The organism is Tenacibaculum sp. IMCC1, from assembly GCF_054906355.1.
On record NZ_CM142818.1, the window covers coordinates 1904729 to 2135414 of the forward strand.

Annotated in this window: 196 protein-coding genes and 1 tRNA gene (2 of these 197 cut by a window edge); 83 read left to right on the forward strand and 114 right to left on the reverse strand. The window is 31.6% G+C overall.

Translation table 11 applies throughout. From position 1 onward, the window contains the following. On the forward strand, positions 1-756 hold the 3' portion of the coding sequence (locus ACXIHB_RS09010; RefSeq protein ID WP_073182200.1) for a cupin-like domain-containing protein. The gene continues 114 nt to the left of window position 1, outside the view; the window shows 756 of its 870 coding nt (coding positions 115-870); its start codon lies off the left edge, out of view; its stop codon occupies positions 754-756. Between the two features lie 504 nt (positions 757-1260). Here the strand turns inward: ACXIHB_RS09010 and ACXIHB_RS09015 are convergent. The 8 genes from ACXIHB_RS09015 to ACXIHB_RS09050 all read right to left on the reverse strand — a co-directional run bounded on the left by ACXIHB_RS09015 (position 1261) and on the right by ACXIHB_RS09050 (position 11119). Then, a complete protein-coding gene (locus ACXIHB_RS09015; RefSeq protein WP_047790677.1) occupies positions 1261-1542 on the reverse strand; it encodes a Sec-independent protein translocase subunit TatA/TatB in 282 nt (93 codons plus the stop codon). A gap of 102 nt (positions 1543-1644) precedes the next feature. After that, positions 1645-1938 (reverse strand): F0F1 ATP synthase subunit epsilon, encoded by a 294-nt coding sequence (locus tag ACXIHB_RS09020; protein ID WP_047790678.1) that lies wholly within the window; start codon positions 1936-1938, stop codon positions 1645-1647. Between the two features lie 43 nt (positions 1939-1981). Beyond that, a complete protein-coding gene (atpD, locus tag ACXIHB_RS09025) occupies positions 1982-3493 on the reverse strand; it encodes a F0F1 ATP synthase subunit beta (protein WP_047790679.1) in 1512 nt (503 codons plus the stop codon). A gap of 170 nt (positions 3494-3663) precedes the next feature. Further along, positions 3664-5019, reverse strand: a complete 1356-nt coding sequence (locus ACXIHB_RS09030; RefSeq protein WP_047790680.1) for an OmpA family protein — start codon at positions 5017-5019, stop codon at positions 3664-3666. Positions 5020-5138: 119 nt separating this feature from the next. Further along, positions 5139-6332 (reverse strand): glycine C-acetyltransferase, encoded by a 1194-nt coding sequence (gene kbl, locus ACXIHB_RS09035; RefSeq protein ID WP_462098087.1) that lies wholly within the window; start codon positions 6330-6332, stop codon positions 5139-5141. Between the two features lie 46 nt (positions 6333-6378). Beyond that, complete coding sequence (locus ACXIHB_RS09040; protein WP_462098088.1) at positions 6379-9507, reverse strand: UvrD-helicase domain-containing protein; 3129 nt, start codon at positions 9505-9507, stop codon at positions 6379-6381. A gap of 89 nt (positions 9508-9596) precedes the next feature. Next, the gene (locus ACXIHB_RS09045; RefSeq protein WP_349264673.1) at positions 9597-10433 is read right to left on the reverse strand and encodes a ZIP family metal transporter; all 837 of its coding nucleotides are present in this window, start codon (positions 10431-10433) and stop codon (positions 9597-9599) included. Between the two features lie 26 nt (positions 10434-10459). Beyond that, positions 10460-11119: a metal-dependent transcriptional regulator gene (locus ACXIHB_RS09050; RefSeq protein ID WP_047790684.1), complete on the reverse strand. Its 660-nt coding sequence runs from the start codon at positions 11117-11119 to the stop codon at positions 10460-10462. 133 nt (positions 11120-11252) lie between these two features. Between ACXIHB_RS09050 and ACXIHB_RS09055 the strand changes: the two genes are divergently transcribed. The 4 genes from ACXIHB_RS09055 to ACXIHB_RS09070 all read left to right on the forward strand — a co-directional run bounded on the left by ACXIHB_RS09055 (position 11253) and on the right by ACXIHB_RS09070 (position 19286). After that, positions 11253-13583: a TonB-dependent receptor gene (locus tag ACXIHB_RS09055; protein ID WP_462098089.1), complete on the forward strand. Its 2331-nt coding sequence runs from the start codon at positions 11253-11255 to the stop codon at positions 13581-13583. 135 nt (positions 13584-13718) lie between these two features. Continuing rightward, positions 13719-16469 (forward strand): TonB-dependent receptor, encoded by a 2751-nt coding sequence (locus ACXIHB_RS09060; RefSeq protein WP_462098090.1) that lies wholly within the window; start codon positions 13719-13721, stop codon positions 16467-16469. A gap of 89 nt (positions 16470-16558) precedes the next feature. Continuing rightward, entirely contained in the window at positions 16559-17761 is a 1203-nt protein-coding gene (locus tag ACXIHB_RS09065) for a hypothetical protein (RefSeq protein ID WP_462098091.1), read from the forward strand. Between the two features lie 148 nt (positions 17762-17909). Continuing rightward, complete coding sequence (locus tag ACXIHB_RS09070) at positions 17910-19286, forward strand: thrombospondin type 3 repeat-containing protein (protein WP_253055688.1); 1377 nt, start codon at positions 17910-17912, stop codon at positions 19284-19286. 111 nt (positions 19287-19397) lie between these two features. On the opposite strand, the gene ACXIHB_RS09075 is transcribed toward ACXIHB_RS09070, so the two are convergent. From ACXIHB_RS09075 to ACXIHB_RS09095, 5 genes are all read right to left on the reverse strand, one after another. Continuing rightward, the gene (locus ACXIHB_RS09075; protein ID WP_159610934.1) at positions 19398-20039 is read right to left on the reverse strand and encodes an O-methyltransferase; all 642 of its coding nucleotides are present in this window, start codon (positions 20037-20039) and stop codon (positions 19398-19400) included. 111 nt (positions 20040-20150) lie between these two features. Beyond that, positions 20151-20411 (reverse strand): hypothetical protein, encoded by a 261-nt coding sequence (locus ACXIHB_RS09080; protein WP_047790690.1) that lies wholly within the window; start codon positions 20409-20411, stop codon positions 20151-20153. Positions 20412-20415: 4 nt separating this feature from the next. After that, positions 20416-20988, reverse strand: coding sequence for a sigma-70 family RNA polymerase sigma factor (locus ACXIHB_RS09085; RefSeq protein ID WP_047790691.1), 573 nt, complete (start codon positions 20986-20988; stop codon positions 20416-20418). 15 nt (positions 20989-21003) lie between these two features. Then, the gene (locus ACXIHB_RS09090; RefSeq protein ID WP_167712832.1) at positions 21004-21924 is read right to left on the reverse strand and encodes a TolB family protein; all 921 of its coding nucleotides are present in this window, start codon (positions 21922-21924) and stop codon (positions 21004-21006) included. 4 nt (positions 21925-21928) lie between these two features. Continuing rightward, entirely contained in the window at positions 21929-22402 is a 474-nt protein-coding gene (locus ACXIHB_RS09095) for a nuclear transport factor 2 family protein (RefSeq protein WP_462098092.1), read from the reverse strand. Positions 22403-22570: 168 nt separating this feature from the next. Here ACXIHB_RS09095 and panB point away from each other — a divergent pair, with 168 nt between their 5' ends. Genes panB through ACXIHB_RS09120 form a run of 5 tightly spaced genes read left to right on the forward strand, consistent with a single transcriptional unit; the run spans position 22571 to position 25561 of the window. Further along, a complete protein-coding gene (gene panB / locus ACXIHB_RS09100) occupies positions 22571-23389 on the forward strand; it encodes a 3-methyl-2-oxobutanoate hydroxymethyltransferase (RefSeq protein WP_159488605.1) in 819 nt (272 codons plus the stop codon). A 52-nt stretch (positions 23390-23441) separates the two neighbouring features. Next, a complete protein-coding gene (locus ACXIHB_RS09105) occupies positions 23442-24380 on the forward strand; it encodes a 2-hydroxyacid dehydrogenase (RefSeq protein ID WP_159488557.1) in 939 nt (312 codons plus the stop codon). A gap of 24 nt (positions 24381-24404) precedes the next feature. After that, positions 24405-24863: an iron chaperone gene (locus ACXIHB_RS09110; protein WP_462098093.1), complete on the forward strand. Its 459-nt coding sequence runs from the start codon at positions 24405-24407 to the stop codon at positions 24861-24863. A 1-nt stretch (position 24864) separates the two neighbouring features. Further along, entirely contained in the window at positions 24865-25257 is a 393-nt protein-coding gene (locus ACXIHB_RS09115; protein WP_239178179.1) for a VOC family protein, read from the forward strand. Positions 25258-25291: 34 nt separating this feature from the next. After that, positions 25292-25561, forward strand: a complete 270-nt coding sequence (locus ACXIHB_RS09120) for a TM2 domain-containing protein (protein WP_073182210.1) — start codon at positions 25292-25294, stop codon at positions 25559-25561. A 34-nt stretch (positions 25562-25595) separates the two neighbouring features. Here ACXIHB_RS09120 and ACXIHB_RS09125 read toward each other — a convergent pair whose 3' ends face one another. From ACXIHB_RS09125 to rimP, 4 genes are all read right to left on the reverse strand, one after another. Beyond that, a complete protein-coding gene (locus ACXIHB_RS09125; protein WP_462098094.1) occupies positions 25596-26018 on the reverse strand; it encodes a hypothetical protein in 423 nt (140 codons plus the stop codon). Between the two features lie 366 nt (positions 26019-26384). Continuing rightward, positions 26385-29240 carry a translation initiation factor IF-2 gene (gene infB / locus ACXIHB_RS09130; protein WP_047790700.1) on the reverse strand — a complete coding sequence of 952 codons (2856 nt, stop codon included), beginning with the start codon at positions 29238-29240 and terminating at the stop codon, positions 26385-26387. A 137-nt stretch (positions 29241-29377) separates the two neighbouring features. Then, complete coding sequence (gene nusA / locus ACXIHB_RS09135) at positions 29378-30634, reverse strand: transcription termination factor NusA (RefSeq protein ID WP_047790701.1); 1257 nt, start codon at positions 30632-30634, stop codon at positions 29378-29380. A 12-nt stretch (positions 30635-30646) separates the two neighbouring features. Then, a complete protein-coding gene (gene rimP, locus ACXIHB_RS09140; protein ID WP_047790702.1) occupies positions 30647-31108 on the reverse strand; it encodes a ribosome assembly cofactor RimP in 462 nt (153 codons plus the stop codon). A gap of 165 nt (positions 31109-31273) precedes the next feature. Between rimP and ACXIHB_RS09145 the strand changes: the two genes are divergently transcribed. Then, positions 31274-32101: a universal stress protein gene (locus tag ACXIHB_RS09145; protein WP_159610954.1), complete on the forward strand. Its 828-nt coding sequence runs from the start codon at positions 31274-31276 to the stop codon at positions 32099-32101. Between the two features lie 38 nt (positions 32102-32139). Here the strand turns inward: ACXIHB_RS09145 and ACXIHB_RS09150 are convergent, their stop codons facing one another. Both ACXIHB_RS09150 and ACXIHB_RS09155 read right to left on the reverse strand, forming a co-directional pair. Then, positions 32140-33132, reverse strand: a complete 993-nt coding sequence (locus ACXIHB_RS09150) for a glycosyltransferase family 4 protein (RefSeq protein WP_462098095.1) — start codon at positions 33130-33132, stop codon at positions 32140-32142. Beyond that, positions 33133-34071, reverse strand: a complete 939-nt coding sequence (locus tag ACXIHB_RS09155; RefSeq protein ID WP_349264683.1) for a hypothetical protein — start codon at positions 34069-34071, stop codon at positions 33133-33135. A 101-nt stretch (positions 34072-34172) separates the two neighbouring features. Between ACXIHB_RS09155 and ACXIHB_RS09160 the strand changes: the two genes are divergently transcribed. From ACXIHB_RS09160 to mscL, 3 genes are read left to right on the forward strand one after another with little or no spacing between them, the layout of a single operon-like run. Continuing rightward, positions 34173-34787: a thymidine kinase gene (locus tag ACXIHB_RS09160; RefSeq protein WP_462098096.1), complete on the forward strand. Its 615-nt coding sequence runs from the start codon at positions 34173-34175 to the stop codon at positions 34785-34787. Continuing rightward, positions 34780-35883, forward strand: a complete 1104-nt coding sequence (gene alr, locus ACXIHB_RS09165; RefSeq protein WP_462098097.1) for an alanine racemase — start codon at positions 34780-34782, stop codon at positions 35881-35883. The genes ACXIHB_RS09160 and alr overlap by 8 nt, the downstream gene beginning before the upstream one ends. Before the next feature lie 51 nt (positions 35884-35934). Further along, entirely contained in the window at positions 35935-36336 is a 402-nt protein-coding gene (gene mscL / locus ACXIHB_RS09170; protein ID WP_073182703.1) for a large-conductance mechanosensitive channel protein MscL, read from the forward strand. Positions 36337-36405: 69 nt separating this feature from the next. Here the strand turns inward: mscL and ACXIHB_RS09175 are convergent, their stop codons facing one another. Continuing rightward, positions 36406-36996, reverse strand: coding sequence for a carboxymuconolactone decarboxylase family protein (locus tag ACXIHB_RS09175; RefSeq protein ID WP_167712818.1), 591 nt, complete (start codon positions 36994-36996; stop codon positions 36406-36408). A 120-nt stretch (positions 36997-37116) separates the two neighbouring features. On the opposite strand from ACXIHB_RS09175, the gene ACXIHB_RS09180 reads away from it, so the two are divergent. The 3 genes from ACXIHB_RS09180 (at position 37117) to ACXIHB_RS09190 (ending at position 39660) form a co-directional block, all read left to right on the forward strand. Further along, positions 37117-37542, forward strand: coding sequence for an OsmC family protein (locus ACXIHB_RS09180; RefSeq protein ID WP_073182218.1), 426 nt, complete (start codon positions 37117-37119; stop codon positions 37540-37542). A gap of 21 nt (positions 37543-37563) precedes the next feature. After that, positions 37564-39249, forward strand: a complete 1686-nt coding sequence (gene recJ / locus ACXIHB_RS09185) for a single-stranded-DNA-specific exonuclease RecJ (RefSeq protein ID WP_462098098.1) — start codon at positions 37564-37566, stop codon at positions 39247-39249. A 66-nt stretch (positions 39250-39315) separates the two neighbouring features. Continuing rightward, positions 39316-39660: a hypothetical protein gene (locus tag ACXIHB_RS09190; RefSeq protein WP_047790766.1), complete on the forward strand. Its 345-nt coding sequence runs from the start codon at positions 39316-39318 to the stop codon at positions 39658-39660. Positions 39661-39692: 32 nt separating this feature from the next. On the opposite strand, the gene ACXIHB_RS09195 is transcribed toward ACXIHB_RS09190, so the two are convergent. After that, entirely contained in the window at positions 39693-40745 is a 1053-nt protein-coding gene (locus tag ACXIHB_RS09195; RefSeq protein WP_462098099.1) for an endonuclease/exonuclease/phosphatase family protein, read from the reverse strand. A 188-nt stretch (positions 40746-40933) separates the two neighbouring features. On the opposite strand from ACXIHB_RS09195, the gene ACXIHB_RS09200 reads away from it, so the two are divergent. Together ACXIHB_RS09200 and ACXIHB_RS09205 are read left to right on the forward strand one after the other, a co-directional pair. Then, positions 40934-43693, forward strand: coding sequence for a carboxypeptidase-like regulatory domain-containing protein (locus ACXIHB_RS09200; protein ID WP_462098100.1), 2760 nt, complete (start codon positions 40934-40936; stop codon positions 43691-43693). Between the two features lie 12 nt (positions 43694-43705). Further along, positions 43706-45673, forward strand: coding sequence for a DUF5689 domain-containing protein (locus ACXIHB_RS09205; RefSeq protein WP_462098101.1), 1968 nt, complete (start codon positions 43706-43708; stop codon positions 45671-45673). Between the two features lie 62 nt (positions 45674-45735). On the opposite strand, the gene ACXIHB_RS09210 is transcribed toward ACXIHB_RS09205, so the two are convergent. After that, positions 45736-47817, reverse strand: a complete 2082-nt coding sequence (locus ACXIHB_RS09210; protein WP_462098102.1) for a M20/M25/M40 family metallo-hydrolase — start codon at positions 47815-47817, stop codon at positions 45736-45738. Between the two features lie 197 nt (positions 47818-48014). On the opposite strand from ACXIHB_RS09210, the gene ACXIHB_RS09215 reads away from it, so the two are divergent. From ACXIHB_RS09215 to ACXIHB_RS09225, 3 genes are all read left to right on the forward strand, one after another. Further along, entirely contained in the window at positions 48015-48899 is an 885-nt protein-coding gene (locus ACXIHB_RS09215) for a metallophosphoesterase (RefSeq protein WP_073182224.1), read from the forward strand. Positions 48900-49168: 269 nt separating this feature from the next. Then, on the forward strand, positions 49169-50371 hold the full coding sequence (locus ACXIHB_RS09220; protein WP_159610974.1) for a porin: 1203 nt from the start codon (positions 49169-49171) through the stop codon (positions 50369-50371). A 72-nt stretch (positions 50372-50443) separates the two neighbouring features. Next, positions 50444-52705, forward strand: coding sequence for an inorganic phosphate transporter (locus tag ACXIHB_RS09225; protein ID WP_047787860.1), 2262 nt, complete (start codon positions 50444-50446; stop codon positions 52703-52705). A gap of 60 nt (positions 52706-52765) precedes the next feature. Here the strand turns inward: ACXIHB_RS09225 and ACXIHB_RS09230 are convergent, their stop codons facing one another. The 7 genes from ACXIHB_RS09230 to ACXIHB_RS09260 all read right to left on the reverse strand — a co-directional run bounded on the left by ACXIHB_RS09230 (position 52766) and on the right by ACXIHB_RS09260 (position 60726). Further along, the gene (locus ACXIHB_RS09230; RefSeq protein ID WP_159610976.1) at positions 52766-53638 is read right to left on the reverse strand and encodes an acyl-CoA thioesterase; all 873 of its coding nucleotides are present in this window, start codon (positions 53636-53638) and stop codon (positions 52766-52768) included. 29 nt (positions 53639-53667) lie between these two features. Beyond that, positions 53668-54636, reverse strand: a complete 969-nt coding sequence (locus ACXIHB_RS09235) for a peptidogalycan biosysnthesis protein (RefSeq protein ID WP_239178198.1) — start codon at positions 54634-54636, stop codon at positions 53668-53670. A 284-nt stretch (positions 54637-54920) separates the two neighbouring features. Continuing rightward, positions 54921-55877: a hypothetical protein gene (locus ACXIHB_RS09240; protein WP_173358935.1), complete on the reverse strand. Its 957-nt coding sequence runs from the start codon at positions 55875-55877 to the stop codon at positions 54921-54923. 106 nt (positions 55878-55983) lie between these two features. Then, positions 55984-56451 (reverse strand): hypothetical protein, encoded by a 468-nt coding sequence (locus ACXIHB_RS09245; protein ID WP_047787864.1) that lies wholly within the window; start codon positions 56449-56451, stop codon positions 55984-55986. An 82-nt stretch (positions 56452-56533) separates the two neighbouring features. Further along, positions 56534-56986, reverse strand: coding sequence for a hypothetical protein (locus ACXIHB_RS09250; RefSeq protein WP_125064420.1), 453 nt, complete (start codon positions 56984-56986; stop codon positions 56534-56536). A gap of 106 nt (positions 56987-57092) precedes the next feature. Further along, positions 57093-59912, reverse strand: a complete 2820-nt coding sequence (gene leuS / locus ACXIHB_RS09255) for a leucine--tRNA ligase (RefSeq protein ID WP_462098103.1) — start codon at positions 59910-59912, stop codon at positions 57093-57095. A gap of 163 nt (positions 59913-60075) precedes the next feature. Further along, positions 60076-60726, reverse strand: coding sequence for a hypothetical protein (locus tag ACXIHB_RS09260; RefSeq protein WP_047787867.1), 651 nt, complete (start codon positions 60724-60726; stop codon positions 60076-60078). Between the two features lie 205 nt (positions 60727-60931). Between ACXIHB_RS09260 and ACXIHB_RS09265 the strand changes: the two genes are divergently transcribed. After that, complete coding sequence (locus tag ACXIHB_RS09265) at positions 60932-61930, forward strand: SAM-dependent methyltransferase (protein ID WP_462098104.1); 999 nt, start codon at positions 60932-60934, stop codon at positions 61928-61930. A gap of 77 nt (positions 61931-62007) precedes the next feature. On the opposite strand, the gene ACXIHB_RS09270 is transcribed toward ACXIHB_RS09265, so the two are convergent. From ACXIHB_RS09270 to tyrS, 6 genes are all read right to left on the reverse strand, one after another. Further along, positions 62008-62550 carry a DUF2911 domain-containing protein gene (locus ACXIHB_RS09270; protein WP_159488601.1) on the reverse strand — a complete coding sequence of 181 codons (543 nt, stop codon included), beginning with the start codon at positions 62548-62550 and terminating at the stop codon, positions 62008-62010. 122 nt (positions 62551-62672) lie between these two features. After that, positions 62673-63659: a transporter gene (locus tag ACXIHB_RS09275; RefSeq protein WP_167712801.1), complete on the reverse strand. Its 987-nt coding sequence runs from the start codon at positions 63657-63659 to the stop codon at positions 62673-62675. Beyond that, positions 63622-64653: a cytochrome-c peroxidase gene (locus tag ACXIHB_RS09280; RefSeq protein ID WP_047787870.1), complete on the reverse strand. Its 1032-nt coding sequence runs from the start codon at positions 64651-64653 to the stop codon at positions 63622-63624. Before ACXIHB_RS09280 ends, ACXIHB_RS09275 begins: the two co-directional genes overlap by 38 nt. A 98-nt stretch (positions 64654-64751) precedes the next feature. Next, positions 64752-65546: an MbnP family protein gene (locus ACXIHB_RS09285; protein ID WP_073182234.1), complete on the reverse strand. Its 795-nt coding sequence runs from the start codon at positions 65544-65546 to the stop codon at positions 64752-64754. A 163-nt stretch (positions 65547-65709) separates the two neighbouring features. Beyond that, positions 65710-66078, reverse strand: a complete 369-nt coding sequence (locus tag ACXIHB_RS09290; protein ID WP_239178205.1) for a hypothetical protein — start codon at positions 66076-66078, stop codon at positions 65710-65712. 431 nt (positions 66079-66509) lie between these two features. Beyond that, positions 66510-67814 carry a tyrosine--tRNA ligase gene (tyrS, locus tag ACXIHB_RS09295; protein WP_462098105.1) on the reverse strand — a complete coding sequence of 435 codons (1305 nt, stop codon included), beginning with the start codon at positions 67812-67814 and terminating at the stop codon, positions 66510-66512. A 62-nt stretch (positions 67815-67876) separates the two neighbouring features. Here tyrS and ACXIHB_RS09300 point away from each other — a divergent pair, with 62 nt between their 5' ends. Continuing rightward, on the forward strand, positions 67877-68878 hold the full coding sequence (locus ACXIHB_RS09300) for an SDR family oxidoreductase (protein ID WP_349264700.1): 1002 nt from the start codon (positions 67877-67879) through the stop codon (positions 68876-68878). A 1-nt stretch (position 68879) separates the two neighbouring features. Here the strand turns inward: ACXIHB_RS09300 and ACXIHB_RS09305 are convergent, their stop codons facing one another. The 4 genes from ACXIHB_RS09305 to ACXIHB_RS09320 are packed head-to-tail and all read right to left on the reverse strand — an operon-like array spanning position 68880 to position 71940. Next, positions 68880-69371, reverse strand: coding sequence for a DUF4296 domain-containing protein (locus ACXIHB_RS09305; RefSeq protein ID WP_462098106.1), 492 nt, complete (start codon positions 69369-69371; stop codon positions 68880-68882). Further along, entirely contained in the window at positions 69372-70712 is a 1341-nt protein-coding gene (locus ACXIHB_RS09310; RefSeq protein WP_349264702.1) for a dihydroorotase, read from the reverse strand. Between the two features lie 6 nt (positions 70713-70718). Continuing rightward, positions 70719-71180, reverse strand: coding sequence for a GNAT family N-acetyltransferase (locus ACXIHB_RS09315; RefSeq protein WP_159610994.1), 462 nt, complete (start codon positions 71178-71180; stop codon positions 70719-70721). A 4-nt stretch (positions 71181-71184) separates the two neighbouring features. Beyond that, complete coding sequence (locus tag ACXIHB_RS09320) at positions 71185-71940, reverse strand: polyprenol monophosphomannose synthase (RefSeq protein WP_231128370.1); 756 nt, start codon at positions 71938-71940, stop codon at positions 71185-71187. 45 nt (positions 71941-71985) lie between these two features. On the opposite strand from ACXIHB_RS09320, the gene ACXIHB_RS09325 reads away from it, so the two are divergent. The 9 genes from ACXIHB_RS09325 (at position 71986) to ACXIHB_RS09365 (ending at position 84250) form a co-directional block, all read left to right on the forward strand. Then, positions 71986-72624, forward strand: a complete 639-nt coding sequence (locus tag ACXIHB_RS09325; protein ID WP_349264703.1) for a DUF4271 domain-containing protein — start codon at positions 71986-71988, stop codon at positions 72622-72624. A 14-nt stretch (positions 72625-72638) separates the two neighbouring features. Continuing rightward, entirely contained in the window at positions 72639-73385 is a 747-nt protein-coding gene (locus tag ACXIHB_RS09330; protein WP_047787881.1) for a uroporphyrinogen-III synthase, read from the forward strand. Positions 73386-73496: 111 nt separating this feature from the next. Further along, entirely contained in the window at positions 73497-74198 is a 702-nt protein-coding gene (locus tag ACXIHB_RS09335; RefSeq protein WP_462098107.1) for a TIGR04282 family arsenosugar biosynthesis glycosyltransferase, read from the forward strand. A gap of 100 nt (positions 74199-74298) precedes the next feature. Next, on the forward strand, positions 74299-77514 hold the full coding sequence (locus tag ACXIHB_RS09340) for a SusC/RagA family TonB-linked outer membrane protein (RefSeq protein WP_462098108.1): 3216 nt from the start codon (positions 74299-74301) through the stop codon (positions 77512-77514). 11 nt (positions 77515-77525) lie between these two features. Then, positions 77526-78950 (forward strand): SusD/RagB family nutrient-binding outer membrane lipoprotein, encoded by a 1425-nt coding sequence (locus ACXIHB_RS09345; protein WP_462098109.1) that lies wholly within the window; start codon positions 77526-77528, stop codon positions 78948-78950. A gap of 38 nt (positions 78951-78988) precedes the next feature. After that, positions 78989-80338, forward strand: coding sequence for a sodium:solute symporter family transporter (locus tag ACXIHB_RS09350; RefSeq protein WP_462098110.1), 1350 nt, complete (start codon positions 78989-78991; stop codon positions 80336-80338). Further along, entirely contained in the window at positions 80314-81147 is an 834-nt protein-coding gene (locus tag ACXIHB_RS09355) for a metallophosphoesterase family protein (RefSeq protein WP_047787886.1), read from the forward strand. The genes ACXIHB_RS09350 and ACXIHB_RS09355 overlap by 25 nt, the downstream gene beginning before the upstream one ends. 34 nt (positions 81148-81181) lie before the next feature. Next, on the forward strand, positions 81182-82066 hold the full coding sequence (locus tag ACXIHB_RS09360) for a sterol desaturase family protein (protein WP_167712784.1): 885 nt from the start codon (positions 81182-81184) through the stop codon (positions 82064-82066). A gap of 90 nt (positions 82067-82156) precedes the next feature. Beyond that, positions 82157-84250, forward strand: coding sequence for a S46 family peptidase (locus ACXIHB_RS09365; RefSeq protein WP_047787888.1), 2094 nt, complete (start codon positions 82157-82159; stop codon positions 84248-84250). A gap of 112 nt (positions 84251-84362) precedes the next feature. On the opposite strand, the gene ACXIHB_RS09370 is transcribed toward ACXIHB_RS09365, so the two are convergent. Genes ACXIHB_RS09370 through ACXIHB_RS09380 form a run of 3 tightly spaced genes read right to left on the reverse strand, consistent with a single transcriptional unit; the run spans position 84363 to position 87546 of the window. Beyond that, positions 84363-85661, reverse strand: coding sequence for a POTRA domain-containing protein (locus ACXIHB_RS09370; protein WP_462098111.1), 1299 nt, complete (start codon positions 85659-85661; stop codon positions 84363-84365). Then, a complete protein-coding gene (locus ACXIHB_RS09375; RefSeq protein ID WP_462098112.1) occupies positions 85645-86655 on the reverse strand; it encodes a glycoside hydrolase family 113 in 1011 nt (336 codons plus the stop codon). Before ACXIHB_RS09375 ends, ACXIHB_RS09370 begins: the two co-directional genes overlap by 17 nt. Positions 86656-86676: 21 nt before the next feature. Next, positions 86677-87546 (reverse strand): transporter, encoded by an 870-nt coding sequence (locus ACXIHB_RS09380; protein ID WP_281980097.1) that lies wholly within the window; start codon positions 87544-87546, stop codon positions 86677-86679. 140 nt (positions 87547-87686) lie between these two features. Between ACXIHB_RS09380 and ACXIHB_RS09385 the strand changes: the two genes are divergently transcribed. From ACXIHB_RS09385 to ACXIHB_RS09410, 6 genes are read left to right on the forward strand one after another with little or no spacing between them, the layout of a single operon-like run. After that, the gene (locus tag ACXIHB_RS09385) at positions 87687-89030 is read left to right on the forward strand and encodes an NAD(P)/FAD-dependent oxidoreductase (protein ID WP_462098113.1); all 1344 of its coding nucleotides are present in this window, start codon (positions 87687-87689) and stop codon (positions 89028-89030) included. Position 89031: 1 nt separating this feature from the next. Then, the gene (locus tag ACXIHB_RS09390; protein ID WP_462098114.1) at positions 89032-90654 is read left to right on the forward strand and encodes a 4Fe-4S binding protein; all 1623 of its coding nucleotides are present in this window, start codon (positions 89032-89034) and stop codon (positions 90652-90654) included. Further along, positions 90644-91120, forward strand: coding sequence for a toxin-antitoxin system YwqK family antitoxin (locus ACXIHB_RS09395; RefSeq protein ID WP_047787893.1), 477 nt, complete (start codon positions 90644-90646; stop codon positions 91118-91120). Before ACXIHB_RS09390 ends, ACXIHB_RS09395 begins: the two co-directional genes overlap by 11 nt. A 3-nt stretch (positions 91121-91123) precedes the next feature. Further along, on the forward strand, positions 91124-91816 hold the full coding sequence (locus ACXIHB_RS09400; RefSeq protein ID WP_437823493.1) for a glycosyltransferase family 2 protein: 693 nt from the start codon (positions 91124-91126) through the stop codon (positions 91814-91816). Next, positions 91816-93306: a cellulose synthase family protein gene (locus tag ACXIHB_RS09405; RefSeq protein ID WP_167712775.1), complete on the forward strand. Its 1491-nt coding sequence runs from the start codon at positions 91816-91818 to the stop codon at positions 93304-93306. The genes ACXIHB_RS09400 and ACXIHB_RS09405 overlap by 1 nt, the downstream gene beginning before the upstream one ends. Continuing rightward, on the forward strand, positions 93307-94659 hold the full coding sequence (locus ACXIHB_RS09410; RefSeq protein WP_462098115.1) for a mannosyltransferase: 1353 nt from the start codon (positions 93307-93309) through the stop codon (positions 94657-94659). Between the two features lie 123 nt (positions 94660-94782). On the opposite strand, the gene ACXIHB_RS09415 is transcribed toward ACXIHB_RS09410, so the two are convergent. The 8 genes from ACXIHB_RS09415 to ACXIHB_RS09450 all read right to left on the reverse strand — a co-directional run bounded on the left by ACXIHB_RS09415 (position 94783) and on the right by ACXIHB_RS09450 (position 107845). Continuing rightward, on the reverse strand, positions 94783-95364 hold the full coding sequence (locus ACXIHB_RS09415; protein ID WP_047787897.1) for an acyltransferase: 582 nt from the start codon (positions 95362-95364) through the stop codon (positions 94783-94785). 49 nt (positions 95365-95413) lie between these two features. After that, positions 95414-96157, reverse strand: coding sequence for an energy transducer TonB (locus tag ACXIHB_RS09420; protein ID WP_167712771.1), 744 nt, complete (start codon positions 96155-96157; stop codon positions 95414-95416). 105 nt (positions 96158-96262) lie between these two features. Then, positions 96263-96985 (reverse strand): energy transducer TonB, encoded by a 723-nt coding sequence (locus tag ACXIHB_RS09425; protein ID WP_047787899.1) that lies wholly within the window; start codon positions 96983-96985, stop codon positions 96263-96265. Positions 96986-97041: 56 nt separating this feature from the next. Beyond that, positions 97042-97425, reverse strand: a complete 384-nt coding sequence (locus ACXIHB_RS09430; protein ID WP_082118582.1) for a VanZ family protein — start codon at positions 97423-97425, stop codon at positions 97042-97044. Continuing rightward, complete coding sequence (gene gcvH / locus ACXIHB_RS09435) at positions 97391-97771, reverse strand: glycine cleavage system protein GcvH (RefSeq protein WP_462098116.1); 381 nt, start codon at positions 97769-97771, stop codon at positions 97391-97393. Before gcvH ends, ACXIHB_RS09430 begins: the two co-directional genes overlap by 35 nt. 26 nt (positions 97772-97797) lie before the next feature. Further along, positions 97798-104898 carry a T9SS outer membrane translocon Sov/SprA gene (gene sov / locus ACXIHB_RS09440; RefSeq protein ID WP_462098117.1) on the reverse strand — a complete coding sequence of 2367 codons (7101 nt, stop codon included), beginning with the start codon at positions 104896-104898 and terminating at the stop codon, positions 97798-97800. Between the two features lie 6 nt (positions 104899-104904). Further along, the gene (ruvA, locus tag ACXIHB_RS09445) at positions 104905-105486 is read right to left on the reverse strand and encodes a Holliday junction branch migration protein RuvA (protein WP_047787902.1); all 582 of its coding nucleotides are present in this window, start codon (positions 105484-105486) and stop codon (positions 104905-104907) included. A gap of 64 nt (positions 105487-105550) precedes the next feature. Continuing rightward, the gene (locus ACXIHB_RS09450) at positions 105551-107845 is read right to left on the reverse strand and encodes an NADP-dependent malic enzyme (RefSeq protein WP_047787903.1); all 2295 of its coding nucleotides are present in this window, start codon (positions 107843-107845) and stop codon (positions 105551-105553) included. Between the two features lie 237 nt (positions 107846-108082). Between ACXIHB_RS09450 and ACXIHB_RS09455 the strand changes: the two genes are divergently transcribed. Together ACXIHB_RS09455 and ACXIHB_RS09460 are read left to right on the forward strand one after the other, a co-directional pair. Next, entirely contained in the window at positions 108083-108700 is a 618-nt protein-coding gene (locus ACXIHB_RS09455; RefSeq protein WP_047787904.1) for a PAS domain-containing protein, read from the forward strand. 300 nt (positions 108701-109000) lie between these two features. After that, positions 109001-109639, forward strand: a complete 639-nt coding sequence (locus tag ACXIHB_RS09460) for a PAS domain-containing protein (protein WP_047788346.1) — start codon at positions 109001-109003, stop codon at positions 109637-109639. Between the two features lie 40 nt (positions 109640-109679). On the opposite strand, the gene queG is transcribed toward ACXIHB_RS09460, so the two are convergent. After that, a complete protein-coding gene (gene queG / locus ACXIHB_RS09465) occupies positions 109680-110603 on the reverse strand; it encodes a tRNA epoxyqueuosine(34) reductase QueG (RefSeq protein WP_047787905.1) in 924 nt (307 codons plus the stop codon). Positions 110604-110722: 119 nt separating this feature from the next. Here queG and ACXIHB_RS09470 point away from each other — a divergent pair, with 119 nt between their 5' ends. From ACXIHB_RS09470 to moaD, 3 genes are all read left to right on the forward strand, one after another. Then, positions 110723-113320 (forward strand): AsmA family protein, encoded by a 2598-nt coding sequence (locus ACXIHB_RS09470; RefSeq protein ID WP_462098118.1) that lies wholly within the window; start codon positions 110723-110725, stop codon positions 113318-113320. Between the two features lie 131 nt (positions 113321-113451). Continuing rightward, positions 113452-115917 carry a DUF5686 and carboxypeptidase regulatory-like domain-containing protein gene (locus ACXIHB_RS09475; RefSeq protein ID WP_462098119.1) on the forward strand — a complete coding sequence of 822 codons (2466 nt, stop codon included), beginning with the start codon at positions 113452-113454 and terminating at the stop codon, positions 115915-115917. Positions 115918-115926: 9 nt separating this feature from the next. Continuing rightward, positions 115927-116169 carry a molybdopterin converting factor subunit 1 gene (moaD, locus tag ACXIHB_RS09480; protein ID WP_124587700.1) on the forward strand — a complete coding sequence of 81 codons (243 nt, stop codon included), beginning with the start codon at positions 115927-115929 and terminating at the stop codon, positions 116167-116169. Positions 116170-116196: 27 nt separating this feature from the next. On the opposite strand, the gene ACXIHB_RS09485 is transcribed toward moaD, so the two are convergent. The 3 genes from ACXIHB_RS09485 to recO are packed head-to-tail and all read right to left on the reverse strand — an operon-like array spanning position 116197 to position 119680. Further along, the gene (locus ACXIHB_RS09485; protein ID WP_047787909.1) at positions 116197-116478 is read right to left on the reverse strand and encodes a DUF3817 domain-containing protein; all 282 of its coding nucleotides are present in this window, start codon (positions 116476-116478) and stop codon (positions 116197-116199) included. A 12-nt stretch (positions 116479-116490) separates the two neighbouring features. Beyond that, positions 116491-118956 (reverse strand): TonB-dependent receptor, encoded by a 2466-nt coding sequence (locus ACXIHB_RS09490; protein WP_462098120.1) that lies wholly within the window; start codon positions 118954-118956, stop codon positions 116491-116493. 1 nt (position 118957) lies between these two features. After that, positions 118958-119680 carry a DNA repair protein RecO gene (recO, locus tag ACXIHB_RS09495; protein ID WP_159611031.1) on the reverse strand — a complete coding sequence of 241 codons (723 nt, stop codon included), beginning with the start codon at positions 119678-119680 and terminating at the stop codon, positions 118958-118960. 92 nt (positions 119681-119772) lie between these two features. Between recO and ACXIHB_RS09500 the strand changes: the two genes are divergently transcribed. After that, positions 119773-120243 carry a CYTH domain-containing protein gene (locus ACXIHB_RS09500; RefSeq protein WP_462098121.1) on the forward strand — a complete coding sequence of 157 codons (471 nt, stop codon included), beginning with the start codon at positions 119773-119775 and terminating at the stop codon, positions 120241-120243. Positions 120244-120292: 49 nt separating this feature from the next. On the opposite strand, the gene ACXIHB_RS09505 is transcribed toward ACXIHB_RS09500, so the two are convergent. From ACXIHB_RS09505 to ACXIHB_RS09515, 3 genes are all read right to left on the reverse strand, one after another. Further along, the gene (locus ACXIHB_RS09505) at positions 120293-123439 is read right to left on the reverse strand and encodes a M43 family zinc metalloprotease (RefSeq protein ID WP_462098122.1); all 3147 of its coding nucleotides are present in this window, start codon (positions 123437-123439) and stop codon (positions 120293-120295) included. Between the two features lie 146 nt (positions 123440-123585). Further along, on the reverse strand, positions 123586-124227 hold the full coding sequence (trhA, locus tag ACXIHB_RS09510) for a PAQR family membrane homeostasis protein TrhA (protein WP_462098123.1): 642 nt from the start codon (positions 124225-124227) through the stop codon (positions 123586-123588). Further along, positions 124208-124990, reverse strand: a complete 783-nt coding sequence (locus ACXIHB_RS09515) for a lysophospholipid acyltransferase family protein (RefSeq protein WP_462098124.1) — start codon at positions 124988-124990, stop codon at positions 124208-124210. The genes trhA and ACXIHB_RS09515 overlap by 20 nt, the downstream gene beginning before the upstream one ends. A 176-nt stretch (positions 124991-125166) precedes the next feature. Between ACXIHB_RS09515 and trpS the strand changes: the two genes are divergently transcribed. Both trpS and ACXIHB_RS09525 read left to right on the forward strand, forming a co-directional pair. Then, the gene (gene trpS / locus ACXIHB_RS09520; RefSeq protein ID WP_462098125.1) at positions 125167-126135 is read left to right on the forward strand and encodes a tryptophan--tRNA ligase; all 969 of its coding nucleotides are present in this window, start codon (positions 125167-125169) and stop codon (positions 126133-126135) included. 139 nt (positions 126136-126274) lie between these two features. Next, on the forward strand, positions 126275-126529 hold the full coding sequence (locus ACXIHB_RS09525; protein WP_047787916.1) for a hypothetical protein: 255 nt from the start codon (positions 126275-126277) through the stop codon (positions 126527-126529). 180 nt (positions 126530-126709) lie between these two features. Here the strand turns inward: ACXIHB_RS09525 and ACXIHB_RS09530 are convergent, their stop codons facing one another. The 3 genes from ACXIHB_RS09530 to metG form a co-directional block, all read right to left on the reverse strand. Then, on the reverse strand, positions 126710-127075 hold the full coding sequence (locus tag ACXIHB_RS09530; protein ID WP_462098126.1) for a hypothetical protein: 366 nt from the start codon (positions 127073-127075) through the stop codon (positions 126710-126712). 416 nt (positions 127076-127491) lie between these two features. After that, positions 127492-129909 (reverse strand): hypothetical protein, encoded by a 2418-nt coding sequence (locus tag ACXIHB_RS09535; RefSeq protein WP_462098127.1) that lies wholly within the window; start codon positions 129907-129909, stop codon positions 127492-127494. Between the two features lie 212 nt (positions 129910-130121). Then, positions 130122-132176, reverse strand: a complete 2055-nt coding sequence (metG, locus tag ACXIHB_RS09540) for a methionine--tRNA ligase (RefSeq protein WP_462098128.1) — start codon at positions 132174-132176, stop codon at positions 130122-130124. Between the two features lie 115 nt (positions 132177-132291). Between metG and ACXIHB_RS09545 the strand changes: the two genes are divergently transcribed. Next, positions 132292-133278, forward strand: coding sequence for a S66 peptidase family protein (locus ACXIHB_RS09545; protein ID WP_167712496.1), 987 nt, complete (start codon positions 132292-132294; stop codon positions 133276-133278). Here ACXIHB_RS09545 and ACXIHB_RS09550 read toward each other — a convergent pair. Then, the gene (locus ACXIHB_RS09550; RefSeq protein ID WP_047788258.1) at positions 133275-133484 is read right to left on the reverse strand and encodes a YgaP family membrane protein; all 210 of its coding nucleotides are present in this window, start codon (positions 133482-133484) and stop codon (positions 133275-133277) included. The two genes, ACXIHB_RS09545 and ACXIHB_RS09550, sit on opposite strands and share 4 nt — an antisense overlap. A gap of 39 nt (positions 133485-133523) precedes the next feature. Here ACXIHB_RS09550 and ACXIHB_RS09555 point away from each other — a divergent pair, with 39 nt between their 5' ends. Next, entirely contained in the window at positions 133524-133883 is a 360-nt protein-coding gene (locus ACXIHB_RS09555; protein ID WP_159611053.1) for a YraN family protein, read from the forward strand. A gap of 54 nt (positions 133884-133937) precedes the next feature. On the opposite strand, the gene ACXIHB_RS09560 is transcribed toward ACXIHB_RS09555, so the two are convergent. Next, complete coding sequence (locus ACXIHB_RS09560; RefSeq protein ID WP_082118598.1) at positions 133938-135320, reverse strand: TlpA disulfide reductase family protein; 1383 nt, start codon at positions 135318-135320, stop codon at positions 133938-133940. A gap of 124 nt (positions 135321-135444) precedes the next feature. Here ACXIHB_RS09560 and ACXIHB_RS09565 point away from each other — a divergent pair, with 124 nt between their 5' ends. Beyond that, positions 135445-136095, forward strand: a complete 651-nt coding sequence (locus ACXIHB_RS09565; RefSeq protein ID WP_462098129.1) for an SDR family NAD(P)-dependent oxidoreductase — start codon at positions 135445-135447, stop codon at positions 136093-136095. 141 nt (positions 136096-136236) lie between these two features. Here ACXIHB_RS09565 and ACXIHB_RS09570 read toward each other — a convergent pair whose 3' ends face one another. After that, positions 136237-136593, reverse strand: coding sequence for a hypothetical protein (locus ACXIHB_RS09570; RefSeq protein ID WP_159611055.1), 357 nt, complete (start codon positions 136591-136593; stop codon positions 136237-136239). Positions 136594-136674: 81 nt separating this feature from the next. Between ACXIHB_RS09570 and ACXIHB_RS09575 the strand changes: the two genes are divergently transcribed. Further along, positions 136675-137205, forward strand: a complete 531-nt coding sequence (locus tag ACXIHB_RS09575; RefSeq protein WP_047788263.1) for a CvpA family protein — start codon at positions 136675-136677, stop codon at positions 137203-137205. Between the two features lie 195 nt (positions 137206-137400). Here the strand turns inward: ACXIHB_RS09575 and ACXIHB_RS09580 are convergent, their stop codons facing one another. Both ACXIHB_RS09580 and ACXIHB_RS09585 read right to left on the reverse strand, forming a co-directional pair. Continuing rightward, the gene (locus tag ACXIHB_RS09580) at positions 137401-138441 is read right to left on the reverse strand and encodes an NADP(H)-dependent aldo-keto reductase (protein ID WP_349264728.1); all 1041 of its coding nucleotides are present in this window, start codon (positions 138439-138441) and stop codon (positions 137401-137403) included. A gap of 126 nt (positions 138442-138567) precedes the next feature. After that, complete coding sequence (locus tag ACXIHB_RS09585) at positions 138568-139755, reverse strand: phosphoglycerate kinase (RefSeq protein WP_047787919.1); 1188 nt, start codon at positions 139753-139755, stop codon at positions 138568-138570. A 112-nt stretch (positions 139756-139867) separates the two neighbouring features. Between ACXIHB_RS09585 and ACXIHB_RS09590 the strand changes: the two genes are divergently transcribed. The 3 genes from ACXIHB_RS09590 to ACXIHB_RS09600 all read left to right on the forward strand — a co-directional run bounded on the left by ACXIHB_RS09590 (position 139868) and on the right by ACXIHB_RS09600 (position 140971). Continuing rightward, positions 139868-140290: a molybdenum cofactor biosynthesis protein MoaE gene (locus ACXIHB_RS09590; protein ID WP_239178224.1), complete on the forward strand. Its 423-nt coding sequence runs from the start codon at positions 139868-139870 to the stop codon at positions 140288-140290. Positions 140291-140349: 59 nt separating this feature from the next. Then, positions 140350-140423 (forward strand) — tRNA-Ala (locus tag ACXIHB_RS09595). 14 nt (positions 140424-140437) lie between these two features. Next, a complete protein-coding gene (locus ACXIHB_RS09600; RefSeq protein WP_462098130.1) occupies positions 140438-140971 on the forward strand; it encodes a GNAT family N-acetyltransferase in 534 nt (177 codons plus the stop codon). Here ACXIHB_RS09600 and ACXIHB_RS09605 read toward each other — a convergent pair. Continuing rightward, positions 140968-143724: a PD-(D/E)XK nuclease family protein gene (locus tag ACXIHB_RS09605; protein WP_462098131.1), complete on the reverse strand. Its 2757-nt coding sequence runs from the start codon at positions 143722-143724 to the stop codon at positions 140968-140970. The genes ACXIHB_RS09600 and ACXIHB_RS09605 overlap by 4 nt on opposite strands. A gap of 68 nt (positions 143725-143792) precedes the next feature. On the opposite strand from ACXIHB_RS09605, the gene ACXIHB_RS09610 reads away from it, so the two are divergent. Continuing rightward, positions 143793-144578 carry an amidohydrolase gene (locus ACXIHB_RS09610; RefSeq protein ID WP_462098132.1) on the forward strand — a complete coding sequence of 262 codons (786 nt, stop codon included), beginning with the start codon at positions 143793-143795 and terminating at the stop codon, positions 144576-144578. A gap of 32 nt (positions 144579-144610) precedes the next feature. Here the strand turns inward: ACXIHB_RS09610 and ACXIHB_RS09615 are convergent, their stop codons facing one another. The 10 genes from ACXIHB_RS09615 to ACXIHB_RS09660 form a co-directional block, all read right to left on the reverse strand. After that, positions 144611-145591 carry an acyl-ACP desaturase gene (locus tag ACXIHB_RS09615; RefSeq protein ID WP_462098133.1) on the reverse strand — a complete coding sequence of 327 codons (981 nt, stop codon included), beginning with the start codon at positions 145589-145591 and terminating at the stop codon, positions 144611-144613. A gap of 37 nt (positions 145592-145628) precedes the next feature. Next, a complete protein-coding gene (locus tag ACXIHB_RS09620; RefSeq protein ID WP_462098134.1) occupies positions 145629-146357 on the reverse strand; it encodes a lysophospholipid acyltransferase family protein in 729 nt (242 codons plus the stop codon). A 141-nt stretch (positions 146358-146498) separates the two neighbouring features. After that, complete coding sequence (locus ACXIHB_RS09625; RefSeq protein ID WP_047787926.1) at positions 146499-146921, reverse strand: hypothetical protein; 423 nt, start codon at positions 146919-146921, stop codon at positions 146499-146501. 101 nt (positions 146922-147022) lie between these two features. Further along, positions 147023-149860 (reverse strand): TonB-dependent receptor, encoded by a 2838-nt coding sequence (locus ACXIHB_RS09630; RefSeq protein WP_349264733.1) that lies wholly within the window; start codon positions 149858-149860, stop codon positions 147023-147025. A 216-nt stretch (positions 149861-150076) separates the two neighbouring features. After that, entirely contained in the window at positions 150077-151648 is a 1572-nt protein-coding gene (gene pgi, locus ACXIHB_RS09635) for a glucose-6-phosphate isomerase (protein WP_462098135.1), read from the reverse strand. A 2-nt stretch (positions 151649-151650) separates the two neighbouring features. Beyond that, positions 151651-152931: a peptidoglycan DD-metalloendopeptidase family protein gene (locus ACXIHB_RS09640; protein WP_349264735.1), complete on the reverse strand. Its 1281-nt coding sequence runs from the start codon at positions 152929-152931 to the stop codon at positions 151651-151653. 94 nt (positions 152932-153025) lie between these two features. Next, on the reverse strand, positions 153026-153802 hold the full coding sequence (locus ACXIHB_RS09645) for a DUF3108 domain-containing protein (protein ID WP_073182275.1): 777 nt from the start codon (positions 153800-153802) through the stop codon (positions 153026-153028). Between the two features lie 102 nt (positions 153803-153904). Continuing rightward, complete coding sequence (locus tag ACXIHB_RS09650; RefSeq protein ID WP_047787931.1) at positions 153905-154822, reverse strand: tryptophan 2,3-dioxygenase family protein; 918 nt, start codon at positions 154820-154822, stop codon at positions 153905-153907. A 96-nt stretch (positions 154823-154918) separates the two neighbouring features. Further along, positions 154919-156079 carry a 4-hydroxyphenylpyruvate dioxygenase gene (gene hppD / locus ACXIHB_RS09655; RefSeq protein WP_047787932.1) on the reverse strand — a complete coding sequence of 387 codons (1161 nt, stop codon included), beginning with the start codon at positions 156077-156079 and terminating at the stop codon, positions 154919-154921. Positions 156080-156163: 84 nt separating this feature from the next. Next, positions 156164-157321, reverse strand: coding sequence for a homogentisate 1,2-dioxygenase (locus ACXIHB_RS09660; RefSeq protein ID WP_047787933.1), 1158 nt, complete (start codon positions 157319-157321; stop codon positions 156164-156166). A 359-nt stretch (positions 157322-157680) separates the two neighbouring features. On the opposite strand from ACXIHB_RS09660, the gene ACXIHB_RS09665 reads away from it, so the two are divergent. The 7 genes from ACXIHB_RS09665 to ACXIHB_RS09695 all read left to right on the forward strand — a co-directional run bounded on the left by ACXIHB_RS09665 (position 157681) and on the right by ACXIHB_RS09695 (position 167111). Beyond that, positions 157681-160029 (forward strand): TonB-dependent receptor domain-containing protein, encoded by a 2349-nt coding sequence (locus tag ACXIHB_RS09665; protein WP_462098136.1) that lies wholly within the window; start codon positions 157681-157683, stop codon positions 160027-160029. Between the two features lie 50 nt (positions 160030-160079). After that, the gene (locus ACXIHB_RS09670; RefSeq protein ID WP_462098137.1) at positions 160080-160808 is read left to right on the forward strand and encodes a DUF4198 domain-containing protein; all 729 of its coding nucleotides are present in this window, start codon (positions 160080-160082) and stop codon (positions 160806-160808) included. 100 nt (positions 160809-160908) lie between these two features. Further along, positions 160909-163314 carry a TonB-dependent siderophore receptor gene (locus tag ACXIHB_RS09675; RefSeq protein ID WP_462098138.1) on the forward strand — a complete coding sequence of 802 codons (2406 nt, stop codon included), beginning with the start codon at positions 160909-160911 and terminating at the stop codon, positions 163312-163314. Between the two features lie 88 nt (positions 163315-163402). Beyond that, positions 163403-163732: a hypothetical protein gene (locus tag ACXIHB_RS09680; protein ID WP_047787937.1), complete on the forward strand. Its 330-nt coding sequence runs from the start codon at positions 163403-163405 to the stop codon at positions 163730-163732. 1 nt (position 163733) lies between these two features. Further along, a complete protein-coding gene (locus tag ACXIHB_RS09685; RefSeq protein ID WP_047787938.1) occupies positions 163734-164036 on the forward strand; it encodes a hypothetical protein in 303 nt (100 codons plus the stop codon). Further along, positions 164036-166099, forward strand: a complete 2064-nt coding sequence (locus tag ACXIHB_RS09690) for a PepSY-associated TM helix domain-containing protein (RefSeq protein WP_462098139.1) — start codon at positions 164036-164038, stop codon at positions 166097-166099. The genes ACXIHB_RS09685 and ACXIHB_RS09690 overlap by 1 nt, the downstream gene beginning before the upstream one ends. 49 nt (positions 166100-166148) lie before the next feature. Next, a complete protein-coding gene (locus ACXIHB_RS09695; RefSeq protein WP_167712725.1) occupies positions 166149-167111 on the forward strand; it encodes a helix-turn-helix domain-containing protein in 963 nt (320 codons plus the stop codon). Between the two features lies 1 nt (position 167112). Here ACXIHB_RS09695 and ACXIHB_RS09700 read toward each other — a convergent pair whose 3' ends face one another. From ACXIHB_RS09700 to ACXIHB_RS09795, 20 genes are all read right to left on the reverse strand, one after another. After that, positions 167113-167943, reverse strand: coding sequence for a crotonase/enoyl-CoA hydratase family protein (locus ACXIHB_RS09700; RefSeq protein WP_462098140.1), 831 nt, complete (start codon positions 167941-167943; stop codon positions 167113-167115). A gap of 12 nt (positions 167944-167955) precedes the next feature. After that, complete coding sequence (locus ACXIHB_RS09705; protein WP_462098141.1) at positions 167956-168885, reverse strand: sterol desaturase family protein; 930 nt, start codon at positions 168883-168885, stop codon at positions 167956-167958. Between the two features lie 7 nt (positions 168886-168892). Beyond that, on the reverse strand, positions 168893-169918 hold the full coding sequence (locus tag ACXIHB_RS09710; RefSeq protein WP_159508841.1) for an alpha/beta hydrolase: 1026 nt from the start codon (positions 169916-169918) through the stop codon (positions 168893-168895). A gap of 2 nt (positions 169919-169920) precedes the next feature. Beyond that, positions 169921-171030 (reverse strand): heparan-alpha-glucosaminide N-acetyltransferase domain-containing protein, encoded by a 1110-nt coding sequence (locus ACXIHB_RS09715; RefSeq protein WP_047787941.1) that lies wholly within the window; start codon positions 171028-171030, stop codon positions 169921-169923. 3 nt (positions 171031-171033) lie between these two features. Continuing rightward, positions 171034-171618 carry a nitroreductase family protein gene (locus tag ACXIHB_RS09720; RefSeq protein ID WP_462098142.1) on the reverse strand — a complete coding sequence of 195 codons (585 nt, stop codon included), beginning with the start codon at positions 171616-171618 and terminating at the stop codon, positions 171034-171036. Between the two features lies 1 nt (position 171619). Further along, positions 171620-173440 carry an IucA/IucC family protein gene (locus ACXIHB_RS09725; protein WP_462098143.1) on the reverse strand — a complete coding sequence of 607 codons (1821 nt, stop codon included), beginning with the start codon at positions 173438-173440 and terminating at the stop codon, positions 171620-171622. Beyond that, positions 173430-174020 (reverse strand): GNAT family N-acetyltransferase, encoded by a 591-nt coding sequence (locus ACXIHB_RS09730; protein WP_462098144.1) that lies wholly within the window; start codon positions 174018-174020, stop codon positions 173430-173432. Before ACXIHB_RS09730 ends, ACXIHB_RS09725 begins: the two co-directional genes overlap by 11 nt. Before the next feature lie 2 nt (positions 174021-174022). Then, positions 174023-176440 (reverse strand): GNAT family N-acetyltransferase, encoded by a 2418-nt coding sequence (locus ACXIHB_RS09735; RefSeq protein ID WP_462098145.1) that lies wholly within the window; start codon positions 176438-176440, stop codon positions 174023-174025. Positions 176441-176443: 3 nt separating this feature from the next. Then, positions 176444-177637 (reverse strand): MFS transporter, encoded by a 1194-nt coding sequence (locus tag ACXIHB_RS09740; protein WP_462098146.1) that lies wholly within the window; start codon positions 177635-177637, stop codon positions 176444-176446. Beyond that, positions 177624-178946, reverse strand: a complete 1323-nt coding sequence (locus tag ACXIHB_RS09745; protein WP_437823510.1) for a lysine N(6)-hydroxylase/L-ornithine N(5)-oxygenase family protein — start codon at positions 178944-178946, stop codon at positions 177624-177626. Before ACXIHB_RS09745 ends, ACXIHB_RS09740 begins: the two co-directional genes overlap by 14 nt. Positions 178947-178951: 5 nt before the next feature. After that, on the reverse strand, positions 178952-180460 hold the full coding sequence (locus ACXIHB_RS09750; protein WP_462098147.1) for a pyridoxal phosphate-dependent decarboxylase family protein: 1509 nt from the start codon (positions 180458-180460) through the stop codon (positions 178952-178954). 168 nt (positions 180461-180628) lie between these two features. After that, complete coding sequence (locus tag ACXIHB_RS09755) at positions 180629-180961, reverse strand: 2Fe-2S iron-sulfur cluster-binding family protein (protein WP_073182284.1); 333 nt, start codon at positions 180959-180961, stop codon at positions 180629-180631. Between the two features lie 6 nt (positions 180962-180967). Next, complete coding sequence (locus ACXIHB_RS09760) at positions 180968-181864, reverse strand: sterol desaturase family protein (RefSeq protein ID WP_073182285.1); 897 nt, start codon at positions 181862-181864, stop codon at positions 180968-180970. Between the two features lie 2 nt (positions 181865-181866). Then, entirely contained in the window at positions 181867-182922 is a 1056-nt protein-coding gene (locus tag ACXIHB_RS09765) for an NAD(P)/FAD-dependent oxidoreductase (RefSeq protein WP_462098148.1), read from the reverse strand. A 182-nt stretch (positions 182923-183104) separates the two neighbouring features. Beyond that, positions 183105-183341 carry a NifU family protein gene (locus ACXIHB_RS09770; RefSeq protein ID WP_047787951.1) on the reverse strand — a complete coding sequence of 79 codons (237 nt, stop codon included), beginning with the start codon at positions 183339-183341 and terminating at the stop codon, positions 183105-183107. Between the two features lie 6 nt (positions 183342-183347). Then, complete coding sequence (locus ACXIHB_RS09775) at positions 183348-184478, reverse strand: Mrp/NBP35 family ATP-binding protein (protein WP_047787952.1); 1131 nt, start codon at positions 184476-184478, stop codon at positions 183348-183350. 175 nt (positions 184479-184653) lie between these two features. Next, positions 184654-185199, reverse strand: coding sequence for a DUF4269 domain-containing protein (locus ACXIHB_RS09780; protein ID WP_462098149.1), 546 nt, complete (start codon positions 185197-185199; stop codon positions 184654-184656). Next, a complete protein-coding gene (locus ACXIHB_RS09785) occupies positions 185196-185519 on the reverse strand; it encodes an MGMT family protein (RefSeq protein WP_073182287.1) in 324 nt (107 codons plus the stop codon). The genes ACXIHB_RS09780 and ACXIHB_RS09785 overlap by 4 nt, the downstream gene beginning before the upstream one ends. Before the next feature lie 200 nt (positions 185520-185719). Then, positions 185720-186391 carry a tRNA (guanosine(46)-N7)-methyltransferase TrmB gene (gene trmB, locus ACXIHB_RS09790; protein ID WP_173358985.1) on the reverse strand — a complete coding sequence of 224 codons (672 nt, stop codon included), beginning with the start codon at positions 186389-186391 and terminating at the stop codon, positions 185720-185722. A gap of 12 nt (positions 186392-186403) precedes the next feature. Then, positions 186404-186625, reverse strand: a complete 222-nt coding sequence (locus ACXIHB_RS09795; RefSeq protein ID WP_047787956.1) for a DUF6341 family protein — start codon at positions 186623-186625, stop codon at positions 186404-186406. Positions 186626-186667: 42 nt separating this feature from the next. Between ACXIHB_RS09795 and ACXIHB_RS09800 the strand changes: the two genes are divergently transcribed. Next, positions 186668-187573 carry a DUF6427 family protein gene (locus ACXIHB_RS09800; RefSeq protein WP_073182289.1) on the forward strand — a complete coding sequence of 302 codons (906 nt, stop codon included), beginning with the start codon at positions 186668-186670 and terminating at the stop codon, positions 187571-187573. A 1-nt stretch (position 187574) separates the two neighbouring features. On the opposite strand, the gene upp is transcribed toward ACXIHB_RS09800, so the two are convergent. Both upp and ACXIHB_RS09810 read right to left on the reverse strand, forming a co-directional pair. After that, on the reverse strand, positions 187575-188228 hold the full coding sequence (gene upp, locus ACXIHB_RS09805; protein WP_462098150.1) for a uracil phosphoribosyltransferase: 654 nt from the start codon (positions 188226-188228) through the stop codon (positions 187575-187577). A 42-nt stretch (positions 188229-188270) separates the two neighbouring features. Further along, on the reverse strand, positions 188271-189044 hold the full coding sequence (locus ACXIHB_RS09810) for an alpha/beta fold hydrolase (protein ID WP_462098151.1): 774 nt from the start codon (positions 189042-189044) through the stop codon (positions 188271-188273). A gap of 39 nt (positions 189045-189083) precedes the next feature. Here ACXIHB_RS09810 and brnQ point away from each other — a divergent pair, with 39 nt between their 5' ends. Further along, positions 189084-190370, forward strand: a complete 1287-nt coding sequence (brnQ, locus tag ACXIHB_RS09815) for a branched-chain amino acid transport system II carrier protein (RefSeq protein WP_462098152.1) — start codon at positions 189084-189086, stop codon at positions 190368-190370. A gap of 81 nt (positions 190371-190451) precedes the next feature. Here the strand turns inward: brnQ and ACXIHB_RS09820 are convergent, their stop codons facing one another. From ACXIHB_RS09820 to ACXIHB_RS09830, 3 genes are all read right to left on the reverse strand, one after another. Beyond that, the gene (locus ACXIHB_RS09820) at positions 190452-190955 is read right to left on the reverse strand and encodes a DUF3575 domain-containing protein (protein ID WP_125343844.1); all 504 of its coding nucleotides are present in this window, start codon (positions 190953-190955) and stop codon (positions 190452-190454) included. Positions 190956-191172: 217 nt separating this feature from the next. Further along, entirely contained in the window at positions 191173-193278 is a 2106-nt protein-coding gene (feoB, locus tag ACXIHB_RS09825; protein ID WP_462098153.1) for a ferrous iron transport protein B, read from the reverse strand. Positions 193279-193281: 3 nt separating this feature from the next. Further along, entirely contained in the window at positions 193282-193506 is a 225-nt protein-coding gene (locus ACXIHB_RS09830; protein ID WP_047787963.1) for a FeoA family protein, read from the reverse strand. A 119-nt stretch (positions 193507-193625) separates the two neighbouring features. On the opposite strand from ACXIHB_RS09830, the gene ACXIHB_RS09835 reads away from it, so the two are divergent. From ACXIHB_RS09835 to ACXIHB_RS09850, 4 genes are read left to right on the forward strand one after another with little or no spacing between them, the layout of a single operon-like run. Beyond that, positions 193626-194777 carry a DNA polymerase III subunit gene (locus ACXIHB_RS09835; protein ID WP_173359045.1) on the forward strand — a complete coding sequence of 384 codons (1152 nt, stop codon included), beginning with the start codon at positions 193626-193628 and terminating at the stop codon, positions 194775-194777. Positions 194778-194779: 2 nt separating this feature from the next. Continuing rightward, entirely contained in the window at positions 194780-195250 is a 471-nt protein-coding gene (locus ACXIHB_RS09840; RefSeq protein ID WP_462098154.1) for a hypothetical protein, read from the forward strand. Positions 195251-195300: 50 nt separating this feature from the next. Beyond that, positions 195301-196713 (forward strand): sensor histidine kinase, encoded by a 1413-nt coding sequence (locus tag ACXIHB_RS09845; protein WP_047787966.1) that lies wholly within the window; start codon positions 195301-195303, stop codon positions 196711-196713. A 7-nt stretch (positions 196714-196720) separates the two neighbouring features. Beyond that, on the forward strand, positions 196721-197503 hold the full coding sequence (locus ACXIHB_RS09850) for an enoyl-CoA hydratase/isomerase family protein (RefSeq protein WP_167712698.1): 783 nt from the start codon (positions 196721-196723) through the stop codon (positions 197501-197503). A gap of 199 nt (positions 197504-197702) precedes the next feature. Here ACXIHB_RS09850 and ACXIHB_RS09855 read toward each other — a convergent pair whose 3' ends face one another. Beyond that, on the reverse strand, positions 197703-198356 hold the full coding sequence (locus ACXIHB_RS09855; protein WP_462098155.1) for an HD domain-containing protein: 654 nt from the start codon (positions 198354-198356) through the stop codon (positions 197703-197705). A gap of 66 nt (positions 198357-198422) precedes the next feature. Next, positions 198423-199430 carry an aspartate-semialdehyde dehydrogenase gene (locus ACXIHB_RS09860; RefSeq protein WP_462098156.1) on the reverse strand — a complete coding sequence of 336 codons (1008 nt, stop codon included), beginning with the start codon at positions 199428-199430 and terminating at the stop codon, positions 198423-198425. Positions 199431-199655: 225 nt separating this feature from the next. Between ACXIHB_RS09860 and trhO the strand changes: the two genes are divergently transcribed. From trhO to dinB, 4 genes are all read left to right on the forward strand, one after another. Beyond that, positions 199656-200687 (forward strand): oxygen-dependent tRNA uridine(34) hydroxylase TrhO, encoded by a 1032-nt coding sequence (gene trhO / locus ACXIHB_RS09865; RefSeq protein ID WP_159508813.1) that lies wholly within the window; start codon positions 199656-199658, stop codon positions 200685-200687. Further along, the gene (locus ACXIHB_RS09870; RefSeq protein ID WP_462098157.1) at positions 200687-201934 is read left to right on the forward strand and encodes a peptidase U32 family protein; all 1248 of its coding nucleotides are present in this window, start codon (positions 200687-200689) and stop codon (positions 201932-201934) included. Before trhO ends, ACXIHB_RS09870 begins: the two co-directional genes overlap by 1 nt. Next, on the forward strand, positions 201934-202164 hold the full coding sequence (locus tag ACXIHB_RS09875; RefSeq protein WP_047787972.1) for a ferredoxin: 231 nt from the start codon (positions 201934-201936) through the stop codon (positions 202162-202164). The genes ACXIHB_RS09870 and ACXIHB_RS09875 overlap by 1 nt, the downstream gene beginning before the upstream one ends. 73 nt (positions 202165-202237) lie before the next feature. Further along, positions 202238-203320, forward strand: coding sequence for a DNA polymerase IV (gene dinB / locus ACXIHB_RS09880; protein WP_159611115.1), 1083 nt, complete (start codon positions 202238-202240; stop codon positions 203318-203320). Here dinB and ACXIHB_RS09885 read toward each other — a convergent pair. The 4 genes from ACXIHB_RS09885 to rplU all read right to left on the reverse strand — a co-directional run bounded on the left by ACXIHB_RS09885 (position 203317) and on the right by rplU (position 207124). Then, entirely contained in the window at positions 203317-205239 is a 1923-nt protein-coding gene (locus ACXIHB_RS09885; RefSeq protein WP_159611116.1) for a tetratricopeptide repeat-containing sensor histidine kinase, read from the reverse strand. The genes dinB and ACXIHB_RS09885 overlap by 4 nt on opposite strands. Then, complete coding sequence (locus tag ACXIHB_RS09890) at positions 205240-205977, reverse strand: LytR/AlgR family response regulator transcription factor (protein WP_047787975.1); 738 nt, start codon at positions 205975-205977, stop codon at positions 205240-205242. Between the two features lie 378 nt (positions 205978-206355). Then, on the reverse strand, positions 206356-206616 hold the full coding sequence (rpmA, locus tag ACXIHB_RS09895; RefSeq protein ID WP_028891690.1) for a 50S ribosomal protein L27: 261 nt from the start codon (positions 206614-206616) through the stop codon (positions 206356-206358). Between the two features lie 22 nt (positions 206617-206638). After that, complete coding sequence (rplU, locus tag ACXIHB_RS09900; protein ID WP_047787976.1) at positions 206639-207124, reverse strand: 50S ribosomal protein L21; 486 nt, start codon at positions 207122-207124, stop codon at positions 206639-206641. A 206-nt stretch (positions 207125-207330) separates the two neighbouring features. On the opposite strand from rplU, the gene ACXIHB_RS09905 reads away from it, so the two are divergent. Next, positions 207331-208647 carry a M16 family metallopeptidase gene (locus ACXIHB_RS09905; RefSeq protein WP_253679334.1) on the forward strand — a complete coding sequence of 439 codons (1317 nt, stop codon included), beginning with the start codon at positions 207331-207333 and terminating at the stop codon, positions 208645-208647. A 21-nt stretch (positions 208648-208668) separates the two neighbouring features. After that, a complete protein-coding gene (locus tag ACXIHB_RS09910; protein ID WP_462098158.1) occupies positions 208669-210723 on the forward strand; it encodes an insulinase family protein in 2055 nt (684 codons plus the stop codon). Positions 210724-210805: 82 nt separating this feature from the next. Here the strand turns inward: ACXIHB_RS09910 and ACXIHB_RS09915 are convergent, their stop codons facing one another. After that, positions 210806-211678 carry a DMT family transporter gene (locus ACXIHB_RS09915; RefSeq protein ID WP_239178268.1) on the reverse strand — a complete coding sequence of 291 codons (873 nt, stop codon included), beginning with the start codon at positions 211676-211678 and terminating at the stop codon, positions 210806-210808. An 89-nt stretch (positions 211679-211767) separates the two neighbouring features. Between ACXIHB_RS09915 and ACXIHB_RS09920 the strand changes: the two genes are divergently transcribed. Further along, positions 211768-212136: a cation transporter gene (locus ACXIHB_RS09920; protein ID WP_231128367.1), complete on the forward strand. Its 369-nt coding sequence runs from the start codon at positions 211768-211770 to the stop codon at positions 212134-212136. Positions 212137-212251: 115 nt separating this feature from the next. Continuing rightward, a complete protein-coding gene (locus ACXIHB_RS09925) occupies positions 212252-213277 on the forward strand; it encodes a COX15/CtaA family protein (protein ID WP_462098159.1) in 1026 nt (341 codons plus the stop codon). A 1-nt stretch (position 213278) separates the two neighbouring features. Here ACXIHB_RS09925 and gldD read toward each other — a convergent pair whose 3' ends face one another. The 4 genes from gldD to mutY are packed head-to-tail and all read right to left on the reverse strand — an operon-like array spanning position 213279 to position 216662. After that, positions 213279-213833, reverse strand: a complete 555-nt coding sequence (gene gldD / locus ACXIHB_RS09930) for a gliding motility lipoprotein GldD (RefSeq protein WP_073182305.1) — start codon at positions 213831-213833, stop codon at positions 213279-213281. Then, on the reverse strand, positions 213826-215127 hold the full coding sequence (gene gldE, locus ACXIHB_RS09935) for a gliding motility-associated protein GldE (RefSeq protein WP_047787983.1): 1302 nt from the start codon (positions 215125-215127) through the stop codon (positions 213826-213828). Before gldE ends, gldD begins: the two co-directional genes overlap by 8 nt. Before the next feature lie 19 nt (positions 215128-215146). Continuing rightward, on the reverse strand, positions 215147-215584 hold the full coding sequence (locus ACXIHB_RS09940; protein WP_047787984.1) for a single-stranded DNA-binding protein: 438 nt from the start codon (positions 215582-215584) through the stop codon (positions 215147-215149). A gap of 37 nt (positions 215585-215621) precedes the next feature. After that, positions 215622-216662: an A/G-specific adenine glycosylase gene (gene mutY, locus ACXIHB_RS09945; RefSeq protein ID WP_159611119.1), complete on the reverse strand. Its 1041-nt coding sequence runs from the start codon at positions 216660-216662 to the stop codon at positions 215622-215624. A 212-nt stretch (positions 216663-216874) separates the two neighbouring features. Here mutY and ACXIHB_RS09950 point away from each other — a divergent pair, with 212 nt between their 5' ends. The 6 genes from ACXIHB_RS09950 to ACXIHB_RS09975 all read left to right on the forward strand — a co-directional run bounded on the left by ACXIHB_RS09950 (position 216875) and on the right by ACXIHB_RS09975 (position 226204). Then, positions 216875-220210, forward strand: coding sequence for a SusC/RagA family TonB-linked outer membrane protein (locus ACXIHB_RS09950; protein ID WP_394420439.1), 3336 nt, complete (start codon positions 216875-216877; stop codon positions 220208-220210). A 12-nt stretch (positions 220211-220222) separates the two neighbouring features. After that, positions 220223-221710 (forward strand): RagB/SusD family nutrient uptake outer membrane protein, encoded by a 1488-nt coding sequence (locus ACXIHB_RS09955; RefSeq protein ID WP_462098160.1) that lies wholly within the window; start codon positions 220223-220225, stop codon positions 221708-221710. Between the two features lie 10 nt (positions 221711-221720). Next, complete coding sequence (locus ACXIHB_RS09960; protein ID WP_167712679.1) at positions 221721-222695, forward strand: substrate import-associated zinc metallohydrolase lipoprotein; 975 nt, start codon at positions 221721-221723, stop codon at positions 222693-222695. A 5-nt stretch (positions 222696-222700) separates the two neighbouring features. Next, a complete protein-coding gene (locus ACXIHB_RS09965; RefSeq protein WP_167712678.1) occupies positions 222701-223939 on the forward strand; it encodes a DUF4302 domain-containing protein in 1239 nt (412 codons plus the stop codon). Between the two features lie 136 nt (positions 223940-224075). Further along, a complete protein-coding gene (locus tag ACXIHB_RS09970; RefSeq protein ID WP_047787990.1) occupies positions 224076-224366 on the forward strand; it encodes an HU family DNA-binding protein in 291 nt (96 codons plus the stop codon). Positions 224367-224659: 293 nt separating this feature from the next. Further along, positions 224660-226204: a ribonuclease E/G gene (locus tag ACXIHB_RS09975; RefSeq protein ID WP_349264756.1), complete on the forward strand. Its 1545-nt coding sequence runs from the start codon at positions 224660-224662 to the stop codon at positions 226202-226204. Between the two features lie 57 nt (positions 226205-226261). Here the strand turns inward: ACXIHB_RS09975 and ACXIHB_RS09980 are convergent, their stop codons facing one another. Next, positions 226262-228451: a patatin-like phospholipase family protein gene (locus tag ACXIHB_RS09980; RefSeq protein ID WP_047787992.1), complete on the reverse strand. Its 2190-nt coding sequence runs from the start codon at positions 228449-228451 to the stop codon at positions 226262-226264. Continuing rightward, positions 228448-230244 (reverse strand): excinuclease ABC subunit UvrC, encoded by a 1797-nt coding sequence (uvrC, locus tag ACXIHB_RS09985; protein WP_173358999.1) that lies wholly within the window; start codon positions 230242-230244, stop codon positions 228448-228450. The genes ACXIHB_RS09980 and uvrC overlap by 4 nt, the downstream gene beginning before the upstream one ends. Positions 230245-230309: 65 nt before the next feature. Here uvrC and moaA point away from each other — a divergent pair, with 65 nt between their 5' ends. Beyond that, positions 230310-230686 carry the start of a GTP 3',8-cyclase MoaA gene (gene moaA, locus ACXIHB_RS09990; protein WP_462098161.1) on the forward strand. The gene runs 613 nt beyond the window's last position, so only the first 377 of its 990 coding nucleotides appear in the window; its start codon is at positions 230310-230312; its stop codon lies off the right edge, out of view.

Consider the following 230686-nt stretch of genomic DNA (forward strand, 5'->3'; position numbering starts at 1 on the left):
TGGCCAGCTTATAATAAATGGTCTTTAGATTATATGAAGCAGATAGCAGGAGATAAGACTGTTCCGTTATATGATGACAGGCCTGTAGATTATAAAGATGGTTTTAATGAACCTCACGCAACAATGAAAATGAGTGAATATGTAGATTTACTAAAACGCGAACCTACTAAGTTTAGAATTTTCTTATGGAATATTTTAAAGGAAGTACCTCAGTTACAAAAAGATTTTACCTTTCCTGATTTTGGTTTACGTTTAATGAAAGGCTTACCAATGCTGTTTTTTGGTGGGCGTGATTCGTATACATTCATGCATTATGATATTGATTTAGCCAATATCTTTCACTTTCATTTTGAAGGGAAAAAGAAATGTATTTTGTTTGATCAAAAGCAAAATAAATTCCTGTATAAGATTCCTCACTCATTAATAACCCGTGAAGATATTGATTTTAACGAACCAGATTTTGAAAAATGGCCTGCGCTTAAAAATGCCAAAGGACATGTTGCAGAACTTGAGCACGGGAACGTTTTGTATATGCCTGAAGGATATTGGCATTATATGCGTTATGTAACACCTGGTTTTTCAATGAGTTTACGTGCTATTGCTCGTAATCCTAAAAACTTAGGAAAAGCTATTTATAATGTTTTTGTTATGCGTACTATAGATAATATTATGCGCCGTATTAAAGGACAAAAATGGATTGATTGGAAAAATGAGCAAGCTATAATTAGAACAAATAAAGCTAATAAGATTGTATAAATCTCTTATAAACTATGTAAACTTTTACAAGCGTTTATCTATATATATCAATTTAGTTTTACAAAAAATTTATTGAAGAGTTATTTCTACAGCTTAAATACTCTAAAAATGATATTTTTAGTAAAAATCATAAAACTTACTTAAAAAAATAGAAACATAGACATCAAGAGGCCTTAATAGCTTCACTACATCTTTTTATACTTACTCGTATTTAAATAGTTCCAAATTGAATGTTATTGTGTTTTTTATTGTATTGGATGTTATTTGGTTAAACACACCTTGATATTTTGTCATCCCAAAACTTAATTAAAAAAACTTAAAGAGAGCCTTAAAGGAAATAATCTCTCATTTTTCACAAATAATGTAGTAATAAGAAAATCTAAACTGTTAATAAAACACTAAAAACAATGTTTAACGTATTATACGCTGTGGAACTAAACTAAGTAAGTTAACTAAACATTATGCCTTATTTAAATAACCCTTTAAAAGGGCTATAAAGCAATTTTAACGACTTCTTTTTATTGGCCCTGTAAAATCGTCAATATTATCTTTTACTTCGTTTACTTCTCTATTTATATCTTTAACAAAGTCTGTATCTATACCTTGTTTTTTGGCACTGTCATTAATCTCTCTTTTTATATCATTCGTAGCGTCTTTAATTTGACGCATACCCTTTCCTAACCCTCTGGCTATTTCAGGAATTTTATCTGCACCAAATAACATAACCACTATTAATAAGATTACAAAAATCTCAGGTCCACCAATAAATAAAAATATTCCATTCATTACTGCAAAGATAATTAATTTAAGCTTCTTATATTTTTTTGAATTAAAAAAAAGCAACCAAGTTTTGGTTGCTTTTAATTGTATAATGATAAAAGTATTTTTTTAGTCTGCTAAAATAATTACTTTATTATCTTTCATTTCAATAGTACCAGATTTTATTTTCATAATTAAAATCTTATCATCTTCTGGTAGTCTTTCTATACTTCCATGTAAATCATCAAAAACTAGGTGCTCTTGAGTATGGACGTGCACTTTAATTTTACCTTGACTTAAAATAGATACTACTGGTGCGTGGTTATCTAATATTTGGAACTCTCCATTTATACCCGGAACTGCTACAGAATCAACTTCTGATGAAAATAAGATAGCTTCTGGTGTTACAATTTCTAAATACATATTTTAATGCTTTAGGCTTTAAGCTTTTGCTTAAAGCAATTAATTATGCTTCTGCTAACATTTTTTCTCCAGCATCAATTGCTTCTTGAATTGATCCTTTTAAGTTGAATGCTGCTTCAGGATATTTATCTAATTCACCATCCATAATCATGTTGAATCCCTTAATAGTGTCTTTAATATCTACTAATACACCTGGAATTCCTGTGAATTGCTCAGCTACGTGGAATGGTTGAGATAAGAAACGTTGTACACGACGTGCTCTATGAACTACCAACTTATCTTCTTCAGATAATTCTTCCATACCTAAGATTGCAATAATATCTTGTAATTCTTTATAACGTTGTAGTATTTCTTTTACTCTTTGTGCACAGTTATAGTGCTCATCTCCTAAAACATCAGCAGTTAAAATTCTTGATGTAGAATCTAATGGGTCTACCGCTGGATAAATACCTAACTCAGCAATTTTACGAGATAATACTGTAGTAGCATCTAAGTGAGCAAACGTTGTTGCTGGTGCTGGATCCGTTAAATCATCCGCAGGTACATAAACCGCTTGTACAGATGTAATAGATCCTTTCTTAGTAGAAGTAATACGCTCTTGCATTGCTCCCATCTCTGTTGCTAATGTTGGTTGATATCCTACCGCTGATGGCATACGTCCTAATAAAGCCGACACCTCTGAACCTGCTTGTGTAAAACGGAAAATATTATCTACGAAAAATAATACATCTTTCCCTTGTGCTTCACCAGCTCCGTCACGGAAATACTCAGCAATTGTTAATCCAGATAAAGCTACACGAGCACGTGCTCCTGGTGGCTCATTCATCTGACCGAATACGAAAGTTGCTTTAGAATCTCTCATTCCTGGTTTATCAACTTTAGATAAATCCCATCCTCCATCTTCCATAGAGTGCATAAAATCATCACCATATTTGATAATTCCAGACTCTAACATTTCACGTAATAAATCATTACCTTCACGAGTTCTTTCACCTACACCTGCAAATACAGATAAACCTCCGTGTCCTTTTGCAATATTGTTAATTAACTCCTGAATTAAAACTGTTTTTCCTACTCCTGCTCCTCCAAACAATCCAATTTTACCTCCTTTTGCATAAGGTTCAATTAAATCAATTACTTTAATCCCTGTAAATAGTACTTCGGTAGAAGTTGATAATTCTTCAAATTTTGGTGCTTGACGGTGAATCGGTAAACCAGCTTCACCTTCTTTAGGTAAATCTCCTAATCCATCAATTGCATCTCCTGTTACATTAAATAAACGACCGTAGATATCATTACCTATTGGCATTTGAATTGGGTTACCTGTAGCAATTACTTCTTGCCCCCTTTGTAAACCATCAGTTGCATCCATAGAAATGGTACGAACTGTATCTTCACCAATGTGTTGTTGAACTTCTAAAACTAAAGTTGAACCGTCTGCTTTTTTAATTTCTAACGAGTCATAGATCTTTGGTAATTCAGCATTTTCTGTATTAAACTCAACATCGATTACTGGACCAATAATTTGAGAAACTTTACCTGTTATTGTAGACATTACTATATGTAATTAAAGTTATTTTATTTACTATATGAGTTTTAACTCATTTTTTCAAGGTGCAAAGGTAATTTTTTTAGTGGAATTTAAAAAACCTTTCGTAAGTATTTTTACATAAAAAAAAGCCTCACAAATGTGAGGCTTTTATTGATATTGTGATTGTAATTAAATTACTTTACTAATTTAATCTCAACACGTCTGTTTTCAGCTCTACCAGCTCTTGTTTTGTTATCAGCGATTGGATAATCTTCACCAAAACCTGCAGAAGTTAATCTTTTTGAATCAATTCCACCTTTAGTGATTAAGTAATCTAAAACAGCCTTAGCTCTTTTTTCTGATAATCTTTGGTTTAACTTGTTTGACCCTGAACTATCAGTGTGACCTTGAATGCTAAAGTTAGCTTTTGGGTACTCCTTCATAATTCCTGCGATTAAATCTAATTTACCAGTAGTACCAGTTCTAAAAGAAGTTTTTCCTGAATTAAAATAGATAGCTCTTGCAAACTCGTTTAATTTCTTAACAGCTTCTTCCTTAATTACTACTTCAGGACATCCGTTGTTAGATGCTACACCTGCTTCATTTGGACATTTATCGTCTTTGTCTAATACTCCGTCTCCATCAGTATCTGGCCAAGGACAACCATTGTTTGCAGCTGGACCAGCAGTGTTTGGACACTTATCTTTTCCGTCTACAACACCGTCTCCATCAGCATCTGGACATCCGTTGTTAGCTTTAGTTCCTTTTTCAGTTGGACAAGCATCATCTTTATCAGCGATACCATCTCCATCAGCATCAGGACAACCATTTAAAGCAGCTAAACCAGCAACTTCTGGACATGCATCGTCAGAATCTTTAATTCCGTCTCCGTCAGTATCAGGACACCCGTTGAATTCTTTTAATCCAGCAACTTCTGGACATGCATCATCCTTGTCATATACACCATCTCCGTCAGTATCTTTTCCTCCGAATTTAAATACTAAACCAATAGAGTGTTGGAAGTGATCTTGCACCTTATCAGCAAATTCTTTTTTCCCTCCAGATTGGAAGTTTAACCCTAAGTTATCGTTAAACCAAGTATTAAATCCTAAACCAGCATTTAACATTCCTTCTCCTTCGTCAGCTAAAGAAGTATAACCTCCACCAACATATACATAAGGATCGAACCATCCTGTTTCACCGAATAAGTTGTTTAAGTCATACTTTACGTTAGCATCGATAGCCCAGTAAAGCTCATCCATATCATCCTCCTCACGGAAAGTTTCAATTTTATTTAATGATCCTGCTAATTGTAATGTAAACCCATCGTTTAAGTATCTATCAACAGTTACTCTTGAAATTGATGGTAAGATATTCCAGTCACTAGTACCGATGTAATCTTTAGCATAATCTCCAAATTTCGTAGGAATCCTAACGTCTACTGCGTTAACTCCGAAACCAACCGCCCAAGGGTTGTCTGAATCCTGTGCGCTAACGTTTACAGCAGCAAACGCAAATAAAGCCATCACAGCTAATTTTAATTGTTTCATTATTAAAAATTTAAATTAAAAGTTCGTTTATATATTACGCAAATGTAAGTTGTTCAAACTTATTTACAAAAACAAATCTACAAAAACTTACAATAAATACAAGTTTTTGAAGGACTAATTTATATCACTTTCAGCTCTTTCCCAACCTTTACAAATGCTTTTATAGCCTTGTCTAGATGGTCTTTATCATGAGCTGCAGACAACTGTACTCTAATTCTTGCTTGTTCTTTTGGAACTACTGGATAAAAGAAGCCAATGACATAAATACCTTCTTCTAACAACCTATTTGCCATTACTTGTGATAATTTAGCATCGTACAACATAACTGGAACAATTGCAGCATCAGCTCCTACTAAATCAAACCCTGCTTTTTCCATTTCAGTACGGAAATAGTTAGTATTCCATTCTAGTTTATCACGCAATGTAGTATCATTAGCTAATAAATCAAATACTTTTAAAGATGCTCCTACAATAGCAGGTGTTAATGAGTTTGAAAATAAATATGGACGTGAACGTTGGCGTAAAATTTCTATAATTTCTTTCTTTCCTGTGGTATATCCTCCCATAGCTCCACCAAGTGCTTTCCCTAAGGTTCCTGTAACAATATCAACACGATCCATTACATTTTTTAACTCTACAGTTCCTCTCCCTGTTTTTCCAATAAACCCAGCTGCATGACATTCATCTACCATTACCATAGCATCGTACTTATCTGCTAAATCACAAATTTCATCTAACTTCGCTACGATTCCGTCCATAGAAAAAACTCCATCAGTTACAATAATTTTAAAACGATGTCCTTGCTTATTTGCCTCAATTAATTGCTCTTCTAATGATGCCATATCGTTATTATCATAACGATAACGTGCTGCCTTACACAAACGCACTCCATCAATAATAGATGCATGGTTTAAACTATCAGAAATAATAGCATCTTCTTTGGTTAATAATGGCTCGAAAACACCTCCATTGGCATCAAAAGCTGCTGCATATAAAATAGTGTCCTCAGTAGTATAAAAATCAGCAATCTTTTTTTCTAGTCGCTTGTGAATATCTTGCGTTCCACAAATAAAACGTACGGATGACATTCCAAAACCATGCGTATCCATTGTGTCTTTTGCTGCTTGAATTACTTCTGGATGATTTGACAACCCTAAGTAGTTATTAGCACAAAAGTTAATCACTTCTTCTCCTGTAGATATTTTTATCACTGCGTCTTGTGATGAAGTAATAATTCGTTCTGACTTATATAATCCAGCATCTTTTATATCCTGAATTTCTTGTTGTAATTGTTCTTTTATTTTTCCGTACATAATTTATGTTTGAAAGTTGTTTGCTATAATGGGTCAAAGTTAGTTGTTAAACTTCTTCAACCAAAATTTCTTCGTCAATATATACAAGTAGTTTTTTCAACACCTTAAAATTCAATGCTTGTAATACTCTTCCATATCGCAATAATTGCTGATGATATGCTTTAGAGGGCTTCCCTGTTTTGTAATCTATAATCACGACTTCGTCTTTCGAATAAAAAACTAACCTATCTGGAATTACTATTTGCCCATCAATATCTACAATTTCTCTCTCGTTAAACACTACAACTTCTTCAGAAAAATATTCTTTTAACTCAGAGTGATTTGCTATTTGTTGTATATTTTTTATTACTTCAGATGATTTTTCTCGTGGCAATACTCCTTGCTGTTCATAACGATAAACCACTTTCTCAACATCTTCTTTCGTCTTTATTTCTGCCATCATTTCATGAACCAAATTACCAAACTCAATAGCTTTTCCTTGTTCTGTATCCCATAATTTTGATGCACTTGCCAGCATATGTATATTATGTTCTTTCCAAGGTGTAGATATAAAGCACTCTTGTATTTGAACTCCTGATGCTTTCTCTTTTAAAATACTTACCCTTTCTTTATTTCCAAAGGAATACTCCAAAACTTCATCATTCCATTCACCTACCTTTTTTAGGTAGTTAATAAATACTCCCGAGTAAAAATTCGTATTTTCTTCTCCTTTGGATGAAATTTTATTTTCTGTTACAATATATAATTGCTCAACAGCCCTAGTGAGTGCTACATATAATAAATTGAAATTATCTAATTCCAGCTCTTCTCTTTGTTGTTCATAAATCTCAAAACCTCTATCATTCACATAATTCAACTCTTTATTAAAAGGAACGAGTAATTCTTTAAACTTGTCGTAATTCTCTGGTAACTCATTTAACCAAACTTTCGGATTTACTTGCCTGTAAACATCTAAATCATACGGAAAAATAACTACTGGAAATTCTAAACCTTTTGATTTATGAATTGTCATAACCTGTACCGCATTTCCACTCTCTGGAGCTACAATGCTCAGCTTATCTTTTTTTTCCGACCAATAATCTAAAAATTCTTGAATACTTGTTCCTTTTCGTTGTTGTTCTAAAACCACATCTAAAAAGAATTGCACATAGGCATCTGATGAAGCTATTAGCTGAAAACTTCTAATAATTTCCTCTATTTTCTCGTAAAAAGGTAACTGATGAAATGTAGATAAATCAAAAAATGTTCCATATTCTTTTAACTCTAAAAAGAGTTTTTCATTTGGTTGATGTATTAAACTATCGATAAACAAGTGCTTATCTTTAGCTACTTTTAAATGTTCTTGCAAAAAATAAAGCATTTCCAGACAGGTTTCCTTATCATTTGGATGCTGAATTACTTGCAAAACATTTACTATAAAATTGACTTTAGAACTATTTTCTAACAGTAATGTTTCAGAGGAAACTATATCAATTCCGTTTTCAGATAAGTAATTTGCTACTGCAATTCCATCTTTCTTTTTACGAACTAAAATACAAATCTCATTCAGCGTAAAGTCAGCTTCTAAATTTTTAACAAGCTCTAAAACTTTCTTTGGATACTTAATTCCTTCCTCTTCTTTATTTTCTTCTTTCCTTAAAAAAGAAAGCGAGACATATCCCCCTTTTTTAGCAGTTGTTAATTGTTTATTTCCTTCAATAAATAATTGTTTATATGATTCGTTTTGAAGAAAATTTGCTGTATGTTGAAAGAACTGATTATTAAAATTAATCACCTCAGCATAACTTCTAAAATTAGTTTCTAAAGTCCTTACTTCTTTAGAAATTTGAAACGGATTATCTTTTTCTGAACCCAATCCTATAAATTGTTCTGATTTACCTCCACGCCAACGATAAATTGCTTGTTTTCCATCACCTACCAACAACAAATTACTATTTTCTTGTGCTAGCGCATTATCTATTAACGGTATTAAATTTTGCCATTGTAAGGTTGATGTATCTTGCATTTCATCAATAAAATAATGCATAAATCGTTGCCCGATTCGCTCGTAAATAAACGGAGCAGGTTGGTCTTTGATGTTTTCAGAAATTAAATGATTGAATTCTGCATTCAATCTTAAATTATTTTCTTCTTTTAAGTGTGTTAATTCTTGATTGATATTGTTTAAAACTGCTAATGGAATAATACTTTTCAACGCTAGCTTATTCATTGAAAACTGTTGATATAACTTTTCCGATTCAGTGTACAAACTCAATAACTTTGGCAAAACCCCCTCAATTGCAGATTTTATATCCTCTGATTTTGATTTTGAATAAAAGTTACCCTCCTCAATTCGTTCCCTTAATTTACTTTGATCAAAAAACTTTGCTTTTTCAGGATTTTTAGACAGTGCTGCAAAATGATTTGGCAACATTGATCGGTAAAAATCTTTATGATCTAGCTGTACTGATTGAATAGCTTGCAAAGCTTCTTCTCCAATTTCTTTCCAACGTTTTTTTATTTGCGTTTGATGTTTTGACAACTTTGTTTTTAGATTAGTAAAATCGGCAAGTTCGTTATCAGCTAGGTTTTTAAAATGCTTGGTATCATCTTCATTCAACAAAATTTTAGCAAACTCATTTAATTCACGAGAGATATCCCATGATTTATCATCATCTGCTTTATCTAGAGAAAAATCAATAAGTAATTTAGTCAACGCTTCATCACTTCCTATTTTTGAAATCAGTACATCTACTGCTTCATTTAGCAAAGAAACAGCATCCATTTCCACTTCAAAATTAAGTGGTAGCCCTAAATCATAAGCAAAACTCTTAATAATTTTATGTGTAAAACTATCAATCGTAGTAATTGAAAAAGCAGAATAATTTCGAAGAATTTCATTTAATATTTTTTTACTTCGGTCTTTTACGACACTTCTATCAAGTAATGTTTCTTCTAAAATAATCTCAAGCAAATCATTTGCTTCTCCTTCTGCAAAAGCTTGTAAGTTATCTAATACACGCTCTTTCATTTCACCAGCCGCCTTGTTGGTAAACGTAATTGCCAATATTTTTTGAAAGCGAAAAATATCTTCAGATTGCAACAAAACTTTTAGATACTCTTTAACTAATGTAAAAGTTTTACCACTACCAGCAGAAGCATTGTATACTTGAAAAGTTGACGGGTTTTCTAACAAAGTAAAATATAATTAGGTAGGCAATTTAACCAAAAAAAGATTCCCGCTTTTGCGGGAATTGTACTTTTATGTTTCATACGAGGGTTTTTCTATCCTAAACCAACATCTAACGACATCATTACTATAAACCCACCAATAAAACCTAAGGTAGCAATATCAGTATATTTATCTCGTTGGGTTTCAGGAATTACTTCTTCAACTACTACAAAAATCATCGCTCCTGCAGCAAATGCTAATGCATAAGGTAAAATTGGCGTAAAAAAAGATACCGCTACTGCACCTAGAACTGCTGCCATAGGCTCAACGATAGCTGATAATTGTCCGTACCAAAAACTTTTAAAACGACTTACGCCTTGTCTTCTTAATGGCATTGCAACTGCAAATCCTTCTGGGAAATTTTGAATTCCAATACCAATAGCTAGCGAAATAGCAGCAATTATCATTTCGGTTTGCTCTACCCCAACCATGGTTGAAGCTGCTCCAAACAACACTCCTACTGCCAAACCTTCTGGAATATTGTGTAAGGTAATTGCCAAAACCAACAAAGTTGTTTTATGCCAATTTGTTTTAACTCCTTCAACTTCGTCTTCTTTAAAATTAATATGCAAATGTGGCAACCATTTATCCATTCCAAAAAGCGCCAAAGCCCCCAGAGCAAACCCTATTGCCGAAGGAAGTACTTTTACAAATCCTTCACCCGGACTGTTATCAATTGCAGGTGATAGCAAACTCCAAAAACTTGCTGCCACCATTACTCCTCCTGTAAAACCAAGCATTCCATCTAAAACAGCTCTATTCATTTTTTTAAAAAAGAATACTAAACTTGCTCCTAAAGCAGTTAAACCCCAAGTAAATAACGAGGCATACAAGGCTGCTTGAATTGGGTGTTCTTTACCAAAACTTACTAGTTGATTAAATAAATTCATTTATAAAATTATTTCTTATTATTTGCTTAACGTGGTTTTTGAATATATAGATTGCTTGCTATTTTATTGGATACTGTAAGAGTTTTTCCATCCATTTCTATAACTAAAGAACCATCAAAAGGCTCTTTTTCTACCACTTTTATTTGTTTTCCTAATGCTATTTCTTGCTTATCTAAAAATCGTAAAAACTCTGAAGAACTATCATCAACTCCAACGCAAACACCTATTTCATTTTTCTTTAAAGTAGACAACAAACTTTTTTCTATTATTTGCAGGTTTCCTTCTTTATCTGGAATAGGGTCTCCATGCGGGTCTCTTTTTGGATAATCTAAAAAAGCATCTAATTCGTTAATTAATTTTGGAGATTTAATATGCTCTAACTGTTCTGCTACTTCATGCACTTCATCCCAAGAAAAATTAAGCTTATCTACCAAGAAAACTTCCCATAACCTATGTTTACGAACAATATTTGCTGCTATTTTCTTTCCAAAATCAGTTAATGTTACTCCTTGGTATTTTTTATAGCTAACTACGTTTTTTTCTGATAATTTTTTAACCATATCAGTTACTGAAGAAGCTTTTGTATCTAACTTCTTTGCAATCGCATTCGTGCTAATTCCTTTTTTGTAATCAGCAGCTAAATGATACATTGTTTTTATATAGTTTTCTTCAGATTGACTAAACATTATATTTTTTTTAGGTATGCAAATATATAGTTTTTGATTTAATTAAACATATTTTTAGTCAAGACTAAAAATTAATTTATATTTGCAAAAATATTTAATTTCAAAAACTGTTTAACAGTAAACTATTTTCAACATGAAAAATCATATTACCTTAGTAATTATATTATTATCAACTATTGTAAGCGGACAAACAATTAAAGGGAAAGTCACTTCATCTTCAGGAGAAACCATACCTTTCGCTAATGTATTTATAAAGGGAACAGAAAACGGAACAACTACAGATGAATCTGGAAACTACACATTAAAAACAGCTAAAAACAAATTTGTTTTAGTTGCTTCATCTATTGGTTTTTTATCAGAAAGAAAGACTATTACAATAAACGCTAACGAAGAGAAAACTGTAAATTTCATACTGACTGAAACTGCAGAAATTCTAGATCAAGTTACTGTTACTGGAACACGTACTGATAAACGCAGAACTAACAGCCCAGTTATAGTTAATGTTATCAATAGCCAAACCTTATCAGACGTACAAGCTTGTAACTTATCTGAAGGGTTAAAATTCCAAACTGGTTTACGTGTAGAAACAGATTGCCAAACTTGTAACTATACCCAACTTCGTATGAATGGTTTAGCTGGCGGGTATTCACAAATTTTAATTAATGGTCGTCCTATTTTTAGTCCGTTAACTGGGTTATATGGTCTAGAACAAGTACCTACTAATATGATTGAACGTATAGAAGTAGTCCGCGGTGGTGGCTCTGCCTTATATGGTTCAAGTGCCATAGGAGGAACTGTAAATGTAATTACAAAAATTCCGAAGAAAAATAATTACAGCATTGGTTATACTTATCAAAATATTAAAGGAGTTTCAGATCACATAATTGCTGGAAATGCTACAATAGTAAATGAAGACAGAAATGCTGGTGCTTCGTTTTTTATCAATAATAGAAAAAGAGACCTGTATGATGCTAATGGTGATAATTTTTCTGAATTACCTGAATTGAAAAATAATTCCTTTGGAACTAATTTACTCTTCCTTCCAACAGATAATCAAAAAATAGAGGTTAACTTTAGTAAAATGAATGAATATCGTTATGGTGGTGAAATGGTAGATAAAGCTCCTCATTTTGCGCTACAATCAGAAGAACGTGTGCATGATGTTTATGTAGGAAATATTGATTATCAAATTAATTTTAATGATGACAAAAGCTCTATAATTTCCTATTTAGCTACACAATATACCGATAGAGAACACTACACAGGAATTCGCCCTGACACAAACACTCCTGAAGACACAGAACATTTAGCTAAACCACCATATGGTAACTCTACGACAACGACTTTTCAAGGAGGTTTACAATTCAATCATAAATTAGAGAAATTTTTAGGTGGAAATAATGTACTGACTATTGGAGGCGAATTTGTACAAGATGATGTTTTTGATGTTATAGAAGCATACGAGTACAAAGTAGATCAATTAACACAAAACTTCGGATTCTTTTTCCAAAGCGATTGGGAAATCAACAAGCAATTAAATTTACTAACAGGTATTCGTTACGACAACCATAAATTAAACGCTTTAAAGCAAGACGGAACAGAAAAAACTATTGTAAACAACGTAGCTAGTCCACGAGTATCTTTACTATACAAGCCTTTTGAAAACACACAAATTAGAGGAACTTGGGGAACTGGTTTTAGAGCTCCACAAGCTTTTGACACCGATTTACACATAGCTTTTGCTGGTGGTGGAATTTCTCGAGTATTATTAGCAGATGATTTAAAAAGAGAACGCTCTAACAGCTACACACTTTCATTCAACTACGACAAGCCTACTGAGCATTATATTTACGGATTTACTTTTGAGAGTTTTTACACTAACTTAAAAGATGCTTTTTATTTAGAGTCTATTGGAGAAGATGAGTTTGGTGAAGTTTTTGAAAAAAGAAATGGTGATGGCGCCGTAGTAAAAGGAATTACTTTAGAAACACGATTAAACTACGATGGAATTCTACAGCTAGATGCTGGGTTCACCTACCAATCTAGTAAATACAACTCAGCTGTAAACAACTCAGACGAACTACCCTTAAAAAAAGAATTTTTACGTACACCAAACACTTACGGATATGCTACTGCGACTTATACTCCAAACCAAAAATTTAAAACAGCTCTAAATTTAGTATATACTGGAAGTATGGAAGTACTACATTTAGCTTCACCCAAAAATTTAACAGAAGACGAATACTTTAGTTCTCCTTCTTTTTTTAATTTAGGGGTTAACGCTAGCTATACATTTAATTTAGAAAAACTAAACACGAACCTAGAATTTACTACTGGAATCAAAAATCTTTTTGATGAATACCAGTCAAAATTTGATATAGGTAAAGAGCGTGACAGCAATTTCATTTACGGTCCTGCTACACCGAGAACCTTTGTTTTTGGTATAAAGTTTACAAACAATTAATGCTTTGATAACATATAGAAAGTCCGTTAACATTAACTAAACATTCTAATAATACAAACGTAATTTACACCTAACATTAGCTTTACTATTTAACTTGAATTTTGCGGGATAAATAAACAGAATTCAAAGATTAGAATGAAAAAAATATTATTTATAGCTTTTTTAAGCTTATGTAATCTAGCATTTTCTCAAAGCAAAGGTACTGTTACTGGTACAGTTACTGACAAAGAAATGAGCGGAGAGGCGTTACCTTTTGCTAATGTCTTTATTAAAGGAACTTCTATCGGGGGGACAACCGATATGGACGGTAAGTACACACTTAGTGTACCTGCAGGAAACCAAACCATTGTGTTTAGTTTCGTTGGTTATCAAACTATTGAAAAACAAATAGTAATAAAAGAAAACGAAACACTTATAGTAAACCAAGAATTAGGCGCTAATGAAGGGGTAGCACTTGACGAGGTTAAAATTAACGCAACTGTTAGTAGAGAAAAAGAAACTGCTTTACTATTAGAACAAAGAAAAGCTACAGTAATTAAAGAAAGTATTGGAGCCCAAGAACTATCTAAAAAAGGAGTTAGTGATGCTGCTACTGCTACAACTAAAGTAGCTGGGATATCAAAACAAGAAGGTTCCAATAAAGTTTATGTTAGAGGTTTGGGGGATCGATATAACACAACAACTTTAAATGGATTACCTTTACCTTCTAACGACCCTAGGTTTAAGAACATATCTTTAGAGCTTTTTGGGACTGACATGATCCAAAACATTGGAGTAAGCAAAACTTTTTCTGCTAATTTAAGCGGAGATGTTTCAGGTGCAAATATCGATTTAGCTTCTAAAGAACACTCTGGAAATTCTTCAATCAATATTGGTTTTTCTTCTAGCGCTAACACACAAACAACTGGCAAAAGTTTCAAGACAATTGATGGTGCAAATTGGTTTGGTATAGCTAACAACACTAAACATAAAGTAACTAGTCTTAATATTTTACCTTTTACAGATAATTTTACTCCAAATAATACTCACGCTGCTTTAAATACTAATTTATCAATCTCAGGTAGTAAGAGGTTTGATATAAACGAAGACTCAAGTCTATCTATGTTTTTAGTAGGTTCCTTTGGAAATAAATATAACTTCAGAAATGGAATATCAATAAACTACCTTAGAAATGATGGATCAACAGGAAACCGCTTTACATCTGCTAAACAATATAATTATGAAACTTCCAAAATGTTGATGGGGAATTTTATTTATAAGATTAATAATAATCATAAAGTTTCTTATAATTCATTATTCATACACTCAAACAATCAAAACATACAAGATTATTATGGAAAAAAGCCTGATGTTGCTGATTCTGAAGGAATATTTGCTAACATAATTCTTCAAACAGAAAACCAAAATAGACTTTTCGTAAATCAATTATTATCCGAGCATAAATTTGGTGAATCTATTGATTTAAATTTAGGCGCAACATATAACATGGTTAATAATGATGAGCCTAATAGAAAGAAAAATATTTTTGTTGTAAATAAAAATGACAATACTATAAAGTTTGCTTCGGGGGCTGCTAGAAATAATAGTAGATACTATCATAATTTAACTGAAGATGATTTTGCAGCTAAGACTAGCTTAATTAAATATTTTGGAACAAGAATAAAAGACGAACACAAAGCTAAGATAACTTTAGGGTACGAATTTAGAAATACTGTTAGAGACTTTAGAGCTATTTATTTTGATTATGATTTAGCTGCTCCTACAGAAGTTGACCCAAATAATATTAGTCAAGTTTTAAATCAGCAATCATTAGACAATGGTGTTTTTAGATTAAAAACTGGATTCGGATTTGGAGACAACGCTTTAGATCCTTTCACTTATGATGCTGATAAAATGACAAATGCCGCTTATGCCATGTTAGATTATCAAATAACAGATAAGTTCTTTATGAATATAGGTGCTCGATATGAAAATATCTGGATGGATGTTGCATGGAAAACAAACTTAACAAACTCCACTACAGACAATGGAGGACCTAAAAAGCTGAGAGATAATTATATTTTACCTTCCTTAAACTTAAAGTATGACATTAATGATGATAACTTACTAAGGTTATCTGCTAGTAAAACGTACACCTACCCACAATTTAAAGAAGTCGCTCCTTTTGTTTATGAAGGTGTAGATTATCAAGAAGAAGGTAATGAAAACCTACAACCTTCAACAAATTATAATTTAGATTTTAAATGGGAAATGTTCCCTAATAGAGGAGAATTAATTTCTGCAACCATTTTCGGTAAGTACATTGAAGATGGTATAAATAGAATAGAGTTAAATGCAGCTTCTGACAACTTTTTCTCTTTCAACAACACCGGTAACACCACTATTTATGGAGCAGAAATAGAACTAAGAAAACAAATTCTTAACCTTTCTAAAAACAACGATGAACATGACCAAAATATTAAGTTAGGGTTGAATGCGACATATATGAACACCAATCAAACATTTAATGTTACAAATCAGTTTAATCCCACCAACTCAGAGGAACCTACTGAAGGAGCAGCACCGTTTTTATTAAATACGGATATTTCTTACAATTACAAAAAAGATAATAAAGAAACAATTGCTACCTTAATATTTAATTATCAGGGAGAGAAACTTTACAGTATTGGTTCAGTTAATGGGTTACAAAGTATTTATCAGAAATCTATACCAACACTAGACTTCGTTTTTAAAAGACAGTTCAACAAGAAGCTTGGTTTAAAAATTAATGCCAAAAACTTATTAAACCCTAGCTATGAAATGTATAGAGATGTACCTAACAAACTTGTAACAAAATCTTTCAAAAGAGGAATTGACTTCTCATTAGGGTTATCTTACAAATTATAATTATTAATATTTTATTAAACTTAAGGTAATCTTACCTTGAAGCAATAACACCAAATTTGCAACACTATTTAAAATAAATAAAAGAAAAAATGAAAACAATTAAATTACTATCAATTTTAGCAGTTTCTGCATCATTAATGGTTGGATGTTCTGATGATGACCCAGTTACACCTCCAAGCCAAGGTTTTGATTTAGAAATTAACGGGCAAGATGACTTTGATCCTAAAGACTTAAAAGGAAATGTTAATGCAGACATTACATTAAAAGCTGGAGTTGAATATTTATTAACTAGTTCTTTAAGAGTAAAAGAAGGTAAAATTTTAACTATAGAGCCAGGAACAACTATTAAGTGCAAGGCAGGAGGTACTGATGTTTATGTAGCTGTTGAAAGAGGTGCAAAATTAGAAGCTGCAGGAACGGCTTCTCAGCCAATTGTTTTTACTTCTAATGCAACTAGTCCTAGATTAGGAGATTGGGGAGGTATTGTTATTGCTGGTAAAGCTAAAACAAATAAAGGAGCTGAAGCAGAAACTGAAGTAGCCGGTTTAAAATATGGTGGTACTCAAGATGATGATAACTCAGGAACATTAACGTATGTTAAAGCTGAGTACACAGGAGCTAAAATCAACGGAGATCAAGAATTTAATGGATTTTCTTTCTATACTGTAGGGTCAGGTACAACAATTAACAATTTAGTTGTTTCTAATGGAGCTGATGATGGTATTGAATTCTTCGGAGGTACTGTTAACGTAACAAATGTAATGTGTATTAACATTAAGGATGATATGTTTGACTTTACTGGAGGTTATACAGGAACTATGGACAACATGTTTGGTGTAAGAGAAAACGGATTTAACGATGCTACTGAAGACCCAAGAGGTATAGAAGGAGACAGTAATGGTTCTAACCCAGCAGCTGCACCAATATCTACTCCTACGATTAAAAATGTTACAGTATTAAACTTATCTAGCGTTACAGCTTTAAAAGCAGGAGCTGAAATTAGAAGAGGAACTGAAGCTACAATTGACAATGCTTTATTTGCTGCTTATGGCGGTGCTACTTTTGGAAATTTAATTGACACAAAAGATGATAAGGGCAATGGATTTTTAACAATCACAAACTCTTATAAAATGGGTACTGTTGGTGATAACAAAGAAGGTGGGAATATTACTGGAACTGTTGTAGAAGATGCTGAAGCTATTACTGCTGATGGTGATAACTTAACTGTAAAAGCAGGTAGAGGAGCTGACTTTACAAAATTTTCTTGGACAGGATATACTTTAAAAAAGTAATCTAACTCTAATTAAAAATAAAAAAACCGAGCAATATGCTCGGTTTTTTTGTTTTATAGTTTATTTACTTTTTAGTAATCTGTTGTTAACTCATAAACAAGAAAAAATCTTGATTTTTATAAGTGATTAATTATAAAATATATAAACTATGAAAAAAAAATTATTCCTTTTAGCATGCCTATTGTCACTACAAGCTTTTTCTCAATCTTATAATTCTCACGTTTTCTATTCAAGCTCTAAAGCTTTAGGTACTTTCAATAAAGAAATGGTTGAAAACATTCCTTGTGAAGAGACATTTGATTTTCAAGATTTAATTGGTAGGTTTTATGTGAACATTCAAGACTCAACACCTTTAGAACCAAACAAGTTCTACTTTTTAGATTTTGGTCAGGGCTTCAATTACTATTATTTAACATCTTCAAGAGTTGGTGAACATTCAGATGAAGATTACAGATTAAGCCTTCCTCATTCAATAACTCAAATATCATGTAGAAGCACTCCTTTACCAAAACAAATAAAAAGTTTTAAAGTAAATCAAGCATACTATAAAAATTTTTCAAGAAATACTACTTTTGAATACGAATACGAAATTCAAGGTGATTATAGAGGTAAAAATAATAGTGGTAATAATGATATTACTATCTCTATATACTACAACAGTATCAATCAAAGTAACCTGATAACAAAAACTGTATGGGAAATGGATGAAGAGTTCTTCCCCATTTTAACCAAAAGAGAACCATGGGGAACTAGCTTTATTGACTATGACACCGACCCTAAAAGAAAATTTTATTTGAAATTTGAATATGCTGGTAATTCAGAGATACTTACTTATACGGTTCCTAAAGATACTAGAGATTTTGATGGTGATGGGGTACAAAACTGGCAAGACAACTGCCCCAACCAAGCAGGTCCTTCTTCTAACAATGGATGTCCTGTTGGCAATCCTGATTTTGTAATTGTAAGCATATCTATTGATGCAGGTGGTTTAACCACAAATACGAACGATGATAATTCATTAACTCTTAGAGAAAATCAAGACCATAAATTCTGTGTGAATATTAAAAACACAGGTGCTGTAACTGGCACAATCAACAATACAGCTTTAATCTTAACAAATAATTCCGACTTAAGTAAAGCTAGTATTGTATCAAACCTTCCATATCCTAAGTCATCTTTAACTATCTCTCCTAACCAAACAGGAAAAATGTGTTCAGAAACACATATAAGAGATACTTATTTAGGAAATAATCTCACCAATTTTTATTATTTACATGCTATAGCTGACTATGATAATAACACCTCTGAATCTAATGAGAATAACAATCAGGCTTACACTAGTGTTAACTCCTCTTCTTCAAAAACACCTACTCAGTTGACTATTCATGATGTAAACGGGAATAAGGTTAAAGATACTACTATCAACAATGAAACAGAAGAAACTGACGTTATTAAAAGCCTGCCCAAAGGTTTCTATTTTATTAATAAAGACGGTAAAAAAAGTAAAATTTATAAAAAGAATTAATATCCTTTCTTTAAACAAAAAACCGAGCAAATTGCTCGGTTTTTTTATTTATTCTTTTGGTGGGTTCCCTGCATCAAATGTACTTGAGCTATATTCCTTATCAACTATTTTTTAAACAATTCTACTAATAGTTAATCCATCTCTTATAGGCAGTAATACAGTTTCTAAACGACTATCTTCATTTAAAAGTCTATTATACTCTAAAAGAACTTTAGTGTCTATATCTTTAGGATTTAACTTCTCAACTACCTTTCCGCTCCAAAGTACATTATCAGATAAAATAACACCTCCTTTATTCATTTTTTCAATAATCAAGCGAAAATAGTTTACATAGTTAGATTTATCTGCATCGATAAATACTAAATCAAATTTGGAATTTATAGTTGGAATTATATCTAAAGCATTACCAACATATTGAGTTATTTGGTTTTTATGGTCAGATTGCTGAAAGTATTTATGTTGGAGCTCCTCTAACTCTTCATTTTTATCAATCGTATGAATCATTCCATCTTTTGAAAGTCCTTCAGCCAAGCATAAAGCAGAATACCCTGTGTATGTACCAATCTCTAAAATTGATTTAGGTTGAATTAATTTTGAAATCATAGATAAAACTCTTCCTTGAAAAGCTCCACTTAACATGCGAGGGTTTAAAACCTTTTGCCAAGTTTCTCTACTTAGTTCTTGTAGTATTTTTGGTTCAGCTTGAGAATGTTTAACAACATAATTATCTAATTCTTCAGGTAAAAAGTTCATGTAGGTTGTTTTTAATGGGCAAAATTAAAAAAACGGAATTTATCACTATAATAAATTCCGTTTCAATCTAACAAAAAATCAAAAAATGGTTCTTTAAAAAACCAAAATTGTCTAATTAAATTTACTTAACTGTTCTTTTAATTTTTCTTTGTCTTTACTTGATAAACAAGCGGTATGTTTTTTACAATCTTCTGATTTTAACTTGAAGATATCAGACATTTTTCTATTTTGTTTTGTATACAAGGCACAAATCTTACAAGTTAATAAATGCCAAGTAAGTTGCATTCTTTCATATATAGAAGCTTCTCCATATTGACTTTTGTCACAAATGGTAGTAGCTTCATCACATGTAATTTTTAAAAATTTAAACATTTTTTTACTTATTAAACCAGTTCTTTTCCATACAGCTTCTTAACTGTGTTCTTGCTCTATGTATTATAACCCATAAATTGGACGGAGAAATATCTAACTCCTTACAAATATCTTCAGTTTCAAATTGTTGAATTGTTTTCATTTTAAAAACCATGGCATATTTTTCAGGAAGGCCATCAATACATTTATCTAATTGATTTTTTAACTCTTCATTTTCAATATTCCTATCAGCATCATTATCCCATGTTTGTGGTACTCGCTCCTCAATCCAGTTTCCTTCATTTTCTCCGCTATCATAAAAACTCATTCTAACTTCAGCTTGTCCTTTTTTAGAATTTATTTTTCGATAATAATCGATTATTTTTCTCTTTAAGATTGAAACTAGCCATGTTCGTTCTGTAGACTTTCCTTCAAAGTTTTTAGCAGATTTTAATCCTGCAAAAAAAGTTTCTTGCACTAAATCTTTAGCTATGTTTGAATTATTTACACGAACAACAGCATAATTGAATAAATAATCTGCATAGTTGTCTACCCATTTATCAGGAGATAAAGTATTTGAAGGATTTGTTAGATTCATTAAATCAAAGATAAGTTATTTTTTGTGGAAATAAGTAACATAAATTCTACTTAGTCCATTAGGAGTATTTTTAATAAAATTAATTATTTCATCTAAACTTTTCTTTTTACTTAACTTATTTGAAATTTTACTTTTATTTGTTGTATAATAAATTTTATTACTTGAAAGGTCTACAAAAGGGCAGTAATCTAATTTGTTAGAGTTAATATTTGTTAAATGCCTAGAAGCTAACCATTCGTTATTTCTTCCTTTTTTACTTATGTATAGGTCACCTCTACCTAAATCATCTTTTCTTCCATACGAAGTGAAAATGATAAAACTTTCATCTGGAGCAACAAAGGCATTAAACTCGTATTTTTCAGAATTTACTCCAGGACCAAGAGAAACAGGTTTGGAGTAAACACCATTAATAAGTCTACTTACATAAATATCTTCTTTACCTTTAGAGTTTTCATATTCTGCAGTAAAAAATAGGTCTCCTTTTTTTGTCACTGACGGATAAAATTCATCCGCAGGAGTATTAACTGGCGACCCAATATTTATAGGCTTAGACCAATCATGAGAAAAAGACTCACGTGTTACATACCAAATATCCATGTCTTTCTTTACCTCACCAGAGGTATTATTCTTTCTGTTAGAAGCAAAGAAAAGCTTCAATCCGTCAGGAGACAAAAAGGGCTCTAAGTCTTTATGCCTACCAGAAAAGTTAACAACTCCAGGTTTCTGCCATTTTCCATTTACTTTTTTTGAAAAAGCTATAAACGAATATTCTTTCAAGTAGCTTTCAACAGTGAAATAAAATTCATCTTGATTTTTGCTTATTGAAAAATCTCTGACGTTTGGTAAATCACTAAATAACTCTGGATGAAATAATTCAGGTTCTTGAGCAAAACTAAAGCAAGAAACAAATAAAAAAAGAAATCCAATTTTTTTCATAAAACTATTGTTTAAGGGCTTTACAATTGTTTCTACGTCTCATATCAACTAAGTATATAATCTCCCATTTTCCATTATTATTAAAAAGTTGGAAGGAATTTGCTCCACAATGACTAAACTTATCATTGAGGTAAAATTCGTACAGAGTCCATACAGAAGCTAAATTACCATCCACTTTAATATCCCATGATATTAATTTTTCTAAATAAGTATGTTCTGGTTTTTTATTAGCAATATTAGCAAGCAGTTTAGATTTACTTTCTGTAACTAAAACTTTTTTACCTTCCTTATTAGTAAAAGTAGTTTGAATGTTAATTGTAGAATTAAGAGTTGAGCTTACTAATGTACTATCACCTTTATGAAGTCCTTCAAAAAAAGTTTCAATAGTTTTTTTAATGACTTTTTTTTCTGAGCTTTCTTGTGCACTTATCACAGTTGTAAGAGCAAAAACAATTAATATAGTAAAAACCTTTTGCACGTTAGTTTGATTTAGTTAGGTAAAGCTATTAAAAAAATAAAAGGCTAAAATTTAATTAACAGAAGATTAACGGCATAAAAAAAAGTAAATTAAAGAGATTATGAAAATATAATAAATAAAACAAGTGAATAATAATTATGTATTTTTACAATCCATAAAAAAAAAGAAATGTCAGTAGCAAAAAAACAATATAAAAGAATTACCACTAAATCTCTTGTTGAGATGAAAGCAAATGGAGAAAAAATCTCAATGCTTACGGCTTACGATTATACTATGGCAAAAATTGTTGATGGTGCAGGAATAGACGTAATCTTAGTGGGAGATTCAGCATCAAATGTAATGGCTGGTCATGAAACTACATTGCCTATTACATTAGATCAAATGATATATCATGCAAGCTCTGTAGTAAGAGGAATAGATCGTTGTTTAGTAGTGGTTGACTTGCCTTTTGGAAGTTACCAATCAGATCCTAAAGAAGCATTACGTTCGGCTATTCGAATTATGAAAGAAAGTGGAGCACACTCAATAAAACTAGAAGGAGGAAAAGAAATAAAAGACTCTATTAAACGAATTTTAAATGCAGGTATTCCTGTAATGGGTCACTTAGGGTTAACTCCTCAATCTATTTATAAGTTCGGAACTTATACAGTAAGAGCAAAAGAAGAAGCTGAGGCAGAAAAGTTAATGACAGATGCTTTAATGTTGGAAAGATTAGGTTGTTTTGCTATTGTATTAGAAAAAGTTCCTGCTAAGTTAGCACAAAAAGTTGCTGAAGCTTTAACAATTCCAGTTATAGGAATTGGAGCAGGTGCAGGTGTAGATGGACAAGTATTAGTAACTCACGATATGTTAGGAATGACACATGAGTTTAATCCTCGTTTCTTACGTAGGTACTTAGATTTATATACAGGAATGACAAATGCATTTGAACAGTACATTACAGATGTTAAAAGTCAAGACTTTCCAAACGAAGAAGAACAGTATTAATGTAAAAGTCTTCCTTTTGGGAGACTTTTTTGTTTAAGATTATATTTTTAAAATGAAAATACTTCATTTAGACACTAATCACTCTCTGTTAATAAATAAATTAAAGAATTTAGGTTTTGAAAACTATGAAGATTATATCTCTTCAAAATCAGAAATTGAAGCTAAAATTCATTTGTATGATGGAGTTATTATTCGTAGTCGATTTACCATTGATAAACAATTTTTAGATAAAGCAACAAGCCTTAAATTTATAGGACGAGTAGGAGCTGGATTAGAAAACATTGATTGTGATTATGCTGAAAAGAAAGGAGTACACTTAATATCAGCACCAGAAGGAAATCGAAATGCAGTAGGAGAGCATACGTTAGGAATGTTACTTTCTTTGTTTAACAAGCTTAATAAAGCAGATAAAGAGGTACGAGAAGGTAAATGGTTACGAGAAGAAAATAGAGGTGTAGAATTGGATGGAAAAACTGTTGGAATCATCGGTTATGGTAATATGGGGAAAGCCTTTGCTAAAAAACTCCGTGGTTTCGATGTGGAAGTAATATGTTACGATATTAAGCCGAATGTTGGTGATAATAATTGTAAACAAGTTTCTTTAGAAGAACTTCAAAAAAGAACTGATGTTTTAAGTTTACATACTCCACAAACAGAATTAACGATGAATATGGTTAATTCAGACTTTATTAATGGTTTTTCAAAACCATTTTGGTTGTTAAATACTGCCAGAGGAAAATCAGTAGTAACAAAAGATTTAGTAGTCGCTTTACAATCAGGAAAAGTTTTAGGAGCAGGATTGGATGTATTAGAGTATGAAAAAAAATCGTTTGAAAACCTATTTACAAACCAAGAAATGCCCGAGGCATTTCAGTATTTAATAAAAGCAGAAAATGTGTTGCTTTCTCCTCATGTTGCTGGTTGGACCATAGAAAGTAAAGAAAAGTTAGCGCAGACTATTGTAGATAAAATTAAAGAAAAATTTTGTTAACTTGATGCTTCAAAATCATGTAACATGAAATATGAAGCAGCTACAGTAGAAGAATATATTTCTCAAGTCCCAGAAGAACGACAAGAAGTTTTACAAAAGCTTCGTAACCTTATTAAGGAAAACCTACCTAAAGGATTTGAAGAAGGAATCAATTATAATATGATTGGGTATTATGTTCCACATTCAAAATATCCCGATGGTTATCATTGTAATCCAAAATTACCACTTCCTTTTATGAATTTAGCTTCACAAAAAAACTCAATAAATCTATATCATAGCGGAATTTATGCTAAAAAAGAACTACACGATTGGTTTATAGCTGAATACCATAAATACTGTAAAAGAAAGCTAGACATGGGTAAAAGCTGTATTCGTTTTAAAAAGCTGGATGATATTCCGTATGAATTAATTACTAAATTATGTACAAAGATGACTGTAGATGAATGGATTTCTATCTACGAATCAGTTGTAAAAAAGAAATAAAATGAAGAAAAAAGGTAAAGTAATAGGAATAGGAGGAGTTTTTTTTAAAACAGAAGACCCTAGAGCAACGAAAGACTGGTATAAAAATAACTTAGGTTTTAATACTGATGATTGGGGATGTACGTTTTGGTGGAAGGATAACGAAGGTAAGAAGGCATCAACACAATGGAGTCCGTTTGCGAATGATACAAACTATTTTGAACCGTCTAAAAAAGACTTTATGTTTAACTATCGAGTTGAAAATTTAGTAGAGTTATTAGAAGAGTTAAAAGAAAAAGGAGTTACCGTGATGGATAAAATAGAGGAGTATGATTATGGTAAATTTGGATGGGTTGTAGATTTAGATGGAAATAAAATTGAGTTATGGGAGCCAAAAGACGAAGCTTTTTTATAAATTTAGCACCGTCTAATAAATAAAAAATAAAAAAATGGATGTAATTGATGAAAATGGGAATACTGTCCCTAATCAAGAAAGTAAACGTGTGTTAGCTGGTATTTTAGCGATTTTAATAGGTTCAATAGGAATACATAAGTTTGTATTAGGATATACCAAAGAGGGTATTATACAAATTATAGCTACGATTATAACTTGCGGTTTTGCAGGAATCATTCCTTTTATAGAAGGGATTATTTATTTAACAAAATCTGATGAAGAATTTGTTGAAACATATCAGGTAAACCAAAAAGGATGGTTCTAATCATCATATAGAAAAAGCGCCTTAAGGCGCTTTTTTATTTCAATTCAGAAAGGCTATACAAAAAATCCTCCAGCTTTTTTAATTCTTTTGGTGGATTACCCGCATCAAATACACTTGACCTATATTCCTTATTAGCTATTTTAATAGTAAACTTCGCATGCAAAGCTGCGTCTGTTATTCTTTTTTCACTTGGTGCTTGTAAATCGCTTATTTGTTCTAAATTCAACTCATTTACTATAGTGTTTAATTCTTCTAATTGTTCTTTAGTTACTTTTTTACTCCCTTCTTTTTGATTTATTTTGTACGATAAGTTATTTCCTTCGATAGTTAACTGCACTATACTTCCTCTTGTTTGAGCTTCATAAGCTATTTTATCAAACTCTTTTATTTTATTTTGTGCTGCACAGTTCATCATTAATAAAAATACTACAGGAGTTATTATTTTTAGGTATTTCATCTATTCTTACTTTCTAGTTAATCATAATAAAAAGACGCTCTTTTAAATAAAGAACGTCTTAATATATGAATTTCGTATTAAAATAAAGTTAGTCTGTTATAGTAGACTCTAAATTCTACTGGAACAAATACTACACACCTATTCTAGTTTTTTGATCTTCTGTAAACATGTATATACAAGTATCATTAAAATAATAATCCACAAAGGGTTTATAACCTTTGCAAACATTTTAAAAACATTAATTATGAATAATAATTAACACTTTAAAAACAACTAATGATAAACAAGTAAAATATCTGCTTAAATACCAAATATAAAAAAGACACCTAAATTAGGTGTCTTTTTATACTATATTATATTAAATAGCTATTTAAGCTTTTTCTTAACTGCTACTTCAGTATATGCTTCTAATGTATCTCCTTCTTTAATATCGTTATATCCTTTAATTTGAAGACCACAATCGTATCCTTTAGTTACTTCCTTAACATCGTCCTTAAAACGTTTTAATGAAGCTAACACACCATCATGAACTACAATTCCATCTCTAATTACACGAACTTTAGAGTCTCTTGTAATTTTCCCTGTCATCACCATACATCCTGCGATATTACCAATCTTAGAAATTTTATAAACTTCTCTAATTTCAACATTACCAAGAACTTCTTCTTTCATTTCAGGAGACAACATTCCTTCCATTGCATCTTTCAGGTCGTTGATAGCGTCATAGATGATTGAGTAAGTTCTGATATCAACTTCTTCTCTATCTGCTACCGAACGCGCATTTCCTTGCGGACGTACGTTAAATCCAACGATAATTGCATCTGAAGCTGTTGCTAATAATACGTCAGATTCTGTAATTGCTCCAACTCCTTTGTGAATAATATTCACTTGGATTTCTTCTGTAGATAGCTTTTGGAACGAATCTGTTAACGCTTCAACCGAACCATCAACATCTCCTTTTAAGATGATATTTAACTCTTTAAAGTCTCCTAATGCAATACGACGACCAATTTCTGCAAGTGTTAATGTTTTTTGTGTTCTAACAGATTGTTCACGTTGTAATTGAGAACGTTTTGCTGCTATTTGCTTAGCTTCACGCTCATCTTCAAATACATTGAACTTATCACCTGCTTGTGGTGCACCATCTAAACCTAAAATTGATACTGGCGTAGAAGGTCCTGCCTCTTTTACTTTCCTTCCTTTATCATCAAACATAGCTCTTACTTTACCACTATGCTTTCCGGCTAAGATATAATCTCCAATTTTTAATGTACCTGCTTGTACCAATATTGTAGATACATATCCTCTACCTTTATCTAATAAAGCTTCTACTACAGCTCCGTTTGCGTTTTTATTAGGGTTTGCTTTTAACTCTAATACTTCCGCTTCTAATAATACTTTTTCTAATAACTCATCAACCCCTTGTCCTGTTTTAGCAGAAATTTCTTGCGACTGAATGTTACCTCCCCAATCTTCTACTAATAAATTCATAGAAGAAAGTTGTGTTTTAATATTGTCTGGATTCGCGTTAGGCTTATCTATCTTGTTTATTGCGAAGATAATTGGCACTCCTGCTGCTTGTGCGTGAGAAATCGCCTCTTTTGTTTGTGGCATTACATCATCATCTGCAGCTACTACAATAATAACTAAATCCGTTACTTGAGCACCACGAGCACGCATTGCTGTAAAGGCTTCGTGACCTGGAGTATCTAAGAAAGCTATTTTATGTTCTCCTACCTTCACTGCGTAAGCACCAATGTGTTGTGTGATACCTCCTGATTCACCTTCAATAACATTCGCGTTACGGATGTAATCTAACAATGATGTTTTACCGTGATCTACGTGTCCCATCACTGTGATAATAGGTGCACGAGTTATTAAATCTTCTGGCTTGTCTTCAACTTCTTCTATAGATTCCTCAACTTCAGCTCCAACAAACTCTACAGTATAGTTAAATTCTTCTGCTACAATTTGTAATGTTTCAGCATCTAATCGTTGATTCATCGTTACCATCATTCCTAACATCATACATGTAGAAATAATTTGGGTAACGGGAACATCCATCATAGTTGCTACTTCACTAACCGTAACAAATTCTGTTACTTTCAACACCTTACTCTCTGCTTGTGCTGCCTGTAATTCAGCTTCACTTTGCTGGCGGTGGGCATCTCTTTTATCTCTACGGTATTTTGCTCCTTTTCCTTTTTTAGATTTACCCTGAAGTTTTTCTAAAGTTTCTCTAACTTGTTTTTGGATTTGTGCTTCTGTTAGTTCTTCTTTTGGAGCAGCTGCTGGTCTTCTACCTCTTTGACCTCCTCGGTTACCACCTCTCTGGCCTCCTCGGTTTTGACCTCCTCGGTTATTTCCTTGAGGTTTAGCGCCTGTTCCAGGACTTCCTGGTTTGCTAATTCTTTTACGCTTCTTTTTATCTCCATCAGCCTTATTAGCTTCAGGTTTCTTCTTTTTTGGTCTTTCAAATTGTTTTAAGTCAATTTTTTGACCTGTAAAATTAGGACCTTCTAATTTTTTGTACTGAGTTTTAATTTTCTCAGCATTTTCTGGAGTTATTTCTACCTCCTTTACTGGTTGCTTCACCTCTTTAACCTTATTTTCAACAGTCTTTTTAACTTCTTTAGGCTGTTCTTTCTTCACTTCCTTTTTAGGAGTATTAACTGTTTGTTCCTTTGGTTTTTCAGTTTTAGGAGGCTCTGGCTTTTTCTCTTCGACCTTAACTGGTTCTTCAACTTTTTTAGTTTCTTGAACTGGTTTAATAGGCTCTTCTTTCTTTGGTTCCTCTATTTTCTCCTCTTTTTTAGTAGGCTCCGGTTTTACCTCTTCAGCTACTTCTTCAATAGCCTTACCAGTTTCAACATCTATTTTACCTACTGTTTTAAGTTCTAACTTTTCAGCTTTGGCTTTTAAAACTTCTTGTTTTTTAGCTTCCTCTTCTAATCTCTTTCTTTCTTGCTCTTGTTCTAATTGCTGACGAATTGCCTCTTTCTCTTTTTTCTTTTCTTCGCTCACTTCCTTAGAGGCCACCTTTTTAGATTTATCAGTTTGGAAACCATCAAATAAAATTTGATATTCTGCATCTGATATTTTGGTAGTAGGGCGAGCTTCAATCTCATAGCCATTTTTAGCTAGGTGTTCAACAGCTCTATCTAAAGAAATGTTTAGTTCTCTTAAAACCTTATTTAGTCTTAATTTTTTGCCTTCAGCCATATATTATTTTATACTTTTTATTGAAAAAACACACTTTACACGTCTCTAGTACGTATAGTTATGCTCTTTTTCTTCTTTTTGCTAGATTTTATACAGTTTCCTATATTAGGACACTAGCTTCCTTTTTTGTGTTATATTTAGTCTTCGAATTCTTCTCTTAAAATTCGTTGAACATCTAAAATTGTTTCTTCCTCTAAATCTGTTCTTTGTACTAACATTGATACATCTTTTTCCAAGACACTCTTTGCTGTATCTAAACCTATTTTCTTGAATTCTTCAATTACCCAAGCTTCAATTTCATCAGAGAATTCTGTTAATTCAACATCTTCTTCTTCAATACCTTCTCTTTGAACGTCAATTTCGTAACCTGTCAACTCACTTGCTAAACGAATATTTACACCAGCTCTACCAATTGCTTTTGATACTTCTTCTGGTTTCAGCAAAACATTAACACGTCCTTTCTTACCATTCTTTTCTTCATCAAACATTTCAATGTCTACTGAAGTTACTTTTGCAGGACTTAAGGCTCTTGCTACAAATAACTGTTCGTTCTTTGTATAGTTAATTACATCAATATTTTCGTTTCCTAATTCACGAACAATACCATGAATACGAGATCCTTTTACACCAACACAAGCTCCAACAGGGTCTATTCTATCATCGTAAGAATCTACTGCTATTTTTGCTTTATCTCCAGGAATCCTTGCTACGCCTTCAATAGTAATTAAACCATCGAAAACTTCAGGAATTTCTTGTTCAAATAATTTCACTAAGAACGCTGGTGAAGTTCTTGATAAAATAATAGCGGGTTTATTACCTCTTAACTCTACAGATTTTATCACTCCTCTAACTGCATCTCCTTTTCTAAAGAAGTCTGAACGAATTTGTTCACTCTTTGGTAAAACAATCTCATTTCCTTCATCATCCAACAAAATTACAGCATTATGACGAATATGGTGTACTTCTGCACTATAAATTTCTCCTTCTAAATCTTTAAATTGTTTAAAAACGTTTGTACTATCGTGCTCGTGAATTTTAGAAATTAAGTTTTGGCGTAATGCTAAAATAGCACGTCTACCTAAATCTACTAGCTTTACTTCTTCAGAAACATCTTCTCCAATTTCAAAATCTGGTTCAATTTTCCTTGCTTCTGCAAGTTCTATTTCCTCATTATCATCTTCAGACATTCCATCTGCCACCACCACTCGATTTCTCCAAATCTCTAAATCTCCTTTATCAGGGTTTATAATGATATCAAAATTCTCATCTGACCCAAACCTACGCTTTAAGGCTGCACGAAATACTTCTTCTAAGATAGACATTAATGTTACTCTGTCTATACTTTTATTATCTTTAAACTCCGAAAATGATTCTATTAACGCAATATTTTCCATTTCATTCTCTAATTAAAATATGATCTTCACTTTTGCTTCTTTAATATCCTGATACGCTAGTATTTTTGTTTTTTCTACCGTATGCTTTCCTTTACCTATTGGCTTAGGCTCTCTTGCTTTCCAAAATAGGGTAATGGTATCTTCTGTTACCTCAGTTAACGTTCCTTCAAATTCTTCTGTTGCTGTTTTAACTTTTAGAATTCGGTTGATATTCTTTTTATACTGACGTTTTACAGCTATTGGATGTGCAATATCTGGTGTTGTCACTTCTAACGAAAAATCTTCTTCTTCTCTATCTAAATTATGCTCTATATTCCTACTAATACGAATACACTCACTTAGTGGCACACCTGAATCTCCATCTACTATTACCTTTATTTTGTTATCCGACAAGAATTGTAAATCTATTAAATATAAAGATTTGTTTTCTTCTAAGGCTTCTTGTAATAATTCTCTAACTCGTTCTTGATTCATCTTAGGTATAAAAAGAGGGGACTAACGTCCCCTTCATCTATCTGATTAATAAATTTGGTGCAAATATAGTAAGTTATTCATTAACACACAAATATCAACCCTCTTTCTTTATAACATTGTTTTTTGTATCTTTAAGAAACTATCTCTCTTAAAAACTTTCTTATTATGAAAAAAATATTAGTACCTACTGATTTTTCGAAGTCTTCTGAATATGCTTCGAAACTAGCTTCAAAAATAGCTAGCAAAGCCAACAGTGAAGTACACTTACTTCATATGGTTGAACTTCCTACAGGAATCGTTGACATGGGGGCAGGAACTAACTTTAGTATTCCTGAAAGCATGTTATATATTAGAAAGGTTCGTGACAGACTCCTCGATTACAAAAAGGATTTTTTTCCTAAAATTAAAAATGTTAAACATGCTATCAGATTTCAAAGTCCATTTGAAGGTATTAGAGATTATTCTAAAAAAAACAGTACAGATTTAATCATTATGGGATCTAAAGGGCATACAAACCTTGAAGAAATCTTAATTGGGTCTAACACTGAAAAAGTTGTACGAAACTCTGAAATACCTGTCATTGTTACAAAAAAGAATAACGACAGTTTTACACCAAAAGATATCGTCTTTGCATCTAGCTTTAAACCTAAAAAAAATAAGGCTTTTGAACGATTTCTTGATTTTAGTAATAATTTTGATTGTACAATACATTTACTAAAAATAAACACTCCCCAGAAATTTGAAAACTCTCAAGACACTAACGAAAGAATTAAAAAAATTATAGACACATATGGTTTAGAAAATTACACTATTAATATTTACAATGACTCTTCTGTTGAGAAAGGAATTCTTCATTTTGCTAATAAAATTAACGCAGATATAATTGCTTTAGCTACGCATGGAAGAAGTGGCTTATCTCATATTTTTAATGGCAGCATTACTAAAAGTCTCTCTAAAAGTGCTATGCGACCAATGCTAACATTTAAAATTTAACAAAAAGGTCAAGGGAAAACCTTGACCTTTTTCTTTCATTAATTATTTTCATATACCTTTAGCAAATTTATAGCTTCCTTTTTTGCACTCCAATTTTCTATAATTTCTTTCCGAGCACTACTTCCTAAATAAGCATTTTTTTTACTCATTAGATTTACCATTATTTTTTGAAGTTCTGGTACACTTCCTGATGTAAATAAATATCCTGACTTCAAATGTGTTACTAGTTCAGAGTGAACTCCAACATCTTTTGTTGCTACTACTGTATTTCCACACGCCATTGCTTCTGCACAAACTAAAGAAAAGCCTTCTGTAAAAGATGGTACTACTGAAATTTTAGCTGCTTGGTAATAAGAAACAATATCTGAGGTTTCATCAATAAAATAAATCTGGTTTTCTACTTTATTTTTTTTCACTATTGCTTTTAATTCTTCTAAAAACAATGGTTTATCTACTTTACCGACAACAACCAGCGCCCAATCTTTATTTTCTTTTAATTTAGGAGCTACAGCTTCTAACAATATTTTTTGTCCTTTTGCTTTTCTTACCCTACCTGCACAAAGAATAATATTCTTTTGAGCAATATTACTTAACTTTTTTTCTGGATTAGGAATAAAAAGGTTTGTATTTATACCATGAGGTACTTTAACATTTGAAATACCTAGTTTTTTATGCATTGCACTTGTTAACGTAATAACTTCATCTGATTTTCTTAGTAAAAATCGTGTAAAATTAGAAGGATCTGTTTCTGCATGTCGCGTAGTTATTAATTTAAATTTTGCTCCTAAAAAACGATACCATAACATTTTTAAAACTTCATTATTTCGATGACAATGAACAACAATACTCTTTTTTGAGAACAACAACTTTTTTAACTCAGAAGTTGTTATTTTTTCACCTTTGATACCATAACCATAAAGATATGTTGTACACAGTTTTTTTAACTGAGGTAATACATTTTCAATACTTCTTGTAACACCTGTTCTTCGTTTATGAAAGTGAGTATGTATAACTATAAGATCAGAACTCATCTAAGCAAATCTTCTTTCTATGATTTGAAATAATCTATTTTCATATTCTTCTTTATCAGACCAATCATAATCTGGTTTAATCATTTTATTAATAAATTTTTTTGCTTCTTTTTCTGTTTTAAAAGTATTTAATTGAGAAATAACCCTATTAAAATCATTTTGATTTCCTTCAAAAAGGTGTTTTACAAAAGCAATTCTATCGTTTAAATCAATTTGAATTGTATTTAGAAAGTGATCATTTATTGTTTTCTTAGGTGCCGCCTTAGTAAATAAATCTGTAATTACATCAACTGATATAGTATCTTGCAACTCATCTTCTAAAGTAGGAGTTTTCCTATCCCCAACATCTTTTATATCATTTTTTACGTCCTCTCCATCACTATGTAACAGTTCTTCTAATTCATCAAAAGGCTGTTCAATGATTTCATTAGTAATTATTTCTTCATTAATTCCTTCTATTACTTTTTCAGCTATTTCATCTGCTTCTTGCTCAAAACCTTCTTTTAAGTCTTCTTCTAAGTGATGTACTTCCCTACTTTCTATAGACTCTTGTTCCTCCTTTTGTATCTTTTCTTCTGTAGACTTCTCTACTTTTACCTCTTCTTGAATTGGTTCTTTCTTTTTTTCAACCTCAGCATCCAAATCATCTACAACTTCTTTCTTTGTCTCTAAACTTACCTCTTCTATCTTAGGTAAAATTTCTTCAACAGCTTCAGCTTGCTTTTTTTCTTCGGCAAGTAAAACATCTTTTAACAGTTCCTCTTTAGTTTTTGTAGGATTAGGAGTATTATTTATGTATTCTTCTACATACGCTAAAACCGAAAGTTTTTCGTAAACCTCATATGCCTTTTGCTTTAACTCAAACACATCTTCTCTATTTTTCATCTGTAAAATACTGTGTGCTAAACTGGTTAAATCTGATGCTAGTTTTTTGTGCATAAGTTGTCGTTTGATATTAATTTTTGCTGTTAAATTTTAATAAATTTGTTCCTCATTCGAAAGTAATACAAAAATCAATAATTAGAGCTTAAAATTACAAAATGTTTCTTGAAAATACAGTAAATCATACAGAACAATTTGGTTGGATTGAGGTAATTTGTGGCTCAATGTTTTCGGGGAAAACCGAAGAATTAATTCGTAGACTTAAACGTGCTCAGTTTGCTAAACAACGTGTTGAAATTTTCAAACCTGCAGTTGACACAAGATACGATGAGGAGGAAGTAGTTTCCCACAATAAAAACAGTATTCGTTCAACACCTGTTCCTGCATCTTCTAATATTAGATTATTAGCAAATGATGTTGATGTTATTGGAATAGACGAAGCCCAATTTTTTGATGACGAAATTGTAGCTGTTTGTAACGACTTAGCAAATAGAGGAGTTCGTGTTATCGTTGCAGGTTTGGACATGGATTTTAAGGGTAAACCTTTTGGACCAATGCCTGCGTTAATGGCTACTGCAGAATATGTTACTAAAGTACATGCCGTATGCACTCGTACAGGAAACTTAGCCCATTATAGTTATAGAAAAGCACAAAGTGAAGATCTAGTTTTTTTGGGCGAAACTCAAGAGTATGAACCACTAAGCAGAGCTGCTTATTACAAAGCCATGAAGGAACACGAAATACAAAATAAAAAAGAAAGCACTAATGAATAACAATCATGTTACCGTATTAGAAATTAATACTAAAGCTGTACTACACAATTTAGCTTATTTTAAACAGAAGCTACAACCTACTACAAAAATTTTAGTTGTTGTCAAGGCTTTTGGTTACGGAAGTGAGTCTACTGAAATTGCTAAAATTGTACAAGACCATGTTGATTATTTTGCTGTTGCTTATTCTAATGAGGGAATGGCTTTACGTGAGGCTGGAATTACAACGCCTATCTTGGTTTTAAACCCTCAAATTCAAAACTTAAAAGATATTGTTAAATATCGCTTAGAGCCTAATCTATATAATTTTAAAATCTTTGATGCTTTTTTAAAACTTGCTGATGAAGAGCCATTAATGAATTACCCTGTTCATTTAAAATTTAACACAGGATTAAATAGAGTAGGCTTTTGGCATACTGACGTTCCAACTATTGTAGCAGAGCTAAAAAAATCAAACAATGTAAAAGTTGAATCTATATTTTCTCATTTAGCAGCTAGTGAAGATTTAAACGAACAAGAATTCTCCATAGGTCAAATAAATAACTTTGCTTACATAGTAAAACAAGTTTATGAGCACTTAGGATACCAACCTATGATACATATCTTAAATACATCTGGTATTATCAATTATCCACAAGCTCAATTTGACATGGTTCGCCTAGGCATAGGCTTATATGGTTTTGGAAATGATGAACAAGAAACAGCTCAACTTAAAAATACACATACGCTTAAATCTATAATTTCTCAAATCAATATAGTTCAACCAGGTGAAACAGTTGGATACAATAGAGCTTTTGTTGCTAGTCAACCTACGCGAAGCGCAACCATTCCTATAGGACATGCAGATGGTATATCAAGAAAACTAGGAAATAAAAATGGATTTGTGTTCATTAACAATAAACCAGCTCCTATTATTGGAAATGTTTGTATGGATATGATAATGGTTGATGTTACTAAAATTGATTGTAATGAAGGTGACGAGGTCATTATTTTCAACCATCAACAACACGTAGAATATATGGCTCATAAGTGTGAAACTATTTCGTATGAAATACTTACTGCCTTATCTCAACGTATAAAAAGATTGGTTAAAAGCTAATTTTTTTATATTTTTCAGTTCAATTAACTATTAAAAATCAAAAATATGGGAATGCTCAAAGAGTTTAAAGACTTTGCAATGAAAGGAAATTTAGTAGACATTGCAGTAGGTTTTGTAATGGGTGCTGCTTTCAAACAAGTAGTAACCTCTTTCACTGGAGGAATTGTTTCTCCTTTAATAGGACTTATTTTTAAAGCTAATTTTAAGGACATAAAGTATGTAATTAAAGAAGGAGTAACTGATGAAGCTGGTAAAGTAACAGGCGAAGTTGCTATAATGTATGGTGAGTTTTTAACCAATGTTATTGATTTTATTATTGTAGCTTTTGTTATGTTTATGGTGGTAAAAGCAGTAAATGCTATGAAGAAAAAAGAAGAACCTGCTCCAGAAGCTCCAAAGGGACCTAGTCAAGAAGAACTATTAGCAGAAATTAGAGATTTACTAAAAAAGTAATCCGATTAAATATTAAATAGAAAAGCTCGCAATTGCGAGCTTTTCTATTTTCTAATAGTTCTATCTAATTTACACATGCTTTCCTTTCTCCCAACCATGTTTTCCTAAATACTGTTCACCACTTTCAACCGCACCATCTTCAATACTTGTTCCCATAGAATCATTCCAACGATTTAAATACCCGAAAAGAGAAATCACACCTAACATTTCAACTATTTCACCTTCATCCCAATATTTATACAATTCTTCTTTTATCTTTTCATCTACCATATTTGGAACCATAGAAGCTGCCAATGAAAAATCTAACGCAGCACGTTCAGCATCAGAAAAGGCAGAGTGTGTTTTATATTCCCATATATTATCTAATTGTTCTTGTTCTGCACCATAACGCTCAGCAGCACGAATTGCATGTGCTTGACAATAACGACAACCTGTAGCATTGCTACTTACCCAAGCAATCATCCGTTTTAAAGCAGAAGTTACGCGACCGTGATTAGCCATTACTGCTTTGTTTAAATTGATAAATGCTTTGGAAATTTCTGGTCGTCGTTGCATGGTTAACACTGAATTCGGACAAAAACCTAAGGTTTCATTATAAAAATCAGATAATTGTTTTGTTTCCGCATCATGATTCGGATCTAAAGGAGTTACTAAAGGCATAGATTTATTTTTTAAGTTTTTAATACTAACTTTTTACTGTAAGTTTGTGTTACTATTTAAATGTACTAAGTCGAAATACACACAGACTTACTTACGCAATAAACAAAAAATTATCAAGATATGGCAACAAACACAGTTACAACCGTTTGGAAAGAAAACATGCAATTTGAAAGTGACAACCCTAGTGGACACTCAATAGTTATTGATACTTCTGAAGAGCATGGTGGCAATAATTCTGGATTACGACCTAAAGCTATGATGCTTTCATCGTTAGCAGGCTGTTCTGGTTTAGATATCGTACCTATGCTAGAAAAAATGCGTGTAAAAATTGATGATTTTAAAATTGTTGTTACTGGTGAATTAACTGAAGAGCACCCAAAATATTACCATAAAGTTTTAGTGGATTATCATTTTTACGGTAGTGATTTAGACGAAAAAAAAATTAACAAAGCAGTAGATTTATCGATAGAAAAATACTGTGGTGTTATGGAAATGTTTAGAAAATTTGCTGATGTAACTACTGCTATTCACTTACATAATAACTAATCTATTTTCGATAAAATTGCTATGCGCTGGACATTAAAACCGCAACCAGACACCTTTAAAGTAAAACAGTTAGCCAAAGAATTATCTATCGATACAACCTTGGCTAAAATTTTAGTACAACGTGGAATAGAAACCTTTGATGATGCAAAACATTTTTTTCGTCCTTCGTTAAGTGATTTACATGATCCTTTTTTAATGAAGGATATGGAAATCGCTGTGCAACGTATAGAAAAAGCTATAATAAACAACGAGAATATCTTAGTTTTTGGCGATTACGATGTTGACGGAACTACAGCTGTTTCTTTGCTATCTTCTTACCTAAAAACAATTCATCCTAATATTGCAACCTATATTCCTGATCGATATGAAGAAGGATATGGTGTTTCTTTTCAAGGAATTGATTTCGCTGAAGATAATGGTTTTTCACTTATCATTGCTTTAGACTGCGGAATTAAAGCTATTGATAAAGTTGCCTATGCTACTGAAAAAAATATTGATTTTATTATTTGTGACCACCACAAACCTGGAAATGAAATTCCTAAAGCAGTTGCTGTTTTAAATCCTAAGCAAATGGATTGTAACTATCCGTATGATGAACTGTGTGGCTGTGGTGTTGGTTTTAAATTGATTCAAGCATTAGCTTCAAAAAGAAATCAAACAATTGAAGATTTAATTCCGTATTTAGATTTAGTAGCTACTGCAATTGCAGCTGATATTGTTCCGATGACTGGGGAAAATAGAGTTCTAGCTTATCATGGATTACAAGTTATTAACTCACAACCTCGAAATGGTATTAAAGCTATCATTCATCAGTTACAAAAAAAAGAACTCACTATTACCGATGTAGTTTTTATCATCGCTCCGCGGATAAATGCTGCTGGACGAATGAAACATGGAAACTATGCTGTCGAATTATTAACCGAAATGGATTTTGATTCAGCAGTTGAGTTTGCTGCTGCAATTGAAAAGTTCAATTCTGACAGAAAGGAGCTGGACAAAGCAATTACACAAGAAGCCTTACTTCAAATTAAAAATAACAACGAACAAGAAAATTACACCACAGTTGTTTTTGATGAAAATTGGCACAAAGGAGTCATTGGTATTGTAGCTTCTCGTTTAACAGAAACTTACTACAGACCTACCTTGGTTTTTACTAAAAGTGGTGAAAAATTGGCTGCCTCAGCTCGTTCAGTAAAAAGATTTGATGTATATAATGCTTTAGAAGAATGCTCAGAATTTATTGAACAGTTTGGTGGACATAAATATGCAGCGGGTTTAACTTTATTACCCGAGCAATATCAAAATTTTAAAAATAAGTTTGAAGAAGTAGTAAAAGCCACTATTGATAAAGACTTATTAACTCCAGAAATCATTATTGATGCTGAGCTTGACCTATCAGAAATCACACCTAAGTTTTTCCGTATAGTCCAACAAATGGCACCTTTTGGTCCGCTAAACATGAAACCAATTTTTACTACTTCAGCAGTAAGAGATAATGGGTATGGTAAACAAGTTGGCGCAGACAAAAGTCATTTAAAACTAAACCTTATTTATGGTTCAGACCAAAAAACATATAATGCCATAGGTTTTGGTCTAGGAAATAAAATAGCCATCGCTCAAAACGATTTTGACATTGTATATACTTTAGATGAAAACACATGGAACGGACACACAACTATACAATTGATTTTAAAAGACTTAAAATAGCTACTACTTTTATTTAGAATAATTCCAAATAATATCATATATTTGTTACGGTAATAAAATATAGTTATGGACGGAATTACTAAAATATACGACAACAACATAGGTATTTCATTTCACTGGAAAGATAACAACTCTAAGCTAGTTCAATTAATATTTAGAGATACAGGATTTCATTTAACTGAAGAAGAAATTGAATTATTTTTAGAAAAAGTTACTGATTCAAAACTTCAAAAAAACTGCGCTACTTGTAGTAAAGGTAAAGACTGTAGATCCATTCTACTACAAACACCTTCTAATAAAGTTAGCATGGCAGTTTCTTCAGTCGAACTGTGGCAGATAGACGACCTTTTAAAAGGCACACTATTTCAACTAAGAATGAATAATTATCTAAATGAGCTATGTAGAAATTAAGAAGGCTTGCAAAATTAGCAAGCCTTCTATAATTATTTATCTTCTTTAATTAAGTACATATATACCGGATAGTGATCACTATATCCTCCTGTATACTTTCCATAAGAGAAACTTCTGAAAGGATACCCTTTATAACGACCACTTTTTTGTGTTAAAAAACGTTTATTAAAGATTCCTGATTTAAACATTTTATAGGTTAAAAAATCTTTTTCTCCCTTATCTAATAGTGGAGAAGTAAACATAATTTGATCAAATAAATTAATATTATCTCTATACCCTAATGTATTAAATCCACGACGGAACATATCTTCATAAGGATTATAAATATCTCCCTCTTTAACGTTTTTCTTCTTACTTTTAGTTTGCAAAACAGATTTAAAGCTAGAGTTAATAGGATCATCGTTAAAATCACCCATAATTAACACTTTTGGATTTGGGTCGTTCAGCTTAATTTTTTCTATAATTTGCTTCACTTTATAAGCGGCTTTTTCACGCAATGGTCTACTCTTCGCTTCCCCTCCTCTTCGAGATGGCCAGTGATTTACAATAACATGTATTAATTCGTCATCTAAATAACCCGATACTAATAAAATATCGCGTGTATATACCTTTCTGTTTTGACTGTAAATATTAGGATTAAATACCTCAAAATGAATTGGCTTAAAATAACGTGGTTGATACAACACCCCAACATCAATCCCTCTTTTATCAGGAGAGTCAAAATGAATAATACTATAACGCTTCTTTTTTAACCTTTCCGATGCTACTAAATCTTCTAAAACTTTCTTGTTTTCAACCTCAGCAACGCCTAAAATTACTGGACTCGTTTTTGTCTTTTCAGCTCCTAACTGTGAGATAACTTCTCCAAGTTTATCTATTTTATCTATATATACCTCTTCTTTATCTCCTTTCATTTCCATGATGGGACTTGCTTCATCATTCTTTTCAGGATCATTTTCGGTATCAAAAAGGTTTTCTAAATTATAAAAACCAACAGTTCTTATTTTATATTTTTTTGCTCCTTGTTGTGCATATGAAGAAAAAACAACAAGAGTTAAGACTAAAAATAAAGCTATATTTCTCATTTAATAAATTTTACGCAACAAAAGTAAAAACAATTTTCAAGCCAAAATCTATAATTTACATAAAACCATTTTTAGTAACTTTAACTTAATATTAACACAATTAGAATTTTCGTAGTTTTGCCTCCCTTTCGCTTTATTTTTTAGCTATGGGAAACAAATGTATTTAAATATTTTACAAACAATCATTTATGAAAAATTTTACGATAACAATGTTATTGCTTTTTTCAGGTTTATTTGGCTTGAATGCACAGAACATTGTAAAGGGGATTGTAATAAACGGCGATTCTGAAAATCCTATGCAAGGTGTTTCTGTAAGTATAAAAGAAGTAAGCGTCTCGAGTACTACAGACGCCAGCGGGGCTTTTACACTAAATGGGTTACCAAACGGAAGACAAATTGTAACGGTATCAGTAAATGGGTATGAAACCCAAAACTTTCCAGTTGAACTATCTGGAAAAACAGTAGATTTAGGCACAATCTTTATGTATGAAGATTTATCTGAAGATCAAGATTTAAGCACCATCACTATTACAGATGATGAGTTAAATGATGACACTAGTGCTGCTGATAACATTTCTGGTTTACTACAAGCCTCTAGAGATGTATATTTACGTACTGCCGCTTTTGAATGGAGTGGCTCTTTTTACAGAGTACGTGGTTTAGATTCTGAAAACGGTAAAGTTTTGATTAATGGAATTGAAATGAACAAACTATACAACGGAAGACCTCAATGGAGTAACTGGGGAGGTTTAAACGATGTATTGCGTAACCAAGAGTTTAGTAATGGACTAACTCCTTCAAACTATGCTTTTGGTGGTGTTTTAGGTTCTACAAATATTAACACAAGAGCTTCTGAATATAGTGAAGGTGGACGTATTTCTTATGCTTCTTCTAATAGAAGTTACAACCACCGTCTAATGGCAACATACTCTTCTGGTTTATTAGCTAACGGATGGGCTATAACAGTTTCTGGTAGTAGAAGAGCTGGTAATGAAGGGTACGTAGATGGTACTTTTTATGATGCTAACTCAATCTTTTTATCACTTGAAAAGCAAATTAACGATGCTCATAGCTTAAACTTAACTGTGATTGCTGCAGAGAACGAAAGAGGAAAATCTTCACCAAATACTCAAGAGGTTTTTGATATTAAAGGAATTCGTTATAACTCATATTGGGGAAAACAAGGAGACAAAAACAGAAACTCAAGAGTTAAGAGATTATACGAACCAATTGTTATGTTGAACCACTATTGGAACCTTTCTGAAAACACTACATTAAACACTAATATTGGTTTTCAGTTTGGAGAAATAGGTAACAGTCGTTTAGATTATAACGGTGCTAACAATCCTGATCCTACGTATTACAGAAAGTTACCAAGCTGGTATTTATCAGATCCTAATGGACCAGATTATGAAAATGCATACAAATCATTAACTGGTTTCCAAAATGATGGACAAATTGATTGGGATGAATTGTATATTGGAAACGAAGGTAGTCCTGAAAATGCTCGTGTAATTTTATATGAAGATAGAAACGATGATCAGCAATTAACAGCTAATATGATTTTATCTTCAGAGTTAAATGAAAATATTACACTAACTGCAAGTGGTGAGTATAGAAAGTTAAAGTCTGAAAACTTTGCTTCTCCAATAGACATGCTTGGAGCTACAGGTTATTTAGATGTAAATACTTTTGGTGATAATTTTAACCAACAACAAAGCAATCTTTTAACTCCTAATAGAACAATTGGATTAGGAGACCGCTTTAAATACAACTATATCTTCAATTCTGAAGTATATGGTGGTTTTGCTCAATTACAATTCAAATACAACAAAGTTGATTTTTATGTAGCAGGACAAGCGAACAATACTACACATCAAAGAGAAGGTTTATTCCAAAACGGATACTTTCCAACTAACTCTTACGGAAAATCAGATAAGTTAGATTTCTTTAACTACGGTGCTAAAGGAGGATTAACCTATAAAATTTCTGGTCGTCACTTAATTGATGTAAACGGAGGTTATATTACAAAAGCACCTTCTCTGCGTAACTCTTTTGCCAACTCAAGAGCTAACAATGTTACAGTTGCTGATGTTGCTGAATTAAATAGTGAAAAAATATTATCTGGAGATGTTAGCTATGTTTTTAGAAGCCCTTTAATTACTTCAAGAGTTACAGGTTACTATACAGATATTAAAGATGCTACTGAAATTTCATTCTTCTTTGCTGATGGTATTGGAGGAGATACTTCGGCATTTATTCAAGAAATCTTAACTGGTATAGATAAAAGACATTTTGGTGTTGAGTTTGGGATTGAAGCGCAAGTTACTCCTACAATTAAATTAAAAGGGGCTGCAAACATTGGTCAGTACACCTATAATAATAACCCAAATCTTGTAATTACTACCGAAAACGCTAATACAGAAGGTTTCATTGATGGTAAAAGAGATATGGGACCTGCTTCTCTTAAAAATTATAAACTTGCTGCTGGACCTCATAAGGCTTACTCTTTTGGTTTTGAATATAGAGACCCAGATTATTGGTTTGTTAGTGTTACAGCAAACTATATGGATGAAGCTTATGTAGATGTTTCTCCTATTAGAAGAACTGCTAATTTTATAAGTGATGCAGACGGAGCTGCTTTTGCAGATTACGACCCAGTGTTAGCTAGACAATTATTAACTCAAGAGCAATTTGATGATTATATAGTTGTAAATGCCATCGGGGGAAAATCATGGAAAGTAGGCGATGGTAAATACATTGGTTTATTTGCTAGTGTTAGTAACTTATTCAACGAAGAATATAAAACAGGTGGTTTCGAGCAAGGAAGAAATGCAAATTATCACCAATTACGCGACGATAACGCTAACGGGACACCAACCTTTGGAAATAAATACTGGTACGGTAGAGGCACTACTTATTTCTTAAACTTAAATTATAGATTCTAAAAAACACTTAAAATGAAAAAAATAAATTTATACAAGATTTTTGCAATACTTTTTATTGCAATTTCTGCTTCATGTGTTGACAATAATGATTTTGAATTACCAACTATTGGACCAGACAAACAGTACGAAAACTTAAAGTCTTTAGACGAAGTCATAGCACAATATAACGGTAATATAGTTGAATTTAATGACGACACCACTGTCTTTGGTTATGTTGTTTCTGACGACAGAGAAGGAAATTTCTATAAAGAATTAGTTATTCAAGACAAGCCTGAAAATCCCACAGTAGGAGTTGTAATTAAAATTGATGATGCTAACTTAGGTGCTAGATATAATATAGGAAGAAAAATATATGTAAAACTAAAAGGTTTAGCCTTAAGCAAACCATATTCAGCTTTTGAAATAGGTATCAAAGGTACTGGTAATCGTACTGATAGAATAAGTGCTAACGATTATATAAGTAAAATAGATAGATCTTCTGAAATCGTTGATATTATACCAACTACTTTAACAATTGGTGAGTTAACTGAAAATCAAATAAATACCTTAGTTAAAATTGAAAACCTTCAATCTGAAACAAAAGGATTACAGTATGCTTACCCTGAAGACAATAGTTATATTACAAGAACCATGACTTCTTGTGAAACTTTTGAAAAAATTGATATTTCAACAAGTAAATTTGTTAGCTTCAAAGAATACTATATCCCTGATAACAAAGGTAGCATTACTGCTATTTTAGATGAATTTGCTGGTAACTATCAATTAGTTCTTAGAAACACTAATGATATTAACTTTACCGATGAATATGGTTGTAACGCACCTCCTATTGACGCTACTCTAAATGAAGTTAAAGCCTTTTATAAAGGTAGTGGAGAAGCAACAATTACAAAAAACTTAAAAATAAAAGTAGTTATTACTTCTGATTTAGCTTCTGGTAACTTACATCCCTTAAGTGCATTTGCTCAAGATGCTACTGCTGGTATTGCTTTACGTTTTAGTGGAGATCATAACTTAAACTTAGGAGACGAAGTAGAAATCGCTGTTGGAGGAACTAAACTAAGTGAATATAACGATTTATTACAATTAAACATTTCTCCTTCTAGTATTATTAAATCTACAGCAGGCACTTTACCAACCCCTGAGACTATCACTTTTGCTCAAGCTTTAACTGGTGATTACGAAAGTAAATTAGTACAAATTGATGGAGTACAATTCAAAGACAATACCAAAATTTATGACGGTAACAATGAGTTAATTGCTGAATGTGATGGTACTCCTTTAACCACTTATGTTAGAAAAGAGGCAACTTTTGCTAACAATAATGTAAATGATAAAAAAGGAGCTATAACAGGTATTATGACTGTTTATGAAGGTACTCCTCAAATCTATTTAAGAAACGAAACTGATCTTAATTTTACAGAAGACTATGTTACATGTGGAGGTACTACTACTAATGCTATTTTCTTTTCAGAATTAGCAGACCCTAACAATAATGCTAATGCTAGATTTATAGAGTTATATAATTCTGGAACAGATCCAATAGACTTAACAGGTTGGACAATTAGAAGATATACAAATGATGCTACTTCATCAACATCTTCAATTGACTTATCTGGTAAAACCATAGCTGGAACTAGTACTTTTGTAATTGCCAAAAATGCTGCAGAACTCTCAAGTATATATGGTGTTACTGCTGATATGGAGTCTACTTCTGCAGCAGCAGATTCTAACGGAGACGACCAATTAGAGCTAGTAGATCCAAGCGGAACTGTAATTGATATCTTTGGAGTTATTGGGGAAGATGGATCTGGTACAAATCACGAATTTGAAGATGGTAGAGCTTACCGCAAAGCTTCAGTAACACAAGGAAACCCAACATATGCATTTGCAGAATGGGATATTTGGAATGACACAGGAGATGCAGGTACTACAAATGCACCTCAAGATGCCCCTGGTGCTTTTACACCTGGAGTGAGATAATCCCTTTTTTGATATAAAAAACCCAAGGTTTAAACCTTGGGTTTTTTCATTCCTTATAACACCTACTTTTTAACCAATTGTCTAGTATACCTTTTCCTTGTATCGTCTAAAGACACAAAATAAATTCCTGCTGATAGTTTTGAAACATCTATATTACTATTTCTAGAACTCATTTTTACTTTTGTAAGCAACCTTCCGTTAGCATTATAAATAGCAACTTCTCTATTTTTCCACAACTCATTATTTACTTGTAAAACTATAGAATTTCCTTCGATAGGGTTAGGTGAAAAGACAATTACATCTTTATCATTTACTAAAACTTGCCTTACATTTAAATTATCGGTTTTAGCACTACCACAACTTCCAACATTATTCCATCCATTTGAAGTTCTCTCATACAAAACATTAAAATAAACAACCTTATCACCAACCTGATAGTTTTGGGAAGAATCATATTGAGGCACCCCATCACAAATATTAGTATTAGTACCTCCATCACCCTCAATAATAGTTATAGTATAATCTTCAACCTCACCATAATCAAACGAACCACAAGAAGAAGGAGTATTATTGTATCGCATAGACACTCTCATTCTTGTAACACCTAATTTTGCAGTAGTAGGTACAGTAAAGCTTCCATTAACTGAATTATCAGTAGAAGCACTTTTAACCCACACTTGCTCTCCGTTATCTTCAAAATCAGAATCCTGATTATAATCAATCCAAACAGTATATCCTTCTTTATAAACTGTACCTGTCCATTTTGGAGTAACGGTAATTGTGTTGGAACTCCCTTGTTCTAAATCAGTAGAAATACTAGTAAAATCTTGATATCCATTTGTAGCTCCTGAATTATTATTAATTGACCCAAGTGTTACATTCTGAATATATTCATCATTTACATTATTTCCTTTTGATTCACAATACGTTGGTACACTAACGCTTCCTTTACTTTTAGCTACTTCAATTAAATACTCCAAACCAAGTTTCGCAAATTTTGCCGCATGCGTAGCATTTGCAGTTGGAAATCGGTCAGACGTATCGTTCACTGTATGAATATATGGACTCGAACCATTAAATGAAGCTTCAAAAGGAAAAGCTGCATCATACCCTTGTTGTGCCCAACTATAATGATCGGAACAACCGTAATTACATCGTGTATAATCGTAAGTAAATTGATGACTTCCTGAAGCATTGTAATGATCCATAAGGCTAGCTAAAAAAGCATTAAGGGTACTGCTATTATAACTATCATCAGAAATATAAACATCCTTTGGTGACCCTTTGTAATTCGTCATATCAAACTGCACATACGACAACACATTAACATTTCTATTTTTATAATCCTGAGCAATTTCTTTTGAACCTCTTAAGCCAACTTCTTCGGCAGCAAATGCCATAAACTCTATAGTTCTTTTTGGTTCAAAATTCATTTCAAAAAGTACTCTTGCCATTTCAGTAATCGTAGCAATACCAGAAGCATTATCATCAGCACCAGGAGCATTCGTTTCTCTTTCTGGACTAACAGAATCAATATGACCACCTATTATTACGTATTCATTTGGAAGATCACTTCCTTGAATAGTCATAACAACCGAAGGCATTGTGGTACTATTGTGATTAACTATTCTCACACTAACATCAGACCTGCCACTAGCCATGGTTTCCCATTTCTGTTTTAAATCCAGAACAGCATCTTTTGCCTTTTGTGTAGTATGATATCTAGTACCATAGTTTTCAAGCTCTACTATTTGATTCGCAATATTTGTATTATTCACCAAACCCAAACTTTGATTTACAAGTTGGTCTTCACTAATAGTGTAAGAAGCTCTTTTATAATGCGATTTTTTACTTTGTAGCTTCTGAATTGTTTGTAAAGCATCTTTTTCAGAAGACTCATAAATAAACCCAGGACCATGAGTTAAAATCATATGGTGTAACTTTTCTGCCGCATAATCACTTAACTTAACAGCACTGAAGCCATTAGCAGAGGAAATAATTTTAATATCAGAAGGAGCAACTTCTTGCAGTTTTAAGGCGTCTTTAGTTTCAATGGTACCATAAAACATCTTTTTTTGGCTGTAAATAGTAGAAAAACTAAGGCACAGCAATAGTAGCGAAAGTAGAAAATACTTTTTTTTCATTTTTGAAGGGTATTAATATTAATTTAAAATTTTACGTAAGTTATTAAAAATTAACATCATAGAACAAAAATTGTTTTTTTTTAAATTATCTTTTAGTTATAAACTTAATTCTAAAATTTATTCATTCTATCGCTCAACCAGTTTTGCAGTATATTCCTTTTTTTGCATCTTTATATACACACAAATTTTTGCTACAAATGTTTTCAAAACATAGGATAACCAAAGCTTTTAAGAAAGCAAAAGAACTACCTTTAAACAAGGATTCTAAATACATTTTATTTTCTGATTGCCATAGAGGTGATAACAGTTTTGCTGATGATTTTGCTCACAATCGAAAAATATATCACTATGCATTATCTCAATATTTACAAAAAGAATTTACTTATATAGAATTAGGAGATGGTGATGAGCTTTGGGAAAATAAATTTGCAAATATTTTCAATGCAAATAAAAACATCTACTTATTACTTCAAAAGTTTCATCAACAAAACAAACTACATTTTATTTGGGGAAATCATGATATGAATTACAGAAAACCTAAAAACGTTGCTAAAAACTTTAACTCTTATTACGATACCATTGACGGAAAAAAGAAAGAATTAATGCCCAATGCTTCCTTTTCAGAAGCAATTAAATTGATACAAGAAAATGGGAAATCTATTTTTTTACTTCACGGTCATCAAGCAGATTGGTTTAACTATACTTTTTGGAAATTAAGTAGGTTTTTAGTTCGTTTACTATGGCGACCACTACAAATACATGGAATTAAAGATCCTACAAGTCCCGCTCAAAACTTTAAAGAGCTCATAAAGGTAGAGAAACGTTTGGAAAAATGGATTAAAAACAATAATAACCAAATGATTGTTACAGGACACACACACCGTCCTCGATTTCCATCAGAAAACGAGCTTCCACATTTTAACGATGGTAGTTGTGTACACCCAAGATGCATTACTGGTTTAGAAATTGAAAACAATGAAATAACTCTTATTAAATGGCATGTAATTACTAATAAAGATGGTACCATGCAGATAACAAGAACAGTTCTTGAAGGGCCTAAAAAAATAACTAACTACATTTAAAGCCTTAACTCTTTCTTAACTTCAGGTATTACATCTTATAACAATTTATTAAATTACACTTAATATTTACATTAAAAAAGAGAAATACTTTTGAATTACCTCTAACTTGAGGTGTATGGTCAATATAAATTTATTAGTTTTTGTCGACTATTTATTTGACTTACCATATACTGCCTTGAAAACAAGGCAGTTTTTTTAATATTTGCTTAACTTTAAGTTAACATTAGGGTTAGTAATTTGTCTCGACAAAAACTAATAAATTATCCTTAATGTATTACAAAAAAATACTTACAGCTGTAAGTATATTTATGTTGACGCATATATATGCACAACAAGGAAAAGACTCAAAATTTGGTAATGGCTTATTTAATATCATAGGGAAAGATAGTACTTGGTCTATGAAAATGAGTGCCAGAATGCAATTCTTAGCAACTGCCGAATGGGATTCTAACAAAGATGGTTTATATAACCCAACATCTTCAATGTTAGTAAGAAGAGCTCGTTTAAAATTTAAAGGATTTGCTTTTTCCCCTAAATTAAAATATAAAATGGAGCTTGGGTTATCTAATAGAGATATTAGTGGCGCTTCTGAACATACAGGAAACGCACCAAGATATATTTTAGATGCTGTTATAAAGTGGAATTTCTTTCAAAATTTTGAATTATGGTTTGGGCAAACCAAACTACCTGGCAACCGTGAGCGTATTATTTCTTCAGGTGATATGCAATTAGTAGATCGCTCTCTATTAAACAGCCGTTTTAATATTGATAGAGATATGGGAGTACAATTAAAACACCATTTTAATTTATCTGACAAGTTTATTGTAAAAGAAGCACTAGCCTTTTCTCAAGGTGAAGGAAGAAATGTTACTGTAGGAAACTTAGGTGGACATCAATATACCGCTCATCTAGAACTTTTACCTTTTGGAAAGTTTGAAGGTAAAGGAGATTATGTAGGTGGTGACTTAAAAAGAGAACAAACACCTAAACTTGCTATTGGTATGAGTTACGACTTTAATAACAATGCCGTAAAAACTAGAAGTAACCAAGGTACTTATATGGTTAATGACGAAGGATACTATCAAACAAACATATCAACCTTTTTTATGGATGCTATGTTCAAGTATAAAGGATTCTCTTTTATGGGAGAATATTCATTCAGAGATGCAAAAGATCCTGTTGCAAAAAATTCAGACGGCACACTTACTGGAGAAATTGTACAAGTAGGAAGTGGTTTAAACCTTCAATCAGGATATTTGTTTTCTAAAAACTGGGAAATATCTGGTCGTTTTACTAATATTTCTTTAGATAAAAAAATCACAGGAAAAGGAACTGAAAATCAATATACAATAGGATTATCAAAGTATATTGTTGGTCATAAATTAAAAGTACAAACCGACATTAGTTACTTAGATATAGCGACAGCTACTAATCAATTAATGTATAGATTACAGGTAGACATACACCTTTAAATGATAACATAAACATAACATGAGAGCATTCTTGTGTAACTAAATTTGCAAAACTTAATTAAAAACTAAAAAATGGGAGATCCATATATTTTGATGCTAGTCGCTTTGGCTGTTTTAGCTATTGTAGACTTGGTTGTTGGAGTTAGTAACGATGCTGTAAACTTTTTAAATTCAGCAATCGGTTCTAAAGCAATTAAAGTAAGAAATATTATGATAATTGCGAGTGTTGGAGTATTTTTTGGAGCAGTTACTTCAAGCGGAATGATGGAAGTTGCGCGTAAGGGGATATTTAATCCTAACATGTTTATGTTTCAAGACATCATGTTTATTTTTATGGCAGTTATGATTACTGATATTTTACTATTAGATATCTTTAATTCATTAGGTATGCCTACATCAACTACTGTTTCTATTGTATTTGAATTATTAGGAGCCGCAGTTTGCATTTCGTTAATTAAAATATCTGCTAATGATTCACACTCAATTTCTGATATATGGAATTATATAAATCATAAAAAAGCAGTTCAAATTATAAATGGTATACTACTCTCTGTTGTAGTAGCATTTTCTGTTGGTGCTATAGTACAGTTTTTTTCTCGTTTAATTTATTCATTTAACTTTGAGAAAAGACCTACCTATATCAACTCTTTATTTGGTGGTTTTGCTATTACTGCAATTACTTATTTCATAATTATAAAAGGGATGAAAGGAACACCTTTTTATAGTGATGTTAAACATTTAATTGAAGGAAATACATTGCTCATTATTACTGGAAGCTTTATTTTTTGGAGTGTAGTATCTCATATATTAATACAGTTTTTAAAAGTTAATATTTTAAAATTAATTATTGGTATTGGTACTTTCTCTTTAGCTATGGCTTTCTCTGGTAACGATTTAGTAAACTTTATTGGTGTACCAATTGCTGCTTGGAACTCATACCAAGCTTGGGAAGTATCTGGTGTTGCTCCTGATGCTTTTTCTATGGGGATTTTAGCTAAAAAAGTACCTTCTAACGTATGGTTATTATTGTTAGCTGGAGCTATTATGGTGGTTACTTTGTGGACTTCTAGTAAAGCGAGAAATGTTATTAAAACTGGTATCGATTTATCTCGTCAAGGAGATGGGCATGAAAAGTTTCAACCAAATCCATTATCAAGAATTGTAGTACGAAGTGCTATGGGAATTAATGCGGTTGTTAGTTTTATTGTACCTAAGAAAACTTTAAACTTTATAGATTCTAAGTTTCAAAAACCTGTAATTGAGTTACCTAAAGACAAAACGTATGAAATGCCTGCTTTCGATTTAGTAAGAGCATCTGTAAACTTAATTGTTGCTGGTATTTTAATTTCTATTGCAACCTCTATGAAGTTACCTTTATCAACTACTTATGTTACGTTTATGGTAGCAATGGGTACTTCTTTAGCTGATAGAGCTTGGGGGCGTGAAAGTGCCGTTTATAGAGTTGCTGGTGTAATTAATGTTATTGGAGGATGGTTCTTAACAGCCATTACAGCTTTCTTAACTGCTGCTTTAGTAGCTTATTTAATTAGCTGGGATATGGTAATGATTCCTGTATTGTTATTGGTGGTTGCTCTTTTAATTGCAAGAAACACATTACAACACAGAAAGAAATCTAAAGAAGAAAAGAAACAAGTACATATGGAAAGAGCAGAATTAATCACTATTAACGGAGTGATTGAAGAAAGCTCAGATCATATTGCTGGTGTTGCTCATCGTATTAACAAATTATACTCAAGCGTTGTAAAAGATCTTGCTACTCACGATTTAATAAAATTACGTAAAACTGATAAGCACGTTACTAAGTTAAACGATGAAATCGATAACTTAAAAGACGGAGTTTTCTATTTTATTAAGTCGTTAGACGATACTTCAGTACAAGCAAGTAGGTTTTATATTTTAATTTTAGGGTATTTGCAAGACGTTGCTCAGTCTATTAGTTATATATCTAGAGCTACTTATAAGCACGTTAACAACAATCACAAACACCTTAAAAAAGGGCAAATTAAAGATCTTAAGAGTATTGACAATACACTTTCTAAGTTATTAACTGATATTGGAGATACTTTTGAAAATAGAAGCTTTGATAATTTAGAGCATATTATTAATGAAAAGAAAGAATTATTAAAGGATGTATCTAAATCTATTGAAAAACAAGTAGATCGTATTAGAACAGACGAAACAAGTCCAAAAAATACTACATTATACTTTAGTATTTTAATAGAGACACAAGATTTGGTTTCTGGATTAATGAGTTTACTGGAAACCTACGAAGAGTTTCATATTAGTACAAAATCAGCAGAAATAGAAGCTTAATCAAACAAAAGCCGAGGGATTACCTCGGCTTTTTTATTTCCCTATTTTTATAAACTATAATTATTCCTTCTTCTTCATTGGGCGCATTAAACCTTCTTGTGCTACCGAAGCAATCAGTTTACCTTCCCTTGTATAAATATTTCCACAAGCAAAACCTCTTGCACCATTAGTGTTTGGGCTTTCTACCGAGAACAACATCCAATCGTTAAAATCAAAATCGCGGTAAAACCACATCGAATGATCTAAACTTGCCATTTGTGTGTTTCCGAAATTAGCTACACTTGCATTTGGGTTTAAGCAAGCCGTTAAAATATTATAGTCTGATATATACGTTAATATTTGTTGTTTAATTCCTAACGATAAATCAGAAGCTTCTCCTTTTAATTTAAACCAAACATCTACTACTGGAGGTAAATCTTTTCGGTCTAACGGATTTACGATCTGCACTGGTTTAAAATCAATAGGTCGCTCAATACTTAAAAAATCTTTCATTTTCTTTGGTAAAAAAGCTCCAAATTGATCTAACATATCTGTCCAACTCAACAACTCTTCAGGTTGTTTTAAGTCTTTTTTTATAGGCATTTGATGCTCATATCCTTCTTCTTCTTTATGAAAAGAACAAGACAGTATAAAAATCGTTTTATCTTTTTGATGTGCTGTAACTCTACGTGTAGAGAAACTACCTCCATCACGAATAGTTTGCACATTGTAAGTTATAGGCAACTCTAAATTTCCTGCCTCTAAAAAATACGAGTGTAGCGAATGTAATATACGTTCTTTAGGTGTCGTTCTATACGCTGCATTTAGTGCTTGTGCTAATACTTGGCCTCCAAAAACATTTGGACTTCCTATATCTCTACTTACTCCATTAAAATTCCCTTCACCTAAATCGTCAAGGGTAAGTATATTTAATAATTCTTGTGTGTTTTTCATTTGTTAATACAGTAAAAAGGGTTAATTCTTTATACTTGTTTTGTTTTAAAAGGCTTTATTAACCTAAATTCTGTTGGTTGAATTCTGTTCAAAAATAAGCTTAAAATACGATTTGGAATGCTTTTTCTATGCCGTAAATAAATTGTTAAGTCCTGTGGTGTTGCTCCTACTGAACTTTTTATTTCGCTAGCTGTTCTTCCAAAATTTATCGTTTTTATATTATAGTCTATACCCAATAGTATATAATCATATAGCATTCGTTGGTAAATAGCATAGGTTTTATTTACGGAATAATCAATTCCTACAAAATGGGCATCTAATGAGTTTTTATTTTTTATTCCTGACAAAAAACCAACTAACTTGGTTCCTAACCAATATACTTTAATAACATAGTTATCTTTTAAATTTTCTTTTAAAGATATATACGTTTCTATATTAAAATACCCTAAATTAAAGCTTGCCTTGTTTGATACATTTTTATACAATGACGTCACACTTGGCAATAATTGTTTCAAAACATCAATACTTACTTCTTCCGTTCGTAAGTCTTTACTCTTCTGTAACGCTTTTTTTGCTTTTACTCTATACTTTGTTTTTAATGCTGCTAAATAATCATCAAAAGTATTCCAATTATCATCTAACGTTAACATCATATTTGGATCTACATTAAACGAATTATATCCTACACTATGTAAAGCATCAGTAATAAAAAGCGATTCGTTTACAAAATCTTTCAACATAAAAGCATCAATTGTTTCTTTTGAAATGTCTTTTTCAAAGGCTACAATAGCTTTAGCTAGCTGTTTTACAATTCGCTTTTTATCTTTATTTGGTTTAATAAATATTCCGTGCTCTCCACTTACAAAAGTATTACCGCATGTAAGTATTTTAAATGGTTTTTGAGGAGACAACAAATGTAGTTTCCTCCCTATACATCGTATCCATTCTACAACCGATTGTAAATTATTTTGAACACTTTCTAAATAAAAATCTACCAATTGAATAGTAGCAAAGGCTATTGCTTCTTTGTTTTCATCAAATAATAAAATATAAGAAAACTGTATTTGTTGATTGTTCTTTTCTAAAGCTTCTAAATACGCTGGCTGAAGGTATAAATTATCTACACAGTCAAGCTCTTTCCAAACATTTTCAGGTATCTCCCTTACTGAAGAAAAGTAGCGTATATTGGATGATTTTTTTTTACAGGATAAAATAATAGTGTTTTTTACGATTTGTATTCGTGTAAATTAGTAAAAGTTTGTTAATTACTCTATAAATTATTTTAAATGACACCATTATTCCAAACAGGCACTTTTAAAAATCTACTTATTTTTACCATATCGCTCAACAAGTATTCTTTATCTCCATGATTTAACAAGTTATAACGTTCTCCACTTTGAGTAACTAAATTCACCTCGTAACAATGGTAACCTCCAGACTTGTTTCCTTGAATAAATTTTGATAAAACTTGTAAAGCATATACTTGCTGAAAAGATATAATTTCACCATCTACTAATACCTTTCTTTTTTGTGAGTTTAAAAAAGCTTTAGCTCCAAATGAAAACAATAAAAAAACTCCTATTAATACAAAGGGACCTCCTGAGATGAAAAACATTTTTCCTCCTTGCATAAAGGTTAATGGCTCTTTTGAAAACTCAAAAAACTCTATATAAGACCAAGCCACATAATTTAATCCCATCAAAAAGAAACTCCAAGCCATAAATTTCATATAAGTACTCGAAGTAATTTTATATCCAGAACTCGTTTTTCGTAAACGTTCGCTTAAAAAATTACTCCCTGACCCTTTAACTGGATCCCAAGAAATGTATTGCCCTATAGCATCTGTTGTAAAATCTTCAAAAGAAAATTCTATTTGTTTATTATTTGACGAGTTTTTCTTTCTTTTTGCCAAGTAACTAGAACCAAACATACCAATAAACATAAAAGCTAATACTGCCAGCATTCCGCCTGTTTTATAATAGGTGTACCGTTGTTTATCTATACTCAACTGATGAATTGGAACTGTAATTTCTAGACGTTTTATATTGTTTAAATCTTCTCTTGTAGGTTTAGTAAGTTGTTGTAATGAGTCCAGTTTTCGTGCACTTTGTTGTACTTCAATTTCTCTCTTATGAAATGATTCATACATGTTTTGTAACTGAGGAAATACTACAAAAAAGAAAATTCCGATTGGAATTATTGCAAAAACCCAAGAGCTGGTGAGAGATACTTTTTTCATGTTTTATTTTTTGGAAAGCAAATTTGAGAAAAGTTTTTGGTTTTGTCGTATAAAAAAAGACCTTTACATAAATGTAAAAGTCTTTCTAAATTATATTTTAAAAACTCTATTTGCAGTATTCTACTTCAAATGAACCAGATACTTTATTTTGTTTATCGATTGATTTAGCTTCTATTTTTAAATTAATTTTAGAATCTGAAATACTTACAACTTCAACATTTGATCCCAAAACATTAACTAAGTTTCCTTCTCCATCTTTGAAAACAACATTTACATCATTATACGTTCCTACTTTACCTTCTACTAATAAAGAAACTTCTAACTTATAATCAAAAATATCTGAATCACAACCTACCTCTTCGTTTGTAATATTAATTGAAACTTCTCCATCTTTTCCTGATGCAAATGACTTCCCTCCTTTAGCAGTAAAATCTTTTCCATATACCTTTCCTTTTAAAATAGTACTGGGTATTGGAGTACCTATGTTGTCCGTATTATCATCATCTGAACAACCAGTCATTACCAATGTTAAACATACTAAAGTTACATAACTAATTTTGAAAAAATTTTTCATTTATTGAATATTTATTATTTTTTAATAAGCGCTAATATAACCTAAAATAAAAAAGCACTAAATAAATAGTTTATTGTTATTGTTACTCACAAAAAGGAACCGTAAAAAAGCCTTCTATTGAATTATCTGAACTTGAATTTGCTTTTATTTTTAAGGTAACTTCATTACTTGTTAACCTTACAACCTCAACAGCTCCTTGAAGGTAATTTAAAGGATTCGCTCCTTTCTTATTAAAAACTACATTCACATTATTATAAGTTCCTAACTCTGCTTTCACATAAGTTGTAATTTTTAATTCGTAGTTGAGAACATCAGAAGTGCAATCTGCTTGAATATTGGTTACATTTACTGAAAGTTCATTATTTCCAGACATAAATGCTTTACCTCCTTTGGCCGTAAAACTTGTTCCTAATACTTTTCCTGATAATTTTGTGTTTGCGATTCCTTCTGGATCATTATCGCTATCAGAACAACTACTCATTACTAAAGTAAGACACATCAAAACCGCATAGCTAATTTTAAAAATCTTTTTCATTTGTTTAAATTTTAATTTTTTTTGTAGGTTGCGAATTTAGCTTAAAAATAAAAACCCACAAACAAATTAATTGCTTGTGGGCTTTCTATATTTATTTAAGGTTAACTTACCCTACAATGTTGATAATTTTTCCTGGAACAATAATTACTTTTTTAGGCTCTCTTCCTTGTAATTGTTGTTGTGTTTTTTCATGTGCCATGACTGTTTTCTCAATTTCATCTTTGCTCATGTCTAACGGTAATTCTAAAGTAAAACGCATTTTTCCATTGAAAGAAACTGGATAGTTCTTTGAGCTTTCAACTAAATGTTTTTCTTCAAATTTCGGAAAAGCTACAGTTGCAATAGACTCATTGTGCCCTAACTGACTCCATAATTCTTCTGCAATATGCGGAGCATACGGAGAAATTAGCACTAATAAAGGTTCTAAAATTTGTCTCTTATTACACTTTTGAGCAGTCAACTCGTTTACCGCAATCATAAAGGTAGAAACTGACGTATTGAACGAGAAGTTCTCAATATCTTCTTCTACTTTTTTAATGGTTTTATGTAAGGTTTTTAACTCGTCTTTAGTTGGTTCTGCATCAGAAACGTTGATACCGTTTTCATCAGTAAATAATTTCCATAATTTCTTTAGGAAAGAATACACTCCTGAAATACCAGATGTTTTCCAGGGTTTGGTTTGCTCTAACGGCCCTAAGAACATTTCAAATAAACGTAAACTATCCGCACCGTATTCTTCACAAATCAAATCTGGATTTACCACATTGTATTTCGATTTCGACATTTTTTCTACCTCACGACCTACAATATATTTACCTTCTTCTAAAATGAATTCAGCATCTTTAAAATCAACATTTAATGGATGTTTCTTAAATGCTTCAACATCTAACTCATCAGAAGAATTTACCAATGAAACATCAGCATGAATAGGTTGTACTTTTTTATCTCCTATTAACCCTTTAGAAACAAATGTATTTGTTCCTTCTACTCTATATACAAAAGCAGAAGTTCCTAAAATCATACCTTGGTTAATCAGTTTTTTAGCAAATTCATCCACAGGTAACAATCCTCTATCAAATAAGAATTTTTGCCAAAAACGTGCATATAATAAATGCCCTGTAGCATGTTCAGAACCTCCAATATATAAATCTATTTGCTTCCAATAGTCAACCGCTTCTTTACTAACAAATTCTCCTTCGTTATTAGAGTCCATATAACGGTTAAAATACCAAGAACTTCCTGCCCACCCTGGCATTGTGTTTAACTCTAATGGGAAAACAGTTTCGTTGTCTATCAACTCATTACTCACTACTCTATTCTCAATACTATTCCACGCCCAAACCTCAGCATTTCCTAACGGTGGTTTTCCGTCTTCAGTAGGTAAATATTTCTCTACTTCCGGTAATACGATTGGTAAATGCTTCGCTTCAATCATTTGCGGCATTCCGTCTTTGTAATATACTGGGAATGGTTCTCCCCAATAACGTTGACGACTGAATACTGCATCGCGTAAACGATAGTTTATTTTTCCGTAACCAAATCCACGTTTTTCTAATTCGTAGATTACAGTTTTCATTCCTTTCTTATAATTTAAACCATCTAAGAAATCAGAGTTTGCTAATTTAATTCCGTCTTTAGCATCGTTTGCCTTTTCAGAAATATCAACGTCTGCAAAAATATTCGGAATCTCTAACCCGAAGTGTTTTGCAAAATCATAATCACGTTGGTCACCACATGGTACCGCCATAACAGCTCCTGTTCCGTAGCTTGCTAATACATAATCACCAATCCAAATTGGCACTTGTTTTCCTGTAAACGGGTGCAACGCATACGCACCAGTAAACACTCCTGAAATAGTTTTTACATCTGCCATACGATCACGCTCAGAACGTTTTGCTGTAGCTTCTACGTAAGCTTCAACAGCCTCTTTTTGCTCAGCAATTGTAATTTTCGCTACTAAATCGTGCTCTGGAGCTAAGGTCATAAAAGACACTCCAAAAATAGTATCAGGACGTGTCGTAAACACATCTATTTTAGCATCATGTCCATCCACATCGAAAGAAACCATGGCACCTTGCGAGCGACCAATCCAGTTGGTTTGAGAATCTTTTAATGGTTGTGGCCAATCAATATTTTGTAATCCGTCTAACAAACGTTGTGCATAGGCAGAAATTCGCATAGACCACTGGGTCATTTTTTTACGAACTACTGGATGTCCACCACGTTCTGAAACTCCGTTTACGATTTCATCATTAGCTAGTACTGTTCCTAAAGCTGGACACCAGTTTACTTCGGTATCAGATAAGAATGTTAAACGGTATTGTAATAGTATTTCTTGTTGTTCTTTGTCAGAGAAGCTTTTCCACTCTTCCGCAGAAAAAATAGTAATATCTTCATCAGAAACGGCATTTACATTCGCGTTTCCTTCTGCTTCAAACTTAGCTACTAAGGTTGCAATATCTTCTGCTTTATCAGTGTCTTTATTATACCAAGAATTAAATAGTTGAATAAAAATCCACTGTGTCCATTTGTAGTACTTAGGATTTGAAGTACGAACTTCGCGAGACCAATCAAATGAAAACCCAATGTTATCTAACTGACGACGGTAAGTTTTAATATTCGTTTCGGTAGTAATTGCTGGATGTTGTCCTGTTTGAATCGCATATTGTTCAGCAGGCAACCCGAAAGAGTCATATCCTTGTGGATGCAATACATTAAACCCTTTATGACGCTTGTAACGTGCATAAATATCAGATGCGATATATCCTAACGGATGCCCAACGTGTAATCCTGCTCCTGATGGATAAGGAAACATATCTAACACATAATATTTTGGTTTATCAGAATTATTTTCAGCTTTAAATGTACCTTGATTTGCCCAGTACTTTTGCCACTTTTTTTCTATCTCTTGGTGATTGTATTGCATTTGTAATCGCTTGTTTTAAAGGATGCAAATTTACAGTTATTGTTGATAAGTAAAAAGTTTAGTTCTTTTAATACAGCATGAAAACTTAAATAAATACAAAAAACCTCACAAGCCTTATAAGGTTTGCAAGGTTTAAAATTGAAATAAGAGAGAGTTTATTATATTATCCTAATGATGTATCTGTTAAAATTACTTTTAATGTTCCCCCACGTTCCGATCGCTGAATGTTACATATCCTTTCTTTTTGAGGTGGTCCATAAGGTAATGTAGGGCATGGTTTATCGCCTTTTAATTGAATACAATCGGTGCAGTTTACAGGAAACACTCCTGGATTACCTGAATTTTTCTGTAACTTTTTATTATAAATTCTACTAATAGGTGTTTTATTTGGTCCGTAATTCCACCCCCCATCCTTGTCTACCTCCATGGCAATAAAGCTATTTATTCCATTAACACAGCTTATATCAAAAGCTTCAGCACATGAGGTATTTGGGTTTAATGTAAACTCTGCAATACTCGTTCCTTGTGCTCCGTGGTTAAAGTCTGCTCCTTTTACAGGACACTGTGGTTCTATATAAAAACAAATATTTCCACTAAAACATTCTCCTTTCGGATCAAACTCTTTAGTATCCTTAGCTCCTAATTCAAATTTTCCCATGAGTTTATTCACTTTGGTTAAAAAACTAAAATCTGACACTCCAACAGGAGATGGACAGCATTTATTAGCAGCATTTGATGCTGCAAAAGTTACGTAAACCTCTACTGGTTTTGAGGTTTGATTTGTAACGGATAGCGTTGTGTAATTTGTAGACATTTTTTAAAGTTTAAAGTTAATTGTAAACGTATTGGTAAAATACTTTCTGGAAGATATTAATTGTATGTTTATAAACATTTTAAAATGTCTTTACTGATTGTTTTTGAGTAATGAGCGATTTAATTTAAGTTTCAAAAAAGCTTGGTGTAGCTAGCCTTACTTGGCTATATTTTTATAATTTAGGAAACTTAACAACTAACCTACTATGAACGAAAATATAACGGCTTTAGATATTAAAGAAAAAGTATCTACTTTACTTAAAGACTCTATTGAACAATCTGAAATTGAAAATTTAATAAACGAAATACATACTTACTTTAAAGAATTAACTCAGCTCACTGGATTTGACAATCATATAGAGCACTTAGCAGCTATAACAACTTCAAAAGGAAAGGCTTTAGGATTAAACCATGCTGCACAGTGTTTGTTAGATTATAAACGAACTGTGAAGTTTTTAAAAGCTATGGTGATGGCGATTAAAGAAAAACAACAAGACCATCCTAATGAAACAATTCATATTTTTTATGCTGGTTGTGGACCTTATGCTCCGTTTGTTACTCTAATTGCTCCGCTTTTTAGTCCTGAAGAAATACAGTTTTCTTTACTAGAAATTAATGATAAGTCTTTAAAATATGCGAAAATCCTTATTCAAAAATTAGAACTTACCAATTATGTAACGAACTATTATACTGCAGACGCTGTTACTTTTAAAATACCTGAACCTGAAAAGTTTCATATACTCTTTAGTGAAACATTGGATGCTTTGTTGTACAGAGAGTGTTATGTTCCTATTTTATTTAATCTACTACCTCAACTATCAGAAGATATTGCTGTAATTCCAGAAAATGTTTTGATAAAAATGAGCTTATCGGTTAATTCAATTACAGATTCTAAACATATAACTGAAGAAATTGACACCATTATAAATGTTAGAGAGGTTATTTCATTAAACAAATCTGATATTGTTTCTACTCAACTACCCGATAAAAAAGTAGCTGTAAAATCATTAAATATAGAACAGTACAATTACTTACTATTAGACACATTGGTGCATATTTATGATAATATCTGGCTAACAAGAAACGAGTCTTCTTTAACAATTCCTCTTGAAATGGGAATTGAACATCCTTTCCTATTTAATTCAATTGTTTACACTTACCAAATGCATCCAGATATTGAGCTAAAATACAAACTAGAGCAATAATATTTCTTAGATTATTTTAAACAAAAAAAGCATAACCAAATTAGTTATGCTTTTCTTATTTCTGAAATTTCTTTTGCTTATCCTTTTATAGGAACAGTAACAATAACGTTGTCCCAACCAATGTACATGTTAAATGTATCATCTTCTCCTTCAAAAACAATTGAAAAAGCTTCAATTGTTTCGTCCGACTTAGAAGTAGGAGCAGTAACTCTAGCTACATCTTCACTTTCGTTATAAAAGTAAGACCCCCAAACATTTTTAGCTGTATTTAAAATAAGAGTCCATTCTTTTTCCCCTGGAATTGTAAATAAGGTATAGGTTCCTGCTTTTACTTTTTTACCTCCAAAGGTTATATCTTTATAAAATGTAATTTCAGCTGCTTCATTCGCTCCTGTTCTCCATACTTTTCCCATAGGAGCTAGTTTTGCTAACGATCTTCCTTTTAATTGTGGACGGCTATAAACAACTTTTACTTTTTTATCTGAAATTCTATAACTACTAGGAAAAGCAGCTGCATCCATTGGACTTTTATCTAAATTCGCAAATTTTTGAGCTGTTACTTCGTTTGAAAAAACTAGAGCTACAGCGAGCACGATAATTGATAAAATTGATTTTTTCATGTTCTTATTTTTAATTATTAATTGAGGGTTTTGTCATCAAATTTAAGAATCCTTACGTAAAATTCACTCTTTTTTTAAAACAATCCTATTTTTTGACTCTAAACAAGCAAAGAATAATTTTCTTAAAAATTGTAATTCAAGTAAATAGATGTTCTATATTCTACTTCTATAGTTCCTTGTGCTAAATTTTGCTGTATTGGATACATTGCTAAGGCTCCTACTGTTAATTTTTTTGCATTATACTCGGCACCTAAGCTAGAAAACAATGCATGACCTTCAGTATTTTTAACTTTTAATCCAATCATTTTATTACTTTCATAGAATTCTCCTGAAACTCCTATTGAAGGCACAAAACTATTTTGCTTACTATCTTTAAAAGCATAAAAGAAAGTACTATTGAAATTAAATTGATTTCCAAATCGATATTCTTCTTTATTTGTAGTTTTTATGTAATAATTAAGATAATTTGTAACTCCAAAATTATTTCTCTTAAATACGTACTGAAGGTTCGTTATTACATCAACACTTCCTGTTCCTAATTGAAAACTAGGGTTTATTGAATTATTAATTGCTTCGTTGTAAGTTCCTGTTGGTAACTTTAACCCTCCACCAACTTTTAATAAATGATTAGAAGATATAACCTTATCTTTTTCTTCTTTATAACTTCCTGTATTTTTATTTAAAACAGTATAATTAATTAAAAAAGATATATCTCCTAAACCTTCAATAGCTGTTGTTTTATCAACATAGTCTCTTGAATGAAAATGAAAAGGAATAAAAATTTGGGCTTCTAAATACTCTTTAATAATTGGAATTCGAGACCAAACTTGTACTGTATTAAAATACTCATTTATAATTGGAGAGTTGTTAAAAATCCCATCTTTTGATTGGTATTTTTGGTGTAAATAACGTACACCAACAAAATTATTATCTATTATTCCTCCCATTCCTAAACTACCTCCGCTGTTACTACAACCACAAGCATCGCAGTCTAAAAATAGCTCATATCGCTTAGGGAATGTGTCCGCTTGTATTTGTCCTGAAATTAATAATACTAATATGAGTAGTACTTTATTCGGCAAATCTTTTATCTGTGATAAATTCTTCATCTGTTAATGTTTTTAAAAAGGCTATAATGTTTTCTTTTTCTTGCTCGTTTAATGCTATTCCGATTGTTCCATTCTCATTTTTAAGAATTGGATCTAGGTTTTGGGTTTCTTGAACTCCTGTTGCATAAAAATTCAATACCGATTTTAAAGACCCAAATCGACCGTCATGCATATACGGAGCAGTAAGTTCAATATTTCTTAGACTAGGCACTTTAAACTTGTATTTATCTTCTTCTAATAAGGTAACCGTCATTCTTCCTAAATCGTTAATTTCTGGGTTTATTGGTAAACCATTATTTCTAAAAGCATCATCTGTAAACAAGTCAGATGTATGACAAGAAGCACATTTTGATTTAAAAAGCTCTAATCCTTTTTTTTCTTGCTCAGAAAACTCTCCTCCTTTTTCCACTCGAACATATTTATCGTACTTTGAATTGGCTGAAACCATCATTAACATAAATTGAGACATCGCCTTAAACGTGTTGTCAGCATTGATTTCTCCATCTTCAAAAGCTTGACTAAACAACTTTCGGTAAGCTGCATCTTGTTGTAGTTTTTCCAAAATATTGGTTACTGTTTCGTCCATTTCAACGGGATTGGTAATTGGTATTATTGGAAATATATCTAAGTGAAAAGCAGCTCCATCCCATGAAAACTGTTTTTGGAAAGCCATATTTTGAATTGGAGGCGTATTTCTAGTCCCTACTCTATCTTCTACACCGTGACTTAATTGATGTCCATGGTGTGTAAACGCAAACTTTTGCTGATGACAAAAAGCACAAGAAACTACTCCGTCTGACGATAGTTTTCCTTCATAAAAAAGCTTTTTCCCTAACTCAAATCCCTTTTCTGTAATTGGGTTTGAGCTTAAATTATAATGAGGTTCAGGAAAGTTGCTCGGTTGTTCAAAAGCTAATTCAACATTAGTATACACATCTTCCTGCTTACAACTAAAAAAAGAACATACTAGCAAGACAATCATTATTTTTTTCATTACATACGGTATTAATAGCTAATTTTTTTCAATTAGCCTATTACACTTAAAAGAATAGAGTGAACTTTCACCCTATTCTTTTTGATTAGATGTGTTAATTAATGATGGTTTGTATGATGTACATGGTGAACCATGAACATCTCAGTATAGTTTTCTGCTATGGTAGCTGCTTTATCTCCCCCCATAATAGTTGCACCTTCTGAAAGTTTAATTTTAGATTTACCATCTAACATTGTATTGGCATCTACTTTAATATGCAACTGTGGTGATTGTTCTTTACTCACAATAGCAGCATCCATAGGTAATTCTACTTCCTTATATAAATCTACTGTTGTTCCTCTACTTGCAATATGAAGCATATATTGTTTTTCATCACTAGTAGTGTTTTCTTTGTAATTTCCTTCTAAAACCACAAACTTATAACCCGCTTGCCAACTCCAAGTTAAATTGTATTTTTCTGCTAAAGTCCAAAAGTCTTGCTGAACAGCTTGTCCTTCTTTAAATCGTTCTTGATCTACACCAATTCCGAATTTAACTTTTGTATACTTTCCTGCTGGTACGTCTTTAAGTGATATTTGAATTTTCTTAGGTTTGTCTCCTCCTCCTTCACTAATTATAAAGTAACTTTCTTCTTTAGGGTATACAAATTCTTCTCCTTCTTCTGTTACAAGCACAAAGTTACTTACGATATAATCGAAAGAATTTACAGTTAATACTTCTCCATTTCCGTTCGTGTATGTTGAAGTCCCTAATAAAAGCTTGTCTTCAGCAAAACCGTTATCGAATTCTATTACTACTTCGTTTTTTCCTTCTAATTTATCATTAATTATTTCATCGTCACTACATGAAGTGAACACCATAGCAAAAGCTATGATAGCTAATATTTTTTTCATCTTTTAATTTTTATATACTACAGTACTTCTTTAACAATGCTGAGCATCATTAAAGTTTTTGCCTGTAAATTGTGTTTTAATCTTGTTTTTATTTTACAATAGTCTACTCTTTTGATTACGTTATTTGTAACCAATTAGTAGTAATTTTAGCCAATTATGAAGATTAAATAATAGGAGGATGAAATACTTCTTTATTAAATAAGTAGTGATAGTTTTTTTTATAAGAAAATGTTCCTTTCTCTTTTACAAACTGTTTTTCTTCTAAATTTATATTAAGAATAGAAACAAACCCAATAGGATATTCTTCCATCGAGATTCGTAGCGATTTAAAGTCGTCGTCTTGTTGTTTTTCAAGCTCCATCATTAACTGACACTTACCGTTACAGTTTAATTCTGGCTTATCTTTATTAATACATAAAACTTTTGATATATAATCATAATTTATTGCATACTCAACAAAAGGAGCTATTGGGCGCAACATGGCTATCATGTAGAGTGCAACAAAAAAATATATGCTTAGTTTTTTTATCAAAAAAAGGACTTTTTTCTCACGCAAAGATACGATTATCCCTACTTATAATCAATAATAAAAATACATGTTTTTTGTTTTATTTTAATTTGTTCTAAATAAAAAACTTATCTTTGCAAAGATTTTATTGAAGAATAATGATTGTTTTTTATACTGAAACCAAGAAAGTTACCTCTAAAACTTCTATTAAGAGACTAGAAAAAGTTACTTTTTGCAGCTCCGCATGTACAAGTAATTGTATTAAGCCTAAAAGTAAATGCTGTAACAAATATCAAAAGAAAGGTGTTAATTGTAAAAGGTGCCCTTTAACATTTGATTTAAAAGCAGTTTCGTAATTAATAACTATTTTCTCACGTTTGTTTATATATTATAAACAAAAGCCCTTAAAAGAAATTTCTTTTAAGGGCTTTTTTAGTTTTTGCCTACGATTTTCTTTATACTACCTTTAATAAAAAGTAATTTTTCTTACCTCTTTGTAATAACACGTATTTATCAGCAATAAGGTCTTTTGAAGTGATAACAAAGTCTTCACTTACTTTTTCTTTATTTACTGATATTGAATTCTCTTTTAAAGCTCTTCTTGCATCACCGTTTGATTTTAAGAATCCAGTTTTAGCGGCTAAGGCTGCAATCATATCTAAGCCTTCAGCTATGTCTTCCGATGTTACCTCAGCTTGCGGTACACCATCAAACACATCTAAAAAGGTTTGTTCATCTAAATTCTTTAAGTCGTCAGCTGTTGACTTTCCAAATAAAATATTTGAAGCAGCAATCGCTTTATCTAACTCTTCTTTAGAATGTACGAAAATTGTTACTTCTTCAGCTAACTTCTTTTGTAATGCTCTTTGGTGTGGTGCTTCTTTATGTTCAGCAATTAAAGCATCAATAATTTCTTTATCTAAAAACGTAAATATTTTAATATACTTTTCAGCATCTTCATCCGAAGTATTTAGCCAAAATTGGTAAAACTTGTAAACTGACGTTTTATCTGCATCTAACCAAACATTTCCTCCTTCAGACTTTCCAAATTTAGAACCGTCAGCTTTTGTTATTAATGGGCAAGTAGCTGCAAATGCTTTTGCATCCTCTCCTGGTGTCATTCTACGGACTAGTTCAGTACCTGTGGTAATATTACCCCATTGGTCAGAACCTCCCATTTGTAATTTACAGTTTAAGGTTTTATATAAGTGATAGAAATCATACCCTTGAATTAATTGATACGTAAACTCTGTAAAACTCATCCCGTTACCCGCTTCTCCTGTAATACGTTTTTTTACAGAATCTTTTGCCATCATGTAGTTCACAGTGATTCTCTTACCAACATCACGTACAAATTCGATAAATGAAAAGTCCTTCATCCAATCGTAATTGTTTACTAATAAAGGAGAATTTTTAGCTCCGTTATCAAAGTATAAAAAGCGACCTAATGTTCTTTTTAAACCTGCTACGTTTTTAGCTAAAGCCTCTTCATTTAATAAATTACGCTCATCTGATTTTCCTGTTGGATCACCGATCATACCTGTTGCACCTCCTACTAAAGCTACTGGCTGATGCCCTGCTTTTTCAATGTGAACTAGTAAAATAATTGGAACTAAACTACCAATGTGTAACGAATCTGCAGTTGGATCAAAGCCAATATAAACCGACGTCATTTCTTTTTGAAGTTGTTCTTCGGTTCCTGGCATAATGTCGTGAATCATTCCACGCCATTGTAATTCTTCTACTAAATTCTTGGTCATTTTATTCTATTTTTAAAGAAGCAAAGATAAGTTTATCAACCAAAATAAACTAAATTCGCTTTATGATTTTAGTTACAGGAGGAACAGGTTTAGTAGGCTCACATTTATTATATCATTTAAGCCAAAAAAACGACAAGATTCGAGCTATTTTTAGAACTGAAGAAAAGCGTGAGCATGTAAAAAAAATCTTTTCTTTTTACACAAACGATGTGCAACAGTATTTTTCTAAAATCGAATGGATACAAGCTGACATTACTGATATTCCTTCCCTAGAACCTGTATTTGATAACATCACACAGGTTTATCATTGTGCTGCATTGGTTTCTTTTAACCCAAAAGATTATAGAAAAATGCGTCAGGTAAACATTGAAGGAACTGCCAACTTAATCAACTTTGCTATTGATGCGAATGTTGATAAGTTTTGTTTTGTAAGCTCTATCGCTGCTGTTGGTAACGCTATTAATGGAAAACCAATTAACGAAGAAAACGAATGGCTTGATACTGATGAAAATCATGGGTATGCAATTACCAAGTATGGTGCTGAAATGGAAGTTTGGAGAGGTAGCCAAGAAGATTTAAGTGTAGTAATTGTGAATCCTGGTGTAATTTTAGGAGGAGGTTTTTGGAATGAAGGCTCTGGTAAGATGTTTACCCAAATAAGTAATGGATTAAACTTTTATACTGAAGGTGTTACTGGTTTTGTTGGAGTAAATGATGTGGTGAAGGCTATGATAGATCTAATGAATTCTAACATAAAAAATGAACGTTTTATTCTTGTTTCAGAAAACAAATCGTTTAAAGATGTTTTATTTAGTATTGCTGATAACCTAAATAAAAAGAGACCCTCTAAAAAAGTAGGACAGATTGCTACTTCAATATTTTGGAAAATTGACTGGTTTTTAACAAAGCTTACTGGTAAGGAGCCTTTACTAACTAAGAACTCTGCAAAATCTGCTCACAACAAATCGTTCTATACTGCTAAAAAAATTATAGAACAACTTAATTTTGATTTTGAATCAGTGAATGATGTAATTACTAGAGTTTCTAAAGAGTTTAAAAGGTAAGTTACTTAATTTTCTTTAAGTCCTTTTTTTCAAACTCTCTATCTTCTCTTTTTATTAATTCTTTAGGAAGATCATTCAATAATAGTTCTTTATCTAAAATTGTATCTCTTTTTAATTTTCCTTCCTTTTTAATTCCTTTTATTGAATCTTGAACCTCTTGCTTTTTTCTATATAAAACGTCTAATGAATCAATGTTCTTTTTTACTTTATTTAAAATTTCAGTATACTCATCAACCATAGAAGTGTAATATATATTACTAGCATCAAAGCGAGCACTGTCAATTCTATACTTTTCGTATACCAAAAACATATAGTTTTTTTCTCTCTTTAAAAACTTATTTTTTTGATTTTTGGCAGAAGAAGCAATATACATATCGGTTAGTAACGAAATCATAGAATCTTTCGGAATTAAATTATCAGGCTTTTTGTATATCGTATTACTTGTACACGACACCAAAAACAAACCAATACATATGTAAAAAAAAGACTTCATTTATCTGTTAAATAATAATCGTTTCCCTTTAATTTCTTCGTTAAAAATTCCCTCGTTATACATTAAGTTACCATTTACAAAAGTGTGTGTTATTTGATTTGAAAACTCAACACCTTCAAACGGAGACCATCCGCATTTATATAACACATTTTCTTTATCAACAGTCCATTTCTTATCTGCATCAATTAAAACCAAGTCAGCATAAAAACCTTCTTTTATAAATCCTCTTTTTTCAACTTTGAAGATTTTCGCTGGATTGTGGCTCATCTTTTCTACTGCTTTTTCTATTGACAGTACTCCTTCTTTCACCTTTTCTAGAATAGCTGGAACTGCATGCTGTACTAATGGACCTCCACTAGGTGCCTTTGTATACATATTATCCTTTTCTTCTAAGGTATGCGGTGCATGGTCGGTTGCAATTATATCAATCCTATCATCTAACAACGCCTTCCATAATCCATCTTTATCTTTTTGTGTTTTCACAGCAGGATTCCACTTAATGTGTGTTCCTTTTTTATCATAATCTGCATCGGTAAACCATAAGTGATGTACACAAACCTCTGCCGTAATTTGTTTTTCCTCTAACGGAATATCATTTCGAAATAAGTGCGTTTCTTTTTCTGTAGATAAGTGGAAAATATGTAAACGTGCTCCTGTTTTCTTTGCTAATTCAATTGCTTTTGAAGATGATAAATAACAAGCTTCTTCACTACGAATTAACGGATGGTATTTTATAGGAATATCATCACCATATTTTGCTTTGTACTCTTCTGTATTTTTCCTAATGGTTGCTTCATCTTCACAATGCACAGAAATTAACATCTTAGTTGATGAAAATATTTTTTCTAATACTTCTTCATTATCAACTAACATGTTTCCTGTTGAAGAGCCTAAGAATAGTTTAATTCCCGCAACGTCTTTTGGATTCGTTTTTAACAATTCTTCTAAGTTGTCATTAGTTCCACCAAACATAAACGAATAGTTAGCATACGATGTTTTACTTGCAATTTCAAACTTGTCTGCTAATAATTCTTGAGTTGTTGCTTGAGGTACTGTATTTGGCATTTCAATAAAAGAAGTAATTCCTCCTGCAATTGCTGCCTTACTTTCTGTAGCTATATTTGCTTTGTGTGTTAAACCTGGCTCACGAAAATGTACTTGATCGTCAATCATACCAGGAATTAAAAACTTTCCTTCTGCATCTACCATTAATACATCACCTGTAGGAATTATGTTTTCTCCTATTTCCTTAATAAATTCTCCTTCTATTAAAACATCGCCTTTAAAAACCTTGTTTTCGTTAACGATTTGTGCGTTTTTAATTAAATATGATTGTTTCATTTTCTACTAAATTTCCATTTTCATGTTAATCAAACTTTTGTTAAAACCAAAGCGTTCGTACGCCTTTATTGCTGATAAATTGTCGTTGTAAACATCAAGTCTTAACTCTCGTATTTCTTTGCTTTTTGCCCAATTTTTTAACGAATTCAAAATTAAAGCACTTATTTTTTTACCTCTAAAATTAGGTTTTACATATATAAAACCAATATATCCATTATGTTCATTTTTACGATAACTTCTAGATTTTTCTATTCTGAGATAACCTGACCCCACAATTTCATCTCCAGATACTGCCACAATTAAATGTACATTGTCAGCAAAAATCATTTCTTTCAGATTATAGTAACTAATTTTTCCTTCCTTCAGTGATGAATCAAAAGGTCTTTCAGCTTCTATTACACCCTGTTCAAACCCTAACAAGATTTCTAAATCTTCTTTTTTTGCTTCTCTTGTCGTAATTGTGGTCATTCTCCTATTTCGGTAATCCGTTAATTCTCATTTTTATCACTCCAAAAACAGCTTCTTTGATTATGCCTTTACTTAATTTAGACTTTCCTAAGACTCTATCAGTAAAAATAACTGAGACTTCTTTGATATTGAATTTGTGCTTCCATGCCTTGTATTTCATTTCAATTTGAAAAGCATATCCTACAAATTTAACTTTATCTAACTTAATTGTCTCTAAAACTTTTCTTTTATAGCATACAAAACCAGCTGTCGTATCATGAATAGGCATTCTGGTTATTAACCGTACGTATTTTGATGCAAAATAAGACAATAACACTCTGCTCATTGGCCAATTAACAACATTTACCCCTACTGAATATCTTGAACCAATAGCTACATCTGCTCCATTATTAACACATTCATTGTATAATTTGATAAGATCTTTTGGATTATGTGAAAAATCAGCATCCATTTCTATAATATAATTGTATTTTTTAGAAATTGCCCATTTAAAACCATGAATATACGCAGTTCCCAATCCACTTTTCCCTTTTCTTTTTTCAATAAAAAGCTGATTAGGAAATTCTTTTTGTAACTTTTCTACAATTATTGCAGTTCCATCAGGGGAACTATCATCTACAACCAACACATGAAACACCTTTTCTTGACTAAAGGCTGCTCGAATAATAGCTTCAATGTTTTCTTTTTCATTATACGTAGGAATTATGATTAAAGCGTCTGACTTCATGTAATTTTCATATAAATCTGGGCAAAGATACATTTATTTATTACTAATTTTGTGTTAATTAAAAAAGTATAAAAACAATTGAAAGCAATAGAAAGAGTTGTATATAATGATAATTGGATTACTTTAGTTATCATACTAGCTATTGTATTATTGGCTATGATGAAGCTACTAAAACCTACTAAGTTATATGGATATACTATTGCTTTTGTAACTCCTGGTTTTTTTCATAAAAGAATGGAAGAAGGTGTTTCTTTTTTCACACCTTTTAAATTGTTACTGTTTTCTTTTTCTATAATTGTTATTTCTTTATTTTTATTTTTCACTTTAGTATCAGAAATATATTCTCATAGTTTTCTAGCTTTTTTAGGACTCTTCTTGTTTGTTTCTGTATATTTTTCTGTTCGTTTTTTTTTAGATTATGCATTGGCAAATATTCTTGGTTTATCTAAAACCGTAAGCTATTTTTTATATACAAAATCGGGTTATTTATATGTTCTTAGCATTTGGTTATTTCCCATTATCATACTGTATCAATACACTTTTACAAATAAACTTTTCTTAATTTATTCTTTCTGTATCTTGCTTGTTTTTAGGGTCTTTTTAATTTTAACAAATAATAAAAAACTTGTAATTAGTAAGTTGTTTTATTTTATTTTGTACTTTTGCACCCTTGAAATAGCACCGCTATTAATTCTTTATAAAACAACAACTACGTAATAAAGAGAAAGTTTATGAAAGTTAAAACTATTTTAGTCTCTCAACCAAAACCAAAAACAGAAACATCGCCATATTTTGACTTGGCAGAAAAGCAAAAGGTTAAGGTTGACTTTCGATCGTTTATTCATGTCGAGGGAATACCTGTAAAGGAAGTAAGAGCTCAAAAAGTTGATTTAAACAATTACACAGCCATTATACTTACCAGTAGAAATGCTGTTGATCATTTTTTTAGAATCGCTGAAGAAATGCGTTTTACTGTCCCTGATGATATGAAGTACTTCTGTCAATCTGAAGCTGTAGCCTATTATTTACAGAAATACGTTGTGTACCGTAAACGTAAAATTTATGTTGGTAATAGAACATTTCCTGAGTTAACTAAATTAATCAAGAAACATAAAGACGAGAAGTTTTTACTTCCTTCTTCTGATAAATTAAAATCTTTAATTCCTGAAGAATTAGATAAATTGGGAGTTAACTGGAAACGTGCGGATTTATATAGAACTGTAGTCAGTGACTTATCTGATTTAGAAAATGTTTTTTATGATATTTTGGTATTCTTTAGTCCATCAGGGATTGATAGTTTATTTGAAAACTTTCCTGATTTCAAACAAAACAATACTCGAATAGCTGTTTTTGGAAACACTACTATTAAAGCTGTTGAAGATAGAGGTTTACGTGTAGATATTGCTGCTCCGACACCAGAAACACCTTCAATGACTATGGCTTTAGAAAAATATATTAAAGAAGCTAATAAAAAATAAATAGCCTACTTGCTTTAAAAAGCCGCTAATTAAATTAGCGGCTTTTTTTTGTAATGCAAATATATTTCTTTCGACTTTTCCATTTTATTCTAATTAATGGAAAGTCCATAAATGTCAAAACAACCCAATATAGCTATTCTTATTTTTGCAAACTCTTCTAAAAGAGAGTCTGAAAATAAGTTTTTAGAAAAAGGGGAACAGTTATTTGACTATTTAAATAAAAAGATTGTTTTTGAAGCTTCAAAAACAAACGCTCAAATATGTATTTGTAATGAAACTCACCAAATAGGAGCTACTTTTGGTCAGCGTTTTACAAACGCTATAGAAAACACTTTTGCCAAAGGGTTTCATAACATAATTGTTGTAGGAAATGACAGTCCAAATTTAAACGCTTCCCACTTACAAAAGGCTATTGACCATCTTCAAAACGACCTTCCTGTTTTAGGTCCTTCAATAGATGGAGGCATTTATTTACTCGCCATTAATCAAAAACATTTTAACAAGAAAAGTTTTGCAACACTTCCTTGGAAAACTCCCGATTTATTTAGTACGCTAAAAAAAATACTTGAAAAAAACGAACATTCTGTATCACAACTCGCATACTTAAAAGATATTGATTCAGAAAACGATTTAATCTATTTTTTAAATCGTTATTCAACGAACAGTTTCCTAAAATATCTAATTAATAAGATACTTCTCTTATTGAGAAAAAGTTTTTACAACACCTCATACACATACAGATATCAATACACCTCAGTACTTTACAACAAAGGTTCTCCTACAACTTCACAAAGAACTTCCATTTTTTCTTAAGTGCAACAATATCATAACAATCATTCATTTAGTAGTAAAATGCTTTGCTTTTTATTTACTCTTTGATGATTCTCAATATGAAACAAAATTTATAAAATACATGAAACAAATCTTACTGGGGTTGTTATTATGCCTAACCACCTTTGCGAATGCTCAATATACCATTAGAGGAAAAGTAACCTCAAAAAACAATGGAACTCCCATTCCTTTTGTTAACGTAACTATCAAAAACACCACGAAAGGAACAGTTACAGATAATAGTGGCAATTACTCTTTAAAAATAAAGAGCAAAAACGATATACTAATTTTTTCTTCTATAGGCTATAAAACAGCAGAAATTAAAGTTGGGAATCAAAAGAGTATATCTATTTATTTACAAGAAGAAAATACAGGGTTAGACGAAATAATTATTACTGCTTTAAATAAAAAAAGAGAGTCTAAAGAGCTAGGATATGCTATTCAAAGCATCCAACAGAAAGATATTTCAGAAGTTAAATCGGTAAATTTTTTAGATAATTTATCAGGAAAATTAGCGGGTGTTAACATTACCAGTGGTGGGGCTACTGGCGTTGGCTCATCTTCAAAAATCGTTATACGAGGCGAACAATCTTTCACCAATAACAATCCACTTTTTATTGTAGACGGTACCCCCATAAACAATAATACTATTTTTAATAATACTAATGAGGCAGCTGCAGGTTTTCAAGAAGCTGATTTTGGTAACGGTGCTATGGAAGTGAACACCGATGATATTGCCTCTGTTTCTGTATTAAAAGGAGCTAGTGCTGCTGCTTTATATGGTACTAGAGCTTCTAATGGAGTTATTATCATCAACACAAAAAAAGGAAGCAATGCTTTTCAAATGAGTGTTAATTCTTCTTTATTTATTGACACAGCTTTCCAACTCCCTCAGTTTCAAAACGAATACGGACAAGGAAATTCTGGACGTTTTGAATTTGTTAATGGGTTAAGTGGAGGAACTAACGACAATATTTCCTACAGTTGGGGACCAAGATTAAACCAAGGTACTTTAATTCCTCAATTTGACAGTCCAGTATCTCTACCCGATGGCACTACTGTTAGAGGAGGTGATACTGCTTTGTACAATGGATTTCCTATCACCCCCACTCCATTTATAGCACACCCTAACAACTTAATAAATTTTTATAAAACAGGTATTACAACGATTAATAATATTGCCATAGCATCGGGATTTAACAAAGGGAATTATCGTTTGTCATTGACCGATGTTAACAGTGAATCAATTATACCAGGTGTTAATTTACATCGTAAAACAATTGCTACTAATTTGCAATTCATCCCTTCAAAAAACACTACCATTACTTCGCATGTTAATTATGTAAATAGCAATAGTGATAACAGACCTTCTAATGGATACGGATCTGAAAACGTAAATTATTCATTAGTAGCTTGGGGGCCTCGATCGTTAAACATTAACAGTTTAAAAAATTATTGGCAACCAGGATTGGAGGGTAAACAACAATATTCGTTCAACTATACTTTTTTTGACAACCCATATTTCATATTACACGAAAATAGAAATGAATTTAACAGAGACCGTGTTTTTGGTAATATTTCAGCAAAACAACAAATTACCAACAACCTAAACCTAACACTAAGAACAGGAATGGATTACTCTAGTGAAAACAGGCGTTTTTTAAGAAACTTTAGTTCCAATCGGTTTAGGAATGGTGCATATGCTGAACACAAAGTAACCTATAGAGAAATTAACACCGATTTTTTAATTAATTATACCCCAAAAGTTGATAATGTTACTCTTGACATTTCCTTAGGAGGAAATCGCCTTGATCAAAGAGCTAGTACACAACAAACACAAACTACGCAATTAGCACAACCTGGTATTTTTAGCTTTAACAACGCCGCTTCTCCTATTGAAACTTTTGATTTTTCATCAGAAAAAAGAATCAACAGTTTATATGGCTTAATAAAATTAGGGTATAAAAATATTTTCTTTTTAGACATTACAGGTAGAAATGATTGGTCTAGCGCGCTTGCTACTCCAATTACCACCACTAATACTTCTTTCTTTTATCCTTCAGTTTCTACCAGCGTCATTTTAAGCAAATTATTCCCCCTTCCTACAACGGTTTCATTTGCTAAAATTCGTGCGAGCATTGCTCAGGTTGGTAACGACACCAATCCATATCAAACCTCAAGAACTTTTATACCCACAACAAATGTACATTCACAACCAGCATTTACAAGTCAAAATTTTATTGCCAATCCTAACTTACGCCCAGAAAAAACAACTTCTTTTGAAATAGGGGCTGATCTTCGTTTTTTTAATGATCGCTTAACTTTTGATATTACTTATTACAACGCACTTACCAAAGATCAAATTTTATCACTTCCAATTCCTATTTCATCAGGTTTTAAACAACAAGTAGTTAATGGCGGAAAAGTACGTTCTGAAGGGGTAGAGCTTGTTATAAATGCCACTCCTTTTAAAACCAATAACTTCAAATGGAATACTACTGTGAACTTTAGTAAAAATGTTGCCACCATTGAATCGTTACCTCAAAACAGTGGACGAATTACATTGGCGTATTCAAGAGTATACAACAATCCAGATCAAACAGTTTGGTTTCAAGTAGAAGAAGGCGGACGCATCGGTGATTTTTACGGAACTGGTTACTTAAAAAATGAAAAAGGTGATTTTGTCTTAACATCAGAAGGAAATTTTATTGCAGACCCTACACTTAAAAAACTAGGAAATTACAATCCTGACTTTACAATGGGACTCAACAATAGTTTTTCGTACAAAAACTGGAATTTAAACTTCCTTTTTGATTGGCGACAAGGGGGAGAATTAGTTTCAAGAACCTTAGCTTTAGCAGGAGTTGCTGGTCAGTTAAAAGAAACAACTTACCGACCAACATCGGGTATTATTGCACAAGGGGTTGTAAATACTGGTACTCCAGAAAACCCAATATACACCCCAAATACAACTGCAATAACTCCCGAAAGTTATTACAGACAATTTTACGACAGAAATCATGAAGAAAACAATGTCTATGACGCCTCTTATTTAAAGTTACGACAATTTGCCTTCAGTTATACCTTCAATTTAAAAAACAATGCCTTTGGTTTCGTTAAAAATGGAGCTGATGTAACTCTTTCTTTTATAGGTAAAAATGTATTTGCAATTAGTAACATTCCTCATTTTGATCCAGAGCAACTAGCAGTGCAGGGAAATAGAATTGTTAGTGGTGTAGAGGATATGTCGTATGCTACCACCAAAAGCTTCGGATTTAAACTAGGTGTAAACTTCTAAAAAACAATATCATGAAAAATTACATATCTCTCTTCCTATTAGCACTTATAACAAGTTGTACTAGTGATTTTGAAAAAATAAATACAAATCCCAACTTTCCTGTTGATGTAGAACTCAGTTTATTATTTCGTAAAGTTATTTACAATTATGGAGAGGCAATGTCGTATGAAGGTTTTGTTGCAGGTAATTTATTAAGTCAGCAACTTACTGCTTTAGATTTTAATTTATTTGATCGTCATGCTTTAAAATCACCACAATTAGGTGGGAATCCATGGCCTGTATTTTACACTAATCTAAGAGACAATGAAATTATCCTAAACAAAGCCAAAAATAATCCAACATTTAAAGTGTATGAAGGCCCTGCTTTAATTTTTAAGGCATATATGGCTATGGCTTTGACAGATCTTTTTGGAGATGTTCCCTATAGTGATGCTTTTAATGGAGATAACAAAACTGTTACTCCCAAATACGACACACAAGAAGCTATTTACTTAGCAGATGGAGGTATTTTAGATAGTTTAAAAAAGGGAATAATAGCAATTAAAAATTACACGGGTAATTTACCGCTAACGGGCGATGTTTTATACAACGGAAATCTAGATAGCTGGATTTTATTTGCCAACTCATTACGAATAAAAGCACTTATCCGTATTTCATCAAAACAAGATACAAGAAAAGAACTTCAAGAAATTGTAACCGATGGCAACTACATTACCAACAATGCTCAAAATGCTGTTTTTAATTTTACAGACGGAGAGCCTAATAACTTTAGAATGGCACGTTTACGAGTAGGAGATTTTAACAACTTTGTAATGTCTAAAACTATTGAAGAAATTTTAAAAGAGCTAAATGATCCTAGAATTCAAACTTTTTTTAGGCCCTCTAGTAATATTCCCAGTAATTATAACGGGTTAATTAACGGAATAGACTCTTCAAAAACCACTATTTCATTGGGAGATTATTCATTAGCTGGTTTCATTTTTAGAGAACATGCCGGAAATTTGCAAGCCAATTATATGACCGCTTGGGAAACTAATTTTTTATTAGCAGAAGCAGCTCATAAAGGTCTTATTACCCACGATGCCAAATTACTATACGAATTAGCTACCGAACAAGCCTTTAGTTACTGGAACACCAACATACCTAATGATTACCTTACAACAACTGCTAGTTTTGACGACACAAAAGCCCTTGAGCAAATTATTACACAAAAATGGATTGCTAATATTATTAACGGCTATGAAGGGTGGATAGAATATCGTAGAACTGGGTTTCCTAATCTAAATCCTATTTCAGCAAGTTTAAATAACAATTTAATTCCTGTAAGAATGCCCTATCCTGCAGAAGAAGCCTCTTTAAATAAGATAAATTACGAATTAGCTGCTCAAGCTACTAATGGTAATAGTATTAATTTTGGTGTTTGGTGGAATAACTAAAGTAAGAAATTAAAATTTTCTCAGAACATGTACAACCAATGAAAGAAATAATATACATTTGGCAATGGGGTTTGCTACTTAGTACCAGCTTAGTATTTTTAATATTAGCACCTTTTGCCCAAACCAATCAAACTTTCTTTAAAGCTACACACAATAAAAAAGCACCTAATACATTATTACTCACAGGTAGCTTAGTCATCTCTTGGATTTTTGCTAAAAGTATTACCAATGCCGCTAATTTAGGCTTACAATTTGGACTTGTAGGAGGGGTTGCATATGCACTGTATTACCTTTCGTTTGCCGTTGCTGGAATAATTATATATCAACTACGTACCAAAGGAGGTTTTAAAAGCATTCATGACTTTTTAGGTATTCGATTTGGTAATACCGCTATTCTTGTATTTTCAATTTTAATTCTCATTAGACTATTTAACGAAGTTTGGTCAAACACCATGGTTATTGGTTCTTATTTTGGAGCTGTAGGTAGCTCTTCATACTACACTTCTATTGTGGTTTTTACACTTTTAACCTTGACTTACGCTTTAAAAGGAGGTTTGAGTAGTAGTATTTTTACCGATGCAATTCAAATGTTATTTTTCTCTGTACTTTTGGCTATTATTCTTTGGAATATTTATTCTACTAAAGGTATAAATTACGAAATCGTTTCAAATTCTGGTGAGTGGACGATGGCTTTAGGAGGAAACTTAGCTATCGCTGCTTTTTTACAATCGTTTAGCTATCCTTTTCACGACCCAGTGTTAACCGATCGTGGTTTTATAAGTAATCCGAAAACAACCCTAAAAAGCTTTCTTTGGGCTACTGTTATTGGGTTTTTATGTATTGTTTTATTTAGTTTTGTAGGTATCTTTGGAAAAATCAATGGCCTTAATGGTCAAGCAGCTGTTGCTTTTAGTAAAACCTTAGGTGTTGGAATGTTATTAGTTGTTAATTTTATTATGATTACCTCAGCTGCATCTACCTTAGATTCTACATTTTCATCAACAGCTAAGCTTTTTGCTATTGATTTAAACATTAACCCCTCTGTTTCATTTGGTAGAATAATAATGCTACTCATTGCTATTATAGGAACTCTTCCTGTGTTCTTAAACGCTTCAATTTTATCAGCAACCACTATTAGCGGTACTATGGTTATTGGACTAGCTCCAGTTTTTATATTATGGAAGTTAAAACCTCCTAAAATTAGTTACTACTTATCTGTAGGCACTGGTATTATCATTGGATTTTTATTAGTTTTTGATGCCTTTCCTTCTTTGTTAATTTTTACTTCTGGCAAGTATGCCAATTTACTTTGGAGCAATGTTTGGGGAAGTATTCTTTGTTTTACTCTTTATTTAATTCCGTTATGGATACAAAAACAACATACATAAACGTTAAAGGAAAAGTACTTTTGTTTGGGGGTGTTTACAGCAATCTACAAGCTTTAGAAGCTTTAATTAAAGTCGCTGAAAAGGAAAATATAGCACCTGAAAACTGTTTTTGCACAGGTGATATTGTTGGCTATTGTGCACAACCAGAAGAAACAGTACAAGCCTTTATAAACTGGGGAGCACATAGTATTATTGGAAATGTAGAACAACAGTTACGAAATAGAGAGGTTAATTGTGGTTGTGATTTTACAGAAGGTTCTCGTTGTGATGTTTTTTCAAAAGCATGGTATCCTTTTGCTCAAAACCAACTTTCGGAAGCTTCAATTAATTGGATGCAAACCCTACCCAATTATATCTCTTTTACTTATGCAAATAAAAAGATTTTCATGGTACATGGTTCATACCATTATATTTCTGAATTTATTTTTAAATCTACTCCATGGAAAAATAAAATTTCATCATTCAATGAAACTAATTGCGATGTAATTGTTGCTGGACATTCCGGACTTCCTTTTACAGATGAAAAAGACTCGCTTCTTTGGTTAAACCCGGGAGTTATTGGCATGCCTGCTAACAATGCAAAACCACATGTTTGGTATGCCATTTTAAATGACACTAATGGTTTTTCATACTCTTTTCATACTCTTTCTTATAATTATAAAAAAGCAAATACATTAATGACTGAACAACAGCTACCTCCTGCTTATGCACAAACATTACTTACAGGTTTTTGGGACAATATGGAAATTTTGCCCCAAGAAGAACGACTATGGAAAGGACGAGATTTATTTAAAATTATAAATCATTAATTCATTATTTTTATTGCTGAAATTTATAGCTCCTATGGAAAGATACCTAGAAATCGTAAAAAACTCCTACACTGGTTATTGGAACTACTTAAAACAATCTGTTTTGTTTGAAATTCAATGGGAAAATTATTTTTATGGTTTAATTATAATTTCTCTTATTGTTTGGGGATTAGAAATTATCTTTCCTTGGCGCAAAAACCAACCTTTATTTCGTAAAGATTTTTGGCTAGATACTTTTTACATGTTTTTCAATTTCTTTTTACTAAACCTCATCGTTCTTATTGCCTTATCAAATACAGCAGAGCAGTTTTTTAATGATATTTTAGGTTTAGTTGGATTATCGGTTGCTAATTTTCAATTATTCGACATCAACACATTTCCTTATTGGGCGAGACTCTTAGTATTTTTTATTAGTATTGATTTTGTACAGTGGTTCACTCATACATTATTACATCGATATGAATTTTTATGGAACTTTCATAAAGTGCACCATTCCGTAAAACAAATGGGGTTTGCTGCCCACTTACGTTACCATTGGATGGAACCCGTAGTATATAACTCTATGAAGTATATTCCGCTTGCTATTATGGGCGGATTTACAGCACAAGACGTTGCTATTGTTCATTTTTTCAACATTACTATTGGTCATCTTAATCATGCCAATATTAACTGGGATTACGGTTGGTTAAAATATATTCTGAACAATCCAAAAATGCATATTTGGCATCATGCAAAAGAGCTTCCTGAAGGCAGAAAAATGGGAGTAAACTTTGGAATTACGCTAAGCATATGGGATTACATTTTTAAAACTGACTACATTCCTTACAATGGGCGTGATATTGAATTAGGTTTTGACGGGGATGAAAAATTCCCTAAAGACTTTATTCACCAAGAAATATATCCAATAGGAAAAAAATAACATTTTAAGTCTTTTTTAACCTATTACTTAATACTTTCAATTAGCTGTTTTGCTGCCAATTTGTATCTTTAGCTTTTTAAAAATAAACAGATGAAGTATATAAAAATTCTATTCTTATTTATTGTCGTTCAAGTTACTGCACAGCAAGGAGGTATGTGGATTCCTTCTCTTTTAGAAGGAATGAATGAACAAGAAATGACCTCTTTAGGAAGTAAACTTACCGCTAAAGACATTTATGATGTAAATAACTCAAGTTTAAAAGATGCTATTGGGCATTTTAACGGAGGTTGTACTAGCGAAGTGATTTCTCCTGAAGGATTAATTTTAACCAATCACCACTGTGGTTTTGGGCAAATTCAATCTCACTCATCTTTAGAAAATGATTACCTAAAAGATGGTTTTTGGGCGATGAATAAAAAAGAAGAATTACCTAATAAAGGGCTATATGTTGAATTTATTGTTCGTATTGATGATGTAACTACCAAAGCATTGAATGGGGTTACTGATACTATGACTGAACGTGAAAAACAATCGACTATTGATAAAAACATCAACGAAATTCAAAAAACAGTACAAAAAGAAACATGGCAAGGTGTTAAAATAAAGCCATTTTACAAAGGCAATCAATATTTCTTATTTGTTACAGAAAAATTTGAAGACGTTCGTTTAGTAGGTGCACCACCAAGTAGTATTGGAAAATTTGGTAGTGATACCGATAACTGGGTTTTCCCTCGTCATACAGGAGATTTTTCATTATTCAGAATTTATGCTGATAAAAACAATCGTCCTGCTAAATACAGCAAAGACAACGTTCCTTACAAACCAAAGCACTTTTTACCAGTTTCTTTAGATGGAATTGAAGAAGGTGATTTTACTATGGTTTTTGGTTTCCCAGGTCGTACTAATGAATATTTACCAGCTGTTGCTATTAAACATATTACACAAGAGTTTAACCCGAGTAACATTGCTATTAGAGAAGCTGCATTAAAAGAAATTGATGCACAAATGAAAGCTAGTGATGCTGTTCGTATTAAATATGCTTCAAAACAAGCACGTATTGCAAATGCTTGGAAAAAATGGATTGGTGAAAATCTAGGAATTAAAAAGAGTAATGCTATCGCAGAGCGTCAAGCTTTTGAAGCTACTTTCAAAAAAGCATTAAAAGAAAAAGGATTAGAAAAAACCTACGGAAATATTCTTCCTGAGTTTGAAAAATTATATACAGACTTTGCTGATATTAATATTAAAAGAAGAAACTTTATTGAAGTTTTCTTAGTTACCAACGAGTTGATGCAAATGACTTTTAGAGCGTATCAGTTAGAACAAGTAGCTTTAAATAAACCTGAAAAGTTTGAAGAAGCTAGAACTTCTTTGGTAAATCGAATTAAAGGAATTCATAAAAACTTTGATGTAAATGTTGATAAAGGAGTGTTTAAAAATGTAATGCCTTTATACAATCCTACTAATGTAGATGCTTCTATTTATGACAAAACAAATTTTACTGATTTAAATAAAGCTTTACAATTATTAGAAGGAGACGCTAAAAAGGTGGTAAAAAACTTAAACAAAGATGCTGCTTACCAATATGCTAAGCCTATGATTGAAGAGTTTTACACAAAAATCAATCCTGAGTTTCAACAGAAAAATCAGCCAATTACAGCGTTACAAAAAACATACATGAAAGCATTAATGGAAGCATTACCAAATGCACGCTATTTTCCTGATGCTAATAGCACTTTACGTGTTACTTACGGTCAAGTTCGTGGATACTCTCCTAGAGATGCTGTGTACTACAATCCTGTAAGTTATTTAGATGGTGTTATTGAAAAATACGTTCCTGGTGATTATGAATTTGACGTTCCTCAAAAGTTACGCGATTTATACGACGCTAAGGATTTTGGACAATACACTGATAAAAACGGAAAAGTTCCTGTTTGTTTCTTAGGAACCAATCATACCACAGGTGGTAACTCTGGTAGTCCTGCTATTGATGCACATGGAAACTTAATTGGTTTAAACTTCGACCGTGTATGGGAAGGAACGATGAGTGATATGAATTACGATCCTGAAATTTGTAGAAATATTATGGTTGATGTTCGCTATGTATTATTTATTGTAGATAAATATGCAGGAGCAAAACACTTAATTGAAGAAATGAAGTTAGTACACCCAAAGAAAAAATAAAACGTTTTTCTAAATAAGAATAGCTTAAAAAGCGAGGTTTGTATTTCACAACCTCGTTTTTTTTTATGCAAATAAACAACTCATTCGAGATTAAACTCTAGGCTATCTGTGATTAAAAATATTGACCTATACCAAACACAAATCCTTTTGATCCATTCTTTGTAAGCCCATGCCCATAATCAATTCTAAAAGTTGCATTAAATATTTTTTTATTAATGAAACGTAAACCTATACCTGAATAAACTTTCATATTATCACTATTGATAAAATCATCAAAACTTCCTCCTGGATTACGCCACGTTCCAGCGTCTACAAACACATTACTTTGAATAACAAACCATTTTTTTTCATACAGCGTATGCCTATATTCGGTATTCCAAACAATACTTCCAGTACCTCGATCAACTAAAATACCAACTCCTCGTAAATTCAAATTATTATCTAAAGCAAATGGAGCAAATGGAGTATCATCATTAGATGACAAACCAAAACGCAATCTGTTTGCCCAATTTCCTTTTTCACCTATTCTTTTAAAGTAAAAAAAGTCATTCCAAAAAATTAAAAAATCATTCTGATATTCATTTTCAGAAGTTACATACTGTCCATGAAACTCATTTTTTATTCCGTTAATGTATTGATAATTATAATCTAGATTATCAAAAACATAAATTAGCTTCAGTAGCTTTTTATCTACATTTAACTCAGTAGGAACATCCGATGAAGTACTTCCACTTAAATAATTATACTTTTCCTCAAAAAAATTAATTCCAAACTGAAACTGATTTTTAAAATTGTGTTGGTATAAAGCCAAAGCTTCATAAGAAATATTCTGATACTTATAATTGGCTGATTCACTACCAAAATACAGTGGTTCTTCACTTATCCAGTTTTGATGATTTAATGACACTCCCCATTTTGCTGAAAATAACGTAGGAGCCCTAAAATTAATTCCATAAGAATCAAAACCATTGTATTGGTAAAACCCGCCAAGGGTCATGTTCCTCCCCAAAAAGTTATACTCACCTACTCCTATTCTGTAGGCTAATCTTTGATTGATTGTTTTATGAAAATTGACTTCTGGAATTATTGTAAAATTCTCTTCTACAGTTACAACAACATTACATTTACCCTCAGAAAATACTGTTTTAAAATATGCATTAGAAATTGCTGGTAAGCGCTTCAAACGAATCATATCTTCTTTTAATACCATTGAATCAAGCACTTTATTTTCTTTTGATTTCAGTATTTTCTTTAAAACATGTGCTTTCGTTTTTTTAGCTCCTGAAAAAGTAATTTTTTCTATACTTTTTTCTTGTGAATAACAGTTTACAGACAACCAAAATGTTGCAAGAATTATTGTCTTCAAGAAAAATAGATACTTATTTTTATATTTTTCATTTACTATTTTCATACATCTTTTTTATAGTCAATTCTGCTGGTTTGTTTTGAGGTGTAAACCTATTGTTATCTTCCCCTCCAACTTCTTTATGATTATGAAACCATTTCCAAACAAAACCACCAGCAAACCAATCTTCTTTCCAAAATTGATTATACAAAGCTTGTAATGCTTTTTGTTGGTTTTCTAAATTGATATCTCCTTCTATTCTATCTGATTTCCATGGCTCTTTTCCAGTAAAATTTACACTTCTGTACCCATACTCGGTAAATAAAACAGGCTTATTAAACTTACTTTGAACCTGAATAATTTCATTTTTGTGAGGTTGCCAACCTTTTTCAAAATCTTTAAGAGTTGGGGATTTTTGATCACTTAACGGAAAATAAGCATCAATTCCTATAAAGTCTAAATCCTCCCAAAAGTCTACTCGCTTAAATTCGTCCCAATTTGCTGCATAGGTCAATTTTCCAGAGTATACCTTTCTAATTTTTTTAATGAGTTTTTTCCAGTATTCTGGTCTGTTTATTACAAACTGCTCCAATTCTGTTCCAATACAAAAAATTTCTGCATTAATTTCTTCTGCTACTTTGGCAAAAACGAGGATAAAATCTTCATACGATTGTTCTAACTCTCTCCATTCATCTTCAGATTTCATTTTTATAGTTCCTGTATACACCCCATTCCAAACCCAAATTTGTGGTTTCAACATAATCTTTATTTTACTTTGTTGAAACTCTTTGGCATATTGTTTTACACCTTCTTTTGTCTCTCCAAACCATTGCTTTTTGGAGTCATAAATTACATTTGGAGAAGACAAGCTTTTAACAAAAGCAAAAGGCATCAACGTTACATAATTTGCTGATACCTTTTTTACATCATTAATATGTTTACTTGTTATCTTCTTTGAAGAAGCAACAAAACTAACACCGTTTATCTTTTTTGATTGGCTCGTACGAGAGCTTACCAAAAAAACACAACTTATTATAAAAAGGAGTTTTAGAGTTTTCATTACTCCTCTAATTTACTATTTTTAAAATAATGCCCTTAATCCTACATTAAAACTTTGTCCTAGCCCATTGTTGTTTCCTCTAACAAAGTTACTGTACAAAACCTCCAAGTTTAAAACACTGGTTAATTGATATTTTCCTCCCAAACCTAAAGCTGTATAATCTTGTGTAAAATCTCCAAATCTTTGTGAATGTTGAGAAAACACTAATACGGTAGACTTTTCGTTGGGAAAATAACTAAAGAAAACACCAGGAGTTAACAAAAAAGTATTGTTCGCAAAGCTATCCTCATCACCAAAATTGTACTCCGTATTTAACTCTGTAAATAACTGCCATTTTCCACTAGAAAAAGTATAATCGTAAAAAAATCGATTCTGAAAAGTCCATGCTGTTTGATCTAAAAAGACACCATTTTCTGTTTCATTACTCACCAAAGGAATATGTATTGCTGATTGAACGGAAAAGTTTCCTACATTTTTTAATGGTTGAAACTTAATAGCTGGTGCAATTGATGTAATTCCTTTTCTTTCAGAATTTGGGTTATCTTCTAAACTAAATACTGATAATGCTTGACGCCCTCCTATTGTGTTTGAACGAAACTCTACAATTGCTCCTACGTTAATACGGTTATTTTTAGAAATTCCAGTGAAAGCTTCCAACGTTGAAGTAAAGTAATTCTCTCTTGCTTTCGATTTGGTGTTACCATCTGCATCTGCAAATTTTGTTTCAGTATATAGGTTATTAAACCATTTAATATCCCACTGACCATTATTTAAAAGCTTAGATGGTGTATATGTTTGAATATTTGATTTTTCTGCTTTATCATCTTGAGCATTTGAAAGTTGCACTACAAAAAACAGTAAAACTGTAAGGCTTGCTAATTGTCGTTTCATAAGGTTAATTTTTTATATAGATCTTAAGTCGCTTAAGAAAAACTTCTCTTACAAAGCTCTTTTATTTAAAATCATTCTAAATTCAATTCCTTTATTAAGTTCTTAACTTTAGCAACGACCTAAACAGCAAATCAACATTTATGGAGCACGTTGTTATTATTGGTAATGGAATTTCTGGAGTTACAGCCGCAAGGCATATCAGAAAATTATCAGACAAAAAAATTACCCTTATTTCTTCTGAAACTGATGAGTTCTTTTCAAGAACAGCTTTAATGTATGTGTACATGGGACACATGAAATTTGAACATACACAACCTTACGAATCTTGGTTTTGGAAAAAAAACAGAATCAATCTCAAAAAAGGGTTTGTTTCAAAAGTACATTCATCAGAAAAAGAAATAGCCTTTAGCACTGGAGAAAAACTGTCTTACGATAAGTTAATTATAGCCACTGGCTCTAAACCTAACAAGTTTGGTTGGCCTGGACAAAACTTAAAAGGTGTTATGGGAATGTATCATAAACAAGATTTAGAGGCTCTTGAACAATATGCTCCAAACAACAAAGTATGTAAAAGAGCTGTTATTGTTGGTGGAGGTTTAATTGGAATTGAACTTGCCGAAATGCTTCATAGCAGAAATATCCCTGTTACCTTTTTAGTTCGTGAAAATAGTTTTTGGGACAAAGTGTTACCCAAGGGAGAATCTGCCATGATAAATCGTGAAATTATAGAAAATCATATCGATTTACGCTTAGGTGTAAACCTAAAAGAAATAAAATCAGATAAAAACGGGCAAGTTACATCTGTAATTATTGAAGAGACTGGTGAAGAAATACCTTGTAATGTTGTTGGTTTGACTGCTGGTGTTTCTCCTAATATTGACTTTTTAAAAGATTCGAAAATTGAACTTGGTAGAGGAGTTAAAGTCAATCGTTTTTTAGAAACCAATATCAAAGATGTGTATGCAATTGGAGATTGTGCAGAACAACATGAAGCAATTGGTTTACGTCGTCCTATTGAAGCTGTTTGGTACACTGGTAGAATGATGGGGGAAACTGTTGCACAAACTATTTGTGGCAATCGAATTCAATACAAACCAGGGCACTGGTTTAACTCAGCAAAATTTATTGATATTGAATACCAAACTTATGGTTGGGTATGGCCGCAACCTAAAGAAAATGAAGCTCATTTTTACTGGGAACATGAGAGTGGTAAAAAATGTATTCGAATTAACTATGATAAAAAAACGCAAGAATTCCTTGGTATAAATACATTAGGGATACGAATGCGTCATGAGTTTTTTGACAAAATTTTGAATGAAAAGCAGTCTGTAACTTATACTTTAGAACATTTAGCAGATGCAAACTTCGACCCAGAATTCTATAAACTTCACGAATCAGAAATTGTAGCAAAATTCAACAAAGAAAACAACACCAATATTCAATTAAAAAAGAAAAGCTGGAAGCGAATTTTCAGCAGAGTTTAGGATGAAAATAATAAAACAAACAGGTCTACTTCTATTCTTAATAGGGTTAATCATTTTTTCAGGAGTAATTTTTACGGGTTCTTTTAATTTAAATCAATCAGAACTAGATTCATTTATTACTGAAAAAGGATATAAAAGCGAAATCATAAAAGAGGAACTCAGTAAAGCTATTGTTACCGATGAAAGCTTTAATATTTTTGAATTTTCTAGTCGGGTTAGAAATGCTTATGAAGCATCTAACAATCATTATAATACTCTAATTTCTAAATACGACGCTGAAAAAAATTGGGATAAAAAAGGTGAACAATACCAATATTTAATTTATGGGAAACCCCATACCTTAAGTTATGAGTTAGCTAAAAAAGCTGGAAATGGTTTTGTTAGAAACAACTCAAGTTTGCTATGGTTACTCACTTTTGGTTTAGGTATTTTGGGAGCACTGTTATTTATACTTCCTAATTTTATTTTACTTGGTCCAAAAGGAATAAAGAATAATGGTATTTATTTAGAAGCTAGTACAAATCGAGGATGGATAGCTTGGTTAGTTTTAATTTACTTAGTTGTTTTTTACTTGTTGCTTTATTTTTTTCCTGATTATGTGGTTAACTGGACTTTTATATTAGATCCTATCAGTAAATTTTTAAACGGCGGTGAGGCAAGCCAGTGGTTTGTATACGGTTTTTTATACTGTGTGATTATGCTTACAATGGGAGTGAGAATGTATATAAAGTATAGACACAACAAATACCAAGTTATAAGAACAACTTCTGTTTTATTTTTTCAGATTGTATTTGCCTTCCTTATCCCAGAAATCATGACCAGTTTAAATATGCCTGGGTATGATTTTAAAAATGCTTTTCCGTTAGACTATGATTTCTTTTTTGAATGGAATTTAGATAGTTTAAGAAATAGCGGAGCTATTGGTTTATTTATTTTAGTTTGGGGTATTGTGCTTACGCTTATCATTGTTCCTGTAATGGTATATTTCTTTGGAAAAAGATGGTATTGCTCTTGGGTTTGTGGTTGTGGTGGTTTAGCTGAAACTTTAGGTGATCCATACCGTCAGCATTCTAACAAAAGTATGAATGCATGGAAACTAGAGCGCTGGTTAATACATAGTGTTTTGGTATTTTCGTTAATAATGACCGTTGTAACGTTATACTGTTACTTTACTGGAGCTCAATCTTTCCTTGGAATCAACTCTCAATGGATAAAAGACACCTACAGCTTTTTAATAGGAGCTTGGTTTGCAGGAGTTATTGGTACAGGGTTTTATCCAATTTTTGGAAACCGTGTTTGGTGTCGTTTCGGTTGTCCGTTAGCCGCTTATTTAGGAATTGTACAACGTTTTAAATCTCGATTTAGAATTACTACCAATGGCGGACAATGTATTTCTTGTGGAAATTGTTCTACGTATTGTGAACAAGGTATTGATGTACGTGCATATGCCCAAAAAGGAGAAAATATAGTGCGTGCAAGTTGTGTTGGTTGTGGTATTTGTTCGGCAGTATGCCCTAGAGGAGTATTAAAGTTAGAAAATGGTCCGGAAAAAGGACGTATTAACCCAACAGAGGTTTTATTAGGTAACGATGTTGATTTAATGAAATTGGTAAATGAAAAATAATGTTTTCATACTATGCTTTTTTATTACTTTCTCTTTAGTTGGGCAAAAAACATATCATAAATCATTTTATGAAGAAGGAACATTAAAAGAAGAAGGCTGGCTTGAAAATAATAAAAAAACCGATTATTGGATTTTTTATTACAAAAATGGAAACATTAAAAAAGAAGGAAGTTTTAAAAATAACCTTCCTGTTAAGTATTGGCATTTTTATTATGAAAACTCTTTTAAAAAAAAGGAAGGACATTTTATTAATGGATTACCAAACAAATGGTGGGTCTTTTACAATAATAAAGGAGGTATTTATCAAAAATGTCAAATCAAAAACAATAAAAAAAACGGTTACTGTTTATTATACAAAAAACATAAGGTAACAAAAGCTATAAAGTTTAAAGAAGGACTAAAGCTAAAAGAATGGAATAATTTGTCTTCTTTTGCAAAAGAAAACAATCTCAACGACTTAAAATAATTAATGAATCCACTTATAAAAGTTATCATCCCCGCATATAACGAACAAGATTCCATTGCCCATGTAATCAATGACATTCCTTCCATAGTAGACGAGGTAATTGTTATTAGTAACAATTCAACAGATAATACTGAAACCATTGCTAAAAACGCAGGAGCAACAGTACTTTCTGAAAATAGAAAAGGTTACGGATATGCTTGTTTGAAAGGGATGGAATATATTTCTATTAAAAACGAAAAGCCAGATATCGTTGTTTTTTTAGACGGAGATTATTCTGATTATCCTGAACAACTTACTGAGCTTGTTGCTCCAATAATGAATGATAACATTGATTTTGTAATTGGTGCTCGTGCACAACGACTACGTGAAAAGGGTTCTATGACTCCTCAACAAGTTTTTGGTAATTGGCTAGCAACTACTTTAATGAAGTTGTTTTTTGGTGCAAAATTCACTGATTTAGGTCCTTTCAGAGCAATAAAATATGATAAACTACTAGCTTTAAACATGGAAGACAAAACGTATGGTTGGACAGTAGAAATGCAATTAAAGGCTTTGAAACAAAAATTAACTTATACAGAAATTCCTATGAAATATAGAAATAGAATTGGCGTTTCAAAGGTTTCAGGAACTGTAAAAGGTAGTATATTAGCCGGCATAAAAATTTTAGGTTGGATCTTTAAATATAGCTTTAAATAATGGTTTTAGAATATATAATAATTACGCTATACACTATATCATTAGTACTTATATTGTTATACGCTATAGCTCAGTTAAACCTGCTTATCAACTATTTGAAAGCTCAGAAAAAAAAGGAAAGCACACCCAAATTAGATTTATCTGACATTAACAAAGTTCCGTATGTAACAATACAGCTACCTGTATATAATGAGCTATATGTAATGGAGCGTTTATTACACAACATTGCTCAATTAGAATATCCACGCGAAAAGTTAGAAATTCAAGTATTAGATGATTCTACCGATGAATCAATTGAGAGCACAGCTAAACAAATTAAAGAGCTTCAAAAAACAGGTTTAGACATTCAACATATTAGACGTGAAAACCGTCAAGGATTTAAGGCTGGCGCCCTAAAGGAAGGACTTAAAACGGCCAAAGGTGAATTTATTGCTATTTTTGATGCCGATTTCTTACCTAAGGAAAATTGGTTACTGGAAACCGTTCCGTATTTTAAAGATCCTGAAATAGGCGTAGTTCAAACTCGTTGGGGACATATTAATAGAAATTATTCAACCTTAACAAAAATTCAAGCGTTTGCTTTAGATGCTCATTTTACTTTAGAACAAGTAGGTAGAAATAGCCAAGGACATTTTATTAATTTTAATGGTACTGCAGGTATTTGGCGTAAAGAGTGTATTTACGATGCTGGAAACTGGGAGGGAGATACTTTAACAGAAGACTTAGATTTAAGCTACCGTGCACAATTAAAGAATTGGAAATTCAAATATTTAGAAAATGTTGTTACTCCTGCTGAATTACCTGTAGTTATTAGCGCTGCTCGTTCACAACAATTTAGATGGAACAAAGGAGGAGCAGAGAATTTTCAAAAAATGTTGAAGAGAATTATTACAAGTTCTACTATTCCCTTTAAAACAAAACTTCATGGAACGCTACACTTACTAAATAGCTCTATGTTTACTTGTATCTTTTTAGTAGCTGTTTTAAGTATACCTATGTTGTATATTAAAAATGAATATGCTCATTTAAAAATTTACTTTATAGTCATGAGCTTTTTTATTGTAAGCACCTTTATTTTCTTTATCTGCTACTGGTTTATGTATAAAAGGACTTACGGAGGAGGTTTCTGGAATTTTATCAAATATATTGGCGCCTTTTTCGCTTTTTTCTCTATTGCCATGGGCTTCTCTTTACACAATACAATTGCTGTTTTAGAAGGTCATTTAGGTAAAAAAAGTGAATTTGTAAGAACCCCTAAATTCAATATTAAGTCATTAAAAGATAGTTGGAAAAACAATAAATATATTCGTAAAAGACCCTCTTTACATGTAATCATAGAAGGTTTATTAGCTTTATACTTTGCTTTTGGTATGTATAGTGCTTTTACTGTTGGTGATCAGGGTGGAGACTTTGGTTTGTTTCCTTTTCATTTAATGTTATTTGTTGGTTTTGGATATGTCTTTTTTAAATCGATTTTCTCAAAAGCTTAAATGTCTTTTTTTAAAAAATATAGCTCAATTATACTAACCTTTGTTAGTGTTCTTCTTTATTTTTTATTTGCTTATACAATTGAACGTACCGAATTTAACAAGTTACTTTTTCTCTGGATTAGCCTATTTACTTGTTATTTTGCTCTTTTACAAGATAAAGAATTATCGTTTGCTCATTTAGCTGGAATTTCGGTCTTATTTCGATTGGTTTTCTTTTTTGCTATTCCTAATCTATCTCAAGATTTCTATCGTTTTATTTGGGATGGACGTATGATTTTAGAAGGAATAAATCCTTATTTATCATTACCTCAAACATTTATTGAGCAGCATAACTACCCTATTAACCAAGCTAAGGATTTGTATGAAGGAATGGGAGCCTTAAATGGTAGTCATTACACCAACTATCCTCCAGTTAATCAACTTTGCTTTTTAATAGCCGCCTTGTTTGCTAAAAACAGCATTATTGGGAGCGTTATTGTAATGCGAACACTTATTATCTTGGCTGACATTGGTATTTTATACTTTGGAAAAAAGCTTTTAGAAAGATTACAATTACCCGTTAAAAACATTTTTCTATATGTTTTAAACCCATTTATTATAATTGAACTTACTGGAAACTTACATTTTGAACCTGTTATGTTATTCTTTTTGGTTTGGAGTATTTATACACTACATAAACAGAAGTGGTTTTTAGCAGCTATACTAATGGCTTGTTCAGTTTCTGTAAAACTCATTCCTTTACTCTTTTTACCTTTATTTTTTCAATGGTTTGTAAAAAATGATTTTTCACTCCTTAAAGGATTACAAAAATTAGCATTTTTTTACGGAACTGTAGTTCTAACAATTGTGTTACTTTTTCTTCCTTTCTATTCTCCAGAGTTAATTTCAAACTATACTAACTCTGTTGGTTTATGGTTTAGAAGCTTTGAGTTTAATGCTAGTTTTTACTATTTAGCTAGAGAAATTGGTTATCAATTTAGAGGCTATAATGAGATTGCCATTATTGGTAAAATAATACCTATTCTTACCGTTTGCTTTTTATTAATTCTTACTTTTTTCAAAAAGAACAAGTCAACAAAACAATTAATTCTAAGTATGCTATTTGCTTTGTCTTTCTACTATTTTTCAACAACAACAATGCATCCTTGGTATATAGCAACGCTTTTAATTTTATCTGTATTTACTCAATATCGTTATGCTGTTTTGTGGAGTTTAGTTATTATTCTAAGTTATCAGGCATATGCTAATTCTCCATGGAAAGAAAATCTTTGTTTAATTACTTTAGAATACATTATTCTATACAGTTACTTTATTTGGGAAGTTTTTATAAAAAGAAAACCCACTCAAAATTGAGTGGGAAAAATTGCTATGAAAAAGAAAAAGAAAGTGGTTTAAAAACCACTGTTCAAATATAAATAAGATTTTTCTTTTCACAAATATTTTTTTTAAGTTTTTTCACTTTTTTTAAACTTTAACTTAAAGTTTTCTTAACTCATTGTTTTTCAAGATATATTTATCTCCACTTTCTGGGCAAGTAGCCAAACCTTCATCATCAAAATTTAACCGATGTCCGTACTCACTAATCCACCCTATTTGTTTTGATGGGTTTCCTACAACTAACGCATAAGGTTTAACTTCTTTAGTTACCACTGCTCCTGCTCCTATAAAAGCGTATTCTCCAATATTGTTACCGCATACAATTGTTGCATTTGCTCCTATACTCGCTCCTTTTTTAACAATTGTTTCTAAATACTGATCTTGTCTTTTTATGGCGCTACGTGGATTAATTACATTGGTAAAAACCATAGAGGGTCCTAAAAAGACATCATCTTCGCATCTAACACCCGTATATATAGAAACATTATTTTGGACCTTTACATTATTCCCTAAAACAACCTGAGGCGACACTACTACGTTTTGTCCAATATTACAATTATTACCAATGTTACAATTAGGCATAATATGGCTAAAGTGCCATATTTTAGTTCCTTCTCCAATTATACAACCATCATCAATAACTGCTGTCTCATGTGCAAAAAACATTTTATCTGTATCCATATATAACAAAAATAAAAAAAACTCAACCAGTTGGCTGAGTTTTTACTTTTTATTCCACTCTAAAAGTAATTGGTAGCGTATATTTTACTTTTACTTCTTTATTATTCTGTTTTCCTGGAGTAAATTTTGGAATTTTATTTACTACTCTGTTTGTTTCCTTTTTTAATTTAGTATGTGGTGCCCTAATTTGAATATCCGTAACATTACCTAACTTATCAATAACAAACTGTGTCAATATTTTATATTTACCAGAATTTAATCCTACATCTTGCGCCAATTCTGAGTTAAAATTCCGCTGTATATGTTGTTGCATTTTTCTTTCAAAACATTTTATATTTTCTTCTTCTGAGAGTCCTTCACAACCTTTAAAAACTGGAGTGTTTTGGACATTCTTAATTGAAATTGGATCATCACTATCTTCTATAGTTTCAGTTTCTTTTAACTCTGAAATTTGATTTAAATCAATAGGTTTTTCATCTATAGAAAAATCTATTACAGTGGTGTTTTCCGTATTATTATCTACTACTTCTGGTTTAAATACTTCTTTAATTACACGCTCTTGCTTTGGCTTTTCTATTTCTTTTACTTCTCTTTTTACAATAACAGGAATGTCAAAAGTGTAAACTTTCTCATAATCTTGTGCATTAGTAGGTTCAACTACCGCTGTATCTTTAACTGTTTCGTGCTCTAAAACAAGAAAAACGACAAACAAAGTTAGCACTAAGCCTAATTGTGTAAAAATAGTTGAAAATTTTTCTAATTGCTTTTTAGCATGCTTCTTAGGTGTTTTCATAGTATTTGTTTTTTATGTTAATACTATGTTAAAAACAAGAAACGTGCCAATAAAAAAAGACAATCCGTTTTAGATTGTCTTTTTTTATCTTTTAGTAAGTTTCCACTACTCTACATTAAATGTAATAGGTAACGTATAACCTACTCTTACTGGTCTACCTCTTTGTCTACCTGGTTTCATTTTAGGTATTTTCTTAGCAACTCTTTCTGCCTCTTTTTTTAATCTTGGATGAGGAGCTCTTGCCGCTACACTAGTAATAGTACCGTCCTTATCAATTTTAAACTGTACATAAATTCTTTTCTTACCTGGAGATAAACCTAATTCATTTGCTAATTCTGCATTAAAGTTACGTTGAATATGCTTCTGTAACTTTTTATTCAAACATGCTTTCTTTTGAGCTTTTGTTCCACTACAACCAGGAAATACAGGAACTTCCTCAATAATAGCGAATGGTACATCTTCTACCACTTCTTCAACCTCTTCAACCTCTTGAATATCTTCTACCTCTACAGCTTCAGATTCATCAGTTTCAGTTGATTCGATAACTGTTTCTTCAATCTCTTCTTCGTCTTCTACTACTTCAATTTTTTCAGGAGCTGGTGGTGGAGGTGTATTTGGTTTTGGCTTTGGTGGCTCAATTTGAAGCTCAATAGTTTCTTCTTCAATATCAGTAGCCATGTTAGCCATACCTAACTCTCCATACTCTTTATCATATGTCTTATTCTCAATAGCAACATACGTTACAAATAAAGCTAAAACCAAACCTATTTGCATAAATAGTTTACTATAGTTCTCTAAGTTTGATTTTGGATTTTTCTTGATTTCCATCCTAAATGTTTTTAATAGTTCGCTAATTTAATTAATTTATTTCAACTTTTACAAGCTTAATCTTTAAATAGCTTTATTTTTCTTAAAAAAAAGTTATAAACTATGAAAGCTATTAAAATACCCGTCGTGTTTGCCATTATATCTAAAACCTCTCCTGATCTATATGACGTTGTTGTAACTTGTAGAACCTCAATAATTATGCCGTAAAAAAAACAACAAAAAACAGTAATATATTTATTAATTTTTGTTGTTTTTAAAGCTAACAACCATACCAAACTTAACACGAAATAAGCAAAGGTATGTTCTAGCTTATCTATATGGTTAATTTGTATAGGAGCTTTTTCTATTTTTACTAAACTAATAATAGCAATACTTAAAGTTATTAGTATTGCTATTATGGTTAGTTTATCCTTTAATAAGTTCTTGATATGCTTCAGCACTTAATAAATCTGCTACTTGTGAATCGTCAGATAATTTTACTTTTATCATCCACCCGTTTCCATAAGGGTCAGAGTTTACTAATTCTGGTTCATCTTCTAAAGCTTCATTAAACTCTACTACTTCTCCTGATAAAGGCATAAAAAGGTCTGAAACTGTTTTTACTGCTTCTACAGAACCGAAAACTTCTTCAGCATCTAATTCCTCATTTAATGTATCTACGTCAACGTATACGATATCTCCTAACTCTCCTTGTGCAAAATCAGTAATACCAATAGTTGCTACACCATTTTCTACTTTAACCCACTCGTGGTCTTTGGTGTACTTTAATTCTGATGGAATGTTCATTGTAATGATTTTTTATTGTGTTTGTTTTAATTTCCTAAGTTGTATACTAAATTAATTCCTGCATTAATAGATTGTCTTGGAAAAGTGGTAGAAACTGCATATTCAAATGTTTGGTGATTGTAATAAAAAGATGCTGTTAAATTGCTGCTTAAATTATAGTCGGCAATAAATTTTAATCCAAATAATTTCTCCCCTCCTGTAATCTGACTATTTTCTTCATCTACACTTCTTATCAATGTTAAGTTATCTCTTAACGATATATCAGCTCTTAAATTTATATCTCCTTTTAAAGTTTCTTTTTTTCCTGTAAATCTAGTGACAAATTTAACATCTCTTATCTTGTATCCAAACCCTAAAACATATTCTGTTCCTTTAACATCTGTTAAAGTATTATTATTAAAGTTTAATGTTAAAGATCTGTCTCTTCTTATCTCTCCTTTGAATGAAACTGAATTCTTCATTCTAAAATCTACTTTTATTAATGGTGAAAACTCATCAATTAAAGTTGCGGACGAAATTAAGAGTTCTGGTTGATAATTACCAGAAGTATTTGTATTTGTTTCTCTATTATTTGAATCATACTGTAAGTTATTAGAATAGTTACCTATTGTATACGATGATTTGTAACCATGTGATAGAGTAAACGAAGAAAAGTTTTTCTTAAACCATTTATATTTCATAAAACCATTATAACGTAATGTCCAGTTAGGAATCGGAATATTTTTAAAGATTCCTGTACTTACCGAATTCGGACTATTACCAGAATATGCAGCAATAAATGCTGGAAGCATTGCTTGCTGTCCGTTTGTTTGGTATGCTGCTGTACCCGTATTAGGCAAGCCTGTTTCTGCCGATAGTCTATTTGAAATAGTGCTTCTATAATCTAAGAAGTTTTGATATAATGTTTCATTATCAGTAAAAATAGTTCCTAACATAAAATGGCTAATACTATAATTACCTGTTTCAAAAGGTTTTATATTCGGGTCTTGCTCAAAACCTCCACTACCATTTGAAACAACATCTAACTGCTGTGTTAAGTTACTTGTTTGAATTCTGTTCCCTCGTAAATCAATAGTTAAATCTCTAAAAGGTTTTACAGACACATTATAATCTAGTTTTTTATATCTTGTTTTAGAGTAATTCTTACTGTAATACTCATCTCCAGCGTTTCTAGTAATTAACCATCCATTTTCAATTGCTGTATTTAAAATATCTGTTTGACTACCAAATACAAATCCTAAAGTTGGAGCTAAGCCTCCATCAAAACCATTTCTTCCTAAAAATCCAACTGAAGGCTTATATCCTTGTAGTAAAGTTCCATTATTTTGAGAGTAACTAATTTTTGCTCTTTTTACCGATGTTAACACATCATATACTCCCTTTCCTAATTTTTGACCAAAAGTAGCTTTCTTTTTAAGCTTTGGCTTTTGGGCTACTTGATTTCCTCCTAATGTAGCTGTTCCTTTTTGAGTTGGTTGCTTTTTTGTTCCTTTTAACAATAGTTTATCTACACCAACAATTTTATAAAAACGACCGAAATCTATATTTGTGTTTAAGTTATGTGTATTGGCATTCTGAATCATGTTTCCTACTTGCTCAATATAACTTTGTGAACCTGCTTTCCAATCAAAATCAGCTGTATATCCGTAATCTGCATTGATAAAATTCAAGAATGGAAACTTATTTAATGGTAATTTATAAGTTGTATTTAACTTTTGATGGTAATTATCTGGTCTTCCTATACTGAAAAATTGATCGTAAACTTCTAATTGTTCATCTTCTCCAAAACTATCGTATATATAATTGTTTGTCGCATTAAAGTTTAATTGTAATGACTTAGTTAAGTCGAAACCGATTGTATAATCCCAATTAAATAAAAATCTTCTTTGTATGAGTTCTGGTTGAGCAGGTAAAGGATTCACTGGGTCAATAATCAAGTTTCTTGACTGTTGACTATTATAGTTTCTGTTAATTCTTGAGTTTAATGCTATTGTTTTAGGTACTGGGTTAAAGTTTAAATCTTTTATAAATTGTAAGTACCTACTTTTAAATCCTTCTGATTTTTTAAATGGCTCTATACTAAAAGGAACAAAAGTGAAATTATAACTAGCACCAGCCATTACATTTTTGTTTACATAACTTTCAATATTGTAATCTTTATGAAACTCCTCGCTATGTGAATATGAGGCTGAAAAATTCTCTACATCATAAAATTTAGGTTTCTTCTTACTTTCTGGGTTTCTATTCTTTTTTACATTAATGAAACTAATACTTTTCCTTCTTGTATAATCTTGAGCATTTTTACTATTTGGGTTTTTATCAATTGCGTCTTCTAATTCTACATCTTGAAATTGTGGATCGTATTTTGGGTCTCTAAACTCTTCTCCATAACTATAATTCATAGGTACTTGCATGTTCCATTTTTTTGGCATCATTTTACCTAACTGAATATTGGTAGCTACACTATATTGTTTTATTTCTTCAATACTTCTTTGTTGTACACGATCTTCTACATTACCAAAACCTATGGTTGACATTCTTCCAGCTAAAGAGACATCCATTACATCAGCCATATTAGCATCTGCATTTACAACTGCTGCCCATCCTCCTTTGTTATCAAAGCCTACTGCACGTAATTCATTAAACCAAACTTCAACAGTTTTATTATCGCTAACTGTATTTTTAACCCCTAACATCACCGTTCTTACTTGAGCTAAGGTTGGGTTTCCTCTCACAGAAATTTTTAATCCATTAGAGCTTATCGACGAATACACATCAGTAAGATTGCTTCCTGTTGGTCTTTCAATTTTTAGGTTAGCTAACTCTTCTAATGGAATATCTAAATTATTTTCCTGAGGCCAAACATCTATAGATGAAGCGTTTGATGTAGATATTTTTAATGGCTTTTCTACTTGGTAATAGTTATCGTTTAAATCGGTACCTAAACGTATAATTGCTACCATTTCATCATCATTTGCGCCTGTAACGCTATTTTGATTTTCAGCATGTAAAAACATACGCAGCTTTTTATACCTACGCATATCAATACTAATATTTTTATAAATAGTTCTAACCTCGTCAGCTTCTAAGTCAGTTACCTTTAACGTTACAGATTGCTCGTTTTGACGTTGAATTCTATTGGTTCCTTGCAAACGTTCTCTTTGAATTCCTGGTGGCAGTTTATAACGGTCTTGATTTTGTTCAATGCTAACTACTCCTACTTCAAACTTGTTTAATTTATTTGAATCTAAATCCTCAGGAGGAGTGTTTGTATCTGGTAATGTTTTTGTATAACGTCTCCAATCTCCTCTTACCAATTCTAATTCTCCAAAACGTAATACTACTGGCATTTTGAATTGCGTTAAAAACATTCGTATAAAACGAATGCTATTAAAATCAGTAATTCCATTAATTTTTTGAGCATCGGTAACATTTCTAACAGGTATTCTAAATTGATACCATTTAGTGGTTCTTGTTGCTCCGTTTAAAAGTGTTACATTTTGTGTTTTTACATCAATAATATTATTTTGACCTAATACTAAATCTGTTTTATTTAGAGAAACCTCATACTCAAAATAGCTATTCACAGGATTCATTGTTTGATCCTTATTGATGTCTTCTGTATCTGGGTAGGTGGTTGATGATGTTGGATATGATTCGTTTGACTGACTCGCTGTTGGTGAGTTACCTTCTGTACCGTTAAAGTTTTTATATCTGGATAAAACTGATGGATTGGTGTTTTCTATTTCTCCTCCTCTAAAAAACTGGAAATTATCTCCCGCTGGGTCATCTAGTCCAGCAAATGCAGGGAATTTTATTCTTTCTTCTTCATCACTTAAACCGTCTAAACCAATATCTTGATTCGTTCTTGCATCATTACTAGAGTCAAAAGCATATAAAATAGAAGGATTTATAGGGGTATCTCCCCAAATAGAAGTTTGGATATTACCTCCGTCAGCTTTTTGTCCATCGGCAGGGAGCCCATTTTCATATTGCTTTCTTCCATCTTTTAATATATCTTCAGAAACATTACCTAAGTTTATAAATAATTTCCCTACTTGATTTGTTGGGTCATTTGGGTTAATTCCTGCAGGCAAACCTTCTTCAGTTGTAATTGAATAGTTTTCATACGGATCCATTAACCAAAATTGAATATACTCAACATTTGCTTGCTCAAAATTATTCGTGGTTAATGCTCTCATAATACCTCCCCAGCGCTCTTCAGCTGTTACACTGCTTGCATTTTCATTATAGTTATATGGTCCTCTTTCTGCAGGGTAATAAGCTAAATCTAAGGTTCTAACTAAGTTTTGTTGTGTAATGTCTAAATCTGTGTTAGGAAATAATTCATTATATCGAATTTGACGTACCTCATCTCTAGACAATTCATTCTCATCAATATTACTTGGTCTGTTTCCACTTCCGTAGAATAGTTGATCAATATTGTACCAAGCTAATTTCCCTCTTTTGTAATTGTATTCTAAACCAAAAGTTCCTCCATCAAAACCTTGAGATTCTGGCGTACTCGCTAAAAACCATTGCTGTGGTGAGTTTAAGTTAATTGGTATTTGTGAAGCTTCAAAATCATCTAAATATGAAGTTGCAGTACCATCTACATTAATTCCACTAGGAGATCCTGGTAACAAATATGCCATGTCAGCTCTAACCGAAACATTTGACGGAGCTTCAGTTTCAACGAAAGGCAATTTGTTTGCTAGTTTTGTTAAATAGGGTACTTCTGAAGAATAGTCTAAGTTCAAACCTAACATAATATTATCTATAGGCTCTCCTCCTAAATTTACCTTAGGTGTAATTGGCTTTTCACTAACATTTAAAAAAGTTCCCCCTAAAATAAAATCTTCAGAAAAACGATGTTCAACATCAATTCCTATAAATGTTTTTCGTTGCTGATTAAAAAATGTATTATTTTCTACAGATGCGTTAATTGGAATTCCTGAAGCTTCTAAACCTGGGTCTAAAATTTGCACACGACCTAATTGATAATCTACCACATAATCTATCCCTTCAACCAATTGTCTTCCTCCAGCTGTAACGCGAACTGACCCTCTTGGAACATTGAAAGCCCCCAAAGAGATCCCTCTACTTGTTTCTGATTTAAAATATCCTTTTAAGAAGAATTTATCTAAGTTCTGATACTCGTTTTTAGCTTGAATTTTAGTAGTTAAATATAATTCTTCGAAACCGTATTTTGTTTGATCTGTTGGATTGGTTAATTTCAGTAATAAATCTTCACCAAATGGTTCTGGCTCAGGAAACAAAATGTATCCTCTTTCAGAATTTACCGTAATTCCTTCTACATAATCAAAAAAACCATCTCCATTTGTAACTGCATATTCACTTTGGTCTAATTTATCTAAATTCAGCAACCTTAATAATGGTTCATTCTTTAACGCTGTATTTGCTGCATTTTGTAAAGTGTTTTGTAAGGTTCCTGTTTCATCATCACGATACAATAACTCAAAACGAAAACCTTCACGTTGTAATGGAAATGCTCCTAAAGCATATACGTTTTTCATCATTAAGCGCCACGTAGGAAAAGGCTCACCGGGACTATTTGCTGTAGCTGTTCCTGGTCGAACTGTATTTAAAATTTCACTACGTAATAATTTTACTGCTAGGTTTGCTGGTGCAACAACTCCATCGTTTGAAAACTCTCCTACTCTAAAAACTGTTTCACTATTAGAGGCTCCTACCACAGTATATTCAAAAGCTACTGCTAAAACTTCTCCGTCATTTAATCGTCTATTTAACGAGATAAACCCTAACTGTGGATGTAGTTTGAATTCATTAGGTTGTAACTTACGAGCATTTTGTAAGTATGTATAGTTAAAGCCTTGTCTCGCTGGAACACCAATACCATTAATTGCAGCATCAATAGTTGCAACATCTCTAATCCCACCTGAATTTGCTGTTAATAAAGAACTTAAATTATTCACTCCATTATAAGGTATAATTTCAGAATTAACTGATATAGCTCCAGGTGTTGTTGTTATTTCAGCTGGATTCACTTCATTTGCATCATCAGATTCTCCTAAATCGGCAAAAGCTACAATACTACGATAATCGGTTACGTTTTGATTTCTATTAGTTACCCAAACCTCAACTCTAGTAATATTTATAGGACTGTTAATTAAAGGGTAATTCTCTAAAGCTTCTTTGTAATTTTCTCTAAAATATTGTGATAAAAAGAAATGTCGGTCATTATCATAGTCAGATGCTCGTAATTCAAATGGTTCTATGGTTGCTCCACCTTCAGCAACTACTGTTTTAGATTGTGAATTTTGCTGTGAGAATGCAGCTGTAACATATGTTTTACCAAACTGTAATTCTGTTTTTACCCCAAATAACGATTGTGCTCCATTAATAAGTGAGTTTTTAATCGGCATACTAATATTACCCGCCTCGATATTCCTAATAATATCATCTTCGGTTGGAGTATATTCTAATTTAATAATATTTTGAAAATCAAAAGTAGATTGGGTATCATAATTTGCCGTTACCGTTAATCGTTTACCTACTTTTGCTTGTAAACTCGCACTAATTTGTTGATCAAAATCAAATGTAAAGCTGCTTTGATTTTCAACAGAGATTTGAGGGTTTTCATTGTTTTGATATACACCTCCAAGTTTAATATTTATTTGTCCTGTTGGGTTTACCTCAACAGTGTTACCTCCAAAAACAGATTCGAAAAACTTAGAATTTACATAGTATTTAGGTAATAAGTTTTTACGAGCAGCCTCACTGCCCTTCTTTTTAGGGTTAGTAGCGTCTACTTTTTCTTTAAAATAATCTTTTAAATCATTTTTTAAGCGGTATTCATTATACTCTTTAGGTGTCATAAAAATAGGGGTACCTACATAGTAATCTCCTATTTTTTCAACAATCATAAACTTATTCAACACCTTATCATAAGTTACTACTTTTTGAGAAGGGTTGTTTAAATAAAGTGTTCCGTTTTGGTTATATTTAAAATTATACTTAAGGGGAATAACAGTATCCTGTTTAGCATTACTTGTCTTATTTTTTTGAGTATTTTGTGAAAACGAAACAACACTTACTAAAATAGCAAGTGCTGTAAGTAGTCTATTAATAACTGCTTTTTCCAACCTTTTTTATAAGTTTTTTAACGCCTGTTTTATAAGTTTTTCAACACTAGCATCAGGTGTTTCTTTTAATATATTCCCTATTACCTTGTCAGCTTGTTTTCGTGCAAACCCAAGAACTTCTAAAGCAGATAACGCTTCTTCTTTATTTGTATTGTTCTGTACCACAGAAACTTCATCTATATCAAAAGTTTTTAAGACTTTGTCTTTTAAATCAACAATAACTCGTTGTGCAGTTTTAGCTCCAATACCTTTAACCGTTTGAATTAATTTTACATCTCCAGAAGCTATTGCCTGTGAAACCTCTTGTGAAGTCATAGAAGACAACATGGTTCGTGCAGTACTTGGTCCTACTCCTGAAACCGAAGTTAGTAACCTAAAAACTTCTCGCTCTGTTTTTGTTGAAAATCCATACAACGTATGAGCATCTTCTCTAATGGATAAGTGTGTATATAACAACACATATTCATCGTTTGGTAATAATGAATATGTGTTTAAAGAAATATGCATTAAATATCCTACTCCATTGCAATCTACAACAGCGTATGTAGGATTTTTTTCCACAAGTTTTCCCCTTATTTGTGTTATCATCTAGCTATTTTTTTCTATTGGTCTAAAATAGAAAAAATTATCTTTTAAAAAAACTTCTCTTATCTTATTGAGAAACTTTGTTTTTTGCTTTCATTTCCTTGTTTTGAGCATCTACAACTGCTACTGCAGCCATATTTACCATTTCATCTACACTTGCCCCCAATTGCAAAATGTGTACTGGCTTACTCATTCCAAGTAAAATTGGCCCTATAGTTTCTACTTCATCAACAGCTTTCATTAACTTATAGGTAATATTAGCCGATTCTAAATTTGGAAAAATTAATACGTTTGCTCTTTTTCCATTTAGTTTAGAGAAAGGAAACTCTTTTGCTAATAGTTCTGGATTTAAAGCAAAATCTGCTTGCAACTCACCATCAACTACAACATTTGGATAATGACGGTGGATGTAAGAAACTGCTTCCCTAATCTTAGTTGAACTTTCAGATTTTGATGATCCAAAATTTGAAAATCCTAACATTGCAACGTTTGGTTTCATCCCAAACATTTTAGCCAACACAGATGTTAACTGTGTAATTTTAGCTAAATCTTTTGCTGTTGGATTGATATTAATTGTGGTATCTGCTAAGAACATAGGCCCTTGCTTCGTTAACATCATATTTGTTGCTGCAACTCTTGTTACTCCATGATCCTTTTCAATCAATTCTAACATAGGTTTCACTACTGAAGGATAAGGTCTTGAATATCCTGTAATCAATGCATCTGCCTCCCCAGAATTCACCATCATTGCTGCAAAATAGTTGCGTTCACGCATCCATTTTTGTGCCTCTAAAAACGTAACTCCTTTACGTTGTCTTGATTTCCAAAATATTTCAGCATATCGGTTTCTTCTTTCTTCTTCCTCATCTGTTTTAGGATCAATAATTGGCACATCAGCATCAAATCCTAACTCAGTTTTCAGTTCTAAAATAATTTCTCTTCTTCCTAATAAAATCGGTTTTCCAATTTTTTCTTCATAAACTCTCTGTGCTGCTTTTAAAACATCTAAATGATCTGCTTCAGCAAACACTAATCTCTTAGGATTCTTTTTAGCTCTGTTGTGTAATAAGCGTACTTCTTTACTTCCTGTTCCTGAACGATCCATCAACTCCTCTCTATACCTATCCCAATCATCGATAGGTTCTTGAGCTACGCCAGAATCCATCGCTGCTTTTGCTATTGCTGGTGGAATTTCATAAATTAACCTTGGGTCAAATGGTTTGGGTATAATATATTCTTTTCCAAAAGAAAGGCTTACTTCATCATATACAATATTTACCTGTTCTGGCACAGACTGTTTTGCTAAATCTGCTAATGCGTGTACAGCAGCCATCTTCATTTCTTCGTTAATTTTTTTTGCGCGTACATCTAATGCTCCACGGAAAATAAAAGGAAAACCTAATACATTGTTCACCTGATTAGGGTGATCTGACCTTCCTGTTGCCATGATAATATCGTCTCTTGTCGCTATAGCTAAATCGTACTCAATTTCTGGTTCTGGATTTGCCATTGCAAAAACAATTGGGTTTTTCGCCATTGACAAAAGCATTTCAGGAGATACCACATTTCCTTTTGACAAACCAATAAACACGTCGGCATTTAACATTGCTTCCTCTAAAGTATTTACATCTTGATCTGTAGCAAATTCCGCTTTTTGTGATGTTAGGTTATCTCTATCTTTTCTGATAACCCCTTTACTATCACACATAATTACGTTTTCACGACTCGCACCTAAAGCTAGATACAAACGCGTACATGATATTGCTGCGGCTCCGGCTCCGTTCACAACAATTTTTACATCCTTAATATCCTTTTCATTAATCTCTAATGCATTTTTTAAGGCTGCGGCTGAAATAATTGCTGTACCGTGCTGATCATCGTGCATTACAGGAATATCCAACTCCTCTTTTAATCTTCTTTCAATTTCAAAAGCTTCAGGAGCTTTAATATCTTCTAAATTAATTCCTCCAAAAGTAGGAGCTATAGCTTTTACTGTTTCAACAAATTTATCAACATCAGTAGCATCTACTTCAATATCAAAAACATCAATATCAGCAAAAATTTTAAAAAGTAACCCTTTTCCTTCCATTACTGGCTTGGATGCTTCAGGACCAATATTACCTAACCCTAAAACTGCTGTTCCGTTTGAAATAACAGCCACTAAATTGCTTTTTGAAGTATATTTATAAACGTTGTTTTTGTCTTTCGCTATTTCTAAACAAGGTTCAGCAACACCTGGTGAATACGCTAATGATAAATCGTGTTGTGTTGCGTATTTTTTGGTAGGTACTACTGCTATTTTTCCTGGCTTCGGTTTGGCATGATAAAGTAAAGCTTCATGCCTTTTTCTAGAATCTCTCATAGGTTCGTTCTTGTTTGTTTGAACTTACAAATATACATTTTGTTTGTTAAGTAAAAGTAACTTGCTTACCTATAAAAGTTATATTATCTCATTAAACTCCTTTGGCTATTAACCCTAACTTTTGAGAATTATAAACATCATTAATAAAATTATTAAAAAATAATTAACAACCTGATAAAAGTCATATTTAGTCTTTCTTTTTCTTCTCAAATTTGCCCTAACCTTAAACCAATAGAAATGGAAACTACACAAAGACACATTATTAACGAAGAAGTACAATGGGATAAAACAAAAACCATTGTAAGCAAAACTGATGTTTACGGAACTATTTTATATGCTAACGATGTTTTTTCTAACACCTGTGAATACAGTACCATTGAGTTAGTTGGCGAACCTCATAATATTATCCGTCACCCAGATATGCCCAAGGTAGCTTTTAAAGTTTTATGGGACGCTCTTAAGAAAGGTGAAAACTTTCATGCAATTGTTAAAAACCTAACAAGAACCGGCAGATATTACTGGGTTATTACTGACTTTACCATTGATAAAGATGAAGAGGGTAAAATTGTAGGGTATACCGCTAGAAGGAAAGCCGTTCCTGATGGAGTTGTAAAAAAAATTGAACCTATATATAAAACACTTTTAGACATTGAAAAACTTAAAGGTGAAAAAGCTAGTGAAATGTATTTTGATGCCTACTTAAAAGAAGAAGTTGGTAAAACATATAATGAATTCGTAGTTGATTTGTTTAACGAAGAGCTTTCTAAAGAAGAAGCTGAAAAAATTAAGAATGAAACAAACCCTTTAAAGAAAGGATTAAATTGGTTTTTCTTTGGAGAAACAAACCCAACATAAATTTACTACCCCTAAATAATCCCTCTTAAAATGTTTTTTAAAAGGATTGAAACAATTGTTTCAATCCTTTTTTTTTTCACATTTACTCCTTATTGTTAGTTAATAATACAATTCTATTATCAAAAAATAAAAAACTAACATAATTCTATTATTATATAACTAATATTTTAGACCAAATAAAAATTACATTCTCTTACCGTAACTAAAAATCCTTTCAAAGCAAACTCCTACTTCAAAAACCTTATATTTGTTGATTATTTTTTGAGTAAACCACCCCGAATAACTATTAAAACAAAAAAAATGCACACAAACAATTCTCTTAGACCTTCTAAAGTTATAGATGAGGAAATAAAATGGGACAAATCAAAAACAATTATTAGTAAAACAGATCCTGCAGGGACTATTTTATATATGAATGACACCTTTGAAGAGGCTTCGGAGTATAATAAAGTAGAACTTATTGGAGAACCTCATAACGTTATTAGGCATCCTGACATGCCTAAGGTAGTCTTTAAAATTTTATGGGATAACCTAAAGCAAGGAAATAATTTCCATGCTATTGTTAAAAACTTAACAAGAACAGGTAGGTACTACTGGGTTATTACTGATTTTGATGTAGAAAAAGATGATAACGGAAAAATCACTGGATATACTGGAAGGAGAAAATCTTTACCTGAAAACGTTATAAAAAAAATTGAACCTTTATACAAAACGTTATTAGAAATTGAAAAAGTTAAAGGTGAAAAAGCAAGTGAATTATATTTTAATTCTTTCTTACAAGAAGAGGTTAACGCATCTTATGAAGATTTTGTTGTAAAATTATTTGAAGGAGAAACTGTCAACGCAAAAGAAACAGAAAAACAAACTCCTGTAAAAGAAAGTGGAATGCTAAAAAAAGGACTTAATTGGTTTTTCTTTGGAGAGACGAATCCTAAATAATCTTTATAAAATAATAAAACCGCTTTTCTAAGCGGTTTTATTATTTTATAAAGTCAATATTTCTTAATAACCCTGAAAACTTAGTACGCTTTACTGCCGATTTTTTAAACACTTTACTAAAGGTTTCTTGTGTTAACTCTTGCCAATCACGTTTTGTCATTTGCAGTAAGTTTTCTTGAGGCGTAAATAGACTTTCTTTGTGCGGTTGTGAAAAACGATTCCATGGGCATACATCTTGGCACACATCGCAACCAAACATCCAATCTTGCATTTCTCCTTTAAATCCTGACGGAATTGCATCCTTTAGCTCAATTGTTAAATATGAAATACATTTACTTCCATCAACTGTATTATTAGGCAAAATAGCTTGAGTTGGGCATGCATCAACACAACGAGTACAACTACCACAATGATCTGTTTTAAAAGGGTCGTCGTATTCGAGTTCTAAATCAATAATTAATTCCGCCAAAAAGAAAAACGACCCTTGTTGTTTTTGAATTAACAACGAGTGTTTCCCGTTCCAACCCAACCCTGATTTTTTTGCCCAAGCTCGTTCTAACACAGGAGCAGAATCAACAAAGCAACGACCAGAAACTTCTCCTATTTCATCATTAATCAACTGTAATAATTCCCGTAATTTATCTTTGATAATGTGATGATAGTCTTGCCCGTAGGCATATTTAGAAATCTTATAACTCCCTTCTTGCTGAACTTCCGAAGGAAAATAGTTGTACGACAAGGAAATTACTGATTTTGCACCATCTACCAGCAGTCGTGGATCTAAACGTTTATCAAAGTGATTTTCCATATAATGCATTTCACCGTGATATCCATTTTGCAACCATTGCTCTAAACGAGGTGCTTCTTCTTCTAAAAAATCAGCTTTTGCAATACCACAACCTAAAAAACCCAAGCGTTTTGCTTGTGCTTTTATAAAATTTGAGTATTGCTGTTTCTTATTCAAAATACATGGTTTTATCACCACAAAATTACCAAAAGAAAAATTATAATTTTATTCACTTTCTATTTACAAATAAATGTTGAAATTTGTTCGTTAGTATTACATGACAAACTTTATTCATAATGAAAAAGATATATAAAATATTATTAGGTATTATAGTTTTTTTCTTCATCCTTTTGGTTAGTATTCCCCTACTATTTCAAGATAAAGTGATGAACTTGGTAAAAACTACTATTAACAACAACGTAAACGCCAAAGTTGATTTTAGCGATTCTAGCTTAAGCCTACTTAGAAATTTCCCAAATGCATCAGTTCAATTATCTAACCTAACAGTTATTAACAACACTCCTTTTGAAGGTGATACTTTAGTATATGCTAAAGAAGTAAACTTAGCATTAAAACTTACAGAACTTTTTAAAGCTTCATCTGAGCAGCTAAACATTAAATCATTTACTATTGATGATGCTCTAGTAAACGTATTGGTTGATAAAAAAGGAAATGCTAACTACGATATTGCAAAACCTTCTGAGACAGAAGAGACAAAAAATGAAGAACCATCTACTTTTGGACTTTCCATTAATTCATATGCCATTAACAATGCTACGATAAAATACAATGATGAGCAAGGTAAACTAAACCTTGAACTAGCTGAGTTAAACCACAGTGGAAGTGGTGACTTTTCTCAATCTAATACAGAACTAGATACTCAAACATCTACTTTAGTTTCTTTTGGAATGGACGGTAATTCGTATGCAAAGAATCAAAAAATAGAGTTAGATGCTATTTTAGGAATGGATTTAACTAATATGAAGTTTTCTTTCTTAAAAAATGAAGCTAAATTAAATAACCTTCCTTTGGTTTTTGACGGTTTTGTTCAAGTTAACGAGAAAAACCAAGAGGTTGATATCAACTTCAAAACTCCGTCTTCTGACTTTAAAAACTTTTTAGGTTTAATTCCCGAAGCTTATACTAAAAGTATTGCTGACGTGAGTACTACAGGTAATTTTAGTGTAAATGGAAAAGTAAACGGAATTATTGATGATAAACACATTCCGAAATTAGACATTTCTATGAAGTCAAATAATGCTTCATTTAAATATCCTGATTTGCCTAAAAGTGTTCAAAACATTAATATTGATGCGCAAATAAAAAACACTACTGGTAAAACCGAAAATACGTTTGTTACTATTAATGGGCTTTCTTTTAAGATTGATCAGGATACTTTTTCTGGAAAAGGAAATATTTATAATCTAACTACCAATCCAAAGATAAATGCTAGTTTAAAAGGTGTTTTAAACCTTGCTAATATTAATAAAGCATATCCTATTGATTTAGAAAATGATTTGAGCGGAATTTTAAAGGCTGATTTGCATACGGAGTTCGACATGAAAGCGATTGAAAACAATACTTTAAGTCGTATTAAAAATAATGGAAAAATGGAGGTGAGCGACTTTATTTTTTCTTCAAAAGATGTTGTAAATCCACTTCATATTAAAAATACAGTGGTTAATTTTACACCTGGCACCATTACCTTAAGTAAGTTTGATGCTACCTCAGGAAAAAGTGATTTAAATGCTACAGGAACAATTAAAAACCTGTTAGGCTTTTTACTTTCTGACAAAAAACTACAAGGAAACTTCAAGCTAAACTCAAACAATTTTTATGTTAGCGATTTTATGCAAGAAAGCCCTGAAGCTATTGAAAAAAAAGAGGAAACATCTAAAAAAGACACACCCAAAGAGTCTTTAAAAATTCCTGCATTTTTAGACTGTGCCGTTTCTGCAAACGCTAAAACTGTATATTACGATAATTTGACTTTGAAAAATGTAAGAGGAACATTGCTTTTAAAAGACGAAAAAGCCATTTTACAAAACATGAATGCCGGTATTTTTAATGGTCAAATTGCTTTAAACGGAGAAGTTAATACACAGCAAAAGAAACCTACATTCGATATGAAGTTAGGCATCAAATCTTTTGACATTGCTCAATCATTTACTAGCTTAGACTTATTACAATCATTAAGCCCTATTGCCGGAGCTATGAATGGTAAATTAAATTCTGACATTGATTTAATGGGAAGTTTGAATGACGATTTTACTCCAAACCTTACCTCAATTTCTGGTAATGCTTTAGCTGAACTATTGACAACTAGCATTAACCCTGAAAAAACAAAAGCACTTAGTTTATTAAACAATAAATTGTCTTTTATTGATTTAAAAAAACTAGATTTATCTGATATTAAGACATATTTATCTTTTAAAGAAGGTAATGTAATTGTAAAACCATTTGATTTAAAGTATAAAGATATTGGTATTACTGTAGGAGGTAACCATGGATTTGATAAAACAATGAACTACAACGTTACACTTAATGTTCCTGCTAAATATTTAGGTAATGAAGCACAAGGATTACTTGCAAAATTAAGCGCGAAAGAGCAACAAAACATAACAGTTCCTATTACTGCTAATATTACAGGTAACATGACAAGTCCTTCTGTAAAAACAGATTTATCTTCATCGGTTACTAAGTTAAGCCAGAAATTAGTTCAACAACAAAAAGACAAGTTAGTAAACAACGCTATAGGTAGCTTATTAGGAAACAAAAAGAAGGATAGTACTAACACAACCAATAAAAAAGACGAAACGGTTAAAAAGGTAACAGACGTTTTAGGTGGTTTATTCGGAAAGAAGAAGAAACAACAAAAAGATACTGTTAAGTAATCTTTTGTAACATTATTTCTTTTTCATAGTCTTACATTATATATTAAGAGAACTTTGTAAGTTATTTAACACTTCTTAAATACAATTTACAAAGTTCTTCTTTTATGTTTGTCACCAACAACTAACTGACTATGAAAACCATAACTACATTTTTATTTTTAGCATTCTCTTCAATTGTTTTTTCTCAAATTACAGGAAAGGTTACCGATATTAAAAACCAACCTATCTCTTTTGTAAGTGTATATTTAGAAAATACTATTACAGGTGCTACAACCAACACAAACGGCAACTATGAATTAGCTTTTAACTCAACAGGACAGCACACTCTAGTATTTCAAATGTTAGGTTATAAAACTGTTAAAAAAACAGTTGAAATTAACTCTTTTCCTTTTATCTTAAATATTGTTTTAGCTGAAGAAGAAGTTTCCTTAGATGAAGTCTTAGTATCTTCTAAAGAAAATCCTGCTAACAAAATTATTAGAAATGCTATTGCTAGTAAAGCAAAAAATACTGATAAATTTGCTGAGTATACTGCCGATTTTTATTCTCGTGGTTTATTTAAAGTAAAAGATTTACCGAAGAAGTTTTTAGGACAAGATATTGGTGACATGGGTGGTGGATTGGATTCTACTAGAACAGGCATCGTTTACCTGTCTGAAACCGTATCTAAAATCTCATTTCAAAAAAGACCTAAAAACTTTAAAGAACATATTATAGCTTCAAAAGTTAGTGGACAAGACAACGGAATTAGTTTTAATCAAGCAGAAGAAGTAAATTTTAACTTCTATGAAAATTCTTTTGATTTAGCTGATGTTAAAGTTATTTCTCCTATTGCTAATGGTGCTTTTGGATACTACAACTATAAACTCACTGGTGTTTTTTATGATAAAAACGGAAAACTCATTAACAAAATTCAACTTTTACCAAAACGTAAAAACGATCGTGTTTTTAGTGGCTTCATCTATATAGTTGAAGATGATTGGGCTATTTATGGTGCCGATGTTATTGTCACTGGTGCACAAATAAGCCTACCAATTGTAGATTCACTACACATTAAACAAAACTATAATTTCTCTACTAAAAACAAAGCTTGGGTACCTGTTACACAAACTATAGATTTTAAAGCTGGTTTATTTGGATTTCATTTTAATGGACGTTTTTCTGCTGCTTATTCTAACTATAATTTCAACCCTAACTTTACCGAAGATACTTTTGGTAACGAAGTACTTTCGTTTGCTGAAAATGCTACAGAAAAAGATTCGGTATATTGGAATGAAATTCGTCCCGTGACTTTAACTTCTGAAGAAATATCAGATTACAAATTAAAAGACAGCATAAAAACTATTCGAAAATCGAAGAAATATTTAGACTCTATAGACACTAAAAATAATAAGTTTAAACCGTTAGATATTCTTTCTGGGTACACTTACCGAGATTCTTACAACAAGTGGTCGTTAAGCACTTCTTCCCCCATTGAAAGCCTTAACTTTAATACGGTGCAAGGGTGGAATTCTTCTTTAGGTGTTAACTATCGAAAATCACTTAACAAAAAAGGAAAACGTTTTAGTATTGGGGCTAATGTTAATTATGGTTTTTCAGAGAAAAAAGTGCGTCCTACAGCCAACTTCAACTATCGTTGGAACAATACTACGCGACCAGTTTTAACAATTTCTGGAGGAGTTGCCACACCACAATTCAACTCTAAACAACCCATTTCTAAATTTTGGAACACAATAAGTTCTATTGGTTTTGAACGAAACTATTTAAAAATTTATGAAAAGACATTTGCTAAAGCAATCTTTTCACAGGAAGTAACTAACGGAATACGCATGTTCTCTTCTTTAGAATTTGCAGACAGAAAGCCACTATTTAATACAACCGATTATGTAATGTTTCCGCAAGACGATGTAGACTACACTTCTAATAATCCGCAAGATCCTACAGATTTCTCTACAGGTTTTACGCCGCATCAAATGTGGACTTTTTCTTTAGGAGCAAACATTAATTTTGGTCAAAAGTACTTATCATATCCTGATGGAAAATATAATATACCAAGTCGTAAGTATCCATCGCTATATATTGGTTATCAAAAAAACTTTGGATCAGGAAACTCTGAATGGAACTCTGATGTGGTTTTTTCTCAATTGTATCAACAAATAAATTTAGGTAATTGGGGTGAATTTGCTTACAAAGCAAAGGGAGGTGTGTTTTTAGAGAAAAAAGACATTCCGTTTATAGATTATGCTCATTTTAATGGAAATCGCTTGTTAATAGCTCCAAAAGACAACTATTTGAACAACTTTTATATGCTTCCTTATTATAAGTTAAGCTCTAATGATAAATATGCTGAACTTCATGGTGAATATAACTTTAAAGGAGCATTATTAAGCAAAGTTCCTTTGTTAAATAAACTTAACTTTCATTTAGTTACTGGTGCAAAAGGATTATTTACAGCGGGTAACAAACCTTATTCTGAGTTTGCTATTGGTTTAGATAATGTTGGTATTGGAAAATGGCGCTTTTTACGTGTAGATTTTGCTCGCTCTTACTTTAATGGAAAATCTGAAAATAGAGTTGTTTTCGGGATAAAATTGTAGATTTGTTATATGAAAATAACTCTACTATTTTTCGGTATATCAACAGATTTAGTTGATAATTCTTCATTAGAAATTGAACTACCTAACAAAAGTACGGTTGCTAGTTTTAAAAAATTTCTTGTGGCAGAATTCCCTGAACTACAAAAAATGAGTTCGTATGCGGTAGCTATTAACGAAAGTTACGCTACTGACAACATACTAATAAAAGAGAATGATGTAATCGCAATTATTCCTCCAGTAAGCGGAGGATAATTATTTTCTTCCTAATAAAAGAAACTATTAAGCCTTAACCTTTTTTAAGTATTTTCCAACGAAAAATGTTCCGAAAGGTAGAATAGACAGTAAACAAACGATTCCGAAAGTTTTACCATTCCAATTTAGCTCGTACTTTAACATAATAGCTAATACAATATAGCCAACAAATAGTAATCCATGAGGCATACCAAGCATTTTAACATACTCTGGATTTCCTTGTAAATATTTAATTGGCACAGCAATAAAAAGTAATAAAATATAAGATATCCCTTCTAATAAACTTACTAATCTGAAAAAATTAATCATTTGGATTTTCACTTAAAAATTGGTTAGCAAAGATACTGAAATATTACGTCCTGCAGCTGAAACCCCTGAAGCAAATTCTTTATAATGTTCATCAAACAAATTAGACAATTGCGCTTGCAAAGCAATGTTTTTTGTGAACTGATATTTCCCATACAACCCAACAGTCATCCAACTAGGGCTTCCGTAGTATTTATCAATATCCTCAGTCGCATCTGCATTTACAATTGGTGTTTGTTCATGGTTATCAATACCCTCAGTTATATTATAATCTGAAATATCTTTTTTTGCATTAAAAACTAAGTTGGCTCCACCTTCTAACTTCTTGCTTACATAACTTACATCAAAACGACCAAATAATGGTGGAATAGACGACATTGGCTCGTTGGTATCATAAGTTTTTCCATACGTATAGGTAACAAATCCTGAAGTATTCCAATTTCTATGTAACTTTCCTTGATAACTAACTGTAGCACCCGTAACATAAGCTGTTCCTTTATTAACATTAGCTACAATAGCTCCGTCTTCTCCGTCATACTCAATAGTTGAACTTCCATTTAGTTCAAAATTTTCTCTGTAAATGTAATTATTCAACAAAGTGTAATACACATTTGCCCCAACCCTAAATTTTCTATTGTTAAAGTATTTTTGAGCTCCAATTTCAGCATTGTATGCATGTTCTGGTTTTAAACTTGTATTCGGTATAGTTACCTTACCGTTCTTCTCTCTTATTTTACCTACATCATCAATATTTGGTGATCTAAACCCAGAGGATAACACCGTGTTTAATTGCCAAGTTTTATTTGGCTTATATACATACCCTATCGTTGCTGTTAGCGATTGATTATCTAGCCTTATATCATTTTGAGGAATATCTATAAACGTTTCATCTAACCATTTTGCTTTCAATATTGTATTAGTGCCTCTAATTCCTGTATTTAATGTTGATTTACTATTAATGTCTTGACGATAATCTACATAAAAAGCTGAACTCAAGTAACTACTTCCTCCATCAGGGTATCGAGATTGTACAGTAAAGTCATTATCAAAACCAACAATTTTATTACCATTAACACGTAATGTTTTTCCGTAAGAGTTTGATGCTACATCATTGTAAGTAACTTCTACTCCATACCCTAAATTCCTTCTTTTAGCTAAGGGTATTGTAAAGTCTCCATTTAAACTAAAAACATCAACTTTTTCTTCTCTGTAAGACCTATCTAAGCTTCCAAACTTTCTTTGTATGCGACTTTCTTTTATATTTTGGTATGCTAAAGTAATGGTTCCACTATCCATCCATTTTTTCTTAGGATTTATAATTAACTGTGGAGATACTAACAAACGTTCTTGTGGACCATAATACCATTCAGCAAACTTTAAGCTTCCATTTTTTAACTCTGTTAACTTATCAAAACGAGGAATGTTCGAAGAGGTTGAATACTGTAAGTTTAGTTTAAAGTCTGTGTTTTTTGAAAAAGGAACATAAAACTTTTGTAATACATCTGTTTGACTATAGCCTGTATTTCTTTGTAAGTTTTGATTAGAATTAACAACCGGTGTCTCGTTATAAAAAGTATTAGTATTGTTAGAGTAAAAAGGCAATTTACCCCAATTTTCAAAACCATGAGAACGGTTTTCTCCCATCTTTAAATCTCCAAAATTACTATGAGCTACACTTGTAAAAGACGCCCATTTTTTAAATCTTAATTCAGCAGAAGCTACATTAGTTATTTCATTGTTTGCTGAACTATATCTTAAAAATGTATTTCCTTTAATTTCACTTCCTTTTTCTGATAACTTCGGGGTTTTAGTATAGTAGTGAATTACACCACCTAATGCATCTGAACCATAAATTACTGATGACGGACCAAAAACAACCTCTGTTCTATCTAATAAGTTTGGAGCTACTGTAATTGAGTTTTGTAAGTGTCCTTTTCTATAAATTGCATTATTCATACGAACACCGTCAACCACCAAAAGAACTCGATTACTTTCCATTCCACGTAAAACAGGACTCCCTCCTCCAAATTGTGATTTTTGAACTTTAATTCCAGGTACACTCGCTAATAAATCTGCTGAAGTCTGTGGAGATAGTTTTTCTATTTCTTTTGAAGACACCACTGCTATTTGTTCTGCTATACGGTTGGTTTTTTCTCTGTTCTTAAAAACAGAAACAACTACCTCATCTAACTGTTCTGAGTTTTTTGATAAATATACGTGGTAATTATTCTTTTTTATTACAGATATTTTTTCTTGGTATCCAGCATAAGATACATGAGCAAACGTAAGCAATTCATTTTTTTTAAAATTAGAAACATCAATTTTACCTAATTCATTACTTATTGCAGATGTTGTTTTGTTTTTATTAAAAACTGCCACAGCTTCTACAGGTTTTCCTGTTTCAGCATCAATTACAGTAATAGTTTGAGAAAAGATTGTAACAGTTAAAAGTAAAAAAAATACAGTAATTATGTTTTTCATATTAATTAAACACGGTTTCTAAAACATCTAATGATTTAGGTTTTCTAAATCCTTCCAAATGTAATTCATAATATTGAACTATAATTCGGAGAATAATTTGTCTTTCTTTTTTTGAATAAGAAATTGAATTTATTGCATCAAAATTTATGCCTAATATACCTTTAAAAAGAAGTAATTTTTTTCCCGATAGAGTTAGCTTTTCATATTCCGTATCGGTAAAACCTCCTTCTAACAAATTAAATGCTGTTTTATCAATATTGGTTGTATCTGGATAAAAACCTAAATACCTAGATAAATTTAATAAAAATAGTAAATGAAAGTTTGCAACCTCATTATGTGTATCTAACCAAATTATAGAAGTTTCAATATAACTGTATAAAGGATTATTTTCTTCCTCTTCTTGTAGAATATATGATAACACTTCAGATAAAAATAATACAATTGTTTGCTTAACAACAGAAGTATAAATAGTTTCATAAGGATGAATCACTTGCACTTCTTTAATAGAATGCAATGAGCTTTTATTACTATGGTTTGCCGTAAGGTTTAGCTGTGTTAATGGTTGAAAGTGCGCAGGTTTTAACTTTCCTTTTTTTGATTTTAGCACTCCTTTTATCATGTACGATTTTACTCCTTCTTGTAAAGTAAAACATTTTACTATCAAACTAGTATCTCCATATTTAAGAGAACTCAAAACAATGGCTTTTGTAGTAACTACTGCCATTTAACCAAGTTTAACTATTAAAATCATTAATCAAAGATATACCAATAATACCAACAAAAATAGTACATTCGTGTAAAATTGATTCCTTTAGTATGGCAACAGAGATAGAGCGAAAATTCTTGGTAAAATCTACAGACTTTAAACAAGAAGCTTTTCAAAAAAACTACATAAAACAAGGTTTTTTAAATTCAGATAAAAAAAGAGTAGTACGAGTTCGCTTAAAAGATAATACTGGTTTTTTAACTATCAAAGGGGCATCAAGTGCTAATGGAACTACTCGATTTGAATGGGAAAAAGAAATTGATAGGAAAGAAGCTGAGAGTCTTTTTGATTTATGTGAAAAAGGTAGTATTGAGAAATATAGATATTTAGTAAAAATTGACAATCATATTTTTGAAGTAGATGAATTTTTAGGGGATAATGATGGATTGCTTATTGCTGAAGTTGAGTTAGAAAATGAAAATGAAAGTTTTACAAAACCTGAGTGGTTAGGTAAAGAAGTTACTGGAGATGCTAAATACTATAATTCTAACCTAAGTAAATTACCGTATAAAAAATGGTAAAACCATCTAAAAATAGATGATTTTACCATTTTTTATTTTAATAATCTTTTTATTTTTTTAAAATACTAAGTGTTTTTATTTCTTCTCCTGATTGTATTTTCAACAAATACATCCCCTCTTTTTTTAAGATGCTTTCATCAATCACTACATATGTTGAGGATGAGTTAACCTTTTCAGTATAAATATGTCTCCCCAATAAATCGTATACATGTAATTGTATATCCTCTTTTTTAGAAAAACCTGAAAGGTTAATTTTTGTTTGTGATTCAAAAGGATTTGGAGCAGCATAAAGCGTAACATTTTTACTTAATTCATTATAACGAGCTCCAACAGCTCCAATTCTATTTACGGTTGTAATTGGCAAGTTTGCCGCTTTATTATAGGCATAATCTGTTAGTGTGTAAGATTGCCCATTACTTGCTACTGAAACATGAAACCATCCATAATGTGTATTTCCATTTATTTTAAAAGAAAAACCTATAAATCCTGTTTTTCCATCCCATAGAGTATAATCAGAAGAACTAACTAAAAAACTATGTGAATCTGTTACGAAATTACTTGAACTTCCAATTACTACTCCTTCTTCTAAATACGACACTTCATTACTCACTCCATTACATACCAATTCTTTACCGTAAGTTACTAATCGTAAAGTATTACCTATATACCAAGCACCATAATCTGTATCATCACCTGATTCGATTCTAAAAAACTTCCAAGTATCATTTGATCTGACTGTAAGGTCATCTATATCAACATATACAATATTATCTGTTGTATCACAAGGCAAACATGAACCTCCACAATCAACACCAGTTTCATCACCGTTTTGAACACCATCATTACATGTTGGCAAAGAATTCTCAGATATTATTATTTTATAATCCTCAACCTCTCCATAACTAAAAGACTCACAAGATGTTGCTATACCATTATACTTCATTGAGACCCTCATTCTAGTATCTCCTAATACTGCCGAGTTAGGCACAGTAAATTGTCCAGAAACTATATTATCTTTAGACGCTGATTTACTCCAAACCAGTTCACCTGGATCTGTAAAATCTCCATTTTTATTATAATCAATCCAAACACTATAACCTTCAGAATATTTTGTTGTTCTCCAACTCGGAGTTATTGTTACTGAATAACTATCTCCCCTTAATAAATTAGTAGATATAGAAGCTGTATAATCAGCATACCCTTTGCTTGAACTAGAAGAACTATTATCTATTGTATGTAATTGTACTCTACTAATAAATTCATCGTTAGCATTTTTACCATTAGAATCACAGTAAGTAATAGCTACGTTACATGGCTCACAAGTACCACCACAATCAACACCAGTTTCATCTCCATTTTGAATACCATCATTACACGTTGGTTGACCTCCATAAACTTTACTTCCTGCTTTAATTTCTCCATAGGGTTCTGTACTATACGCATAATCTAGAAGTGAATAGGAAGAACCATTATTATTCACTTGTACTCTAAACCATCCATAATTTAACTTTCCTGGATATAGTTGAAATTGAAACCCTATATATGCCGTTTTACCATCCCAAGCTGTATAATTTACATCTCTAATCACATGCAAATCGGGGTAAGCCCCTCCTGACACCCATGAACTTTGCTGGTTAATTTCAGTATTGAGTGTTAATGGTATTGGGTTTCTTGTTCCTGGTTGACATACCAACGCTTTTTGATACGTTTCCAATTTTAGTGCGTTGTTTTCAAAAAAAGTTCCGAAAGCATTATCATTTTCTGCTCCTTCTATCCTAAAAAACGTCCAAGTACTACCTGAGTTCGCGGTATAATCCTGGTTATCTACATATACTATTTTGTAAGGGTCATAAAAACTAAACTCAAAAGCTACTTTATTTGAGTTTAAGGCTGTTGTACCTCCCGAAATTGCAGCATCTTTAAATGTTATAATTCCGGTTGAATTATTTGCTTTTACATGGTTCAGAGCTTTACCTGTAAAATTTACACTTAACTTTCTGTTATTAACTACCGAAATTTGTGCTGATATTCCTTGTGGAAGATTTAAGTCAAAATGAGTACCAAGAGACAGGTTTCCAGATCCAACAGCAAATGTTCCTCCCTCTAATGTAATGTGCTTTGCTTCATTAACAATTGTACCGTTATTTGTTAGTGCTTCTTCAACTTTATTATTATCTACCACAAGTGAACCTCCTGACAAATTAACTCCTGTAGCTACTAAGTTAGATGGTTGCCATAAGGGTTTACGAGCTGGATGATCTAATGCTACTAACATTCTATTTATTTGTCCTTGTGTAAACATTTTTGCACAACCTGATGCGGAATCATAGCCCATATAGTTTTCATAGTTAATTAAATTACCACAATCACTCGCACCTACATTACAACCATCATCTCCTGAGTTAGTGTCTTCTTTTGGAGTATCATCTACATAATCTCCATTGGGATCATTACAACCCCCTTCAAATGTATGAATAAGATTTAACCAGTGACCAAACTCATGGGTTAATACTGATGCAAACTCTTTATTGGTATTTCCATGAATATAACGTCCATTATAAACTACTCTTGCTGTATTATTATTAGACATTGCTGTGTTAGGATACCATGCAACTCCTGAGTTTGTCGAACTTCCATCTGCATATAAGTCTCCCATAATATATACATTCATGTACTTATAATTATCCCAGGCATCTGCAGCTATTTGAGCATCATAACCACCTCCATTCCCATAACCAGCCTTTTCTGGGTGGAATACAACACCATTAGTGCTCCCTCCATTAGGATCTATCTTAGCTAATGCAAACCGTATACTAAGTGTACCTCTTCTACCAGAAAAAACAGGGTCTACCGTATTAAAGTCATCATTTAGTCCATTAAAATCTTCATTTAACTTATCTAATGCTACTTTTATCTTATCGTAAGTTACAGTTAATCCATGCTGAGTAGCACCATAAACATGTACTACTACTGGAATGATGTACGTTTCTCCCGCTCTATTTGATTGCGAAATTTGCTTTTTACTAACTACTTTTTTTGTGTAGTGGTTGAACCTCTCAAACTCTTTCTTTGATTCAGGGTATTTTGAAAATACCTTTTGATTTTCAATTGTAACTTTACAGTCTTGAGCCAACATAACCTCAACACAGAAAAACAACAAAAAGAAGAAGGGGAACAAAATATTTTTTTGTTTCATAATTGATTGATTTTAAATTACTTAACAAACCTACAACTACAAAACAAATTAAATTAATACAATAGTAACCAATATAAATAATAAATTACCAATTAATATAAATTTAACTTTAAAATGATTTTTTATTTATTTTTTTAACATTAAAACTAAACAAAAAACAAAACACATGTGAAATGAGATAAACTTCCAAGCAAAACAAAAACATGAAATGTTGCGTGATTATAGCTCAATTTTTTTATAGAATAGAAGATAGCTCCAACGGTATAAAAAACACCTCCAAGAAAAAGATACATTACCCCATCTTCATGCAACCTTTCCATTAATGGTTTTATCAAAAAAACTACTTGCCAACCCATTAATAAATACAATGCTGTAGAAAGCCTATCAAACTTCCCTGTAAAAAAGAATTTTAATATAACACCTATAAATGCAAACACCCAAACAAAGATAAACATATACCAACCTAATTCTCCTGACAAAGTAACCAGACAAAAGGGAGTATAAGTTCCTGCTATTAACACATAAATAGCTGCATGATCAAAAATATTTAGTTTTCGTCTTAGCTTAGGTTTTTTAGCTGCATGATAAAAGGTAGATGCTGCATATAGAATTACTAAACTAAATCCATAAATTAAAAAACTGACTATCTGCCATAAACCATCGTAATTGAATGATTTATGTGCCAGAAAAGGTAAGGCTATAATACTTAACAATAGCCCAAAACCATGAGTAAGTATGTTTAATCTTTCCTCTTTTTGGCTGTAATGGTTATTTAAACTTTCTTTCATGAATGGAACGATTTGTGTCTTTCATATACAACTCATCATTAATTAATTCATTGTATATTATATTATAAGTCTGCTCCCTTAACTTGTTCTTATCTTGAGTAATTAAATTTTTTGTCTCTATGAATTTACATTGTTTTACTCGTAGTACACCTGGTGATCCTTTAAAGAAATCCCATGAAAATAAACGCTTCCCGTCATAATAAACTTGAGGCACAATAGGTATTTGATGCTCAATAGCCAAACTGAATGCTCCATTTTTAAAAGGTGCTAAAACTACATCTTCTGTTGGCACTAAACCTTCAGGAAAAATAGCAATACTTGTTCCATTTTTTAATCTCTTATGGGCTTCTTCATATACTTTTTTTCTACTTTCTAAATCACTCCTATCAACTACAATAACGACTTTTTTATAAAAAAAACCAAAAATTGGAAATTTTGCTAATTCTTTCTTCCCTACAAAAACTATTGGATTTTTACTCATTACTATTAACACCCACGGATCAATAAATGATGCATGATTACTACAAAACATGTAACTCTCATTACAGTTTATTTCCTGTTCCCTTTCTATATTTAATCGAAACCCCATTCCATAAATTAAAAAGAAAGCCCAAACTCTAACCATTTTCCAAAAAGCAGGGTAATACTTCTCATCTGAAGTTAAGACTAGTAAGAAAGGTAACATTATTAGTATGGAAACTACTATTAACGTGTAAAACCAAACACGCCAAATAAAACGAATAGGAAAATATATGTATTTCAAATTTTTAAAATTTATAATTAACCAACTAACCTTATTTTTCTTTTTCTTTTTTGAGGAATTTAAAAATCCAAACTCGTTTAAAATGCGAAAGTAGTAATTTCTTTTGTTTGATAAATTTTAAGCTTATTTTTGTTGACTTAAGCAAGCACTTATTAATAATATTTCAAAACAGACTTATGTCAAGAATTTTAACAGGAGTACAAAGTACAGGAACCCCACATTTAGGAAATTTATTAGGAGCAATTTTACCTGCAATTGAAATGGCTAATGATTCTAAAAACGAATCATTTATATTTATTGCAGATATGCACTCTTTAACCCAAATTAAAGATGGGAATGAATTACGCGAAAACACTTATAGTGTTGCAGCTACTTGGCTTGCTTGTGGTATTGATATTAATAAAACCGTATTTTATCGTCAAAGTGACATTCCTGAAGTTACTGAATTAACTTGGTATTTAAGCTGTTTTTTTCCATACCAACGTTTAACCTTAGCACATGGTTTTAAAGACAAAGCTGATCGTTTAGCAGACGTTAATGCTGGTTTATTTACCTACCCTATGTTAATGGCTGCGGATATTTTGCTGTACGATGCTGAAGTTGTTCCTGTAGGAAAGGATCAGTTACAGCATTTAGAAATGACACGTGATGTAGCTAATAGATTCAATAATATTGTTGGTGAAACTTTGGTTCCACCTCAAGCCAAGATAAATGAAAACACAAAACTAGTACCTGGCGCTGATGGCGAAAAAATGAGTAAATCTCGAAATAACTTCATCAATATTTTCTTACCAGACAAAAAGTTACGTAAGCAGATTATGGCTATTCAAACAGATAGTAAAGCGTTAGAAGATCCAAAAGATCCAGATAGTGACAATGTTTTTGCTATATATAGATTGTTAGCTTCAGAGAAGCAAATTAGCGAAATGTGTGCTAATTATGAAAATGGAGGGTATGGCTACGGACATGCAAAACAAGCTCTTTATGAATTAATTCTAGACAAATTTGCTGATGTACGTACTAAATATAGCCACTATATGGAAAACCGTCATGAAATTGATGAAGCTTTAGCTGTAGGAGCAGAAAAAGCTCGTTTAATTGCCAAAGATGTGCTACAAAGAGTTAGAGGAAAAATAGGATACTAATTATATCATCTAGTAAATAAGTCATTTTATCCTTAAAAAATTAGGAGTATATCCCCTATGAAAAACGGGGAATAGGTAACCTTTGTTAGTTGTGTTTTTTGATAGTTTTACACTACTATTAACCTCAAACTAACATATTATGCCACATTATGCACAAGGAACAACAGGATGGACAAAACTAAAAGAATATCAAGCTTTATGGGATCCTAAAATTGATTTGGGTAAGTTTTACTTTACGACATTTCAGGGGAAAAGACAGGAAACTCCATATATGACAGCAGATAATTTTGCTAGAGTAATTGACATTTTAAGAAATGAAACTCCTGTATATGGAAACGCAACTACTGGCTCTGTAACCACACAAGGAGAACTTGTAGGCGAAGAAGAAAGCTAGGAAATTCAAATATAATAACTAAACCCAGAATATATATTCTGGGTTTTTAATATAGGATATCAATAAAAAATATTCATATAAAATTTACAAAAGTACTGTAATCTTTTTTTACTTTTACTTCTCAAAAGGTATTAAAACCTCGCATGAATAGCAAGGTTACAAATATAGTAAAAGGTTAATTTATCTTGTGAATTTTCTTAAGTGATATCTTTTGTCGCTAGGGGTATAATCACTTCTAATATAAAAATCTTTATATTTAAAAATAGTGTAGGCAATATCGCTTTTTCTAGGGGTACTTTTTATTTTATCAAAAATATTCCTAGGTATTTTGGTGTCTTTAATGTGCTCAAAACCTGTGTTAAATAAACATTCAATTTGAGTTGATTTTGTATTGGTGAAAGAATTATATGCAAACATGGTAGGGTTAAAGAAAAGGTTCACATTTACACTTCCTAGGCTAGCTATTGGTCCGCCTATTCCTCCAAAACCTGCCATCATCATTGGAGCAGCAGACCTTTGTTCAACATACCCCTCTAAAGTAAACAAGTAACTATTTTTATTTTTAACGACTGAAACACCAATTTTACCAGTAGTTATTTTACGTAAAAATTTCTTAGTTTTTTCTAGCTCTCTATAACCGTTATAAAAGTCTCCTTTTTGAATGATTGGAGAGTTTTAAAGAGTATTTCCTCATCTTTACTAGCAGCTGAAATTCCCAGTTGCTAAGTCTAAGATGTATATTGATAAAATATCCTTCGTAGTTGCTACTACTGCTATTTTATTAACAAAGATAAAAGAATTGTTTTTTTCTTCCTGATTTAATATTAGAAAGAGGTTTGTTGAAAGTTGCTGTTGAAACTTTATGGTTTGTTAAGTTTACAGTAAATAATTGAGTTATATTTTTAGTTATTAAGAAGTATAAAAAACCTCGCATTAAAGCGAGGTTGCGAATATAATCTGTCTTATTTATTAGAATCAACATTTAATACTTTTTTAGCTACAATATATTTTCCATCTTTAGTTATTCCTTCTATAAAAAGAGAGATATTTGTATTAGCTGGGTTGTGTATTTTAAAACTTAAATTTCCTTCATTATCTAACATAACGTTAGGAATCCAGTCTATTACAGCATATTCCTTGTAAAAGGAAGTCTTGTAAGTTTTGTATTTAGGGGTGTAAAACTTTTTGCTACTTGAAAAGGTTAAAGGGAAATTAAACTTCCTGTTATTGTCAATTTTTCTTCTTACGCTAGAAGATTTACGTGTATAAATCTTTAAAACTCCATTAGACCCACGCATACCCTCACCAAATCCATGACGATTTGCAACCATATAATCTATATCATCCATATTAAAATGATGCAAAAAGTCTAAATTTGATTGAATTACATCGTCTAAGTAAACAGTTGGAGGTGCTGAGTTGAAGGATGATCTTCCAGAACTTTTACTTAGAATAAATCGTCCCATATATTCAGTAACAGTAAACCCCATTACATATGAAGTGATATAGTTAGGTAATCTTAAATTAGACTTTCTAAGAGAGTCATCGATTAAATAGATATCGCCCCAATTTTTAGATTGAATCTTATCAATTTTTTGCTGTCTTAAATTTACACTAATAACAGCTTCGTCTAGGTTTTGGTATTCATCAAGCTCAGAGTATAAAAAAGGGCTTCTTTTAAATTCATATGAATAATAACTGTTTTCTGGAGGCAAGGATGTTTTTAAATAGTTATTAATTAAGGGGATTTTATTAGGAGAAAATTGAACGTATAAATTAGGTTTAATTAGTTTTCCATTTTTATTTAATTCACTTAATTTTAAAGATTCTTTTTCCAATGGATATAAGCCGTCTTCCATAAAAAACTTTTTATTTTCTTGGACATTTATAATACTTGGATTATTAAGCTTTAATGGAGAAATAAAAAATTTAGAGTTATTAATATTGTTTTTATTAACTTTAATGGTAATGCCATTTTCAAAAGCAAAGTGGTTTGAAGTATTGTTTTCAAAAATTGAGTTCCAATCATAACTACTCCAGCCTTGAGTGAGGAGTAAATTGTCTAAATGATATTTCTTTTTTCTATTAATGTTGGTGAAATAATATCTAGCATTTTCTATATAGCCTTTAACATATGGTTGTAGGTGTGTATAAGAAATTATATTATGGTTTTTTTGATAAGCTTTAGTTTCTTTTGGTAGTACAGATACACTAAGATGAATATTATTTTTAGGTCTGTTAGAAAGTTGAAAGAAGGGGATGTCAATTTGTAAAGAATCTCCTTTTTTTGAAAGTTTAGGCTCTTTTAAAGTTAACGTTTCAATACCTTTATAATTGAAAAAAAGACGTTCTAAAATAGGGTTATTGTCTTCGTCAAAAAGTGTAAAAATATTTATACCAGGGAGTAATTTTTTATAATCAATTACTTTAAAAAAACTAGTTTCTTTAAATTTAATAACTGCTTCTTTTATAATAACTCCATTATGGATAGTTAATTTAAAAGGCTTATTTTTAATATTTCTTAATGTTTTTTGATTTGTTCCTAACTCTATAAGAACTTTGTTGTTCACTTGGTTTAGTTTAATTGAAACTCCTTTACTTTTAATTCCTGTTATGGTGTGTTTATATTCTTTATCTAAATGTATGATTTTAACTATGTAATTTTGTTTCGCTTTTGGAAGTAAAGAAAAATTACCAATACCTAAGAAGTTAGTTTTAAAAGTAGTAATAAGGGTGTTGTTAGAATCGTATACTTTACCTGCTACATTTGGAATACCATATCCGTTACTGTCTTTTATGGTAACTCCTACTTTAGTTTTTATATTGTTTATGAGGTAACCACCTTCGGGTAAAAATTGAGCATCTATTACACTAGAAAGAGTCTTTCTTTTTAAGTAAGAATTTTTTTCTGGATCAATGACTTTAAAAGATTCAACAAAGGTGTTGGGTTCATCAAAATTTTTCATCCAGTTTGTGTATGCTTTAAAAGTATACTTTCCACTAGAGAAAAGACTATCAATCTCAAAAGAGTTATATGCAATTCCTCGATTAACTTTAATTAGTTTACCCTTAATAATATGATTTTTTTCATCTGTAATAACACAATATAAGTTTTTAGTTAAGAGTGAAGGAGTTTTTTTAGCCTTATCAATTATATAACTACAAAACCCCAGAGTTTCTCCTTTTATATAGGTAGATTTGTTGAGTTGAGAATAGGCTAGCTCTCTATAGTCAGAAGCATAGTTTTGAAAATTAGTAATTACTGGGTTTGTTTTTTGTTGTTGTGTAAAAGAGTAGGTTTTAATAAAAAGAAAATTAATAAATAAAGATAACTTAAGGGTTTTGGTTAGCTTTTTGTAGAATAAGAGTTCAGTTTTCATGTAATTTTTTTACTAATGAGTGTCAAAAGCCTTTCAAAAATTATGCCTTAAATTAAGTGTATTTATAAGGTGTACTAAAGATTTAATAGAATCGTAGTTTTAAAGGGTTTATTGATAGGCAGTAAGGAGTTAAAATCTCTTGGGCAAATAGGTTTAAAAAAAGTAAAACCTCACTGGAGAGTGAGGTTTTGTATATAAATTGTATTTTAATTTTAAGCTATAAACTCCCCATTATTCACCTTTTCAGAAGGTTGAACAAAAGCTAGTTTACCATCAGGAGTATCTGTCATTAAAATCATTCCTTGACTTTCTACACCACGTAATTTTCTAGGAGCTAAATTACACAGTACAGATACTTGCTGACCAACGATATCTTCTGGTTTAAAGCTTTCTGCAATACCAGAAACAATCGTACGTGTATCAATACCAACATCGACGGTAAGCTTCAGTAGCTTTTTTGTTTTAGCTACTTTTTCAGCAGCAACAATAGTCCCTATTCGAATATCCATTTTGGTAAAGTCGTCAAATTGGATAGTTTCTTTTTGAGGTTCTACTACTTTGTTAGCAGCTTCATTTGCTTTCTTGGTAGCTTCTAACTTGTCTAACTGTGCTTGTATGGTTTTATCTTCAATCTTAGAAAATAATAATTCAGCTTTGTTTACTTGATGGCCTTCAGGTAATAAAACATCTTTTTCAGCTACATCATTCCAAGCAAGCGTAGTATCAATATTTAAAATTGACTTTAATTTACTTGAAGTAAACGGTAAAAAAGGTTCTGATAACACTGCTAAACCTGTTGCGATTTGCAAGGCAACGTTCATAATAGTTTTGGTGCGCTCTTCGTCAACTTTAATTACTTTCCATGGCTCTTCGTCAGCTAAATACTTGTTACCTAAACGAGCTAAATTCATCATTTCTTGAGAAGCTTCTCTAAAACGATAACGTTCTATAGATTTTGCAATAATATCTGGGAATTGCTGTAATTGCTCTAAAGTGTCTTTGTCAATTTCTGAGAATTCCCCCGCAGGTGGTACCTGCCCGTTGTAGTATTTGTTTGTTAATACTACGACACGGTTGATAAAGTTTCCGAAGATGGCTACTAACTCATTATTATTTTTAGCTTGAAAATCTTTCCAAGTAAAATCATTGTCTTTATTTTCAGGAGCGTTAGCTGTTAAGGTATAACGTAACACATCTTGTTGATTTGGAAACTCTTCTAAATACTCGTGTAACCAAACAGCCCAATTTTTAGAAGTTGATAGTTTATTTCCTTCTAAATTTAAAAATTCGTTGGCTGGTACATTTTCAGGTAAAATAAAATCACCATGAGCTTTTAACATAGCAGGGAAAATAATACAGTGAAATACAATATTATCTTTACCAATAAAGTGTACTAATTTGGTATCGTCTTTTTTCCAATAATCTTCCCAGTTTTTACCTTCACGAGCAGCCCATTCTTTAGTAGAAGAGATATAACCAATAGGCGCATCAAACCAAACATATAAAACTTTTCCGTCAGCACCTTCAACAGGAACAGGAATTCCCCAATCTAAATCACGGGTTACTGCACGAGGACGTAGTCCGTCATCAATCCATGATTTACATTGCCCTAATACGTTAGGTTTCCAATCATTTTTATGTCCTTCTAAAATCCATTCGCGTAAGAAAGCTTCGTGTTTATCTAAAGGTAAAAACCAATGTTTAGTTTCTTTTAAGGTAGGAACATTTCCAGTAATAGCTGATTTAGGATTAATTAAATCTGTAGCATTATGACTTGTCCCACATTTTTCACATTGGTCTCCATAACTTTCTTCGTTTCCACATTTTGGGCACGTACCAATTACAAAACGATCTGCTAAAAATTGATTAGCTTCTTCATCATACAATTGTTGCGTAACTTCTTCAACAAATTCACCATCATTGTATAATTTGATAAAGAAATCTGAAGCTGTTTTATGATGAATTTCAGCTGAAGTACGTGAATAATTATCGAATGAAATCCCAAAGTCTTCAAACGATTTTTTAATGATTCCGTTGTACTTGTCAATAATATCTTGTGGAGTAACACCTTCTTTTTTAGCACGCATTGGTATTGCAACTCCGTGTTCATCAGACCCACAAATATAGGCTACGTCTTTTCCTTTTTGACGCAGATAACGCGCATAAATATCTCCAGGAACATACACTCCTGCCAAATGTCCAATATGGATTGGGCCATTTGTATAAGGTAATGCTGCTGTAATTGTATATCTTTTTGGTGTACTCATGTTTTTCTACTAAAATTAAAGCGCAAAAGTACGAAAAAGCAATTTTTTATACTGTTATAAATTAGGTACATTTGATGGATTTTAGACTTTTAAAGTCAAGAAAAGTAACTTGTTTATGGAAAAAAGAATTTTCACCTTATTTTTTATACTGATAATTATATCAGGTTATGCACAAAATAAAACGATGAAGTTAACCACACCACCCTATTTGCAAAAGGGAGATACGATTGCAATTGTTGCTCCTGCTGGAATATTAAAAAATCGTAAACAAACCATTGATAAAGCTAAAAAATTAGCAGAAATTTGGGGGTTAAAGGTAGTGTATGGGAAGCATATGTTTAATCAGAATGATCATTTTGCAGGTACTGATGAAGAACGTTGTCAAGATTTTCAAGACGCGTTAGACAATCCTAATATTAAGGCTATTTGGAGTGCACGCGGAGGATATGGTTCTGTGAGGATTTTAGATAGATTAGATTTTACTAATTTTAAAAAACATCCAAAATGGATTATTGGGTATTCTGATATTACAGCATTTCATAACCATATTCATAATTTAGGTATTGAAACAATGCATGCGATGATGGGAACAAGTATGGAAGAAGATCCAAAAGATCTTGTGCAAACAATCGCTACTTTTAAGAAAGCATTATTTGGAGAAAAATTACGCTATGAAGTTCCTGCTTCACAAGAGAATAAAGTAGGTGAGGTTTCAGGAGAATTAGTGGGTGGTAATATTGCTATTTTGGCTTCGATGTTAGGGTCGGACAGTCAAATTTCTACAGATGGAAAAGTTTTGTTTATTGAAGAAATAGGAGAATATAAGTACTCGATAGATAGAATGTTACAAAGTTTAAGGCGAGCAGGGTATTTTACTAAAGTTAAAGCGATTATTGTGGGAGATATGACTAAGATTAAGAGAAATACCACTCCTTGGGGAAGTTCAATAGAACAATTAATTTTGGACGTTGTTCCTAAAGATATCCCTATATTATTTAATTTTCCTGCAGGTCATGAACCAGATAATAGAGCATTGATAATGGGTAGAGAAGTTAAATTATCGATAAGTAAGAATAAGCAGTGTTTGGTAGAATTTAATTAACTGTTTTTTGTTTTACATGTGTTTATTCCTAACAACTTGTATAATGGGCAAAAATTTATTAAACTAGTAACCAAAAGTATAATTGCTAATACAAGTAAGATATTACCAAAAATTCCTGTAATAAATTCAAAGTAAGATAGCATAGCTATTATAAGAGCAATGAAAGTTCTAATAGCTTTATCAATGTTTCCTATGTTTTTTTTCATGATAAAAAGACTTACGGTTACTCAAATATAAGTTTTTAAATGGCACAACACAATGAACTTGGTAAGAAGGGAGAGCAACTAGCAATAGATTATCTTGTTAAAAATGGGTACACTATTGTTGAAAAAAATTACTATTTCCAAAAAGCAGAGGTTGATATTATTGCTCAAAAAAAAGATGTATTAGTTGTTATTGAGGTTAAAACAAGATCTACATCTTATTTTGGAAATCCACAAGACTTTGTGAACTCAAAGAAAATAAAGCTATTAGTTACTGCTATTGATAATTATGTAAATGAACGAGGGTTAGATGTTGAAATACGGTTTGATATCATTGCTATCATTAAACAACGAAATGAGTTTGTAATAGAGCATATTGAAGATGCATTTTTATATTTTTAAAAAAGAAAAAGCTCAACAAATTTGTTGAGCTTTTTCTTTACGTTATATTGATATTTATTTCTTATCGCTATTGAAATATTTTTCTACGTCTTCAACGTGATCAGGCATAGCAATAATATTTTTGTCTTTGTCTAATACGAAGTAAGATGGAGTACCAAGTAGATTGTACTTTTTTACGGTTTCGTTGTCAAATTTATATTCAGGATGTGTTCCTATAGCATTGTGCCATCCTGGTAAATTCTTAACAAACTCGTCCCATTCATTTTCTTCATTTTCAATACCAAAAGAAACTACCGATACTTCTTTATGAGTTTGCATAAACTTATAAAGTTCTGGAATTTCTTTTATACAGTGTGGGCAACCAGTACTCCAGAATACTAACAAATACTTGTTTCCATCATTTAATGTTGATAATTTATATTCTTTATCTCCTTCTTTCCAAGAAAAATCAGGCGCCACTCTACCTACTGTTGCAAGTAAGATGTCTAGTTTTTCCTTTTTAAAATCAACATCTTGATCTTCAGCAGGAAGTTTGTCATAATATTCAGCAAACATCCAGTCTACTGCAGGCCCGTTACGTTTTTCAGTAAGAGCACTAATTAAATAATCGATAACTGCTTTTTCTAACTTGTCAGAAGAAATTTTCTTCATAACATTGGTAATAGATTCCTTTATTAATTTTTGTTGAACATCCTTATCTTCTGAATAATTTAGGTAAAAAACATAATCGTTAATTCGGTCAATCAAAAAAGAAGAATTGTATAGTTTGTCACTTTTAAAATCTACATATTCAAAAAAGTTTTCACTAGTAGCAGATAAATAATCTTGAACATTATCATGAGGGTTAGATGAATTATAACGGCGAGAGGCTTTTATAAAACTATTTACTAACATTCCTTCAGACTTATTTTCATACATTTCTTGAACATCTTCTAACTCTTTAAGCTCTTTTTTGTATGCTTTTTTTGTGTCTTTTGATTTAGTTTCAATATAAGAAGCTTGTAATGAATCTATCTTTTTTTGAACAGCATTATATGCTTGTAAGTATTCATTGTATAATTTGTTTTCTCTAGAGCTAGTAAATAAAACCGATTGGTCCGGATATTTTGGATTAAAAACAAATTCAACATTTTCTTTATTAAAGAAAAAATCAACAAAACCTGCACCAGAATTTCTATAAGTAGCTCTGTAAGCACCTGGAGTTGCTGTATTAGGTAGTTCAAAACTAAATTTACCTAAAACTTGTTTTTCACCGCTTATAGCTACAGTATCAAATTTAATGGTGGCATTGGCAAGAAACTTTTGTTTTGCTCCCTCAATTTTATATAAAATAACCCAATCTCCTTTGTCTGGAGGGGTCATGGTACCTTTAACAGTATACTGTGCATTTGCAAGTGATGTGGTGAATATTAATAGAGCCAGTAATTTTTTCATCATAATATTTAAAAAGGGTTATTAATAAGGTTTTAAAACTAGTCATTTACGAACTTCTATCCAAGAAGTGTACCACTTTTATTTTATCTTGTGTATTTTAGAAACGTTTTTTTAATCATTTGAAAACATGAACTTTAAAGAACAAATATTTTGGGTAACAGGTGCGTCTTCAGGAATCGGTAAATCTCTAGTCATTGAGTTATCTAATTATGAAGCAAAATTAATTATATCATCAAGAAATGAAAGCATTTTAAGAGAAGTGAAAAAGAGTTGTAAATTTCCTGAAAAAGTTATGATTTTGCCTTTAGATTTAGAAGATTATGAAAACCTTCATGAGAGGGTAATCAAAGCAATTTCATTTTTTGGAAGAGTAGATGTTTTAGTGAACAACGGAGGAATAAGTCAACGATCGCTAGTGAAAAATACTTCAATAAAAGTTGATAAACGTTTGATGGATGTTAATTATTTAGGAACTGTGGCGCTTACAAAAGCCTTGTTACCTCATTTTATTGAAAATAAATCAGGGCATTTTGTTGTAACTACGAGTATTGTTGGGAAAATAGGAACTCCATTACGTTCTACATATGCTGCTACCAAACATGCTTTACATGGTTTTTTTGATAGTTTGAGAGCAGAACATTATAAAGACAACATTGCTGTTACTTTAATTTGTCCAGGATTTGTAACTACCAATGTGTCGAAAAATGCATTAACAGGAAATGGTACCCTGCAAAGTACAATGGACATAGCGACAGCAAAATGGTATAGATCCAGATAGATTTGCTAGAATGATGTTAAAAGCTATAAAGAATAAAAAAGAAGAAGTTTATATAGCAGGTGTGAAGGAAAAGTTAGGTGTATATACGAAACGTTTTTTCCCTAAGTTATTGTCAAAAATGATTCGGAAATTAAGTGTTACTTAATCAAAAAAATTAATTAGTTCAAAATAATTAATGATGGCTTCTTTCATTAAAACCGATTGTTCACCTGGTTTTAAGTTGGGTAATTCGGTTACAGTTTTATAGTGAGGCCATCCATCATCGTCAAAAAAATCGAATTCATAGTATCCGTAAGGTTCTAACAACTTACAAATAGCAATATGCATAAGGTTTACCTTTTCATCTTTTTTAAACTTACGATGCCCTTGTCCCAATTCTTGAACGCCAATTAGGTAGATAACTCCATCTATATTAAGCTCATCACCGTCAGCAAATTGTTGTGATAATTGAGTTATTACAAAATCCCACTTTTCTTTTAAATTGATTTCTTTTGCCATTTGTGCTTTTTGAAAAAGCAAAGATACAAATGAGTTATGTATATTTGAGCATAGATTTTATAGTAGAAGGCTTTTATATTTATGAATACTTTTGATATTATTATTGCAGCATTACTACTTTTTGGCTTTGTAAGAGGTTTAATGAAAGGGTTGTTTGTAGAGGTTGCTTCACTAGTTGCTTTGGTTGCAGGAGTTTATGGGGCTATCCATTTTTCGTACTTTATTGGAGATTGGTTGAAAACTAGTGTAACTTGGGATGAAAAGTATATTTCTTTGGCGGCTTTTGCTGGAACTTTTGTGGTCATAATTGTAGCTATAGCACTATTAGGGAAAATTTTAACCAAAATAGCTGATTTTGCAGCTTTAGGAATTTTGAACAAAATTTTAGGTGGTGTTTTCGGTGCTTTAAAAATTGGATTAATTTTAAGTGTAGTTTTTATTTTCTTCGGAAAAATGAATGATACTATTCCGTTTGTAAAAGAGAAAAGCCTAGAAGAGTCTATTTTATTTAAACCAGTAAAGAAGATTGCTCCAACGATTTTTCCTTCGATTATAAAAGACCAAGAAACACAAGAAAATGAAGATAATAAAGAGCTAGAAATAACAATATAAGTGCTGAGCCTCTTTAATTTGTTAAAATCTATCGGGTGTCATCTCTTAATATACTAAGACCAACTTCTCTTTTTAAACCCTTCCTCTGTATACTTTTTGTACTGTAACAGTTTTATAATTAGGTTTACACATTAAATCTATCAAAAAGTCAATATAAAATTTATATTGACTTTCTATTTTATTTCTTTTGCCCAACTATGGAGCTGGATTAGGAATCATTGTATGCACCGCTTCAATCTCTGCTAAAATATCTTCAGACAGTTCAATATTAATAGAATTGATATTCTCTTTTAGCTGACTCATTTTTGTAGCTCCAATAATATTACTCGTTACAAATGGTAACTGATTGATGTATGCTAACGACAACTCTGTTAATGTTAACCCGTGTTTATTTGCTATTTTTTGATACTCTAAAACCGCTTTTTCTGAACCTTCATTTTTATATCTAGCGATAAACCTTGGAAATAAGGTTCCTCTCGCTCCCTCTGGAGTTTTTCCATCAATATATTTTCCTGTTAATACTCCTTGTGCTAAAGGAGAGTAAGCCAGTAAGCCAATATTTTCTCTCATAGAAACCTCAGACATTCCCACTTCATATCCTCTATGAATTAACGAGTACGAGTTTTGAATCGTAACCATTCTTGGTAAACCATGCTGTTCTGCTGTTTGCAGATATTTCATCGTTCCCCAAGGAGTTTCGTTAGACAAACCTACATGTTTTATCTTTCCTTGTTTTACGAAGTCATTCAAAGTTTCTAAAATCTCTAAATGCTTTTCAGCTTCTTCTGCAGAAGTTTTATACGGATAATCACGTACTCCAAAACAGTTTACTCCACGATCTGGCCAATGCAATTGATATAAATCGATGTAATCTGTTTGTAACCGTTTCAAGCTACCTTCTATAGCTTCTGATATATTTTTTCTATTAAAGCCACCTGTTCTAATATGAGCTGTATAATCGCCTCCTCCAGCAATTTTAGACGCTAACACTACTTTTTCTCTGTTTCCTGTTTTCTTAAACCAAGAACCAATAATTTTTTCTGTTGCTCCGTATGTTTCTGGTGTTGCTGGTACAGAATACAATTCTGCGGTATCAAAAAAGTTTACCCCTTTCTCTAAGGCGTAATCCATTTGTTCATGACCTTCTGCTTCAGTATTCTGTCGACCCCATGTCATTGTTCCTAAACAAATTTTAGAAACTTTTACATCGGTATTGGGTAGTGTTGTGTATTTCATTTATTCTGTAATTATTAAAGATTTACTGTAAACCAATGATCATTTCGAAAGAGGTACAATTGAGAAATCTTTAATTTAAAAAGTTACTCCTTTATGAGATTTCTCGCTACCACTCGAAATGACGAATTATTTTAAAATAGCTTCAATTCCTGGTAAGGTTTGTCCTTCTAGCATTTCTAACATTGCTCCTCCACCTGTAGATACATAACTCACTTTATCAGCAAATCCGAATTGTTTTACCGCAGCAACCGAATCTCCACCACCTACAAGTGAGAACGCTCCATTTTTAGTTGCTTCTTCAATAGCATGTCCTAAACCAATGGTTCCTTGTGCAAACTTTTCCATTTCAAAAACTCCTAAAGGACCATTCCATAAAATTGTTTTTGATTTTGCGATAACTTCAGCAAACTTTTCAACAGTTTTAGATCCACAATCTAATCCCATCCATCCATCAGGAATTTCGTTTGTATCTACTACTTGCGTATTCGCATCGTTTGAAAAAGCATCTGCAATAACAGCATCTACTGGTAAATGGATTTCTGTATTATTCTCTTTTGCTTTCGCTAAAATTTCTAATGCTAACTCTAATTTATCCTCTTCAACTAATGAGTTTCCTATCTTACCTCCTAAAGCTTTGATAAACGTAAACGTCATACCACCACCAACAATAATGTGATCTACTTTTTCAATAATATTTTCAATCACACCAATTTTAGACGACACTTTCGCCCCTCCTAAAATAGCGGTCACTGGTTTCTCTGAATTGTTTAATACCTTATCGATGCTTTCAATCTCAGTTGCTAATAAATTTCCGAAGCATTTATTTTCTGGAAAAAATTGTGCGATAATCGCAGTAGATGCATGTGCTCTGTGTGCTGTACCAAAAGCATCATTTACATACGCATCTCCCCATTTGGCTAATTGTTCAGCAAAAGCAACATCTCCCGCTTTTTCTTCTGTATAAAAACGTAAGTTTTCTAACAATAAAACTTCTCCGCTTTTTAAATTAGTTACTGCTTCTTCAACTACTGAACCAATACAATCATCAACAAACTTCACTTGTACACCTAACACTTCTGTTACCTTGCTAACAATATGACGTAACGAAAATTGATCTTCTTTTCCTTTTGGACGTCCTAAATGCGACATTAACACACAGCTACCACCATCTTCTAGTATTTTAATAATCGTTGGTTTTGCTGCTTGGATTCTTGTATCGTCTGTTACTTCAAAACTATCGTTTAAAGGCACATTAAAATCTACGCGAATTAATGCTTTTTTATTTTCGAAATTGAAATCGTTCAATGTTTTCATTTTAAGTTGTGTTCTGTTTCAGCAAACAAAAATAATTATTTAAATCTGATTGGTTTCTATTCTTTTTGAGCTTTCAATCTTATATCTTTGTTAAACTTACATGCTTATTAATATGAACACAACATCTATAAAAATAACTTCTGAAAAACTTAATTTACAAGAATGTTACGATTTTGTAGCTGATCCTTCTTGTGGTGGAATCGCTGTTTTTGTAGGTACTGTAAGAAATGCTACACAAAACAAAAAAGTAACTCAACTAGATTTTTCTACCTACAAGCCCATGGCAATTAAGGAAATGCAAAAAATTGCGGATGCAGTTTTGGGAAAGTTTAGTGTAACAAAAATTGCTATTCACCATGCGGAAGGCTTGTTAACGATTGGTGATGTTCCTGTAATTATTACTGTTTCTTCTCCACATAGAAAAGCGGCTTTTGAAGCTTGCCAATATGCTATAGATACCTTAAAAGAAGCAGTTCCTATTTGGAAAAAAGAATTTTTTGAAGATGGTGAAGTTTGGGTGAATGCGCACCCTTAAAAACACTATATTTGGTAATAAGTCATTTCTAATAATGTAAATGCATAACAATCTTTATTGGGGCATTAGCTCAGTTGGCTAGAGCGTTTGACTAGCAGTCAAAAGGTCATCGGTTCGACTCCGATATGCTCCACTATTTTTAAAATTATGTTTGAGTTTACCACAGCTTCTAATCAAACAGAATTGCTTCAAATATTGAAGTTGCAACAACAGAACTTGCCTGGTAATTTATCAGAAATAGATAAAAAAGAACAAGGTTTTGTTACCGTTCATCATGATTTGGAGTTACTGCAAAAAATGAATGATGTACATCCGCATATTATTGCAAAAAGTGGAGAGCTAGTTATTGGTTATGCTTTATCAATGTCTAAAGTTTTCAGGAATGATATTCCAATTCTCATTCCTATGTTTAATAAAATTGACATGACTTCAAAAGGCACAAAATCATATGTTTTAATGGGGCAAGTTTGTATAGACAAGCATTACCGAGGAAAGGGAATTTTTAGAGGTTTATATACTAAAATGAAAGAAGAATTCTCTGGATTATACGATTGTATTATTACTGAAATTGATAAGAAAAACACTCGATCTATGAATGCGCATAAAGCAATTGGTTTTAGAACTTTAAAAACCTACAGAAGTAACAATCATAATTGGGAGATTATTTATTTAGGTATCTAATACGGTAAATCAGCAGGTTCAACAAAATTGACTGCTGGATCATATAACTCAGTTAAGAGATTTTTTATTTCAGTCATGAATTCTTCTAATCTTTCTTCTGTAATAGCGTTATCAGGTTTTCGATAATTAGATGAGAAATTCATCTGTAAAAAGCCACTTTTTAAGTTTTTGAAGGAGATAATTCCTGCTGCCAATCGTTTCTCAAAATTAAATTGTGTGTGTTGAGTATATAAAAACGCATATAACATTACCTGAATGGCTTTGTGGTATTTTAAATCGCGTATCACTTCAAAGTCGAGTACTTTTAAGTTCGTGCTATCAACCATTCCTGTTTTATAATCAATAATTCTAGTAACACCGTTGAGTTCATCAATTCGATCGACAATTCCTTTTATTTTTATTGGAAAATCAATTCCTTCAACCTTTATTTCTGAAGACAATTCCTGCTCAGTAGCAATTATTTTTAGTTGGTTATTCTCATCTTTCAGCAATTGTTTTTCCTTTAGTAAAAAATTCTCTACAAAACGATTTGCAACTTCAAAAATTAATCGATTCTTTCCTGTAGTTAAATCTCCGTTTTTAAAATGTTTTGAAAAATAAAAAGTTACGAGTTCTTTGGTTTTCTTCTGCATATTTTCAACATCTCCTAATTGCAAATATTTTCCTTCAAAGGGTTTATATAATTCTTCTAAGATATCATGCACAACAGTTCCCATCGTATTTGCAGCAACTGTTTCTTCAACGTCGTCTAGTTCATTAATTTTTAAAATTTTCTGTTTGTAAAAGGCAATCGGATTGTACAAATAATTGGTTAATGCTGATGGAGAAATCCCTTTTTGAGCTAATTCTTGTAAGCGTTCAAGAACTTTTTCATCCTTCTGAATTTCTTTTAATTGAACAGGCGATGTTACTACTTTAGGACTCACTATTTTTTCGGTAATATCGTCTCGCATCATTTCTAACTGCGTTACAAAACGACTTTTTTCTCCGCTTCCAAATACATCATGCTCTGTATTGTACAAAATGTAAATGTTTTTAGCACGTTGTAACAATCGGAAAAAATGGTAGGAGAATAGAGCATCTTTTTCTCTGTAGGTTGGCAACCCAAATTCAATCTTTACATCAAAAGGAATAAACGTGTTTTGTTGCTGATTGGCAGGCAAAACTCCTTCATTCACAGAAGTTATAATAACATTTTCAAAATCTAATACACGTGTTTCTAATACTCCCATTAACTGCAACCCTTGTAAAGGTTCTCCTTGAAATGATAAACTTTCCGATTGTATTAGTTGTCTAAAAAACTGATGTAAAGTTTTTAAATCTTGTACATAACCAAACTCATTATGCAAGTTTTGTAACTGAGTAAATGCAGTATAAAATCGGAATAAGTACTCTTTTTCTAACTCGTTAGTATTTTCCTTCAACAAGTTAATTAACTCTATAATTCTGTTTAAAAACTCACTAATTGATACTAACGGATTAAAAATTGTCGTTATAGTTTTCTTTATTTCTTCACTTACAACAGACAAAAATGTTACAACCTCTTCTTGACCAACAAACGTATTGTTTTCTTTAGCAATCGCTTCTGAAAGTGTATCGGCTATATTAGTTTGCTCATCAATCTGTAATAATCGATAAATGGTGGTATCTTTTACTAATCGAATTACATCTTTATGATAAAAAAGATTTTCTTTCTTCTTTTCTAACTTTTCTTGATTTATAAATAGGTGGAAAATAGCAAATACTAAACTTGTAGTAGGCACATCTTTTAAAGGGTATCCCATTGTAATGTTAACTGCATTTACAGTTGCGGGTAATGAATTTAAGGTAATTGGCAACAAAGTTTCATCTGCCAAAACCAATGCTGTATTGTTGTAATTAGGAAGTTTAGCTAAAATCTCTCCTGCATATTTTATCTGCGTGATGTTTTTTGAAGCTCCGATAACCTCAATATGTTTCTTTTCAGAAAAATATTCTTTAATCGTTTGAATTGGGTGCTGCTGATAATACTTCCATCGAGTTTTGTACTTCCTTAAAAAGCTTCCTGCTTGGTGTTGACTTTCGTAAAACGTTTTGTCAATATCCCAATAAGCTTCTGCATTTCCATTCAACAAAAATTGTTCAAACAAGAATTCTTCCGCTGCATTTAATGCATTGAATCCGATAAAAAAGTATTTTTTCTGTTGATTTCTATGGATGAAATTCGCTACTTTTTTAGTTGATTCTCTATATAAAACCCCTTGGTATCCGATATTATTTTCAAGTAAAAACTGATAAAAAGCATCGTAATATTTATTCAACTTTTCCATGAAAGCAAAATGATCTTTCATTAATTCAGTTTCTTGAAACTCTCCCTTTACTGACCATTTTCGTAAGCGATGAATGTCTCGCAAATACACAAATATTTCTCGTGTGTTAATCAAATGCTGATCAATCTCATTAAAATCTTGCAACACCGTAAATGCCCATGATGAAAACACATCAAAAGAATCTGGGGTTTCTTCTTGTTTTTTATAAATTGTATAAAAATGAAAAAGGAGCTGGACGGAGTCTACCTTTTTCATTTCTGAAATTTCTTCAACAAAATCACCAATATTGATAATCTCTGGTAAAAAACCTGCCGAAATTTTCTTTTTAAACGTTTCTTTTACAAAAACTCCTGCCCTTTGTGAAGGCAATATAAACACAACATTTTCAAACGATTTGGTGTTTTGTAAAATAACATCTAACGTTTCTGAGATAAAAGACTGCATACCTTGGTTTTCTTGTAAGCAAAGTACAATTTTTATCCTACTTTTGATAGTACAGACAATATATGATTATGAACACAACGAATACTTTAAAAGTAGCTTTGATTCAATCGGATTTGGTTTGGGAAAATCCAATAGCAAACAGAAAACAATTTGAGGAAAAAATCAACAATTTAACTGAAGGTATCGACTTAATTATCTTACCTGAAATGTTTACTACTGGTTTCACTATGAATGCTTCAGCTGTTGCTGAAACTATGGAAGGCGAAACAGTGCAATGGTTGCAAAATTTAGCACAAAAAAAGAATGTTGCTATTACTGGAAGTATTGTTATTAATGAAAACTCTACTTTTTACAATCGTTTATTATTTGTGTACCCTTCGAGGGAAATTGATTCATATGATAAAAAACATACTTTTACATTAGCAGGTGAACATAAAGTATTTTCTGCAGGAACTGAAAGAGTTATAGTTGAGTATAAAGGATGGAAAATTTGTCCGTTAATTTGTTATGATTTACGTTTTCCTATTTGGGCAAGAAATACAGAAAATTATGATTTATTACTCTATGTGGCAAGTTGGCCTAAACCGCGTATTGAAGCATGGGATGCTTTATTAAAAGCACGTGCAATAGAAAATATGACTTATACCATTGGTGTAAATAGAGTAGGTGTTGATGCTAACAACTATGAGTATACTGGAAATACAGTTTGCTATAATACTCTAGGAAACTGTTTGGTTAAAAACAATCAAGGAATCGAAGAAATATTATTTGTTGAGTTAGATAAAGAAGCACAAACAAAAACACGTGAACGATTTCGTTTTTTGGATGATAGAGACAGGTTTATATTACAATAAAAAAGCAACCTAATTGGTTGCTTTTTTTATTTTTATGCAGGAATCATCCATTTAAAATTGAACTTTGTATCAGGTACTACGATACGTTCTGTGATTCGGTACATTCTGTCTGGTAATTTCATTAAGAAATCACGTGCTTTTTCTGCTTCTGGAGTTAAATTGGTGATTTTATCAATTTCCCAAGTTTCATTCAACTTTTTAAGAATGTCAACATAGTCAAAGCCGGTGTATACACCTATTCGTTGCGCAACGGTTGAAAAATCGTCAAACAGACTTCCTTTCTCCCCAAATGATTCTCTTAAATGCATTGCAGGCATAACTATTTTGTGTTTCATCATGTGTTGAAATGCCAACATCATTTCACTTGGGTCAATCTTGAAGATTTCCTTTACAAACTCTGTATACGCTAGGTGATGACGCATTTCATCTCCCGCAATAATTCGAGACATTTTTGCCAAAGCTTTGTGCCCTTTCTTTTTCGCTATTTTTGCTACATTTAAGTGCGAAATATACGTTGCTAGCTCTTGAAAACTAGTGTAGACAAAGTTTTTATACGGATCTGTTGCTGTACCGATATCAAATCCATCAGCAATTAAATGCTGTGTAGATACTTCTACCTCACGCATATTTACTCTTCCTGAAAGATATAAATACTTATTTAACACATCTCCATGACGATTTTCTTCAGCTGTCCAAGCACGAATCCATTTTGCCCAACCATTGTCTGGTTGTTGTGTTACTCCATCTAAATCTAACAACCATGATTCATAGGTTGGTAAAGCTTCTTCAGTGATTGTGTCACCTACTAAAACCACCCAAAAATCATCGTCAAGCTCCTTTGAAATTTCTTGAATTTCTTTTACTTCATCGATAAAAGAATCTTTTTGAGAATTAGGTAAAAAATCGGTTGGTTGCCAAATTTTTTCAATTGGCATTAAGAATTTGTCTACAAAACTGTCTATATTTTTTTCCAGCGTTTGCATTACTTCCTTTCGTATGTTTTGTAATGACATAATAAAATTTAAGGGTTATATTTATTGTTGTTTGTTTTTAGTGTATTCCAGATTTAACTGTTGCTTCCACTTTGGTAATTAACTCATCAAACGGTAAGCTATCTACTTTTATAGGTTCGTGAGTCTGGATCTTTATAGGACTTCCTATTCCTAATGGAAATTTTCCGTATTTAAATACTTTCCACGAATTATTTATTGATAACGGAACGATATAAGCTTGTGGATTGTATTTAGCTATCATTTTAAGCCCGTTTACAGAGAATACCTTTGGTTTTCCTGTTCTACTTCTCGTTCCTTCCGGAAAAATCGCGGCAGACCATTTATTTTTATTAATTCGTTTGGCGAACTTACCTAATTCAGATAAGGCTTGCTTAGGATCTTTCCTTTCAATTAAAGCAGCTCCTCCATATTTTAAATTGAAAGAGATACTGGGAATTCCTTTCCCTAGCTCTTTTTTTGATACAAATTTTGGGTAGTGTTTTCTAAGGTACCAAATTATTGGCGGAATATCAAATGTACTTTGATGATTTGCTACAAAAATTAAGGTAGTATTTTCTGGTAACTTGTGTTTATTTTCAAATTGAACTCGAATTCCTAAAATCAATAACGACTTTATCAGGAACCAATTCATAATATTTACTACATTTTGGTGTCCTTCTTGACCAAAGAGTTTTAACCCTAACCATTGTAATGGGTGAAAAATTAATAATAAAGAAAAAAACACCAATGCAAAGATTGATGAGAGTATATAACTTAAAACCTTCATTTTATATAGTTATTTTTTTGTTTGCTTAGTTCTATTAATTTAATAGATAAAATCGTTATCAAATCATACCGATTTCATTATTAAAACTTTACTGATGCGCAAAAATAGAAAATCCCGCGGAAGCGGGACTATAATTTTATCTTAAAACCAATTATTCCAAGGAATTCTTGAGAGAATTAATAACAACGCTAATCCGTAAAAGATAGCAAAGGTTTTAAACTTGGCTTCGCTTTTTACTTGTTTTTTATGTTTAGACCATCCTATCGTAATTAACACTATAGCAATAATCATAGTTAATGGGTGTTCAATTGCCAATAATCTTGCTGCTGGTTCTTTCATCACCTCTCCTCCATTAGCTTTTAATGCTTGATACCAAGGAGACATAAAATACCATCCTAAGCCTATTAATAATTGAATATGAGTAGTGATTAGAGTAAATAAACCTAAACGGAACTCTTTATGGGTAAATTCTTTTTTTTGTACTAAGCCTATAATAGCATTTACCACCGTAAATATTAAAACTGCTAATACAATATACGCCCAATAAGAGTGCAAATTTTTCATCATGATTTGTTAATTTTTTGTACTTGTAAAAGTACTGAATTTTCTGCATAAAAAAACCACCTCTTTTGAGGTGGTTTTTGAGTTTTGTGTAGATTTAGTAATTAGAATGTATAGTTTACACCTATATTCCAAGTTCTTCCTAATCCGAAGTATACTCTGTTACTTGTATTGATTCCTCTATAAGTATCATCTCCAGGCTTAGCTTCGATATTCGTATCAGATTCTGACATGTATAATTCGTCAGTTAAGTTACTAACATTTAATCTTAATCCAATAGAGCTATTATTTTTAAAACTATACTTATACGATAATCCAGTATCTATTAATGCATAACCTGGTAACTGAATAGTTTTTCTATTTTTAGCCTCTAAAATATCTGATGGTGAATCAGTTGAGCTTGCTCCGAAAGATTCTGGATCAATTCCTCCACCATATAAACTTCCTACATAAAAGCTACTAATATCAAATCTTAAACCTTCTGTAACTTTATAATCAAATCCTAATCTGAAAGTAGTTTGAGGTGCATCACCGACTTTTTTACCATCTAAGTATAAAGTTTGTGTTTGTTCTTGACCATTAACTAAAACAGGGTTGTTTGATTCATCAAAATACGTAGCAGTTACATCCGCACCATATTCATAATTAGCTATAGACCCCATTAAGCTTACTGTTAAATTTCCAAATTTTGCAGTAGCATCCAACTCAACACCTTGGTGAACTTGTTCAACGCCTTCTAAGTTAGCAGTACCTCTTACCTCATTCGCTTGACCTCTATTAAAAGTAGCAGATGCTCTTAAGAATCTATCTTTCCAAGATGTTCTATATAAGTTTAAGTTAACACTATAATTTTCATGACGGAAACCATAGCCAATTTCTAATCCTAAAATTTTCTCATTGGTTAATCCTTCGTTAACGTTATTATCATTGTAGTTAGGGAATACAGCATCAAATAACGGTTGCTTAGAATAGAAACCAGCATTACCAAATATGTTATGCTCTTCATTAATATTCCAGTTAAGACCACCTTTCACGTTTCCACCCCATAAATTTTGCCAATCAGATTCTTGCTCTGGGTCAGAATCTAAATAGTTAAAATAATCAATTCTTTTGAATCCTTGACGAGAAACAGCTGCCTGAATAAATGCAGAAATATCATCATTCTTATACTCTAACTGAGTAAATCCACCCATCCAGTTTACTTTACCATCATTGTAATAATCTACTTTTACTTCATCATCTATATTAGAAAACACATTTAAAATATTAGAGATAGAAGGTTCATACGTTTTTGTTACTACGTTACCTAAATTATTAATATTATCATTATCGATATAAGCATCAGCTCCCATTAAATCAACTAATCTTCTATAGTGAATTCCTTTATAAGTTCTCAAATCAACTCCAAAATCAAGCGTTAAGTTCTCGTTTAATTCTGTATTAAAGTTAGAAATAATTCCAAACCAGTTGTGTGAATTCATTGAAGATCTTTGTGTAATTCCATTCTCAGCACTATATCTCCAGTTGCTATCGTACCCTGAGATTAAACTTCTGTGGGGAGAGTAACTTTGGTTACCATTAATAAACTGACCTTGTATTGAAGCAGGTCCCCCTACGTTTCCAGTATACGCTTCTCTATCTGCTCCAAAATCAGGAACTGATTGTCCAGAGTTCCAAGCTACAATATCATCAAAACGAATTAATCCATTTTCATCTTTAAGATCATCTGAATAAGACTGACCTCCATTAATACGTCCTAACGAACCAACTGATCCTCCACGTCCTAGAGATGCATATAAAACCGTAGATAACTTAGAGTTATCATTTATGTTCCAGTCCCAGTTTAATGATGCTACTGGTTTGTGATAGAAGTTTCCGCTAAAAGTATCTTCTTTCCCTTTTCTATACCCCCAATCAGAATTGTATCTTCTGTTTGGTTCTCCATTACTACCATATTGAATATAAGTAGCTATACTTGGTGCAAAACCTCTTTGGTTATGTCTTTGTGGTGCACCTGTAATTGTTAATTGTAAATTATGATTATCATTTGGTCTGTATCCAAATGCCAAATAATAACTATATCCTTCGAATTCAGTACCATTAACATAACCGTCTCCATTTGTTCTACCAAATAAAGCTGAAACTGACATACCGTTTTCTAATAAACCTGTATTGTAAGAGACAGTTGTTTTTAAATAATTATCATTACCTACACTAGCATAAACTCTACCTCCCTCTTTCTTATCAGCAGAACTAGTTAATACGTTTATAGTACCACCAACAGAAGAAATAGCTAATTTAGAAGAACCCAAACCTCTTTGTACTTGCATTGCAGAAGTTACATCTGATAAACCTGCCCAGTTAGACCAATACACCCATCCGTTTTCCATATCGTTAACAGGCATACCATTAATCATAACAGCTGTGTTTCTTTGATCGAAACCACGAATATTGATTCTTGAATCACCAAAACCTCCACCTTGCTTTGTTGCATAAACAGAAGGTGTAGTGTTTAAAATTTCAGGAAACTCCTTAGATCCTAATTTTTCTTGAATTTCTTCTGCTTTAATAGTAGACACAGCAACTGGTGTGCTTCTATCTTTAGCAATATCAATAACTCCTGTGATAATAACCTCTCCTAGTACATTAGATGGTTCTAAAGCAATTGTTCCCAAATCAGAAGCCCCAGAAAAAGACACTTCTTTGTTGGTATATCCAACAAACGATACTACTACTGCCCCTGAATTAGAACTAGCGTTTAGTATAAATTTTCCATCAAAGTCAGTCGCTGATCCGTTAGTAGTCCCTTTTACTACAACGTTAGCTCCTGGTAATGGTTCCCCCATTTCGTCAACTACTGTACCAGTAATTTTTGTTTGACCTAAAACCGTAGCTGTTACAAAGAACAAAGCTACAAGTAATACATTTTTAAATGTTTTCATTTTTTAATCTAATTGTTATTAAATGCAGGTGCAAATATCCTGCTTTTCATTAGTGCTAATATTAACTTAATGTTAAGTTTTAACAAGAATTTAAGACACCACAATATACAAAAAATGATTTAAAACATTTAATTACAGCGTTTTACCCCCCTTGGCATTGTTAATAAAATCTACATATAAGTTAAAAAATGTAAAAGAGATACGATTGATTAGAGTTTAATCGTTTGTAAGTTTTTTTTGAGCTAGTTCTTTTCCTAGTTCTACACCAAATTGATCGTATGAAAATATATTCCATATAACTCCCTGAGTAAAAATTTTGTGTTCATATGTAGCTAAGAGCATCCCTAAAGAATAAGGTGTTAGTTTTTTTAAAACTATTGAATTACTAGGATGGTTACCTTTAAATACCTTATATGGTAAGAGCTTATTTATTTGACTTAATTGATTATTAATTTTTAAATCTAAATGAGCCTCTTCTTTTGTTCTTCCAAAAGCTAAAGCTTCTTGTTGCGCAAAATAATTTGCGAGCAATTTTTCATGATGATCCTCTAGATTATGTAACGGTTCTTTAAACCCTATAAAGTCAACAGGTATTAACTTAGTTCCATGATGTAATAATTGCATAAAGGCATGTTGAGAATTTACACCTGTTCCTCCCCAAACAATTGTTCCTGTTTGATAATCAACTTTATTTCCGTTTCTATCAACATCTTTACCATTACTTTCCATCACCGCTTGTTGTAAATATGGTGGAAGCTTTTCTAAATATTCACTATAAGGCAATACCATTTCGGTTTCAGAATCGAAGAAATTATTATACCAAATACTTAAAAGAGCTAAAACAACTGGTATATTTTTATTAAAGTCAGCTGTTTTAAAATGGTCATCCATTTTTTCGGCTCCTTTTAATAATTCTTTAAAATTTTCAAACCCTATAGACAGAGAGATTGATAAACCTACGGTTGACCAGAGAGAAAAGCGTCCGCCAACCCAATCCCACATTGGAAATATATTTTTTTTATCAATTCCAAAACTATCAACAGCTTCAGTATTACAAGAGACTGCAACGAAATGTTTAGAAACATCAAAAACAGTTGCATGTTTTAAAAACCAATCTCTTATTGTATTAGCATTATTAATTGTTTCCTGTGTTGTAAAACTTTTGGAAACTATTATAAAAAGTGTTGTTTCTGGGTTTATTTTTTTAAGAATTTCTGAGACATGGTCTCCATCAATGTTTGACACAAAATGTATGTTCAGTTTATTCTTGTAAAACTGTAATGCTTCTGTAACCATTTTTGGACCTAAGTCAGATCCTCCAATACCTATATTAACAACATCTGTTATTGACTTCCCTGTATAGCCTTTCCATTTTCCTGAAATAACTTTATTACTAAAAGCTTTCATTTTTCGTAAAGCTGTTTTAATTTTAGGCTTTACATCTTTTCCTCCTACAAAAACGGGTAGGTCTGTACTACTTCTTAAAGCTGTATGCAATACTGCTCTGTTTTCCGTAGCATTAATTTTGTCTCCTGAAAAATATTTTTCTATAGCTTCTTTTAATTCGACTTCTTCTGCTAAAGAAATTAATAAGTCGATTGTTTCTTGAGTTATTCTGTTTTTAGAATAATCAACACTTAATTCATCTAACAAAATAGAAAATTCATCTTTTCTGTTTTTATTTTTACGAAACAGTTCCTTTAACTCATAACTTTTCGCCTCATTAAAATGTTTTGTTAACCTCTCCCAAGCTTTAGTTTCTGTAGGGTTTATATTCTGTAATGGCATAATTAATGTGTAGCTAAAATTTCTTTTTCTTTAAATGAAAGCGGTTCTGGTTGTGGTAATTTTATACTGTCTAATTGTCTTTTTAATGGTTTTATATACTCTAAATACGTTGGTTTTATTTTGGGGTCTAAAGGTTCTGCTGAAGGTAATTTTTCACGGAATGGATCTACTTGACGTCCATTTTTCCAAAAACGATAACAAACATGCGGACCACTTGTATTCCCTGTCATACCAACCCAACCAATAATATCTCCTTGCTTCACATAGTCTCCTACTCTAACATTACGTCTTTTCATGTGTAAGTATTGTGTTGTATAGGTACTATTATGTTTTACTTTCACATAATTACCATTTCCTCCTCTTCTTGCTGATTCTACAACAGTACCACTTGCTGTAGTCATAATTGGAGTTCCATACCTAGCTGCGAAATCAGTTCCTTTATGTGGTCTTACTCTATTACCATATAACTTAATTCGTCTTCTTAAATTGTATCTTGAAGAAATTCGATATTGGAATTTAATTGGTGATTTTAAAAATGCTCTTCGTAACATATTTCCTTCCTGATCGTAATACTCTGGAATTTTTTTTATTGAATCGGCTACATATCTGTAAGCATACAAATCTTCTCCGTTATGTTTAAAAATAGCTGCTTTGACTTTACCATAGCCAACAAAGGTAGTATCGTTAATAAACTTTTCTTCATATATCAACTTAAATGTATCTCCTTTTTGCAAACGATAAAAATCTAAGGTCCAAGCATAAATATCTGCTACAGTATTTGTTAGCGTTGGCTTTAATTGTAGGCTATCCATTGTTACAGATAAATTAGAGTAAATTTCACCAGCTATTTCTTTTTCTACGGTTTTTATCTTTTTTCTATGTTTATATGCAGAGATTATTGAGTCTTTAAAATCTATAACTGTAGCTTCTACTTTATTATGTTTGTAAATAAAAACTTGAGCCTGATCTAAACTATCTTTTGAAGCTAAAATTGTGTACGCCTTTCCAGATCGTATTCTCCTTACATCAAAAGTATCTTTAATTTTAGTAGCTATCTCATTAATTTTAGGGTACATTACGTGATGTCTATCCATAATAACACCAAAGCTTTCTCCATTATTTATAGTATCGTTAATAACCTTATAGTTATCTAAATTAAACCCGTAAGCTATAACAGGTTTAGGTTTTTCTATTTTAACGGGCTCTTGCACGACTACTTTCTTTTCTTTTTTACACGAAAAGAACAGACATAAAAGAATAAATGTAAAAATGATTTTTTTCAAAAAAAGCTGCTTTAAATTTGGGTTTATGCGCAAAAGTACAAATAAATAGTATTTTTTCTCTCACTTTAACAATTCTTAAACAGCTTATATTTTTTTAATCAACAATTATTTCAAAAGGATTTGCTAATCCTTTATAAGCATCTAATTCTGCACGTAAAGAACCTACGGCTAAAGAGGCTTTCATTTTTATTGGAATTTTATTATCATCTGCTGAAATCCAAATGGTAACACTTTCTTTAGCTTTGAAAACTCTACCTGCTTGTACTAATGGTCTAAATTTTTGTGTTTTAACCTTACCAAATTTTGTTTTTAATGTTTCATAGCCTAAAAAACGTAATTTAAAAGGATAACTTTTATTATCAAAGAACATATCAAGCTTAATTTCATCTCCTTTTCTTAATTTTTTTGTATTCTGACTTCTTAAAAAATAGAACGTAGAAATCATATCTTGAGGAGACTTAATAGAAATTAACGTATCTTTTTGTTTACGGAAATCCTGTACGTACGCTGTTTTTTTCTTGTGATTGAAGGTTATATGTCGATTTTTTTTATGTCCGCCCTCATCTATTTTTCTTTTGAATAAGTAGGGCTCAACTTTGTCAATTCCAAAGTAACTTTCATATCTATCATCAACTTTAAAGAACCAACTAATAACACCAGTTGTTTTACCTGTTCCTATAGCATGTAGTACTTTTTGGTTATTTAGGTTCTTCTCTTTTAGTTGTAAAACAGCTGTTCCTGCTTTTAAAAAACCACTATAACTCATATCAAACCGAAGCCACTCTCCGCTTTTGTATGCTTTTGGTTGACTTTGTGCAAAAAAACTTTGTGCAACGATTAAAAATGTAAAAAACAATATTCTTTTTCTCATAATGTTCAAACTTATGAAAATTGATAGACAATTACCATTCCAAAAATTAAAAAAACTGTTTAACAGAACATTATGCTTCTTTTATCTTCTTGTTACTAGAATTTAAAAAGTTCCCCAATTTTTTAATTCTTCTTCGCTCCATAAGTATGGAAAGAAAATTCTTCTTTGGTACTTTGGATGTAAATACTTTCTCCAATTACTTCCTCCTGTGGCTTCCAAATCCCCATCAGTTCCTCCTAAATATTTTCCTGCTGCATTGTAATGAGCCATTACCCATTTTACATTTACTGTATAATCGTAGTGACGCATTGCTTTTATTAGTTCTTCATTTGCTTGAACTTCTTCAGGTAATTGTTTGAATTTTTTTGAAAGGTTACAGTCATTATAATCTTCCATAAAATCTATAAATTCACCCATATACTTTTTCTCAAACAAATTTAATAATGTTGTTTTTTGACCCGTTGTATAATTTTTACCTGCTGCTTGCCAATATAAATGATCATAGGCATTTTTAAATGATGAATTTCTATCAATTGTATCTCGATAACGAGCATCTATCAAATTAATAAGATCGGTAGACGCAAATTCAATCTTACGATATTGTGCACTTTGAAAACCACTTGCTGGTGTTAATGTGTTTCTGAATTTTAAGTATTGGTCTACATCCATTCCATCACCCATAACTGTAAAAGAACTACATAACATATCAAAATAACGACTTATGCGCATTAAATGCTTTGAGAATTTATCTGGTGTAATTTCTTCTGCTTTTGCTACTTGGTCAATTTCCCACAAAATCATTTTAAACAACAGTTCATTTACTTGATGATACATGATAAAAACCATTTCATCTGGTAACGTAGTTCTAGGAATTTGCAATCCTAAAAGTGCATCTGTTTGTATGTAATCCCAATAAGTTATTGGCTCACTCCATAGCAGTCCTTCTAGCATTGCTTCTACAGGAACTCCTAACTTATCGTATTTTTCTTCTATTGCCTTTAATATTTCTTCTTTACTCATTTTCTTGTTTTTTTGAGAAAAAAGAAAAGAGAAAAGAGAAAACAGACAGTCTAACTATCTATTTTCTTTTCTCTTTTTTCTATTATCTATCTTAGTCTATAAAGTTCCTCTTAATTGTTGTTCTCTTTCAATTGATTCGAACAATGCTTTAAAGTTTCCAGCTCCAAAACCACGGGCTCCCATTCTTTGAATAATTTCAAAGAATAAAGTTGGACGATCTTCTACTGGCTTTGTAAAAATTTGCAATAAATATCCTTCTTCATCAGCATCAATCATAATTCCTAAAGATTTTAGCTTTTCAATATCTTCTCTTAGCTCGTGACTAAATTCTTCTAATCTTCCTGGAACTGCTTTATAATATTCTTCTGGTGGTGTTGATAAGAACTCTACTCCTTGAGACCTTAATTGGCTTACTGTTTTTATAATATCATCAGTAGCAACCGCAATGTGTTGTACTCCTGCTCCTTCATAAAAATCTAAATACTCTTCAATTTGAGAACGTTTTTTTCCTTCAGCTGGTTCATTTATTGGAAATTTAATTCTTCCATTTCCGTTAGACATTACTTTACTCATTAACGCTGAATATTCTGTATGAATTTGCTTATCATCAAATGATAAAAAGTTTTCAAACCCCATTACATCTTCATACCATTTTACCCAAACATCCATTTGATTCCAACCAACATTACCTACCATGTGGTCGATATATTTTAATCCTGCTGCTGGTGGATTATAATCTGATTCCCATTTTTGGAAACCTGGTAAAAATGTTCCGTTATAGTTTTTACGCTCAACAAACATATGGACTGTTTCTCCATACGTATAAATCCCTGCTCTTACAACTTCTCCGTGCTCATCTTTTTCTACAGTAGGCTCCATGTACGATTTTGCACCACGTGAAGTTGTTTCTTCGTACGCTTTTCTTGCATCTTCTACCCAAAGCGCTACCACTTTAACTCCATCACCATGTTTTACAATATGATCATTAATTGGAGATTTACTATTTAATGGTGTTGTTAAAACCAGCTTAATTTTGTCTTGCTTAATAACATAACTTACTTCTTCTGTAGACCCTGTTTCTAACCCTTTATAAGCATATGATTGAAAACCGAAAGCCGTTTTATAAAAGTGTGCTGCTTGCTTTGCATTACCAACATAAAACTCTACATAATCTGTTCCTAAAAGTGGTAAGAAGTCTTGCGCTCCTTCAAATATTTTTTCTAAACCGTAGTTTACTGATTTTATTTCTTTTGACATTTTTCTCTATTTTGAAAATTTGATAATTAGTTAATTTGAAAATTGAATTGACACATTTTCAAATTGTCTCATTAATATACTGAATTACTCTAGCCAAGATTTATAATAATCTTCATCTGCTATTTTCATAGCTTCTTCAGTTACTTTTAAAGGTTTAAAAGTATCTACCATTACTGCTAGTTCTTCAGTTACTTTTTCTCCGATACTTCTTTCTGTGGCTCCTGGATGTGGCCCATGAGGAATACCTGCTGGATGTAAAGAAATATGACCTGCATCTATATCATTTCTACTCATAAAATCTCCATCAACATAATACAATACTTCGTCAGAGTCAATATTACTATGATTGTATGGTGCAGGAATAGCCTCTGGATGATAATCATACAGCCTCGGAACAAAACTACAAATTACAAAAGCATCCGTTTCAAATGTTTGGTGTACTGGTGGCGGTTGGTGTATACGCCCTGTTATTGGTTCAAAATCATGAATTGAAAAAGCATAAGGATAGTTATATCCATCATACCCAACAACATCAAAAGGATGTGTTGCGTATACCATTTCAATAATTTCGTTTTGTTTCTTTACATTGATAATGAAATCTCCTTTTTCGTTATGTGTTTCTAGCTCTTCTGGTCTGCGAATATCACGCTCACAAAATGGCGAGTGCTCTAATAATTGACCAAACCAGTTACGGTATCTTTTTGGGGTGTAAACTGGACGATACGATTCTACAATAAACAACCTGTTGTCTTCTGTATCAAAATCCAATTTATAAATAACTCCGCGAGGAATTACTAAATAGTCTCCATACTTGAAATCTAAGTTCCCAAGCATTGTACGTAATTTCCCTGTCCCTCTATGAATAAAAATTACCTCATCTGCATCCGTATTTTTATAAAAATAGTCTTTAGTAGATTCTTTTGGAGCCGATAAGATGATGTTACAGTCAGAATTGGTAAGTACTACTTTTCTACTTTGTAAGTAATCATTTTCTTGCGGAACTTGAAAACCTCTAAAACGATACGATTGGATATTATTTTCTTTTGCTACTTTCGGAGCAATAGAGTATTGCTTACGAATTTCTTTAACCATTGTTGGTCTATATTCATGATAACTATTGGTTGACATTCCGTCAAAACCAATTGTACCAAATAATTGTTCGTAATATAAACTTCCGTCTTCTTTACGAAACTGGATATGTCGCTTATGTGGAATTTTTCCTAATTTATGATAAAAAGGCATCTTTAATTAATTTGATTATTCAACAATTTGTTAATTATATAATTAACTCTCTTTCTTTATTTAGCCTATCATTTATATTAATAGTAGCTAAACTTCAAAACCAAACAACAATAGCTATTCCGGGTTCCTTTTTATCATGAACTTTAAATGCGCTAAAAGGTCTTTCCAATGCATTTTAAATAGGTTTTTAGTTGTGCTTTACAAATATACCAAAATTAAAAAGATGTTGATATCTCATTAAATTTCAAAATTTTAGATTTTTTTATTTAAAATTAATCTAAATAAGTTTTGACATTAAGTTTTGTTAAAATATTTTTGCCTCATAAAATAACTTTATTAAATCTAAATAATAATAAAAAATGAAAAAAATCATACCCATATTGTTGGTATTGTTTTTATTTATTACAACATCAATAGTCGCTCAAAACAGCTCTGTTAAGGGTTTTATTGTATCAGAAAACAATAACTTCCTCTCTTCTGTGAATATAACTTTAAGTTCTACAAATCATGGAATTATTAGTAATGAAAAAGGAGAGTTTGAGTTTAAAAACTTAAAAAAAGGTAAGTATGTAATTAATTTATCAATGGTTGGTTTTGAGAAAAAATCAATTACAGTAAGACTTAAAAATAATGAATCTAAAAATCTTGGTAGGATTCTTCTTAAAGAAGCTATCGATGAGTTAGACGAAATCACCATTAATGGAGTAAAAAACAGATACGCTAAGAAGAAGGTCTCTAATTCTTTACGCTTACAAACACCTATTAAACAACTACCTCAAAACATTCAGGTAGTTGGGTCAGAGGTTTTACAAGATCAACTTGTTACAAACATGCTCGAAGGAGCTTTTAGAAACGTAAGTGGGGTTAGTAACATAGAGCATTGGGGAAATTTCGCACGTGTTAACATGCGTGGGTTTAGATTACCAGCTTTTAGGAATGGTGTAAATATTCAAGACTCTTGGGGGCCTTTGTCTGAAGATACTTTTATGATAGATCGTATAGAATTTGTCAAGGGACCTTCAGGCTTTATGATGGCTGCGGGTGAACCTGGTGGTTTTTATAATGTGGTTACAAAAAAACCTACTGAAGAAAAAATAGGGTCTATAAACTTAATGGCAGGCAGTTTTGATACATATCGAGCTGCGGCAGATTTTGGTGGATCTTTAACAAGTGATAAGCGTTTACTAGCTCGTTTGAACGTTTTATATCAAAACGCTGGAAGTCATAGAAGGTTTGAGGATAGTGAACGTATTGGTGTTGCTCCTTCATTATCATATAAAATAAGTGATAAAACAGACTTCTTAACTGAGTTTTCTTTTCAAAAACTAAACACTCTTTTAGGAGCTGCTTATATTTTTGCTCCTTTAGATAAAGGATTTGGGAGTCTTCCTAAGAACTTTTCTATGGTTGACAGTAATTTTCCTGATACTGATATTAAAGAAGTTAGTTTATTAAACCAACTAACACATCGCTTTAATAATAACTGGTCAGTAGAAGCAAAATATGTTACTATGTTGTATACTCAACAGGGAGCTTCTGCTTGGTTAAATAGTATGCAAAATAATGGTGATGCTATTAGAAGTGTAAGTATTTGGGATGCTATTTCTGAAAGTGAATATTTTCAATTATATGCTAACGGAAAGTTTAATACCGGAGCAGTAACCCATAGAGTTATGGGAGGGTTTGATTATACGGATAAAGAGTATTTTGCTGATTTTTATCAAGGTGGTGCAGTAGACACTCCTACAAACCCTTTTAATATATACAATCCAACTTACGGAGATCGTATTTTTCCTGTATTTGATAGAAGTACACCTTTAAAAGACCGTACACCTTCTTACTCTTATGGAACAAAAATAAACTCTATATATGCTCAAGACGAAATAGGTTTTTTAGAGAATAAAATACGTTTAACATTAGCGGGTAGATACACTCAATTAACTCCTAAAGGAGATATTACAACTAAAAAATTTACTCCTAGAATTGGTTTTAGTGCTGATATAACTCCTCAAATTACCGCTTATGGATTATATGACCAATCATTCTTAGCAAATGATGCTATTGATAATGCAGGAAAGAGGTTTGACCCTATTGAAGGAACTATTTACGAAGCTGGTTTAAAAACCAATTGGTTAAATGGTAAAATAAACGCTTCTTTAAGTGCTTACATTATTAATAAGAATAACATTACTACTAGCGATCCTACCGACCCTACTCGTCAGTTTAGTATTTTACTTGGTGAGGTTGAATCAAAAGGTTTTGAGTTTGATATGCAAGCGCACATTACAAGTGAATTAGACTTATTATTAAATTACGCTAACACAGATGTGAAAATCGCAAAATCAAACATATCAAACGCAGTAGGAACTCGAATTGCAGGACACGCTAAACATATTACCAATGGTTGGTTAAACTATAATTTTAATCAAAATTCTGCCTTAAAAGGCTTTGGAATTTCTTTAGGATATCAATACTTAGTAGATAGAACTTCTTGGACGATTGGAGCTAATAATAATGCAGAACTTCCTGACTATTTTAGAATGGATGGTGGAGTGCATTGGAAAAATAATAAACTTCGTATTGCTTTAAATATTAATAATATTTTAAATAAACATTTATATTCTGGCACCAAAAACGATAAATTTCTTTATTGGCAATCTGAACCAGGAATCAATGGTAGGATTTCTCTTACCTATAACTTATTCTAACAACCCAAAAACCACCTAAAATTTAGGTGGTTTTTATAAATTATTAAAAAATGAAAAAATCAATTCTTACTTTATTATTCTTAGCTGTATTTAGCAATTCTTTTGCTCATTATATTTGGATTGAAACTAGCTCTACAGGAACATTAAACAACGAACACGAAGTAAAAGTTCGTTTTGGAGAGTTTTCGGAAGGTGTAAATGAAAAAGTAGGCGGAGAAAACTATAACAATGTAAAAAACTTTACTATTTGGTTAATCGCTCCTGATGGAACTAAAACAACTTTACAAACAATAGCTAAAGACGATTATTATAGTACCTCTTTCGTTCCTAAACAAAAAGGAACATATACCATTGCACTTGACAATAAAAATATAAAAGTGTTTGATTTTACAAAATACGATTACACAACCTTTAAACCCGAATATCATGCTAAAGCTAGAGTTGTCGTAGGTACATCAATAACAGAATTAAAAAGTACAAACCCAGAAGGAATTGAAATTATCGACGTTACTCCAAAACACCATACAAATGCTGATGAAGTTACCTTAAAAGTATTATACAAAGGCACTGCCCTTAAAGAAGGAGAAATTACTTTATTCACTCAAGGAAAATGGTCGGTAAAAGAAAAAACCAATGAAAAAGGATTAGTAACATTTAAACTACCTAAAAAGACTACTTATACCGTAGAAGCTACACATGAAGAAAAGACACCTGGTACGTACAACAATGTTAACTATAACATTATTTGGCATTGTGCGACTTATTGTATAAAAAACTAGTGTTAAAATTTATTTAAAATAATTCTAAATAAATTTTGGTGTTAATTTTTCTTAAAATACATTTGCTTAATTATATTTATTAAATCTAAATAAGAAAAAAATGAAGGGCTTATTAACTACCATTCTATTATTTTTAGTAATGGTAAACACAGTAGCACAAGAGGGAAATATTAGTGGTACTGTACTAGACAACAACAATGAACCTTTGGTAGGGGTTAATATTATTGTTAAAGGGACAAAAAATGGAGTACAAACTGACATTGATGGTAACTTTACATTATCTAATACAAAGGGAGAAACAACATTAATAGTGTCTTATGTTGGCTTTAAAACGAAAAACATAAGTACTAATAGTGGTACAAAAAACTTAGTAATTACCTTATATGAGGGTAACGAGATACTTAATGAAGTTACTATTGACACTCATAGAAAAAATAAATTCTCAAGAAAGAAAACAGCTTATGTAGCTAAATTACCTTTGAAAAATATTGAAAATGCTCAGGTATATAGTACAGTTACCAATCAACTACTAGTATCACAGTCTGTTACTAGTTTTGAAGAAGCTTTAAAAAATACAACAGGTGTTGAAAAATTATGGTCATCTACTGGTAGAGGTGGTGATGGAGCAGGTTTTTACTCTATCCGCGGTTTTTCTGTTCAACCACAATTAGTAAACGGTGTTCCTGGAATTACAAATGGGTTTATAAACCCAGACAATGTTGAAAGAATTGAAGTTGTAAAGGGGCCTTCTGCTACCTTATACGGGAGTACTGTAACATCTTACGGTGGTTTAATTAATATTGTCACTAAAAAACCATACAAAGGAACAGGAGGAAATATTACCGTTGGTGGAGGTTCTTTAGGGTTTAAAAAACTAACAGTAGATCTTAACACAAACTTAGAAGATAATGAAAACATTTCATTACGATTAAACGCTGGATATCAAACACAAGATAGCTTTCAAGATGCTGGGTTTAGAAAAGCATTATTTTTAGCCCCATCTGTTTCTTACAAAGTAAATAATAGGTTAACTTTAAACTTTAATTATGAACTTTCTTCAACAGATCAAACAAATCAAGCTTTCTTATTTTTAAACAGGTCAGCCCCGCTTACCTATAAAAATTTAGAAGAATTAAACTACGATAGAAATAAATCATTTACAAATAATGATATCTCTATTAAAAATCCAACGCAAAACTACAGAGGTGAAATAGCTTATAAAATTACTGACAATTGGTCTTCTCAAACAATTATAGCTGGCGGTAATGCTAAATCTAAAGGATACTATACATATTTGTACAATGTTCAAAATGATTTGTTTGGAACGTATGCTATAAAATCAGATGCAGAAACAAATACACTTACATTACAACAAAACTTTACTGGTGATTTTAAATTAGGTTCTTTAAGAAACAGGTTAGTTATTGGTGTCGATTATTTAGACTCTCAAGTTTTAGACAATAGTACAGATCCAAAAGGGATTAATGTTGTAAACCCTCAAGGGCAATTAATTCCTGTACCACCTGCTTTTGGTTTTCCTAATTTACCAACTACAAGAGCAAATATTGATACTGTTTTAGCCAACTCTTCAAGAGCTAATTCTGATATCAATCAAAATATTCTTAGCGGTTATATTTCTGATGTTATAAACATTTTACCAGAACTATCGGTAATGGCAGGGGTTCGTTATGATAGATTTAATTATAAAGGTGATGCAAACGACCCAAGTGACGATGAAAAAGAATATACTAAGTCTACTTTTTCTCCTAAATTCGGAATTGTTTACCAACCAATTTTAGATCAACTATCTGTTTTTGCTAATTATCAAAATGGTTTTTCTTATGTTAATCCAGAAAGAGTTCCTGTTGATATCGCCAACCCTGACGGAGATTCTAAGTTACAATCTTATGATTTAGAACAAGCAAACCAATTAGAATTTGGTATAAAAACAAATTTATTTAATAATAAACTGGAAACTACTTTAAGTTATTATGACATAACAGTTAAAGATAAAGTTATGGGTTTCGGTGCTAATAAACAACAAGACGCTACTGTTAAAAGTAAAGGTTTTGAGCTAGAAATGAATGCTAACCCTGTTGACGGATTAAACTTACGTGGTGGTATTAGCTATAATGATGCTAAAGTAACAAAATCAAAATCTAGACCTGATTTAGTTGATAAACGTTTAGCTGAAGCAGGCCCTGAAACTTCTTATAATTTTTGGGCTGATTATAAATTCCAAGAAGGAGCTATTAAAAATGTAGGATTAGGTTTTGGGTTAAACGGTGCAAGTAAATATAATACTATGGTAGGTTATCCTGCTGCAGGTGATTTTTACCTGCCTGCCTATACTATTTTTAATGCCTCAATTTATTATGAAGTTGATAAATTTAGAATTAGTGTAAAAGGAAATAATTTAGCAAACGAAGAATATTATACAGGATGGAGTACTATTACTCCTCAAAATCCAAGAGCATTCCTTGGAACTATAAGCTATAAGTTTTAAATATGAATATCTATTTGAATTATTAAATGTTGCAAACACAAAACTCTGAACTTTTATGTTCAGGGTTTTGTTATTTCATTGAACTACTATGAAAACAGTTACTCTTTTCCTTATTTTCATCGGATGTTATGCCTTATATAGCACTTCTGAAAAAGCATTGTTAATTAAGAACACCCGCTTACAAAAATGGTTTCATAATAATAAACGTAATACCAAGATAATTGGAACAATTACATTATTGATAAGTTTGCTCTTATCAATAACCTTTTTTGGTCTTTCTGCTGGAATTATTACATGGATTGTAGCTGCCTCTTTGTTTTTAAGCCTTATCGTACTCATCACTCCATTAAGAGTGATAAACTACGCTTTTCTAACTGCTTTATTTATGTTAACTTTTTTAATAGAACTCATTTTTTAATATGCCTGCTAATTCCAAATATTTAAACCAATCCCCTTGGCAACAATTTGCAAAAATATCTGCAGGTCTCATTGGTGGATACGTAATAAGTGCCTTACTACATATGTGCTTAGTTTTATGGCTACCAAACCCAAAAGGAATACTAATCACATCTATCTACACCATTTTTATTGTTTGGGGTGCTTTACTAATTGTTCCTTACCTATTTAAAAATGGATGGAAAGCTTGGGTTATATATCTCATAATTTCAATAATCTTATATGTAATTTATTATTTAGGAAACCAACAAAATCCGTTTATATAATGAGTAATAGAAATTACAATGTGTTCTTTAACACACATACAGTTAGCGGTATTGTTATAAGTGTAGCCTTGTATATTATCTTTTTTACAGGCGCATTTGCCCTTTTTAAAGATGAAATTGCTTCTTGGGAAGAAGGTAAGCACTCAAAAAATATTGCTCGAGAACATATAGATTATGATTTTTTATTAAAAAAACTCTCTAAAAACTATCATTTAACTAGTAGAGATATTCGTTTTTATTTAGGAGATAAAAACGATGAAATATATGTATTAGCTTATCCTGCAAAAGACACAGTAAATATCCCTAATGAGGCTAAGTATCAAAATTATCAAGCAATAAATATTCATACTGGAGAAACTGCTTCTTATGTAGAAAAATATAGCTTAGGAGAGTTTTTATATCGTCTACATTTCTTTACTCAAATACCTACTATTGGAATTTACCTTGCTGGTTTTGTTTCTTTATTCTTTTTGTTTGCTATTGTTACCGGAGTCATCGTTCACTGGAAAAAAATAATTTCAAACTTTTATCAGTTCAATCCCAAAATTGCTTTAAAAAGAGTGTGGACAGATGCACACACTGCATTAGGTATTATTGGACTTCCCTTTCAGTTTATGTATGCTGTTACTGCAACTTATTTTTGTCTTAGTCTTTTTGTTTTACTTCCTGCTAATTTTTTATACGGTGGTGATCAAACAAAATTAATGAATGATTTACGTCCCGACCGCAAAACTTATGAATGGGCTGCTGAAACTAACAAAACGCTTCCTAGTGTAAATGAATTTGTAAAAGAAAACACCAACCGCTGGTCTCACTTTAACCCTACCTATGTTTTAATTAAAAATTATGGAGGTACCAACATGAAATACTTTCTTATTGGAGAGTTGGATCATAAAGAACGTTTTTTAAGTTCGGGAATGGTAATTTATGATTTAGAAACCAATAAAACTTCAGTAATAAGAAACCCCAATGAAAGTAAATATACCGACGATGTGCAGCTTTCTTTAGGGCGTCTTCATTATGGAAATTTTGGAGGAATTGCTGTAAAAGTTATTTATTTTGTATTAGCTCTTATTACATGCTTTGTTATTATAACTGGTGTGTTAATTTGGATTGAAGCTCGTAATAAGAAAAGTATGACCTTAAAACAACGTTTATATACTGCGAAAATAGGGCACATTTATCTTGCTATTTGCTTGTCTTTGTATCCTGTAACAGCCTTATTTTTCTTGATTGTTAAGCTACTACCCGAAGCATATCAAACTCAAAAAATGAGCATTTTATACACTTGGTTTTTTGTTGTTTGGTTATTAGCAACCCTCTTTTTCAGATTTAAACGAGATAATTATTTCACAAATAAAACTACTTTGTTAGCAGGCGCTATCCTTGGATTTTTAATTCCTATTGTTAATGGTGTTGTTTCTAACAACTGGGTTTGGAACACCTACAAAGCTAAGCAGTTTGGCATTCTTACAGTTGATTTATTATGGATAGCCATCTCAATTACTGCATTATTTATATACCTTAAAATTAAACCTGAAGTAAAGACTAAAAGTGCTTTTACAAAACATCCTATAGATTATAAAAACCGTAAAAAACTGTTAGCTGAGGAGGCTAAAAAAGCGGCTCAAACTACAGAAAAAAATAAATTATTAAAAGATAAAAACCACATACCGATGAGAACAAAAATTAGTATCCTTTGGATATTTTTAGCAATTGGCTGGATAGTTCACCATATATATGGGCTATTCAATATATACTACAATGAAACTTTAGTAATGGAGGGTGCAACAGGTGAAGCTCCTATTGTACATCACTTATATCGTATTTTATTTGAAGGAATGTGCTTACTTTTTGGTTTGCTAACTATTGAGCTTTCTAAAAAATGGTTCAAGATAACTTCACTGGTTTGGGCGAGTATTGCCGGTTTATATAATGTGTACCATTTCTTTGAAGCTATTCTTCATGAAGCTAATAATATATCTGAGATATTTATGCTTCTTTTGGTAGCAATAGCTAGTATATTTTTAATTATTAATATTTATAAGTGGATTAAAGATTAATTCCTTCTTAGTATAGGCTCATTCCCCATTTCCTATATCCCCCGTATTTATGGAAATAGTTACTGCCAACAATAAAAAGTCACAGTTAAAAAAATTTCTGTGCCTTAAAATAAAAAGTATGGACTGTGGTATAAAAACTTCAGTCTATACTATTAATTCTCTTTATGGTAAAGGGACGATAATAAGTTATTATTTTGATGGCTTATTAATCAATTTGATTAACGCTAAACTCAAAGAAGATTTTCTTTTTATCTCTAGCAACAATAGTAATAGTTTTAATACTTTAGAACTTTCTGTTTTAATAGATGGGGAAAAAATTATTCGTTTTTCCAATCTAGAAAATGATCTTATTATCGAAAAAAGTGAAAGTTATTTATTACATGATAATGGTGATGATAAAATTGTTTTTTACAGAAATAAGCATATAAATGAAGTTAAAATTAAGATGCATGATTCATTTATTAAAAAACATAAAATGCAAGCACTTTTTTCTAGTAACAAAGTTTCTAACTTAAGTACTACACAGCAGCTAACTTCAAATATGGAAAGAATAGTTAATGATATGCTCACTAACTCGCAAAAAGGATTGTTAAAACGTCTTTTTTTAGAATCAAAAGTATTAGAATTAACACATTTACAACTAAACATTCATTCTAAGAAAGGAAATAGTTCTAATGAAAAAGTTCTTAAAAAAATATATAAAGTAGAAGCTATACTCCAAACCAATATTCATGAGCAAATATCAATTCAGCAACTTGCTCGTAAAGTATTATTGAATCAAAATGTTTTAAAAAATGAATTTAAGAAATTGTTTGGTGAAACTATTTTTAATTACACCAAAAATTTAAGAATGAATAAGGCAAAAGACTTATTAGCTTATACTCAAAAACCTATTTATGAAATAGCTGACATAGTTGGATATAAAAACCCTACACATTTTACAGCTGCTTTTAAAAAATTTGAAAAAACAACCCCAAAAGAATTTCGGAAAAATTATACTTACAAATCCTAAATTAGGGTTTTAACTCATACTTTAACTTTCTTAATTGTGCATTTATAACTAATTCCATTCTACGTAAACTCTTACTTTCTAAATTCAAACAAGCATCTACCCACATGGCAGTAATGTCTTTCAACTCTTTCTTTTGTAAAGGAAAAACTCTTTTTATACATTTATAGTGATTGTATTGAAAGCTAAAGTTTGATTTTTTCATATAATTTATAACCGATGATATTCCCGTTTCTTCATTAAAAACACAATCTACCAAACCCATTTCTTCTAATTCTTCGGCCTTGTATATGTTTCCTGTGTATAACACTTTAAGAGCTGCTTTTATATTTAGTTTTCTACATAAAAAACTATAAGCTCCCATACCTGGAAAAAGATGAAACTTGTTTTCTGGTAAACAAAATTTAGCTGACTTATGAGATAGTATAATATCATGTGCCATTACACATTCAAAACCTCCTCCGTAAGCATTTCCCTCAACCAAAGCAATACTTAGTACGGGCAGCCCAAAAGTATTATATATGTTGTAAATAGCGTCTATACATAAATTAGCGTATTCTGATAATGCTTCTTTATTTTCAGATTTGATGTTTTTTAAAAAATAGGGTAAATCTCCTCCTAAATTATATACCTCTTTATGTGTAGATGCCGATACAATATATTTTAATGGATACACCTTGTCTGCAAACATCATTTTTAAATCTTTAGCAAAGTCTTTAAACTCCCATAATATTTCTGGTGAAAAATTAGGAACTCCTTTTGACTTAATACCCCAAACAATCATCTCATGTTCTGGATAATAGTCTACTTTAAAATTTTCATATTGCTTTATCATCCTTTTTTATTTTTAGCGTGTACTTAATGAGTTCTTTTTAATCCTAAATTTCCATGCTTCGTCTCTATATTCTTTTGCTTTTTTCCCTCCATCAATGTGATTCCAGCCTGGTGGCATAAAAAGGTATTTTACTTTATCTAGTAACGTAGGAGCTTTTTTTACATCCAACCATAATTCTTTCCATAGTAAAAACTGCACATGCCATAAGTTCTCACTATTAAGTTCCTCATGCATAATTCCGTACACTATTTTTTCATTATCCAATTCTTTTTGAAATGTTTTAAATAAACGGTCCCAAATACTAAAGGTTTCACCATAATTTCTATCTAAATAAATATGATTTTTTGCATGATGTACTCTATGGACTGAAGGTGTTATTAATAGTTTATCTAACCATTTTTGCTTTCCTATAACTTTTTCATTTACATGTGTTAGTGTTGCATAAAGGCGTGCAATGGGTTCAATTACAAAAATCATTAATGGGTGAAAACCTAATATTGGAAGCCATATAAAGTTGAACGGAGTGAAAAACACATCAAAAATTGATCCTCTAGCAACCACGGTTAAATTCATTTCTTCTGCCGTATGGTGTACTCCATGAATACACCATAAAACTCGAACTTTATGTCCTAAAAAATGAATAAAAAACACTGTAAAATCATACAACAAATATGCTGCAATCCATATATACCATTGAAAACCTAGAGTAAAAATTCTGTTTTCATACAACCAAAACATAGTGCCAACAATAAATATTTTTGATAATAAGAAGTAAGGAATACTTTGTATTAGATACGAAACAATACTTACAACTCCTTCTTTATTTTTTTCAACATAACTTGTTACAATTAGTATTCCCCATTCAACAAGCATTAAAACGAGTACTATTAGACTCATATGTTCTAGTTTTCCTGCAAGTATTTCTATAGATGATAAATTCATATTTAAACTATTTCTTAGAAAAATTCTTTTTTAAAAACGTAGCTATTTGTGCTACTGCTGCCTTTGATGCTACTGTTTCTCGCAAGGAGTTCAGTACAATAAAATCATGTATTGTTCCCCCATATCTAGTTGAAACTACTGGTACACCTGCCATTCTTAATTTTCTTGCATAGGCTTCTCCTTCATCTCTTAAAACATCATATTCTGCAGTTATTAAAAGTGTTTTAGGTAAATTTTTAAGCTCTTCTAAAGTTGCTTTTAACGGAGCTACAGTTGCTAATGAGTATAATTTTTTTTCTGGTACGTAAACATTCCAAAACCATTTCATTGTTGCTCTCGTTAAATAATGCCCTTTTGAGAATTGTTCATACGACTTCGTATTTAAATTGGTATCGGTAACTGGGTACAATAATAGTTGTCCTAGCAACTTAGGAGTTCCTTTTTGTTTTGCCATCATAGCTACAACTGTTGCCATATTTCCTCCCACACTATCTCCACCAACAATAATTCTATTTGTGTCTAACCCATATTGTTTTCCATATTTTGAAATGAACAAAGTTGCCGCATATCCTTCTTCATTTGCTATGGGGTATTTAACCTCTGGTGCTCTTGAATACTCTACAAAAACAATTGCTACATTTGCTTTTAAAGCTAAGTCTCGCATTAATCGTTTATGCGTTTTAAAACTATTAAACACCCATCCACCTCCATGAAAATAAAGTAATACAGGTAATAATTTTTTTGTTTTTTTTGGCTTTACAATTACTGTATTTACTTGTTTATCTTGTTCTTTAAAAGAAACCTTAGTAAAGGTTACTTTATCGTAGGTTAATGTGGAATCTTTTTGCATGTTTTCCATGGCATTCCTTCCTATCTCTAAAGGTAAGTCCTGCAACGGTGGACCTTGATAAGAATGAATAACTTCTAAAAATTCCTGAACATATAAATCTAAGCCATCGCTTCCTGCTAAGTTTACTTGTGTATACGTTTTTACTCCTATAAACAAGCTTAGTATCATAACTATTTTTTTCATAACTATGTAATTGCTTGTTTTACTCTTTTTGTAGATGAAGATTGTTTTTGCTTTGCTATTAGTTTAATTGCTCTTTTCTTTGTCCAAAGAACACCAAATGTTAGCAATGTAATTCCTATAATAATTGCTAATAGTTTTAACTGACTTGTTTGTGATGAATATCCAAAAAACAATACTCCCCAGTATATAAGTACCCACTGTACTAAATAAAATGTTGTTACATTTTTACTTGAGTAATAAATTACATCGTACAGTTTATTGTGTGGAATACAGGTTACTAATATATGCCCAAACCAAACTAAAAATAAATTCACTCCAATAAAAGCTATGGTTCCTCCTGGCCCTAAATGATAGTAATCACCAAAATGATATTCATAATTATAATAGCATAATACTACACCTATACACATAAATAAGACACCTGAAACTAGCATTCTTTTATATGTTAAAACAATATTATTATTACTTTCTTGATACCACATTCCAAAGAATAATCCTATTAAAATAAACGACATCCATGGAAATACAGGAAAGTAAACATTGTAGGTTTTTCCCCATAATAAATCACATATATAATCTACCCCAACAATGTTAGGTTTATAACCACTTAATTCTCCTGTGAAAAAAACAATAAGTAATGCTAAGGTTAAAGCTGCATACTTGTTTTTAATAAACTTGATTATAACTCCCATTATAATCAAGGAAATCCCAGCTAACTGCAAGATATCTCCCAATAAAATAAAAAACAGATAATTATATGAATCTCCTAGAGTTAGCCCATTACCTTCTATAAAAGCTCTAGGGAATCCTCCAAATAACAACATGGGTACTGCAAATCTTAAAATATTAAGTAAATACCCTTTTGCTAAAATGTTTATTCCTCTTTTAAAGATTTTAAACATGCTTAACTTACTTGAAAACACAAAAGAAAACCCCATCACGACTAAAAACATAGGAGTTCCTTTTTCTAATACTTGAGCTACCTTCCCTAAAAAAGAATTGTTCCAAGTATCCATTGTCGAATATATAATCATGGAATGAACAGGTATCATAGATAAAACACTAATTCCTCTTGCCATATCTATGGCTAATACTCTCTTTTTTTGTTCCATTTTTTATTCTTTAAAATGCCAGCTTAATTTTTTAGATAGTGGCTTTCGTTTTCTATTTACTTTAGGAAGATTTTCTTTTACATGTCCTATAAAAAAAACACCTAAAAATTGTTCATTTTCTTCTAAGCTAATTTCTTTTTCACCATATTTTATAGTTGCTATACTGGTATCCCAATAGCTTCCTAAATTTAGACTTGTACAGCTTAACCATATGTTTTGTACTGCGCTTGAAATAGCTGCAATTTCTTCCCATTCCGGGAGTTGTGCTCTTTTACTAGGTTTAAAAATCACTCCTATCATGCTGGCTTTACTGGCATACCTTTTTGTTTCTTTATAACGTTCGTTAGAAAATTCTTCTTCTGAATATATTTTTCGATAATAATTAGCCATAAACTCACCTAATGCTTCTCTATGTTTTCCTTCTAACACTACAAACCTCCATGGTTGGGTTAATTTATGAGTTGGTGCCCATAGCGCATTGGTTACAATTGCTTCAATCGTTTCCTTCTCTATTTTTCTATCCGAAAAATCATACGCATAGGTAGTTTTTCGTTCTTGTATAGTTTTAGTTATCTGTTTAAAACTCATATTAAATACTTTCTAAAGATTGTACCGTTTTTACTGTTTCTTTTTTAAACCTTGTAAGTGGGTTTTTTAATACTCCTTCTAACTTTAGACTTTCTATCGGATTAGCCAAACTGAGCATTTGCTTGGTATTACTTAACTGCAACCTGTTCAAACAACAGCGATCAAATTCTTTAACAAATAAATCGTATTGCTTATATTTTTCTGAAAACTCAGGATGTTGTTCTTGATATTCATACACACAATCTGCCACTAATTGCCAAAAATTATCCTCTGAAAAACTTGAATAACAATCTAACTGTTGAACCATAAAACGGAAGAAGCAATCAAACACATCAGTAAAAATTGAAAGCACTTTCATTTTATCTGAAGTCTTAACAAACAGTCTTTTAGCATGCTCAGGTAAGTACATTGTTTCGTTAAAAACAATAACCTCTTCTGTAATATCTTTCATTAACACATGCACTGGTGTATTTTCTTCTAGCACTAGAATTAGGTTTTCTCCATGTGGCATAAACACAAATTCGTACTTATAAAAACAGTGTAATAAAGGTGCTAAATAGGCTTTTAAATAACGTTGAATCCAGGTAGTTGTGTCATAAGGTGAAGCTTCTATTAAAGCCGCTAACAATGATTTGTCTTGGTAATCTATATGCAATAAAGCAGCCATTGTAAACACGCGTTGATTAGAGCTTATTTTTGTAAACGGGCTCTCACGCCACAAAGCTGATAACATTTTGTTATGCGGATTCGTTTTTCCTAAAGTTTCATAATAATGATTGTGATACCCCGCTGTTGCCACTTCTCCTAACATGGTAAACCCATTGTTTTGTAGGTAAATGTCATCTGCTAACAAATCTGTTATCCATTGGGTAATATGCGGCGTACTTTGCATGTAATATGGAGAAAGTCCACGCATAAAGCCCATATTTAAAATAGACAGAGCTGTTTTTGTGTATAACTTTTCTGGATGTGACGCATTAAAAAGTGTTCTAATAGATTGCTGCGCAGAGAATTCATCATCACTTTCTCCTACTAAGATGATATTTTTTTGAGCAATATCTGCTCCAAAAACAGCTACAATTTTGTTTTTCCATTGCCATGGATGCACAGGCATAAAAATGTAATTTTCAATAGCTACATTTTGCTTCTTTACAACTTCTTTAAATGATGCTAATTTTTCTTTTCCTAATTCGCTCTCTAAAAGTTTTTCATACTCATAGTTTTTAACAGCCGTGTAGGTAGCATATTTTTTATGAGCTGCTATCCATAAAAGCTTAAACGGTTGATTGCTTTCTGGTGCATATTTTTGATAATCTTTAATATTGAATCCTATTCTCCCATTGTTCGCTACAAAACAGGGGTGACCTTCAGTCATCGCGTGTTCAATTTCTTGAAAGGTTTTTTCAGCTAATTCATTGGCTGAAAATTTCTCGTTAACATACTTATATGCTGCTCCTGAAAGTGTACTTGTTATTTCCTCTAAATAAGTTGCTAAAAACTCATCAGGAATACCAAGAGTATTTTGAAACTCTGTTATAAAATGTAGTGCATCTAAATAAACTTCATTCGATATATTATTTTTTTTAATAATGCTTTTTTCATCAACCAACCAATGATCGAGAACATACTTTTTTGCTTTAAATTGATACGTGAACTCATTATTATCTGAGGTAATCAGGTATATACAGCCATCTGTTTCTTCTAAAATAAACTCAGGAGTTAAAATAAGCTCATGTGAAAATTCACTGATTGCTTTTTTTATTAATTGACGATTTACAAAACTCCATACCTTTGGTTGTAAATGGGCTATATTATTTGTCATGTTGTTCTAGTTTAATTAAAGCTGATTGATACGTCTCTCTTGTACAAAAAGCTAAGGCTGCTTTTTTATGAGGTAACTCAATTTCTTTTTGGTATTTAAAACCAGCTTTTTTATTTAGCGTATGAATTTTTTCGTTATTCACATCGGGTTCTACAACAATTCTTTCCACTTGTGGTAAACTGAAAAAATAATCGATAATAGTTGAAAACACATGCCATGTAAACTGTGGTATTCTTTTTTCTACAGGCGCTACTAAAACATGCATACCATAATCATTTTCTTGTACATCGTAATAGTCTGCTATCTTATCTTTTGAAGCTTTGTAACGCTCCATTAAAAACACTGGGGTACTCCCTATCATTCCTACATAACTATAATGATGCGGATTATTTTCTATTTCTTGGTATTCAGCATGTACTTCTTCTACAGACTTATTTAACATTCCCCAGTATTTTGCATAGGGTTGAGTTACCCAACGATGTAACATTGGTGTATCTGTTTCTAATTTAAATGGACGAATGTTGATTACCCCCAATCCAATAATTTCTTTACTAAATATTTTTTGATACGTTTGAACCATAATTATACTTCTTGGTTTTTAAATACAGCTATTGGGTTTTTTAACTTTCCTGCAAATTGGAGTAGGGCAACAGGGTCATCTAAATCAATCATTTGTTTATGATTATTTAATTGCAACCTATTTAAACACGAAAGTTTAAAATCTTCAGCAAACAAATCATACTGTTTAAACTTGCCTGACAGTTCAGGAAACTGCTCTTGATATTCATGAATATTTTCTGCTACGAGTTCCCAAAAACGATGCTCTCCATAATTCGCATGTTTTTCTAAAATTGGGGCTAAAAAGCGAAAGAACCCATCAAACATATCTGTAAATATGGATAGTAACTTGACATCTTCTGGTACTGGCGCATACATTCTTTTTAACTCTTCTGGTAGCTCAACTTCAGGATTTAAAATACATGCTTCTTCTGTAATATCCTTTAGTAAAGCATATACAGGAATGTTATTTTCTAATACCAAAATAATGTTTTCCCCATGTGGCATAAACACTAAATCGTAATAGTAAAAACAGTGTAACATTGGGCTTAAGTACGCTTTTAAATAGCTACGTAACCAATTATCTATTGAAATACCTGAGTCTTTAATCATTTCCGGCAACAATGCTTTTCCATAATGATCTATATGTAATAATGCTGCCATCGTTAGTGGTTTTTGGTTTTCTTTAACCACAGAATATGGACTTTCTCTCCATAATGAAGCTAGCATTTTATTGTAATCGTTATGTGGTCCAAACTCTTCAAAATATGGATTCACATAGCTAACCGAACCTATTTCACTTAACATTCTAAATCCGTTTGTCTTTATATAAGCATCGTTATATAATAGGTTTTCTAACCAAACTGCCATTTTTGGAGCTGTTCCTAAGTAGTATAAAGGCAATCCTCTCATAAAGCCCATGTTTAAAATAGATAATGCCGATTTGGTATAAAATTTCTGCGGATTGCTTATATTGAATAACGTTCTAATTGATTGTTGTGCTAAGTATTGATCTGGTCCGTATCCTAAGCAAATTAAATCTCCTTTGGCTACTTCTGAAGCAAAAATTGTAGCTAGTTTGTTAAACCATTGCCATGGATGAACAGGTATAAACAAGTAGTCTTTTGGACTGAAGCCTTTTTCTTCAATTATTTTGTTGAATTGTGCTATGGTATCAACATCTAATTCCTGACGTATTAGGCTTTCATAAGGCAATGCTTCTATCGCTGAAAAAACTGCTTTTAACTTATGTCCTGCCAACCATAATAACGAAAAAGAATTTCCCGCTTCTGGTGCATAAGAACGATAATCGCTGCTGTCAAACCCTATTCTACCATTATTTGCTACAAACCCTGGATGCCCTTCGGTCATAGATTGTTCTATCGTTTGAAAATCGGCCGTTGCTAATTCTTCTACAGTAGGGTTTCCTTTGGTAATTTTAAATGCACTTCCGTATAGTGTACTTATAACTTCTTCTAAATACACAGGCATTTTTTCATCAGCAATTCCTAACGCTTTTCTAAATTCTTTTATAAATGTAATTGCATCAATTTCTTCTTCAACTTCTTTTATATATTTTCTTATTGAGTTTTCATCAATCATCAAATGATTCAAAGCCATTGGTTTTGCTTTAAACTCATATTGAATTTCTGTGTCATCTGCATAAACTTTATACAGTTTATATCCGTTATCTACTTCTTGAATTATTACTGGTTGTATTAATAGTTCATGCGAAAACTCACACAATGCTTTTTTCACTAGTAATAAGTTGGCTTTTTGCCACACTTTTGGTTGTATATGTTGTGTTGATTGTTGTGGAGAAACCACATTATCTAAGGTATTCATGGCACTTCTTTTAAATGGTGAAAAGGATTGGATTTTTTGTTGGTAATTGGTCTTGGTTAAAAATGCTAATTGTGCTGTTTTGTTAGAAAGTTCTATCACCTTTCCCAGTTGAAAACCTATGCGTTGACACAGCGCAAACATTTTTTTGTTTCGAATATCTGGCTCTACTACTATTCTGTTAATAGTTGGGTTTGTAAAAACAAAATCCATAATTGCTCGAAACATAAACCACGTAAAGTTTGGTGTTTTAGTGATTTTTGGCGGTGCTACAATAATATGTACACCACAATCGGATATTTTAGCTTTATAAAAACCATTAATAATATCTAATTGCGGGTTGTAACGTTCTACTATAAATGCCGGTTCACCATTAAACATTCCTACAAAAACATCGTAATGTTCTGGGGCTATAAGTTGAGTATATTCTTCTTCAACTTCTTTTACTGTTGCGTTTTGCATCCCCCAAAAAACAGCATATTCTTGAGTTACCCATTGCTGTAAAAAAACACTGTCTTTTTTTATTTGAAAAGGACGAATGGTTATTGTTCCTAAACCTTTATACTCTTTTGAAAAAACTATGGCATCAGTTGTTATCATAATTTAGGTTTTAGCTAGTTGTTTATGTACTTTTCTTACCGATTTAAATACAATAAAGTACAAGACCAATGTGAGTGTAAATCCGCCTAATGCAATGATAAAAGGCATTCGTAAATCGAAACTATCGACTATAACTCCTACATTTAAAGAAGCTAGTAATACACCTAAGTTTTGGAAGAAATGTATTTTACTATAATCAACCGAGTATGATTCTGGCGTGCTTAATTCAAATAATAAAATGTCGAATTTCACAACTCCTTGAAAAATTGCCCAGCCATAAATAATTCGCCCTAAAACAACTACTAATTCATTGGGTATTCCTTGTAGCATAAGTCCAATTAACCCTATAAACAAGGCATTTATAATTCCTTCATGCCCTTTTGATTTTCGCTTATTATTAATCCACAAGGCTACTAAGGCTACAAAGCCCGGGATAGCATATATAGTGCCTGAAACCAATTTGCTTTTGTACGTTGAAAAACTTTCCCAATATGATGAAAAGAAAGGCCTAATTAAAAAGTCGCTGAAGTACAATATCAACGTAATTAGTCCTAATTTCAAGATAAACCCTTTCGGAATTATCTTTTTATCAGTAGCGGTAGATTCTTCTGAAATGATTAAATCAGTAGCATACTTTTTACTTTTTAATAGATAACCACTCATAGCCATTTGAATAAAATCTCCTGCTGCCATTATTAAAAAAATGCTACTTGGGTTTATATAATCTACTGTTATACCTCCCAGCACAGCTCCTAAAATACCTCCTAAATGTACCACTACTGAAAGCAATCCGATTGTACTTGGATGTTCTTCTTTTGTAATGATTTTTAAAATGTACGGATATACCAATAAATAACTTCCTTTAAATAGTACCATGATAAGAGATACTACCCAAAAATTAATGTACGATGTAGTGTAGTAACAATACAATGCTAATAAGCCTGCAACTGCTTGGGTGTACACTAGAATATTTAATTCTGATATTTTTTTAGAAATATATGCCCAAAATGGAAATGCAATCATTACCATAAAACAGATGGCTGCAAAGTAATATCCTACATTTTTAGGGTTTGTCATTCCAAAACGAAGCTCAAAAAATTGTGGATAAAATGGATGCAGTAAATAATCACTTACTACTGCAACCAACGTCATTACTATTAAAAATGTTTTTAACTTCATACCTTTATGCAAAGACATTGAGTTCTATTTCTTCCTCTTGTGTAACCTCAAACTGCTGAAATGCTATCTTTTGCTCAATAGGATAATGCTCTACTCCTGTTATTTCTTTGATTATATAAGAATTTCTGTAAGCAGCCATTCCTAAATCTGGTGTAACAAATCCATGCGTATATAATTCTACATTTTGAACAAAAATTTCATTATGATTTTCATCTATGCTGTAATTACGTTGTACATCAAATCGATCTTGATAATCCCATAAAATCCTGTTTGAAATTCCTTCTATAAAATCAGGTAATTGATATTCATAACCTGTAGCAAGAACCAATGCGTCTGTTTCGTGTTCAAAATATTTGTCTTGTTCTACTTGGTGAAGTTCCAGTTTAATCCCTTCATCTGATACCTTGGTAGTTTTCAATTCAGAGTTAGTACGTAGTGAAATTTTTAATGGTTCTTTTGATAGGACTCTTTTTGCGTATAATGTATCGTGAATAGCTCCTATTAAATCTTGATTTATCCCTTTGTATAAATGCTTTTGATTTTTAATGAGTGCATCTCTTTTGGATGCTGGTAAGTTGTAAAAGTAATCTACATACTCTGGAGAAGTCATTTCTAATGTTAGCTTAGCATACTCTAAAGGAAAGAAACGTGGTGAGCGGGTAATCCAGTTCAATTCATATCCTTTAGTATCTATTTCTTGTAATAAATCAAAAAATATTTCAGCAGCACTTTGTCCGCTTCCCAATACTGTTATCCTTTTTTTATTTTGTAGTTGCTCTTTGTTAGGTAAGTATTGTGATGAATGAACAGCAGCATCTTTTAGCTTTTTACAACAAGCAGGAATGTAAGGTTGTGTTCCTGTTCCTAGAACCAGTTTTTTTGCTTTATAAATTTTAATTTCTTGTGTTTTTGTGCAAACACTAGTAACTACATAAATGCCGTCTTTTTGATCGTAGTCTATATTCGTTACTTCTGTATTAAAATATATATTAGAAAGTTTACTAATTACCCACTGACAATAATGATTGTATTCGTTTCTAAGTAATAAGAAATTTTCTCGTATGTAAAAAGAATATATTCTGCCCTGTTCTTTAATATAATTTAAAAAACTAAAAGGATTTGTAGGATCAGCAAGAGTTACTAGATCTGCCATGAAAGGAACTTGTAAAGTTGTATCTTCTAATAACATTCCTGGATGCCAATCAAATTTTTCTTTTTTATCAAGAAACACTCCATTTAAATCTTCAATTGGTTCTGATAAGCAAGCTAAACCTAAGTTAAAAGGTCCTACACCTATGGCTATAAAATCAACTGTATTATTCTTCATTTTTTCTAGTTTGTTATTTTGTATTGTTCTCCTGTAGTTTGAATCATTTCTATAATGTATAGGAGATTGTTAATTGTATTTTTAGGGTTTAGTAGCGTAAATTTTAGGTATATGTTACCATTTAATTTGGTACTTGCTATGGATGCTTTTCCTGCTTTGTATAAAGTGTTCTTTATATATAAATTTATAGCATCATGAATCCTGTTCTCTTTAATAGCTTGTGCTTTATACCTAAATACTAGTGTGCTTAATTCTGGTTCATGTACAGTTTCAAAACAGTCTTTATCTTTAATTTCTAAGTATACATTTTTAGCTAGGTAATGTACTTCTTCTAAGTAGTTAGCAATTGTTTTTGTTCCTAGAGTTTTTAAAGTTAACCAAACTTTTAAGGCATCGAAACGACGTGTCGTTTGAATAGATTTTTCTATAAGATTTGGTCTTTGAGAATCTTTCTCTTCAATAGGGTTTAAATAATCTGCATAATATGATACGTACTTAAAATATTGTTTATTATTTACCAAAAAAGCACTACAACTTACTGGTTGAAACAGAGTTTTATGAAAATCAACCGTTATTGAATTAACCATTTCAATACCATTAAAATATTCTTTATGCGTGTTTGTAAGTGCATAGGCTCCTCCATATGCTCCATCTGCATGTAGCCACATTTGATTTTCTTTAGCAATTTTCCCTATGATTTTAATTGAATCAAAACTACCGTAATCGGTAGTTCCTAATGTAGCTACTATTGCAATTGGAATATTATCTTCTTGTTTTGTTTTTTCTATAGCCAAGACTAACTCGTTAGTATCCATTTGCATTCTTTCATCTACTCTTACTGGAATAACAGCATCATATCCCATACCTAAAAGAGCTGCACTCTTTTGAATACTAAAGTGGGCTTTTTCAGAACAAAAAATTCTAAACTTACTTATTTCATTACTCCACCCATGTTGCTTAATGTTTATGCCAAAATGTTTGAAAGCATAATCGTCTCTGGCCATTAACATTGCCATAAAGTTAGACTGTGTTCCTCCACTTGTGAATACTCCATCTGAATTATCAGACATATTAAATACTTTTGAAGTCCATTGAATTACTTCTTCTTCTATAAAAGTTGCCGAAGTACTCTGATCCCATGTTTCAACGGCTGTATTAATTGTAGTTGCAATCATTTCTGCTACAATAGAAGGGAGTGTAATTGGACAATTTAGGTGTGCTACATAAGTTGGATTGTGAAAAGCAATAGCATTTTTTATATATAAATTGTTTAGCTCTTCTAAAACACTATCTATCGCTTGTGTTTCCTCAATATTTATTAGCTTAGCTTGTTCTTTGTTTTTTAGAATTTCTGCAAGCTCATCTCCTTTATAAAAAGTTCTGTTAGATAAAAACCGCTCTATATAAGAAAATGTTTTTTGAATGTATTCTTCATATAACTTTACAGACTCATCACTAAACAAATAACTATTTAATGACAATTCTTTTAATGAAGGGGGAGTTTTTAGAATCATTTATTTTTATTTAGTCTTAATAATTTGAAGCAAAAATATATTTAGACCAAACAAATTAAATGACGCAAATGGAATTTAAAATGACGTAAGTGGTATATTTTATAAAAAGAAAGCGCAGTATTTAGTGTACACTAAATACTGCGCTTTAAAAATTTTATTCTTTTGTTCTTAACTCTCTGGAGCTAACTCAACTTCTAAACCATCTAAATCTGGGGTCATTTGTATTTGACACCCTAATCGGCTATTATCTTCTACATAAAAAGCCTCTGCTAACATTGCTTCTTCATCATCTCCCATTTCTGGCAATTCATGATCTGATTTTACATAGCATTGACAAGAAGCACACATTGCCATTCCACCACAAATTCCAATAGTTCCTTCAGGAGCTAATTCGTACGAACGAACCACTTCCATCAAATTCATTGCCATATCTGTGGGTGCTTGTATCTCATGCGTTACCCCGTCACGATCAGTAATTTTTATAGTAATATCTTGTTCCATTTTATTTTACAGGTTCATTTTTTTTCGAAGTGTTTTTGCTCTTTTATCTTCTCCATCATGTGTCCAACCGGGTGAGTTAAAGATATAATTTAGCTTATCACTCCATGTATCAGCTCTTTTAACATCCTTCCAAATTGCAGCATATTCATGAGTAGCCACTTTTACTGGATTAAACGTTTCAATATTTACGGTTAATCCATATACTGGTTTATCAATTTCTTTTAATTCTTCAGAGAAAGTACCAAAGATACGATCCCAAATAATTAAAATTCCTGCATGATTACAATCTAAATAACGAATATTAGATGCGTGATGTACTCTATGATGTGATGGTGTATTGAAAATTAATTCAATAGGCTTCGGAAGTTTATCTACCAATTCTGTATGCACAAAAAACTGATAAATTAAACTGATTCCCATCATAGTAAACATCATTAATGGATCAAATCCTAATAAAGGAATCCACATCCAAAAGAAAAATTTATGGATACGTTCACCGACTCCTTGACGCAATGCTGTTCCTAAATTCATATGCACCGATGAATGATGTGGTACATGACCTGCCCAAAACAAACGTACTTCGTGATTTAATCGGTGAAACCAGTAATAAGCAAAATCATCAGCCAATAACAATAAAATCCATGCCCACCATTGACGTTGAACTATACCTTTTAACGGACTCATCTCATACAAATAGAAAAACGCTATGAAGGCTAAAATTTTCGGAATAAACTCAACAATAGCAGAAAATACCATCATTAGCATTGATACTCCAGTGTCTTTACCATGGTATTTTTCTTTTGCTATTCGGTATTCTACCAACATGCAAATGAAAAATACAGGTAAGGCGAAGTACAATAATTTATCTTCTGATAACTGCTGTATATATTCAGTTAATGTCATGCTTAATTAATCGCTTTAACTACTGCTTTTGGGGCTTCTTTTCTAGTACCATCAAATCCATCAACACCACCTACCGTCGTATACTTCATCACATATTTTTTATCTGGATGAATACGTTTGTAAGCACTCTGGCACATTAAGGTTGCTTCATGGAATCCGCATAGAATTAATTTTAACTTTCCTGGATATGTATTTACATCTCCAATTGCATAAATTCCTTCTACATTTGTTTGATAGTCTAATGCATTATTTACTTTTATGGCATTCTTCTCAATTTCTAATCCCCAATTTGCAATAGGGCCTAATTTTGGAGACAATCCAAATAACGGAATAAAATGTTCACAAGGTAATGTAAATGGTTCTTGATCTTTTTGCTCTACTACTACGCCTTCTACCTTTTCTTCTCCTACAATACCTTTAACTTCTGCTGGTGTAATTAACATTAGTTTACCTTCATTTTTTAACTCTTGTACTTTATCAACAGAGTCTAAAGCTCCACGGAATTCATTTCTTCTGTGAATTAACGTTACAGATTTTGCCACATCTGTTAAGAAGATAGACCAATCTAAAGCAGAGTCTCCTCCTCCAGCAATTACCACGTTTTTGTCACGATAAATTTCTGGTTCTTTAATCATGTATTCTACTCCTTTGTCTTCAAAATCTGCAATATTAGGAATCGGTGGTTTACGTGGTTCAAAGCTTCCTAAGCCTCCTGCAATTGCTACTACTGGTGCTTGGTGCTTTGTTCCTTTATTAGTAGTTACAATAAACGTTCCGTCTTCTTTCTTTTCAATAGTATCAGCACGTTCACCTAGTGTAAAACCTGGTTCAAATTGTTTAATTTGTTCCATTAATTTATCGGTTAAATCACCTGCTAAAATTTCTGGATATGCTGGAATATCGTAAATTGGCTTTTTGGGATAAATTTCTGAACATTGCCCTCCTGGTTGCGGTAAGGCATCAATTAAATGGCAACGTAATTTTAACAACCCTGCTTCAAAAACAGTAAAAAGCCCAGTAGGCCCTGCTCCAATAATAAGTATATCTGTATTTATCATTTTGTAACAAAATTTTCTTTTTATATTGAGATTCCCACCTTAAAAATAAGGCAGGAATTGTATGTGTTAATAATTGAAAGGCCTGTTTAAGTGTTACTTATTGTATAAAAAAATAAGTAAAGGAAACGCTTAAAACTCTAAAATATGATACTTTTGTTAATCAAAACCTGATATAAATCAGGTTATTCAACATTAATTACCTCTTTAATTTCTGGTGCGTATTTTTTTATTGTTGCCTCTACTCCATTTTTCAGAGTCATTTGATTAACAGAACATCCACTACAAGCTCCTTCTAATTGTACTTTTACTGTACTGTTTTCTATAGATAATAATTTTATATTACCTCCATCACTTACTAAAAAAGGGCGGATTTCTTCCAACGCTTTTTCTACGTTATTTCTTATGTCTTCTGTTGCCATAACTGCTTATTTTGAGCTACAACCACTCATAGTAGTAATTCGTACTACTTCTGTTGGTGGTAAGTTTGCATTTCTTTTTAATAGTTGCGAAACCATTTCTTTAGTTACCTCTGTAAAAGCTTCTGCTAGTGGTGTGTTTTCTTGTAACGCTACTGGGTGTCCAACATCACCTGCTTCTCGTATGCTTTGTACTAATGGTATTTCTCCTAAGAAACTAGTTTCAATATCTTCTGCTAAATTTTTAGCACCTCCTTCTCCAAAAATATAATATTTATTGTTAGGAAGTTCTGCTGGTGTAAAATACGCCATATTTTCAACGATACCTAATACTGGTACGTTAATACTTTCTTGTTTAAACATTGCCACTCCTTTTTTAGCATCTGCTAAGGCAATGTTTTGAGGTGTACTTACCACGACCGCACCGTTAATTGGTACTGCTTGCACTATTGATAAATGTACATCTCCTGTTCCTGGAGGTAAATCTATTAATAAGAAATCTAACTCTCCCCAATCTGCATCAAAAATTAATTGATTTAACGCTTTTGAAGCCATTGGTCCACGCCAAATCACTGCCTGACTTGGATCTGTAAAGAAACCTAATGATAATAGTTTTACTCCATAACTTTCAATCGGCTTCATTTTTGAACGCCCATTTACGTTTACCGCTAATGGTTTTTCTCTTTCTACATCAAACATTAAGTGCTGTGATGGTCCATAAACATCGGCATCTAACACTCCTACTTTAAAGCCCATTTTTGCTAATGAAACTGCCATGTTTGAGGTAATGGTAGATTTTCCTACTCCACCTTTACCTGAAGCTATAGCTATGATATTTTGAATATTGGGAATTTCTTTCCCTCTAATTTGATTTGGATTTTCTTTTTGTTGAACTTCCACCTTCACATTCACTTTTACATCGATTTTTTGATCAACGTGTTGGTGAATTGCTTTCATTATCTCAACTTCTACCTTCTTTTTTGCTTGTAATGATGGATTTGAAATAGTAACATCTACAATAACCTCATCTCCAAATGTAACTACATTTGTTATATTTTCGTTTTCTACTAAACTTTTACCTTCTCCTGGTGCCGTTATGGTTTCTAACGCTTTGTATATATCTTGTTTTTTAAAACTCATGTTTTATGCTATATGCTTTAAACAGCAAGCGACAAGCTTGTTGCTTATTTTTATTTAATCTTAACTGCAAAGATACGTTTTAGCCCTCAGAAAATAAAGTCTTTAGATTGGTAATATTTATAGGTTGATAAGTTGGTTTTATAGATGATTTTAAACTTGATTTTTTTAGAAAAAATCAAGAAATATAACCTTTCTCAAACCCGTATGTTAATAACACTTCATACGGATTACCCTCTAGACCTAAAAGTTGCGCAAACGCTGGTTCAGTTTTAAATCCTTGTTGTTTTAGAGCTATAATTTTAGACCTGAATTCTTTTCCTTCTTTTAACAATACTTGATATTCGATAAGCATATGTAGATATGAGTCTTGCTCTTCTGATAGTTTATTTTGTACAAAAATCTCTGTTGGAAAAGCCTTATACTTAAATGTAATGATTGTTGTTTTTAAGTTTTTGTATGATGGTATCGTCTTTATTTCAAACCTTGAAAACTCTCCATAGTTTTCGCTCACAACTTTTACAAACTCTTCATGATTATCACTTTGACAAATAATATCTAAATCACTTGAGTCTACATCAATATTTATGGGTATAGTACCCACTAAAATAGGATTGAAGTGTTTTAATAGTTCAAAAATATTCAGCTCTAATAATACTTTATGAGCTTCTTTTTGACGGACAGTTCCTTCTTTTAAGTATGTTATATCTCTGAAGTTTATCACAATTCTTCACTTGGATTCCAAAATACCTTTTCAAAATCTTGAATTTGATTCTCAACCACCTCTATTCCTTCACTTTCTAACAATTGTTGCATAAGATTTGTTCCGTCAAAATGATGTTTTCCTGTTAATAATCCTTTTCTATTAACTACTCGATGCGCTGGTACTTCTTTTTCTGAAGAGTTATTCATTGCCCAGCCAACCATTCTTGCTGAACGAGCTGCTCCTAAATAGGTTGCTATAGCTCCGTAGCTTGTAACTCTTCCATGTGGTATTAAACGCGCTACTTCGTACACTTTTTCGAAGAAATTTTTATCTGCCATGTGGTAAAGATAGGATTCTTTTAAAAAATATACGAATATGGTTCTCGATACAATTTTCACTCATTTCAATCTTGAAAATCACTCAAACGGACATTTATCAAAAAACCAATACGTTAGCGGTTACAGCAAGCTACCATGTAACTCGGAAAGCACGACCCAAAAGGAAACGTCCGAGGCAAAAAATCCTGCAAAAAGCAGGATTAGTAATTAAGTTTAAATTTTATATAAGTAATCGGTTTTCCGATTTCTAAATATTGTTTTTCGTAGAATGTTTGCGTACTGGTTACCTCTTCTGGACTGTACACATTTTTATACACATCATGATTAGAGTGCAAAATTTCGTGACCTTCTCCATGCAATAAACCTAAAGTGTAACCATGCATGAATTCACTATCAGTTTTTAGATTAACTGTTCCTTCTGAATTTAAAATACCATGGTATTTCTTTAAAAACTCAGAATTCGTCATACGATGTTTAGTACGCTTATATTTTATTTGAGGATCTGGGAAAGTAATCCAAATTTCAGAAACTTCATTTTCAGCAAAAATATAATCTACTAACTCTATTTGAGTTCTAATAAAAGCTACATTTTCCATGTTATTTTCTAGTGCTGTTTTAGCTCCTCGCCAAAATCGTGCACCTTTAATATCAATTCCAATAAAGTTTTTATCAGGATTTTTTTCTGCTAAAGCAATCGTGTACTCACCTTTACCACAACCTAGCTCTAAAACTATTGGATTGTCGTTTTTAAAAAAAGTATTCCATTTTCCTTTATAAGAAAAATCGTTAATTACTTCTTCGCGTGTTGGTTGAATAACGTTAGCAAACGTTTCATTTTCTTTGAAACGTTTTAATTTATTTTTGCTTCCCAAAGTGTGTAGAAATTAGGCTCTATCTTCTGTTCCTTCTCTTTTAAAACGAGCAGCTTCTTTCATCCAATATGCAAATAACACTAATAACACTAATAAAAAGAACCAGTTTACAGCGTTTGAAGTCCACCAACCTGCATCTGATTTAGCTAACGTTAAGCGTAACCAATTGAATGGTGCAAATAAAAAGTCGGTAAATAAACTACCAATCCATCTAAAAATATTGCCTGCTATCATATCTTAAGTATCTTTACAGCTGCAAAAATATAAAAAGAAACAATGTTAGCCAATTTTTTCGGTAAATCTAAGCCTATAAATTTTATTGTACTGTTTGTACTGTTTTTAGGGTATTTTGTTTTAAGTATTTTTTCTAAGCAATTATCTTTTAATTTAATTAAAGAACTTGGTTTGTTTTTAGTTGTTTTTTCTGTATACAACTTTATTCTTGCCAAGAATTTATTGACTTATGATAATTCTTTTGCTTTTTTGTTTTTTGTAATACTAATAGGTTTTTTTCCTGATACTATACAGATAAATAAAACTTTTTATGCTAACTTAACTATACTTCTTTTTTTACGAAAAGTATACAGTTTACAGTCTTCAAAAAACATGCTGCATAAATTGTTTGATGGTGGTTTGTGGCTTGGAGTATCGTTTTTAATAGAACCTTATGCTCCTTTATTATTAATATTACTTTACCTATCTATATTTTTACATCAACGATTTACTTATCAAACATTATTAACTCCTATAATTGCTTTTTGCTCTCCTGTTTTTTTATACTTCACCTATTATTTTTGGTATGATAACCTTGAAAAATTTTGGTTACTTTTTGATTGGGATTTTTACCCTGATTTAAGCTTTTATTCTCATGAAAAGTATTTGTTCCCTATTCTTTTCATAAGCTTTTTTTTAATAGCTTCTATTTTTTTAAAAAGCCCAAAGGCACTTGCTATTAAAAATAAATTCAGAAAAAACTGGATATTAATTCTTACTCATCTTGTAATCACTACAGCTATTTTACTTTTAGTTCAAGACGGTTCTGGAAGTGAGTTTTTATATGTATTATTCCCTGTTTCTGTTATTTTGGCTAATGGAATTGAGTTTTTTCAAAAAAAATGGTATGCTGATGTTATTATTCTCTTATTCTTAATAGTGTCTTTTACAATGAGTGCTATTGCATAAACTACATTTTTGCTCCATAAGCTAAATCACCTGCATCTCCTAAACCTGGCACTATATAGCCTTTATCATTTAGTTTTTCATCAATATCACCAATCCATAAAGTAGTGCTCTCTGGTAAGTGTTTAGCTACATATTCTACACCTTGAACTGAACCAATAACCGAAGCTATTATTATTTCTTTTGGCGTTCCATACTTTTTTATTCCCTCATAAACCTCAACCATTGAACGGCCTGTTGCCAACATAGGATCTATAAGTAATAATGTTTTTCCATCTATTGAAGGCGAAGCAAAATACCCTACCACGATTTCAAACTCTTCGTCATTGTTTGGGTGATGGCGATATGCTGATATAAATGCATTCTCTGCATCATCAAAATAGTTTAAAACTCCATTGTGTAGTGGTAACCCTGCTCTAAGAATAGAACACAATACTATATCATTTTCTGGCAATTCTACCTTTTTTGTTCCTAAAGGCGTTGTTATTTCTTTAATCTTATAGTGTAACTCTTTACTTAACTCGTATCCTATCACTTCACCTATTCGTTCGATATTTCTACGAAAACGCATTGAATCTTTTTGAACTGATGTGTCTCTGAGTTCAGCTAGGAATTTATTAAGAATAGAATTTTGTTTGGCTAAATGATGAGTTTTCATGAGGTGTATTCTTTTTGTACGCTACAAAAGTAACAGATTTTATCAAGCTTTTATAAAGTTGGTTAGTGCTTTTACTAGTTCTTCTTTTGCTTCAACATGACTCATATGTCCGTTTGGTATTGCAATTAATGAGGTATTAGTTCTCTTTGCTTCTTCTTCAACAGTAATATAATTTAATATTGGGTCATTTTTTCCTGCTATCATCAATCTCTTTTCTATTGTTTGTAAAACAACTTCCTTGTTTTCTCGCAAACGCATTCCCTCTGTTGCTGCAATATATCCTCTAACATGTGTTTTTAAGGCTTCTTCTCTTATTTTTTCTATTTCTTCGGATAACTGTAAACGCATATTCTCTGCAAACAAGTTGCTAATTGACATTTTCACCAATGTTTCGTAATTTTCCTTAGCCATTTCAACAGCTCTGAGTCGTAACTTTTTTCGTTCTTCACTATCTGCTTGAGAGGTAGAGTTCATCAAACAAATTCCTTTTACATTTTTTTGATATTTTTCTGCAAATGCCAAGGCAACATATCCCCCCATGGAATGTCCAATAAAGGTAGCTCGACGAATTTTTAATTCTCTTAAAACAGATTTTACTGCTTCTGCCATTTCTTCCATCGTATGAATATACCCAACACATCCTGTTTTTCCATGCCCTAATAAGTCAATACAAATCACGCGATTTTTTCTGGATAACTCATCAACCACCTCATTCCACATAGTCCTATTTTCTAAAAACCCGTGTAATAAAACAATACTACTTCCCTTGCCAGTATCTGTATAAAAAACAGTGGTTTCTTTAAATTTTGCAATCATTTTTTAATGTATATTCGTCGCTTACTAATTTGTTAAGCAATGCACAAAACTAAGGAGATATTTATAAACGGATTTGCTTTATTTTCAATGTTTTTTGGGGCTGGTAATTTAATTTTGCCTCCATTTTTAGGAAAAAATGCTGGAAGCTTATGGTTTTGGGTAACTATTGGCTTTTTTATTACTGCTGTTATTATTCCTATGATAGGTATTTTAGCCCATGCCAAACTACAGGGTACTATGTATGATTTTGGCAAAAAAGTCTCTCCAATTTTTAGTCTTATATATTGCTTTGTTGTATACACTATTTGTATTGCTTTACCTGCACCTAGAACTGCTTCGGTTACTCATGAAATGGCCATTGCTCCTTACTTTAATAACAGTAGTTCTTTAGTTACTAGTACAATTTATTTCGGACTTGTTTTTCTTTTTACCATGAACCGGTCAAAAGTACTAAACCTACTAGGCAAGTTTTTAACTCCTCTTATTATATTCATTTTATTGGCTATTATTTTCGTTGGTTTTTTTACAGCTCCAGATATGATTACTCCAACGACCCTTAAAGCTCCATTTGTTGATGGTTTGCTAGAAGGGTATCAAACTTTTGATGCTATTGCTTCCATAGTTGTTGGTGGTGTTTTAGTCATTTCAATGAATTTTAACACGAATACAACTTTTGAAGAGAAAAAAGAGCTTATTACCAAAGCAGGCTTTATTGCTGGTATAGGCTTATTAATTATTTATGCTGGCCTTATTTATAACGGTGTTTTATTTAGTTCTACCTTTTCTGAAAGTGCTAATAGAACAGAAATCTTAAACTCTCTGAGCAATCAAACTTTAGGAAATATTGGAAGTGTTTTTCTTAGTGTTTTAGTTGCTTTAGCTTGTTTTACAACAGCGGTTGGAATTATTACTGGAACTGCCGATTATTTTAAAGGAATTAGCAATAACTCTCAAAAGGTCTTTACAATTACTGCTATCATTAGCTGTTTACTAGGAATTGCTGTTGGTCAATTTGATGTGAAATATATTATCAATATTGCACTACCTGCTTTGATGTTTATTTATCCAATTACTATTATTTTAATTGTACTAAATGTACTTCCTGAAAAATACACTTCAACTTTAGTTTTTAAAAGTGTAGTAGCGGCAACCTTTTTATTTAGCATTCCAGATTTTTTAGGCTTTATTATCAATCCTAATTACTTAGTTGAAATAAAAAACAACATTCCCTTTGCTAATCATAATTTAGGTTGGGTATTACCTGCTATATTGAGTTTTGTCTTTTCTAATTTGATTAAAAGCAAAAAGCAAATTTCAACCGAATAAGTTACTTAATGAATGATATAATATATAAACTAAAAAAAGCTCGTAATAACGAGCTTTTTATTTTTATTTAAGTTGAGCACCTTAAAAACGATACCCTAAATTTATTCCTACTCTAGGCACAATTGAACGAGCTTCTGAAGTAAACAGGTTTCTACCCAAACCTCCATATACATCAAGTACAAAACCGCCTGAGGACACATATTTTGATCCAAAGGCTAAACCTAAAGCCCCATCTGTATATTCTTTATACTGCTTAACTGTGCTTCCTTCTACTTCAATTTCTCTTTCTCCCGTATTTATTCCCATAAACACTTCTCCAAAATAGTTCCAATTGCTATTATTTGTAAAATAATGGCGGAAAAACGGAGTAAACATTCGCTCTTCATTGTATCTAAAATCTGCTGATTTTTTTTCAAAGTTAAACAAAGCTGAAATACCAACCGAAGAACGATCAGTTGTATAATACTCGTAAGACACCTCTAGCGTTTTAAAAGCCAATGCGTCTAGTAAATCTACTTTTACCTCTTGCTGTGCATACGTGAGAGAACTGACAAAAACTACAGCTGCTAATACTATTTTTTTCATTTTAATTTTTTACTAATTATAATTTATCTACTTCCTACAAGGATGATACCACAAACATACATCTTTTGTAAAAAACAGTTTGGTTATTTATCATTTCTTGCTTAAGAACAGTTACAATTTGTATCACAGCTGCTATTTTTTTTAGGCTTAAAAAAGAACTTTTTCACTAAAAAAATAACGGCTCCACAAACGACTAGATATGTTAAAACTTCTTGCATTAACTTAAAAATTGATAGGCTATAAATGCTGATAAATAAGCCAAAACTCCCATACTTACTAGTTGAACCATTGGCCACTTCCAACTTTTTGTTTCCCTTTTTACTATTGCTAGTGTTGCCATACATTGCATTGCAAACGCATAAAATAACAATAAAGAAATTCCCGTAGCAAGGTTGAATCTTTTTTCTCCTGTTTCCGGGTTTATTTCTGACCTCATTTTTTGTTTTATAGTCGTTGTATCTTCTCCATCGTCTTCTACGCTATAGATAGTAGCTAATGTTCCTATAAACACTTCTCTTGCTGCAAAAGAACTAATTAGTCCAATACCTATTTTCCAGTCATAACCTAATGGTTTAACAACTGGTTCTATTGTTTTTCCTGCAATTCCTATATATGAGTTTGCTAACTTAGCAGATGCTATTTTTTTAGCTAAATCTTCTTCTGAAAGATTTTTATTTGCAGTATTCTCTATAACACTTTTCTCAGCATTTTCATAAGATGATGGTCCATGAGACGCTAAAAACCAAAGTACTATTGAAATTGCTAAAATGATTTTTCCTGCTCCAAAAACAAATGCTTTTGTTTTATCTAAGACATCAAAAAACACATTTTTTACTGATGGTATCTTATAATTAGGCATTTCAACCACAAAAAGTGAGTTGTTTTTTATTTTCAATGTTTTATGCAAAATATATGCTGCGATAATTGCTGCAGCAAAACCTAAAATATATAATGCTAATAAAGTAAACCCTTGTAAACTTAAAAAACCAAACAACTTAGTATCAGGAATAATTAATGCTATTAAAATTGCATACACCGGTAATCGTGCTGAACAGGTTGTAAAGGGTGTTACCAAAATAGTGATTAATCGTTCTTTCCAACTAGCAATAGTTCTAGTTGCCATAATTGCTGGAATAGCACATGCAGTACCTGAAATTAATGGAATTACACTTTTACCACTCATTCCAAAGCGACGCATAATTTTATCCATTAAAAATACTACTCTACTCATATAACCTGTTTCTTCAAGAATAGATATAAACAAGAATAAAATAGCTATTTGAGGTATAAAGATTACTACACCACCTACTCCAGGAATAATTCCGTCAGTTAATAAATCGGTGAACATTCCTGCAGGTAGTTGCGCTTTAGTAAACTCTGCGATATCAGCAAATAAACCATCAATAAGATCCATGGGAGTAGAAGCCCAATCGAAAATAGATTGAAATATCAATAATAACAATCCAAAGAAAATAACATACCCAAATATTTTATGAGTAAAAACTCTATCTAGTTTACTACGTACATCCGTAGCTTTAGAAGCATCTACCTTGTAGGTTTTATTTAAAACAGCATTTATTTGCTGATATCTATATATAGTTTCTTTATGTTGATACTTTTTTTGCTTTGTAATTTCTCCTTCAAATTCTTTTATTGCTTCTTTTTCTGAGGAAGAAAGTAATGGTTTATGGTTTTTTGTAAGCATCATCCACAACTCATAAGCTGTAAATTCATTACTTACTTTAGCTAACTTTTCAAAGTAAGCACTATCTATCTTTTGAGATAATTCGTTGAAAGTTGAGTGTACTTTTAACGAATTATAATTAGCTACTTCTTTTTTTAAGTCATCAACTCCCTCGTTAGTCCTTGCCGACATTAACACTACTTTGGTATGTAGTTCTTTTTCTAAGGCTGGCACATCTATAGAAATCCCTTTTCGCTTTAGTTGATCAGCCATGTTTAACGCTAAAATCGTCGGAACTTCTAAATCTTGAATTTGCGAAAAGAGTAATAAATTCCTTTTTAAATTTTCAATATCAGCAACTACAACAATTACATCTGGTTTTTCTTCTTGATGCGTAGTCATCAAAGTTTTTAAAACAATGCTTTCATCTATAGAGGTGGGATTAATACTATAAGTACCAGGTAAATCAGTAATCGTTGCATTTTTATCATTAGGCAATTTACAAACTCCTTGTTTTTTGTCAACCGTAACACCAGGGTAATTTCCTACTTTTTGGTTTAAACCTGTTAACTGATTAAATAACGATGTTTTCCCTGTATTAGGATTTCCAATTAAGGCTACATTAATACGATTACTCATCAGCTATAGTTTTATAATTGAAATTTGACAAGCTGTTTCTTTTCGAATCGCTAAATGACTACCATTCACACATATATACATCGGGTCTTTTAACGGAGCTATTTGAAGCAATTCTACTTCACTTCCTGGTAAACACCCCATTTCTAATAATTTCAACGGAATTTTATCCAAGCACTCTTCAGATATAATTCCTTTTTCCCCTAAATGTAACGATGCGATAGTACTCAAAAGATATATTTTTAGCTTGCAAATATACTAAAATAGAATCGTTCTAAACAGTATGCCTACACAATATTATGATTTATTTAATAGGTTGCTCTCTCTATTTGATGTCTTATATTTGTAGTATGACTTTCGACGATATTCTTGGGCAAGAACATATAAAAAACCACCTACAGCAATCGGCTGAAAATAACAGAATTCCGCATGCACAACTCTTTGTTGGTAAAGAAGGTAGTGGTACTTTACCTATGGCAATTGCCTACGCTCAATTCTTATTATGTAACTTCTCCGACAATATAGAAGCTTGTAATATTAAATGTAGCAAACTACAACACCCTGATTTACATTTTGCGTTTCCTGTAACTACAAATGATTCTGTTAAAAAGCACCCAGTTAGTAATTTATTTTTAGATGATTGGAGGTCTTTTATAGTGGAGCAACCTTATGGAAGTTTGTTTAATTGGTTACAACATATTGGTGTTGAAAATAAACAAGGACAAATTGGTGTTGATGAAGCGGAAGACATTGTAAAAAAATTACAGTTAAAATCATACGAAGGTGGTTTTAAAGTAATGATTATTTGGATGGCAGAAAAGATGAACATTGCCGCCTCTAACAAATTATTAAAACTGATTGAAGAGCCACCTAGTAAAACTATTTTCATCCTTATTACTGAAGATGAAGAGCAAATTATTAATACCATAAAATCTCGATGTCAGGCATTGCACTTCCCAGCACTAAGTGAAAGTGACATAGCCAATGCTCTAACACAACAAAAAGAAATATCAGAGAACGAAGCAATAAAGATTGCTCATCAATCAGAAGGGAATTATAACAAGGCTCTACACATTTTAAACAACAATTCAAACGATTTAGTTTTTGAACAATGGTTTATTACTTGGATTAGGGCTGCATTTAGAGCCAAAGGAAATGCCGCTGTTATTCAAGATTTAATTGGTTGGTCTGAAGAAATTGCTAAATCTGGTAGAGAAACTCAAAAACAATTCTTACAATATTGTTTGCAATTTTTTAGGCAAGCTTTACTTCTAAATTACGGAACGCCAGATTTAGTTTTTTTAGAAACTCAGTCTGCAAACTTCGAACTCGCAAAATTTGCTCCGTTTATTCATAGTGCTAATATCTTAATCATAGAAAAAGAAGTAAGTGACGCACAGTATCATATTGAAAGAAACGGAAATGCTAAAATTATTTTGTTAGATTTATCTATTAAACTAACGCGTCTTCTACACACTAAAGAAGAAAAAATCCAATCTTAACCATGAAAACAAAACACATAATTACCGCGCTTATTTTCGGAATACTTTTTGTTGCTTGTAAACAAGAAAAAAAAGGGCCGCTATTACAAGAATATTTGGTTGGAAATTGGGAAACAACATATTTGAAAATTGAATATTTAACTGCCAACGAAACCGATAGCACTTCTGTTTTTGAAGACGATTTTAGCAAACCTAAATCAGGAAAAGCACAATCTACCTATAACAGCGATGGTACTTTTTCTGCATGGTTTGTACAAGCCGATGGGAAAAAAGTTGGTGAAACTAACGGTAAGTGGAAAACTAGTAGAGATAGTTTATTTGTTGATTATCCGTATTTAGGAAAGCAAGTACAAGCTTGGTATAAAATTACACAAACTAGCAATGGTTTTAGCGCTACCTCTACTTATGACTGGGATAATGATGGAGAAACAGATGATACTTTGCTTATGAGAACTAAAAAAATTGAATTATAAAATTGCGTATTTTCAATAACATATCACTTCGAATTAGAATTTTCCTGTCAATGATACTTTTAGTGCTATTGGCATCAATTTTAATTGTAATGGTTACCATATACCAATACGATGAGCAAACAAAAGATTATAATACTGCACGTTTTGAACGTAAAGAGTTTTCTACAAAACAAGACATTGAAATAGAACTCAAACGCAGAACCACATATCCAGTAACTACTGAGAATTTAGCTAAAATTTTTCAAGATAGAATTTACGATATAGCATACGTTCATAAACTTACAATTTCTATGTATGATATGGATGGAAAGTTGCTAAAATCTTCCATTCCTTATAATTTTGATAAAAAAGAAGGACAAGATCTTCCTAATGAAACTGTTAAAGATTTAGCCAACAACTCAAATCATAAAATTTTAAAAAGTAGAACTGAAAAAGGTATCACTTACCAATCTTCATACACTTACTTAAACGACCCTCGTTTTAAAAGGATTGGAATTTTAGAATTACAAATTGCACAAGATAATGAAGAGCAAAAACATGAACTACGAGAGTTTATTTCTCGTCTATCATTAGTTTATTTGCTAATGCTCATTATTGCCATTGTTTTAGCTTACTTTTTATCAACTTATATTACTAGATCCATTCAAACCATCTCGCAAAAAATAAACGAGACCCGTTTAAATAAGCGTAACGAAAAAATTACTTTAAACTCTGCTAGTTCAGAAATCAATTCACTGGTTGCCGCTTATAACAATATGATTGACCAGTTAGAAGAAAGTGCTGTAAAACTAGCGCAAAGTGAGCGAGAACAAGCCTGGAGAGAAATGGCCAAACAGGTAGCTCACGAGATTAAAAATCCGTTAACACCTATGCGCTTGTCAGTACAAAGTTTTGAAAGAAAATTCAATCCAGAAGATCCTAATATCAAAGAAAAAATGTCTGAGTACAGCGAAACGCTTATTCAACAAATTGATGTAATGAGTTCTATTGCTTCTGCTTTTTCTGATTTTGCTAAAATGCCTACACAACGTAGAGAAAAATTGAATGTAGTTGATATCGTTAAACACTCGTTAGATATTTTTACTGAAGATTACATACATTATTTCCCTCAAGAGAGAGAGCTGTATGCAAGTTTAGACAAAACACAGTTGATACGAATTGTCACCAACTTAGTTAAAAACTCAATTCAGGCAATAAAAGACACTGATAAAAATCCTAAAATAGAAGTTAAAGTTGCTTCTGAAGGAAATAGTGTTAAAATAACAGTTTCTGATAACGGAAAAGGTATTAGTGAAGAAAATAAGGAGTTAATTTTCGAGCCTAAATTTACTACTAAAACTAGTGGAATGGGCTTAGGACTATCTATCATAAAAAATATAATTGAAGCGTATGACGGTACAATATCCTTTACTTCAACTAAAGGAGTTGGAACTGTTTTTACTGTAATATTACCTAAAACATAAACATAGTATGAATTTTGAAAATATTTTAGTTGAACAAACTAACGCATTGGCAACTATTACCATTAACCGACCAAAAAAATTAAACGCTTTAAACAAAGCTACTATTGAAGAGCTTCATAATGCTTTTAAAGCCTTGGAAGAAGATGCTAGTATTAAAGTAATTATTATCACAGGTAGTGGAGAAAAAGCATTTGTTGCTGGGGCAGACATCTCTGAATTTGCACATTTCTCTGTTGAAGAAGGAGGAATGTTAGCAAGAAAAGGGCAGGAAATTTTATTTGATTTTGTTGAAAATTTATCAACTCCTGTTATTGCCGCTGTAAATGGTTTTGCTTTAGGTGGCGGACTAGAATTAGCAATGGCTTGTCATTTTAGAGTAGCTTCAGACAATGCTAAAATGGGACTTCCTGAAGTTTCTTTAGGAGTTATCCCTGGTTATGGCGGAACACAACGCTTGCCTCAATTAGTAGGTAAAGGAAAAGCCATGGAGTTAATTATGACAGCAGGTATGATTTCTGCTGATGAAGCTAAAGAAACTGGATTGATAAACCATGTAACTTCGCAAGAAGAGTTATTACCTTTAGCTCAAAAAATAGCTTCAAAAATTATGCGTAACTCTTCTGTTGCCATTAGTGCAGCAATTAAAGCTGTAAATGATAATTTTAAAGACGGTGTGAATGGTTTTGAAAGCGAAATTACAGAGTTTGGAAACTGTTTTGGAACTGAAGATTTTAAAGAAGGGACTACTGCTTTTTTAGAAAAACGTAAACCTGAATTTCCAGGAAAGTAATTTTTTTACTAAAGAAACAACTACAAAAAAATAGCATCTAAATTAAAACTTAGATGCTATTTTTACAATAAGGGGATTACATTAATAAAATGGGGGTTATTAACTGAAGCAAATATATACTAAATTCAACAACATCCAAATTTTAACATAAAATTTTTATTAAAATAACATATATTTTACATTATAAACACAATAAATACTAAATAATTCCATTCCATTCTTTATAGAATTGTTCTAAAAAACCTTCCATATAAGCATGTCTTTGCTCCGCGATTGCTTTTCCTGTTTTAGTATTCATTTTATCTTTTAACAGCAATAATTTCTCATAAAAATGATTAATAGTAGGTGCTGTTGATTTTTTATATTCTTCTTTTGTCATTTTTAAATTAGGAGGAATTTCTGGATTGTACAATTCTCTATTTTTAAATCCACCATAATTAAAACAACGAGCTATTCCAACAGCTCCTATGGCATCTAACCGGTCTGCATCTTGGATAACATTTAACTCAGGAGAAGTGAAACTTTGTTTAAAGTTTCCTCCTTTAAAAGAGATATTGGTGATAATTTTTTCTATATGAGTAATTATTTCTTCTGATACTTGTTGACTTTCAAGAAAAGTTCTTGCTTTTTGCGGACCCACAGTTTCATCACCATCATAAAATTTGCTATCCGCTATATCATGCAATAATGCACCTAAAGAAACTACAAACTTATCAACATTTTCATTTTTTGCAATTAATAAGGCGTTTTTATATACACGTTCAATATGAAAAAAATCATGTCCTCCTTCTGCTCCTTTCAAGGTCTCTTTTACAAACTCAATAGTATTCTGTATTATTTGTTCTCTATTCATATTTCAAAAATAAAAATCCTGTACTTACAAGCACAGGATTTTAAACGTATTATTATAATTTATTAACTAAGCAATAACCGATGGCTTAACTAAGCCCTTAGCCACTAAATATTCTGCTATTTGAACTGTATTAGTTGCCGCTCCTTTACGCAAGTTGTCAGCAACAATCCACATATTTAAGGTATTTGGTTGAGATTCGTCTCTTCTAATTCTACCCACAAAAACCTCATCTTTATTATTTGCTAAAATAGGCATTGGATAAACGTTGTTTTGTACATCATCTTGTACAATAACACCTTCAGTTTGCGTAAGTAACTTACGTACTTTATCTAATTCAAAATCATTTTCAAACTGAACATTTACAGCTTCAGAATGTCCTCCTGCTGTTGGTATTCTAACCGCTGTAGCTGTTACTGCAAAAGAATCGTCTCGTAAAATCTTTTTAGGTTCTTTTACCAGCTTCATTTCTTCTTTAGTATATCCATTTTCTAAAAATACATCACAATGTGGTAATGCATTTCTTCCAATAGGGTGCGGATATGCCATTTCGCCTTCAACTCCCGCTTCTTCATTATCTAATTGACGAACCGCTTTAACACCAGTTCCCGAAACTGATTGATACGTTGAAATTACCACACGCTTCATTTTATACTCTTTGTGTAACGGAGCTAATGCCATTACCAATTGAATCGTAGAACAGTTTGGGTTTGCAATGATTTTATCTTCACTGGTTAATACATCTCCGTTAATTTCTGGAACGACTAATTTCTTCGTTGGATCCATTCTCCAAGCAGATGAGTTATCAATTACCGTTGTACCAACAGCTGCAAATTTAGGAGCCCATTCTAAAGAGGTATCTCCACCAGCCGAAAACAATGCAATATCTGGTTGCATAGCTACTGCTGTTTCTAAACCTACTACTGTATAATTTGTTCCTTGAAACTCAATTTGATTTCCTACAGAACGCTCTGACGCAACAGGAATTAATTCTGTTACTGGAAAATTACGTTCTGCCAATACTTGTAACATTACATTACCTACCATTCCGGTAGCTCCTACCACTGCTACTCTCATTTTTTTGATTTTTGAGTATAAAATTTATTGTTTGTATGCTACAAAGGTTTAAAAAAAACAAATTGGTTGTATCTCTTTTGTTAGAAAAAATACGTTAAAATTTAAAAAATATACCATTTAGGCTTAAATAGTATTGTTTTAAACAGTAAAACTCAAAAAATCAGTACATTTGCACCGTTTTCTAGAAAAACCACAACATTTTTGTTTAACTTAAAAAAGTATAGCATGCAACTGTACAACAAGTTAAGCGCAGAAGAACGCGCTAAATTAATTGATGATGCGGGTAAAGACCGTATTACTATCTCATTCTATCAATATCATAAGATAGAAAACCCAACTTTATTTAGAAATAAATTATTCCTTGAATGGAACGAACTAGATGTTTTAGGAAGAACATACGTTTCATACGAAGGAATCAATGCTCAAATATCTGTCCCGTCAGAAAACTTTCTAGCGTTAAAAAAACAACTAGATAGTATTTCTTTTTTAAATGGAATTCGTTTAAACGTAGCTATTGAGCACGATAATAAATCGTTTTTAAAACTAAAAGTAAAAGTTCGTAACAAAATTGTTGCTGACGGATTAAACGATGACACTTTTGACGTTACTAACAAAGGAGTTCATTTAAATGCAAAAGAGTTTAATGAAATGCTAGCAGATCCAAATACGGTTTGTGTAGATATGCGTAACCATTACGAAAGTGAAATTGGACATTTTGATGGTGCAGTAACCCCAGATGTTGATACGTTTAGAGACTCGTTAGATATTATTGAAGAAGATTTAAAAGACCATAAAGAAGATAAAAACTTATTAATGTATTGTACAGGTGGAATTCGATGCGAAAAAGCTTCTGCCTACTACAAACACAAAGGTTTTAAAAATGTTTTTCAACTTGAAGGAGGGATTATTGAATATACTCGTCAGGTAAAATCAGAAGGTTTAGAAAACAAATTTTTAGGTAAGAATTTTGTTTTTGACCACCGAAGAGCTGAAAAAATTTCTGATGATGTAATTGCCAATTGTCATCAATGTGGAAAACCTTGCGACACACATACCAATTGTGCTAACGAAGGTTGTCACTTATTATTCATTCAATGTGATGAATGTGCTGAGAAAATGGAAAACACCTGTTCTCCTGAATGCCAAGACATCATTCATTTACCTTACGAAAAGCAAAAAGAATTACGTAAAGGAAAACACGCAAGCAATAAGATATTTAAAAAAGGACGTTCAGAAGCTTTAAAATTTAAAAAGTAATGCAAAAGATTGAGTTAATGGCTCCTGCTGGTAATTTTGAATCGTTACAGGCAGCTTTAGACAATGGATGTGATTCTATATATTTTGGTGTAGAGCAATTAAATATGCGTGCTCGAGCATCTATCAATTTTACCTTAGATGATTTAGAAGAAATATCACGTAGGTGTTCAGAAAAAAATGTTCGTACCTATTTAACACTAAATACGATTGTGTACGACCATGATTTGTCTATCGTAAAAACCTTAATCAAAAGAGCTAAAGAAGCGAACATTACTGCTGTAATTGCAATGGATCAAGCTGTAATTGCAATGGCTAGAGCAGAAGGTATGGAAGTCCACATTTCTACTCAAATTAACATTACCAATATAGAAACGGTTAAGTTTTATGCCATGTTTGCTGACACTGTGGTATTGAGTAGAGAATTGAGTTTACGTCAAGTAAAAAAGATTACCGAACAAATTAAAAAAGAAGAAATCAAAGGACCTTCTGGTCGTTTGTTAGAAATTGAAATTTTTGGTCACGGAGCACTTTGTATGGCTGTTTCTGGAAAATGTTATATGAGTTTGCATTCACACAACTCATCTGCAAATAGAGGAGCCTGCAAACAAAATTGTCGTAAAAAATATACAGTGATTGATCAAGAATCTGGTTTTGAAATGGAATTAGATAATGAGTACATCATGTCTCCAAAAGATTTATGTACGATTGATTTCTTAGATCAGGTTGCCGATGCTGGGATTAAAGTATTGAAGATTGAAGGTCGTGGTCGTGCTCCTGAATATGTTGCCAAAGTAATTAAATGTTACCGTGATGCCATTGACAGTTTATATAATGGAACTTACGATAAAGAGAAGGTGATTAGCTGGATGCAAGAATTGGAAAAAGTGTACAATCGTGGTTTCTGGAACGGGTATTACTTGGGGCAAAAATTAGGAGAATGGAGTAAAGAACCTGGTTCACACGCTACTCAAAAGAAAGTATACTTAGGAAAGGGAATGCATTATTTTCCTAAAGCAGAAGTTGGAGAGTTTAAGATTGAAGCCTACGATTTAGCAATTGGCGATACTATTCTAATCACAGGACCTACTACAGGTGCTCAAGAAATGGAATTAAAAAGCATGTTTGTAAACGATAAAGAAGCACAAACCGCTACCAAAGGCGATGAAGTTACGATGAAATTAGATTTCAGAATTCGTCCGTCAGACAAGTTATACAAGATTGTAAAAACCGAATTTGCTAAAAACTAATGGTTGTAATTACGTTACAAAGAAACAAATGTATTGGCTGTAATTATTGTGTAGAGTTAGCTCCCGCGCAATTTCAAATGTCTAAAAAAGACGGAAAATCTGTTTTACTGCATTCAACTGAGAAAAAGGGTTTCTTTACCATAAAATCACACGACGATAGTATTTTTGAAGCTTCACACGAAGCCAAGAAAGCATGTCCAGTTAAAATTATTGAGGTAAAACAAGTATAACTTTATACCAAAAAAACAAAGACATCTTATAAAGCTCTCTTAATCTTAAGAGGGCTTTTATTATTTTTACAGAATGGAATTACAACCTCCTTTTCGTAAAATTATTCATGTGGATATGGATGCCTTCTATGCATCTGTTGAGCAATTGGATAATCCTGAATTACGAGGAAAACCTGTTGCTGTTGGTGGTAGCGAAGTTCGAGGTGTGGTTTCTGCTGCCAGTTACGAAGCTAGAAAATTTGGAGTTCGTTCTGCCATGAGTGGTGTGTTGGCTAAACAAAAATGTCCGCATATCATTTTTGTTCCTCCAAGATTTGATCGCTACAAAGAAATTTCTTCTAAAATCAGGAAAATATTTTACGATTATACCGATTTGGTAGAACCTCTATCGCTAGACGAAGCCTATTTAGATGTTACTGAAAACAAAAAAGGAAATCCGTCGGCTAGCATGATTGCCCAAGAAATTCGACAACGAATTTGGGAAGAATTAGAACTACGAGCGTCGGCAGGAGTTTCCATTAATAAATTTATAGCCAAAGTAGCTTCTGATATTAATAAACCTAATGGACAAAAAACTATCAATCCAGAAGAGGTTCTTGAATTTTTAGAGCAACTTCCTGTGAATAAGTTTTATGGAGTAGGTAAAGTTACCGCTGCAAAAATGCACAATCTAGGTATTTTTACAGGCCTAGATTTAAAACAAAAATCATTGGAAGAGCTTTCTAAATTATTTGGAAAGTCTGGAGTACATTATTACAATATTGTTCGAGGTATTCATAATTCAGCCGTAAAACCTAATCGAATTCGAAAATCAATCGCTGCTGAAACTACTTTTAGAGAAAATCTATCTTCAGAGGTTTTTATGTTAGAACGTCTTGATAAAATTGCTGACGAACTAGAACGTCGAATGAAAAAATCAAATACTAAGGGAAAAACCGTAACTCTTAAAATTAAATACAGCGATTTTACGCAACAAACACGTAGTAAAACTACCAACCATTACCTACAATTAAAAAAAGAGTTCTACCCTATTGTAAAAGAGTTATTGTACCAAGATACACTTAATAACTCTGTTAGGTTATTAGGAATTTCTTTTAGTAATTTAAACACAGAGAAAACTGAACCTGTTTGGGTACAGTTACGATTTGATTTTTAAAGTATTGGTATTTTCAACGAAACTTTGGTGCCTTTAGGGTTTCCTTCTTTGTCAATTATATCTGTATAAATTAATGAATAATTATTAGCATATTCGTTGGCAAAGTTTCGTAATCGTTCTTTGGTTAAATCTATACCTATAGATCTGCGATTAAGCGACTTGTTTTTTCTAATTTTCATAGCCGCGTCCCTACCAATTCCATTATCTACAATATCAATTTGTATAAATTCGTCTGATATTTTTGTAACTGACAACGAAACTTCTTTTTTTCCTTTCTTAGATGAAAGTCCATGCCAAATAGAATTTTCTAAGAAAGGTTGCAATATAAGTGGTGGAACTTTTATTCTTTCAATATTTACACCTTCATCTACTTTTTCTATATAGTTTACTTCGTTAGATAATCGAATATTTTCAATACTCATATATAAATTCATTGTTTTTAGTTCTTCACTTAATGTTACCTCCTTTACAGATGAAGATTCTAAAATACTTCGAATTAGTTTTGAAAACTTATTTAAGTAATATACAGCATTTTTCTGCTCATTATTAATAACGTATAGTTTTATTGAATTTAATGCGTTAAACACAAAGTGTGGATTCATTTGAATTCTTAGAGCTTCTTGCTCTAACATTAGTATTTTCTTATCATTATTCAATAAGCGTTGCCTGTAAATTGAGTATAATAACACCCCTAATAAAGCTATTGAAACTAATGCTATAATTAAAACATTTCTATTTCTTAATAGTTTTAATTTAGCTATTTCATTCTCTTTTGCTAGACTCTTTATTTTATTATTACTTACTTCATTATCATACTTATTAATAAGGTTATTAACGTATAAAATGTTCTTATCGTTAAATGTTTTTCTCTCTCCTTCTATAGCTTTTTTATAAAAGCTATATGCTTTTTCATAATTCTTCTTTTTTTCATATAATTCAGATAAATATAGATTAGAATGGTTTACTCCTGATGGAATTTTATGTTTATTAGCAACTTCTAAACTTTCTTCTAAGTATACTTTTGCTTTATCTAAACTATCTAATTTTAATAATACGTTTCCAAATGTAACATAGACATCTGAAGTATAATAATGATTACCAATACCTTCAGAAACAGATACTACTTCGTTTATGTATTTGTATGCCTCCTTATATTTACCCTGTAATAATAAAACCTTGCTAATGCTAGTATGACAAATTACCTTACCTATACTCGAATTATTTTCAACATTATATTGTAATGATTTATTATAATGTTCCAAAGCAGCATCTATATCACCAAGGTTTTGGAAAGCAAGCCCTATATTTTGATGATTAATAGCTAAACCTCTTTTATCATTTGTTTTTTCTTGAATTAAAATTGATTTTTTAAACTTTTCTAATGCTAATTGATATTGTTTAAGAGCTAAGTATATATTACCAATACTATTATTTGATATACTAATACTAATTTTAGTATCAACATCAGGAAACTCAATCTTATCAGCTAACTCCAGTGCCATTTGATGATAATTCAATGCACTCCTAATCTTATCTTGTCGTCGATATACTACACCTATTTGATTTAAGGTAACAATTTCTGCGTTTACATCCTTAATTTCTTTTGATAAATCAAGTGCTCTAATATGGCTTTTTATAGAACTATCAAAAAAAGAATTATTTCGATAATATTTACCTAACAAGTTATAGGCATGTATTTCCCCTAATTTATAACCTACTTTTTTACTTTTATTTAAAAGAAAAGTTATTTCTTCTTCCTCAAAGTTTTTACGTTTAAAAAGGCGCTGTAAGTCATAATAATTATCTATTTTTTTTTCAGTAGCTAATTTAATTAAACTATCTATTGTGTTTTTGTCTCTTTGTGAAAACCCCAAAAAAACAATGAAAAATAAAAAGGTTGTAATTATTAATTTTTTCATTTAAAACTTCTCAAGAAAATCAGATTTTCTCTGTCTAGAAACAGGAATCTTATGGTTATTTTCTAACACAACATAGCCGTCAGACTTCAAAAATTCTTTTATTTTATTCAAGTTAATAATATATGAGTTGTGTATTCTAAAAAAATGATCTTCGGGGAGTAATTGATTTATTTCTTTTAGTTTTTTTGTTACTACTATTTTTTTATTAGTTCCTGTAGTATATATTGTTGAATAATTACCGTCAGATTCTACAAATAAAATCTCATCTTGAGCTAGAAAAACTAATTTTCCATCAGTATTAATGGTAATCTTTCTTCTATTAAATTTTTTATTAAAACTTGATAATATTTTTTCTACCTTTTCAGTATTATTATTCTTCTTATAATGTTGTTTAATTCTTCCTATTGTTTCTTCCAAATCATCGGAATCAATAGGTTTCAGCAAATAATCTATAGCTTGGTTTTTTAAAGCCTTTATAGCATACTCATTATATGCTGTAGTAATGATTATAGCAAAATTTTTATTCTCTAATTTTTCTAGTAATTGAAACCCATCCATCGTAGGCATTTCAATATCTAAAAAAAGACAATCGATAGTATTCTCGTTAATAAATTTAATTGCTTTTTCTGCTATTGTAAATGTTTCTATGATTTCTATATCATTTTCAAAGGTTGACAATTCCCAAGAAAGTCCTTGTATTGCTTTAGGTTCATCGTCAACTATAACTGCTCTCAACATTTTATATACATTTGTACCAAATGTAACAGATAATATTTTAAAAAAGAAATGTCAAGCATAGCTTTTGTTACAAAAAATTAAAGCTAAATGATTTCTGTATATATTTTTTACCATTTACACATAAAAGCACACCATTTATACATCCTTTACTCTAAAAAAGATTCTTTTATATGATATTTGTAGTGTAATACACAAGGGGAATCATATTGATAAATTGGGGGATTAATCAATAATGATATTAAGTTATAAAAACACCACTTTAAAGTGGTGTTTTTTTATATATAAATTTCAATGTTCGTTTAATTTATATGCACAAAAAAAGCTCAACTAAATTTAAGTTTAGTTGAGCTTTTTATCTTATCCTAATCAGTTAGTTTCCTAAGCCTCAAATGGAGTAACAGAAACATATGATTTATTATCTCTTTTCTTTTGGAATTTTACAACACCATCAACTTTAGCATGTAAAGTATGATCTTTTCCCATGTAAACATTTTCACCTGGATTGTGTTGAGTTCCTCTTTGACGAACAATAATGTTACCTGCAATAGCAGCCTGTCCTCCAAAAATCTTTACTCCTAATCGTTTCGATTCTGATTCACGACCGTTCTTCGAACTACCGACACCTTTCTTATGAGCCATCTTTGTAAGTTTTTAAAGTTAATTATTTACTTAATGCTTCAATTAATTCTGCTTTCTTTAAAGAAGTATATCCTGAAATACCTTTTTCTTTAGCTAAAGCTTTTAATTCTGCAACAGTCATTGAACTTAAATCTGTCGATTCTTCTTTAACCTCTGTTTTAGGAGTTTCTTTTTTAGCTGCTGCCTTTTTAACTCCTGATGCAGAAATTCCTTCGATTTGGATTTCAGTTAAATACTGTCTGTGTCCATTTTTCTTTTTGTAACCTTTTCTTCTTTTCTTTTTGAAAACGATTACCTTATCACCTTTTAAGTGACCTAAAATCTTTGCAGTTACTCCTGCACCTTCTATAGCTGGGGCGCCAATAGTTACGTTTCCTTTATCTTCAATAAGCATTACATTATCAAAAGTTACTTTTGATCCTTCTGCTTCTGGTAAACGGTGTACGTATACTTTTTGGTCTTTTGCTACTTTAAATTGCTGCCCTGCTATCTCTACGATTGCGTACATACTATTTGTTTTGCGTTTATACTTTATTTACACTTTCTTAATAAAAATGCGGGTGCAAATATACATTTTTTACTTCAAAAAAAAATGTATTACTCAGAAAATTACTCTTTTAAGATAAAAAAGTTTAATTTTTATTGTTTTGAGTGTAACAATTAATATAACTTCACGTCACATACACGAAAATATTAAAAATTAAACTTTAATCAATGAGAAAAAGAGTTATCACTCTAGCTTCAGCTTTTATAGCATTTCATTTTACGTATGCTCAAAAAGTTGATTTTGAAGAGTATGATTTAAGCAATGGAATGCATGTTATTTTACATCAAGATAATACAGCACCAGTAGTAACAACATCTGTTATGTACCATGTAGGCGCGAAAGATGAGCAACCAAATAGGACAGGAATGGCTCACTTTTTTGAGCATTTATTATTTGAGGGTACAAAAAACATAAAAAAAGGAGAGTGGTTTAAAATAGTTTCCTCTAATGGAGGTACTAATAATGCTAACACTACCGATGATAGAACTTATTATTACGAGGTTTTTCCTTCTAATAATTTAGAATTAGGCTTATGGATGGAGTCTGAACGCTTATTACACCCAATTATTGGTCAAGAAGGTGTAGATACACAAAATGAGGTTGTAAAAGAAGAGAAGCGCTTACGTGTAGACAACCAACCTTACTCTCGTTTTTTAGAAAATGTTAAGAAAAACATGTTTAAAAAACATCCATATAAGGGAACTACTATAGGTAAGATGGAACATTTAGATGCTGCTACCTTAGAGGAATTCTTAGCATTTAATAAAAAATATTATGTTCCAAACAATGCTACTTTGGTAGTTGCAGGAGATTTTGAGCTTAAAGAAGCTAAACGACTTATAAAAGATTATTTTGAGCCTATACCTAGAGGTAAAGATATAGTAAGAAATTTTCCGAAAGAAGACCCTATTACAAAAGAGTTTTTTGCCAAAGCTTACGACCCTAACATTCAAATACCTGCAATTATGGCTGCTTATAGAACTCCTTCTATGAAAACCAGAGATGCTAGAGTGTTAGATATGATTTCTACTTACTTAAGTGGTGGAAAAAGCTCTGTACTTTATAAAAAATTAGTTGATACTAAAAAAATGGCTTTACAGGCTGGTGCAATAAACCTAAGTCAAGAAGATTATGGGACCTATATTTTATTTGCACTTCCGCTAGGAAATAACTCTTTACAAAGTTTAGTAAAAGAAATTGATGAAGAGGTTGTAAAACTTCAAACAAATTTAATTTCAGAAAAAGATTATCAAAAGCTACAAAATAAATTTGAAAACAACTTTGTGAATGCAAACTCAAGTGTAGAAGGTATTGCTAATTCATTAGCTCGCTACAATGTATTGTATGGTGATACTAATTTAATAAATACTGAAATTGATATTTATAGATCAATTACACGTGAGGAAATTAGAGACATAGCAAAAAAATACTTAAACACTAACCAACGTTTGGTAATGGAATATTTACCAGAATCAAAAAAATAATTCAGTAATAAGACATTCAATATGAAAAAAATAATAATAGCAGCATTAGCAGTTGTAAGCATGTCTTTTGCTGTAAATGCTCAAATAGATAGAAGTGTACAACCAAAGCCAGGGCCAGCTCCTAAAATTAAGTTAGGGAAAGCCGAAAAGTTCAAATTAAACAATGGTTTACAAGTAATTATGGTTGAAAACCATAAATTACCAAGGGTTTCTGCTTCATTAACAATTGATAACCCTATTTATTTAGAAGGTGATAAAACAGGTGTTTCTCAGGTTATGGGAGACATGCTAGGTAACGGCACAACAAATATGCCTAAAGATGAGTTTAATGAAAGGGTTGATTACCTTGGAGCAAATGTTTCTTTTAGAAGCAATGGAGCCTCAGTAAGATCATTAACAAAGTATTTTGGAGAGGTTTTAGGTTTAATGGCTGACGGGGTTAAAAACCCTAAATTTACACAAGAAGAGTTTGATAAAGTAATTGAACGTACTTTAGAAGGAATTAAATCTAACGAAAAAAGTGTAGAAGCTGTTGCTAGAAGGGTTGAAGATGCTTTAGTATATGGTAAAAATCATCCGTATGGCGAGTTCATAACTAAAGAAAGTATTAAAAATATTACACTACAAGATGCAAAAAACAATTATAACACCTACTACAAGCCAAATAACGCATACCTTGTAATAGTTGGAGATATTAACCCTACTGAGACTAAAAAATTAGTTAAGAATTTATTCAGCGATTGGAAAAAAGGAACCATACCTACCACTAGCTACAATGTACCTACCAATGTTGAAACTACTGAAATTAATTTTATAAACATGCCAAATGCAGTACAATCTCAAGTAGCTGTAATTAACACAGTTGATTTAACATTAGGTGATAAAGATTATTACGCAGCTCTATTAGCAAATAATATTTTAGGAGGCGGTGGTACTGCACGTTTATTCATGAACTTGCGTGAAGATAAAGGCTATACATACGGGTCTTATTCGAATCTTTCACAAGATAAAAATAAAAATGCTGGTGTTTTTAAAGCAAGTGCAGCTGTAAGAAATATAGTTACAGATAGTGCTGTTGTAGAAATTCAAAAAGAAATTAATAAAATTCGTTATCAAAAAGTAACACCTGAAGAATTAAAAAATTCAAAAGCTGAATATATAGGTAGTTTTGTACGTAATGTTCAAAAACCATCTGTAGCAGCGAATTTTGCATTAAATATTGCTCGTTATAATTTACCAAACAATTTTTATGAAAAATATTTAGAAAACATCAACTCTGTTACTTTAGACGATGTACAAAACGCAGCAATTAAACATTTCAGAGGAGATAAAGCTCGTATAATTATTACAGGTAAAGGAATTGATGTTTTAAAGAACTTAGAAAAAACATCAGAATATAAAATAAATTATTTTGATGCGTATGCTAACCCTACTAAAAAACCTGAAATGAGCTTACCTATTCCTGAAGGAACTACAGCAAGTTCAGTTATTAACAATTACTTTAAGGCTATTGGAGGATTAGATAAAGTAGGAAACGTGAATTCTTTAATGATTTCTTCTGAAGCAAAAGTTCAAGGAATGCAATTAAGTTTAGTCCAAAAAAGCGCTACACCTAATAAATCTTCTGTAGTCGTTTCTATGATGGGCAACGTAATGCAAAAAGTAATTTTTGACGGAACTAAAGGATATCAAGAAGTTCAAGGTCAGAAAAAAGAAATGACAGGTGAAGATTTAGAAGAAGTTAAAAACACTGCTTCTCCTTTTGCTGACAAAGCTTATAAAACAGGCACTTTGGACAGAATTGAGCCTATAGACGGAAACAATGCTTATGTGATTAAACATGGTAAAAAAGAAATCTTTTATGATGTAAAGTCTGGGTTAAAGGTTAAAGAGGTTAAAACCGCTAAAGGACCACAAGGAGAAATGAAAGTACCTGTTGTTTTTTCAGATTACAAAGAAGTAAATGGAATTAAATTCCCTCATAAAATGATTCAAAAGAATGGACCAATGACTTTTGAGTTCATCACGAAAGAAATTAAAATTAATGAAGGGGTTTCTGACGCTGATTTTAAATAATAGTTAGACTTAAATCTATAAAAACTAAAAAAAGAGCCAAAATATTATATTTTGGCTCTTTTTATTTAAGTCATTTTTAAAATTATCTTGCTTTATTTACCAACCAAACTCCAAGCAGAATAATTCCTCCCGCTAACAACTGAATTAAACTTAATTTTTCTCCATCAATAATTCCCCACATTACAGCAACTGCTGGAATTAAATATGTTACAGAAGCTGCAAAAACAGGAGATGATAAATGCACCATTTTATTAAATAACACTTTTGCTACTCCTGTACCTACAACAGCTAATATTGCTACATAACCCAATGCAGAAGTTGTTTCTGCTGTTATTGCAAAAGTTGAAAAAAAGCCAGAAAACGCTAAAACCATAAATGCTGGAACAGTAAGCACTACAAAATGTCCAACTGTTATTGCTAAAGCATCCAAATCAAATAAGTATTTTTTTATTGTATTAACGTTAAAAGCATAACCTATTGACGCAACTACTACTAATAATGCATACCAGTAATTTTGGTTAGGATTTAACTCTGCTCCTTTTAAAATTAAAATTAAAGTACCTATTAAACCTATTAAAATTCCAACTAATTGTTTCTTTTTAAAAGAAAACCCAAAAACTAATGCTCCAAAAACAAAAGTGTTAAAAGGGGTAAGCGAATTTAAAATAGCAGCTATTGAGCTATCTATTCCCTGTATTGCAAATGCGAATAGAAATACAGGAAAAAAAGTTCCTAAACCAGCCGTAATTATCACATACTTCCAGTGTTTTTTTTGAATTCTTTTTAAACTCTTAAACCCAACTAACAATAAAAAAAATGCTGTAATTAACATTCGTAAAGCACCTACCTGAATTGGAGTTAATCCTATCAAGGCTTTTTTCATTAAAATAAAAGAACTTCCCCAAACTAGCGAAAGCACAATTAAAAACAACCATTTTTGTTGTTGATTATTCATTTTCAATAATTTTAAGCACAAAATTCGTTTATTTCTATTTTTAATTTTGATTTTATTGATAAATTTGCTGAATAACTCAATAAATAAAAATGATGAAAATTCAGAAAATACTATTTGCTTTAGTTATCGTAAGTTTTTTAGCTGTTGGATGTAAAAATGAAGCTAAAAAAGAGGAGGTTACTCAAGAACAAAAAACTGAAATTGCTGCTAATGCTAAAGAACTTTCTTTAAGTATTTCAGGAATGACTTGTGAAATAGGATGTGCTAGAAAAATAGCTTCTGACTTAAGTAAGAAAGAAGGCGTTTTAGAAGCAAACGTTGTTTTTAATGATAGTATTGCAACTATTAAATATGATGCTAACAAAACAAACAAAACTAATTTAATTGCTTTTGTTGAAGGAATTGGTAGCGGTGACATGTACAAGGCTTCAGAGATTACAAAAAAAGAAGAAGAATAACCTTGCTACATCTTAATTTGGCGTAAATAAGATTCAATTTAAACAATATCGAAAGCTCCTTAATAAGGAGCTTTTTTTATGCCTTTTAAGTATCTTTGCTAAAACTTTTCGTCAGATGAAGAAACATTTTCCTCTCATTGTAAAAATCTCGTTGATTGCTGTATATGTTATTTTTCTAGCCGGTTCTGTTGTTCGTATGACAGGTTCAGGAATGGGCTGTCCTGATTGGCCAAAATGTTTCGGGTATTACATCCCACCAACTTCTGAAGAAGAAATTACTTGGCAACCTAATTACGAGTACAAAAAAGGAATGATTATCGTAAAAGATGAAGCGTTATTTGTCGCTGGTCATAACATAAAAACCACTGATGAATTTAACGCTAACAACTGGGAAAAGTACACCAAACACGATTACGCTAAGTTTAATAAATTTCATACTTGGACGGAATATATTAACCGATTGAGTTCTGCTCTGGCGGGTATTCCTTTTCTATTTTTAATTTTTGTTTCTGTTAAGTTTTGGAAAGAAAACAAACAAATAACTCTTTTATCATTTGGAGCTTTCTTTTTAATGTTGTTTGAAGCTTGGCTAGGAAAAACTGTTGTAGACTCTAATTTAAAACCAACAATTATCACCATTCATATGGTTGGTGGTTTAGTTATTGTTGCTTTGTTATTATGGTTGCTTTACATCGTTTCCGATCGAAAGAAAACATCTTACAAATACAATTCATTATTTAGTAAGTTAGTAATTCTTTCAGCTATATTTTCGCTAATTCAAATTGCTTTAGGAACTCAGGTACGCCAATTTATTGACGAACAAGTAAAGTTACATGGCTTTGAAAACAAACATTATAGTTTGATGGATCCGAATATAAAGTTCTACATCCACCGTTCCTTTACCATAGCAATTGTATTAGTAAACTTGGGATTATTTTACTTAAATCAGGTAAAAAATTTAGGATATAAACTAGTAAATTGGATAGTTTTCTTAATCTTTTTAGAAACGATTACAGGTATTTTAATGTACTATGCAGAATTCCCTTTAGGCACGCAAGCTGTACACTTATTATCAGGTGCTATTTTATTCGGATTACAATTTTATTTGTGGTTACAGAGTAGGAAAGTAACGATTCAATAGCTTAATCTTTCCATTCAAGCGTTTCCATCATATGAATCATATCTTTTTTAATATATTCAACTGCTGGTAAAATTGAATCGTAATTTGGCTTTGTATAAAAGAATAGAGACCCTTTTAAAAAGTGTTTAGAGCTATCTGTTGCGTGAAACTGCACTTGTGATGCAGCATTCCCTAAAATTTGGTATAAACTTCCGTAAACTTTTGTATTTGGATTTGCATATTCTACTGGAGCAGTAATTTGATCTGCTTTAATAGCATGTTCAAATACTAGTTTTTCAGATTCTATTAATAATTCTCTTAAATTTCCTTCAATAGGGCGATATGTGATATCTACCGATGCTTTTAAACTTGGATACTCAATTTTTATCCAGCCTTTCGGTAAATCTTTGGTTTGAGCTATTTGAGCTATTTCAAACGCATATGGTTTATTTAAATTTTCTTTTTTATAAACCTTATCAGGATACTCTAAACTTAGATAACCTTTTGGCTTAGGTAAGGTTTCCTCACCACAACTTATTAAAAATATTGCTGATATCAGCAAAGAGAGTTTACGCATTTCGGGTAACTTTTACTTGTTTTATACGTTTTTTAGCCAACGCTTCAATAGTAAACGTATAATTACTAAAGTTTATTTTTTCACCTTTTTTTGGAAATTTACCTGAGACTTCTAAAATAAAACCTGCTATAGTTTCACTTTCTCCTTTAGCCTCTTCAAATTTTTCCTCATCTTCATCTTCTAAGACACGGCAAAAATCTTTAATAGTTATTTTTCCTTCAAAAATATAATTATTTTCATCAAGTTTCGAGTAAGTAAGGTCTTCATCGTCAAATTCATCATTGATATCACCTACTATTTCTTCTATTACATCTTCTAATGTTACAATTCCGCTTGTACCACCGTACTCATCGACTACAATTGCCAAATGTTTTTTCTTTTCTTGAAACTCTACTAGCAAATCATCTAGTTTTTTATTTTCTGGCACAAAAAATGGTTCTCTCAACAACTTTTGCCACTTAAACGTTTTCTTACTCAAGTGCTCTAATAAATCTTTAGCATATAAAACTCCAGTAATATTATCAATACTTTCATGATATACTGGATTTCTTGAATATCCGTTTTTTAAAATAGTTTGTAACACCTCTTCGTAACTAGTATCATCTGCTATTGCACACACATCTGTTCGAGGCTTCATAATTTGTACCGTTTCAGTATTCCCAAAACTTACAATCCCTTCTAAAATCTTTTGTTCTTCTTTAGTCGTTGCGTCATCAGATGTTAACTCCAATGCTTGTGACAAACGCTCTACAGAAAGGTTATTATTCTTATTGCCAAGCTTGTTTTCAACAACACTTGTTAATCTAATAAGCGGTAAACTTAAAGGTGTAAGTAAAGTGTTTAATGCTAAAATAGGTTTTGACATAAACTCTGCAAACTGTAATGATTTTCTACTAGCATATACTTTAGGTAACACTTCACCAAATAATAAAATTAAGAAAGTAACAAGAATCACTTCTACCAAAAACCTCAAAACATCTGATAAACCAATAAAAAACACTCTACCAATACTTGCAAAGAGTAATACAATAAGAATATTAATAAAGTTATTTGTTATTAAAATGGTCCCTAATAACTTTTTAGGATCTTGAAGCAGTTTTACTACAGTATTTTCTTCTTTGGTGTTTGTTGACAACTCATCTAATTCTGTTTGTGAAATTGAAAAGAAAGCAACTTCAGTTCCTGAAACTAATGCAGAACAAATCAATAATAAAAGTAACAACAAACAGTTGATAGCAGTCAACCAATCAAAACTTGATAATACTAAAAGTAAAGGTTCGGGTTCTGGGTCCAATTTTTAAAATTTAATTAAACTAAAACGGTAAATCATCATCTTCTTCATTACCTACATTTGGTGGTGTATGATTAGGAGCTCCTTGAGTAGGCACCACATTTGGTTGTGCATTGTTTGGATCTTTTTTCGTTGATAAAAACGTCATGTCTTGTACATGAATTTCGGTTGTATACCTTTTTTGTCCATCAACTTCATACTGTCGTGTTTTTATACGCCCTTCACAATATACTCGATCTCCTTTAGTTAAGTATTTTTCACAAATTTCTGCTAGTTTATTACGTACAACTACATTATGCCATTCAACATTTGTTATTCTTTCTCCTGTTTGTCGGTTGGTGTAGGTTTCATTGGTTGCTAAAGGAAATCGCCCTATTGAGTTTCCTCCTTCAAAATAATGCATTTTTACCTCATCACCTAAATGCCCTATTAAAATGACTTTATTTATTGTTCCTGCCATAGCATTATAATTTTGCGTAAAATCAAATATACAAATTTTAAGATTCTTTGCTTAAATATTCCTCTAAAAACTTATCAATTAACACTGGTACTGGATATTTTTTTACTACAGCCCAATCCATCGTTTGTTCATTAACTTTCCTAGTTTTTATTATCCAAAACTTAGTAATTAAGTGTTGATGCGATAGTTTATGAATAATATCTTCAGTATTAAAAAGAGAAATTGTAGTTTCTTCTGGGAAAAGCATTGTAAACTGTTTATTTTTCACTAATTCTTCTTCGCTTGTTTTCTTTTGTGTCTCCACTAAAGGAAATTGATACAATCCTTGCCATATACCTTTACCCTTTCGTTCTTCTAAAACAGTTTCATTTTCTTCTGTTATTGGAACCAAATAATTAAAATATCTTTTTTTAATTTTTGTTTTTTTTTCTTTTACTGGAAGCTCTTTTATTTGATTTTTTGCTAAAGCCACACAGCCATTAGCTAATGGACATTTATTACACAGAGGATTTTGAGGTTTACAATGCATCGCTCCAAAATCCATTATAGCTTGATTATACACATCTGGTTGTGAGGTATCAATAAGTGTTTGCGCCAACTCCTTAAACTCTTTAATTCCCTTAGTAGAATTTATTGGGGTACTTATGCCGAAATAACGAGAAAGAACTCTGTACACATTACCATCAACAACAGCAACTGGTTCTTTAAAACAAATGGAAGCAATAGCTGAAGCCGTATAATCTCCCACGCCTTTTAACTTAATCAACTCTTTGTACGAACTAGGAAACATACCTTTTAATTCATTTGCCACGAATTTAGCTGTAAAATGTAAATTTCTCGCCCTAGAGTAGTAACCTAAACCTTGCCATAATTTTAACACTTCACTTTCATCTGCTTTTGCTAAATCAAACACTGTTGGAAATGCCTTTGTAAACTTTAAGTAATAAGGCAAACCTTGCTCTACTCTGGTTTGTTGTAGCATTATTTCACTCAACCAAATAAAATAAGGATTCTTTGTCTCTCTCCAAGGAAGACTCCTTTTATTCTCACCATACCAACAAATCAATTTAAAAACCAAAAAAAAAACACTATTTAAATTAAAAAAAACACAACAAACAAAAACACAATTACATTATAACCACTTAAAACAACAAAAAACAAACAAAAACATAATTTAGTTAGTTTTTTTTTACAAAAAAGTAGGGTAAAAATACTTTAAACTGTTATTACTTCTGATAATGAAGGGGAAAATTTATTTTTTTCCGGGTACTAATTTAAATAATTTAATTAATGAAATCTAAATTCATGCTAACACTATTTATAGTGTTACTTGGGCGAATAACATACGCTCAAGAAAAAAGTATTTCTGGTACAATTTCCGACACAACTGGACCTCTTCCTGGTGTTACTGTTTTAATTAAAAACACAACCAAAGGAACAGAAACAGATTTTGATGGAAATTATACCATTAGAGTAAATCAAGGAGATGTACTTGTTTTCAGTTTTATTGGAAAAAAGACTACTGAAGTAAAAGTACTAAACCAATCCGTAATTAATTTAGTATTAGAAGATGACGCTAACATTCTTAATGAAGTAGAAGTTATCGCTACTGGTTACGACAAAATAAACAAAAAAACCTTTACGGGTTCCGCCGTCTCTGTAGGGATAGATGATCTTAAATTAGATGGAGTTGTAGATGTAACTCGCATGTTAGAAGGTAGAGTTGCAGGGGTTAACATTCAAAACCTTTCAGGAACATTCGGTACTGCTCCAAACATTACCATTAGAGGGTCTTCTTCTATTTTTGGAAACAACACACCTTTGTATGTAATTGATGGTGTGGTACAAGAAGATGTTATTGAACAAAACCTAGATCAATTAACATCTGGTGACCCTTCAACCTTAATCAGCTCATCTATAGCAGGTATAAATGCCAATGATATTAAAAAAATAGATATTTTAAAAGATGCTTCAGCTACATCTATTTATGGTGCTAGAGCAAGAAATGGTGTAGTAGTAATAACTACTAAGTCTGGTAGAAAAGATTCTCCTTTAAAACTTAATTATAACCTAGAACAAACAATACGCGACATACCTTCGTATAGTAATTTTGATTTATTAAACTCTAAAGAAAGTATGGCTATTTTTAGAGAAAATGAAAGTAGGGGATTTTTCCAATTACCTAGCGTTTCTAGAGGCAGATATGGTGGTGTTTATTATATTAGAGCTACTGCTTTAGATAATTACAATGAATCTACTGGAATGTTTGAACTAGGAAATACTCCTGAAGCTAGAGAAGCTTTTTTACGTAAGTATGAGCTAGCTAATACTGACTGGTTTAAAACATTATTTAGAAATAGCTCTTTAATGCAAAACCACTCTTTAAGTCTTTCTGGTGGTAGTGAAAATAATTCTTACTATGCTTCTGTGAGTCTTTTGCATGATCCGGGATGGACGATTGCTGACAAGGTAACTCGTTTTACAACTAACTTAAAAAATACGTTCTATTTTTCTGATAAGTTTAATGCTACTCTTGCTGTTAACGCATCCATAAGAAAACAAAAAGCACCAGGTACATTCAGCAGAGAATCAGATCCAGTAACAGGAGACATATCTCGTGAATTTGATATCAACCCTTTTAGTTACGCTCTTAATACCTCTAGAACATTAAGACCATATAACGATACTGGAGGTTATGAGTATTATAGAAACAACTGGGCTGACTTTAATATATTAGAAGAGTTAGCTAACAACTCTATTGACATCAACCAAAGAGATATTCGATTCCAATTAGATGCATCTTATAAAATAACAGACAACATCACTTACGATTTTAATGGTGCTGGTCGTTTTGTTAATACCGTAAGAGAACATAACGTTAGAGAAAATTCAAATGTTGTAAGAGCTTATAATGCTGATTCTTCAACTGTTTTAAGAGATGATAATATATTCTTATATCAAGACCCTACAGATCCTGATGCTTTACCTGTTGCGGTTTTACCAAACGGTGGTATCTATTTTAAAAACGACGACTACTTAACGACTTTTTATGCTAGAAATAGTTTTAAGTACGACAATACGTTTAATGAAAAACATAATTTTAATGCATTGTTAGGTCAAGAGATAAGATTTGTAAATAGAAATTCAGACAGGTTTACAGGATATGGATTACAATACGACAATGGTTTAACAGCATTCACAGACCCTAGAATTCTTGAAAAACTGATAAATGGAGGCGAAGCTTATTTTGGATTAACTAAAGAAAGAGAAAGAACAGTAGCTTTCTTTGGTAAGGCAACTTATTCTTATGACGATAAATATGTTTTCTCTTTAACAGGAAGATATGACGGGTCTAACAGACAAGGGCGCAGTAGTAGCTCAAGGTGGTTACCAACAGGAACTGTTAGTGCTAAATGGAACGCTAGTAAAGAGTCTTTCTTAGAAAACTCTAACACTTTTAGTAACTTACAGTTTAGAACTTCATATGGTTTAGTGGCAACTCCTGGTAACGCAACAAATGCATTAGCTATATTTACAAGTCAAATAGCAGACAGACTTTTACCAGCAGATAGAGAAAACTTCTTAAATATAACTGCATTACAAAATTCTGAGTTAACATGGGAAAAGCAATATGAATTAAACTTTGGTGTCGACTTAGGCTTATTCAACAATAGAGTTAATTTAATAACAGATGTTTACAAAAGAGATATATTTGATAATATTGATTTTGTAAGAACTTCTGGTATCGGTGGGCAATTTATAAAACAAGGAAATAACGCAGATGTTGAAACTTATGGTATAGAATTTACTTTAGACACTAAAAACATAGTAACAGATAACTTTACATGGTCTTCTAACATTAATTTCTCATATTTTGATCAAGAAATTACAAAATTAGACAATACACCTATTGCTTTTGATTTAGTAGACCAAACTGGAGGTAATGTTGTAGGGTACCCTATCAACTCAATGTTTTCTTTTCAATTTGCAGGTTTAAATAACGAAGGATTACCACAGTTTATAAATAAAGATGGTGAAGTAGCTTCTGTTTTAGACTTTCAAAACAACGAAAACTTAACTGACTACTTAAAACACGAAGGTTCCGTAAACCCTAATATATCAGTTGGTTTTTCCAACAATTTCACTTACAAAAACTGGGATTTAGGAGTATTGATAACTGGTAGCGGAGGAAATAAAGTAAGGTTAAACCCTGTATTTAGCTCTACTTATTCTGATACAAGCATTTTTTCTAAGAGTCATGTAAACAGATGGCTTAACCCTGGAGATGAGAATATAACCAACATCCCTGTATTACCAGACCCTTCTGCTTTTCAAAGAAACTCAAACTTAAGAACGGTTTATAATGCTTACAACTATTCTACTGAGCGAGTAGCAGATGGGGATTTTTTACGTATGAAAAACATTTCATTAGGATATAAGTTTAATAATGAACTAGTTGAAAAACTAGGCCTTTCACATTTAAAAGTTAAATTTCAAGGAACAAACTTGTTTTTATTATACTCTGACTCTAAACTTAACGGTCAAGATCCAGAATTCTATCAAACAGGTGGAGTTGCATTACCAATTACTAGGCAATATACTTTTTCATTAAATTTAGGATTTTAACAAAATAATAGTATGATTAAAAATAAAATAAACAAAGTTATACTATATGCTACATTAGCCTTTACTTTTGTAGGATGTAGTGAATACTTATCTGAATTACCAGATAACAGAACATTAATTGATTCTCCTGATAAAGTTTCTCAATTAATTACAGCAGCATATCCAGATCAAGATTATGCACTAATGGCAGAAATAATGTCTGACAATGCTGATGATAAAGGTAATGTTTCAAATGTTGAACAATTAGATCTACAACTATATCAATGGCAAGACTCTAATTTAGAAGAAAGAGGCTCTCCTGTTAACTATTGGAATTCTTGTTATGAAGCAATTTCACAAGCAAACCAAGCATTAGCTTCTATTGAAGAATTAAAAAATAAGTTTGACTTAAATGCTCAAAAAGGTGAAGCTTTAATTGCTAGAGCTTATGCTCATTTTATGTTAGTTAATTTTTGGGCAAAACACTATGATGCTAATACAGCTTCTACCGACCTAGGAATTCCTTACGTATTAGAACCTGAAACTGTTCTTTTTAAAACCTACAAAAGAAATACAGTTCAAGAAGTATACGATCTTATTGAGAAAGATTTAATTAAAGGACTTTCAATGGTTGGTGATAATTATAACTCTCCTAAGTTTCATTTCACTAAAGATGCTGCTAATGCCTTTGCTGCTAGATTTTATTTATACAAAGGTCAATGGGATAAAGTAATTGAGCATGCAGATAAAGTAGTTACCAATCCTGTTTCTGAAGCTAGAAATATGGTTGCTTATGGAAATATGAATTTAACAGGAATAAGAATGTTATATAATAGTGTTGACGAGCCTGCCAATTTATTAATCATTTCTACAAACTCAATATGGGCAAGAAGACATAGATCTTCACGATTTGGGTTATCGGTAGACAAAATAAGGCCTCAATTATTTACAGGATCATCAAACCCATTTAAAAAGAATTGGGCGTATGATTTATACAGAGGAAATCAATACACTTATTTCACTCCTAAGTATAACGAATATTTTAAGTATACAAATGAAAGTGCTGGTATAGGCTTACCTTTTTTAGCACAAACAATGTTTGATAAAGATGAAGTAATACTAAATAGAGCAGAAGCATCTGCTATGCTAGAAAATTACAGTGATGCTTTAATGTATTTAAATGCATATATAGCAAATAAAACACAAGATTACGATCCAAATAGCGATATGTTGACAGAAAGTTTAATTCAGTCAGAATATCCTGTTATTGCTAATGAGTACACACCTGCTTATGGCTTAAATGATAAGCAAACCTCTTTCATTAAAGCTATAGCTGAATTTAAAAGAAGACAGTTTTACCACGAAGGCTTCCGTTGGTTCGATGTAAGACGTTTTAACCTAAGTATTACACACGAATTAGATAATGGTTCAGATGTTATACTTGAAAAACAGGATTTAAGAAAACAGTTACAAATACCTTTAACAGCTCAAAACGGAGGTTTACAGCAAAATCCAAGATAAAACAAACAGTATGAAAAAAATAAACAAATTATTATTAGGTATTGGCGTGCTGGGATTAATTTGCTCATCATGCACAACAAAGGAGGAAGATTTGGGTTCAAGTAATATAAATATCTCTACACCTGTACTGAATGAAACCGACAAGTGGTTACGAGATAATTATACTACACCCTATAACATAGAGGTTTCTTACAAATGGGGACCAGGGAAAGTTGATTTAAACAGATATTTACACCCACCAAAGATAGAGAATGTTAGACCTGCAATGGAGGCTATTAAAGCAGTTTGGGTTGAACCTTACTCACAATTAGGAGGTGAAAACTTTATTAAAAATATAGCACCTAGAGAAATTCTTTTAGTGGGTGGACAAAACATAAACCCAGGTGGAGCAACTTCTGTTTTAGGTTTAGCCGAAAGTGGAATGCGAATCGTGTTTTTTGAAGTAGATAATCAAGACTATAAAAACAAAGATCAATTAATACAATTCATTGGAACAATTCAACATGAATATATACATATTTTAAACCAAAGAATTCCCTTTGATGAGATAGCTTATAGAAACATTACTCCGTCTGATTACACAGGGCAATGGTTCGAGATATCTGATGCTGAGGCTAGAGAATTAGGGTTTATTTCTGCTTATGCAAGAGCAAACGAACATGAAGATTTTGCTGAAATGATAAACGCTATGTTATCAAACTCACCAACAGAATACAATGATTTAATAAATGGTATTAAAAAAGGTATTGTAGATAAAGCTATACAGGAAGCTGTTGCTGCTCTTGGTGCTGGTGCCACACCTCTACAAATACAAATAGCAACTGATGCGGCTATTACTGTTGCTACTCCAGAAGGAGATAAAGTAATAAACTTAATCAAACAAAAAGAAGCTATTGTAGTTAAATACTACAAAGATAATTTTAATATAGACTTGTATGAACTACAAGAGTTAGTAGCAAAAAATGTTGATGAATTCACTAAATAATTAAAATGATAAAAAAACATATAACTAAAATACGTGTGCTTTTGGCTTTATTTACTCTATCTCTTTTTATTACATCTTGTAATGAAAATAAAGAAGAGGAGTTATTTAATCAATCGCCAACCGAACGTATGAATCAAAGAGAGAAAGAATTAAGAGATTTACTTCTTTCTTCAGAACACGGATGGAAAACAGTATACTTTACTGATAATAATAACCTAGGAGGATATACTTTCTTATTTGATTTTTTAGATGAATCTAGAGTTAGAACAATAGGTAACTTTAATAATAATATTTCACCAGTTGAAAGTGAATATACCATAGGTTTAAACACTACAACAACTTTAATTTTCACAACAAAAAGTGAACTTCATGAATTATCAGATTCTGGTAACTCAGCTCCATTGCCTAATTTTGGTGGTAGTGGATATAAAGGTGATTTTAACTTTATGTACTACGGTGTTGAAAACGATGAAATTGTTTTTAGAACTTCTAGAGATTTTGTTGAGGTGAGATTTAAAAAAGCTACAGCAGAAGATTGGACAGATTTTCAAAAGTACCAAGACATGAAAGATTTTCTTAATAGTTCTTCTGGTCATTTAGCTTATGAAAATAATGGAACTGTTCACAATTTTTCTTATATCGGAAACGATGAAATAAGGTTTGCTACAAACCTTGAAGGTAATTCTTCGTTGAACTTCGGAGTAGGCTTCACGTCTAGTGGCATCGAAATTTCACCGGCGATTGATGTTAACGGAACAAAATATTCTGAGTTTACATTAAATGAAACGGAAAATAAATACACTTCGGCTGATGGAAGCTTTTCTATTTCTATAGTGTCTAGTCCTATCGACATGACTGTTACTTGGACTACAGCTGCTAGACCTGCATTTAGTAATCAAGAATTTATTGATACTTTTAACACAGTAAAACCTATCCACGACTCGTTATTTCCTTCTTTCCCTTTAAATGACATATATCTTCTTGGTGAAGGTGAGATTACATTTTTAATAGGCTCTACTTCTGGTGTACATGGCATGTCTTTTTCTGGTGTCTTAGGCAATAAAGATTTATTAGCTATAGGTAAATTAGCCCCTGGTAGAAACTGGAGTTTACTACCACATTTAAATCCTCTAGTTGATTTATTAGTGAATAAATCTCCTTATAAAGTGCAGTTAATAAACCCTGATACTGCCATTTTAACAAGTGATGGCGACCCTAACTTTGTGTTTACAATAGTTAAATAAAAGCTTGTTCTCATTAAACTTACCCAAAAAACAATTGTTTTTTGGGTTTTTTATTCTTATTTTTTCCGGAATGAATTAATTATCATATATTTGCAGCCTCAATTTTTTAAAAGAAAACAAACAAAATATATTTATAATGACAAAAGCAGATATCGTATCTAAGATTTCAGATAAGAGCGGAATTGAAAAAGCAGATGTTTTAGCCACTGTTGAAGCATTTATGGAAGAGGTAAAAGATGCATTAGAGAATGGTGACAATGTATATTTAAGAGGTTTTGGTAGCTTCATTATTAAAACTAGAGCAGAAAAAACTGGTAGAAACATTTCTAAAAATACAACTATCAAAATTCCTGCACACAACATACCTGCTTTTAAGCCTTCTAAAGTATTTACCGAAGGGGTAAAAACAAAAGTAGCTGTAAAATAATTAAAAAAGTATTAACCCAAAACCTTCAATAAAAAGGTTTTACAAAACATTTTAACTATGCCAAGTGGTAAAAAAAGAAAGAGAGCTAAAATCTCTACACACAAAAGAAAGAAAAGAGCAAGAGCAAATCGCCATAAGAAAAAGTAAGCAGTAGCTTACTTTTTCGTTGCTTTTATAAATTACGTTCATTGACATTAAGGTTTTAACACCTTAAATGGTATAAACAACATACCTGTTTACAAATTTTAATCCGTCTTCGTAAAAATTTACGATGGCACAAAACCATATTCAGAATGAAAACAGAATTAATAATTCGTTCCAATTCTTCTGATATTGATTTCGCCTTACTTAGAGATGGTAAACTTATTGAGTTAAACAAAGAAACGAGCGATCATAATTTTTCAGTCGGTGATATTTTCCTTGCTAAAATAGGAAAGGTAATGACTGGTTTAAATGCCGCTTTTGTAAATGTTGGTTATCCTAAAGATGGTTTTTTACACTATCACGATTTAGGTCCACAAGTACAATCTTTAAATAAATTCATTAAAAAAGTAAGCACAGGTAATTACAAAGAATTCACTTTAAAAAACTTTCGTTTTGAAGAAGATATCAATAAAGACGGAAGTATTAACGATGTACTAAAATCAGGTCAAAATTTATTAGTACAAATTGTAAAAGAACCAATATCTACCAAAGGTCCGCGTATTAGTTCGGAACTTTCTATTGCAGGTAGGTTTTTAGTTTTAGTTCCTTTTTCTAACCGCATATCGGTATCACAGAAAATAGCAGATCCGAAAGAAAAGGAACGTTTAAAAAAATTAGCAAAAAGTATCAGACCAAAAGGGTTTGGACTTATTTTACGTACTGTTGCCGAAGGTAAAAAGGTAGCAGAACTTGACAAAGATTTACAAAACTCACTTGATAGATGGAAAACTATGTGCAAACGCATAGCTAATAATAATACTCCTACAAAAATATTAAGTGAATTAAACAGAGCATCTTCTATTTTAAGAGATGTTATGAACGATTCTTTTACAAGTATTGTAACCAACGATGAAACCTTAAAAGTTGAAATTAAAGAGTACTTACAAGAAATATATCCTGAAAAGGAAAATATTGTAAGACATCATCGTTCTGATGTTCCTATTTTTGAAAAATATGGCATTGAACGACAAATTAAAACATCGTTTGGAAAAACAGTTTCAATGAGTAAAGGAGCTTATTTAGTTATTGAGCATACAGAAGCTTTACATGTTATAGATGTGAATAGTGGTAATCGCTCTAACAAATCCTTAAACCAAGAAGAAACTGCTTTAGAAGTCAATTTAATTGCTGCCAGTGAAATAGCTCGTCAATTACAATTACGAGACATGGGTGGAATTATTGTTGTTGACTTTATTGATATGAAGTCTGCAGAAAATAGACAAAAACTATATCAACATTTAAAAGATGTAATGTCTTTAGACCGTACTAAACATAAAATTTTACCTCCAAGTAAGTTTGGCTTAGTACAAATTACAAGACAACGTGTACGACCTGAATTAGAAATAAAAACACGTGAACCAAACCCTAATAAAAATGGAGAAGTTGAAGCTCCTATTGTTTTATTAGATAAAATAGAATCAGAATTAGAACGTATACTTAATAGCGGCAAAAAATATAAAGAAATCACATTAAATGTGCATCCGTTTATAGCTGCCTATTTAACAAAAGGCGTTAATTCAATTCGTTTTAAATGGTTTATTCAACACAAAAAGTGGATTAAAATATTACCTCGAGATGCTTACCAATACTTACAGTATAAGTTTTATTTGAAAAAAAACAAAAAAAGTAAGTAAGGCAATCTTATTATGAAATAAAAATCCCATATCGTTTTGATATGGGATTTTTTATTTTTAGAACCAAAAACCTAAATTAAACAACCAATAATGATCTGAATGATCAGGAGACCATGTGTATTTTAATTCTATAGGACCTAAAAATGTTTCTACACTGTACCCTATAGCATATCCTGATTTGGTGTTTTTAAACAAATCTCCATCCTCAAATATATCTTCTTCAACACGAGCATAATTTGCTATAAACATTGCATAATGTTTTTTATAAACCTCATAGCGTAAGTTAAATTCAGATCTTAAATAAGACTGATTGTTTAGCCCTCCTGTATCGTATCCATACATTGGAATAAAATTATTAATATAATTTTGATTATATCCGCCCAAACGATAGTCAAATATTTCAAACGATTTTTTTCCGAGCGTATATCCTGCTTGTGAAGTATATTGAAATGTCAATTTATCATAAAAAGTAGTTGCAAACCCCAACGTACCACCCAATTGTGAAAACTGATGGAAAGGTTCACTACCTTGTATTAATTCATCCAGTCTATTATCTCTATCAGACCATATAAACCACTTAAAACCTATATCTGCATAAAACCCTTTTGTTGGAAACATCTCTTTGTTATAGGTGTCTAATTTTAAAAAAGCGAAAGTGTTTATATAATTGCTTTTATCAAAAAAATCTTCTTTTCCTTCAGTAGAAATGTTTTTTGTTCTTGCATTAATGTTTTTATGTTCTGTTCCTACACCTATTGCAAACTTTTTATCAAATGTTGTTTGCAAATATAAAGAGGTTGAAAAATCTCTATACTTTCCATTTATAATCCCTTTATTATATAAAAAATCACTATTAAAAGTATTATACCTTGTTCTTATTCCATAACTTGGAGATAACCCATTATCAATGAAATACTCTAAATTATACCTTATTTTATCACCAACTCCTACATCTAATGAAAGTTCATCATTCTGGAAAAGCAGCTTTTTATGATTATAATTAAGTAGTACTGCTGATTTGTATAGTAAATCATAATGTAAACCTAGTCTTAAAAAAGATTGTATTTTTTCTTCCTTTACAGTTATCTCTAATTTTTTTCCTTGAAAAGATTTTTCAAAATGATAATCTATTCTTTTAAAGTTTTTTGAAGCTGTTAATGTGTTTATTTTTTTAGAAATTTCTTTGTAAGACACACTATCTCCTTCACGTAGCTGTAGCTTTCCTAAAATATAATTATTAGTATAGTTTTTATTACCCTTTATAATAATTCTATCAACTAAAAACCTTTTTCTTTTTGGTGATATTTTTAGTCTTCTATTCTTTTTGGTTTGCATCTTAGCAATACTATCAAAAACCACTCTATACATTTTAGCTGTTTTTTCTCCTTCTTCTAAAATTTCTTTCTTAGCATCAAACGAAATAACACTGTAGTCAATTACATTTGGTTTTATGTAAACATCTAACAATTCAACCTGTTGGTCTGATTTCTGATACATTTGAAAATTAATTATTTGCATTAACAGAGAGGCCACAGAAGTTAATTCTTCTCTTTTCAATAATTCTCCTTGTACACTAACTCCAATAATTATATCAACACCTTTCTTTTTCATTACATCAACAGGAAAGTTATTAACTACACCGCCATCAACCAATAATTTATTGTCTATATCTACTGGATTTAACAACGAAGGAAAAGCAGCACTTGCTCTTAAAGCCAACGGTAATGAACCATTCTCTAACACTTCTTCTTCACCTGTTTCTATATTTGTTCCTATACAATAAAAAGGTATTGGTAGTTTAGAAAAATCTGTAATATCATCAACTGGCGCTAATAACTCTGTTAAAAAATTCAACACGTTTTGCCCTTTTGACAAACCCAAAGGCAAGCCTAAACTTCCTTTTTTTATAGGTAACGAAACAGCATATTTTTCTCCATGTTCTTTATTAAAAAAAGGCTTTTGTCTTCTAGAAACTTTATCTTGTAATAAATCTATAAAATTAGTTTCTAAGACAGCCTCTTCTATTTGTTTGGCTGTATAACCAGAAGCATATAAGCCTCCTACTATAGACCCCATACTTGTACCACCTATATAATCTATTTGTACACCTGCTTTTTCAAGCTCTTTTAAAATCCCTATGTGCGCAATCCCTTTTGCACCTCCACCACTTAATACCAGTCCTACTTTAGGTTGGTTTTGCGCCAACATAAATGTTGGCAGCAGTAATAAAATTAATAACTTTTTCATTCCCCTTTTTTATGATAGTGTTTGTATATTTTTTGAGCCCTAGCATTCCCAACCACTTCTTTTAATTCTTCAAAAGTAGCTGATTTTACTCTTTTAGCTGATTTAAACTTACGTAGTAAGTTTGTAATAGTTTGCTTTCCTACATCTGGAATTTGCTCTAATTCTGATTGTATAGCACTTTTACTTCTTTTGTTTCTATGGAAAGTAATTCCAAAACGGTGAGCTTCGTTACGTAGGTACTGAATTATTTTAAGTGTTTCTGATTTTTTATCTAGATATAGCGGAATAGGGTCTCCAGGGTAAAAAATTTCTTCTAATCTTTTTGCAATACCAATTATAGCTATTTTACCCCTTAAACCTAAAGCATCTAAACTCTTTAAGGCTGAAGATAACTGTCCTTTACCTCCATCAATCACTATTAACTGTGGTAGTGGTTGATTTTCATCTAATAATCGTTTATATCTTCGATATACGACTTCTTCCATAGAAGCAAAATCATCAGGGCCTTCAACTGTTTTAATATTAAAATGACGATAGTCTTTTTTACTCGGTTTTCCATCTTTAAAAACCACACACGCAGCAACAGGGTTTGTTCCTTGTATGTTTGAGTTATCAAAACATTCAATATGACGTGGTTCTTTTCTTAGTCTTAAATCTTTTTGCATTTGTGCCATGATTCTTTTTACATGACGATCAGGGTCTACAATCTTTATTTGCTTAAACTGTTCTTGACGATAAAACTTTGCATTACGTTCAGACAATTCAACAATACGCTTTTTGTCTCCTAATTTAGGTATGGTTACTTTAATATCTTTACCAACATTTACTTTAAAAGGAACAAAAATTTCTCTTGATAACGAGTTAAATCGTTGACGAGTTTCAATAATAAACAACTCTAAAAGTTCTTTATCTGTCTCTTCTAGTTTTTTCTTAATTTCTGTGGTATAGGATTGTACAATTGAACCGTTCATTATCTTGAAAAAGTTTGCATATCCATGCGACTCGTCAGAAATAATAGAAAACACATCTACATTATTAATTGATGGATTTACTATAGTTGATTTAGCTTGATAGTTTTGTAAAGAAGCTAACTTTTCTTTGATTTTTTGTGCTTCTTCAAATCGCATATCTGCAGCTAAATCAAACATTATTTTTTCAAACTGCTGTAAACTTTCTTTAAAATTTCCTTTTATGATATTTCGAATTGCTCTAATGTCCTCTAAATAATCCTCTTCACTTTGGTATGCTTCACAAGGGCCTTTACAATTACCTAAATGATATTCTAAACAAACTTTATACTTATCAGCATCAATCTTTTCTTGACTTAAATCATAATTACAAGTGCGTAGCGGATATAGTTCTTTAATCAAGTCTAACAATGCATATACAGTTCGTACATTAGTATAAGGTCCAAAATACTCCGATCCATCTTTAACAACTCTTCTTGTAGAAAATATACGAGGAAATCGCTCTTTCTTTATACAAATCCACGGATATGTTTTATCATCTTTTAACAAAACATTGTATCTAGGTTTATACTTCTTTATAAGATTATTTTCAAGAAGTAGTGCATCTGTTTCAGTATCAACCACCACATGCTCTATTCTAACAATTTTTTTTACTAGAACTCGTGTTTTACCATTCTCATGATTTTTAGTAAAGTACGATGAAACTCGTTTCTTTAAATTCTTCGCTTTTCCAACATAAATAATTGTATCATCTTTATCAAAATATTGATAAACTCCTGGTGAGTTCGGTAGTGTTTGTACTTGAAGTTCGAGTGATGTTGGCATACTACGAAAATACGATTTTTAACCTTTTAAAAGGGTATGATTTTTAGTTTTACTACCTTTACAATATGAGCAAACTCATAGATAATTTTGGAAGACAAATTAGCTACGTTCGTTTAGCAGTAACCGACCGCTGTAACTTACGTTGTCAATATTGTATGCCTGCTCAAGGAATTGATATTGTTCCAAGAAAAGAGCTACTTACCTACAAAGAAATGTACCGAATAATTCGAGTACTTACTGAGTTGGGTGTTAACAAAGTTCGTTTAACAGGTGGAGAACCTTTTGTTAGAAAAGATTTTGTTTCTTTTTTAGAAATGTTATCGTATAATGATTTGTTAGAGGATATTAATATCACGACCAACGGAGCGCTTATTTCCAAACACATCAAAACGATAGAAAACCTTAAAAAGGTAAAGAATATCAATTTAAGCATTGATAGTTT

Coding starts and splice junctions, on each gene's coding strand:
- ACXIHB_RS09015 (WP_047790677.1), bottom strand. CDS start 1,542: ATGAATGGAATATTTTTATTTATTGGTGGACCTGAGATTTTTGTAATC.
- ACXIHB_RS09020 (WP_047790678.1), bottom strand. CDS start 1,938: ATGTATTTAGAAATTGTAACACCAGAAGCTATCTTATTTTCATCAGAA.
- atpD (WP_047790679.1), bottom strand. CDS start 3,493: ATGTCTACAATAACAGGTAAAGTTTCTCAAATTATTGGTCCAGTAATC.
- ACXIHB_RS09030 (WP_047790680.1), bottom strand. CDS start 5,019: ATGAAACAATTAAAATTAGCTGTGATGGCTTTATTTGCGTTTGCTGCT.
- kbl (WP_462098087.1), bottom strand. CDS start 6,332: ATGTACGGAAAAATAAAAGAACAATTACAACAAGAAATTCAGGATATA.
- ACXIHB_RS09045 (WP_349264673.1), bottom strand. CDS start 10,433: ATGAATTTATTTAATCAACTAGTAAGTTTTGGTAAAGAACACCCAATT.
- ACXIHB_RS09050 (WP_047790684.1), bottom strand. CDS start 11,119: ATGTTTAGTCAATCTGAAGAAAACTATATAAAAACAATGTATCATTTA.
- ACXIHB_RS09055 (WP_462098089.1), top strand. CDS start 11,253: ATGAAAAATCATATTACCTTAGTAATTATATTATTATCAACTATTGTA.
- ACXIHB_RS09060 (WP_462098090.1), top strand. CDS start 13,719: ATGAAAAAAATATTATTTATAGCTTTTTTAAGCTTATGTAATCTAGCA.
- ACXIHB_RS09065 (WP_462098091.1), top strand. CDS start 16,559: ATGAAAACAATTAAATTACTATCAATTTTAGCAGTTTCTGCATCATTA.
- ACXIHB_RS09070 (WP_253055688.1), top strand. CDS start 17,910: ATGAAAAAAAAATTATTCCTTTTAGCATGCCTATTGTCACTACAAGCT.
- ACXIHB_RS09075 (WP_159610934.1), bottom strand. CDS start 20,039: ATGAACTTTTTACCTGAAGAATTAGATAATTATGTTGTTAAACATTCT.
- ACXIHB_RS09080 (WP_047790690.1), bottom strand. CDS start 20,411: ATGTTTAAATTTTTAAAAATTACATGTGATGAAGCTACTACCATTTGT.
- ACXIHB_RS09085 (WP_047790691.1), bottom strand. CDS start 20,988: ATGAATCTAACAAATCCTTCAAATACTTTATCTCCTGATAAATGGGTA.
- ACXIHB_RS09090 (WP_167712832.1), bottom strand. CDS start 21,924: ATGAAAAAAATTGGATTTCTTTTTTTATTTGTTTCTTGCTTTAGTTTT.
- panB (WP_159488605.1), top strand. CDS start 22,571: ATGTCAGTAGCAAAAAAACAATATAAAAGAATTACCACTAAATCTCTT.
- ACXIHB_RS09105 (WP_159488557.1), top strand. CDS start 23,442: ATGAAAATACTTCATTTAGACACTAATCACTCTCTGTTAATAAATAAA.
- ACXIHB_RS09110 (WP_462098093.1), top strand. CDS start 24,405: ATGAAATATGAAGCAGCTACAGTAGAAGAATATATTTCTCAAGTCCCA.
- ACXIHB_RS09115 (WP_239178179.1), top strand. CDS start 24,865: ATGAAGAAAAAAGGTAAAGTAATAGGAATAGGAGGAGTTTTTTTTAAA.
- ACXIHB_RS09120 (WP_073182210.1), top strand. CDS start 25,292: ATGGATGTAATTGATGAAAATGGGAATACTGTCCCTAATCAAGAAAGT.
- ACXIHB_RS09125 (WP_462098094.1), bottom strand. CDS start 26,018: ATGAAATACCTAAAAATAATAACTCCTGTAGTATTTTTATTAATGATG.
- infB (WP_047790700.1), bottom strand. CDS start 29,240: ATGGCTGAAGGCAAAAAATTAAGACTAAATAAGGTTTTAAGAGAACTA.
- nusA (WP_047790701.1), bottom strand. CDS start 30,634: ATGGAAAATATTGCGTTAATAGAATCATTTTCGGAGTTTAAAGATAAT.
- rimP (WP_047790702.1), bottom strand. CDS start 31,108: ATGAATCAAGAACGAGTTAGAGAATTATTACAAGAAGCCTTAGAAGAA.
- ACXIHB_RS09145 (WP_159610954.1), top strand. CDS start 31,274: ATGAAAAAAATATTAGTACCTACTGATTTTTCGAAGTCTTCTGAATAT.
- ACXIHB_RS09150 (WP_462098095.1), bottom strand. CDS start 33,132: ATGAGTTCTGATCTTATAGTTATACATACTCACTTTCATAAACGAAGA.
- ACXIHB_RS09155 (WP_349264683.1), bottom strand. CDS start 34,071: ATGCACAAAAAACTAGCATCAGATTTAACCAGTTTAGCACACAGTATT.
- ACXIHB_RS09160 (WP_462098096.1), top strand. CDS start 34,173: ATGTTTCTTGAAAATACAGTAAATCATACAGAACAATTTGGTTGGATT.
- alr (WP_462098097.1), top strand. CDS start 34,780: ATGAATAACAATCATGTTACCGTATTAGAAATTAATACTAAAGCTGTA.
- mscL (WP_073182703.1), top strand. CDS start 35,935: ATGCTCAAAGAGTTTAAAGACTTTGCAATGAAAGGAAATTTAGTAGAC.
- ACXIHB_RS09175 (WP_167712818.1), bottom strand. CDS start 36,996: ATGCCTTTAGTAACTCCTTTAGATCCGAATCATGATGCGGAAACAAAA.
- ACXIHB_RS09180 (WP_073182218.1), top strand. CDS start 37,117: ATGGCAACAAACACAGTTACAACCGTTTGGAAAGAAAACATGCAATTT.
- recJ (WP_462098098.1), top strand. CDS start 37,564: ATGCGCTGGACATTAAAACCGCAACCAGACACCTTTAAAGTAAAACAG.
- ACXIHB_RS09190 (WP_047790766.1), top strand. CDS start 39,316: ATGGACGGAATTACTAAAATATACGACAACAACATAGGTATTTCATTT.
- ACXIHB_RS09195 (WP_462098099.1), bottom strand. CDS start 40,745: ATGAGAAATATAGCTTTATTTTTAGTCTTAACTCTTGTTGTTTTTTCT.
- ACXIHB_RS09200 (WP_462098100.1), top strand. CDS start 40,934: ATGAAAAATTTTACGATAACAATGTTATTGCTTTTTTCAGGTTTATTT.
- ACXIHB_RS09205 (WP_462098101.1), top strand. CDS start 43,706: ATGAAAAAAATAAATTTATACAAGATTTTTGCAATACTTTTTATTGCA.
- ACXIHB_RS09210 (WP_462098102.1), bottom strand. CDS start 47,817: ATGAAAAAAAAGTATTTTCTACTTTCGCTACTATTGCTGTGCCTTAGT.
- ACXIHB_RS09215 (WP_073182224.1), top strand. CDS start 48,015: ATGTTTTCAAAACATAGGATAACCAAAGCTTTTAAGAAAGCAAAAGAA.
- ACXIHB_RS09220 (WP_159610974.1), top strand. CDS start 49,169: ATGTATTACAAAAAAATACTTACAGCTGTAAGTATATTTATGTTGACG.
- ACXIHB_RS09225 (WP_047787860.1), top strand. CDS start 50,444: ATGGGAGATCCATATATTTTGATGCTAGTCGCTTTGGCTGTTTTAGCT.
- ACXIHB_RS09230 (WP_159610976.1), bottom strand. CDS start 53,638: ATGAAAAACACACAAGAATTATTAAATATACTTACCCTTGACGATTTA.
- ACXIHB_RS09240 (WP_173358935.1), bottom strand. CDS start 55,877: ATGAAAAAAGTATCTCTCACCAGCTCTTGGGTTTTTGCAATAATTCCA.
- ACXIHB_RS09245 (WP_047787864.1), bottom strand. CDS start 56,451: ATGAAAAATTTTTTCAAAATTAGTTATGTAACTTTAGTATGTTTAACA.
- ACXIHB_RS09250 (WP_125064420.1), bottom strand. CDS start 56,986: ATGAAAAAGATTTTTAAAATTAGCTATGCGGTTTTGATGTGTCTTACT.
- leuS (WP_462098103.1), bottom strand. CDS start 59,912: ATGCAATACAATCACCAAGAGATAGAAAAAAAGTGGCAAAAGTACTGG.
- ACXIHB_RS09260 (WP_047787867.1), bottom strand. CDS start 60,726: ATGTCTACAAATTACACAACGCTATCCGTTACAAATCAAACCTCAAAA.
- ACXIHB_RS09265 (WP_462098104.1), top strand. CDS start 60,932: ATGAACGAAAATATAACGGCTTTAGATATTAAAGAAAAAGTATCTACT.
- ACXIHB_RS09270 (WP_159488601.1), bottom strand. CDS start 62,550: ATGAAAAAATCAATTTTATCAATTATCGTGCTCGCTGTAGCTCTAGTT.
- ACXIHB_RS09275 (WP_167712801.1), bottom strand. CDS start 63,659: ATGAAGAATTTATCACAGATAAAAGATTTGCCGAATAAAGTACTACTC.
- ACXIHB_RS09280 (WP_047787870.1), bottom strand. CDS start 64,653: ATGAAAAAAATAATGATTGTCTTGCTAGTATGTTCTTTTTTTAGTTGT.
- ACXIHB_RS09285 (WP_073182234.1), bottom strand. CDS start 65,546: ATGAAAAAAATATTAGCTATCATAGCTTTTGCTATGGTGTTCACTTCA.
- tyrS (WP_462098105.1), bottom strand. CDS start 67,814: ATGACCAAGAATTTAGTAGAAGAATTACAATGGCGTGGAATGATTCAC.
- ACXIHB_RS09300 (WP_349264700.1), top strand. CDS start 67,877: ATGATTTTAGTTACAGGAGGAACAGGTTTAGTAGGCTCACATTTATTA.
- ACXIHB_RS09305 (WP_462098106.1), bottom strand. CDS start 69,371: ATGAAGTCTTTTTTTTACATATGTATTGGTTTGTTTTTGGTGTCGTGT.
- ACXIHB_RS09310 (WP_349264702.1), bottom strand. CDS start 70,712: ATGAAACAATCATATTTAATTAAAAACGCACAAATCGTTAACGAAAAC.
- ACXIHB_RS09315 (WP_159610994.1), bottom strand. CDS start 71,180: ATGACCACAATTACGACAAGAGAAGCAAAAAAAGAAGATTTAGAAATC.
- ACXIHB_RS09320 (WP_231128370.1), bottom strand. CDS start 71,940: ATGTATCTTTGCCCAGATTTATATGAAAATTACATGAAGTCAGACGCT.
- ACXIHB_RS09330 (WP_047787881.1), top strand. CDS start 72,639: ATGAAAGTTAAAACTATTTTAGTCTCTCAACCAAAACCAAAAACAGAA.
- ACXIHB_RS09335 (WP_462098107.1), top strand. CDS start 73,497: ATGTCAAAACAACCCAATATAGCTATTCTTATTTTTGCAAACTCTTCT.
- ACXIHB_RS09340 (WP_462098108.1), top strand. CDS start 74,299: ATGAAACAAATCTTACTGGGGTTGTTATTATGCCTAACCACCTTTGCG.
- ACXIHB_RS09345 (WP_462098109.1), top strand. CDS start 77,526: ATGAAAAATTACATATCTCTCTTCCTATTAGCACTTATAACAAGTTGT.
- ACXIHB_RS09350 (WP_462098110.1), top strand. CDS start 78,989: ATGAAAGAAATAATATACATTTGGCAATGGGGTTTGCTACTTAGTACC.
- ACXIHB_RS09355 (WP_047787886.1), top strand. CDS start 80,314: ATGGATACAAAAACAACATACATAAACGTTAAAGGAAAAGTACTTTTG.
- ACXIHB_RS09360 (WP_167712784.1), top strand. CDS start 81,182: ATGGAAAGATACCTAGAAATCGTAAAAAACTCCTACACTGGTTATTGG.
- ACXIHB_RS09365 (WP_047787888.1), top strand. CDS start 82,157: ATGAAGTATATAAAAATTCTATTCTTATTTATTGTCGTTCAAGTTACT.
- ACXIHB_RS09370 (WP_462098111.1), bottom strand. CDS start 85,661: ATGAAAATAGTAAATGAAAAATATAAAAATAAGTATCTATTTTTCTTG.
- ACXIHB_RS09375 (WP_462098112.1), bottom strand. CDS start 86,655: ATGAAAACTCTAAAACTCCTTTTTATAATAAGTTGTGTTTTTTTGGTA.
- ACXIHB_RS09380 (WP_281980097.1), bottom strand. CDS start 87,546: ATGAAACGACAATTAGCAAGCCTTACAGTTTTACTGTTTTTTGTAGTG.
- ACXIHB_RS09385 (WP_462098113.1), top strand. CDS start 87,687: ATGGAGCACGTTGTTATTATTGGTAATGGAATTTCTGGAGTTACAGCC.
- ACXIHB_RS09390 (WP_462098114.1), top strand. CDS start 89,032: ATGAAAATAATAAAACAAACAGGTCTACTTCTATTCTTAATAGGGTTA.
- ACXIHB_RS09395 (WP_047787893.1), top strand. CDS start 90,644: ATGAAAAATAATGTTTTCATACTATGCTTTTTTATTACTTTCTCTTTA.
- ACXIHB_RS09400 (WP_437823493.1), top strand. CDS start 91,124: ATGAATCCACTTATAAAAGTTATCATCCCCGCATATAACGAACAAGAT.
- ACXIHB_RS09405 (WP_167712775.1), top strand. CDS start 91,816: ATGGTTTTAGAATATATAATAATTACGCTATACACTATATCATTAGTA.
- ACXIHB_RS09410 (WP_462098115.1), top strand. CDS start 93,307: ATGTCTTTTTTTAAAAAATATAGCTCAATTATACTAACCTTTGTTAGT.
- ACXIHB_RS09415 (WP_047787897.1), bottom strand. CDS start 95,364: ATGGATACAGATAAAATGTTTTTTGCACATGAGACAGCAGTTATTGAT.
- ACXIHB_RS09420 (WP_167712771.1), bottom strand. CDS start 96,157: ATGAAAACACCTAAGAAGCATGCTAAAAAGCAATTAGAAAAATTTTCA.
- ACXIHB_RS09425 (WP_047787899.1), bottom strand. CDS start 96,985: ATGGAAATCAAGAAAAATCCAAAATCAAACTTAGAGAACTATAGTAAA.
- gcvH (WP_462098116.1), bottom strand. CDS start 97,771: ATGAACATTCCATCAGAATTAAAGTACACCAAAGACCACGAGTGGGTT.
- ruvA (WP_047787902.1), bottom strand. CDS start 105,486: ATGATAACACAAATAAGGGGAAAACTTGTGGAAAAAAATCCTACATAC.
- ACXIHB_RS09450 (WP_047787903.1), bottom strand. CDS start 107,845: ATGAGAGATTCTAGAAAAAGGCATGAAGCTTTACTTTATCATGCCAAA.
- ACXIHB_RS09455 (WP_047787904.1), top strand. CDS start 108,083: ATGGAAACTACACAAAGACACATTATTAACGAAGAAGTACAATGGGAT.
- ACXIHB_RS09460 (WP_047788346.1), top strand. CDS start 109,001: ATGCACACAAACAATTCTCTTAGACCTTCTAAAGTTATAGATGAGGAA.
- ACXIHB_RS09470 (WP_462098118.1), top strand. CDS start 110,723: ATGAAAAAGATATATAAAATATTATTAGGTATTATAGTTTTTTTCTTC.
- ACXIHB_RS09475 (WP_462098119.1), top strand. CDS start 113,452: ATGAAAACCATAACTACATTTTTATTTTTAGCATTCTCTTCAATTGTT.
- moaD (WP_124587700.1), top strand. CDS start 115,927: ATGAAAATAACTCTACTATTTTTCGGTATATCAACAGATTTAGTTGAT.
- ACXIHB_RS09485 (WP_047787909.1), bottom strand. CDS start 116,478: ATGATTAATTTTTTCAGATTAGTAAGTTTATTAGAAGGGATATCTTAT.
- ACXIHB_RS09490 (WP_462098120.1), bottom strand. CDS start 118,956: ATGAAAAACATAATTACTGTATTTTTTTTACTTTTAACTGTTACAATC.
- recO (WP_159611031.1), bottom strand. CDS start 119,680: ATGGCAGTAGTTACTACAAAAGCCATTGTTTTGAGTTCTCTTAAATAT.
- ACXIHB_RS09500 (WP_462098121.1), top strand. CDS start 119,773: ATGGCAACAGAGATAGAGCGAAAATTCTTGGTAAAATCTACAGACTTT.
- ACXIHB_RS09505 (WP_462098122.1), bottom strand. CDS start 123,439: ATGAAACAAAAAAATATTTTGTTCCCCTTCTTCTTTTTGTTGTTTTTC.
- trhA (WP_462098123.1), bottom strand. CDS start 124,227: ATGAAAGAAAGTTTAAATAACCATTACAGCCAAAAAGAGGAAAGATTA.
- trpS (WP_462098125.1), top strand. CDS start 125,167: ATGTCAAGAATTTTAACAGGAGTACAAAGTACAGGAACCCCACATTTA.
- ACXIHB_RS09525 (WP_047787916.1), top strand. CDS start 126,275: ATGCCACATTATGCACAAGGAACAACAGGATGGACAAAACTAAAAGAA.
- ACXIHB_RS09535 (WP_462098127.1), bottom strand. CDS start 129,909: ATGAAAACTGAACTCTTATTCTACAAAAAGCTAACCAAAACCCTTAAG.
- metG (WP_462098128.1), bottom strand. CDS start 132,176: ATGAGTACACCAAAAAGATATACAATTACAGCAGCATTACCTTATACA.
- ACXIHB_RS09545 (WP_167712496.1), top strand. CDS start 132,292: ATGGAAAAAAGAATTTTCACCTTATTTTTTATACTGATAATTATATCA.
- ACXIHB_RS09550 (WP_047788258.1), bottom strand. CDS start 133,484: ATGAAAAAAAACATAGGAAACATTGATAAAGCTATTAGAACTTTCATT.
- ACXIHB_RS09555 (WP_159611053.1), top strand. CDS start 133,524: ATGGCACAACACAATGAACTTGGTAAGAAGGGAGAGCAACTAGCAATA.
- ACXIHB_RS09560 (WP_082118598.1), bottom strand. CDS start 135,320: ATGATGAAAAAATTACTGGCTCTATTAATATTCACCACATCACTTGCA.
- ACXIHB_RS09565 (WP_462098129.1), top strand. CDS start 135,445: ATGAACTTTAAAGAACAAATATTTTGGGTAACAGGTGCGTCTTCAGGA.
- ACXIHB_RS09570 (WP_159611055.1), bottom strand. CDS start 136,593: ATGGCAAAAGAAATCAATTTAAAAGAAAAGTGGGATTTTGTAATAACT.
- ACXIHB_RS09575 (WP_047788263.1), top strand. CDS start 136,675: ATGAATACTTTTGATATTATTATTGCAGCATTACTACTTTTTGGCTTT.
- ACXIHB_RS09580 (WP_349264728.1), bottom strand. CDS start 138,441: ATGAAATACACAACACTACCCAATACCGATGTAAAAGTTTCTAAAATT.
- ACXIHB_RS09585 (WP_047787919.1), bottom strand. CDS start 139,755: ATGAAAACATTGAACGATTTCAATTTCGAAAATAAAAAAGCATTAATT.
- ACXIHB_RS09590 (WP_239178224.1), top strand. CDS start 139,868: ATGAACACAACATCTATAAAAATAACTTCTGAAAAACTTAATTTACAA.
- ACXIHB_RS09600 (WP_462098130.1), top strand. CDS start 140,438: ATGTTTGAGTTTACCACAGCTTCTAATCAAACAGAATTGCTTCAAATA.
- ACXIHB_RS09605 (WP_462098131.1), bottom strand. CDS start 143,724: ATGCAGTCTTTTATCTCAGAAACGTTAGATGTTATTTTACAAAACACC.
- ACXIHB_RS09610 (WP_462098132.1), top strand. CDS start 143,793: ATGAACACAACGAATACTTTAAAAGTAGCTTTGATTCAATCGGATTTG.
- ACXIHB_RS09615 (WP_462098133.1), bottom strand. CDS start 145,591: ATGTCATTACAAAACATACGAAAGGAAGTAATGCAAACGCTGGAAAAA.
- ACXIHB_RS09620 (WP_462098134.1), bottom strand. CDS start 146,357: ATGAAGGTTTTAAGTTATATACTCTCATCAATCTTTGCATTGGTGTTT.
- ACXIHB_RS09625 (WP_047787926.1), bottom strand. CDS start 146,921: ATGAAAAATTTGCACTCTTATTGGGCGTATATTGTATTAGCAGTTTTA.
- ACXIHB_RS09630 (WP_349264733.1), bottom strand. CDS start 149,860: ATGAAAACATTTAAAAATGTATTACTTGTAGCTTTGTTCTTTGTAACA.
- pgi (WP_462098135.1), bottom strand. CDS start 151,648: ATGCCATTACAGAATATAAACCCTACAGAAACTAAAGCTTGGGAGAGG.
- ACXIHB_RS09645 (WP_073182275.1), bottom strand. CDS start 153,802: ATGAGAAAAAGAATATTGTTTTTTACATTTTTAATCGTTGCACAAAGT.
- ACXIHB_RS09650 (WP_047787931.1), bottom strand. CDS start 154,822: ATGAGTAAAGAAGAAATATTAAAGGCAATAGAAGAAAAATACGATAAG.
- hppD (WP_047787932.1), bottom strand. CDS start 156,079: ATGTCAAAAGAAATAAAATCAGTAAACTACGGTTTAGAAAAAATATTT.
- ACXIHB_RS09660 (WP_047787933.1), bottom strand. CDS start 157,321: ATGCCTTTTTATCATAAATTAGGAAAAATTCCACATAAGCGACATATC.
- ACXIHB_RS09665 (WP_462098136.1), top strand. CDS start 157,681: ATGAAAAAAATCATACCCATATTGTTGGTATTGTTTTTATTTATTACA.
- ACXIHB_RS09670 (WP_462098137.1), top strand. CDS start 160,080: ATGAAAAAATCAATTCTTACTTTATTATTCTTAGCTGTATTTAGCAAT.
- ACXIHB_RS09675 (WP_462098138.1), top strand. CDS start 160,909: ATGAAGGGCTTATTAACTACCATTCTATTATTTTTAGTAATGGTAAAC.
- ACXIHB_RS09680 (WP_047787937.1), top strand. CDS start 163,403: ATGAAAACAGTTACTCTTTTCCTTATTTTCATCGGATGTTATGCCTTA.
- ACXIHB_RS09685 (WP_047787938.1), top strand. CDS start 163,734: ATGCCTGCTAATTCCAAATATTTAAACCAATCCCCTTGGCAACAATTT.
- ACXIHB_RS09690 (WP_462098139.1), top strand. CDS start 164,036: ATGAGTAATAGAAATTACAATGTGTTCTTTAACACACATACAGTTAGC.
- ACXIHB_RS09695 (WP_167712725.1), top strand. CDS start 166,149: ATGGAAATAGTTACTGCCAACAATAAAAAGTCACAGTTAAAAAAATTT.
- ACXIHB_RS09700 (WP_462098140.1), bottom strand. CDS start 167,943: ATGATAAAGCAATATGAAAATTTTAAAGTAGACTATTATCCAGAACAT.
- ACXIHB_RS09705 (WP_462098141.1), bottom strand. CDS start 168,885: ATGAATTTATCATCTATAGAAATACTTGCAGGAAAACTAGAACATATG.
- ACXIHB_RS09710 (WP_159508841.1), bottom strand. CDS start 169,918: ATGAAAAAAATAGTTATGATACTAAGCTTGTTTATAGGAGTAAAAACG.
- ACXIHB_RS09715 (WP_047787941.1), bottom strand. CDS start 171,030: ATGGAACAAAAAAAGAGAGTATTAGCCATAGATATGGCAAGAGGAATT.
- ACXIHB_RS09720 (WP_462098142.1), bottom strand. CDS start 171,618: ATGAGTTTTAAACAGATAACTAAAACTATACAAGAACGAAAAACTACC.
- ACXIHB_RS09725 (WP_462098143.1), bottom strand. CDS start 173,440: ATGACAAATAATATAGCCCATTTACAACCAAAGGTATGGAGTTTTGTA.
- ACXIHB_RS09730 (WP_462098144.1), bottom strand. CDS start 174,020: ATGGTTCAAACGTATCAAAAAATATTTAGTAAAGAAATTATTGGATTG.
- ACXIHB_RS09735 (WP_462098145.1), bottom strand. CDS start 176,440: ATGATAACAACTGATGCCATAGTTTTTTCAAAAGAGTATAAAGGTTTA.
- ACXIHB_RS09740 (WP_462098146.1), bottom strand. CDS start 177,637: ATGTCTTTGCATAAAGGTATGAAGTTAAAAACATTTTTAATAGTAATG.
- ACXIHB_RS09745 (WP_437823510.1), bottom strand. CDS start 178,946: ATGAAGAATAATACAGTTGATTTTATAGCCATAGGTGTAGGACCTTTT.
- ACXIHB_RS09750 (WP_462098147.1), bottom strand. CDS start 180,460: ATGATTCTAAAAACTCCCCCTTCATTAAAAGAATTGTCATTAAATAGT.
- ACXIHB_RS09755 (WP_073182284.1), bottom strand. CDS start 180,961: ATGGAACAAGATATTACTATAAAAATTACTGATCGTGACGGGGTAACG.
- ACXIHB_RS09760 (WP_073182285.1), bottom strand. CDS start 181,864: ATGACATTAACTGAATATATACAGCAGTTATCAGAAGATAAATTATTG.
- ACXIHB_RS09765 (WP_462098148.1), bottom strand. CDS start 182,922: ATGATAAATACAGATATACTTATTATTGGAGCAGGGCCTACTGGGCTT.
- ACXIHB_RS09770 (WP_047787951.1), bottom strand. CDS start 183,341: ATGGCAACAGAAGACATAAGAAATAACGTAGAAAAAGCGTTGGAAGAA.
- ACXIHB_RS09775 (WP_047787952.1), bottom strand. CDS start 184,478: ATGAGTTTTAAAAAACAAGATATATACAAAGCGTTAGAAACCATAACG.
- ACXIHB_RS09785 (WP_073182287.1), bottom strand. CDS start 185,519: ATGGCAGATAAAAATTTCTTCGAAAAAGTGTACGAAGTAGCGCGTTTA.
- ACXIHB_RS09795 (WP_047787956.1), bottom strand. CDS start 186,625: ATGATAGCAGGCAATATTTTTAGATGGATTGGTAGTTTATTTACCGAC.
- ACXIHB_RS09800 (WP_073182289.1), top strand. CDS start 186,668: ATGTTAGCCAATTTTTTCGGTAAATCTAAGCCTATAAATTTTATTGTA.
- upp (WP_462098150.1), bottom strand. CDS start 188,228: ATGAAAACTCATCATTTAGCCAAACAAAATTCTATTCTTAATAAATTC.
- ACXIHB_RS09810 (WP_462098151.1), bottom strand. CDS start 189,044: ATGATTGCAAAATTTAAAGAAACCACTGTTTTTTATACAGATACTGGC.
- brnQ (WP_462098152.1), top strand. CDS start 189,084: ATGCACAAAACTAAGGAGATATTTATAAACGGATTTGCTTTATTTTCA.
- ACXIHB_RS09820 (WP_125343844.1), bottom strand. CDS start 190,955: ATGAAAAAAATAGTATTAGCAGCTGTAGTTTTTGTCAGTTCTCTCACG.
- feoB (WP_462098153.1), bottom strand. CDS start 193,278: ATGAGTAATCGTATTAATGTAGCCTTAATTGGAAATCCTAATACAGGG.
- ACXIHB_RS09835 (WP_173359045.1), top strand. CDS start 193,626: ATGACTTTCGACGATATTCTTGGGCAAGAACATATAAAAAACCACCTA.
- ACXIHB_RS09840 (WP_462098154.1), top strand. CDS start 194,780: ATGAAAACAAAACACATAATTACCGCGCTTATTTTCGGAATACTTTTT.
- ACXIHB_RS09845 (WP_047787966.1), top strand. CDS start 195,301: ATGATACTTTTAGTGCTATTGGCATCAATTTTAATTGTAATGGTTACC.
- ACXIHB_RS09850 (WP_167712698.1), top strand. CDS start 196,721: ATGAATTTTGAAAATATTTTAGTTGAACAAACTAACGCATTGGCAACT.
- ACXIHB_RS09855 (WP_462098155.1), bottom strand. CDS start 198,356: ATGAATAGAGAACAAATAATACAGAATACTATTGAGTTTGTAAAAGAG.
- ACXIHB_RS09860 (WP_462098156.1), bottom strand. CDS start 199,430: ATGAGAGTAGCAGTGGTAGGAGCTACCGGAATGGTAGGTAATGTAATG.
- trhO (WP_159508813.1), top strand. CDS start 199,656: ATGCAACTGTACAACAAGTTAAGCGCAGAAGAACGCGCTAAATTAATT.
- ACXIHB_RS09870 (WP_462098157.1), top strand. CDS start 200,687: ATGCAAAAGATTGAGTTAATGGCTCCTGCTGGTAATTTTGAATCGTTA.
- ACXIHB_RS09875 (WP_047787972.1), top strand. CDS start 201,934: ATGGTTGTAATTACGTTACAAAGAAACAAATGTATTGGCTGTAATTAT.
- dinB (WP_159611115.1), top strand. CDS start 202,238: ATGGAATTACAACCTCCTTTTCGTAAAATTATTCATGTGGATATGGAT.
- ACXIHB_RS09885 (WP_159611116.1), bottom strand. CDS start 205,239: ATGAAAAAATTAATAATTACAACCTTTTTATTTTTCATTGTTTTTTTG.
- ACXIHB_RS09890 (WP_047787975.1), bottom strand. CDS start 205,977: ATGTTGAGAGCAGTTATAGTTGACGATGAACCTAAAGCAATACAAGGA.
- rpmA (WP_028891690.1), bottom strand. CDS start 206,616: ATGGCTCATAAGAAAGGTGTCGGTAGTTCGAAGAACGGTCGTGAATCA.
- rplU (WP_047787976.1), bottom strand. CDS start 207,124: ATGTACGCAATCGTAGAGATAGCAGGGCAGCAATTTAAAGTAGCAAAA.
- ACXIHB_RS09905 (WP_253679334.1), top strand. CDS start 207,331: ATGAGAAAAAGAGTTATCACTCTAGCTTCAGCTTTTATAGCATTTCAT.
- ACXIHB_RS09910 (WP_462098158.1), top strand. CDS start 208,669: ATGAAAAAAATAATAATAGCAGCATTAGCAGTTGTAAGCATGTCTTTT.
- ACXIHB_RS09915 (WP_239178268.1), bottom strand. CDS start 211,678: ATGAATAATCAACAACAAAAATGGTTGTTTTTAATTGTGCTTTCGCTA.
- ACXIHB_RS09920 (WP_231128367.1), top strand. CDS start 211,768: ATGATGAAAATTCAGAAAATACTATTTGCTTTAGTTATCGTAAGTTTT.
- ACXIHB_RS09925 (WP_462098159.1), top strand. CDS start 212,252: ATGAAGAAACATTTTCCTCTCATTGTAAAAATCTCGTTGATTGCTGTA.
- gldD (WP_073182305.1), bottom strand. CDS start 213,833: ATGCGTAAACTCTCTTTGCTGATATCAGCAATATTTTTAATAAGTTGT.
- ACXIHB_RS09940 (WP_047787984.1), bottom strand. CDS start 215,584: ATGGCAGGAACAATAAATAAAGTCATTTTAATAGGGCATTTAGGTGAT.
- ACXIHB_RS09950 (WP_394420439.1), top strand. CDS start 216,875: ATGAAATCTAAATTCATGCTAACACTATTTATAGTGTTACTTGGGCGA.
- ACXIHB_RS09955 (WP_462098160.1), top strand. CDS start 220,223: ATGATTAAAAATAAAATAAACAAAGTTATACTATATGCTACATTAGCC.
- ACXIHB_RS09960 (WP_167712679.1), top strand. CDS start 221,721: ATGAAAAAAATAAACAAATTATTATTAGGTATTGGCGTGCTGGGATTA.
- ACXIHB_RS09965 (WP_167712678.1), top strand. CDS start 222,701: ATGATAAAAAAACATATAACTAAAATACGTGTGCTTTTGGCTTTATTT.
- ACXIHB_RS09970 (WP_047787990.1), top strand. CDS start 224,076: ATGACAAAAGCAGATATCGTATCTAAGATTTCAGATAAGAGCGGAATT.
- ACXIHB_RS09975 (WP_349264756.1), top strand. CDS start 224,660: ATGAAAACAGAATTAATAATTCGTTCCAATTCTTCTGATATTGATTTC.
- ACXIHB_RS09980 (WP_047787992.1), bottom strand. CDS start 228,451: ATGAAAAAGTTATTAATTTTATTACTGCTGCCAACATTTATGTTGGCG.
- uvrC (WP_173358999.1), bottom strand. CDS start 230,244: ATGCCAACATCACTCGAACTTCAAGTACAAACACTACCGAACTCACCA.